This is a genomic window from Duganella sp. LjRoot269, assembly GCF_964254095.1.
GTDB classification, from domain to species: domain Bacteria; phylum Pseudomonadota; class Gammaproteobacteria; order Burkholderiales; family Burkholderiaceae_D; genus Rugamonas; species Rugamonas hordei.
The window spans coordinates 4,777,519-5,008,204 of record NZ_CAXUSL020000001.1 but is presented as its reverse complement, the minus strand read 5'-3'; the positions used below and the strand labels follow the sequence as shown (position 1 = coordinate 5,008,204).

Below are 230,686 nucleotides of genomic sequence, written 5' to 3'. Positions count from 1 at the left end.
GGTCGTGCTGCCCGGTGATGGCGGAGGCCTTCACCGATTGCGTCTGCCAGACGCCTGCTCCGCCGGTCTGCGCTACCTCGATGGTGGCGATCAGGGGCCCGCCTGGCGATCCCGCACGCACATCGATCCGCCCGCCCGTGCCGGCGCTGGCGACGCGTGCCTTGAATGACTTCGGCGGCCGTTTTCCAAAATCGACACCGGCCACTTTCACGAAGGACGCGGACGCGGCCGGATAGACATACATCCCAGTCTGGTCGTCGCGATCGGTCTTGATCCCCGTCGCCCAGTCGAACGGGCGGTCGCGGTCGCGCGGGATCCTCGAGGTCCAAGCGATCGTTTCGGCCTCGACACGGCCATATGGATCAAGCGGCTGAACCTGCTTGACCCCGGTCGTGTTCCAGAAAGGCAGGGTCGGGATCGTGCCGTCGGCGCGGAATTCGATCTCCGCCACGGTGATGGAGCGCCGTTCGCGGTGCAGCGGTGTTTCGGCAAAATTCAAGCGATAGTTGAATCCAAAGACATAGCTTTTACCCCGGAAGTCGATGATCCCTGGATGGTTGCCGGTCGATAGGCTGCTCGGGTCCATGATCTGCCCCTTGTATTGCCAGGGACCGACGGGCGTGGCGCTCATGGCATAGCCGATGCCTTCCGAGCAGCAGGTCGAGGCATAGGCCATATAGTAGCGGCCATTGCGCTTGTAGGCCCATGGGCCTTCCTGGTACTTCTCGGGCCTGGCGCTCTTGATGACGTCGCCCGAGTAGGACAGCATGTCCCTGTTCAGCTTGACGTGCCAGAGATCCGGATTGCCCCAGTAAAGATAGGCCTGGCCGTCATCGTCGATCAGAACGGTGGGATCGAAGAAGCCGGGGCCGGCAACCAGGGGGCGTCCCAAGACGTCCTTGAATGGCCCCATCGGGCTATCCGCAACGGCCACCCCGATCGCGCTCTGGTTGGAGGCGTTGTCGGTCACCGGCGCATAAAGATAGAACTTCCCATTTCGTTCGACGACCTGGGCGGCCCAGGCGCCGTTATCCTGGCGCGCCCACGGAAAGGTTGACAGGCTGGCGACCACGCCATGGTCGGTCCAGTTCACCATATCCTTCGAGGAATACAGCCTCCAGTCGCGCATGTTGAAGTCGTTCGCGTCGTCCTCGTCGTGCCCGGCGTAAAGGTACACGGTATCGCCAAGGACCATCGGTGCCGGATCGGCGGTGAAGCTAGTCTGGACGATGGGATTGTCGGCAAGCACCGGAAGGCTGGCGTAACAACATGCAGCGACGAAGAGGCCGGCCCAGTGTATCTTTACCTTAAACAATATGCGCTCCTTCGAGTTGAAACAAAGAAATTTAACATTAGGAAGGGCAGGAAATTCCGCAAGCGATTGATAAAATGTGAGTTGCCGAGTAGCACAATTTGTCACACGGACGCCGCCATGGCCGAAGTCGCTGACGAAACGTCTGATCCGTGTCCAGATGGCCGCCCGCGTGGCCAAGGATGTGCCCGAAGGCACCTACGTCAACCTCGGCATCGACTTGCCGACCTTGGTGGCCAAGCATTTGTCGCATGAACGCGAGATCTTCCTGCACAGCCTTGTCCACCCGCCATCAGGCAGTCTTAGTTGGAATACAGCACGCCGCGCCCCCCGCCGGCGGCGTAGATCCGGCCGTAGGTGTTCCAGTCACCGGCCAACCTGCTTACGCCGCCGAACTGGTGGACATCGTCGTTAAAGCGGGTCCAGGTGCTGCCCGCATCATTGGACACCCACACGCCCCACTGGCCATTGATTACGCCCGACACGTAGACCGCGGCGGAGTACGGCGCGCCAGGGGCTGCCTTGCCCAGAGTCAAGGCATTGGCACCCTGCGTGTCGGGCCACCAGTTGGTGCCGGTGTAAAGAGACGCGAAATTGTTGATCTTGGTCCAGGTGGCGCCCGAGTCGACCGAGTGGTACACGGTATAGCCGTCAGACACCCAGATGTCCCCCTCGACGTTCGGGTTGACCACCATCGCGGTCACGAAATACGCATCGGCGTGCATATTTGCCGACACCGAGCCCTGGCTCAGCGTGTAATTGTGGCCGCCATCGGTCGAGACGTAGACCCTGCCGCCCGGATTGGCATATGCCGCACCGCCCGAATCGTAGGCATAGACCTTGTTCGGATTCTTGCGATCCGCCGCGAGCCGGTATGCGCGCGGGAAGCCGGGAGTCTCCGGCAGCGCGGGGAGATTCGTCGCCGTCCAGCTGGCGCCATTGTTGGTGGTGTAGGACGGCACGGTATCGGGCGGCGCCCAGATCGCATTATTGCGTGCGGTGACAGCGATATTCGACGATTCGTGCGTATTGGCCGCGGCGCCGGGAGGCAGGGTGGCGAAGTTCGCCCACGTGGCGCCGCCGTCGCCCGACCAGTACCCGAATCCTGTGTGATTCCAGTGCGTGACGCCGGTGAGGGCAATATATTGCGGATCCGACCAGCTCATGTCGGCGGAATTGCCATTGCTCCAGCCGGTGTTGGGGCCTTTGGTCGGCGTCGTCGCGAGGTCTGTCTGGACCCAGGGGCCGATGTCGCCCGCGCTGCTGATGAACTTGTACGTCGCACCGGCTGGCGGGGTGATGATCGCCAGCGTGGCAGTCTCCTCGATGTTGTTCAACTTCACGTTCCAGCTCGGTGTCGCCGACGAGGCATTCATGGTCTCCCAGATGCCGGGGCCGTCAAGGTGCATGATGTGGTCGCGGTTGTTCGGATCGATCTCGATGTCATCATTCCAGCCCCAGTACCCGGCGCTGTTCGCCGCATGGGGCATTTGGGACTCGATTTCGCGCCAGGTGCTGCCAGCGTCGTCGGACAACTGGGTGATCTTCTGGCCGACGAAATCGCCCCAGGTAGCGGTCACAGCCAGCGCGATGCGGGTGGTCGGGCCGCTGCCGTAGACCGACACGCCGCCGTAGCCGCCCGTGGTGGTGGTACTAAGCAGGGTCCAGACGCCGCCATTGATACCGGTATACTTGTAGAGGTAGCCGGGGCCGTCGCCGCCCGGGCCCGCGTTCTTGTTGAACACCACGTAGTAATTGCCGTCGGCTGCGCGCGCGTAGTGCGGGATGTAATACCCAGCGACAGCGTCCGGCACCGCGACCGGCGTCCATGACCAACCGCCGTTGCTGGACCTGTAGAAGGTCGAGGTCAGGCCCGCCGCAGTGGCGTAGTCGGGCGCGATCGCGGCCCACATGTTCCATGTCGTCTGGCCGCCGCCCACGTTCCCATTGTCGAAGATGATCTGCTCGACGCCGACCATGCCGTTGGTCGTCGTGTAGGAAGACAGGCCCGTGACCTGCGCCCAGGTGTGGCCGGAGTCCGCGCTCTTCCACAGGCCGGCCATGCGCGAACCGTAGAACATCGTCGACGGATTGGTCGGATCGAGTCTGAGGCGCTCGCCGATCGCCCGGCCGGCATCGGCGCCGGCGATAAACGGCAGGGTGACCCACGTCCAGCTGTCGCCGCGGTCGCTGGAAGTGTACAGCCGAGCGTTCTTCTTATTATCGCCCGCGACCATGTAGACCAGCTGGTCGTTGGTTGGATCGAGGGCGATGCTTTCGATCGAGTGGAAGGCTCCTTCTGGCCCCCCCCCGAAACCCAGGCCGTCGGTGATCGGCACCCATTGCGACGTGGCCTGGTTCCAGCGGTAGGCGCCGCCGACGTCCGTCCTGGCGTACAAGACGTTCGGCGACGTTGGATGATAGATCAGGCCGTCGACATAGCCGCCGCCGCCCCACTTGACGCTGGTCCAACTGGATTGCTGCGGCACCAGCCCGTTGGATTTGCTCATGGTAGCCATGGTGACCGTGCCAGGTTTGCTGTCAGACCCGCCGCCGCAAGCTGCCATGAGCGCCGCAGTGCCAATGATAAGTAAGGCAATTCTGTTACTGAATACTCTCATGCTGGTTGCCTCCAGAAAAAAGATGTATAAATAGTCTTATCGTGACCACGTGCTTTGCGGTCGTTGTCGGCGGAATCCTTTGAACCCGCAGCGTTGGCATCTGCGTGCGCTGGGCCATTGTGGGCGCACGGCCGCGCTATTCGCAATTGCCAATTTCTCCAAAACGCCGAATCATTTTCAGCGAGGTCAAGCTGTGCCCGTTTCCATTGTTGCAGCTGGTTGGCGCTACCCCGTGATCCCACTTCCGGGGGGCTTTGTTACAAATCCGGCTCTGCGGCGGCCAAGCTGGGGCGCGGGTAAACTGATGGCGTGATTACCCTGCATAGCCAAAGTGCAGAACTTGCGCTGGTGATGCGCCGTTGTCCTTCACAAGATAGGCATACCATTTGCCTTCCGGGGTATCGATGAGACCGCCCTGGGCGATACCGCGATCATCAAGCGCGTCGCGACCCTTGTAGGGACTGTCGGTTGCCGTCGCAATCGGCTGAGACGGGTCGGTGTTCTGGGAGAATTGCCAGAAATCGAACTTGAACAGTTCTTCGCCGGCCGCGCCGCGGAACACGAAGAAGAGATCCTGGACGCCGGAAGCGCCGGAGATCCGGGTAGACTGCGGCTTCCATTGGCCGGCGGTTCCCGAAACCTGGAGCGTGCCGATCAATGGGCCGTCGAGTTTGCCCAAACGAATCTCGATCTTCGCCCCGGTCGCCTGCTTCAGCTTGGCCGTGCTCGAGAGGCTGGCCATGAAGGCGCGCGCGCCGATCGCGCCGAAATCGACATTGCGCACCTCGATGTAGGCCCCGTCGTGGATGTCGCGCACATTCTGGCCGCCGGCGCTGCAGGGCTCGATTTTGACGCCGGAAGACCAGGCGACGGTCTCCGCTTCCACGCGCTTGTAGGGATCGAGGGTAGCGACCGGCGCCGGCCCTTCCTTGGTCGGCTGCACCGTCGGGATCGAGCCATCCGGATTGAACTTCAGCTCATCGACGGACACTGAACGTTTGAAGCCGTCGCCACCCGGAAGGTTGGCGTTGTGGTAGAAGAGGTAGGTCTTGCCCTTGAAATCGACCACGCCCGGGTGGTTGGTGAAGGCGCTTTGCGGGGCCATGACGACGCCGCCGTAGGTCCACGGGCCTTCGGCTGTGGGGCCGGTGGAGTAGGCGAGATGCTCAGGGATGGGGCCGGCGGCAAAAAACAGGTAATGGAGATTCTTGCGCTTATAGAGCCAGGGACCCTCTTCGTACGATGTGCCGCGCAGCGCGGGCTTCGGCGGCGTCACGCCTTGTTGGTCCGGAGGGATGCGCTCGCCCAAGGCCTTGACGGTCATCGGATGGCGAATGATGCCATTCTCCCCGACGCTGGTGTCGTAGGAAATCATGTCCTTGTTCAGCTTGACCGACCACAGATTGGGGTTGCCCCAGGCGAGATAGGCCTGGCCCTGGTCGTCGATGTAGACGGTTGGATCGATGCTGTCGTACAGGCCGGGGATCAGCGGTTTTTTGAGCGGATCGTTGTATGGTCCCAGCGGATTATCGGCCACCAGCACGCCTATGCCGCGGCCCTGCACCGGCGCATAGAGATACCATTTTCCATCTCGCTCGATTGCCTGGGGAGCCCAGGCGCCGTTGTCAAAGCCGTCCCAGCCGGAGACTTCCTTGGCGGCCCAGGGGAAATCCCGGAGCGAGGCGATCGCGCCATGCTGGGTCCAGTTCACCATGTCCGTCGTCGTGGCAAGCACCCAGTTCTTCATGTTGAAGTTGCCTTTTTCACCGACATCTTGGTCGTGGCTGGAAAACAGGTAGAGCGTGCCGCTATGGGCCATAGGGGCCGGATCGGCGGTATACATCGTTTGAATAACCGGGTTGAGCGCGAATGACGTCCCGGGCAAAGCCAGCACGGACAACAGAACGACAGCGGAGCGGGTTGTTTTTTTCATGCGTTTATTCCTCCAACGAGACTACCATCACGGCCTTGGCAGGCACCTTGATCGACAGCTTGCCGCCTGCGGCGCGCGCGCTGAACGCCGCCGGCTTGATGGTTTGCGGGTTCTGGAAGGTGTTGTGCGCATCTATCGTGTCGGAGGTCAGTACCTTGCCGGCCGCACCTTTTACCTTCGTGCCGGCGACGTTGACGGCGACTTCGACCGCCTTCGACGGATCGGTGTTGACCAGCGCCAGGTACACCTTGCCGTCCTTGGCGCGTGCCGCCGAAGCGCTCACGCCGGGAATGGTCACCTCGCCCAGGGTGTAGCTGGTGTTGTCCTTGATTGCCAGCGGCAACGACTTGGCGTCCTGGAACGGCACATACATCTGGAACGCGTAGTAGGTCGGGGTCAGGACCATCTTCTCCTTGTCGGTCAGGATCATCGCCTGCAGCACGTTGACCACCTGGGCGATGGTGGTCAGGGGGACCCGCTCCGCATGCGCATGGAAGATGTTGAAATTGAGCCCCGCCACCAGCGCGTCGCGCAGGGAGTTCTGCTGGTACAGAGCGCTTCTGGCGCCTCTCTCGTCGTACCAGGTGCCCCACTCGTCGACCATCAGCCCGATCTTCTTGTCGGGATCGTTCTTGTCCAGCACGGCCACGTGATCGTTGACCAGCTGATCCATTTTTAAGGTATTGGCCAGGGTCGAGATCCACTCGTCCTCCTTGAAGCCGAGGGCTTCGCCCTTGACCTCCCAACTGCCGCCCGGGATGGTGTACTGGTGGACGCTGATGCCCACCGTGTGACCCTTCAGTTCCTTGCTCAGGACGTCGGTCCACGAGGTGTCGAAGCCGCTGCCGCCGCTGGCGATCATTTTCGGCCTGGACTGGTCGGGCGCCCGCAGGAAGTTCTCGTGCATCCTGTACAGGTTCGCGTAGTACTCGGGCTTGACGTTGCCGCCGCAGCCCCACAACTCATTGCCGATGCCGAAGTAGGCGACTTTGAACGGCTTTGCGTGCCCATTCTGAGCGCGCAGCCTGGCCAGGGGAGAGCCGCCGTCCGCAGTCATGTACTCGACCCAGTCGGACATCTCCTGCACGCTGCCGGTACCGACGTTGCCGTTGACGTAGGCCTCGGCGCCCAGCATGTCGATCAGATCGAAGAATTCGTGGGTGCCGACGGCGTTGATCTCGTCCACGTTGTCCCCGTTGCGGTTGCTCGGACGCTGGTCCTGCGGGCCTATGCCATCGCGCCAATGGTATGTGTCGGCGAAGCAGCCGCCCGGCCAGCGCACCAGCGGCACATGCAATTGCTTGAGCGCGCCGACGACGTCATTGCGCCAGCCCCTGGTGTTGGAGATGTTCGACTTCGGGCCGACATACATACCTCCGTAGACGCCGGTGCCGAGATGTTCGGCAAACTGGCCGTACACGTTCTTATTGATGACTGGGCCGGGCTTACCGGCGTCGATGCTGACGCTGACCTCGCTGGCGGAAAAAGCAGGTGCCGCGATCATGCCGAGAACGGCGAGGCTGTGTTTGATGACGTTCATACGGGGAAGGGACTCCAGACTTTGTTGTTTTCAAGGAAGAATTTGGCTGCGCGCCGAAGTCATTCCTGATCCTTGCCGCCCGGCAGCGGCAACAGGAGCCGCCCGCCGACAGCGCCTCCCTCCAGAATCACTCGTTTGAACCGCCTCATCCCAACCATTCAGTCTGAGCCGGCTCGTTCCGAGCACTGAGCCTGATCCCATCCGGAGGCTTATCATTTGTTCTTATATTTAATCCTGAACCAGTCGAAATCCACATAACCGCCAGTATTTTTGGTGGCGTAGTTGAACAAGCCAAAACGATATCCCATAAAATGCGGGATGGCGTAGGTCATTTTCAATGTATCGCCAATCGGACTCCATGCTTTTCCATCCAGGCTGTATGCAAAGGTGGCTACGTCTCTTGTATCGGTGAAATCACAATCGATCTTCAAATATACGTGGTTTTGTGATAAAGGAACTTGCTGTACTTCGACAGGTTGATCCGAGCCGGCATTGACCATGACTATCCATTTTTTGCCGTTCTCGACCTTGACGCCAACTTGTCCAAAGTTTTTTTGAAAGGCGCTTAAGCCCGCGAAATCGCCTTCCTTCATTTTGGAAACATCCAACAAGGTGGAGCCTGTGCTCGCCGGGCCTATGGTGCGTTGCGTCAGTGTATTTCTTGCCTGCACAAAGGAGGTGTCGATCCTGCCTGTTTTTAGCCGGAGATATCCCTTTCTTTCGTGTACTGACCAAAGCTTGTTATCCGGATTATGATTCCATTGCCAAACCAGCGGCAACGCTGCCTGTCCGTTCTTGCGATCGAATTCATCAGAGGCAACCAAGTTTGGAATCAGACCTGTACTGGCCGGCAGGTCCAGCTTGTCCGGAGCCATCCCATTTTCTCCCAGGATGGGCCAGCCGTCTTCCCACTTGACCGGTACCAGATAAGGAATGCGGCCAACAGAACCATAGTCGCGGAAAAGATAGGCGAACCAGCGCCCGTCTGGGGTGTCGATCAGTCCGCCTTGGGCAATTCCTCTATCCTGCAGTGCAACTCTTCCTTCCCACGGGCCGTTGATACTATCGGCCCGATGTATCACCACGGTCCGCCCCTTGCCCGTTGGCGCGCAAATATTGAATAAATAATATTTTCCTTTTACCTTGAATAATTGAGATCCTTCAGCGCCAAGGCTCATTATCTCGCCTGCCGGCGCGCTGGCGTTTTCGATGAAGATCTTCTCCGGAACGCCTGGCCTGACGCCGGTCAGATCATCGTTCAATTCCACAATCTTGAGCGTATGTGCGTTATGAATCAAATAGGTCTTGCCATCATCATCAAAAAACAGGGAAGAGTCATGATAGGCCGGTTTGAAAGAAGCTTTTTCCCAGTTGCCTTTTTCTATATCTTTGGTTTTAAAAATATAGGTTTCGCCCGTGGTTTGAGAAAAAGTGCTTACGTAGTATATGCCTTGATGGAAGCGCAGACTGCTGGCCCAGGTACCCTTGCTGTATGTATTTTTGCCATCTGTTAAATTCAACTCCGGTGTGTCAGCCAGCATATCATAGGCATAATTGATAATTTTCCAATTGACGAGATCCGCGGATTTCATAATGGGCAGACCTGGGTTCATGTGCATGGTCGTACTGCTCATATAATAATTTTCACCGACCCTGATCATGGCCATGTCCGGCACATCGGCAAAAATTAATGGATTTTGAGCTTGCGACAAAGCAGCGTCGGAAACTGGCAAGAGCAGACAGGCGAAAATGAGCTTAAATATTTTTTTCATGGCGGTTATTTGCAAATTTCACCGGTCACGGGAGGTGCCGGCAGCAGGACCATGGCCAGGGGGCGGGCCGAACGAAGTCCCCTGGTCTTGATCGCCGGAGATTTTGTCAGAGTACGCATTTGCATCTCGCAATGTGAAGCACGACCGGTTCGAGCCGGCCGCGCCATGGTTTCCAACGGACGAGCTGCATTCTGCGCGTTCCTCGTGTGCGCCGCAATTTTCAAAATCACCAATGCTGGGAGTCATTTTTCTTTCGGCCGGCGAAGCAAGCCGGCTTGAGCTTACTGAGGCTTGGCAGCGAACAGTCCGAATTCAGCGAGATCCGTAGAGGTGGTGTCGCCGTTATTGCCCGTGATATTAAGCCAGCCGCGCAGACCGAGGTAGCAATAAAAGCGAGGCTGCGCGCATTGGTATCCTGGGGCCATATCGACGGCCCCGATACCGCGCTATGGGCTCTATATCGGTCACGGCGGCTGTTGAGCGCTCGTGTCTCCGCCTTCCTCAGTTATTTGAGAGAGGCTTTTCCTATGGGAACCCCAGACGAACTGGCCACATACGTAGCAGGGTAGTGACTCTTCTCCCGCTCCATTATTGTAGAAGGGCAGCTGATGTTGAACTGAATCCCGAAAGTTGGACAGCGGGCAAAACCCTGTTCAAAAAGAAAGATCCTGGGGCCTTCTGCCAGTCGAATATAATCAGGTTCCTCCATATTTGTGTTTCGCCCATTTACTTAACACTTTTCCTGCCACACCCTTCAAGCCTGACATCTTCCAAGGGGCATAAGCCTCCTCCGGCCCCTTGCCAAGTCGCGAAGGATGCACCTGCTCGTCAATGCCATAGAACTGGCGAAAGCTCATCATTAGCGGGTGCCACTTGTCAGGATCGATCTTGTCGGAATCAGGGCCGGCGAGAATGCGAGAGTCAGCGTGGACTTGTACGATCCTTAGTTCGATCATGCAGGCTGGAACAGTCATGCGTGGATCATTTTTGGCAAACGGCTGGATATTTTCGACCACCGCTTCCAAGTGAACCGGGCATTCATTGGCACGGGGCGGCGCGACACGCTGCGAAGCTTTGGGCGTCAATCCGGCAGCACCGAATTTATCGGCGACATGGCGGTAACCCAACAGTTTCTTGTGGAGTGGAATCGATACGCTGCCAGTCAACATTGCCAGCCGGTCGACTGCGCCGACGTTCTCGACCGCAGCAAGATTAAGAACGCATTCGCCGCTGCGCTTTAAATTTTCGACGGTCTTCGAGCTGGCATCGAGGCCCAGCATACAACTCCAGCCTAGCCACCACGCCGATGACATCGGCGCCAGGTTGGGCGAATTATCCTGATTCAAAGTGCTGATCAATACGACCGGCGTGCCCCAATAATGAATAGCTGGTTCAATGACTTTGTGCATAGGCATTTTTCTGACTCCGGAGATTTCAATGCCATCCAGAGTGCGGTTATTTCAACTTCCCGACCATCCGTTACTTGCTTTTGCATTCGAAATCGAATTTATCGCTGAGTCTTAATGGCGATCAAAACTGTTTAAAGTGCCGGACTGGTGTGGCAAAAATTGTGGTATAGCCCTAAGTCATTGATTTATATAGGTCGAATACGGCCTGCAAAGCCGTCTAGGTCGGTTCGACTCCGATCCTCGCCTCCAGACAATTTGAACTCCACGCGGGAGTAGCTCAGTTGGTAGAGCGCAACCTTGCCAAGGTTGAGGTCGAGAGTTCGAGACTCTTCTCCCGCTCCAATATGTAGAAGGGCAGCCGATGAGGCTGCCCTTTTTGCGTTTGCGGCGGCGGTGGATGGCGAGCGGAGGCTTCTTGGACCGTTTGCGCCCGAGGTTGTGGGGAAACGTCCGTGCAACCGCATGCGTTGGCCATGGACGCCAAAGTGACGACATACTGGTTGATGCGGCTAGTCTTGCTGCCTTTTCGTATGCTTGGTGGTGGCGGGACGTCCCTTGCCGCAGATGACGCAAGGGCGAGCGGTTCGTTTCGCTATTCCAGATAGGGTGCGAGCACGTTTTCGATCCATTTCATGAATGCGCGGACTCGGCGCGACAAGTTGCGCCGATGCGCTACGACCAGGGAGACGTCGAGCGGCTTGTGCTGAAAATCTGGTAGAAGCTCTATCAATGATCCACTCTCGAAGTACCGGCCGATCGCCAACAGTGGTGCCTGAATCAGGCCAAGGCCGGCGATGCCGGCTGCTTCGTAGGACTGCACGCTGTTGACGTGCAGCGTACCCCGCAACTGAAGCCTTGCGTAGCCGTCGCCGTGCGGGTACTCCCACCCATAAGGTTTAGCGCCGAGCGTCCTCGCGAAATGGATTGCCCGATGCTCCTGGAGCTGCAGATCTTCTAGTGATCGAGGAACGCCGTGGCGCGCCAGGTAGGCAGGACTGGCGGCGTTGACCATGCGTAACTTGCCCAGCGGGCGGGCAATCAGTGTCTCGTCCCCGATAGGACCAAGTCGCAATACACAGTCAAACCCCTCTTGAACCAGATCAACTTGGCGATCCGTGCTCGATACCTCCAGCTCCAACTCGGGATAGGCCTCCATGAAGGTCGGCAAGGCCGGCACGATAGTAGTGCGCGCCAGTTCACTCGGCAGATCAACGCGTAAGCGCCCGCGAAGCGCAACTCGATCGCTTGCGAACATTGAGTGCAGATCATCGACTTCAGCAAGCAGATCGCGTGCACGTGCATGAAATACCCGTCCGTCTTCTGTCAACTGCACGCTACGCGTCGTCCGGTGCAGAAGCCTGACACCGATATCTTCCTCCAGCTTTCGGACCGCCGTTGAGGCTCGTCCCTTTTGAATGCCCAGACTATCGGCTGCGTGGGTGAAGCTCCCCATTTCCGCTACCGTTATGAAAATGAGGATGGGTTCGAGATTTTGCATTTCGTGCCTCGGTAGGGCATTGATCAGTATAAAGAGAACAGTGAGTTCATTTCATGGGCGTTTATCACGCCTGAGGGACACAGTATGCTCCGAATATTGAGATTCCCCATCGGAGAAATGACAAATGGCTGAAACTATGAACCTACATCGGGCGCCTGAAACCTTGACTTTGCATCGCGCCCGTTGGGCCGGCCGGATAATGAGCGCGGTTGTCGTTATCGCTCTGTTGGCAGACGCCACTATCCAGCTTTTCGCGCCGGCGCAGATCGCGAGTATGTTGCAGGAAACCGGGTTCGCGATGAACTCAACCCACGTCGTGGGTCCGATCATACTTGCTTGCGCCATCCTTTACGCCATCCCGGCCACCGCCGTCCTCGGCTCAATCCTATTGACTGGCTTTTTGGGCGGTGCTATCTGCGCCCACGTCCGCATTGGCGAGTTGGGGTCACCGCCGGAAATCATTTCCCTACTTCTGGGCGCGATGGCATGGGGTGGCCTCTACGCGCGCGATCCCCGTATCCGGGCCATTCTGCCGCTCCGAGGTTGAATCAACAGGGACGATGTTTTGTCCTTCAGAAGAAAACGCATTTTTTTTAGCAACCGGGGCAGTGCTCTGCCTCTTCAATATCAGGAGAAGCGCATGTTTTTAGTAATGGGAATCACGGGAAAAGTAGGCGGCGCAACAGCGGAACATCTGTTGGCGCAAGGAAAAGAAGTACGCGCACTGGTCCGCGATCGCGAGAAAGCATCAGGCTGGGCGAGCCGGGGCGTGGAACTGGTTGAGGGTAATTGGAATGATTCGGCAGCCACCGAGCAGGCGCTCAAAGGCGTCGAAGGCGCGTTTGTCATGTTGCCGGCGGTCTGGGCTCCCTCGCCCGATTACAACGAGGCCAAGGGCGTGATTGCGAGCTATGTCGAGGCGCTCACTAAGGCCGCGCCGCCAAGGGTGGTAGCGCTTTCGTCGATGGGTGCGAACAGGATCAGTGGACTTGGGATGATCACGGCCTTGGCGCTTCTGGAGCAAGGTTTTCGCGACCTGACTTCACCAATCGCATTTGTACGCGCCGGTGGATTCTATGAGAATTTCCTCTACGGTTTGCAGGTCGCCCAAGGCGGAACGCTACCGGTCTACTACAATCCGACAAACCGAAAATCGACCATGGTTGCGACGAACGATATCGGCGCGGAGGTCGCCAACCTTTTGACCGGGCCGGTGTGGTCAGGGCAGCGCGTCGTCGAGCTCGGTTCGATGGTCAGCGCAGATGAAGTGGCGGAGCAATTGGGGGAAGTCCTGAATCTTGATGTGAAAGCCTTTGCAGTCCCGCGTGTGGGATGGGCGGAAGCTTTCGAGCAATTTGGCATTCCGAAGGGGCGCACCGGACCTGCTGAAGAAATGTTCGAGGCCGTCAATGCAGGATGGATGGAACTCGGCGTCGAGGGTACGGAGCACTTAGCGGGCACAACGTCCGCACGTGACGTCTTCGCGGCGGCCCAGAAAGCCAAGACGGCTTGAACCACGATGTGGAAGGCGGGACGCCGTCAGACCGAGGCAATGGCTTTTCCCTTTCGGAGCGGGGACGACCTTGTGTTGATAACTCAGTCTTTTCAGTACCTCGAAGCCGACGCGCTCATCGCCCAAGTAGGCTGGTCATCTGAGGGCGGAGGCGGTATTCCGGCTCCGCCCTTGAGGAGACTTAAACGAGCTCGGCCAGTGAGGCGGCGTCAAATCCCTTCAGGCTTTCGTAATTGTTACCCTGGATCTTCGCAGTCCAGTTGGGATCACTGATCAAGGCTCGACCCACAGCGATCAGATCAAACTCATCGCGAGCCATGCGTTCGATCAGCCGGTCCAGGCTCATGATGCCGGAGCCCTTGCCGGAAAACGCGTTCAGAACATCGCCGTCGAGCCCCACCGATCCCACGCTGATGGTGGTCGCGCCGGTCAGTTTCTTGGCCCAGCCGGCGCAATTGAGACCGTTCTCGCCGTCGATCTCGGGAAACTCCGGTTCCCAGAAACGGCGCTGCGAGCAATGCAGCACGTCCACGCCGGCCTCGACCAGCGGAAGCAGCCAGTCCGTCATGGCCGCCGGCGTCTCGGCCAGCCGCACGCTGAGGTCTTGCTGCTTCCACTGGCTGACGCGCAGGATGATCGGGAAGTCGGGGCCCACCGCCTTGCGCACCGCCGCCACGATCTCCCTGGCGAAACGCGAGCGCTGCCGGAGGGTCGCGCCGCCGTACTGGTCGGTGCGCAGGTTGGTGCCGGACCAGAAGAATTGATCGATCAGGTAACCGTGCGCGCCGTGGATTTCCACGGTGTCGAATCCCAGCCGCTTAGCGTCGGTGGCCGCCTTGGCGAAGGCGGCGATCGTGTCGGCGATGGCGCTGTCGCTCATGGCGACGCCGCGCGCTGCGCCGGGCGCGTCGAGCCCGGACGGACTTTCGACCGGCGCCTCGGGCTCCCATTCGCTGTACCGGGCGGCACCGGTGTGCCACAGTTGCGGCCCCATGCGCCCGCCGGCGCCGTGCACGGCATCGATCACGCCCTTCCAGCCGGCCAGCGCCGCCTCGCCGTGGAAGAAGGGGATGTTGGGATCGTTGCGGGAGGCGGGCCGGTCGACGACGGTGCCTTCCGACAGGATCAGGCCCACCTGGCCGGCCGCGCGGCGCTGGTAGTAGGCGGCGTTGGCGGGCGTCGGCACGCCGCCTGGCGAAAACGTGCGCGTCATCGGGGCCATGACGATTCTGTTTTTCAGCGTAAGCGATTTGATGGTGAGCGGACGAAACAGCACATTGGTGTCGATAGAGGACATGAAATGATCTCGATGGTGGATGGAAATCGCATGGTATATGAATTATACTTAGTGTCAATTAGGCACTTTGAAGTGCCTAGGTATAGCCAAGGAAACCACCATGAAAAACCGTATCGATTGCTTCTCCGCCGATTGCCCGAGCCGTACCCTGTTTGATCAGATTTCCGACAAGTGGTCGATGCTGGTGCTGATCTCGCTTGAAGACGGTCCGGTCCGCTTCAACGCCATCAAGCGTCGCCTGGAAGGCGTGACCCAAAAGGCGCTTACCCAGTGCCTGCGCAGGCTGGAGCGAAACGGGCTGCTGTCGCGTCATGTGATACCAGTGTCACCTATTGCGGTGCAGTACGAGATTACGCCGCTCGGTCGCACTTTGCTGCAACCGTTTAAGGTTATGCACGACTGGACGTTGACAAAGTTATCCGAGGTTGAGGAAGCGCGGCGAGTCTTCGATCAACGCAACGTGGACTAGGGCTGACCAACACTTGGGGCGGGCTGGAGCGGCGGTACCTGGTACGGCGCCGGACCTGTGCGTGGCTTGACGCAGCGCTTCGGTCGGCGGCGTTCATCGCGCCGGCGCCGGTTTCGTGCCCGATTTGCGGGCATTCGTCGCATGGGCGAAAACACGCGTACCCGAACCGCTAGAATGGCGGGGCAAGTTCAACACGAGGAATTTAATGAGTTCTCCCGCATTTCTGCCATTCAACGCTCCTCCCGTGCCGGAAGTCGAGCACGACCGCCGCTTGGTGCGCCGCTACCTGCTGCAGTCGGCGCTGCGCTTCAACGCCGGTTCGCTGCTGTTCCTGTCGCTGGCGATCGCGCTGCTGCCGCTCTGGCTGAACTTGGGCACGGCTGCGCCGGGCGAATTCGAGCCCCGCAAGCTGAATCCTTACATGGTCGGCGGCGTCGTGCTGGCGTTGATGGCCTGGCTCGCGCTGACGTCGAGCGGGATCGCCCGCAGCTTTCTTGCCCGGCTGGGCGAGGAGGGCAAGGCGCTGTGTGCCGAGGGGATGGCTTCCTCGGTGACGCGCCGCATCGATGCGCCGTTCAATCCCTATACCACTTTTGACCTGTGCACCGAATCCTTGTCGGGACTGGCGCTCGGCACGGCGCTCGGCTACGCCGGCCCGCCGGCGTTCTTCCACGACCCTTTCAAGGGCCGGATCGTGCTGGGCCGCTGGCGCCCGTTGGCGCTGGGGCGCCATGTCGAGGTGAGGGTATCGTCCGAGTTGGGTCCCAGCTGCCACATCGAGCTGCGCTGCCGCCCGGGCCTGGCCTGGTTCGCGATCCAGCGGGGCGAGTCACTGAGGGCGGCCGAGATGGTGTGCGCCCAACTGAGCCAACACCTTACGCGCCACGCAAACGCGCTGGATGCGGCCCGGCGTGAACGCGAGCTGGAACGCACCTCGCTGCAGGCGCGCCTCTCGGCCTTGCAGGCCCAGGTCGAGCCGCACTTCCTGTTCAATACGCTGGCCAATCTGAAGTACCTGATCCGCACCAACCAGCAGGCCGCGCAGGACATGCTGGACCACCTGGTTGGCTACCTGCAGAACGCGCTGCCGGATATGCGCTCGGTGTCCTCGACCCTGGGGCGAGAAATGGATCTTGTTAGCGACTACCTGGCGGTGATGCGCATCCGCATGGGCACGCGCCTGCGCTTCGCGGTCGACGTGGGCGAGGAATTGCGCAGCCTGCCGTTCCCGCCGGCGATGCTGATCTCGCTTGTGGAAAACGCCGTCAAACACGGGTTGGAGCGGGCCAGCCGGCAGGGCCTGATCACCATCAGCGCAAGGTATGAGAGCAAGGGGAAGGGCGAGCTGCTGAGCGTGTCCGTGGTCGACGACGGCGTCGGCTTGACCGAACAGGCCGGGCAGGGCACGGGGCTGGCGAATATCGTGGAACGCCTGCTGCTGCTGTACGGACGCGAGGCCAGCCTTTGCGTGGAGCCCGGCGACGGACAAGGCGTGCGCGCCGTGCTGACGGTGCCTGTGGCGGGAAACCACGCCTGATGCCGAGCGCCCTGATCGTCGAAGACGAGCCCCTGCTGCGAGCGGAACTGACGGACCAGCTGCGCGTTCTGTGGCCCGAGCTGCAGATCGCCGGCCAAGCCGAAAACGGCATCGACGCGGTGGCCTGCATCGATGCACTGAAACCGGACATCGTGTTCTTGGACATCCAGATGCCCGGCCTGAACGGCATGGAGGTGGCGCGCCATATACCCGAGTCCTGCCAGGTGGTGTTCGTCACGGCGTACGCGGACTATGCCCTGGCCGCTTTCGATGCCGGCGCAGCCGACTACCTGGTCAAGCCTTTGACGACCGCACGCCTGTTGCAGACGATCCGCCGCCTGAAGTCGCGCGCGGTCGCAAGCCCGCCGCCGGCCGTGTGGGAAAAGCTGTTCGAGCAGGAGAGCGCGCCGGTGTACCTCAAGTGGATCAAGGCTTCGAGCGGCAATACGGTGCGGCTGGTGATGGTGAGCGAAGTGCTGTACTTCCAGTCGGACGGAAAGTACACACGGGTGGTGACGGAGAAAGGCGATGCGCTGATTCGGCTGCCTCTGAAGTCCCTGATCGAGCAGCTGGACCCGCAGCTGTTCGCGCAAATCCACCGCAGCGCCATCGTCAACCTTCAGGCTGTCGACCGGATCGAACGCGGTGACGACGGGGGGCGCGGCGGCGCCGGCCTGGAGGTGATCCTGAAAGGCCGAACCGAGCGATTGACCGTTAGTGAAGCGTTTACCAGGCAGTTCCGCCAGATGTAGCTGGCCTGCGTTTGCGCCTTGTGATTTATTTTTTTTATGGAGCCAAGACCTACTATGCGATACCTCGTTCCCGCAGCAGTCATGACCCTTTGCATCATCGCCCTCCCCACCGCAGGCGCACAAGAACAGGGGCCTGCCGCAGCCGCGCAACAGGCCCGGCCGTTGAGCGCAGCAGACAAGGCCGCTGCCGTCGACCTACTAGCCCAACGCCTGTCCGACAAATACATTTACGCTGACGAAGGCAACAAGATGGCCGCCGCCGTCCGCGATCATTTGCTCAAGGGCGACTACGAGAAAGCTGCGACGGATGCGGAATTCGCAGACTTGCTGACGACCCATATCCAAGCTTCCCACCCGGACAAACACCTGAGCATCCGCTACGTCCCAAATGCGCAACCTGATCGGCCCCGCCCCTCTCTCAATCAAGCCGTGCCTGCCGAGGTTCGACAGCGTATGACCGAAGTGGGGCAATACTTGAATTTCTCCTTTGAAAAGGTAGAGCGCCTGCCCGGCAATATTATGTACGTCAAGTTCAACGGATTCTTTGAAGCGGACATCGGGAAGGCGGCCGCTACAGCCGCGATGAATTTGACAGCCAATGGCAACGCGATGATCATTGACCTGCGCGAAAACCGTGGCGGTGACCCGCGCATGGTGGCGCATGTGGCAAGTTACCTGCTTGGCGATAAGAAGGTCCATCTGTCGGATATATATTTTCGGGCTGATAATGAAACCCATTCTTTCTGGAGCGATCCCACCGTTTCAGGAGCGCGCTTTGGCGCAGACAAGCCTGTCTATGTATTAACCAGCGGCGAAACTTTCTCCGCAGCCGAAGATTTTACGTACAACCTCCAAGCTATCAAGCGCATCACTGTAGTTGGTGAAACAACCGGAGGCGGTGCGCATCCGATCCAACCGTTCCGTATCGATCCGAACCTGGTCGCCGTGATACCGGTAGGACGCTCGATCAACTTGATCACAAAAAGCGATTGGGAAGGTACTGGAGTTAAACCTGATGTTGTCGCCGCCGCGGATAAGGCTCTGACTAAAGCAAATGCACTGGCACTGCGTCAGGTGCTGCCAAAAATCAACAACCCGAAGGAGCGGGCTATGCTTGAAAAAAAGCTCGCCGAGTTGGAGACGGCTTTGTAAATTTCCACTGACCAGTTAGACAAGGAAATCCGGCTCGGAAATCAGCATCCGCCTCTGGTCAAAGGCGCGGATGCTTGCTCCGCTATTGGAAGGCCGTTTGGTGTGAGTTGTTGCGTTCAATTTTTTTTGCGTGTATAGTTAGCCATATGGATAACTATCGAGTTGCGCTGGACGCGATCTTCCACGCTTTGTCGGACCCGACGCGCCGGGCCGTGGTGCACCGGCTGGGCGCGGGCCCGGCGACTGTCAGTGAATTGTCGGAGCCCTTCGACATGGCGCTGCCGTCGTTCATGAAGCACATGCGGGTACTGGAAGAGACCGGGCTGGTAAGCAGCAGCAAGAGCGGGCGGGTGCGGACCTGCACGCTCGAGCGGGACAAGTTCGCCGCAGCCGAGCGCTGGTTCGAGGAGCAGCGCGCGCTCTGGAGCAACCGATACGAAAACCTGGACAAACTTTTGGAACAACTGCAAGGAGACGACAATGGCAGCTAAGCTTCAATTCGATTTTGTGGTCAACAAGGAAAAGAGCACCCTCACCGTGGCGCGGGAATTCGCTGGCCCACGCCAGTTGGTCTGGGATTGCCATACGCAGAGCGCTTTGCTCGACCGTTGGTTTGCGCCCAAGCCTCTGAGCACCAAGACCAAACATATGGAATTCAAGGAGGGCGGCTACTGGCACTACGCCATGGTCACGCCCGATGGTCAGGCTTACTGGAGTCGCGTGGACTACCTGGCCATCCGCCCGATCGACAGCTATGCGACCCTTGATGGCTTTACGGATGAAACCGGTGTCGTCAATGCCGACATGCCGCGTTCGCGTTGGGACGTGACCTTTTCGGACCTGAGAGAACATACGCTGGTCACCACGGTCGTGCATTACAACTCGCCGGAAGACGTGCAAAAAGTCATCGATATGGGCATGAAAGAGGGCATGGCGTCCACGCTCGAGCGCCTGGATGAGCTGTTGCTGACGCTGGATGCGTGAATAATGAACGGGCTGATGATCGGATCAGCCCGTCCATCCAGGTGAATGGCGCCTCACCGCGATAGGCCTGGCCTGCGACCCGTCACGAATGTCCGGAAACGAACAGCGTAGACGTTCATTTCCGCACACTTTGCCTGCGCCCACGCCATAACCAGCCGTGGCACGGGATTTGCAGTTCCCTTCTTGACTAACCACCAAGGAGGCACCATGCAGGATCTGACTCTGGGCGCGCGCGGCACCGAAACCAGCGTCGCCGTCGATATCAACGCGCGGGGCCAGATGGCCGGCATCATTGAAGATGAGGACGGCCACCAGCGCGCCATCCTGTATGACAAGCGCCCGGTCGAGCTGGGTACGCTGGGCGGCAGCGAAGGCGTCACCAAGGGCCTCAACGCCAACGGCGACGTGGTCGGCACGGCGCAGAACAGCGCCGGCTACTGGCGCGCTTTCGTAGTCCATCATGGCGAACGCATGCAGGACGTCGGCACGCTCGGTGGCAACAGCAGCTACGGCGCGGCCATCAACAACACCGGCCAGGTGGCCGGCTTTTCAGACACCAGCGACGGCTATTACCGCGCCTTCGTCAGCGGCGAGGACGGCCAGTTGCGCGACCTCGGCACGCTGGGTGGCAAGATCAGCTATGCGGCCGGCATCAATAATCAAGGCGCCGTGGTCGGTACGGCGGCGCGGGGGGATGGCTACCGCCACGCTTTCCTGACCGCCCCCGGCGGCGCCATGCAGGATCTTGGGACGCTCGGTGGACGGATCAGCAGCGCCACCGCCGTCAACGATGACGGCGTGGTAGTCGGCGCGTCGGAAACGCCCGATCGCCGCTGGCACGCGTTCATGTGGAACAAGGGCAAGATGGTCGACCTCGGCGCGCTCATTGGCTACGGCGACAGTTTCGCCACCGCCGTCAACCAAGCCGGCCATGTAGTCGGCAGCATCCGCGTCGGCGACGAGCGCCGGTCCTTCGTCTACCGCGACGGCAAGATGACCGTGCATCGCGGCGGCTACGGCCTGTATCTGGTCAACGCCATCAACAACCAGGAGCTGGTGATCGGCGCCCGCAGCGTCGGCAACAAGTTCAATGCCGCCACCATGATTTCCAGCCAGCCGGCGGTGGTCACCCACGGCGGCCAGGATTTGTTGGGCATGATGGCCGTCGTGCTGCTGGCGGCAAGCGGCGTGGTGATGTACCGCCGCCGTTATCGCGGCATCACCCTGCAGACCTATATCGGATAGCAGGGCAGCCAATGTGGCTGCCCCTGTTGCATTGGAGAGGTGCGAAATTTAATTCCCCCACTTGCCAATTTTCGTAATTGTGACGTCGTCCGGCCCTACGTATGCTACCCCATGATCCAACCAGCGTACCGGCCGCGAAGAGCTCGTTTGTCATGCCGGCAAATCGAAAATAATCACACTTACTTGGAGGAGTTCATCTTGAACAGAAAGCACCATGTCCATGTCGTCATGCCGGTCCTGCTGACCACGCTTTTGGCGGCCTGTGGAGGGAGCAGCACGGACAGCGCATCGAGCAGCAGCCCCAGCAAGTTCGCCGGCAGCCGCCAGTTGTCGGCCACCGACGCCACCACCTGGAACAGCGTGAAGTTTGGCGGCGGCGGCTACGTCTCCGGCCTCATCTTCCATCCGACTTCGCCGCACGTGCTGTACGCACGCACCGACATCGGCGGCGCCTATCGCTGGAACCAGAAGACCTCGTCCTGGACGCCGATCACCGACGGTTTGGGTTTCGGGGCGGCCGAGAGCAGATTCCATGGCGTGGAAAGCATCGCCGTCGACCCGACCAACGACCAGCTGGTCTACATGGCGACCGGCATGTACACGTTTGGCAACGGTCGCCTGTACATGTCCAGCGACCGCGGCGACCATTGGACGCACGTTGACCTGCCGTTCCCGATTGGCGGCAACAATGCCGGCCGCGCCATGGGGGAACGCCTGATGGTCGACCCGAACCTGCCATCGACGCTGTTGTATGGATCGCGCACGGCCGGTCTGTGGAAGAGCACGGACTCGGGCCGGACCTGGGCGCAGGTCACCTCGCTGTCGGGCGCAACGATGACCCAGGACCAGGTCAATGCCGTTGGCGGCAGCGCCATGGGCGTCGAACTGGTCGTGTACGACACCGATATCCGCGGGCCGCACAAGGGGAACAAACCTGCCAAGGATCCCGGCGCGGCAACCCAGACGATCTACGCCGCGATCGCGCCCGACTACGCCAGCGCGGCGGGCCTGAGCGCGAGCCTGTACAAGTCCGGCAATGGCGGCGCAAGCTGGACCGCGGTGTCGACGCCGGTGTCCGGCTACCACATCCCGCATATGGCGCGCGCCGATGACGGCATGTTCTATGTCGTGTTCACGCAGGGCGCAGGCCCGGGTGCGGGCGGCCCTGCGCGGCTCTACAAGTTCGACGGCAGCAACTGGACCCTGCTCAAGAGCGAGGATCCGCTCAACGGCATCAACTTCGGCATGGGCGGCGTGTCCGTCTCCGGCAGCGGCGCGACCACCCGCATTGCGCTGGGCGTGAGCAACTCCTGGGGCAACTGGAACGGCCAGCAGATCGTGCAGCTGTCCGACGACGGCGGCAAGACCTGGCGCGAAATCGAAGCGATGACGCCAGGCGAGACCGCCTCGGGCTGGGTCGACGACGTCGAGATCGATCCGTCCAACCCGGACCACGTCATGCATGTCCACGGCGGCGGCATCATCGAAACCTGGAACGCCTCCGCCGCCAAGCCGACCTGGAAGGGAACCATCACCGGCATCGAGGAGACCGCCGCTATCGCCGTGGCCACGCCGCCGGCCGGCGCGCCCTATCTCTTCATCAACAGCTCGGGCGACGTCGGCACCTGGGTCGATACGGACCTCACGACCACGCCCACCCTGAATCCAGGCCTGGGCTGGAGCAACGGCAACTCCGCCGACATGGCATGGTCCGATCCGCTGTACATCGCCGGTATCGGCGTCGTCAACGCGAGCAACAGCGCAGCCGGCTACTGGTCGGGCGACGGCGGCAAGACCTGGGCGATGTTCGCCAGCCTGCCGCAAGGCGCCGCGCAAAACACCAGCGGCGAATCGAACCTGGTGGTCACCGCGCGCAACAAGGCGGTGTGGGCCCCGGCCAATTCAGTGCCTTCCTACACCACCGACAACGGCGCCACCTGGACCCCGACCAATCTGCCCGCGCTCTCCGGTGTCGGCATCAACCGCGGCTACCGCCTCGCCGCCGACCGCCAGAACCCGAACAAGGTCTACGCCTACAACTCGGGCGGCGCATGGTGGAACCAGTGGTCGGACACGGCCCACTTCTGGTACTCGACGGATGGCGGCCACACCTTTACCGAGAGTGCCGCGCTCAAGGGCATGAGCCCGATGGTGACCGGCTTCGGCAATGTGTCGCTGGCGGTGAACCCGAACGCGGAAGGCGACGTCTGGCTGGCTGACGGCAACGCCATGTATCACTCGACGGACTCGGGTGGCACATGGACCAAGCTCGGCAACTTCACCTCGCTGTGGGGCAGTGGCGCCACGGGGTTCGTGCCGGACGTGCAGGGTGCCACCTTGGTCGCGCTGGGCAAGGCGGCTCCCGGAGCCTCTTACTCGGCCGCGATCTACGTGGTGGGCGCGGTCAACGGCCAGTGCGGCGTGTACCGCTCCGATGACGGCGGCGGCAACTGGACGCGCTTCAACGATGATGCCCATCAGTACGGTGGTATCGGTGTGATGGCGGCGGACCAGGCTACTTACGGCAGGATCTACTTCTCCGGTACCGGCCGTGGCCTGCTCTACACGAATTAATTTCGTGTGATGTCATCGTCGTGCACGGCAACTGGGCCGTGCACGACGATGAAGCTGGCTTACTCAGGCCGGGTGGACGACAGCAAGGCGGCGTCGCCCCAGGTGACCGGCTGCTGCGCATTGCCCGGCGTGGCACTGCGCGCCACCAGTTCTATGCTCTTGACGCCGGAGACATCGGCGTCCAGCGCCTGCGCCGGCTGTCCCCAGCGCAAGGCCTTGCTCTTTGCCAGCAGCTTGCCGTCGCCGTAGATCATGAAGGTGACGGCGTGCTTGCGGTCCTGGGCGGTATCGTCCACGCCCACTCGTGTGGTGATGTGGCGATAGCCGTGATTGCGCACCTCCAGCCGGGAATTGGCCAGGATGCCGATGCCGGCGGCGTAGCGCGTGCCGGCGATCTGCAGGATCTGGCCGTAAGGCGTGCTGTCGGCGCGGGCGCCGCCCCAGCCGGCATACATGGGCCGCTCGCCGGGGCCCTTGGTGCCGGACCAGGCGGCCGAGGAACGGAAGAGGGTGGGGTCGGGCTGCGGTTGGGTGACGCCATCGACCGCCGGATTGACGCTGCCAGGCTGTTCCGAGAGATACAGGCCGTGGGCCAGTTCCCGCGCACCCTGGACGCGGAAGATGCGCGTCTCCCGCGGCGCCACGCGCAGCTTGGTCTCGTTGGTGAACGTGGTGTCGGTCTTGCTCCACAGATCGGTCAGCGTGATCGGCGCGTCCTTGCGCAGCTTCAGGTGCTCGGCCGTCAGATCGACGTCGATGGCGGCGACGCCGCGGTTGAAGATGGCCAGCGCCTTCTGGCCCGAGGCCAGCTGCTTGACCAGGATCTGCAGGTCGTTGGCGTCATAGGCCACCGTGGCCTGGTTGCCGGCGGCGTCCTGGTTGAGCGCGATGATGTCGGCATTGCCCAGGATGTCTATTAGGGCCTGCGGCGTGGTCCGGAGGTCGGCGCCGATCAGCAGCGGCGCGTTGAGCATGGCCCACAGCGAGAAATGCGAGCGCGCTTCCACCAGGTGATCGGCATCGAAGTCGCCTTTGCCGATGAACAGCATGTCGGGATCGTTCCAGCTGCCGGGGTGCGCATAGAGCTCGCGCTTGGCGGCGCTGTCGAAATTGCTGAGCATGCGCGCCCAGGACGGCGTGATGTCGTCGCTGGTGCGCGAGACATTGCCGTAGTTCTTGCCCCAGGAACGCACATCGCCGGCGCCCCAGATGCACAGCGACAGCAGGAAGTCGCCGTTGGGCCGGTAGCGCCGCAGCGCCGCGTTGATCTGGGTGAATTCGGCCTGCACGGCCGGAATGTCGGAGCGGGTCACCGTCTCCAGGTCCAGCACCGGCGGCAGCGCGCGATACTGGCCGGAGCGCACCTTGGCGTCGTTGGCGCCGAACGCGCGCACGCCGCAGCCGTCGACCTTGATGTAGTCGAAGCCCCAGTCGGCGAAGTAGAGCTTGATATCCTGGTCGATACGGCCGTACAGGCCGACTTCGCGTTCCAGCACGCTGCCCTTGGGCAGGTCGGGCGAGTCGGGGGAAAAGGCCTGGGAACAGGTGTTGCGGCCCAGGTCGGAGTAGATGCCGGCCTTGAAGCCCATCGCGTGCAGCTGGTCGGTGAAGGGGCGGAAGCTGCTGCCGCCGGCCGTCACGGAAGAGGGGAAGCGGTCCGGGCGGATCAGCAGCCGGCCGTCCGGGATGCGGCGGTGCGCCACCCAGCCGTCGTCCAGATTGATGTAGCGATAGCCCTTGGCGGCCAGACCGCTGTCGAGGATGCGCTGGGCCGAGCCGAGGATCTTCGCCTCGTCGATATTGGTGGCGAACGCGTTCCAGCTGTTCCAGCCCATCGGTGGGGTGGCTGCCTGGCCGGCCGTGTAGGCGCTCCAGCCGGCGACGGGCGCCAGCGGGTCTGCGGCCGCGTAGCCGGTGGCCATGGCCAGGCATAACGGTAACAGTGTTCGCCAGCCCGGGGTTGCTTGCTCTTGCATCAAAAACTCCTTTTCTATTGTGATGAACGGCGCCGCGGCGCCATGTGTCAGCGCAGCTCGAGCTGGAAGCTGCCGACCGGCAGGTCGTCGGCGCTGAACAGATTGATGAACGGCGCGTCGGCCCAGGCATAGCGTACGCGCGTGATGCCGGACTTGGCGTCCTTGACCGCGCCGGGCAGCACCACCGTCGCGCCCGCCGCCCGCGCGGCGGTGTAACGGCAAGCCGCGACCGTGCACACTTCAAAGCCCAGGGCGCGATCACCTGAGTACGTCACCAGGCCGGCACCCGCATCGCGGAAGGCGATCACGATATCGTTGCCGCTGCGCTTGGCCGATACCGGGTAAGGGCTGCCGGGCGCGGCCGGTTCGCCATACGCCACGGCGCGCGCGGCGCGCGCCAGCCGTTCGCCGACGATGGTCTTCTGGGGCGGGTGGATGTCGAAGCGGTCGCCCAGGTCCAGCGTGACGGCCAGGGCGGCATGGGCGTCGTGGGCCACGGCCTCGGCCTGCGCCGCGCGCAGCTCGGCCCAGCCGGACTTGCCGGGCGCGCGGGGCGCGTCGCCGAAGGAAGTCAGCTGGTTGACCAGGAAAGGCAGTTCGGGCTGGCCGAAGCGCCCGCGCCAGTCGCGCATCAGCAGGGGCAGCAAGCTGCGGTATTCTGTTGCCGCGTCGGCGTTGGCCTCGCCCTGGTACCACGCCACCAGCTTGAAGCGATAGCCGACCAGCGGCGCGATCATGCCGTTGTACAGCGTGGTGAGGCTGTTCGGCCAGTCCCAGGGCGCGGATGGCACGGAAAGGCCGCGCAGCGCACTGCCGCGCTGCACCTTCCACGCGGCCGGCAGCGCGATCTGCTGGCCGTCGGCGGTGGCGATGCTGCGCTGGTCGGGCGGGCCCGACAGGCCGCCGCCCTGGCCGCCGCTCAGCACGCGCAGGGCGATCACGTTGCGGCCCGGCCGGAACAGGCCCGCCGGCACGGCGTATTCGCGCCAGATCCAGGGGATGCTGGCGCCGCCTACGCGCACGCCGTTGACCCAGGTGGTGTCGCTGGTATCGACCGGCCCCAGGCGCAGCGCATTGGCCGCGCTGGCCTGGGCTTCCGTCAGGGTGATGCTGGTGCGGTACCAGGCCACGCCGTCGAAGTCCTTGAAGCCGGCCAGGCCGCTGTTCTTCCACGATCCGGTCGGCGTGACGGACGGCCAGGCGCTGTCGTCGAAGTCCGGCGCGGCCCATGCGCGCTGCGCGGCCGCGGCCGGATCGTGCGCGCGCCACCAGGCCTCGCTGCGGGCGTCCTCGGCCTGCATGGCCGCAGCCGGATCGGCGCCGTATTGGGTGACGGCGGCAACGCCGGCCTGGTAGTCGCCGAAGGTGCGCAAGGATTCGGCCCCGATCCAGCTTTGAATCGTGGTGCCGCCCCAGCTGGCGTGAATGAAGCCGACCGGAATCCGGTAGCTGGCCTGCAGCGAGCGCGCCATGTAGTAGCACACGGCGGAGGCGTCGCCGACCGACTCCGGGGTCAGCGGGGTCCACGCCACCGGGCCCTTGAGCTCGTCCTGTGGCGTCATGGCGCTGTGCTTCTGCACGTTCAGGTAGCGCAGCTGCGGGTTGCCGGCGCCGTAGGTGGCGCCCTGGGCGTTGGTCGAGGCGCGCTGGGCGAATTCCATGTTGGACTGGCCCGAACACAGGTAGACGTCGCCGACCAGGATGTCGGCGCGGCGCAGGGTCTGGCCGTCCGCGTGCGCGCTCAACTGGTAGGGGCCGCCCGCCGGCTGCGGCGGCAGCGTGAGGCGCCACTTGCCTTGCGCGTCGGCGTTGCCGTGCGCGCTGCGCTGTCCCAGGGTCACGGTCACGCTGTGCCCGGCGGTGGCCGTGCCCCAGATGGTGATGGGCTGGTCGCGCTGCAGGACCGCGTGGTCGGAGAACAGGCGGGCCAGTGCAAGTTGGTCCGCCTGTGCGGGCAGGCTCAGGCTGCCGAAGGCGAGCGCCAGCAGGGGCGCGGCAAAGCGTGTGGTCTCCGTCATGGTGCTTTTTCGTTGAGGTTGTCGATGGGGTTTGGGCCGGATTGTGCGACCTGGGCTGGGTTCAGACAATTACGAAAACGCTCAAATGGCCGAACATAATTGAAGAAGAAGCGCGGCGGAGACGCTTGTTGCAGGGATCGCTCGATAGAATAAAGGTCCGTTTATTCGAGGAGGAACATGATGAAGAAATTGCTGCCCGCTGCCCTGGTCCTGGCCTGCCTTGGCGCGACCGCGCTGCCGGTCCATGCGGAGGTGACCCGGAGCGCGCGCGGCCTGGTGGTGGCGACGGCGCAGGGCACCGTGCGCGTCGAGCCGTGGAGCGAGCGCGTCGTGCATGTACTGGTCGGTCCGGCGACGGACTGGGACGGCAACTACAATCCCGCCGTGATCGCCCAGCCGGGCACGGTGGACTGGTCGGCCAGCGAAATGCCGGACTACTACCAGCTCAGCACCGCGCTGCTGCAGGTGCGCGTGGCCAAGGCCGGCGGGGCCGTCAGCTTCCTCGATGCGCAGGGCAAGCTGCTGCTGTCCGAGTCCGGCCGCGACATCGCCAGCAACGGTGTCATGCAAGGGTTCGATTACGCCGGGCCGGTGTTCGGACTGGGGCAGCACCAAAACGGCAAGCTCGACTACAGCGGCAGCACGGTGCGCTTGCAGCAGGCCAATCGCGATGTGGCGGTGCCGATGCTGGCGACGCCGGCGGGCTTCGGCATCCTGTGGAACAATGCCGCCGTCACCGAGGTGGAGGCGGGCCTGCCCAACGGCCATTATCCCTTGGCCTTCCGCTCGGAGGCCGGGCCGGGCGTCGACTACCATTTCATCCTGGGACCGGAACTGGACCAGGTGGTGGCGGGCTACCGCGAGCTGACCGGGCGCGCGCCCATGATGGCGCGCTGGACCTGGGGGCTGTGGCAATCCAAGGAGCACTATGCCAGCCAGGATGAGCTGCTGGGCATCGCTGCGCGCTACCGCGCGCTGCAGGTGCCGCTGGACGCGGTGGTGCAGGACTGGCAGTACTGGACCCCGGGCGCCTGGGGCGAGCACCAGATGGACCCGGCGCGCTATCCGGATCCCAAGGGCATGCTGGACCAGCTGCACGCCGAGCATGTGCACGCCATCATTTCCGTGTGGGCGCGGTTTGACGGCGGCACCCGCAACGCCGCCGCGCTGGAGGCGGCCGGCGCCCTGTATCCCCAGCTGTACAACAACGTCTATCCCGCCGGTAAAGGCCGCTGGTACGACGCCTATTCGGCCAGCGGCCGCCAGCTGTACTGGCAGCAGATCAGCCGCACGCTGGGCCAGTCCGGCTGGGACGGCTGGTGGCTGGACGCCAGCGAAGCCGAGCTGGGCGGCTGATGGGGGCAGATGCGCGAGGTCGCCACGGCCGCCGGTCCCGGCACGGCGGTGTACAACGCCTATCCGCTGCTGCACACGACGGCCGTGTTCGAGGGCAGCGCCAAGGATGCGCCGGCCAAGCGGCCGTTCATCCTGACCCGCTCGGCCTACAGCGGCCAGCAGCGCAATGCCGCCATCACCTGGTCCGGCGACACCATGGGGACCTGGGAGGTGCTGCGCGCGCAGCTGCCCGCCGCGCTGAACTTCACGCTGAGCGGCATCCCCTACTGGTCGGCCGACATTGGCGGCTTCTTCGGCGGCGATCCGGCCGATCCCGCTTATGCCGAGCTCTATACGCGCTGGTACCAGTTCGGTGCGTTCAATCCCATGTTCCGCGTGCATGGCACCGGCGAGTCCAAGGAGATCTGGCGCTTCCCGGCGGCCACGCAGAAGATCCTGCGCGACGTGACAGCGCTGCGCTACCGCCTGCTGCCCTACATCTATTCGGCATCGTGGGACGTCACCAGCCGCCACGGCACCATGATGCGCGCGCTGGCCATGGATTTCCGCACCGATGCGCAGGCGGTCGCCACGGCCGACCAGTACATGTTTGGCAAGGCGCTGATGGTGGCGCCCGTCACGTCGCCCAACACGGCGGTGCGCACGGTGTATTTGCCGGCCAACAGCGAATGGTTCGACTTCTGGACCGGCCAGCGCTACGCGGGCGGCAAGGTGGTTGCCGCCAAGGCCGATATCGCCACCATTCCGCTGTTCGCCCGGGCCGGCAGCATATTGCCGCTGGGGCCGCAGCGGCAATATGCCGACCAGGCCAGCGCCGAGCCGGTCGAACTGCGCGTCTATCCGGGCCGCGACGGCAGTTTCGAATGGTATGACGACAGCGGCGACGGCCCGGGCTATGCCCAGGGCGAGCATGCGCTGCGCCGCTTCAGCTGGGACCAGGCGCGCCGCCGGCTCACCATCGCGCCGTGGCAGGGCAGTTTCCCCGGCCTGCGGCGGGAGCAGGCCTTCCTGGTGCGCTGCGCGGCGGCGCCGGGCAGGGCGGGGGTGCGCGTGGTGGCCGCTGGCGCCCCGGTCGAGGTGTCCCTGCCGGACTGCCGCTGATGGCCAAGCTCGGCGGCGCGCAGGGCGCTTGCGCAGCGCCGCGCTGAGCATTTCGAACAGGGTGCGCCGCCAGACCGGCCACGGCGACAAAGGCCTTCAAATCGTGTACGCCGTGATTGATGCGCATGGTGCATTAATCGGCTTAAAAAATGCAATTATCAAATTCCGCCATCTGGCGGATGATTCTTCCATTCGGTCAACAGACTCGTCATCAGCCTCGGCAAGAAGGCTAACAATATCAAGGAGACAAAAAATGCGCCATTCCTGCGCTCTCACCGCATTGCTCGTCACGAGCAGCACCTGCCTGGCCCAGACTGGCATCGACCTGTACGGCATCATCGACGTGGGCGTGCGCAGTACCAGCGGCCTGGGCGCCAGCAACGCGCCCACCCCGTCCGGCCAAGCCAGCGCAGTCAGCAGCGGCACCGATGAAACCAGCCGCTTTGGCATCCGCGGCCGCGAGGCGCTGGGTGGCGACTGGGCCGCGCTGCTACGCCTGGAAGGGGGTATCAACGCCGACACCGGCGCCTCGGCCAAGAGCGACCGCCTGTTCGACCGCGACGCCTGGGTCGGCCTGGAGACGCCGTATGGCACCATCGCCGCCGGGCGCCAGCCCACATTGCTGTCCGACGCCCTGACCCCGATCGACCCGATCGGCAAGCGCGACGCCAGTTTCAATCCCAATATCAATGTTGCCGGTCTGAGCAATACCGCCTTCGGCACCCATGCCTTCGGGCGCCAGTACGGCCCCAGCGGCTACAGCGACAATTTCTACCGCCTCGACAACACGCTCAAGTACACCTTCAAGTCCGGTCCCTGGCAGGCGCGCGCGTCGTGGTCGGCCGGCGAGGTGGCGGGCGATACCCGGGCTGCCTCCGCGCGCGGCGCCGCGCTGGCCTACCAGGACGGGGCCTGGGCGCTGTCCGGCGCCGCCATGCAGTTCCGCAGCAAGGAAGACCTGCCGCTGGACGCCTGGCTGCTGGGTGCAGCCTACCGCCTGGACGCCTGGCAGTTCAAGGCCACCATCGCCCGCAACCAGGCCGACACCGGCCCGAAGCAGACGGTGCACCAGCGTGTGGATTCGGTCGGCGTGAGCCGCACATTGGGGGCCGGCCTGTTGCTCACCACGGCCTGGTACAAGGTAAGGCGCGAAGCCAGCGGCTTTGTCAATGACGGCTTCGACCGCGCCTTTGTCTACCTGGAAAAGGCGCTGGGACCGCGCACCACCACCTATGCCGAAGCCGATTACACCAGCTGGCGCGGCAATGCCGCCGGCCTGAGCGGGACTCGTCCCAATGACAGCCACGGCGCCGGGCTGACGTTCGGCCTCATGCAAAAATTCTAAAGCACACCAGCAGACGCCATCGATGCGGTCATCATGGTGGGCGCTGCCCTTGGCAAGCTGATGGCCGAAGGCCGCCTGGCGCCGGGCCGCAAGGCGGCGCCGGCCAATTCGCCGATTGCCTGCGGCCAGTTGCGCCAAAGCCTCGCCGGCCTTCCGCTTTGCCGGATCCAGCGCCGATAAAATTTGCAATTTCACCTTGAGAAGATTAGTGTATTTAAGCAAGGGCACGTGCGAACACGGCCATTGTGGGATGGCGCCGCCGCGTAGAAAAAAAATCATTATCGTGGTGTCAAGGAGTTGACATGAAGTGGTTCTTGAACCTGAAGATGGCATATAAATTGTTGCTGTCTTTCTTTGCCGCATTGAGCCTGACGCTGGCCATCGGCATTTTCGGCATTTACCAGAACGCCCGCCTGAACGGCGCTTCGACCACTGTCCTGCACGTTACCTTGCCCAGCGTGCGGTACGCGCTGCTCATGAAGGCAACCTTGAACCGGATGCGCGTGTCCGAGTTGCAGCATATTCTTTCCACCGAAGCGTCCGACTACGACTACTACGAGAAGAGCATTGCCAGCCGCACCAGGGAATTTACCGAGTACGAGAGCAAGTACCGGCCCCTGGCGCATTCGTCCGACGAGCTGCGGCTGATGGCGGAAGTGGCGTCGGCATTTGACGCGTATCGGAGCGCGGGCCGCCAGGTGCTGGCCTTGTCGCGCGCCGGCAAGCAGGAGGAGGCGCGCAAGGCGATTCGGGGCGACTCGGTCAAGCTGTTCCGCCAGGTGAATGACGTGGTCGATAAGCTGGTGGAGCTTAGCCAGGTGGAAAGCGATGCGGCACTGGTCACCAACAACGATTTGTATACCTCTTCCCGGACCTGGATCATTGCCATTCTGGCGCTGGCGGTGCTGGTCAACGCGACGCTGGCCCTATGGATTGCCGGCTTGATCAGCCGGCCTTTGCGCGCCGCCGTCGGGGTGGCCGAAAGCGCCGCCCAGGGGGACCTGACCGCCAGCATCGAGGCGGAAACGCGCGATGAAATCGGCCAGCTGCTGCGCGCCATGCAGACCATGAGCGCCAACCTGCACCGGCTGGTGGGACAGGTGCGCGAAGGGACGGACACGCTGGGCATCGCATCGCGGGAAATCGCCGCCGGCAATCTCGACCTGTCGACCCGCACCGAAGAGCAGGCCGCCTCGCTGGAGGAAACCGCGTCGGCCATGGAAGAATTGACCTCGACCGTGAAGCAGAACGCCGACCACGCCAGGCAGGCCAACCAATTCGCCCGCTCCGCGACCGAGGTGGCGGGCCGCGGCGGCCAGGTGGTGGGCGAGGTGATTTCCACCATGGACGCCATCAATGCTTCGTCGCACAAGATTGTCGATATTATCGGCGTGATCGACGGCATCGCCTTCCAGACCAATATCCTGGCCCTGAACGCCGCCGTGGAAGCGGCGCGGGCGGGCGAACAGGGACGCGGCTTTGCGGTGGTGGCGAGCGAAGTGCGCAACCTGGCGCAGCGCAGTGCCGCCGCGGCCAAGGAGATCAAGGACCTGATCCACGACTCGGTCGAGAAGGTGGGCGCTGGCAGCAAGCTGGTGGATCTGGCCGGGCACACCATGCAGGAAGTCGAGCAGAGCGTGCGCAAGGTGAGCGATATCGTGAATGACATCAGCGCCGCCACCCAGGAGCAGAGCGTGGGCATCGAGGAAGTCAATACCGCCATTATCAAGATGGACGCGGTCACCCAGCAAAACGCAGCGCTGGTGGAGCAGTCCGCTGCCGCAGCACAGTCGATGCAGGATCTGGCCGCGCAGCTGTCCACCTCGGTGAGCGTGTTCCGGCTGGCGCGTGGCGGCGAACGTCGCGCCGCCAGGATGCTGCCGGGCCGCGCCGGCCAGGGCATATGATGGCATGAGATCGTCCTCCGGGAGTGCCTGATGTCCAATGTCTTGCCACGGCTGGGATGCGGTATCGGGGGCATGCTGGCCGGGTGCTGCCTTGCGCTCGCCAGCAGCGCCATGGCCAGCGGGATCACGGTGCTGCGCGTGGCGGCCCAGGAAGGCACGGAACCGAAGTTCGTGCCCGGCCCGCAGGGTAGCGTGATCGGAATGTGCATCGATATCATGCGCGCCATCGAGCGCATCGCCCCCGGCTTGCGGTTTGAAGGGCATCAGCAGTGGATGCCGCTGGTGCGGGTGCTCTACGAAGTGTCCATCGGCCAGCAAGACGCCGCCTGCGGCCTGCAGCGTACGGTGGAACGGCTGCCCCTGTATCATTTTCTCGACCAGGAACTGTTCATCGTCAACTATGTGCTGGTGGCGCGCGCCGACGAAACGGCAATCATCAATAGCTGGGACGATGTCCGCAAGTTGGGTCCGCAAGCCGTGCTGCTCACTAACCGCGGCTTCGCGGCGACGAGCTTTCTGGAGCAGCTGGGCGGCTTGCAGATTGATGGCAGCGCCGCCAGTACCGCGGTCAACCTGCAAAAGTTGATCGCCGGCCGGGGCCGCTTTTTCGTGCACCGCACCCCCGGCCTGCAGGCCATCCTGGTGCACAGCGGCGTGGCCGGCAAGGTGCGCATTATGCCGACGGTGATGTCGCGGGCGCCCTTGTACATGGCCCTGTCGCGCCAGCTCGACCCTGGCGTCGCGGAACGGGTCCGCAGCGCCCTGGACCAGATGGCCCGCAGCGGGGAGCTGGATCAGTTGCTGCGGAAGTGGGACCAGTAAGGTCTGGTGCCGCATCGGCTTGCAGTGGTACGTGTAATTGTCAGCCTCGTTGGTGAGTTTCATACTTGCGGCGGCTGAACACAACGGGCAACATTTCAATCGTGGCGATCGATGTGCGCACCATGTTGGCGATGCGCGGCGCCGGTCCGATCGCAAGAGCCGCCGCCGGCCTGCATGGAGCTGGCCGTGGCCTACCGCGGCGTGGGGCACGACCTGCCGAGACATAATCACTAACCCGCCCGCCCGGAAGGGCCGCCGCCTAGCGCGGAAAGGATAACAATGAGACGACGAGAACTGCTGAAACATCTGGCCGCTGCCATTCCGGCGCTGGCCGTATCCCCCCACCTTTTTGCGGCGGATGGCGCGGCCGAATCGATGGCCGAAGGACCGTTTGCACCTGACTGGAAGTCGCTGTCCGCCTACCGTACGCCGGACTGGTTCCGCAACGCCAAGTTCGGCATCTGGGCCCATTGGGGGCCGCAGTGCGAGCCGGAGTTCGGCGACTGGTACGCGCGCGGGATGTACGAGGAGGGTAGCGAAGCCTATCGCCATCACCTGGAGAAGTACGGCCACCCGTCCGAATTCGGCTTCAAGGACGTCATCCAGCACTGGAAGGCCGAGCAGTGGGATCCGGACAGTCTGGTGGCGCTGTACAAGAAGGCCGGGGCCCGCTACTTCGTTGCGCTGGCCAATCACCATGACAACTTCGACCTGTACGACAGCAAGCACCAGCCGGAATGGAACGCAACGCGCATCGGTCCCAAGCGCGACCTGATTGGCGGCTGGAGCAGGGCCGCCCGCAAGCAGGGCCTGCGCTTCGGCGTCAGCGTGCACGCGGCACACGCCTGGACCTGGTACGAAGTGGCGCAGGGCGCCGACAAGAATGGCCCCAAGGCGGGCGTTCCCTACGACGGCAACCTGACGGCGGCCGATGGCAAGGGCAAGTGGTGGGACGGATACGATCCGCAGGCGCTGTATGCGCAACGGCACCCACGCAGCAAGTCCGACGCCGAAGGCGGCAACTACTATGAGCAATGGCACTGGCGCGGCGGTGCTTCTTTGCCCGGCAAAGCGTATGCCGACAAGCTGTTCGACCGCACCGTCAACCTGATCGACGCCTACGATCCGGACCTGCTCTACTTCGACGATACCGTGCTGCCGCTGTACCCGGTCAGCGACGTCGGCATGCGGCTGGCGGCCCATATGTACAACCGCAGCGTCATGCGCAAGGGCCAGGTGGAGGCGGTCGTCAACGGCAAGATCCTCGATCCGGTGCAGCGCCAGAGCATGGTGATGGACATTGAACGTGGCCAGAGCAACCGGATCGAGCCGCTGCCGTGGCAGACCGATACCTGCATCGGCAGCTGGCATTACGACCGCCGCATCTACGACAACAAGGGCTACAAGAGCGCGCAGACCGTGGTGCAGACCCTGATCGACGTGGTCAGCAAGAACGGCAATCTGCTGCTGAGTGTCCCGGTACGCGGCAACGGCACCATCGATGAACAGGAGCGCGCGATCGTGGAAGAAATCGGACGCTGGATCGCGGTCAACGGCGAAGGCATCTATGACACCCGTCCCTGGCATGTGCTGGGCGAAGGGCCGGTCATGGAAGCGGTGGCGCCGACCGAGGGCGCGGGCTTCAACGAGGGCAAGAACCGGCCTTTCAGCGCGCAGGACGTGCGCTTTACCACCAAGGATGGCATGGTGTACGCCTTCGTCATGGGCTGGCCGGAGAACGGCAAAGTGAGCATCAAGTCCATGGCCGGCGGCGGCGCCTACCTGAAGCGGCGGGTGGCGCGGGTGGAGCTGGCGGGACGCCGCAAGCCGCTGGCGTTCAGGCAGGATGCCGATGGCCTGCACGTGACGCTGCCGTCCGAAAAGCCGGTGCTGCCCTACGCCTTCGCCCTGAAAGTGGTCTGAAGCGCTTGACCGGCAGGCTCCCGGCCCGCCGGGAGCCTTCACATCCTTTCGGTTAAACGAAAAGGCATGGTAATCAATTTGTCGAACGCAAAAAAGAAGCCATAAATTATGTGCCGCACCTTGCGCAATTTCATCAAGGCCTTGCCGGTATTGGCGCTTCCCCTGGCGGCAGGGGCGCAATCGAACACGGTGCTGGGGCCTCCTGATCACCGCATCCGGGTGGCGATGTATGTGGTGTATGACTCGCCGCTGGTGATGGTGGCGGACAATCCGGAAGCGTACAAGAACCCGGACGGCAGGCCGGAGAGCCCGCTGGACTTCCTCGCAGGCGGGGTGCGCTGTCGCGCCGAGATACTGCAGGACGGCAAGGATCGCGGCCACCTGGCCGCGAGCACGGCGCAGCCGGGCCAGAACAGCCGCATCAAGCTGGCGCTGGCGGGCGGTGGTGGCGCGCTGGTGGTGTTGACGCCGTTGGCGGGCGCGCAGGCGCACAGGACTGCGCCATGAGAACCGGCCGTCATATGCTCGCCCGCGCGGCGGCGCTGGCGGCCGTACTGGCCGTTGCTGTGGCGGCGCGGGCTCAAAACGCCGGCCGGGAAGCCAACCCTGAGCAGCCTCGCTCCGGCCCGCCCCCCGGCGTCTACCAGCCTGCGCAACTGGCGGCCGATGACGTGCGCGCTTTCCCAGTTCCGCCGGGCGGATTTGCGGACGCGCGGGCCGGGGTAGCACAGGGCAGGGTGGAGGAGTTCAGCTACGATTCGCCGGTGACGGGCACGCGGCGCAAGGCCAATGTCTATCTGCCTGCGGGCTATAGCACGGAGCGCCGCTATCCCGTGCTCTACCTGCTGCACGGCTTCGGCGGCACCCTGGACGACTGGCGCTACTATGTGCGTTCGAACGCCGTCCTCGACAACTTGCTCGCGGATGGCAAGGTGGTGCGGATGATCGTCGTGATGCCCAACGGGCGCGCGCGGGCGGACGACAAGCCGCCGCCGCCGGAACGCAGCTTCACGCCCGAGCATATTGCGGCCTTTGCCGCCTTCGAACGCGAGCTGATGGAAACGCTGATACCCGCCATCGACCGGCAGTACCCGACGCTGGCCGACCGCCAGCACCGGGCGATTGCTGGCCTGTCGATGGGCGGTGGCCAGGCATTGAACTTCGGCCTGGGTCACCAGGAAAGCTTCAGCTGGGTGGGCGGCTTCTCGTCGGCGCCGAATACCGCCGCAGCCGCCGTGCTGTTGCCCGATGCGGCGCGCGCGCGGACCCAATTGCGCTTGCTGTATCTGTCGTGCGGCAGCCAGGACGGCCTGTTCCACATTTCGCAAGACTTCCACCGCTACCTCAAGTCCAGCGCCATCCCGCATGTGTGGAATGTCGACCCGTACAGTCACGACCGCGACAGCTGGGCTGAGAACCTGTATGACTTTGCCCAGCTGCTGTTCCGCTGACTAACGGTCATCGCCGGAATCGCCGATGTAGCAGCGCAGCGCTTTTGCGCCCCGATGCGATGCGCGGCGCGCCCTTCAAGCACGCCTGCCATTTCGAGGCCAGCCCATATGCCGACTATCTGCGCCGGATGGCCATGCGGCGCGCCGCGCGGCGCCCCCTTTGTTGTTGGAGTACGACGAAGAGGGTTTCGATGGCACCAGCTGGCCTCAGTGCGCCGATCCTGTGCCGCAGGAATTGTCGCGCGAGCATGCGCCGGCGCGCCGAGCATACGATTTTTTGTTTTTACGTTGGTGAATTTGAGAATTGCTATTAGTTGATGCCGCAAGCAAAATTTGTACATCGCATTGTGATATCCAGCGATACAAAATGGGTCGCACGGCCTGAGAACAATGACGGAGATAAAATTGAAAGAATTTAAGAAAACGGCGATTGCCGCAGGCGTCGCCCAAGTGATGCTACTGGCCAGCGGCGCGGTATTTGCGCAAAGCGGCACCACACCCGCCGACAAGGACAAGGATGCCAATACCACCACGGTGATCGTGTCCGGCCAGCGCGCCGCGCTGGAGTCGGCATCGCAAATCAAGAAGAATTCGGATGAGATCGTCGATTCGATCGTGGCCGCCGACATCGGCAAGCTGCCGGACCGATCGGTGACCGAAGTGCTGCAGCGTATTCCGGGGGTGTCAATCGACCGCACCCAGATGCGCGCCGACCCGCTGCAAAGCGTGGGCGACGGCCACCAGCGCTTCGCCGCCGAGGGCACCGGCGTGTCGGTGCGCGGCATGAACTATGTGCGCTCGGAACTGAACGGGCGCGACTCGTTCTCAGCCAACGGCGGCCGCGCGCTGAGCTTTGAAGACGTGCCGCCCGAGCTGATGGCCGGGGTGGACGTCTACAAGAATCCGTCCGCCGAGCAAATCGAGGGCGCGATCGGCGGACTGGTCAACCTGCGCACCGCGTTGCCGTTCGACTATCCGGGCTTCAAGGCGGCAATGTCGCTGGAAGAATCGCGCGCCACCCGTAGCAACAAAAACAAGCCGGGCCTGTCCGGTCTGGTCTCGAACCGCTGGAAAACCCCGCTGGGCCAGTTTGGCGCGCTGCTCGACCTGGCGCATTCGGAAATTTCCACCGCCAGCGACAGCATGGGCATCAGCCCTTACATTCCACGCCTCGACCTGGTGCCCGGCCAGACTCGCTGGATCAGCCCGGGCGCGAGCTGGAGCTCGAACATTTTCAACCGTACCCGTGACGGCCTGTATGGCGCACTGCAATGGAAGAAAGACGATTGGTCTTCCTCGATGACCTACTTCAAATCGAAGTACAAGATGTACACTGAGGAGAGCGGCTTCTTCATGAGCACCACGCCGTCCACGCTGACCCTCGATCCGGGCGCGACCTTCGATTCCAAAGGGGCGCTGCTGACGGGCGTACTGCACAACCCGGTCGATGGCGGTTTCGGCCTGAGCAACGGCATCGGTTTCGGTACCGACGCGCGCCAGTCGAGCCGCCGGGCCGACACCGCCGACCTGGCCTGGAACGTCGACTGGCGCGCCAACGACCAGTTGTCGTTCCGCGCCGACCTGCAGCACACGCGCGCCACCAGCCAGGCTTATGACAACACGGTCGGCCTGGGCGGCTTCATGCCCAAGGAAACGGTGGATCTGCGCACCTCGGTGCCGACCTACACCTTCGACGCCAGCGACCGCGCCTGGTTGGCCGATCCCCATAACTACTACTGGAGCTTCGCCCAGGAGCACCGCGACGCGGCGGTGGCCACCCAGAATGTGGCTCGCCTCGACGGCAAGTTCGTGTTCGATTCGCCGGTGCTGCACGACCTGCGCTTCGGCGTGCGCCTGACCGACCGCGATTCGGACACCCAGCGTACCCACGGCGGCAATGGTGGCAACGAGTGGCAGAACATCACCCAGGCCTGGTCGGTCGGCAACAGCTGGCAGCCCTACAACCACTTCGCGGTGGTGACCGATCCGCGCCTGAGCCAGACCAACTATGTCGCGCACAGCTTCGGCAACTTCTTCAATGGCACGCTGCCGGCGGCGCCGACCATCATCGTACCGACCCAGGCGGTGGTGACCAGCTCCTTCAACTCGGTGCCGTCGTCGTACCAGGAAATCCACAACTACGCCAACTATTACTGCGCCAACCCGCCCGCCAACGGCGATTGCACCGGCTGGAAGCCGTCGGTATTTGGCGGTCCAACCGATACCAACCTGCAGAAAGAGCGCACCAAGGCCGCCTACGCGCAGTTGCGCTTCGGCTTCGACGACTTGCGCTATCCGGTCGACGGCAATGTCGGCATGCGTGTGGTGAAAACCAATGAAAAGGCGACCGGCATGTTCGTCTTCAGCCCGCCGACCGGCACCCAGGTGCAGGGCGTGCCCACGATTGCGGGCGTGAACGAGATGCGCACGATCGAGCACGACTACAGCAACGTCTTGCCGAGCCTGAACCTGCGCATGAAGGCCAACGAGGAGCTGCAGTTCCGCTTCGCCGCCTCGAAAGGCATGTCGCGGCCGGACTTCTACCAGATGCAGCAGTACACCTCGCTGAACCTGCAGGCGAACACGCACACCGACCCGGTGACCAAGCAGAGCGTGCTCGATTCGATCGACTACAAAGGCGACAATGCCGGCAACCCGCTGCTCAAGCCGGTCTTGTCGAACAACGTGGACTTGACGGCGGAGTGGTACTCCGGCAAAGGCAGTTCGCTGACGCTGTCGTTGTTTAACAAGCACATCAAGGACATCATCATCCAGCGCACCGTGATCAACAGGCTGACCGACTCCAGTGGCGCGACGCATGACTTCCTGACCAACGGGCCGGCCAACGGCGCCGATGGCCGCGCCTACGGCGCCGAGGTGGGCTTCCAGCATTACTTCGACAATGTGCCTGACTGGCTGAAGGGCATCGGGGTGCAGGGCAACTACACCTATATCCGCAGCAAGCAGGATATGCACGCCCCGGCCGGGCTGTGGTGCACGCCGAAAGGTACGCTGGACTCGGCCACCCTGATCGCCCTGGCCGGTTGCGACACCGACGGCCACGTGCTGGGCTCGTTGCCGATGCAGGGCATGTCGAAGAACGCCGCGAACTTTGCCCTGCTGTACGACAAAGGGCCGTGGTCGGCGCGTCTGGCCTATGCATGGCGGTCGGACTACCTGCAGGGCATCAATCTGTTCGGCAGCAACGGCAGCGATGGCGTCGACCTGAACCCGGACAGCCCGAACCGGGGCCAGCCAAGCTCGGCGAACTACGCGCTGCCGCTGTGGGGCGGAGCATACGGCCAGGTCGACTTTGGCCTGCAGTACAAGGTCAACGACAGGATCGGTGTGTCCTTTGACGTCGGCAACCTGACCAACGCCATGTACAAGCAGTACGTGCAGCAGCAGATCGGCCTGAAGGAGCACTTTGCCAACTTCACCGGCCGCAGCTACTACCTGAAGGCGCATTACGCGTTCTAAGTTGATGTCGCATCAGCCTCTTGCGGCCCGGCACGGCCGCGGGAGGCTTTTTCTTTGTTCGCCAAGGAACAACTGGAGCGACGACCCGACCTATGACGTGACTTATTGAGCAAGGAGTAGCTGAGATGAACGAGCAAGCGATTGGTAAAATTGTCATCGTCGGCGGCGGCACCGCCGGCTGGATGAGCGCTGCGGGACTGGCGCGTGTGCTGGGAGCATCGTGCCAGATCACGCTGGTGGAGTCGCCGGAAATCGGCACGGTGGGCGTGGGCGAAGCGACATTGCCGACGCTGCCGTATTTCAACCGCTCGCTCGGCATCGACGAGACGGACTTCATCCGCAAGACGCAGGCGACCTTCAAGCTTGGCATCGAGTTCAAGGACTGGGGCCAGGTTGGCAAGCGCTTCTTCCACGGCTTCAGCGACTACGGTCCGCCGGTCCAGGGCCGTTCGCCCTATCTGCACTGGATGCGGCTGGCGCGCGAATTCAAGGACATGCCGCCGTTCGAGGAATGGTCGATCACGGCGATGATGGCGCGCCGGCAGCGCTTTGCGCCGCCGTTCGAGCTGGTGCCGGGCGCCGGGCCGGCCTATTCCTACGGCTACCATTTCGACGCCGGGCTGTACGCGGCCTATCTGCGCGAGTACGCCACGCAGCGCGGCGTGCAGCGCGTGGAAGGCATGATCACCGAGGTGGAACAGCATCCCGAAACGGGCTTCATCACCGCCGTCAAGCTGCGCGACGGCCAGCGCATCGAGGGCGAGCTGTTCATCGATTGCTCGGGCTTCCGCGGCCTGCTGATCGAGGGCGTGTACCAGGCCGGCTACGACGACTGGAGCGCCATGCTGCCCTGTAACAGCGCGCAGGCGGTGCCGTGCGCCAAGGGCGAGCAGATCACGCCGTACACCATCTCGACCGCGCGCCCGGCAGGGTGGACCTGGCGCATCCCGCTGCAGCACCGCACCGGCAACGGCTACGTGTACTGCGACGGCTTCACTTCCGATGCGCAAGCGGGGCGGCTGCTGCTCGACAATCTGGACGGCGAAGCGCTGGGCGAGCCGCGCCAGCTGCGCTTTACCGCCGGGCGCCGCCGCAAGTCCTGGATCAAGAACTGCGTTGCGGTCGGGCTGTCGGGCGGTTTCCTGGAGCCGCTCGAGTCGACCAGCATCAACATCATCGAAAACGCGGTGGGCTGGCTGGTGCAGTTCTTCCCGGACCGCAGCTTCCGTCCCGAGCTGGCGAACGAATTCAACCGCCTGGTGTCGGAGCGCTACGCGTACGTGCGCGACTTCATCATCCTGCACTACAAGATCACCGACCGCAGCGACTCCGAGTTCTGGCGCTATTGCGCCAACATGCCGATTCCGGACACGCTGCGGCATCAGATCGAACTGTTCCGCGAAACCGGCCATGTCATGATTTACGACCAGCAGGGTTTCCGTGAACAGTCCCATCTGGCGATCCTGACCGGGCTCGGCGTGCAGCCCAAGGCGCACGATCCGCTGGCGGAGCTGCAGGATCTGCGCCAGGTGCAGGCCCACTTCTGGAATCTGCGCAATGCGATCGCGCGCGCGGTGGACGGCATGCCGGACCACGCGCAGTTCGTGCACAAGCACGTGGCGGCCGCTCCGGTCCGGCAGACCGCCGCATAGGCCGTGCTGATGCGGCGTCGTGGCAGATTTCATTTCCGTATTTGCCCATTTTAGTAATTGTGAGGCCCGCCCGGCGTACGTATGCTGCGGGCACTATCCATCCATTGTGTGAGGTGTAAATGCGTGTCCGTCATCAATCGCCTGAGCTGAGCGCTCGGATTCGCCGGCTGGCCGGTCTGTCGGCCATGGTGCTGCTGGCAAGCTGCGGTGGCGGCGGTGGCGGCGGTGGTGGCGGCGGACCGGCGCCGGCGCCGGCCCCATCCCCGACACCCACGCCGGCACCTGCGCCCACGCCAACCCCGACGCCGACGCCAACGCCAACGCCAACGCCGACGCCGGCGCCAACGGCGGCCGCCAGCTGGAAAAGCGTGAAGTGGGGCGGTGGCGGCTATGTCTCCGGCCTGATCTTCCATCCGACCTCCGCGAATGTGCTGTACGCACGGACCGATATCGGCGGCGCCTACCGCTGGGACCAGGCCGCCTCGGCCTGGACGCCGGTCACCGACGGCTTGGGTTTCGGCGCGGCCGAGAGCCGCTTCCACGGCATCGAAAGCATCGCCCTCGATCCGAACAACGACCAGCTGGTCTACATGATGACCGGCATGTACACGTTCGAGGGCAACGGCCGCCTCTATATCTCCAGCGACCGCGGCGACCACTGGACCCACGTCGACGTGCCGTTCGCGATGGGCGGCAACAACCCCGGCCGGGCCATGGGCGAACGCCTGATGGTCGATCCGAACAAGCCGTCCATCCTGTTCTACGGCTCGCGCACTGCCGGCTTGTGGAAGAGCGGGGATGCGGGCCAGAGCTGGAGCCAGGTCAGTTCGCTGTCCCCGCTCAAACTGAGCCCGGATCAGATCAGCGCCGCGGGCGGCGGGATGGGGATCGACCTGGTGCTGTACGACACCGGGACCAGGGGCAGCGGCAGCGCTACCCAGACCATCTACGCCGCCATCGCGCCGGACTATGCCGGCGCGGCGGGACTGAGCTCCAGCCTGTACAAGTCCGGCAACGGCGGCGCCAGCTGGACGCCAGTGCCGACGCCGGTGTCCGGCTACCACATCCCGCACATGGTGCGCGCCGCGGACGGCATGTTCTACGTCGTGTTCACCAAGGATGCCGGGCCGGGCGCCGGCGGTCCCGGCCGCTTCTACAAGTTCGACGGCAGCAACTGGACCCTGCTGAAGAGCGAGGATCCGCTCAACGGTACCAACTTCGGCCTCGGCGGCGTGTCGGTCTACGGCAGCGGCGCGACCACCCGTATCGCGCTGGGCGTGAGCAATTCCTGGGGCAGCTGGAGCGGCCAGCAGATCGTGCAGCTGTCCGACGACGGCGGCCAGACCTGGCGCGAAATCGAAGCCACCATGCCGGGCGAAACCGCCTCCGGCTGGGTTGACGATGTCGAGATCGATCCGTTCAACCGCGACCACATCCTGCACGTGCACGGCGGCGGCATCGTCGAGACCAGGAACGCCTCGGCGGCCACGCCAAGCTGGAGCGGCGCGGTCGCCAATATCGAGGAAACCGCGACCCTGGCCCTGGCGGTGGGGCCGGCCGGCGCACCCTACAAGTTCATCAACAGTGCGGGCGACATCGGCACCTGGGTCGAGACCGACCTCGGCACCAAGCCCGGCATGGGGCCCACCAGCAACTGGAGCAACGGCAACGCCGCCGACATGGCATGGAACGATCCGCTGTATATCGCCGGCGCGGGCGTAGCCAACTGGTCCGGCGCGGGCGGCTTCGGCTTCTGGTCCGGCGACGGCGGCAAGACCTGGTCGAACTTCGCGACCCTGCCTGCCGGCGCGCAGGCCAATACCAGCAACGCCGGGAACCTGGCGGTTCCGTCGCGCAACAACGTGGTCTGGGCGCCGGCCAACTCGGTGCCGTCCTACACCACCAATAGCGGCGCGAGCTGGACCGCGACCAACCTGCCGGCGCTTGCCGTGGTGGGGCAGGGCTGGGACCGCGGCTATCGCCTGGCCGCCGACCGCAAGAATCCGAACAAGGTCTATGCCTACGATTCGGGCGGCGCGGCCTGGGCCACGGCGGGCAAGGTCTACGTCTCGACCGATGGCGGCCATACCTTTGCGCTGAGCCAGGGCTCGGTGGCGGCGGGCCTGGCGCCCAACGCCTGGGGCAGCACTTCGATGGCGGTCAACCCCAACGCCGAAGGCGACCTCTGGTTGGCCGACGGCAACACCGTGTACCACTCGCTGGACGCGGGCGCGAACTGGACCAAGCTCAACGGTTTTGCCAGCGCCAACGGCGCGCAGGGCGCCAGCATCGTGTCCCTTGGCAAGGCGGCCTCCGGCGCTGCGTACTCGGCCGCGGTCTACGTGGTGGGGGCCATGAACGGCGTGTGGGGCATCTACCGCTCCGATGACGGCGGCGCCAACTGGACCCGCTTCAACGACGATGCGCATCAGTACGGCGGCATCGGCGTGCTGGCGGCGGACCAGAACATCTACGGCAGGATCTACTTCTCCGGCACCGGCCGCGGTCTGATCTACACCAATTAATTTCGCCTGCTGCCAAGTCGGCGCCGCGCGCGGCAACCGGCTTGCGCATGGCGCGCGGTTGCCGGCAACGGAGGCCCCGCGCCTCCGTTTTTTTCAAGGTGTCCGAAACCCGGTGTCAGGTCTGACATTCCATGCCCTGAGTGTGGCTGGTGAGGGAAAGAAACTGTTATGATGCGGCATCGCAGCCGGCAAAATAGCCGGCGCGGGAAGACAGTTCGGGACCGTATCGTATGCATGAATTCTACAAGAAGGCGCTGCTCGCGTTCATTTTTCTGGTCATTGCCGACGCGCTAGTGGCGTGTATGCTGGTGTATCAAAGTTATCTGTCGCTGTCCTTGCTGCCGGCAAAGAACGAAGACGCGCGCTGGCACTACGACACCTATACCGACGTCGCCACCGGCGGATCCTCGACGGTGCGCATGCATGACGGCTCGCGCGAGCGCATGCGGTTTGACTTCCGGTTGACCAACCAGGACCATTTTCCCTTTGCGTCCGTCCAACTCATGTTTGATGACGGCAAGGGGAAGCTGGCGCATGCGGATTGGTCAAAGTATGGAACGGTGACCTTCCTGGCCAAATGTGCGCCGGCCAACTCGATGTTCCTCGGGATTTCCACCCTGGACGAGAAATTCTCCAAGCCAGGCGATTTCCTGACCTACCGCTCGCCCGGCACCTATTTTTCCTGCACCGAACAGGGTGTGTCGGTATCGCTGGACCTGAACCGTTTCACCCAGCCCGACTGGTGGTTCGCGGCGATGAAACTCGAATTGTCGCAGCAGACCTACAAGCTGGACCATGTGGCAAAAATGCTGTTCGGGACCAGTGGCAACAGCCCCCGCAACAGGGACTCCTACCTGGAAATCAGCGAGCTGACTTTGCATGGACGCGATTACCGTTATCTGGTGGCGCTGGCGATTGTCATCGTGTCCAGCCTGACCATCTTTGCCATCTGGTTTTTCCTGGCTCATACGCGCGCGCTGACGGCAAGCATGGATTCGAAAATGAAAAAGGACCTGCCCTTGATGGCGTATCGCCAGTTGACGCTGGAGCCTTATAAAGACAAAGAAAAAGCGTCCATATTGCGGTTTATTGCGACCAATTACACGGACCCCGGATTGGATCTGGAACGCGTCATGAATGAAACTGGCGTCAACCGCAATAAAGTAAACGAAGTCCTGAAATCCGAACTGGACATGACATTCACCAGTTACCTGAATAAACTCCGGCTGACCGAGTCCGCCCGGTTATTGGCCGAGGCAAGCAGCGCAGCGGTGGCGGAAATCGCCTATTCCGTAGGTTACGCTAACGTGTCGTATTTCAATAAGCTGTTCAAGGAAGAATACGGCTGCACGCCGAAAGCTTTCCGCTCCATTGCAAAGCAGCAAGCACCCGCATCGCCCCCGCTGGCTTCCCCCGTCGATGCTTCGGCCTGAGCATTCGCATTCTTTGCAGAACCAATCGATGAAGGGCAGCCGATGTGGCTGCCCTTTTTTCATTCCATATCCAAACCGCCTGATGGCTTGGCCGTTGCGCTCTGCGCGTCCATGGCGACGTTTGCCGGAAGCATGTCGCCGACACGCGTCGCCGCGCCCATGACAAGTTGACCCAGGAACACCTCGTTGTAGAGGCAGAAGCGCTCGTGGCTGAACACGAGCGTCATGCTGCCCGCGACGGTCCCGTCGCGGTACAGGATCGGGGCTGCCACGCCATCGACGCCGTAGTCCAGTTCGCCGTGCGACACCCAATACCCATGGTCTTTGATTGTCTGCATGTGTACTTTGAAACTTTCCCAGTCGGGCCCGATGGCGCCGACATCCGCTTCGTGCTGATGCATTTTCCAAATTCGCTTCAGGCGCGCCTGCTTCAGGTGGGCCAGGATGACTTTGGAACTCGCGCTGCGGAAGGTGGGCACGGCCTTTCCGCGGCTGTAGGTCAGGGCCAGCTCCCTGTCGTCGCCCTCCTGATGAATGTTGATGATCTGGCTGTCGTAGATGGTTGCAAGCAGGCCGATGCCGCCGGTACTGGCGACCAGTTCGGCCAGGACGTCGCGACCGATATTCAGCAGCGGGTCGGTCTCCCGGATCTGATAGTCCAGCTGGATGATGCGGGGCCCGAGCCCATACGCCCCCATGTTGCTAACGAGTAATCCTACCTCCATTAATTCCTTGATATAGCGATAGCACGTCGTGCGCGTGAGTTTCAGCTCGTCCGCGATGGTGTCGGCGGTCAGTGCGGTGTGTTCCTTCGAGAACAACCCAAGTATGGAGAGCATCCGGGTGAGACTTGACATATAGGAAGGTGGCGAGGCGTTGGTGGGAGGGTAATGTTGGCTATTGTACTGCGCCGGAGTCCCTTCGGCTGGGGGCTGTTTATTTATAGTTTCAAATTGTGGGATTGCGACAAGTGTTGTTTTGCGGTCCACGCCTCTGACACCGCCCAACGCGCCGACTTCACGATGTGCTGATTTGGGATAACGCTCGGAACGTCCAAGGCCTAGACTCACTTCAATAGCACTAGCCTGTAATCAAGGAGTCTCGCATGGCCTACCAGGATTCTCGTTTTTGGCATCCGATGATGCATCCCGCCGCAATGAAGGAGCGTGAACCGCTGCGCATCGTTCGTGGCGAAGGCTGCCATGTATTCGACGATGCGAACCGAGAATTCGTCGACGCGGTCGCAGGGTTGTGGAATGTGAACGTCGGGCACAACCGCCCGGAGGTCAAAGCGGCGATCACCGCGCAACTGGACGAACTCGAGTACTTCCAGCTCTTCGATGGCGTGTCGCATCCCCGCGCGGAGGAACTCTCGGCGGAACTGGTCCGCATGCTGGCGAAGGAGGGCATGCAACGCGTCTTCTACGGCTCCAACGGTTCCGACGCGACGGAAACGGCGCTCAAGCTGGCGCGCCAGTACTGGAAGATCGCGGGGCAGGCCGAACGCACCAAGTTCATCGCGCTGAAGCAGGGCTATCACGGCAGTCACTTTGCCAGTGCCGCGCTCAACGGGAACGCGGTCTTCCGGCGCAGCTACGAGCCCAATATGCCCGGCTGCTTTCATGTGGAAAATCCCTCGGTGTATCGCAATCCGTTCACCACCGACCCGGAAGAGCTGGGACGCATCTGCGCCATGCTGCTTGAGCGCGAAATCGAGTTCCAAGGTCCTGCCACGGTGGCCGCCTTCATTGCGGAGCCGGTCCAGGGCGCCGGCGGCGTGATCGTCCCGCCGGCGAACTACTGGCCAATGGTGCGCGCCGTTTGCGACAAATATGGGGTCTTGCTCATCGCTGATGAAGTCGTCACCGGTTTCGGCCGTACGGGCAATCTGTTCGGCTCGCGCGGTTGGGGCGTGAAACCCGACATCATGTGCTTCGCCAAGGGGATCACGTCAGGGTATATCCCACTGAGCGCGACGGCGCTCAATGCGCGCGTGGCGCAGGCCTTCGACCACAGCGCCGACGCCTCCGGCGCCATCATGCACGGCTACACGTATTCCGGCCATCCCGTCGGCTGCGCCGCCGCGCTCGCGAGCCTGAAAATCGTGATCGAGGAAGAATTGCCGGGCAACGCGGCAAAACAAGGAGGCTACCTGCTGACGGCGCTGCAATCCTTCGTCGGCCGATTCGAGGCTATCGGAGAGGTGCGCGGCAAGGGGTTGATGCTGGCCATCGATCTGGTCAATGACAGGCAGACCCGCGAGCCGGTCAGCCCGACCTCCGGATACGCCTATGCCGTCGCGGAAGCCGTGCGCAAGCACGGCGTCATCGTCCGCCCCGTCGGCAGCCAAATCATTCTATCGCCGCCACTGGTGATCCAGCGCGAGGACGTGAACCGCATCGTCGAGGCGCTGGAGGCCGGTTTTAAAACAGTGCCATTTAACCGCACATAATTCATTCGGAGTTCTCATGACGTTAAACCTCAAGCATTTCATCGACGGCCAGTCCGTCGATGCCTCCGACCGGGCGACGATGAATCTCGTCAGCCCCGTCACCGAACAGGCTTTTGCAACGGCCGCAAGCGGCACCAGGGAGGACGTGGACCGCGCCGTCGCGGCTGCGCGTGCGCAACTCGACGGCGGGGCGTGGAGCCAGTTGCCCGCCGCCGCGCGCGGCAAGCTGATGAATCGCCTGGCCGACCTGGTCGAACGCGATGGCAAATTATTGGGCGACATGGATGCCCAATGCATCGGCCGCTCGCCGATGGAGCCGCAGATGATGGACGTGCCCAATGCCGTCGGCACGCTGCGCGCGGCGGCCGGCTGGGCCGACAAGCTCGAGGGACGCACGATCCCCACCGGCGGCTATATGGGCGTGAAGACGCTCTCCTATACCCGGCTTGAGCCGGTCGGCGTGGTCGGCGCCATCGTTCCCTGGAACGCGCCGTTGATGATCACCAGCTGGAAGCTCGCCTCGCTGCTGGCCGCCGGATGCACCGTGGTGATCAAGCCGTCGGAGGAGACCCCGCTGTCGGCCCTGCACCTGGCCGCCTTGTGCAAGGAGGCCGGCTTCCCGGACGGCGTGGTGAACGTGGTGACGGGATCGGGCGCGGTGGTCGGCAGGGCGCTGTGCGAGCACCCCGACGTCGACAAGATCACCTTCACCGGCAGTCCCGACGTCGGGCGGGAGATCCAGCGCGTGGCCGGTTCGATGTTCAAGCGCGTCACCCTGGAGCTCGGCGGCAAGAGCGCGCAGATCGTGTTTGATGACGCGTCGATCGACGATGCCGTGCGTGGCTGCGCGTTGGGCCTGTTTGTCAACCAGGGCCAGGTGTGCGCGGCGGGAACGCGCATCCTGGTTCAGCGCGGCGTCGCCAAGCGCTTTACCGAAGCCCTGGTACAGGCCGCGTCCCAGGTGCGGGTGGGCGATCCCGCGCAGCCGGGTGTGACGATGGGGCCGGTGGCCAAGAAAGGGCAGTTCGAACGCGTCAACCGCTACATCCAGCAGGGCATAGACGAGGGCGCGACGGTATTGGCGGGCGGCGTATCCGTGCACGAACGCGGATGGTTTGTCCGCCCGACCATCTTCGGCAATGCCGGCAATCAGATGAGCATCGCCCGCGAGGAGATTTTCGGACCGGTCGGCACCGTGATCGAGTTCGATACCGAAGAGGAAGCGATCGCCATCGCCAACGATTCGAGCTACGGCCTCGCGGCGACCGTCTGGACCACGAATCTGGCGCGCGCCCACAAGGTGGCGCACGCGGTCAAGGTGGGGGCGGTCGGGGTGAACTGCTGGAGTCCCCTCGATCCGAACCTGCCGTGGGGCGGCGTGAAGACCAGCGGCATCGGACGCGAGTGCGGCCTGACGGGCGTGCTGTCGTACACGGAAGAGAAAGTGATCACGGTGCTGCTGCCTTGATCCGCATACGTCTTATGGAGGTGGTTTGATGATCTTGAAAAATACTCGTGAGCGCTTCGGCACTGTCGCCAAGACCTTCCATTGGTCGATGGCCATCGCGTTCATCGCAGCCTACGTGATTGTGTACTACGTGATCTGGTTTATCGACCCGGAAACGAGCATCAAGCCACCGCTGTTCGGCATGCAAACGGATGACACGTTGGTGATCCCGCTGCTCAACCTTCATTGGGTGCTGGGTATTGCGGTCGGGGTCTTGGTCGTTCCACGGCTGCTGTGGAGGATATGGAGCCCGGCGCCGGATCCGGTGCCCGGATCGCGGATGGAACACCAAATGGCGCGCCTCGCCCACTGGGGCCTCTACCTTCTCATGATCATGATGCCGGTGACTGGATACATGAATACCAACGACCCGACGAATTTTGGCGTCTTTGTTGTGCCGGCGTTCAAGGACACTTCCCTGTATCACTGGATAGCGGCCGAATTCGCGCTGTCCTGGAAGGACGTTGAAACGCCGATGGAAGCGGTCCATCGTTTCCTGGGGCATTGGGTCGCATGGGTAGTCGTCGCATTGCACGCATCCGCAGCGTTGTTCCATCATTTTGCGCGGCGGGACGACACCTTGACCCGCATGCTGCCGGGCGCAGGGACGCACCCGAAACTGGATTAGCGGCAGCCCCCTTTGTATGTCGCAAGCTAATGAATTTAAGGAGATTTCAGATGATTTACCGACCTACCTCGCATGCTGGTTTCAAGATGAGTTTGATGGCCGCGTGTGCTTCCATCGCTCTGATGGCGGCGCGCCCATCGACCGCAGCCGACGCCTCCATGCTGGATAAGACACTCACCCCTTCCGGCGCTGAAAAAGCGGGGAACAAGGACGGCACGATACCCGCCTGGCAGGGCGCGGAGCCGGCCTTGCCCGGCTGGAGCTGGGGCAAGCCGCGGCAAGAGTACTGGAAGAACAAGGGCGAAAAGGCGTTGTTCTCCATCGACGCCAGCAACGCGGATAAATATGCGGACAAGTTGTCGGCGGGGCAGCTGGCTATGCTCAAGCAGATCAAGGGCTACCGCATGGATGTCTATCCGACCCATCGCGTATGCGGCGTGCCGGATTTTGTCGCCGCGAACACGAAGAAGAACGTCGGCACCGCGAAACTCGGCCCGGATGGATGGAGCCTGAAGGAAGCCTATGTGCCGGGATATCCATTCCCGATTCCTTCCAGCGGCGTCGAGGCGATGTGGAACTCGAAAATGCGCTACCGCGGCGTCGGCATCAATTACAAGAATCTCACCACGGCGGCCTCGCCGCGGCGCGGATCCGACGAGTGGATCAAGGCCGGTTCGGACCAGACCGTGTTCCTGCCTTCCGGAGTCAAGGGATCGACCCTGCTCTCGACCCTGCCGCCGGTGGAGTTTTATGTCTACTTCGCCTATAACACGCCGACCGCGCTGGCCGGGCAGTCGCTGGCCATTACCCAGTACCTGAATCAAGCGGAGAACGAGACGTTCTACTACTTCCCGGGGCAGCGCCGGGTTCGACGCATGCCGTCGTATTCACATGACGCGCCGCAGATCGGGTTTGAAAACCAGTACACCCTGGACGAGCCCCAGGTGTTCAACGGCGCGCTGGACCGCTTCGACTGGAAACTGGTCGGCAAGAAGGAAGTATACGTGCCGTATAGCGCGTTCGGCGCCTACGATTTCCGCGCGAAGTTCGAGGATGTCGCACAGCGCGATTTCATCGAGCCGGGCCACCGGCGCTATGAGCTGCACCGGGTGTGGGTGGTCGAGGCGACGGTCAAGGCCGGCATGCGCCACTCGGCGCCGAAACGAACTTTCTACCTGGATGAGGACAGCTGGGCGGCGCTGCTTGCCGATGACTATGACGGCCAAGGGAAGCTGTCCAAGGCCCGCGAGGGTTTCCAGATCCCCGTCTACGAGACCGGCAGCTGCGACGTGATGGCTTTTGTGCAGCACAACCTCACGGAAGGCCGCTACGTCTTCGATATCTCTTCAGTCGGCGCAGGACAGGACGTGCAGTGGGTGACCGAGCCGAATGGTCCCCGCTACAAGGCGGGATTCTATACATCGGAAAACCTCCGCGCCATCAGCGAGCGCTAACGGACATTTCCTCGGTGCGTACCAAACTGTCCTTTTAGGGAAAAAATCATGAAAAAAATAAATCCGCCGCTGTTCTGCACGATCGCCGCCCTGGCCATGTACGCCGATGCGGCGAACGCCACCACCTTCGGCACGGAAGCGATCACCGGCAGCATCGATTCGACGGTGTCCATCGGGACCGGGGTGAGGGCCGGCAACCCCTCGTGCGGCCTGATACTCAGCGGCGCCACGGGAGCGGGAGCGCCGGCGGGCTGCCTGGCGCCCACCTCCGCGCTGGGTGACCAGGGAGACCTGAACTACGCCAAAGGGGACCGCTTCACCACCTTCCTGAAGGGCACCCATGAGGTATTGCTCAAGATGCCGGCCGAGGACGTGACCTTTATGACGCGTGTGCTCTGGACGAAGGATATTTCCTCGACCCACACCACCGGATATACCAGCGCGGCGGACCCGGGTCAGCCCGCGGTCTCCAACGGACTCTCGGACGCTGCGCGCGACGATCTGCGCTTCAAGGCGCGCCTGCTTGATTTCTGGGTCAGCAAATCCTTCGACCTGGGCGATCAGCGGGCGCGCGTTCGTGTCGGCAACCAGGTCATCAGCTGGGGTGAAAACCTGTTCCTGTCGGGCGGGATCAATAGCACCAACGCGGTCGACATCATGAAGCTGTCCCAGCCCGGCACGCAATTGAAGGAAGCGATCTTGCCCGCGCCCATGGCCAGTTTCGCCACCGGCCTGGGGCATGGCTTCAATTTCGAGGCCTACGTCCAGGCCAAATGGAATGAAAGTTATTTCCCTCCGACCGGCAGCTACTGGTCGGACGTCAATGGCCTGGGAAAGGGCGATTCCGCCTATGGACTGACCACCACCAAGGCGCGCAACGGCGGACAGTGGGGCGCCTCGCTGCGTTACCAGCCGGCGGGAACCCAGATGAATCTCGGCCTGTACGCGATGAATTATCACGACAAGGCACCGGCCTTCAGTTTCAATACCCACGACACGGGCGTGGTGGGATGGACTTTTCCTGAAGACCGCAAGCTCTTTGGCGCCAGCTTGAATTTCCCGCTGGGCGATTGGGCGATCGGTTCGGAATTGTCATACCGTCCCCGGGACGCCGTGGCCTTGAATTCCGCTGTCAGCGGATGCGCATCGCAGAACGGCAATTGCTGGGTCGATAATCATAAGGCGCAGGCCGCCCTCACGGGCTTGTATTCGGCGACACCGAGCAACGCCAAGGGCTTGCTCGACTTCCTCAAAGCCGACACCGCCACGCTGATGGTCGAGGCGGTGGGGATCTACTATCCCGGCTTGAAACAGACGTACGCCGGCGATCCGATATCGGCCGGTGGATGGGGCTGGGGGCAGGAGACCAATCCGCTCGGGACACCCAGGCCGGTGGGCACCAAGGCCTCCTACGGCTGGAATTTCGACTTCAGCTGGGTGTACGACGGGACCCTCGTTCCAGGCTGGCAGGTGGTGCCGGAGGTGTACTACTTCCAGGCCTTGAAGGGCCGTACGCCGAACAGCGCGGGCACTTTCATGGAAGGGGCGAAATCGGCCAATCTCACCGTCTCGTTCATCAAGAATCCGGCCAGCTGGCAGGCGGCGATTAACTATTCGAAGTTCTGGGGCGGCTCCACCGTCTTCGATCAGCCGTATCGCGACCGTAGCTTCGTCGGCATCACCGTGTCCAGGAACTTCTAACTACCATGCGTATTGATCACGAAATATCCGGCAAGGAGGGATGGCTGATACGCGCTGTGCGGCGGCTGGAGACCTCTGTCTTCAGCCATCGCCTGCCGATCCTGGCCGGCCTGCTCGCGCTGACCGTCCTGATGGCCTGGTTTGGCATGCAGCTCCATATGGATGCCGGCTTTGAAAAGCAATTGCCGATTGGTCATGAGTACGTCCAGACGTTCCAGCAATATCGGGCCGATGTCCTGGGCGCCAACCGGTTGACGGTGGTCGTCAAGGCGCGCAAGGGGACTATCTGGACACCCGCCGCGCTGACCAGGCTCTACGAGGTGACGCAGGCGGTTTCGTTTCTTCCGAATATAGAGCGGCTGGGTGTCCAATCGCTGTGGACGCCGAACAGTTTCGTCAACGAGATCACGGAGGAGGGCTTTCGCGCCGATCCGCTGATCGACGGCACGATCACGCCGGAACGCCTTGATCCCGCGATTATCGCCAAGATACGGCAATCGGCGATCCAGGGTGGATTTGTCGGCACGCTGGTGGCGCGCGACGGCAGCAGCGCGATGATCACGGCGGAGCTGATCGAGTTCGACGCCAACGGCCAGAAGCTGGACTATGTCGCCTACAACCGGCAAATGGAGGACAGCATCCGCCGCAAGTTCGAAGATGCGAATTATGAAATCCAGATCATCGGCTTCGCCAAGCAGATCGGCGAGATCGCCGACGGCGCTTCCTCGGTGCTGGGATTTTGCGCCATCGCGCTGCTGCTGACCGCGCTGGCGGTGTATTGGTACTGCCACTCCGTCAAGCTTACGTTGCTGCCTATCGCTTGTTCGCTGACTTCGCTGGTATGGCAATTCGGCACCTTGAAGTTGCTGGGATTCGGACTGGACCCGCTCGCGGTGCTGGTGCCGTTCCTGGTATTCGCCATCGGTGTGTCGCACGGCGTACAGCAGATTAATTTCATTGTCCGCAGGATATCGCAAGGCCGCACGGTGTTGGACGCATGCCGGGACAGTTTCACCGGCTTGCTGATTCCAGGCACGCTCGCGCTGGCGACCGCGCTGGTCTCGTTTGTCACGCTGTTGCTGATACCTATTCCGATGGTGCGCGAACTGGCGATCGCGGCGTCGTTCGGCGTCGCCTACAAGATCGTCACGAACCTGCTGATGTTGCCGCTGGCCGCTTCGTACATTCGTTTCAACGCGATGTTTGCTGCCGGAACGATACGCCGGCGCGATGACCGCGCCAAGTGGCTGAGGTTCCTCGCACGCATCGCCATACCTCGGAATGCCCTGGTGACCTTGATGGTGGCGGCCGTGGTGCTTGGATGCGCGGTGTGGCAAAGCCGCGACCGCGTGGTCGGCACCCTGCAGGCCGGCGCGCCCGAATTGCGCGCGGACGCCCGCTACAACCGCGACGCCTGGTCCGTCGCGTCGAATTACGACACGGGACTGGATTGGCTGACCGTGGTCTTTGAAGCGCCGGTGCATACGTGCGACAACGTGGCGCTGGGGGTGTTCCAGGATCAGTTCTCCTGGGCGATGCAGCCGGTCGCGGGCGTTCTGTCCGTGGAGTCGTACTCCGGCAAGCTGCGCCAATACAACGAAGGCTACAACGAGGGCAACCCCAAGATGAACGTGGTGCCCATCGACGCCGCGAACTACGCGGCCTTGTCCACCGAGGTCGCCAGGGTGCGCGGCGCGATGCGCAAGGATTGCAGCATGACGGCGGTGCACCTGTACCTCACCGACCACAAGGCGGCAACCATCAACCGGGTGATCGCACAGGTAAAGGCCTTCCGCGACACGCATCCGACGAACATCGCGACCATCCGCCTCGCGGCCGGGAACGCCGGCGTGCTGGCCGCCGTGAACGACGAGCTGGAGCGTAGCGAATTGCCGATGATGCTATACGTCTATGCCGCGATCATTATTCTGGTGTTCGTGGTGTATCGCGACCTGCGGGCGGTGGTGTCCTGCTGCGTACCGCTGACCATCGGGACCTTTATCGGCTATTGGTTCATGAAGGAACTGCAAATCGGCCTGACCGTGGCCACGCTGCCGGTCATGGTGCTGGCGGTGGGCATCGGTGTCGATTACGCGTTCTATATCTACAACCGCCTGCAGTTGCATCTGGCCGGCGGTCAGACGATCACCAAGGCGCTCGAAAACTCGTTGCTGGAAGTCGGTGTCGCGACGATCTTCACCGCGGTCACGCTTGCCATCGGGGTGGCGACCTGGTCCTTCTCGGCGCTGAAGTTCCAGGCGGACATGGGCAAGCTGCTTGCGTTCATGTTCATGGTCAATATGCTGACGACCATGACGGTATTGCCCGCGCTGGCCGTCTGGCTCGATCGTCTGTTCCCGCGCCGGTCGCCGCCGCGCGTTCCTGGTCTCTTGACTCATTAAGGGTATGACGATGTTTTTTACAAAGAACCGAATCGCCGGCGCCGCGATTGCCGCCTGGCTTGCGCTTGGGGTAGCCGATGCCGGCTTCGCCGCCGACGCCGCCTTGCGTCCGGAGCCGGCCGTGCGCGCCGCGCACGCCGCCACCGCGACGACGCTCGATGCCGCGTGGGCCGGAACGCGTGTTGTCGCGGTCGGCGATCATGGCGTGGTCGAGCTATCCGACGACCAGGGATTGAGTTTTCGCCAGGCGCGCTCGGTCCCGGTGAGCACGATGCTCAATTCCGTGAGTTTTGCCGATGCCCGGTCGGGCTGGGCGGTTGGCCACTGGGGCGTGATTCTTCACACCCGGGACGGAGGCGAAAGCTGGGAACTTCAGCGCCTGGCGGCCGACGAGGATCGCCCGCTGTTCGCGGTCCATTTCTTCAATGCCCGCGAAGGCGTGGCGGTCGGCTTGTGGTCGCTCGTGCTGGTGACGGAGGATGGCGGCAAGACGTGGCAGAAGCAGACATTGACCCCTCCGCCCGGCTCGGCCAAGGCGGACTTGAATCTGTTTGGCTTGTTTGCCGGCCCTGCTGGTATTCTCTATGCAGCGGCTGAACACGGCATGGTGCTGCGGTCCGCCGACCGGGGCCGAACCTGGACCTATCTCGGCACGGGATATCGGGGTTCGTTTTGGAGCGGAATCGGCCTGGCCGATGGCACGCTGGTCGTCGCGGGACTGCGGGGCAGCATGTACCGCAGTACGGATCAGGGAGCGCACTGGTCGCCGGTGACAACGGGCCTGAAGAGTTCGATCACGCGCCTGGTGGAGGCCAAGGGCAAGCTGCTTGCCGTCGGATTGGATGGCCGGCACATCGTCAGCGACAATGGCGGGCTGAGTTTTTCCAATACAAGCACGGCAGGCGGAGCGTCGTTGACTGCGGCCCTGATTGCCGCCGATGGCCGGCAGATATTGTTCTCGACGACAGGGCCAGTGCCGCCCGCGGCACCCCAGAGAAATTGAAGGAGACTAAGTAATGAATATGTTGGAAGAAACCCGCCTGATGGAGGTGGAAGGGCTGCCGGTGCAATCCACGGAGCTGCGGCGAGGCACCTTGGGTGTGGGTTTGATCGTCCTGCTGGTTATCTCGGCGGCGAGTCCGCTCAGCGTCGTGGCCGGGGGATTCCCGATCGGAATCATGCTGGGCAATGGCGCGGGGACGCCGGCCCTGGTCATCCTGGCCTTGCTTCTGTTATTGGCGTTCGCCGCAGGCTATACGGCGATGGCGGGGCAGGTGACCAATGCCGGCGGTTTCTATGCCCTCATTGCCCGGGGACTTGGCGGCCATGTCGGCGGCGCCGCGGCGGTGATCGCCATTGTCGGTTACAACACCCTGCAATTCGCCTTGTACGGGATGTTCGGCGCGGTGACCTCGGACTCGTTGCTGGCCGTATTTGGCGTACACGTGCCGTGGTGGGCATGCGCGTTCGCCGCGATGGGCACCATCGCGGTATTCGGCTATCGCCGAATCGACTTGTCGGCCAAGGTGTTGGCGCTGTTCGTCATTGCCGAATACGCGACCGTCTTCTTTCTCGACGTCTCCATCTTGAGGGCCGGCGGCGACAGCGGCATAACGTTAGCGTCGTTTACACCGTCGGTCGTCAAAAGCGGCAATCCTTCCATCGGGCTGCTGTTCTGCTTTGCCGCCTTTATCGGGTTTGAGGCGACCACCATCTACGGCGAAGAGGCGAAAAATCCGCGCAAGAATATACCGCTGGCCACCTACATCTCGGTATTGCTGATCGGGTGTTTCTATGCGGTGTCGCTATGGTGCATGGTGGTGGGCGCGGGGCCGGACAAGGTCGTGGCCATCATCCAGGCATTGGCCGACCCGACGATGTTCCTCTATACGCTGTCGGACCGTTACGCCGGCCCCGTCTTGACCACCATTCTGCGCGGGCTGTTCATCATGAGCGTGTACGCCGGGCTGCTGGCATTCCACAATGCGACCGCCCGCTATTTCTACGCCATGGGCCGCGAAGGCCTGTTTCCATGTGTGCTGGGCCATACCCACCGCGAACACCAGAGTCCTCACAAAGCCTCGGTGCTGCAAAGCGTGCTGTGCGCCTGCGTGGTGCTGCTGTTTGCGGTGAATGGCGCCGATCCTGTCCTGACCTTGTTTGCGTGGCTGTCCAATCTGGCGACGCTGTGCATCATGCTGCTGATGTCGCTGACCAGCGCCGCCGTCGTTATTTTCTTTTTGCGAAACAATGACGGCAGATTGGGGAAAATGCGTACGCTGATACTGCCTGTCGTCTCCGGCATCGGGCTGATGGCCATCCTGTTGCTGGCCGTGATGAATTTTCACGTGTTGACGGGCGCCAGCCGGTTCACGTCGTATGCGCTGATTTGCGTGATCCCGCTGGCCTTCGTCGGTGGCCTGGTGGCCGCGCGCCTCTTGTGCAATGCCGATGCGGTGCGCTTTGCCGGCCTCGGCCAAGACCGTAACTGAGAAAATGAAAATGACACTTCGGGCGCGCATGAGTGCGGTAATTGGCTTTCTTTGCCTGTTGGCCATCGCCATAGGCCTGGTGGGACTGTACGGCATGAACAAATCCAACGAGGGATTGAAGGCCGTCTACGAAGACCGCACCAAGGCCCTGGAGCGGGTGTCACGCATCGATATTCTCCTGGTGCAGAACCGGCTCGCCATCGCCGAGGCGCTGTTGAATCCCATCGCAACCGAGATCGACGCCGACGCTGAGCTGATCAAAAAAAATTCCGCGGAAATCGCCCGGATCTGGAACGCGCACATGGCCGCCCCCCATACACCGCAGGAAGCGCAGCTGGCGCGCAAGTTCGACTTGAATTACGCGAGGATGGTCAAGGAAGGGGTGGCGCCGACCACCGCCGCGCTGCGGGAAGGTAACATCGATCTTGGCGGCCAGATGAAGGAGAATCTCCGGCTGCTGATACCCGCGGTGACCGACGGCATAGATACGCTGCGCAAGCTGCAGGTCGAGGCGGTCAGGACAGAGTATGAGCAGTCCAGTGCGCGCTACGTTTCGCTGCGCAGCGCGATCATCGTTGCGATCGCGTCGGGGGTGATGATCGCCGCCGTGGTCGGATTTTTCCTGATACGCAGGACCTATCGCCAGCTCGGCGGCGAACCGGAATACGCATTGCAGATCGTGCGCGGTATCGCGGCCGGCGACCTGACCGTGGATGTCGCCACCGGGAAGGGCGATGAACAGAGCCTGTTGTTTGCCATGCAGGCGATGCAGCGCAATTTGCTGCGGACGATAGAAGAAATCAGGCAATCAACGGCAGCCATCGCCACCGCGTCGACGCAGATCGCGGTCGGCAACCTCGACCTGGCCTCCCGCACCGAACAACAAGCGGGTTCGCTGGAAAAGACCGCGGCCGCGATGGATGAATTGACCAGCACCGTGAAGCGGAGCGCCGACAACGCGCGGCAAGCCAATCAACTGGCCGGGTCGGCCTCGGATCTCGCGCTCAAAGGCGGAGCCGCTGTCGCGCAAGTGGTCCACACGATGGATGCGATCAATGCGGCGGCCAGGAAGATCGTCGACATCATCGGCGCCATCGACGCCATCGCGTTCCAGACCAACATCCTGGCGTTGAATGCGGCCGTCGTGGCGGCGCGCGCGGGGGAGCAGGGACGCGGCTTCGCCGTGGTCGCCGCCGAGGTGCGCGGCCTGGCGCAACGGGCGGCGGCGGCGGCCAAGGAAATAGCGGTGCTCATCAATGATTCGGTCGGCAAGGTAGACGTGGGCCGCAAGCAGGTGGCCGAAGCCGGTTCGACCATGAACGAGATCGTCGACAGCGTCAAAATCCTGGCGGACATGATGAGCGGTATTTCTGAAGCGAGCCACCAGCAGAGCACAGGCATCGACCAGATCAATCTGTCCATCATCCAGATGGATGCGGTCACGCAGCAGAATGCCGCCCTGGTCGAGCAGGCGGCCGCTGCAGCCGAATCGCTGCAGGATCAGGCGGGCAATCTGGTGCAGGCGGTCGACGTGTTCAAGACCGACCGCGTGCGTGCCGTCGCACCCGTTGCATTGGCCCCGGCAGCCCTGCGGCGCGCGCGGCCTCGCGACCGGACCGTGGAGATCGCGTGAATGCCAGCGACACGCTGTTATTCAAGCTCTACGGCTGCCAGGACGAGCCGGCGCAGTGGACCGCCGTCCTGGACCAGCTGTGCCTGGCGACCGGCGCTCATTCCGCCGTGCTCCAGTCCGTCAAACTGGGCGGCGCCCGGCCGTCCATCGGCTGGATGGCCGCCGATTCCCTCACGCTGAGCCGCGAGACGGCGCCGGCCGGTGTGGCCGGCCCCGACAATCCTCGGTTCGACGCGCGGCGCATGGCGCGCGCCCTGGGGCGTATCAGCCGCGACGAGGACTTGTTCGACCGTGACGATCCGGCCCAGCACCTCTTGCACGAACAACTGGCGCAGCATCGCCTGGGGCGCTTCATCGGCAGCCTGCAACAGATCGATGCCGACACCTACCTGGGCCTGGCCTTGCATCGGGCCGTCGACGACCAGGACGATTTCTCCGCCCTCCAGGCCGGCCGCCTTGGCATGTTGGCGCCGCATTTTGGCCAGGCCATAGGCTTGCAGTCGCGCCGGCAGGACGGCGCCGATCTTGACCAGCGGTTGCGCCGGCACCTGGACCGCTTGCGCTGCGGCTTGATTGTGTGCGCCGGCGATGGCCGGGTGCAGTGGATGAACCGCAGCGCCCAAGCCACGCTGGCGGGGAGCCGCGGCGTGTCCCTGCGCGCCGGGTGCCTGAGGGCGGCCGGCGCGGCCGCCGACGCGCGCCTGCGCCGGGACCTCAGCGAGCTTGCCGATGGCGGCACCGGCGGCATCCGCTACCTGAGCTTGGGCCAGGGAGCGGATTGCCTGCATCTTGCGCTGCAAGGGCTGTGTCTGGAGCCGCGCGCACCCGGCGGCGCCACGTCGGTGCTGCTGGCCGTGACGGGCGCCGGCGCCGGTGCGCCGATTTCAGCGGCCGCCATCGTCACCCTGTTCGGGCTGACGCCAGCCGAGGCGTGCCTGGTGGCCGGCCTGGTGGCCGGCTACTCCCTGGAACAATACGCGGTCCGGCGCGGCGTCTCGCTCGGTACCGTGCGCGGACAGCTCAAGCAGGTACTGGGCAAGACCGGCGCCACGCGCCAGGCGGAACTGGTGCGCCTGGTGTTGTCGTCCGTGGCCGCCCAACTGCTCGACAGCGCCACCCTGTTCTGAGCGGCGCTGTCGTGCCGCGCTAGAACGCGAGGGCGGCCCGCAATGCGATCTGGGTGCCCTGAGAACGGTTTCTGGCGCCAAACTCTTTGTACGCATGAAGCCAGACGGTCGGCAAGCCGGATCCAGGCGCGAAGAAGTTGAGCGTCGGCCCCAGCGCCGTGACGCGGGCGCGGTTGGCGAGGACGCCGCTGGCATCGTCGTCGCTGAGCTGCTGGTAGCGATATCCGCCCAGCCCGATGGTGTAGGCGCCGACATGCTGGCCGAGCGCGAACTCATGCTGCCACTCATTGCCCGAGCGGTAGTTGGTGGCGTGGTTCCTGGTGTTGATATTGATCTGGGCGGTCGACGAGACCTCGAAGCCTGTTGCGCCGATGTAGCTGACGGCGTAGGTGGGCGAATAGGTCCAGTGATTGGAGCCGGTGTTGACCAGGCGGTTCTTCTCGTAGGAGCCGGTCGGCGCCTGCACCTGCAGGGTGGCGGTCTGGAACAGCCCGCCCGAGGCCCATTGCAGGATCACCGGCATGACGCAGATGTCGCCGAGCGTGGTCTTCTTGCCCGACAGGTTGAGCGGTCCTGCCGGCGTCGGAATGCCGAGGCCGAGGTCCATGTTCATCACCGGCAGCACCGCGATGTAACCGTATTTGGCGCCCAGGATGGTGGTGTTGGTCGTCTTGATCACGGCTACGCTGAGGGTGTTGACGGTCAGGTCGATGGCGGTGGGCGAGCGGTTGCCCGCGTCATCGCGCAATTGCGAGGCGTGGTAGGACGTGGCGCGCAGGCCCACCGTCGCCCCGTCCGACGGCGGCGGCAACATGGCGGCGCTGAAGTCGGACACGCCGAAAGGGGTGATGGGCGCGCCGCCCTCGACCGCGCCAGCGGACCAGGCCAGGCCCAGCAGGGTCGCGCAAAGGATGGCGTGCTTGTGTTGTGTTGGGAAATATTTGTGCTGGATCATATGAGTACCTGTTGTATGGGGGAGGGTGCACTTAGTCATGCGAAGGGAAAACCTGGCGGCCGTGGAAGAAGGTCTGCCTGACCTCCACGTTGTGAACCTGCTCGATGGGAACCTTGAACAGATTCCTGTCGAGCACGATGAAGTCGGCTGACTTGCCCGCTTCTATCGATCCGGTCTGGCGGCCCAGCCCCATCGCCTCGGCGCTGTTGATGCTGAAGATGCGCAGCGCCGTGGCCAGGTCGACCGCCTGCTCGGGCCACATCGCGCCCGGGATCCCGTCCGTCGGGTTCTTGCGCGTGACCAGGCCTTCGATGCCCACCCAGGGATTGGGCGTGGCCTGGCCGACCGGCCAGTCCGAGCCGCCGGCCACCAGCGCGCCGGAGCGCGACAGGCTCTTGACCGGATACATATGATCGGCGCGCTCCTTGCCGATGGCCATGGCGCTGGCCATGCCCAGGCCGGAGGGGAACCAGATCATCGGCGAAATTTCGGCGGTCACGTTCAACCGGGCGAAGCGCGCGATGTCGCTCTCGGCGATGGAGTTGACATGGGCGACCTGGTGACGCTGCCCCGGCATGCCGTTGTGCTTGCGGACCGCCTCGATGGCGTCGAGCGCGAGGCGCACAGAGCCGTCGCCGGTGGCGTGCATCTTTACCGCAATGCCGCGCTTGTCCAGTTGCGTCAGCAGCTGCACCAGTTGCGCAAGCGTGTAGTTGCTCTTGCCGTGGAAATGCGCACCGTGTTCGGCGTCGGGCAGGTAGGGTTGCAGGAAGTCGGAGGTGCGGGCCGGCGGCACGCCGTCCAGGAACAGCTTGACGAAGTCCGGCCGCAGGTTGGTGCCGCGATAGTTCTCGCGCACCGCCACCAGCGCCAGGCCGGTGCGCTCGGCGGGATCGGCGGCGGGCATGGACGACAGCGTGGACACCATGTGCACGCTCAGGCCTTCATGGCGGTCGATCTGGCTCCAGATGCCGAGCATGCCCTCCGTGGTGTACGCGTCCTGCACGCCGGTGATGCCGACGCCGTTCAAGGTGGCCAGCGCGGCGCGGGCGGCCGCCAGCTGGCGATCCCTGGTGCGCGGCGGGATTTGCCGTTCCAGCGCCAGGAAGGCGGGGAATTCCTTGAGCAGGCCGGTAGGCAGGCCGCTGGCCGCGTCCTTGTCGATGACGCCGCCGGCGGGATCGGCGCTGCCGGCGGAGATGCCGGCCCGTTTCAGCGCTTCGCTGTTGGCCCAGCGGTTGTGGAAGGTGTCGTCGCGCAAGATCACCGGATGGCCGGCGCTGGCCCGGTCCAGCGCCGCCAGCGCGGCCGGCGACGAGATTTCCGCCTGCAGGCTGGCGCTCCAGGCTGCCCCGACGACCCAGTCGCCCGGTTCGGCCTTGGCGGCGCAGTCGGCCACGCGCGCGAACACCTGCGCGAGCGTGGCGGACGGCGGGAAGTTGCAGGAAAATAGATCTTCGTAACCGCCGTCGAGCGGATGGATGTGGGCGTCGTTAATGCCCGGCATGACCATCGCGCCCCGCACGTCGACGATGCGGGTTTGCGGACCGGCCAGGCGTGCGATTTCGGCGTTGCTGCCGCTGGCGACAAAGCGGCCGTCGCGCACCGCGAAGGACTCGGCCCATGGCGTTTTTTCTTGCATGGTGTAGATGGCGCCGTTGCGTACGATGAGATCGGCTGGCGTGGCGGCCCATGTCAGCCACGGCAATGCCGCCAGGACGATTCCGGCTGCCAGCCGTTGCGCCGCGTACTTTCTTTCATGCATATCTGGACTCCCCTGTTTATATTGTTTATATCGTTTGTATTTCCTGTGCCCAAAATCAGTCTAGGGAGGGGGAGGACCCGCGTCACCTCCCATATAGGGGGTGAGCGTTGGACGAACGGCTGGCCTCATCTGATCAGATGATTTACTTGGGTCATGGGCATCGATACAGTCGATAACGTTGGAACCGAAAAACCACTTCGCAACCATCCAACTTCGCGCAAGCCAACCCAAGAGATTTTTATAAAGTCATGACAAAAACCAGTGCAGAACGCTTTGTGACCGTTGCGGTCGTGGACACCAACGGCTTACTCCGTGGACAAAAAGTGGCCACCGGCGAGCTCCCCGGCATCCTGGCCAACGGTATGGGCATGTCGCCGGCACAGTTGGCGCTGGATCCAACCGACGTCTTCCTGACCATGCCCGGCGTCACCGATGGCACGGGCGACTTCCACGACAGTTTTCTGCGGGTGGATGCGAGCAGCCGCCGCGACATTCCGTGGGAGGCCGACACCGACCAGGGCTTGTTCCTGTCGGAATTCACCGGCGACGCCGAGGCCTATTGCCCGCGCAGCGTGCTGCGGCGCGTGCTGGCGCGCGCAGCGGCGATGAATTGTTTCCCCAAGCTGGGCTTCGAACTCGAATTCACCCTGTTCAATGAAACCGCGGAGACATTGAAGGAAAAGGGTTACGACAATCTGCGCACCGCCACCGCGCACGCCAGCCACGACCTGGTGATCTACCAGACGGCGCAGTCGGACTTCTACAACGGCGTCGCCGATTTCTGCGAGCCGCTCAATATCCAGCTGGCCAAGATGCATGAGGAAATCGGCGGCGGGTTCATGGAGGCATGCATCGCGGCCAACACGGCGATGGCCGCCGCGGATCAGGCCGTGCTGCTGAAGAACTTCCTGCGCGCGTTCGCCATGCGCCGCGGCCAGACGATCAGCTTCATGCCCCGTTGGTCGGAGCAAGCCGACAGCCAGTCCACCCACATCCATATCTCCTTGCTGGACAAGGAGGGCAAAGCCCACTTCTGGGACGAGGGCGCCGACCACCGGATGTCAAAACGCTTCCGCCATTTCATCGCCGGCCTGCAGACCTATTTGCCGGAATTCATGCTGATCTTCGCCCCGACGGTCAACAGCTGGCGGCGTTTTGCCGAAGGCACGTTCGCGCCGCCGGCGTTTACCTGGGGCGTCGAAAACCGCACGACCTGCCTGCGGATGGTCGGCCAGAGTCCGAATTCGATCCGGGTCGAAAACCGCCTGCCATGTGGCGACTCCAACCCCTACCTGACCGCGGCGGCGACGATCGCGGCGGGCTTGGCCGGCATGGAGGCCGAGCTCGAGCCGACGGCGCCAACCACGGGCAACGGCTACCTGCCGGATGCGCGCCACGGCCCGCCGCTGCACAAGAACATGCAGGCGGCCATCACCGCGCTGCGCGATTCAAGCTGTGTCAAGGAGTGGCTGGGTGCCCGCTTCGTGGAAACCTACAGCGCCACGCGCGAAGCCCAGCTGAAGCAATTCGCCGGCAAGTCGCTGATCGACGAGCGCCGCCGTTTCTTTGAATTGGGGTAGGCCATGACCTTGATCGGCATCATCGAATGCGGCCAGACGCAAAGCGGCTGGCTCGACGAGCACGGCGAAATGGCGGATCCGTTTCCTCCCTTCCTGCGTCGCGCGGATCCGGCGCTCACCTTTCGGGTCTACAAGGCGCACCAGGGGCTGCTGCCCGCGCAGGCGGACGAATGCGATGCGTGGTTGATCACGGGCAGCCCCAGCAGCGTTGCCGAGCGCCCCGCATGGCAGAACCAGCTGGCGCGCTTCCTGGTACAGGCGGTCCGGCACCGCCCCGTCGTGGGTATCTGTTTCGGCCACCAGCTGCTGCATGACGCCCTTGGCGGCGTCGTCGAGAAAGCGGCCAATGGCTGGGGGATAGGCGTCCAGACGTATGCGCTGACGGATACGCCGGCGTGGGCGCCACGTGCGGCAGATGGGTTCAGACTCATCGCGCTGCATCAGGATCAGGTGACCGCTCCGGCGCCGGGAAGCCGTGTGCTGGCCGGTAACGCATTTTGTCCGATCGGCATCAGCACCATAGGCGACAACGTCTTGACGATACAGGCGCATCCCGAGATGACGACCAAGCTGGCGCGTGACATCTACGAAACCCAGCGCGCCCAGCAAGGCGATGCACTGACCGACCAGGCGGTGCGCAGTCTCCAGGGCGAGATCGACGGTCCTTTGGCTGCAAGCTGGATTATCGCCTTCCTTAAACACCGCTCACTACGAGGTGCCGCCGTGCCCACAACAGTTTCTACCCGCCCGCTCACGCGGATCGACCTTTCCGATGCAGGTATCTGGCACCAAGCCGTTCCCACCGAAGAATTCTCGCGCTTGCGCCGGGAGGCGCCGGTCGCCTGGAACGAGCGGACCGACGGACACAAGGGCTTCTGGGCCGTGACGCGCTATGACGACATCGTCGCCGTGTCCGGCAATGTCGAGGTGTTTTCATCGCGCAATGGCGTAATCAGTCTCGACGATTTTGACGCCGAGCAGAACGATGCCCGCCGAACGCTATTGGAAATGGATCCTCCGCAACACCCGCAGATGCGGATGATCGCCGCGCCCGGCTTCATGCCCAAGGCGGTCGCCGCCCTGGAAGCCTCCGTGCGCGCGACGGCGGAGCAGCTTGTCAATGAAGTCGTGAACTCGCCCGAGGTCGATGTGGTGGGCGAATTGGCCAAACAATTACCCATATTCACCCTGTGCCGGCTGTTGGGCGTGCCGGAGGAGCGCCGCGACGACATGATACGCTGGAGCGACTTGCTGATCGGCTCCGACGATCCTGACTTCGTCGATCCCGCCGCCGCCGCGTACCCTCCTGAAAAACGGCGCCTGCTGCCGTTCGGCCATCCCGCTTCGCTGGCCGCGTTTGAACTCGGGCGCGAACTGGCGGAGGCGCGGCGCGTGCATGCGGCGCCGGACATCGTGACGCGGCTGGCCAACGGCACGTACGACGGACGACAGTTGACGGATGATGAGTTCTGCAACTACTTCCTGATGCTGCTGGTGGCGGGGAACGAAACCACGCGCCACTCGATCTCTCACGGCATCAAGGCCCTGGCGGACTTTCCGGACCAGTGGGCACATTTCAGAAACGGCGGAATCGACTCGCGCGTGGCGGCCGACGAGATCTTCCGCTGGGCCAGCTCGGTCCACTTCGTGCGCCGGGTCGCCGTGCGCGATATCGAACTGTCCGGCGCCCACATCGCCGCCGGCGACAAGGTGGCGATGTACTTCGCGTCCGGCAATCGCGACGACGCGCATTTCGACCAGCCCCATCGCTTCCGCATCGACCGTACGCCCAACCAGCACATGGCCTTTGGAAAAGGCGGCCCCCACTTCTGCCTGGGGACGCATGTGGCCAAGTTACAGGTGCGCATTTTGCTCGAGGAAATGGCAAAGCGCGTCGCCGCTATCGAGCTCGCCGGCCCGGTCGACCGCCTGCGCAGCAATCACATCCACGGCATCAAACGCCTGCCGGCCAGATTCCTCCCCGCCCGGTGACCGCCATGGACAAACAACACTGCATCATCCTGGGCGGCGGGCATGCCGGCGCCCAGTTGGCCACGAGCTTGCGGCAGCAAGGGTGGCGAGGCGCGATCACCATGGTGTCGCAGGAGAGCGTCCCGCCCTATCAGCGGCCGCCGCTGTCGAAGGGATACCTGGCGGGCGAACTGGGCTTCGACCAACTGCTGATCAAAAGCGCGCAGGCATATGAAACGGCCGACATTCAATTGAAGCTGGGAGTGCGCGCCGAACGCATCGAGCGCCAATCACGGCAAGTCCATCTGGCCAACGGGGAGGTGCTGCGCTACACCGACCTGGCGCTGACGCTGGGCGCGCAGGTGCGCCGGCTTCGCGTCCCCGGCAGTGACCTGGATGGCGTGTTTCATCTGCATACCGTCGCCGACCTCGAACGCATCAAGGCCCACATCGCGTCCGGCGCGAAGCGGAACGCCGTCATCATCGGCGGCGGCTACATAGGCCTGGAAACGGCGGCGGTATTGAGCAAGCTGGGCATGCAGGTGACGGTCCTCGAAGCGATGCCGCGCTTGCTGCAGCGCGTCACCACCGCAGACGTCGCCGGTTTCTACGAACGCCTACACGCCGAAGAGGGCGTCACGATTCTATGCAACCGAACCGTCAATGCGCTGCTCGGCCAGCGCGACGTGGAAGCGGTGGTGTGCGAAGGCGGGGAGACCTTGCGCGCCGACCTGGTCATCGTCGGCATCGGCGTGACCCCGCATACCGACCTGGCCGCGGCCGCCGGATTGACGACCAACCACGGCATCGTGGTCGATGAGTTCGCCCAAACCAGCGACCCGCGCATTGTGGCCGCCGGCGACTGCACCGAGTTTTTCAGCGTGAAATATAGACGCATGATTCATCTGCAATCGGTGCCCAACGCGATGGGGCAGGCCGCATGCGCCGCCGCCACGTTGTGTGGAAAACCGGTGGCGTACCAGGCGCAGCCTTGGTTCTGGTCGGACCAGTACGATGTGAAGCTGCAGATGGCCGGACTATCGCAGGGGCATGATCAAGTAGTGGTGCGCGGCGATCACAGGACCGGCCGGAGTTTCTCGGTCTACTATTTTGCGGCCGGCAAACTCATCGCGCTCGATTGCGTGAATCAACCCAAGGAATTCATGCAGGGCAAAAAAATGATCGCATCAGAACAAGTTTTCAATCCCAGTCACCTTCTCAACCTGGAGTCTCCCAAGCCATGATTAAAGTAAATTTCGTTGACCATCTCGACCAGGTGCGCGTGGTGGAGGCGGCGGTTGGAAGCACGCTGATGCAAGCGGCCGTCGACAATGGCATTGCCGGGGTGGTCGCGGAATGCGGCGGCTTTTGTTCGTGCGCGACCTGTATGTGCTATGTCGATGAGCAATGGGCGGCAGCCCTGAATCGCGCCAGCGACATGGAGCATGCCATGCTGGAATCGGCTGCGGGCGACAAGCCCAACTGTCGATTGTCCTGCCAGATTACGTTGACCAACGACATGGATGGCATGACCGTCCGCTTGCCGGAAAGCCAGTATTAGGGACGAGCCGGCCGACGGCGGTGCATACTGTGCCCGGTTGAACCAGGATAGGGACGCGGCTTCATGGATATTTCGCATGTTTCGGACGAGTTCAAACGGGAGTTGCTTGCTCTCGTAAACGGGCTGCTGCCGGCCGACGGCACCCGATTCTATATCTACGTCCCGTGGGCGCAGCTCAAGCAGGACACCGCGTCGGACGGCCAGCTCGATCAAATGGTCGGCGACTATGCGAGAAAATTCTGGGCGCTCGATCCCATGCATCCGTCCCGGTTCGAGGAAACCGGGACCGTCGTCATTTCCAACTCGACGATCATGGAAGACGCCGCGTGGCGCGAAACCGAGATTTTCAAGGGGTTTTACCAGCCGAACGGCTATTTCCATAATTGCGATATCTTTCTCAGGCAAAAAGACCGCATAGTCGCGGTACTGACGCTGGTGAGAAAGCGTGCGGATCAGCCATTCACGGCCGGTGAAATCGCGCTCCTGCGCCAGGTGCAGCCGTTTGTCGAATATGCCCTGGGCGCGATCTACGTGCCCAGCCGCGTGCACAATCGCGCCAGTCTGTCGGCCGAGTATCGCCTGACCCCCAGGGAGATCGATGTGGTCGAGATCGCCGCCACCGGGGTCAGCAACAAGGTCCTTTGCAAGCACCTTGCCATTTCCCTGCCCACGCTGCGCACCCATATCCAGAACATCTACACCAAGATGGGCGTGCGCTCGAATGCGGAGCTGATCGCAAAATTGGGACGCGTCGACCTCGCGATCACGCCCACATTGCCGATTCGGGCTAACGCGCCAGACGGGATCTGAATCACTATTGGCATGTGCAAAACAAACTTTGATCATGCTTGCCGATCAGGGTTCGCTGCGCACCGAGCAATTCGCCGAATATATTCCCAGACGAGGTACGTTTATGACTGAAATTGAACTGGAAGCTCTGAATTTCCCAGATGCTCCGAAAATGATATCCGCCGAATTCCCCGGCCCCAAGGCGGCAGCGGCGCTCGCATTGTCCGCCCGCACGGAATCGATGGCACGTGGCGGCGGTCGCATGCCGGTGGTCATGGACCGCGCCTTCGGCGTGACGATCAAGGACCCGGACGGCAATACCTTCATCGACCTGTCGGCCGGCGTGGGCGTGAGCAGCGTTGGCCGTTGCCACCCGAAGGTGGTGGCGGCCATGCGCGCGCAGTCGGAAGTGCTGATGCACGCGATGGAGGTGAACAGCTCCAAGCGCACCGAACTGGCCGCCAAGATCTCCGAAATCATGCCCGATGGCCTGCGTGGCGACTGCATCACCTTCTTCACGCAAAGCGGCAGCGATGCGCTGGAAGCGGCCGTCAAGTTCGCCAAGCGCGTCACCGGCCGGCACCAGATCATCGCCTTCCACGGCGCCTACCACGGCGTGTGGAACGCCTCGAACGCGCTGACCACCGGCACCGCCTACCGCAAGGGCTACGGTCCGTTCATGGGCGGCGTGATCCATGCTCCCTATCCCTACGCCTACCGCTTCCCGTTCGACACCACCCACAAGAGCGCCGAGACGATCGCCGGCGAGTATATCGACTATCTGCTGAACACTCCGTACACGGCGGCCGATGACGTGGCCGCCGTGATCGTCGAGCCGGTGCAGGGCGAAGGCGGTTACGTGCCGCCGTCGCCGGAATTCCTGCGCCTGCTGCGCAAGGCCTGCGACCGCAGCGGCGCGCTGCTGATCGTGGACGAAGTGCAATCGGGCGCCGGCCGTACCGGCAAGATGTGGGCGGTGGAACATTCGGGCGTGAAGCCTGACATGCTGACCTTCGGCAAGGGCATGGGCGGCGACGTCCCGATGGCCGGCCTGGCGATGCGCTCGGATCTGGCGGCCAAGATCCCCGACGGCTCGGTGCCCAACACGTTCGCGGCCAACTCGGTGGCGGCGGCGGTGGCCCTGACCAACATCAGCCTGCTGCAAGATCCCGAGCTGGATCTGCTCAACCGCGCGCATACGCTGGGCCTGGAAGTACAACAGCATATCCGCGCCTTCAACAGCCCGTACGTGGGCGAAGTGCGCGGCCGCGGCCTGATGATCGGTATCGAGCTGGTGGAAGACAAGGTCACCAAGGAGCCGCTGAGCGGCGAGAAACTGGGTAAGTTGATGGGCTACGTCCTGAGCCACGGCGTGCTGATGGTGCCGTGCGGCCGTTACACCAATGTGATGCGTGTCATGCCGTCGCTTACGATACCGCGCTCCCTGCTGTTCAAGGCGCTGGACGTCTTCGGCGAAGGCCTGGCAGCGCTCTGAGTGCCTGCCGTTCGACCATGCCCGCTGCTGCGCCGCATGGTTGAGCGGCGGTTTGCAGCCTTACAAAGAGGACTGGATGGCGGCGCGCGCGCGCGGCGTTTGCGACGGCAGCTCGCCAAACAAACCCTTGTAGCAGGTCGCGAAGTGGCTCAGGTGGAAGAAGCCCCAGTTCGCGGCGGCCTGTCCGATGCCTAGCTCGATCGCGCTGGTTGATACCAGCAGCCTGCGCACCGCGTTCAGTCTGATGGAGCGCAGGTAGTCGAGCGGCGAGGTCTGGGTCACCGCGTTGAAGCTGTTCTGGATCGTCCGCGGGCTGGTATGCAGCCGTTCGCAGAGATCGAGAATAGTGACCGGCATGTCGCCGCTCGACATCGCAATGTGGTGGCACTTGTCAACGATAAAGCTTTGCGTGGAACTGCTCAGGCGTTGGTTCTTGTCGCACTCCGGGTCATTGATCAGGTCCAGCAGGGCGCTGATGATCGAGTGCTCAAGCATCTTTTCCGCCGCGGGTGTCCCGATCAGGTGCGGATTGGCCGCCGCGTGCGAGAACAGTGCGAGCAGCTTGGTTCGGACCTCGTTGAGCCTATCCTCGGGGACCTCGATCACGGGCTGCTTCAGCAGCGCATCCAGGCTGCTGGGCGACATCGACGCGGACAATAAGTTCTCGAATACCTCATATTCAAGCGTGATGGCCAGCATGTCCGTGTCCATCGGCATGTGGAACATGAATTCTTCACCACTTTGGAGCACGAAGACACTGTTGTCGGACGCCTTGCGCCCCTGCATGCGGGCGGTTCCGGGCATGGCGGTGGGGACGGCGAAACACAATTTTCCGCGCGGCGCCTGGCCGTGCTGGACCACACGCTGATTCATGTATTCGCGAAAAACATGGAGGTGGCCGGTAGAAATCTGCACCAGTGAACTCTGCAGGCACCCCGGTGTTATCTGGTTGTAGGTCTGATTCCACTCGTTTACGGAAGCGGCGTGGAGATGCACGTCCCGAAAGCGATCCATTGTTGCGTTCATAGCGTCCTCACCGGTCTGTTCACAAAGTGGGTGTCCTGCAGCGGGCAATCGACGTTGCGGCCGTCCGCCTATCCAAGCGAATTTCATGCCTGCAATCAACGGGATGCTTAGTCCATCGTACGCCCATTCGACTTGATGTAGAGCAAATATCGTCCATTGCATGAATGATTTTAAAGTACCACATTGCGGGACTCGATGTCACATGCTTTTCCAGCGAAAGCCACGCCTGGGGGCGGGATTATTGAAATGAAATGGCGTTTTAAGCGCAAATACAACAATTTCATCCCAGTTGGCGCACGTTCCTTGCGCTGGCTCATGGAATTTCAAAACAAAAATGGTCGGAAATATCGATTGACAGTCCCGTATTGTGGGATTACTCTTTAAAACATGAACACTCCAACACCCAATCCAGCGCCGACCGGCGCATCAGTCGTACTTCGTGCCTGCAGCATGGCGGGCGTCGATGTATGTTTCGCCAACCCGGGAACAACGGAAATGCCGTTCGTTGCCGCATTCGACGATGAAGGCGTCGGCGTCCGGGCCGTGCTCGGACTGTTTGAGGGCGTGTGCACCGGCGCCGCCGACGGCTACGGCCGCATGGCGGGCAAGCCGGCGGCCACGCTGCTGCACCTCGGCCCGGGCCTGGCCAACGGCCTGGCCAATCTGCACAACGCCCGTCGGGCGCGCACGCCGATCGTCAATATCATCGGCGATCATGCGAGTTGGCATCTGCAGTACGATGCGCCGCTGACTTCGGATATCGAATCGCTGGCGCGGCCCGTGTCAGGCTGGTACCGCAGCGTGGCGTCGGCCGCCGACCTGCGGCAAGATACGGCCGACGCCATCGGCGCGGCGCACGCCAGTCCTGGCCTGGTGTCGACGCTGGTTGTGCCGGTCGATTTCCAGCAAACCGCGGCGCCCGCGCAGACGACGCGCGCCCCGGTTTCCCGTCCCGGGTCCACGTTCTCTGCCGATCTGGTGGCGCAGGCCCATCGCGCGCTCCGTGGCGGCGGCAAGGCAGTGCTCCTGCTCGGCGGCGCGGACGCGTTGAGCGCCCGGGGCCAGATCGCCGCCGGCCGCATCGCGGCGGCGACCGGCGCCCGTCTCTTCAGCGAGACCTTCCCGGCCCGCAGCGAGCGGGGCGGCGGTCTGCCCGATATCGACCGCCTGCCGTATTTCCCGGAAGTGGCCATTGCCGCGCTCGATGGCGCCACCGTCATCCTGGCCGGCGCGATCGCGCCAGTGGCGTACTTCGGCTACGAAGGACTGCCCAGCGAGCTCGCTCCCCGGGACGCTCTCATCACGCTGGCGGCGCCCGGCGAGGCGGGGCATCTGGCGCTCGAGGCGCTGGCCGACTTGCTCGACGCGCCGCGCACCATTGCCGGTGTCGCTTCCAGCCGCTACGCGCTTGAAGATGGTCCGCTGACGCCGGCGGCCGTCGGCCGCACGCTGTCGAATGCGCTGCCCGACAACGCCATCGTTTCAATCGAGGGCGGGACCTGCGGCTATCCCTTTGTCACCGCCTCGGCCGCCGCCAAACGACACACCTTGCTCACCAATACCGGCGGCGCCATCGGCCAGGGCTTGCCGGTCGCGCTGGGCGCGGCGATCGCCTGCCCGGATCGCCGCGTGTATGCCCTGCAGTCGGACGGCAGCGCGCAATACACGATCCAGTCCTTGTGGACCATGGCGCGCGAGCGTTTGCCGGTGGTCATGCTGATCACGTCGAACAAGCGCTATGGCATTTTGCAGACCGAACTCGACCGCATGGACCTGGCGGAAATCGGCCCCCAGACGCAACGCCTGACCGTGCTGGACGATCCGGCGTTCGACTGGCTGGCGCTGGCCAAGGGTTACGGCGTCGCCGCCCAACGCGTTGCAACCGTCGCTCAACTGCGCGACGCGCTGGCCATTGCAGCGGACATCACCGACGGCAGCCCCTATCTCATCGAGATGTGCCTGCCCTAATTATTTAGTCACGATTGAAAGCACAACTATGAACCTCGAACTGAACGGAAAAGTCGCCTTTATCACGGGCGGCAGCATGGGTATCGGCAAGGCGGTCGCGCTGGAACTGGCGCGCGAAGGCGTCGATGTGGCGATCGCCGCGCGCCGCATGCCGCAATTGGAAGAGGCCGCGGCGGAAATCCGGGCCGCGCTCGGCGACCAGGGCGGCCGCGTCCTGCCGGTGGTGGTCGATACCACGGACATGGCGTCGATCGAGGCCGCGATGGCCAAGACCGTCGCAGCCTTTGGCAGCCTCGACATTCTGGTCAACGGCGCGGCCCACCCGGGCGGCCTGGTGCGCTCGGAACTCTCCGAGGCCGATCCTGAAGGGCTGCTGCAGGACATCAACATCAAGGTGGTCGGCTATTTCCGCTGCTGCAAGGCGGCCGCCCCTTACATGCAGCGCAAACAATGGGGCCGCATCGTCAACATCGGCGGCCTCACCGGACGCGGCAGCAAACAGCTTTCCGGTATGCGCAACATCGCCATCGTCCACATGACCAAGACCTTGTCGGATCAGCTTGGCCCGGACGGCATCACGGTCAACATCATTCATCCAGGCGTGGTTGAAACGCCCCACATCCACGAGCTGTATGAAAAAGAGGCGGCCAAACAAGGGCTGACCGCGGCGCAAGTGGAAGCCAACTACGCCAAGGCCACGCCGATCCGCCGCGTGCTGCAAGTCGAAGAGATGGGCTCGATTGTCGCCTTCCTGGCTTCACCGCGCGCAGCCTGCATCACGGGCGAGTCGATCGGTGCCGACGGCGGACTCACCCGCGGCATTTTCTTATAAGGAAGGTATTCAATATGTCGACCATACTTGTCGCCACAGCTGGCCAGGGTATCTTGCGCAGCAACGATGCCGGCGCCACCTGGCATCGTCTGGGCCTGACCGAACCCATTGAATTTGACGGCGTCGTGCGCGCCCTCGCGGTTGATCCCAGCCGTCCCGAGCGGATCTACGCCGGCGCCGATTGCGGTTTTTGCATCAGCGACGACGGCGGCGCGCACTGGCGCCGCGTGGACAGTCCGATCAATGGCATGACCGTCTGGTCGATCGCCGTCGATCCCAATGATCCTGCCGTGGTCTATGCCGGCACGGGCGCGCCTTCGCGTTCGGCCATCTTCAAGTCGGTCGATGCCGGCGAAACCTGGCTGCGCCTGCCGCCCGAGATTCCCGAGTTTTGCTCCGGTGTGAATCGCCCGCGCATGCTGACCATCTGCGTCGACCCGGACGACAGCCGGCAGGTCTGGTTTGGTGTCGAAGAGGGCGGGGCGTGGCGCAGCGCCGATGGCGGCCAGAGCTGGACGCGCGTCGATAGCCCTGGCGGCACGATACGCAATTCGGACATTCACGCGATCACCATCCTGCCCAGGACATTGACTGACAAGAAGACCACCCTGGTCCTGACCGTCAACGCGATCTATCGCAGCACCGACGACGGCCAGACCTGGTCCGGCAAGCTCTCAAGCCAGCAGTTCGACGGTCTGTACTACACGCGCACCGTGATGGCGCCGGCCGGGGCGGACAACTCCCTGGTGCTCGCCATGGGCGACGGCACGCCGGGACATGTGAGCCGTTTGTACCGTTCCGACGATGGCGCGCAAACATGGGTGCAATCCGAACTGGCGGAGACGCCCAATTCGACATTCTGGGCACTCGGGACGCATGCCGCCGATCCCACGTTGCTGTTTGCCGGCACCAAGTACGGCAGGCTGTTCCGATCGAACGACGGTGGCGTGAGCTGGCAGAAGGAATGGCGTGAGTTCAGCGAAATTACCGCCGTCACCTGGACGCCGTTCACGGCGCCGCTGGTCGCGCATGCCCAATCCACTCATTGACGGAGATACAGACATGAACATATCTCACATTGCACAACCGCCGCCGCTGCCGGTTCCGCGCATCAAGCGCACCCATCTTGCCTTGTTCGTGCGCGACCCGGACGCCTCGTCACGCTGGTACGCCGAAGTGCTGGGGATGAAGGAAGCCGCCCGCAGCCCGAACTGGGTCTTCATGTCGTTCGGACAGAAGCACCACGACATCGCCCTCCTGAAGGCGAGCAACGACGCCGAGATGGGCACGATCGGCCTGCAGCACTACGGGCTGGAGATCGACGGCGATCTGACCGAGCTGCGCCGCCTGTACGGGATGCTGCTGTTGCGCAAGGTGCCGATTGTCAAGATCACCGATCACAAGATCGGCATCGGCGTCTACTTTACGGACCCGGACGGAAACCGGCTGGAGTTCTTCTGCGAGACCGCCGTGGATGACGAGGAAGGGCGGCGCCTGTTGAAGGACTATAACGCCGCCAGCGATCCGATCGCATTCGAACCGCTGTATGACTGATATTCAACGCTTATTAATGAAGGCAATGCCATGACCAGAACTTCGAATTTCCACAGTTTTCACATCCGCAAATGGTACACCCAGATCGACGACACGCTCGCCAACGAATCCGGCCAACTGGCCGATGGCGAGCCTCTGCGCAAGATCGTCATCGCGGCGGCCATTGCCAACCCGTACGCCGGCCAATACGTGCAGGATCTGTCCGGGTGGATCGAGGCCTCGCCCGAGTTGGGCAAGGAGTTCGGCCGGCGCATCAAGGAAATCGTTGGCGATACACCGGTCGAGAGTTACGGCAAAGCGATCCTGGTGGGCATCGATGGGGAATACGAGCACGGCAACGCGCTGCTGACCAACCCGGCCGCCAATCCGATTCGCGAGGCAATTGGCGGCGGCAAGGCATGGGTGCCATCGAGCGGCAAGCGTGGCGTGCCGGGAACCACCCTGGATATTCCGCTGGCCTACAAGGATGCGCTGTACGTGCGCTCGCACTACGACACGGTGACCGTGCAATTTGCCGACGCGCCGAATCGCGATGAAGTCATCGTCGCCTGGGCGTTCGCCACCCGCGGCCGCCTGCATGCGCGGCTGGGCGGCATCCAGAAGAGCGAAGCCAAAGGCGAAGACGGCCTGGTCTAGAGGGAAAACAATGGACACCATCATGACTACAACCGAAGGATGGGTGCACCATGACAATCTGCGCCTGCGCTACGTGGAATGGGGCCGGCCTGACGCCCCTGTCATCATCATGCTGCACGGCTTGCGCAGCTACGCCCACACGTGGGAGCCGGTGGCGCTGCCGCTGGCCGATCGATGGCGCGTTATCGCGCTGGACCAGCGCGGAAGAGGGGAGAGCGACTGGGATCCCGGGCACAATTATTTCGCGCAAGCCTATGTGGGGGATATCGAGGCGCTGGTACGCCAACTGGGTCTGGGACGCTTCGTGCTGATTGGCCATTCGATGGGCGGCGCGAATGCATTCATCTACGCGGCGCGCCATCCCGATAACGTGATGGGCATGGTGATCGAGGACATGGGGCCGGGCGCATCCCTGGGATCGGACGGCGCCGCCCGGATCAAACGGGAGTTGCTGGCGACGCCCTCGAGCTTTGCCAGCTGGGACGCCGCCACAGCCTTCTGGCGCCGTCAGCGGCCGAATATATCCGAACAGGCTTTGCTCTCGCGCGTCAGGTTCTCGCTTCATGAGTCGGCCGACGGCGCCATCGTCTGGAAGCACGATGCGCAAGGCATCGCATCGGCGCGGCTGAACGCGACGGCGGAGCAGCTCGTTGACCTGTGGCCGCACGTGGAAGCGGTGCGCGCGCCGACGCTGGTGCTGCGCGGGGAAAATTCCGATTTCCTGTCCGCGCAAACCGCCCGGGCGATGACGGATCGCAATCCTCTGATCAGCTGCGTCGATATTCCGGGGGCGAGTCACTATGTGCACGATGACAATCTGCCGGCATTCATGTCGGCCCTGCATCCCTTCCTTGATGGACTGAGAACATGAACCATCCTGAACCATCGCGCCACGCGGTTGTCATCGTCGGCGCGGGGCCGAATGGCGTGACCCTGGCGAATCTGCTGGGCGTCTACGGCATCGATACCGTGCTCATCGAACGCAGCAAGGAAATTCTTCCCTACCCGCGCGCGGTCGGCATGGATGACGAAGCGTTGCGTATTTTCCAGGCGGCCGGACTGGCCGACGCGATCGTCGCGGACGTCATTCAGAATGTGCCGATGCGCATGTTCGATGCCAAGGGCACCTGTTTTGCCGATATCCGGCCATCAACCCGTGAGTTCGGCTGGTGGCGCCGCAACATCTTCATGCAGCAAATGGCGGAACGTACGCTGCGACACGGCCTGGAGCGCTACCCCCAGGTGCAGCTGCGGCTGGGCGAAGAGGTGGTTGAAGTGGACCAGGACTCTGGCGGGGTAAGGTTGAAGATCCGCCGCGAGGACGGCGTCGAGTACACGATGCAGGCCGACTATTGCGTCGCGGCGGACGGCGGACGCAGCACCATGCGGGAGAAGCTTGGTGTCGCCCTGGTCGGCAAAACCTTGCCGCGGAAATGGGTGGTCATGGACGTCAGGAACGCGCCGGTCGATGCGCCGTACACGGCGCTCAATTGCGATCCAAGACGTCCGAACGTGTGTATTTACCTGCCCTACAATTTCCGACGCTGGGAGTTCATGCTCTTTCCCGACGAGAATCCCGACGTGATGATTCAGCCGGACACGCTGCGGCGTTTGATCGCACCGTACGTGCGCGATCCGGACGCCGTCGAGATCGTCAATGCGCGCACTTACCTCCACCATTCGCGCGTCGCGGAGCGGCTCGTGATCGGCCGCGTCGCGCTGATCGGCGATGCCGCGCATTTGAGCCAGCCCTGGATCGGGCAGGGCATGAACGCCGGCTTGCGCGACGCCGGCAACCTGGCCTGGAAGCTGGCCGGCATCGTGCGCGGCACGCTGCATCCGGAGGTGCTGCAGACCTACGACAGCGAGCGCCACGACCACGCAAAAGCCATGGTCGATCTGGCCGACACCTTCGGCGCCCTGCTGATGCCGACCAACCGCCTCAAGGCGTGGGTCCGCGATTTGTTCTTCAGCTCGATGCATTTCTTTCCCGGCATAAGGAACTATGTGCTGCAGATGCGCTTCAAGCCCATGCCCATCTATCGGAAAGGCGTGGTGGTGCCTTCGGACGGGTACCCGATGGTCGGACGCATGTTCATACAACCCGACGTGGAAGATGCCGCCGGCCGCCGGCGCAAGCTCGATGACGCGCTTGGCCCCTGGTTTGCCATCGTCGGCTGGCAGGTCGATCCTCAAGCAGCGCTGAGCCCGGCCGACCGGGAGTTCTGGCACACGCTAGGTGCCAGGTTCATCCACGTGACGCGTTCGCGCAGCGGGCAATCGCGCGAAAGCCGGGTGGACTCCAGCCACGGCAGCGCATGTGTCGAGGACGTCGACAACTATCTCGCCAACTGGTTCGAGGCGAACCCGGGTGCGATTGTCGTGTTGCGTCCGGACCGGTATATCGCGGCGCACACGAGTCAGGACGGCATGGCGTCCGTTACGCAGGAATTCCGTCGCTTCGCGGCCCCAATCAAGGAGACATCATGTACATCGAACAACGCGTCTATTCCCTCGTCCCTGGCGGCGTAGCCGAATATCTGAGGCTGTACGAAGAGTGCGGCCGCGCGATCCAGGAAGGCCACCTCGGACCGGCGATCGGCTGTTTCACCCGCGAGTTCGGCGATCTCAATCAACTGGTCTATCTGTGGCCGTTCGATACGCTGGACGAGCGCTCGCGCCGCCGGGCCGGCCTGCTGGCCGACGCCGGCTTCAAGGAGTTCCGCGGGAAAGTGCGCCACCTTTTGCTCAAGCAGGAAAACCAGCTGCTCAGGCATGCGCTCACGCCGACGCAGCGCAACACCGCCGGGGGAACGGCATGAGCGAACGTTACGACAAGTTGAGCCTTTACATCGACGGCGCCTTCATCTGCGACGACGGCCGGCGCACGCAGCCCGTGTTCGACCCGGCCAGCGGCGAAGTCCTCGGCACCTTGCCGCACGCCACGCAGGCCGATCTCGACTGCGCGCTCGCGTCCGCGGAGCGCGCGTTCGCCGCCTGGCGCCTGGAGTCGCCGTTGCGGCGTTCCGAGATCTTGCGGCGCGTCGCCGCGCTGACCCGCGAAAGGGCCGATCAGATCGGACGCCAGATCACGCTCGACCAGGGGAAACCGCTGGCGCAAGCGATCGGCGAGGTGGCCGCCAGCGCCGAGGTGGCGGAATGGCACGCGGAAGAGGGCCGCCGCATCTACGGACGGGTGGTGCCTGCACGCACACCGAACGTCCGGCAGATGGTGCTGCGCGAGCCGATCGGCGTGTGCGCCGCGTTTTCGCCATGGAATTTCCCCTTCAATCAGGCGATGAAAAAGGTGGCCGCCGCCCTGGCGAGCGGCTGCACCATCATTCTGAAGGGGCCGGAAGAGTCGCCCAGCGCGGTCATGGCGCTGGCGCAATTGTTCCACGATGCGGGGCTGCCGGCCGGTTGCCTGAACATCGTCTGGGGCGTACCGCATGAAGTGTCGCGCTATCTGATCGAGTCGCCCATCGTTCGCAAGATTTCATTCACCGGCTCGGTGCCGGTAGGTAAGCAGTTGGCCGCGCTGGCCGGCCTGAACATGAAGCGCATGACCATGGAGCTCGGCGGCCATGCGCCGGTGATCGTCTGCCAGGACGCCGACGTGGACCGGGCGGCCGATCTGCTGGCGCCGTACAAGTTTCGCAACGCGGGACAAGTCTGCGTCTCGCCCACACGCTTCTTCGTTCACCGCTCGGTCTACGAGCGCTTCGTTGCGCGCTTTCTTGAGCGCACCGGCGAGATCCGGGTCGGTCCCGGCATCGACCCTGCCACCACCATGGGCCCGCTTGCCCACGAACGGCGCGTGACGGAGATGCAGGCCTTCGTCGACGATGCGCGCGCGCGCGGCGCGGAAATCGCCTGCGGGGGAGGGCGTATCGGCGAACGCGGCAACTACTTCGCACCCACGGTGGTGCTCGAACCGGATGCCGGCAGCCGCCTGATGACCGACGAGCCGTTCGGGCCGATCGCGGGCATCGTGCGTTTTGACGAGCTGGAGCAGGCGATCGCGCAAGCCAACAGCCTGCCGTTCGGCCTGTCTTCCTACGCTTTCACGGAGTCTTCGCGCAGTGCCCACCTGCTTGCCACCGGCTTGCAAGCGGGCATGGTCAACATCAATCATTTCGGCGCGGGGCCGTCGGAACTGCCGTTCGGCGGCATCAAGGACAGCGGCTACGGCAGCGAAGGCGGCAGCGAGTCGTTTGACGGTTATCTGGTGACAAAACTTGTGACGCAGATGAACTGACACCTATGAATTTCTATTTGGAGTGAGGCGATGATGCGCTTGAACGACCCTTCGCTGTTTCGGCAGCAAGCTTTTGTAAACGGCCTATGGTGCGATGCGGACAATGGTGAAACCATTGCGGTCGCCAATCCGGCCAATCGGGAAATCCTTGGGACGGTGCCGAACATGGGGGCGGCCGAAACCGGGCGCGCCATTGCGGCCGCCGAAGGCGCCTGGTCCGCCTGGCGCGCCAAACCGGCGAAGGAACGCAGCGCCATTTTGCGCAAGTGGAATGATCTGATGCTGGAAAACGCGGACGACCTGGCCATGATCATGACGCTCGAGCAAGGCAAGCCCCTGACCGAATCCAAGGGAGAAATCGCTTACGCCGCCTCGTTTCTCGAATGGTTTGCCGAGGAGGCCAAGCGCGTCAATGGCGACACCCTGCAATCGCCGTGGCCTGATCGCCGCATCGTGGTGATCAAACAACCGATCGGCGTATGCGCGGCGATCACGCCGTGGAATTTTCCGGCGGCGATGATTACCCGCAAGGCCGGCCCGGCCTTGGCGGCGGGCTGTCCGATGGTGTTAAAGCCTGCGACGGCCACGCCGTACTCGGCGCTGGCGCTGGCCGTGCTGGCCGAGCGCGCGGGCGTTCCGGCGGGCATATTCAGCGTGTTGACCGGATCGTCGCGCGCGATCGGTGGCGAGATGACGGCCAATCCCACCGTGCGAAAATTGACGTTCACCGGCTCCACCGAAGTGGGGCGCGAGCTGATGAAACAGTGTGCTCCGACCATCAAGAAGCTCTCGCTGGAATTGGGCGGCAACGCGCCGTTCATCGTGTTCGACGACGCCGACCTGGACGCCGCTGTCGAGGGCGCGATGATTTCCAAGTACCGTAACGCGGGCCAGACCTGCGTATGCGCAAACCGGTTGTACGTGCAAGACGGCGTGTATGAGGCGTTCGCGGAGAAATTGGTGGCCGCCGTCAAAAAAATCAAAGTCGGCAACGGTGTCGCCCAAGGCACCACCCAGGGACCGCTGATCGACGATGCCGCCGTGCAGAAAGTGGAGCAGCATATCGCCGATGCCGTCGCCAAAGGCGGCCGGGTGCTGGCCGGCGGTCATCGCCATCCGCTCGGCCATGGTTTTTTCGAGCCGACGGTGATCGCCGATGTCAGCGCGGAGATGCTGGTCGCGCGCGAAGAGACCTTCGGGCCGCTGGCGCCCTTGTTCCGTTTCAAGACCGACGATGAAGTGCTGGCGCTGGCCAACGATACCGAGTTTGGTCTGGCGAGCTATTTCTATTCGCGCGATATCGGCCGTATCTGGCGGGTCGCGGAAGGCCTCGAGAGCGGAATGGTCGGCATTAACACCGGCCTGATTTCCAATGAGATCGCGCCATTCGGCGGCGTCAAGCAGTCCGGCCTGGGCAGGGAAGGCTCAAAATATGGCATGGATGATTACCTGGTCACAAAATACTTGTGCATGGGAGGACTTTGACTGTGGGCGCCGATGGATTGCTTCAACGGCGGAATCGCGTGTTCGGCGCCGCAGCCCCATTGTTCTACGAACACCCGCTGCAATTGGTCCGCGGCGAGGGCGTCTGGCTCTATGACAACGACGGCAGGCGCTACCTGGACGTCTATAACAACGTTCCGACGGTGGGGCATTGCCATCCGCATGTGGTCGATGCGATTGCGCGGCAGGCCGCCGCGCTGAATGTCCACTCGCGCTACCTGCACGAGGGCAGTGTCGCCTATGCGGAGCGGCTGCTGTCGAAGTTCGATGCCTCGTTGTCGATGGTGATGTTCACCTGCACAGGCAGCGAGGCCAACGAAGTCGCGTTGAGGATCGCGCGCAGCCACACGGGCCGCAACGGCATCATTTGCTCGAACCTGACCTACCATGGCAACACTGCGGCGCTGGATGAAATGGCGACGCTGTTTCACGGAGGGGAGTCGACCAGTCCGTATGTGCGCGCCGTGCGTTTCCCCGATGCCTACCGGCCGCACTACGAGTTGGATGGCGAGGCGCTGGCGGATGCCTATGCAGCGGAAGTCAGCGCTGCGATCGACGCGTTCGAGATGAATGGAATCGGTTTCGCCGGCATGCTCGTTTGCCCTATCTTTGCCAACGAGGGCTTGCCCTGCGTGCCTGAAACTTACCTGGAGAAGGTCGCAAAAATCGTGCGCGAGGCCGGCGGCCTGCTCATTTTCGACGAAGTGCAGTCCGGCTTCGGCCGCACCGGTAGCATGTGGGGACACGAGGCGGTGGGCATCGTTCCCGACCTGGTCACCCTGGGCAAACCGATGGGTAACGGCCATCCGCTTGCCGGCGTGGTCGGACGGGCCGACCTGATCAATGGATTTCGCGAACGGGTCATGTATTTCAATACCTTCGGGGGAAATCAGGTCGCTTGCGCGGCAGGCATGGCCGTCCTGGATGTCATCGAAGGCGAAGGCCTGGTCGACAACGCCGCCGACGTCGGTGCTTATGTCATGCGCGGCTTGCGCGAACTCCAGGAAAAACACCTCCTCATCGGCGACGTTCGGGGCCGGGGCTTGTTCTTCGGCGTCGAACTGGTGACATCGCGCGACACGAAGATTCCGGCGACCTGGCAGTCGCGCCGGCTGGTCAATCTGATGAAGGAGCGCGGGGTATTGATCAGCAGGATAGGCCCCCACGACAACGTGTTGAAGCTGCGGCCGCCGCTGTGTTTCTCGCGCGAGAACGCCGACCTGATGCTGCGGACGCTCGATGCCTGCCTTGGCATGGTCGGGGGAGAGCGGGGATGAGAACCTGGAACGATATGCAGGTGGACGAACATCTCTGCGCTCTCCATGAATTGGCGCTGGAGGCGCTGCCGTTCTGGGGCCTCGGTGACGCGGCGCTGACGTTGATCAAGTACCGCGAGAATGCGGTGTACCAGGTTCGCGACGACAGCGGCCGCCGGTATGCCCTGCGCATACACCGCGCCGGTTACCATAGCGATGCCGGCCTGCAATCGGAGTTGGCTTGGATGACGTCGCTGCAGCAAGCCGGCATCGACGTCCCGCGCCTGATTCCCACCTCAGGCAAGGCCTCGTTCATCAAGCTCGCCCATCCAACCCTGCCGCAGGATTTTCAGATCGATTTATTCGAATGGGTAAAAGGCACGCGGCTGGGATCATCCGAGCAGGGTCTTGACGCCGACGCGGACACGATCAAGACCACCTATTTCACTGTTGGAGAGCTTGCGGCCCGCCTGCACAACCACGCCTCGGCGTGGGTGCGCCCCAAAGGATTCGAGCGGCACTCCTGGGATGCCGAAGGCTTGCTCGGCGACGCCCCTTTCTGGGGATGCTTCTGGCAATTGCAGTTGCTGAGCCCGGCGCAGCGCGACCTGATGGTGCGCGCCCGCGCCAAATCCGCCCATGAGTTGCGCAAGTTTGAAAAATCGCCCGCCAGCGCAGGGACCTATGGCCTGATCCATGCCGACCTGGTTCCAGAGAACTTGCTTGCCGATGGCGAACATGTCCGCTTGATCGACTTCGATGACTGTGGCTTTGGCTGGCATTTGTTCGAACTGGCGTCAGCGCTGTATTTTATCCAGGACGATCGTCATTTCGATATCGCACGCACCGCGCTGATCGCCGGCTACCGGCAACACCGCGCGCTGACGGATGCAACGCTGGCCTATTTGCCGCTGTTCATGCTGTTGCGTAGTTTTACCTATCTTGGATGGATGCACACGCGATCGGAATCGCAGACCGCGCCTCAACTTGCATCCCACCTGATCGGATTGGCCTGTCGCCTGGCACAACAATTCGTGGGGGAGAGCGAGGGCTGAGATCTCGAAGCGGAGAAGAGGAGGTGAGGGTTTGCGTCGACGCGGCCGCTTCGAGTAGAATCTGTTGCGCCCAAAGGACAATATGAAAAAACTGCTCACCTCTTGCGTCATCGTCGAGCGCGCCTGATGCTTGACGTTCTTGCCATCGTCGGGCCGATCTATCTGGCGATCCTGGCCGGCTATCTGGCTACCCGCGCGGGTCTGTTTGCCCGCGCGGACATGCAGGTGTTCGGCAAGTTCGTTCTTAACCTGGCGCTGCCGGCGCTGATCTTCAATGCGCTGGCGCAGCGCCGCATCGGCGAGATTCTCCATCCCGCCTACCTGCTGTCCTACCTTTTCGGCTCGCTGCTGATGCTGCTGCTGGCCTATGCGGCCGGCCATCGGCTCGCCGGCTTGAGCCGCATGCGCAGCACCTTCCTGGCGATGGGCGTGTCCTGCTCCAACAGCAGCTTTATCGGCTTTCCGATCCTGCTGCTGATGGTGGCGCCGGTGGCCGGCGTGGCGCTGGGCCTGAATGTGATAGTCGAAAATCTCGTCATGCTGCCGCTGGTGCTGGCGCTGGCGGAAAACGCGCGCGCCGGCGGCGGCCGGCCGTGGCACCAGGCGCTGCGGCAGTCGGCGCGGCGTTTGATCCGCAATCCCCTGGTGCTGGCGGTCTGCGGCGGCCTGTTGATCAGCCTGGCCGAAGTCCAGCTGCCGCAGCCGGTGGTGCGCGGCGTGAATCTGTTCGCGCAGGCCAGCGGCGGCGTGTCGCTGTTTGCCATCGGCGGCACGCTGTTTGGTTTGCCCCTGGGCAGCGGCTGGCAGCGCGTGATTCCGCTGGTGGCGGCAAAACTGATCGGCCATCCGCTGGCGGTGCTGCTGATCGCGTCGCTGCTGCCGCTGCTGGGCGTGGCCCCGATGGCGCCGGACCTGCGCGCCGCCGCGCTGCTGATGGCGGCCATGCCCATGATGAGCATCTACCCCATCGTGGCCCAGGCTTACGGCGAGGCCGACCGCAGCACCACCGCTTTGCTGATTTGTATGGTGACCTCGTTCTTCACGCTCAGCGCCTGGATGTGGATAGTGCGCGTTGCGGAATAGTCAATTGCGTTGGCCGCTATCTCGGCAGGGCGCGCTGCCGGTATTCACCCGGGTTAACTCCGGTCCACTTCTTGAATGCGCGGTGAAAGCCGCTAGCCTCGGCGAAGCCCAGTTCCGATGCGATCTCGGCCACGCTCCTGGTCGAATGGCAGAGGAAGTCGATGGCCATGTCGCGCCTCAGCTGGTCCTTGATCAGCTGGAATGTCTGTCCTTCGTCATCCAGGCGCCGCCTCAGCGTCGACGGGGCCATGTGCAGGGCGACGGCGAGCGCGTCGAATTCCGGCCATTCGGTACGCGAGGCGGTGCGCAGGCGCCGCCGGATCTGCGCCGCCATGCCCCCGCTGTTCTTGTACTTGAGTACGATGTTGGCCGGCGCGCCGCGCAAAAACGTCTTCGCGCTGCGCCTGTCCTGGATCATGGGCAGGGCCAGGTAATCCTTGTCGAAGGAAAGCGCCGTGACGTTCTGATCGAAAAGCAGGTTTTCCGAATACATCTGCCGGTATTCCGCGCTGCGCGACGGTTCCGGATAACTGAACGAGGCTGCCAGCACGGGGATACGGCGGCCTACCAGCCAGCAGGCTAGCCCGTGCTGCATCATCAGCAGCGTCTCGAAGCCAAATATGCGCGGCGCGTGTGCGGAGCCCGTCTGCCGGATGGCCAGCCGCGCCACGCGCGCGTCGACTTCCAGCGCGCACTCAAAATCGTCCAGCATCAGATTGAAGCAGCGGACCATGCGCCGCAGGGCGCTGTGCAGGGTGTCGCAGCTGATCAGCGTGTAGGTCAGCATGGCAAAGCTGCCTACTTTCATGCGCCGCGCATCCTGCCCGAATAGCTCGTCGTCGAGCGCGGCCGCCACGCCCAGCCACAATGCGCTGAAACCTTGCGGCGTCACTCTTCCGTGTGGCGAGTCCAGCAGTGCCGGCGATATCCCCGCGCCGACCAGCAATGGCGTCGTGTCCATGCCGAGTGCGCGCAAACGCTCCAGTGCCGACTGCACGAAGTAAATCGATACGCTACCTTTTTCCATGAGCGCAAGCTTACCATTCCCAAGGACGGGGGAGGATGGCAATTCCCGTCAATTATTCTGGCGCGCGCGGCCATAGCGGCGGCGCCGGGGCCGGATGCCCATGTGGCTTGCGATGTGGCTTGATTTCTCACGATTATTGAAGGATACGGGCATCGCCTGCCCGGTCCGGCGCGATTATTCTGTGCTGATCCAATCAACCGATCTGAAGGAATAACATGAGCTCAGTTCCCCGCGCATCCACCGCCAGCCGCCCGGATATTTCGACGGTCAAGCTTCTTATCAACGGTCGATTCGTCGATTCCGAATCGGACCAGTGGCAGGATGTGATCAATCCGGCGACCCAGCAGGTCCTCGCGCGGGTGCCCCACGCCACGTCCGCGGAAATCGATGCCGCGGTGGCATCCGCCAAGGCGGCCTTCGTCTCGTGGCGCAAGACCCCGATCGGGGCGCGGGCCCGCATCTTCCTCAAGTATCAGCAGCTGATCCGCGAGAACATGAAGGAACTGGCCGCCTTGCTCACCGCCGAACAGGGCAAGACCCTGGCCGACGCCGAAGGCGATATTTTCCGCGGCCTGGAAGTGGTCGAACACGCCGCCAATATCGGCAGCCTGCAAATGGGCGAGATCGCCAACAACGTGGCGTCGGGCGTCGACACCTATACGTTGATGCAGCCGATAGGCGTCTGCGCGGGCATCACGCCGTTCAATTTCCCGGCGATGATACCGCTGTGGATGTTCCCCATGGCTATCGCATGCGGCAATACCTTCGTGCTCAAGCCGTCCGAGCAGGACCCGATGGTGACCATGCGGCTGGCCGCGCTCGCGCTCGAAGCCGGCGTGCCGCCCGGCGTGCTCAATGTCATCCACGGCGGCGAGCATGCCGTCAATGCGATCTGCGACCACCCGGACATCAAGGCCGTGTCCTTCGTCGGGTCCACCAAGGTGGGCACCCATGTGTATCACCGGGCCACGCAGGCCGGCAAGCGGGTCCAGTGCATGATGGGGGCGAAGAACCATGCCATCGTGTTGCCCGACGCGCACAAGTCGCAGACGCTGAACAATCTGCTCGGCGCGGCCTTCGGCGCGGCCGGCCAGCGCTGCATGGCGCTTCCGGTGACGGTGCTGGTGGGCGAGGCGAACAGCTGGATTCCCGAGCTGGTCGAGAAGGCGCGGGCCCTGGCGATCAATGGCGGCGCCGAGGCCGGTACCGATGTCGGCCCGCTGATCTCGTGCGCGGCCAAGGAGCGGGTTGAAAGCCTGATCGCCAGCGGCATCGAGGGCGGCGCCAAACTGGAGCTCGACGGCCGCCGGCCGGTGGTGCCCGGCTACGAGGGCGGCAATTTTGTGGGGCCGACCATTTTTTCCGGCGTCAAGCCGGGCATGCGCATCTACGACCAGGAAATTTTCGGCCCGGTCCTGTGCCTGGTCAGCGCGGCCAGCCTGGACGAAGCCATCGCCTTCGTCAACGCCAATCCGAACGGCAACGGCACCGCGATCTTCACCCAGTCGGGTGCGGCGGCGCGCAAGTTCCAGGAAGAGGTGGCGGCGGGCCAGATCGGCATCAACGTGCCGATTCCCGTTCCCGTCCCCTTGTTCTCGTTCACGGGCTCGGGCGCGTCCAAGCTGGGCGACCTCGGTCCGTATGGCAAGCAGGTCATCCTGTTCTATACCCAGACCAAGACCATCACGGCGCGCTGGTTCGACGACGACAGCGTCGCCGGCGCGGTCAACACCACGATCTCGCTGAAATAAGCATAGCGGACCCATCATGGACTTTGAACTTTCTGAAGACCAGCTCGCCTTTCAGCACAGCGCGCGCGCGTTTGCCGCCGGCGAGATGGCGCCGCACGCGGCCGATTGGGACAGCGAGTGCTTTTTCCCCGTCGAGATGATCCGCAGCGCCGGCCGCCTCGGTTTCTGCGGCATGTACACGCCGGAAGACGGCGGCGGCATGGGCATGTCGCGGCTCGACGCGGCGATCGTGTTCGAAGAACTGGCGGCCGCCTGTCCGTCGACCACGGCCTACATCACGATCCACAATATGGTCGGCTGGATGCTCGCCAACTGGGCCACGCCCGCCGTCAGGGACCGCTGGTCGCACCTGCTGGCGCGCGGGGAGAAGCTGGGTTCCTACTGCCTGACCGAGGCGGGTGCCGGCTCGGACGCGGGGGCGCTGACCACCAGCGCCGTGCTGGACGGCGACCACTATTGCCTCACCGGCAGCAAGGCGTTCATTTCCGGCGCCGGCGCCACCGACCTGCTGATCGTCATGGCGCGCACCGGCGAGGCCGGCCCGCGCGGCATCAGCGCCTTTGCCGTGCCGGCCGATACGCCGGGCATCGGTTTCGGGCGCAAGGAGGTCAAGATGGGCTGGAACAGCCAGCCGACGCGGGTGGTCAGCTTCGACCAGGTGCGGATCCCGCGCGACCACTTGCTGGGCAAGGAGGGCGAGGGCTTTCGCATCGCCATGCGCGGGCTCGATGGCGGGCGTATCAACATCGCCACCTGCTCGGTCGGCGCCGCGCAGGCGGCGCTGGACGCGGCGCGCCGGTACATGGGAGAGCGGCGCCAGTTCGGGTCCGCCCTGTCCGGCTTTCAGCACCTGCAGTTCGAGCTGGCCGACATGCAGACCGAACTGGTGGGCGCGCGCCAGATGATCCGCCTGGCGGCATCGAAACTCGACGCCGCCGCGCCGAACGCCTCCGTCTACTGCGCCATGGCCAAACGGCTGGCGACCGATGTCGGCTTCAAGGTGTGCAACCAGGCCTTGCAGATCCACGGCGGCAACGGCTACATCCGCGAGTACCCGCTCGAGCGCTACCTGCGCGACACGCGGGTGCACCAGATACTGGAAGGCACCAACGAAATCATGCGCGTGATCGTGGCGCGCCATTTGCTCGAGCAATCGGGCGCAGAGGAGATCCGATGACACACTATACCAATCTTGAGCTGGACATCGTCGGCCATTGCGCCGTCGTCACGCTGGCCAATCCGCCGGCCAACACCTGGACCGGCGACAGCCTCGCGGCGTTGACCGCGCTGGTGACCGACCTGAACGCCAATTCCGACATTTACAGCCTGGTCCTGGTCGGGCAGGGCGACAAATTCTTTTCCGCCGGCGCGGACCTGAAGCTGTTCAGCGACGGCGACAAGGCCGTGGCGCGCGACATGGCGCGCCGCTTTGGCGAGGCCTTCGAAGCCTTGTCGCGCTTCCGTGGGGTATCGATCGCCGCCATCAATGGCTACGCGATGGGTGGCGGGCTGGAATGCGCGCTGGCCTGCGACCTGCGGATCGCCGAGTCGCAGGCCCAGATGGCGCTGCCCGAGGCCGCGGTGGGCTTGCTGCCTTGCGCCGGCGGCACCCAGAACCTGGCCTGGCTGGTGGGAGAGGGATGGGCCAAGCGCATGATACTGTGCGGCGAGCGCGTCGACGCGGAAACCGCGTTGCGCATCGGCCTGGTCGAACAGGTGGTGGCCAAGGGCCAGGCCAGGGACGCGGCGCTGGAACTGGCGCGCAAGATTGAGAAGCAGAGTCCGTCGAGTGTCGCTTCCTGCAAGCGGCTGATACAAGGCGCGCGCCACCAGGCCCCCGCGCACGTGCTGCCGCTGGAACGCGAGCTGTTCGTCGACCTGTTCGATACCGAGGACCAGAAGGAGGGCGTCAACGCCTTCCTCGGCAAGCGCGCCGCCGTATGGAAGAACCGCTGATGGACGCGCCGGTACTGTGCGAGACCCTGCCGACGGCCAACGGCAGCCTGATCGGCGTGCTGACCTTGAACGCCGAGCCGACGCTCAACGCGCTGACGCTGGAAATGATCGACATGCTGTCGGCCAGCTTGCGCCTGTGGGCCGACGACCCGCGCGTGGTCATGGTGATGCTGCAGGGCGCAGGCGAGAAGGCTTTCTGCGCCGGCGGGGACCTGCAGAACCTGTACCGCTCGATGCTCGAGCACCACGCGGGCGGGGGGCGGGAAGAGCTGCTCGCCAACACCTACGCGGCCGATTTCTTTGCCCGCGAGTACAGGCTCGACTACCTTATCCACACCTATCCGAAGCCGGTATTGTGCTGGGGCCATGGCATCGTCATGGGCGGCGGCATGGGTTTGATGGCGGGCGCCAGCCACCGCGTGGTCACGGAGCGCACGCGCATGGCGATGCCGGAGGTGGGCATAGGCTTGTTTCCCGACGTGGGCGGGTCCTGGTTCCTGAGCCGCATGCCGGGACGGCTCGGCGTCTTCCTGGCCCTGACGGGTGCCTCCATCAACGCTTCCGACGCCAAATTTGTCAAGCTGGCCGACCGGGTGCTGGCGCACGCGGACAAGGAGACGGTGGTTGAGGCCCTGCTGGCGCAACCCTGGACCAGCCGCCGCCAGGATAACGATGCGCTGCTCGGCGCCGTGCTGCGCGCCGCCGAAGCGCCCCATGCGCCAGGGCCATTGCGGGAACGGCTCGATGTGATCGATCGCCTGTGCGCGCGTGAGCAATTGCAGGATGTGCTGGACGCGCTGGCGGACGTGGACAGTCAGGATGCCTGGCTGAACAAGGCGGCAGCGGCGGCAGGCCGGGCCGCGCCAACGTCGCTGGCGCTGGCATGGCAGTTGCTGCGCAAGGCGCCGCGGCTTGCGCTCGCCGAGGTCTTCCGCATGGAATATGGGGTGGCGCTGCAGTGCGCGGCCGGACACGACTTTGCCGAAGGCATCCGGGCGCTGCTGATTGACAAGGACCAGTCGCCGCAATGGCAGCGCGCGCCGGGCGAGGGCGATTTGCTGGCCAGTCCCTGGACGCCGCCACAACATCCGCTGTCGGACCTGGGCGTCGCCCGGGCCGATCAAGTTCAATAAATTTAATAAAATTCAGGAGAAAACATGAGCCACATTGCGTTTATTGGCCTGGGAAACATGGGTGGGCCGATGGCCCTGAACCTGCTCAAGGCCGGCCACGTGCTGAGCGTGTTCGATTTGTCGTCCTCCGCCTTGACGGTGTTGGCCGAAGCCGGCGCCGGCGTCGCGTCGTCGGCCAGGGACGCGGTGGCCGATGCGGCCATCGTGGTGTCGATGTTGCCTGCCAGCCGGCATGTGGAACAGCTCTACCTTGGCGAGGATGGCATCATCCAGGGCATGCGGCCGGGCGCGCTGATCTTGGAATGCAGCACCATCGCCGCAGCTTCCGCCAGGAAGGTTGCGCTGGCGGCTGCCGCGGCCGATATCGGCATGCTGGACGCGCCGGTATCGGGCGGCACCGGCGGCGCGATCGCGGGCACGCTGACCTTCATGGTGGGCGGTCCGTCCCAGGTACTGGACAGCGCCATGCCGGTGCTGCTGGCGATGGGCAAGAACGTCTTCCACGCGGGCGAGCACGGCGCGGGACAGCTGGCGAAGATCTGCAACAACATGCTGCTCGGCATACTGATGGCCGGCACATCGGAAGCGCTGGCGTTGGGCATGGCCAATGGCCTTGATCCAAAGGTGTTGTCCGACATTATGAGCAAGAGTTCAGGGCGCAACTGGACGCTGGAGTTGTACAACCCGGTGCCGGGGGTGATGGACAATGTGCCGGCCTCGCGCGGCTATCGCGGCGGCTTCGGCGTGGACTTGATGCTCAAGGATCTGGGACTGGCGGCCGAGGCGGCGGCCGGCAGCGCCAGCCCGATCCCGCTCGGCGACGTGGCGCGCGCGCTGTACGCCGAACACAGCCAGTCTGGCTCCGGCCAGCTCGACTTCTCCAGCATTATCGAACGCTTCCGCGCCGTGGGCGCCGGGGAGCCGCGATGAAAGTCATGGTGGCCGTAAAGCGCGTGATCGACTTCAACGTCAAGATCCGCGTGAAGTCCGACGGTAGCGGCGTCGAGCTCGCCAGCGTCAAGATGTCGATGAATCCGTTCGACGAAATCGCGCTGGAAGAGGCGGTACGCTTGAAGGAAGCCGGCAAGGCCAGCGAGGTGGTCGCCGTCTCGTGCGGCGCGGCGCCGTGCCAGGAAACGCTGCGCGGCGCGTTGGCGATCGGCGCCGACCGCGCCATCCTGGTCGAGACGGAGGCGGCGCTCGAACCGCTCGCCGTGGCCAAGCTGCTCAAGGCGCTGGCCGACAAGGAGCGGCCGCAACTCATCATTCTTGGCAAGCAGGCGATCGATGACGATTGCAACCAGACCGGCCAGATGCTGGCCGCGCTGCTGGGCTGGCCGCAGGCGACGTTCGCCTCGACAGTGGTGCCGGAAGACGGCAAGGTCATCGTCATCCGCGAGGTGGACGGCGGCCTGGAAACGCTGGCGCTGACGCTGCCGGCCATCGTCACCACCGATTTGCGCCTGAACGAGCCGCGCTACGTGACCTTGCCGAACATTATGAAGGCGAAGAAAAAGCCGCTGGACGTGACAACGCCGGAAGAGCTGGGCGTCGACGTGAGCCCGCGCCTGACTACGCTGAAAGTCATCGAGCCGGCCAAACGCAAGGCCGGCGTCAAGGTGCCGGACGTCGCCACCCTGGTGGCGAAACTGCGCGCCGAAGCCAAAGTCATCTAAAGGAAAAATCATGGTCGCCACGGTCGCACTTGTCATAGCCGAACACGACAACGCCAGCCTGAAAGGCTGCACCCTCCACACCGTCACCGCCGCCATCGCGTGCGGCGGGGAGGTGCACGTACTGGTCGCCGGCTCGAACGCCGGCGCCGCAGCCGAAGCAGCCGCGCAAATCGCCGGCGTATCCAAAGTCATCGTGGCGGACGCCGCTCACTTTGCCGACGGCCTGGCCGAGAACATCGCCGAGCAGGTGCTGGCGCTGGCCGCCGGCTACAGCCACATCCTGGCTCCGGCCACCGCCTACGGCAAGAATATCCTGCCGCGCGTGGCCGCCAGGCTGGACGTGGCGCAGATTTCCGAAATCACCAAGGTCGACTCGCCGGATACCTTCGAGCGTCCCATCTACGCCGGCAACGCGATCGCCTATGTGCAATCGTCGGACAAGATCAAGGTCATCACCGTGCGTTCGACCGGCTTCGACGCCGCCGCCGCCACCGGCGGTTCGGCCGCGACCGAAACCGTCGGCGCCGTCGCCGATTCGGGCAAGTCCGCCTTCGTCGGCCGTGAGCTGGCCACGTCGGACCGTCCCGAGCTGACGGCCGCCAAGGTCATCGTTTCCGGCGGCCGCGGCATGGGCTCGGGCGAAGCGTTCAAGATCCTGGAACCGCTGGCGGACAAGCTGAACGCCGCCATGGGCGCCTCGCGCGCCGCCGTCGACGCCGGCTACGTGCCGAACGACTGGCAGGTGGGCCAGACCGGCAAGATCGTCGCGCCATCGCTGTACATCGCCGTCGGTATTTCCGGCGCGATCCAGCACCTGGCCGGCATGAAGGATTCGAAAGTCATCGTGGCCATCAACAAGGATCCGGAAGCGCCCATCTTCTCGGTGGCCGACTACAGCATCGTCGGCGATCTGTTCGACATCGTGCCTCAGCTGGTCGCCGAACTGGGCTGAGCAGCGGAAGACCCCTGGCGCCAACGCCGGCATAGCCCGGGCAGCGGCGCGTTTCACCTCCCAAAGTGTTGACAATGATTTCAATCTCTACTAAGCTTCAATTAATCAACCGGCTGGTCGGTCGAATTATTGCGGCGGACACGGATGCATACAGGAGACGATGATGCAGCAGAATGAAGTGGCAAGGACGGCCGTCGAGCGGCCGCTGAACGGCAAGGTGGCGGTGGTGACGGGCGCGGGGCAGGGCATCGGGCTGGGCATCGCGGAAGCGCTGTTCGCTCAAGGCGCCAGCGTCATGCTGGCCGATATCGATGGCGAGCTGGTGCGCGCGGCGGCGGCCGGGCTGGCCGCGTCGAAGTCAGACTCGGACTCGGACGACCGGCGCCAGGCCCTGGCGATGGTTACGGACGTGGCCAGCCAGGCGGCGGTGGCGTCCCTGTTCGACCACGTGATGAGCCAGCTGGGACGGGTCGATATCGTCGTCAACAATGCCGGCATGATCAGCAAGACGCCAACCATCGACCTGACCGAAGCGCAGTTCCAGCGCGTGCTGGACGTGAACCTCAAGGGCGTCCTGTTCGGTTGCCAGGAAGCCGCGCGGCGCATGGGCGGGCACGGCGGCAGCATCATCAACATCGCCTCGGTGGCGGCCCATGCCAGCGCGCCCGAGACGGCGGCATATTCCGTCAGCAAGTCCGCCGTGCTCGCGCTGACGCGGGTGATGGCTGTCGAGTGGGGCGCGCGCAATATCCGCGTCAACTCCGTCAGTCCCACCGGTGTCGACACGGCCATGGGAGCCGCCCTGCGCGCACGCGATCCGGAAGGCTTTTCCCGCCGCGCGCGGCGCGTGCCGCTGCAGCGCGCGGCGCAGGTGGCCGACATCGCCAACGCCGTGCTGTTCTTCGCCAGCGACGCCGCCGGCTTCGTCACCGGCCAGGACTTGCTGGTCGACGGCGGACTGATGCTGCAAAACCCCGGCTTCGTGGTGTGACCGCGCACGCAGTGCTCAACCAGGAGAAAGCATGCAAGACGAACTGATACTGTGCAGCCAGGCGGGACGGGTAGGCGTCATACAGCTGAACCGCCCGGCCCAGCTCAACGCGCTCAACGACGCGCTGATGGACGCACTCGGAGCGGCGCTGCTGCGCATGGACGCCGACGCCGGCATAGGCTGCATCCTGATCAAGGGCAACCCCAAGGCCTTTGCCGCCGGGGCGGACGTGCACGCGATGCAGGACAAGTGTTATGCCGAGGTGGTGTCGACCAATTTCATCAGCCGCAACTGGGAAACCATCCTGGCGGTGCGCAAGCCGGTCGTCGCCGCCGTGGCCGGCTTCGCGCTGGGCGCCGGTTGCGAGCTGGCGATGATGTGCGACATCATCATCGCCGCCGACAGCGCCTGTTTCGGCCAGCCGGAAATCAAGCTCGGCATTATTCCGGGCGCGGGCGGCACCCAGCGCTTGCCGCGCGCGGTGTCCAAGGCCAAGGCGATGGACATGGTCTTGTCGGCGCGCATGATGGATGCGGCCGAGGCCGAGCGCGCGGGGCTGGTGTCGCGCGTGGTGCCGGAGGCGCAGCTCGAGGAGGCGGCGCTGGCGACCGCCACGACCATCGCCGCGATGTCGCTTCCCAGCCTGTTCGCGGCCAAGGAGGCGCTCAACCGTGCTTACGAGAGCACGCTGGCCGAAGGGGTGTTGTTCGAGCGGCGCAGCTTTCACGCCATGTTCGCCACGCGCGACCAGAAAGAGGGCATGGCGGCGTTCGTGCAGAAGCGCAAGCCCGATTTCACGCACGACTAGCAAACACTTTCTATCTTTGAGGGAATCGCATGAACATCGACACAATCGGCATCGTCGGCTCCGGCCTGATGGGCAGCGGTATCGCGCAGGTGTGCGCGGCGGCGGGACTCGAGGTCGTCTTGAACGACATCGACGAGGCGGCGATACAGCGCGGCCTGTCCACCATTTCGGAAAGTCTGACGCGCATGGTAACGAAGGAAAAGATCGCCGCTGAAACGGCGGCACGGATACGCGCGCGCATCCGTGGCGGCACCGAGTTCGGCGACCTTGGCCAGGCGGACTTCCTGATCGAGGCCGCGACCGAGCGGCTGGAGACCAAGCAAAAAATCATCCAAGCCCTGGACGCCGTCGCCAAGCCCGGCAGCATCATCGCCACGAATACCTCGTCGGTGTCGATCACCAAGCTGGCGGCCTGCCTGGCCAGTCCGGAGCGGCTGGTCGGCATGCATTTTTTCAACCCCGTGCCGGTGATGGCGCTGGTGGAAGTGATACGCGGCATACAGACCAGCGACGCCACTTTCGAGGCCACCCGCGCCCTGGCAGCGCGCATCGGCAAGACCGCGATAGGCGCGCGCAACGCGCCGGGCTTCGTGGTGAACCGCATACTGGTGCCCATGATTAACGAGGCGGTCTTCGTGCTGCAGGAGGGGCTGGCCAGCGCCGAGGAAATCGATGCGGGCATGAAGCTGGGCGCCAACCATCCGCTGGGGCCGCTGGCGCTGGCCGACCTGATCGGACTCGACACGCTGCTGTCGGTGATGGAAGTGTTTTACCGCGATTTCAACGATTCAAAGTACCGGCCGGCGCCCCTGCTGCGCGAAATGGTCGACGCCGGGCGCTACGGCCGCAAGAGCGGCCGCGGCTTCTATCAATATTAGACCGGCGGCCAGCGGCGGCTTGCCCTTTCTTGAAAGCTCATCATGACCCAGTTGGCAACCCTTGAACGCCACGGCAGCATCGCCGTCCTGCGCATCGCAAACCCGCCGGTGAACGCGCTTTCCGACGCGGTGGTGGCGGAGATGCGGCAAGCCCTGGCGGCGTTCGCCGCCGACCGGTCGTTCGCGGCGCTGCTGATCCACTGCGACGGCCGCACCTTCATTTCCGGCGCCGACATCACCGTGTTCGATGCGCCCGGCTACACGGCGCAACCCTTCAACGACATGCTCAACGGTATTGAGCAATCCGAGCGGGTGGTGCTCGCCATGCTCCATGGCACGGCGCTCGGCGGCGGGCTGGAGGTCGCGCTGGCCTGCCACTACCGCATCGCCCTGGCCGGCACGCGGATCGGCACGCCCGAGGTCACCCTCGGCTTGCTGCCCGGCTCGGCGGGCACGCAGCGCCTGCCGCGCCTGGCCGGCGCCGCCATGGCGCTGGCGATGATCGCCGGCGGGCGCATGGTCGATGCGAACGCGGCGCTGGAGGCCGGCATCATCGACGCCATCGTCGAGGGCGAGGCGCTAGTCGCCGGACTGGCGTACGCGAACGCGCTGCTGGCCCGTTCGGCCGCGCCGCGCCGCGTGTGCGACCTGCGGGTCGATACGTCGGCGCTGGCGCCGGACTTTTTCGCCGTGGCCCACGCGAACGCGGCGCGCCAGCACGCCCAGCCGGTCCAGCGCGCCATCGTGCAGGCGGTCGAGGCCTCGGCCACGCTGCCGTTCGCCGACGGCGCCGCGTGCGAGGCGGCGCTGTTCCTCGACGCGGTCCATAGTCCCCAGTCGCGCGCGCTGCGGCATCTGTTCTTTGCCGGACGCCAGGTCGGAAAGATCCCGGGCCTGGCGCGCCTGCCGCCGCGTCCGGTCGAGCGCGTCGGCATCATCGGCGCCGGCACGATGGGCAGCGGGATCGCGATCAATTTCCTCGATGCGGGACTGGCGACGGTGCTGGTCGACGCGTCCGCGAGCGGTCTCGAACGCGGCGTGGGACTGGTCCGGCAACACTACGAGGCCGGCGTCAAGCGGGGCAAGCTGACGGCGCAGCAGCTGGACTCGCGCATGGCGTTGCTTAATCCCGCGCTCGACGATGAGGCGCTGGCCGACTGCGACCTGGTGATCGAAGCGGTGTTCGAGGATATGGCGCTGAAGGAGCGCGTCTGCGCGCGCCTCGGCGCGGTCTGCAAGGCCGGCGCGATCATCGCCACCAATACCTCCACCTTGGACGTGGACCGGCTGGCGGCGGCGTCGGGGCGCCCGGCGGATGTGATCGGCATGCATTTCTTTAGCCCGGCCAATATCATGCGCCTGCTCGAGGTGGTGCGCGGCGCGGCCACCGCGCCCGACGTGCTGTCCACGGTGATGGGCCTGGCCGCACGGATCGGCAAGGTCGCGGTGGTGTCCGGCGTGTGCTACGGCTTCATCGGCAACCGCATGCTGATCGACTATTTGCGCGAGACGGAATTCCTGCTGCTCGAAGGCGCGACGCCGGCGCAGATCGACGGCGTCATGGAAAGCGTGGCCTTGCTGGGCATGGCCATGGGACCCTGCCGCATGCTCGACATGGCCGGCGTCGATGTCGCCGCCAAGGTCGTCGCCGAGCTCGAGCGCGATGGCGCGCTGCCGCCGGACCCGGGCTACCGGGCGGTCGCGCGCGCGCTGGCCGGGGCCGGGCGCCTCGGGCAAAAGAGCGGCGCCGGCTTCTACGACTACGAAGGGCGCCAGGCGCTGCCGTCCGCCGCCGTGACGGCGCTGTGCGAGACGCTTGCCGCGCGGCTCGGGATCGCGCGGCGCGACCGGATCAGCGACGAGGAAGTGCTGGAACGGCTGCTGTTCCCTTTGATAAACGAGGGCTGCAAGATCCTGCGCGACGGCATCGCCTACCGGGCCGGCGATATCGACATCGTCTGGACCGCCGGCTATGGTTTTCCCGACTATCGCGGCGGCCCCATGTTCATGGCCGACCAGATCGGCCTGGCCCATATCGCGGCCCGGCTCGCGCATTACGGCGCCGAACGCGGCAATGCGTTCGGCTACTGGACGCCGGCGCCGCTGCTGCTGGAGCTGGCGGGCGAGGGACGCAAGTTGTCGGCCTGGGCATCCGGGGCCGCCTAGGCCCGCGCGCAGCTGGAGCCATTCATGCCTGAGATAACCCGCCCGACCAAGGAGCAGGTCCGCCAGTACCTGACGCAACGCCGTCTCGAGCGCTCGCTGCCACCCGCGCCGGCCGAGATCCGCGCCCGGCTGGGCTGGCGCCTGACGCCGGGCGCGGACGGCGCCGCCGCGTCCGCAGCATCCGCCGCAGCCATCGCTTTGTACCATGTTCGCCACAAGTGAAAAAAGGTTGACTACCGACCGGACGGTCGATATATTTGATATTGACCAATTGACCGGCCGATCTTGCTCACTTCGCAAGAAACTATAAAAAATCAGGAGACATGATGTACAAGAAAAAATTGAAGGTATGGACTTGGCAGCTGAGCGCGAAAAGCGTGTTGTTCGCCAACCTGGGAATCGCGGTCGCGTTCCCGATGGCAAATGCTTCCGCGCAACAAGCACAGGCGGCGGAACCGGCCGTGACGCCGGAGCCGGCCGCGCCGGTCGCGCCCGCTCCCCAGGACGCGGCCGCTCCACAGGACGCGGCCCCGGCGCAAGGGCAAACGGTCATCATCGGCGCACGCCGCAGGTCGGAGCGGATGATCGACGTGCCCGTCTCGGCGATCGCCGTCGGCGCGGCGGAAATCCGCCAATACGACTTGACCGCCGTCGCCAACATCAAGATGGTGGCGCCGCAGATTTCGTTCGACCGCGGCTTCACCGGCGGCGGCGCGTCGATCTCGATGCGCGGCGTCAGCTCGTCGAGCCTGGACGCCGGACTCGAGCAGTCGGTCCTGCTGGACTTCGACGGCATGGCCATCAGCCGCGGCCGCATCCTCAACGACGCGATGTTCGACATCGCCGAGATCGACGTGCTCAAGGGCCCGCAGACGCTGTTCTATGGCAAGAACTCGCCGGGCGGCGTGGTGTCGATCAAGTCGGCCGGGCCGACCCGCAAGCTGAGCGGCTTCGCCCGCGTCGGCTACGAGCACACGGGCGACACGCCTTCGCTCGAGGCGGCGATCGCCGGCCCCATCACCGACGACCTCGGTTTCCGGATCGGCGTGCTCGCCAGCGACAGCAAGGGCTACATCGAGAACCAGAACAAGGGCGTGCCCGACCTGATACGCAACGCCGCCAGCGGCAGCACCTTCGTGCCGCCGGCGCAGTCGCGCCTGGGCGCGGAAGGCAAGCGCGCAGCGCGCCTGACGCTGGCCTATGCCAACCAGGACGGCTTCGAAGCCACCTTCAAACTGCTGTACAGCCAGTACCGCGGCCAGAGCTTGCAGAGCTTCAGCGAGGTGATGGGCTGCCCCGCCGGCGTGACGCGGCCGACCACGGTCGGCGGCATCGTCGACCCGACCGGCGACTGCAAGCTCGACAATAAGTCGTCCCAGGGCTGGCTGTCCCCGACCATCATCAACGCCTGGCCGCAGGTCAAGGCCAACGATGGCGGCAAGCCGTACACCAAGGACGACACGGTGATGCCGACCTTGACCATGGACTACACGGTCGACGACATCAAGCTGACCTCGGTGACCGGCTACTACGACTACGACTATATCAGCCAGGGCAACGCCGATGGCATCGCCTATTCCTACTACTGGACCTACAGCAACGAAAAGAACCGCAGCCTGTACCAGGAACTGCGCGCGGTGTCGACCTTCAACAGCATATTCAACTTCGCCGCCGGCGGCCACTACGAGAACAACAAGCGCAAGCTGTTCGTCGGCGGCGCCAACGGCCCGCTGCCGATGGATCCGGCCACCGGCCGCTACCATACCTACGACAACGAGCAGGACAACGCCAGCCATGCGTACTCGGTCTTCGCGCAAGTGACGGCGCGCTTTAACAGCGCCTGGGAACTGGCCGCCGGCGGACGCTACACGAAGGAATCGAAAACCATCAATTCCGTCAACTATTACCTGAATCCGGCGGCGGTCGGATTCCTGCCGCAGGGTAAGGTCGTTGCCGGCGGCAAGAGCGAATCGAACTTCTCGCCGGAAGCGACGCTGAGCTGGCATGCGAGCAAGGACGTCATGCTTTACGGGGCGTACAAGACCGGCTTCCTCGCGGGCGGTTTTTCCAATCCCGGGACGTTGTCGGCGGTCACCACGCGCGATACGCTGTCGTACAGCGCCGAGAAAGTCAAAGGCTACGAGCTGGGCGCCAAGGCGGCCGTGCTGAACCATGCGCTGACCGGCTCGATCACCGGCTACCACTACGAGTACACCGGCCTTCCGCTGACCTCGCTGATCGCCATCGACGCCACGCACCAGACGTTCGTGACGCAAAATGCGGCCACGACGGTCGCCCAGGGCGTCGAGCTTGAAGCGGCCTTCAAGGCGACCCAGGAGCTGACGCTGCGCGGTTCGGCCAACTACAACGACGCCCACTTCGTCGACTTCGCCAAGGCGCAGTGCTACACGGGGCAAACCGCCGCTCTCGGTTGCGTGGCCGACCCGGTCACCAAGGCGGCGACCCAGAACCTGTCGGGCAAGGCGGTCTACCGCTCGCCGGACTGGCTGCTCACGGCCGGCGCCGCGTACGAAACGCGCGTCATGTCCGGCATGAAGCTCAACCTCAACGCCGACCTGCGCTATTCGGCGTCCTACTACGCGGGCTTGAACCTGAATCCGACGTCGTTCCAGGCCGCCTACACAACCGTCAACGCCGGCGCGCGCCTGACGACGGCGGACGGCAAATGGTCGATCGCCTTAATTGGACGCAACCTGAACAACCGGATCTACGCGACGCTCGCCGTGGATAAGCCGGGTGGAAGAGGTGAGGCGTTCGCCGTGGCCGGCGAACCACGCATGGTGGTGCTGCAGGTCGAAGGCAAGTTCTAGGCCTTGCGGTGACCAGCGGGTCCGACCCGGGCAAGCCGGGCCGGACCCGCCGTCACGTCATCGCGGCACGGAAGGCGTTTGCGCATCAGGCTTCCTGCTGAGATCCAGCAGCCTGGCGAAGACGGGATTGCGGCGCTCAAGAATCGCTTCGGTACGCTCGCGGATCGCGTCGTCGAAGTTGGCGCTGGTCAGCGCGTAGAGTTGCTTGTTCCATACGGCGTCGAATACCTGTTCGGCCACCTGGTCCGGGGTGAGGGCGCCGGCGTACATGGCCGGCGCCATCGCGTGCAGCTCCGGGGTTTCCGCGGCCGCTCCGCCGCGCGGCTGCAATTGCTCAGGGCGATTGCGTTCCGAATGGTAGATCCGGGTGTTCACCAATCCCGGACACAGCAAGGTCACGCCGATGGGCGCGTCGCGTTCGCGCAAGGCCGCGTACAGCGCTTCGGTGGCCAGCACGGCGCCATGCTTGGCCGCGGCATAGGGCACCGACGCCGAGCCGCTGATGAGCCCGGCGACGGAGGCGGTGGTGACGACGTGGCCCTCCGTACCCTGGGCCAGCATGCGCGGCACGAAACTGCGTATGCCGTGCACCACGCCCATCAGATTGACATCGATCGACCATTGCCAATCCTCGGGCGGATATTCCCACACCGGGCGCAGGCGGCCTGCCGGCACGATGCCGGCATTGTTGAACAGCATATCCACGGCGCCGAACGCCTGGTAGGCCAGGGCGGCGAGCGCCTCCACCTGCAGCGCATCGGCGACGTCCGTGCGTGTCGCCAGCGCTGTATGACCCGCCTCGGCCAGCGCCGCCGCTGTTGCGTTCGCGGCGGCTTCGTCGACGTCGCTGACGACGATCCTCATTCCCGCCCGGGCGAAACGCCAGGCCAGCGCGGCGCCGATGCCGCTCCCCGCGCCGGTGATCACGGCGACCTTGTTCTCGAAATTGCGCATCTGTTCTCCTGGTGGGCCGCGCTGTTTGCAGGCGGTTTTTCGATGATACCTACCGACCGGTCGGGTGTCAATTTGCGCACCGCCGTGTGCCGGCCGGTGCTCCTACCGCTTAGACGGTCGGTGCAATTTAGGTTATGCTGTCGACGATTGATCTTCAGACAAGGATGGACATGAAACCGGCAACACTACCAGAGGCGGGCGTTGCGCTCGAGCGCGGCCCAACGCTTGCCGCTGAACAGAAAATTCGCCAGATCGTCAACGAGGCGGCGAAATTGTTCGACAAGGTCGGCTACCATACGGCGAATATGGACATGGTGGCCAAGGCCTGCGACTTGCGCAAGCCGACCCTTTACCACTACATCAAGAGCAAGGAGGAAATCCTCCTGCGCATCCACCAGACCCTCATTGACGATCTCGGCGCCAAGCACCAGGCGCGCACCGAGCTGGGACTGGGGCGAGAAGAGCTCTTGCTGGGCATGATCACGGACATCCTGCACGCCATCGCGGATCACCGTGGCTACGTGCGCGCCTTCCTCGAGCATTACCGGGAACTCGAACCGACCGTACGGCAGCAGATCAGCGAAAAGCGGCAGGATTATTTCCGTTGCATTACGGATCTGATCGCGCAGGGCGTGGCCGAAGGGGTGTATCACACGGACGACGTGACCTTGTCGGGCCTGTTCCTGGTCGGCCAGGTGAACTGGGCTTACCAATGGTACGTGGCCGGAGTCAGCCCCGCGCCGGAACAAATCGCGCGCAAGCTGCTCGACACCTTCCTCTACGGTTTGACCGGTACGCCGCCGGCGGCGCAGACCGCCGTGAAAGCCGGCCCGCGCAAGACCCCGAGCGCCGCCAAAGCCACGGCGAAGACGGCTGCGCCATCGCCTGCCCGCAAGACCGCGTCGAAGAAATAGCGCGCGGTGTCGCCGGCGCCTTGCCGGCGGCGCTGCGGTATCCCACCATGGATTCCAACCGTCTGGTCGGTTGACAATCTCCGGCCCCACTGTTATGGTTTAGATCCCCGCGCGTCGGCCCGCTTGCGTCGGATGGCGCGATCTTTCCCGGAAAAACCATGGCCTATGAAAAGCTTTTTTCACCCTATCAACTCGGTACGCAAGTTCTGAAAAACCGGATCGTGGTGCTGCCTTACGGGACCAGCATGGTCCACGACGGCGCCGTCACGGACGAGGACATCGCGCACTTCGATACCATTGCGGCGTCGGGCGCCGGGCTCATCATTACTGGCGCCACCGTGGTGCACCCCGGCTCGGCGATGCGCTTGCGCAAGCTGGTGGAGGTCTATGACGAGCGCGTGCTCGACGGACTGAGGCGGCGCGCCGACGTGATCCACCGCCATGGCGCGAAGCTGTATGGGCAGCTGGTCCACCTGGGGCGCGAATGGATAGGCATGGAGTCCGATCTGGCGCCGTCCGCGCCATCGCCCATCCGCTCGCCGCGCGACCCATTTCCACCCCGCGAGCTGGAGGAGGGCGACATCGCGGCCATCGTCGAGGCGTTCGGCCGCTCGGCCGCCAATCTCAAGCGCTGCGGCTACGATGGCGCCGAAATTCACGGCGCCCACGGCTACCTGGTCGCGCAATTCCTCTCGCCCGCATGCAATCAGCGCGGCGATGCGTACGGCGGCTCGCCGGAGAAGCGCTTGCGCTTCCTGTTCGAGGTGATCGACGCCATCCGTGCACATTGCGGCGCCGGCTTCGGCCTCAGCCTGCGCCTGAGCGCCGACGAGGAACTGGTCGACGGCCTCGAAGTGGACGACACGGTGGCCATCGCCGTGGCCGTCGCCGCGTATGGCGGCGTGGACGTGCTGAACATCACCATGGGCACGCGCGGCGGCTATGTCAAGGATATGACGGGACCGGACGCGCCGGCCGCCAGCGCCGCCGCGCGCATCCGGCGCGCCTGCGGCTTGAGCGTCATCGTCGGCCAGCGCATCAACACACCGGAGCTGGCCGAGCGTCTGTTGCACGAGGGGGCGGCCGATCTGGTCGGCATGGCGCGGGCATTTCTGGCCGACCCGGAGTGGATCGACAAGGCCGCCGCCGGCGAATCCGGGCGCATCCGGCCTTGCCTGAATGTGAACCAGGACTGTCGCGCTTTTTCGCCGCACCTGCATTGCTCGGTCAACCCGCGCACCGGGCGCGAATTGTGGCCCGAGTTCCGTGACTGGTTGCCGGCGGCGCCGGTGAAGCGGATCGCCGTCATCGGCGCCGGCCCGGGCGGACTCGAGGCGGCGTTGACGGCGGCCCGCCGCGGCCACCGGGTGACGCTGTTCGAGGCGACCGACGGGGTCGGCGGACAGTTCCTGTACGCCGCCGCCGTGCCGCACCGCCAGGGCCTGCTGCGCCTGATCGACCATCAAGTCGGCGAGCTGCGCCGCCTTGGCGTGCCGATCCGGCTGGGCCGGCGCATCGATGGCGTCGAGGATCTGGGCCAGCCGTTCGACGCGGCGATCGTCGCCACCGGGGCGGTCGCGCGGGCGCTGGAGGTGGACGCGGGCGGCGCCGCGGTGCTCAGCTGGTTCGACGTCCTCAAGAATGGTGCGCCGGCGCCGGCGGGCTCGCACCGCGCGGTGTTCGTCGATGACGGCACCGGTTTTTGGTGGAACTATGGCGTGGCCGAAGCGATGGTCGACGCCGGCTGGCGCGTGACCATCGTGACTCCATCGGCGGCGGTCGCCCATCTGATCCCGGTCGAAAGCGTCGCCGCCCTGCTGGGGCGGCTCGCGATGGGCAAGACCGAGTTCCGTGTACTGTCGGGCATCGAGTCGATCGAGCCGGGCGCCGTGCACGTCATGCCGATGGTTTCCGGCCAGAGCGAACGGCTGGACTGCGACCTGTTGGTGATGCAGACCGGGCGCGTGCCGGTGTCCGGCCCGGCCAAGGCCTTGCTCGACGCCGGCATGCGCGAGGTGCACAGCATCGGTGATTGCATCACGCCGCGCCGCATGGCGCAGGCGGTGTTCGAGGCGCAGCGCATCGCGCGCGTCATCTAGGCCCGGCGGCACGCCGGCGCCGGGCTGTCCGGCCGCAACCGCAACATCATCACAGGAGAATCATATGGAATGGGAACAACAGTCGGCACAACCCATGCAGGGCAGGGTGGCGCTGGTGAGCGGCGGCGGTTCCGGCATCGGCCGGGCCTGCGCGGTGATGCTGGCGCAGGCCGGCGCGCGCGTGGTCGTGTCGGACCTGCTCGAGCAGGGAGGGCGCGAGACGGTCGAGGCCATCCACGCCAGCGGCGGCGAGGCGGTATTCGTGCGTGCCGACGTCAGCGACGCGGCGCAAGTGGAGGCGCTGGTGCAGCGCGTGCTGACGCAGTATGGACAGCTCGATTGCGCGGTCAACAGCGCCGGCATTTTCGGCAGGATAGCGCCGCTGGTCGAGCAGGGCGGCGATGACTTCGAGCGCGTCATCGGCATCAATCTGAAGGGCGTGTTCCTGTGCATGAAGTACCAGATCGCCGCCATGCTGCCGCGCGGTGTAGGGGCGATCGTCAACATCGCCTCGGTGCAGGGACTGGTCTCCGGCCCCGGCGCGGCATTGTACAGCGCCAGCAAGCACGGCGTGATCGGGCTGTCCAAAGGGGCGGCGCTGGACAACGCGCGCACCGGCATCCGGGTCAACGTGGTGTGTCCGGGCACGATCGAGACGCCCATGGCGCGCAACTACTACGCCGAGCGCGGCTTGCCCTTGCCTAACGATGACGCGCGGATCCCGATGGGACGGGTGGGGCGCGCCGAGGAAGTCGCGGCCGTCGCGCTGTTCCTGTGTTCGGACGCGTCGTCCTACATGACGGGCGTGTCGCTGCCCGTTGACGGCGCCATCACGGCGCAATAGACGCAATACGGCGCGGGCGGCACGCCGTGCCGCCTGTCGTCATGCGCCGCTGAACGCAGCCTTGCGCTTGCCGAAAAAGGCGTTCACGCCCTCGGCGAAATCGTCGCTGCCGGCGCAGGCGCAAAACGCGGCCTGTTCCAGGTCGAGCTGGCGCGCGAGGTCGTTGCCGAAGGCGCCCCGCAGCAGCCGCTTGGTTTGTCCGTAGGCGAAGGTCGGGCCGGCCGCCAGGCGTTGCGCCAGCGCGGCCGTGGCCTCGTCCAGGCCGGCGCGCGCGACCACGCGGTTGACCAGGCCCAGGCGCAAAGCCTCGCCCGCGTCCACGCTGTCGCACAGCAGCATCAATTCCATCGCCTTGCGCAGGCCGATGGTGCGCGGCAACGACCAGCTGGCCGAGCCGTCCGGGCTGGCGCCGATGCGCGCATAGGCCAGGTTGAACTGGGCGTCGTCGGCGGTGATGCACAGGTCGCAGGCGAGCGCGATGCTGACGCCCGCTCCCGCCACCGCGCCGTGCACGCTGGCCAGCACCGGTTGCGGCAGCGCCGCCAGCAGGGTCAGCGCCGCGTGCAGCGGCGTGATGATGTCGGCCGCCAGTTGCGCCGCGTTGGGCAGGTCGGCATGGAAGCGCGCGATGTCGCCGCCCGCCATGAAGGCCTTGCCCTCGCCCCGCAGCACGATCACGCGCACCGAGGCGTCGTTCTCGATCTCGCGGCACGCCGCCAGCAAGGCCTCGGCCGTGGCGCGGTCGATGGCGTTCAGGGCGGCGGGGCGGTTGAAGCGTATCGTCGCCACCGCGCCCGCGCGCTCGAGCAGGACCGGCGCGGCGGCGGGGGAGGAGGTATCGGGGAGGTTCGTCATCGCGATGGTCCCGCTCACAGGCGCTCGAAGATGGCCGCGATGCCTTGGCCGCCGCCGATGCACATGGTGACCAGCGCATAGCGCCCGCCGGTGCGCCGCAGTTCGCTGATCGCCTTGACCGCGATGATGGCGCCGGTCGCGCCCACCGGATGGCCGAGGGCGATGCCCGAGCCGTTCGGATTGACGCGCGCCGGATCGAAGCCCAGCTCCATCGCGACGGCGCAGGCTTGCGCGGCGAACGCCTCGTTGGCCTCGATCACGTCGATGTCGCCGATGGTGAGTCCCACCTTCTTGAGCAGCAGGCGGGTCGCCGGCACCGGTCCGATGCCCATGTATTGCGGATCGACGCCGGCGTGCGCGTAGCCGACCAGGCGCGCCAGCGGGCGCAGGCCCAGCGCTTGCGCATGCCGCGCTTCGACCAGCGTCAACGCGGCCGCGCCGTCGTTGATGCCCGAGGCGTTGCCGGCGGTGACCGTGCCATCCTTCTTGAACGCGGGCTTCATCGCGGCCAGGCCTTCCAGCGTGACGCCGGCGCGCACGTGTTCATCGGTGTCGAACATCAGCGTGCCCTTGCGCGTGGAAACGTCGACCGGCACGATCTGCTCCTTGAAGTAGCCGGCGGCGATGGCGTGCGCGGCGCGGCGCTGGCTCTCCAGGGCCAGCTCGTCCTGCATCGCGCGCGTGATGCCATAGCGTTCGGCCACGTTTTCGGCCGTCACGCCCATATGATTCTTCTGCCATGGATCGAGCAGGATCGTCGCCATGAAGTCCTGCACGGCGGTGTCGCCCATGCGCGCGCCCCAGCGCGCCGCCGGCATCAGGTAGGCGCCGCGGCTCATCGATTCGGCCCCGCCGCCGATCGCGACGTCGGTGTCGCCGAGCAGGATCGCCTGTGCCGCCGAGACGATGGCCTGCAGTCCCGAGCCGCACAGGCGGCTCACGTTGAACGCCGGCGTCGCGTGAGGCATGCCGGCGTCGATCGTCGCGATCCGGCTCAGATAGGCGTCGCGCGGCTCGGTGGGTATCACATTGCCCATCACCACGTGTCCCACCTCGGCCGGCGCCACGCCGGACCGCTCGAGCGACGCGCGCACGGCGGTGGTGGCCAGGCCGGCCAAGGTTACGTCCTTGAGACTGCCGCCGAAGCTGCCGATCGCTGTGCGGGCCATGCCCGTCACGACTACATCCCGTTGTGTCATTGCTTGATTCCTTAAATAGATGGAGACTGCGCGAGCAGTCCGCCGAGAAAAATACCGCAGAGCGAACGGGCCATCTGTTCCGGCGGCGTCTTGTCCGCCATCTTGGGATACCACTTGTAGGCCCAGTTGCACATGCCGACGAAGGCGAGGGTCGCCAGCTCGACGTCGACGTCGCGGAACTTGCCGGCGGCGATGCCGTTGCCGATGATGTCGGTGATGCGCGTGAAATACTCGTTGCGCCGCTTGCGCATCTCGGTGCGCTGCGCGCCCGCCAGTTCCGTGTAGTGGTCCATGAAGGCACGGACATAGCCGGGATGCCGGGCGATTTCGCGCAGCGTTTGTGCGCACGCCTTTTCCAGCAGCTCGGCGGGCTTGGTAGCGGCGCTCTCCATATCGACCTGGAGGCTGTGGATCAGCGCATCGATATGCATCTGGTGCATCTCATACAGAATATCGTTCTTGCTGGCGAAGTAGTGGTACAGCGTCGGCTTGCCCAGGCCCACTTCATCGGCCAGCATTTGCATCGACGTGCCATGGAATCCGACGCGGTCGAACAGCGTGGCGCAATGGGCGATGATTTCGAGGCGCTTCTCATCGTGCGCCGCCGTGGTTTTGCGTATCCGCGTCATTTCTGAGCGCCTAGACCAAGCTGCTCAATGGCGGCCTTGGCGATGTGTTTCTTGTCGATCTTGCCGGTGGCCGTGTAGAGCATGTCTTCGCGCACCAGCAGATATTCGGGCCATTTTTTCTTGGACAGCCCGATCTGCAAAAGGTGTTCCTTGATATCGTCCAGCGTCGGCTGCGCGCTGCCCTCGCGGATGCAGCACACGGCGCAAGCCTGTTCGCCCAGGCGCTTTTCCGGAACCGCGACCACGATGGCGATGGCGATGGCGGGGTGGCGCAGCAGGGCCGCCTCGACCTCCGAGGCATCGATGTTGTAGCCGCCACGAATGATCTGGTCCTTGATCCGTCCGACGACCTTCAGGTAGCCATCCTCGCCGACGATGACCTCGTCGCCGGTGAGGAAGAAACCCTCGCTGGTGAGCCGGTGTTCCTGTTCGCCCAGGCCGATGCAATAGCCGAGGAACGACGACGGTCCGAGCACGCCCGCTTGCCCCCGCTGGCCGCGCGGCAACAATTCATTGTCGGCGCCGAAGGCTTCGTCGCGGGTGCCGGGAAAGGACTTGCCGTCGGAATGCATCTTGCGTTCGATGTCGTCGTCGAGGCCGACCGAGGCGTGCCCCATGCACTCGGACATGCCGAACATGCGCAGGGCGGTCATGCCGAGCATGCTTTTCGCATCCTGTATCAATTCAGGCGTCATCGCGCTGCCGCCCACGCCGAGCGCCTTGAGCGGGCTGCTGTTGTGCCAGCCCTTCAGGCGCGCCACCTCGATCAGCGTGGCCAGGTGGGTCGGCACGCAGATGCCCCAGCGGCAGCGGTAGACGTCGATGGCCTTGAGCGTCTTCACCGGATCCCATGGGGCGATCATGATCAGGGGATGGCCCATGGACAAGGCGAAATGCGCGGTGAAGGTGAAGCCGGGCGCGCTGCCCAGCGGCACGATGCCGAGGATGGCATCCCCCGGTTCCAGGCGCGCGACCTGGCTGCAGGCGCGCACCGTGTAGTTCAGCGCGGCCGGGCCATGCATGACTCCCTTGGGCACGCCGGTGGTGCCGGAGGTAAAGCCGATCAGCGCCGTTTGCGCGTCGCGCTCGTCCGCGGGACCGAGCAGCGAGCGTTCGCGCAGCTGTAATTTCAGCTGCGGCAAGCCGTCGATCTCCACGCCCGCGTCGTCGCCGATGCTGGCGATGTGATTGAGGCGCTCGTCCAGCACAGCGCGCTCGGCGCCGCCCAGGTCCGGCGTGTACGGACAGGCAATCGCGCCGACCGCCGAAATCGCCAGCGCGGCGGCCAGGATGGGCGCCGATTTTTTCCCTTGCAGCATGATGCGATCATGCGGCCGCACGCCGCCGCGCGTCAGCGCCTCGCTCACCAGCAAGGCCATTTTTCGCATGTCCTCACGCGTCCACAGCTGGCCGTCGGGGCCGACGACCGCCAGCGCATGCGGCGCGGCGGCGGCGAGTTCGGAGAATTGCTCCCACAAGGAGGCGTCGCTCCAGGCCAGGTCGCCGGCGGTGTAGTGTTTGGTATTAAGCAATTGTCTGGCCTCCATCAACAACATACGTTTGTCCGGTAATGAAGCTGCCGGCCGCCGACGCGAGCAAGGCCACCGTGCCGACAATTTCCCCCGGTTGCGCGAAGCGCCGCAGCAGGATGTTTTCGATGAGCTTGTTCTGGATGTCGTGGTCCAGGGTTTCGGTCATGCCGGTCTCGATAGAGCCGGGCGCGACCGCGTTGACGCGGATGCCGTGGTGCGCCCACTGCGCGGCCAGGTCGCGGGTGAGGTGGACCATGGCCGCCTTGGTGGTGGTGTAGGGGACGACCTGGCCGGCATCCGGCGTGTAGGACATGAAGGCGCCGGCCGAGGCGACATTGATCATGGCGCCGCCGCCGTGGCCGATCATGTGCCGCGCCGCATGACGGCACGCGAGAAAGGTGCCGGTCAGGTTGACGTCGACGACCTTGCGCCAGCCCGACAGCGGGATCTCTTCGGGCAAGCCCCACCACGAGGCGCCGGCATTGTTCACAAGGATGTCGAGGCCGCCTAGCTGGTCCACGGTCGCCTTGACCGCGGCCTCGACCTCGACTTCGTTCGAGACATCGCAGCGCAAGCCGATGGCCCTGGTGTCAAAGCGTTGCGCGATGTCGGCCGCCACGCCGGCGCACTCCTTTTCATGGCGCGAGGCCAGCGCGACGGCGCACCCGAGATCGGCCAGGCCCGCCGCGATGGCCTCGGCCAGCGCGCCGCGCCCGCCGGTGATCAGCGCCACCTTGCCGTCGAGCCTGAACTGCTGGGCGATGAAGCCCGGTATGAGGTTTTCTTTCACTATGTGCTTTCGCGTAATGAACTCTTCAAACGACCCGGCCCGCGGCCATCAGGTCGACGTCGTCGGTGATCAGGGCGATGCGCTTGCCCTTCATCTTGCCGACATGCGCGACCGCGGCCGCCCACTCGGGCGATTTCAGCGCGGCGTCCAGCGTCTCGCGCGAGGCAAACGTCAGCACGGCGTTGCCATCCCAGGCCGGCTGGTCCGGATGGTCGTAGTCGAACACGACCTCGCCATGGCGGTAGGCCAGCAGGCCGGGCAGGCGACGCCCGAAATCGGCATGCTCGCCCCGCCACCACGTCGTGAACTGCTCGGGCGTCCAATCGGGCGGACGCGACGATAACACCACCAGGCTGACTGACATTTGCTACTCCTTTCGATAAATTAACGGCCGGTCCATACCGGAGTGCGCTTGTCGAGGAAGGCGCGCACGCCTTCCTTGGCATCTTCCGAATGGTGCACGACGTTGCAGGTCATCGTTTCCAGGGTGATCAGGGTGTTGGTGTCGGCGTCCAGGCCGCGATTGACCGCCATCTTCGTCATCCACATGCAGAACGGGCTCTTGTCGATCAGCGGGGCGCAGAAGTCCTGGATCAGCTGGTCGAATTGGGCGGCGGGCGCGGATTCGTTGACGAGTCCCCATTCTGCGCATTTGTCACCGGACAGCAATTTGCCCGTCAACATCAACTCCTTGGAGCGGCGCATGCCGATCATGCGCGGCAGGCGGTAGATCGGGCCGGCGCCGCCGAACAGTGCGCGACGGATGTGGAAGTCGCCGATCTTGGCTTCGGAAGCGGCCAGCGCGAAATCGCAGGAGATCATCAGCTCGAAGCCGCCGGCGACCGCATAGCCTTCCACCGCGGCGATGGTTGGTTTGCGCATGTTGAAGATCTTGTCGTAGGTGCGGGCCGAGTCGATGGCCAACTGCAGCGAGGTGCGGGTTTCCTGCAGCACGGGACCGACCAGCTGATCCAGGTCGGCGCCCGAGCAGAAGGTATTGCCGCGACCGCGGAAGACGACGGCCAGCGCCTTGTCATCCTCGGCCGCGCGATCGACGGCCACTTCCAGTTCCCGCAGCAGCTGGGGGCTGACGCAATTGCGCTTGTGCGGGCGGTTCAGCCAAATCGTCGCGATACCGTTGTCCGCAACCTCGTATTGAATGACGTCTTTCTCCAGCATGTGAAATCTCCTAGTTGAATGGCGGGAATCCCGCTCATCGCATTTAACGGCCGACCGGTCGGTCGGCTCATGGGCAAATATACCATGCGCAGTTTTTTTGTCAATCATAAACGCGCAAAACCTTGGGCCCAATGCATGGGGCCACCGTGATGGGCGGGGAAGCCGAGTCCATGAACGCCCGCCACGTCGATGTCGCCGGCGCGCAGGGCCAGCCGGTCCGCCATGCAGCGCGCGCCTTCGTTGGCCATGGCGTGCAGCAGGCGCGCCAGGATCGCCTCGCCACGCATGACGGCGCGCGCGCCGGGCGGGGGCTGGCCCCCGGCGGGGCACAGCGCGCCGATGCTGTCCTGGCCGAACCCGAACGCGTGCAGGCTGTCCACGATCGCCGCGCGGGCGACGCCTTCGGCCATCAGGCCTGCCGCTGCCGCGCGGGTGGCCTCGCGCAGGCGTCGCGCGAGCGATCGCGCGCCTTGGCCGGTCAACACCATCGCCGCGCCCAGCTGGCGCGCGAGCCGCGCGGCGATCGCGTGCACGATGGGATCGGTGCGGTCGCCGTGGCAGATCTCAAGCAGGCCGTCCGCAGTTCCGGGCAGGCAGGCTTGCAGGCCGATCACCCTGTCCGGCCGGCCGGTCAGCCCGGCCAGCGCATCGAGTGCGGGCGTGGCGCCCATGACGGCGAGGATCGTGTCGGGTCCGGCGCTATGGTCGAGCCGGCGCAGCAGCGCCGCTGTCGCGTCCCCGTCGTCGCCGGCCGCCGCGATGATGAGGTCGCAGCGCGCCAGCGCCCCGGGGCCGTCGGCGTCGACGGCGACCGTGACCCCGGCATGCGCCAGGCGCCGGGCCAGCGCGGCGATGGCCGTGCCCGCGCCCACCAGCCCCACGGTTCGCAGGGGCGGGGCGGGCCGGGCAGGCTGCGCGCCCGGCCACCTGGCGGCGGCGCGTTCGGCGAAGAACAGGTGGATCATGGCCTGGCTCTGCGGGCCGTGCTCGCACTCCTGGAAAGCCTTGCGTTCGAGCGCGTAGCCGTCGGCGAAGGACAAGCGGCAGGCCGCTTCGATGCAGTCGACGATCTTCCATGGCGCCAGCAAGCCGCGCCACTGTTCGCGGTGGCGTGCGCGGTAGCTGGAAAAGAGTTGCGGGTCGATGCCGCGTATCTTGTCCGACGCCTCGACGAGGCGGCGGCGAGCCATTCTGCCGCTGACGATGTCGTCGGCGAACGCGAGCGCATCGGCCAGCAGTTCGCCCCCGGCGATGCGGTCGACGACGCCGCAGGCATGCGCCCGCAGCGCATCGAGCGGGGCGCCGCCGGTGCACACGTTCAGCGCGATTTCCGGCCCGGCCAGGCGGGGCCACCACTGGGTGCCGCCGCCGCCGGGCATCAGGCCCAGCTTGACTTCCGGCTGTCCCAGCATGGCGCCTGGCGCGGCGATGCGCCACTGGCAGCTCAGGGCCAGTTCCATGCCGCCGCCCAGGGCGTTGCCGTGGATGGCGGCCACCACCGGCTTGGCGTCCGCCGCGATGAGATCCATGATGGCGTACAGCGACGGCGGCGCGTAGGGCTTGCCGAAGTCGTTGATATCGGCGCCGGCCACGAAGGTGGCGCCGCCGCCGATGATGATGATGGCGTCGACCGCGTTGTCATGCAGCGCGCGCTCGATGGCGGCCATCAAGCCCCGCCGCACGTCCAGGCTGAGGGTGTTGACGGGCGGGTGGTTGACGGTGAGCACGGCGATGCGGCCGTGCGGCTGATAGCTGACGGGATCCATGGCGGCCCCGCTCAATCGGGATCGTCGAGCTGCACCACCAGGCGCCCCGTGTGGCGGCCTGAAAAGAGGCAGTCGAAGCTGGCGGGGACCTGCTCAAAGCCATGCCGCACGTCGATGTCGTAGCGCAGCGCGCCGGACTTGATCCAGCCATCGATGCGCGCGAGCATGGCTCCGGTGCGGCTGTGGTTGTGGAGGATGTTGCTGACCAAGAAGCCTTCGATGCGGGCGCTGTTGACGACCAGGTTCCACAGCGCGTCCGAGCCCGGCGCCGCCGCGCCCTGGCCATAGCGCGACATCATGCCGCACAGCGCGACGCGCGCGTGTTTGCGCAAATGCCCGAGGGCGGCGTCGAGCAGGGTGCCGCCGATGTTTTCAAACACCACGTCGATGCCGTCCGGGAAGGCGGCGCCGATGGCGGCCGCCAGCTGCTCCGGCCGCCGGTAGTCGAGGCACAGGTCGTAGCCGTAGTCGCGCACGGCGCGCGCGCATTTGTCCGGACCGCCGGCGATCCCGACCACCCTGGCCGCGCCGCCGAGGCGCGCGAACTGGCCGGCAAGCGAACCGACAGCGCCGGCGGCGCCGCTGACCAGGACGTTGTCGCCGGGACGCAGGGCGGCGATGTCGAACATGCCGTGGCAGGCGGTCAGGCCGATCGTGCCCATCGCATGCGCATAGACGGGCAGGGCATAGCCGTAGTGGGCGGGCAGCGGGAAAAACCGGCTGGCCGGCCCCGTCACATAGTCGCTCCAGGCGCCGAAACCCCATACCAGCGCGCCCTCGGCCAGCAGCGGCGACCTGGACCGCACGACTTCGCCGACGGCCATGCCCCGGATCTGGCCGCCGATGGCGACCGGCAAGCCGTAACCCGGGTCTTCATCGAGAAAATTGCGGATCGTCGGGTCCATGCACAGCAGCTTGACCCGCACCAGCACCTCGCCTTCGCCGGGTTGCGGAACCGGCGCGCGCGCGGACACCAGGTCGGCCGCGATCATCGGGCCGGCGGGGCGGCGGGCAAGCAGCCACTGGCGGTTGGATGGCGCCGCCATCTATTGCGCTTCCAGCAGCATGCCGGCGCTCATCCAGGCGGCGATGCCGGCCGACGGCACGGCGCACAAGATCGCTTCGGCCATCTCCGCGTCGCTCGCGCCGACCGCGCGGGCCGCCCGGATATGCGTCGCCGCCATCGGGCTGTAGTCCGAGGCCAGCACCGCGATGAGCATCAGCTCGGCGGATTTCCGGTCCAGCTGGTTGCAGTCGATGGTGCCCTTGCGCATCAGGTAGTAGCCGTCCGCGCCGCGCGGCACCAGGCGCAGCAGGATGGCCAGCGCCGGCGGCACGGTGCCGAAGTAGGCCTTGAAATTGGCCTCGGCCTCGCCCGCGCCGGCCCGCTCCAGCGCGGCGCCTTGCGGGGTTGTCGCGGCGTCGGGATACACGTGGCGGATGACGCCATCGAAGGCCTGCGCCGCGCCTTCGCCGCGCAGGCTGCTCAGCAAGATCAGGCCGCTGGCCGCTTCGTTGCGCGTCAAACCCAGCGCCGCTGCGCCGCCCAACTCGCTGCGGGCCAGGTCGGTATAGCCGCGGTTGACGGCGGCGACCGCCGCGCAGAGCCGCTTGAGCTTGGCCGGCATCGCGCCGTCGGTGTCGATCACCTCGCGGAACATGGCATAGCCGGAGCGGGTGAAAGGGGCCAGCTGTTTCAGCAGCTCTATTTGCAGCAAAGCGTTGGTGTCGGTCACGAGGTAACTCCCAGGGAAAAGGTGGAAAAGACGGGGCGGACGCACAGCCAGCATAGCCCATGCACGTCTGAATGTTATCAACCGTCCGGTCGGTTGTCAATTATCGACAGGGGCGCATCGTGTTGTTGACATCCGACTGGTCGGTCGATAGAATTCATTGCAAATTCCTTCAAGCCATGGGCATATCAATGACGAGCAGCAAATTGGAAACACCGGGCGCCGCGTCGGCCAGCGCACCGAAAACCTATATCGGGGAACTGGGCGACGTCCGGCTGGCGGCCGAGATCGACAGGAACCGCTTGCATGACTATTTGCGGCAACACCTGGCGGGCTACGCCGGGCCGCTGACGGTCCGGCAGTTCCAGGGCGGGCAATCGAACCTGACCTACCTGCTCGAGACGCCGCACGCCAGGTATGTCTTGCGGCGGCAGCCGGCGGGCGTGCTGTTGAAATCGGCGCATGCGGTGGACCGCGAGTTCCGCGTCATGACGGCGCTGTCCGGCCTGGGCGATTTTCCGGTGCCGCAGCCGCTGCTGCTGTGCACCGACCGGGACGTCCTGGGCAGCATGTTCTATGTCATGAGCCATGTCGAGGGACGCATCTTCTGGGACTGCCGGATGCCGGACTTGAACCCGGCGGAGCGGGCGGCGATCTTCGATTCGGCCAACGCGACCTTGGCGCGGCTGCACACGGTAGATTTCGCGGCGATCGGCCTGGCCGACTACGGCAAACCCGGCAACTATTTCGCGCGCCAGATTTCGCGCTGGTCGCGCCAGTTCGATGAGTCGCGCACCCAGGACGTGCCGGAGATGGACCAGCTGATGGCCTGGCTGCCCACCGCGCTGCCGGCGGACGACGGCCTGTCGTCCATCGTCCACGGCGACTACTCGTTCCACAATCTGCTGATCCACCCCACGGAGCCGCGCGTGGTCGGCGTGCTCGACTGGGAGTTGTCCACGCTCGGCCATCCGCTCGGCGACCTGATGTACCACATGATGGAGTGGTACCGCCCGCCCGGCGTCGATGCGCGCGGCACGCTCAGCGGCGCCGACCTGAAGGCGCTGGGCATTCCCAGCCAGGAAGAATACATCGCGCGCTACTGCGAACGCACCGGCTTCGCGTTGCAGGCGACGCTGCCGTTCTACCGCGCGTTCAATCTGTTCCGCACCGCCGCCATCCTGCAGGGCATCGCGCACCGCCTGCGGGACGGCAACGCCGCGTCGGCCAACGCGGCCGAAATCGCCGCCAATATCGGTCCCCTCGCCAAGGCGGCATGGAAGATCGCCAACGGCGATTGACGCCGACACCAAACTAACAGAGGCTCAGATGACTGATCCAGTAAGCACCGCCAGGGCGCGGGCGGAAGAGTTGAAGCGCGCTGTGCTGGCGTTCTACGAGCGCGACATGCCGGCCGCGTTGAAGAGCAAGTCGGCGCGCCACCAGGTGCTCGACAAGGATGACTACGTGCAGTGGATGCGCCTGCTGAACGACAACGGCTGGGCCATCGGGCACTGGCCGAAGGAGCACGGCGGCCAGGCCTGGTCGCTGCTGGAACGCTTTGCCTTCGAAGACCAGCTGGCGCGCCTGGCGTGTCCTTGGGTGATACCGTTCGGCGTCAAGTATGTCGGTCCCGTCATCTACAGCTTCGGCACCGAGCAGCAGAAGGCGCGCTTCCTGCCGGGCATCAGGAACACGGGCGAATTCTGGGCGCAGGGTTATTCCGAACCGGGCGCCGGTTCCGACCTGGCCAGCTTGCGCACCGAAGCCATCCGCGACGGCGACGCCTTCGTGGTGACCGGGCAGAAGGTCTGGACCACGTACGCGCAATGGGCCGACTGGATGTTCTGCCTGGTGAAGACGGCCGGCGCGGCTCAGGCGCAGAAGGCCATCTCGTTTCTGCTGATCGATATGCGCAGTCCCGGCGTGAGCGTCAAGGCGATTCCGACGATGGACGGCTATCACCATGTGAACGAAGTCTGGCTGGACAAGGTGCGCGTACCGGTGGAAAACCTGGTCGGCGAGGAGGGCGCGGGCTGGACCTACGCCAAGTTCCTGCTCAAGAACGAGCGCACCGCCGGCGCCATCATCGGCACGGCCTGGCATGCGCTGCGCCGCCTGAAGTCGCTCGCCGCGGAGACCGGAGGTGCGCAGGCCCGGCGCGCCGGCGAGCTGGAACTGCGCTTCATGGCGCTGGAGCAGGCCGCCTACCAGGCGGTCGAGGCGATGATGCGCGGCACCGACCATGGCGCCGAAGCGTCCTTCATCAAATTGCGCGGCACCGAGCTGTATCAGGATATCGCCGAGGCCTTGATCGATGTCCTCGGCCCGGCCGGCATCGCCTACGACAAGGCCGCGCTGCACGCGGCCGGCGCGCCGCCGCTGGGGCCGGACGACGCCGGCGGCATCGTCAAGGACCACCTCTACAACCGCGCCGCCACCATTTTCGGCGGCGCCTCCGAGATCCAGCGCAATATCGTCGCGAAAGGCGTGCTTGGCTTATGAATATTGATTTTGAAACCGCCAATATGCTGGACGACAGCGTCCGGCGCTATGCGGAAGACAAGTACAACTTTCTCGACCGGCACCGGGTCCTGACCCAGCCTGCCGGATACAGCGAGGCGGCCTGGCGCGACTACGCCGCGTTTGGCTGGCTTGCGCTGCGCTTGCCGGAAGACGCGGGCGGCCTGGACGCCGACGTGTTTGCGGTGGCGGCCCTGATGGAAACGGTCGGCGCGCGCCTGCTGATGGAGCCGGTGCTGGCCAGCGCCATCGTCGGCACCGAACTGTTGCGGCGGCTGGGCAGCGACGCGCAGCGCGCCGAACTGCTGCCGCGCCTGGCCGACGGCAGCCTGAAGCTGGCCTACGCGCAAGGCGCGCCGCTCCGTGTCAGCGATGGCCGGGTCAGCGGCGCGGCGGAGGCTATCCTGCATGGCGATATCGCCGACCTGATCCTGGTGAGCGCCGTCGACGATGCGGCGGGCGCCGCGCCGCAAGTGTACCTGGTCGATCCGGCCGCCACGGGTGTGTCGAGGACGGCGTTCCGCCTGGTCGATGACCGGGGCGCCGCGAATATGCGTTTCGACCAGGCGCGCGCGCTGCGCCTCGCCGGCGGCGGCGAGGATGCCGCCGAGGTGATCGCCGACGCGCTCGACCTGGCCACCGTCGCCCAATGCGCGGAAGCGCTCGGCATCGTGCGCAAGCTGGTCGACACCACGGTCGACTACCTGAAGGTCCGCAGCCAGTTCGGCAAGCCCATCGGCACCAACCAGGCCTTGCAGCACCGCGCCGTCGACATGTTTTTCCTGTCCCAGGAAATCGCGGCGCTGACCGTCGATGCGAAACACGCGATGGCGCTGCCGGCCGCCGGGCGCGCCGGCAGAATCAGCGGCGCCAAGGCCTATATCGTCCAGGCGGCGCGCAAGGTCGCCAACGAGGCGGTCCAGATGCACGGCGGCCTGGGCCTGACCGAAGAGCTGGACGTCAGCCACTACTTCCGGCGGCTGATGGTCGGCGCCGCCCTGTTCGGCGACCGCGAGCAGCAGTTCGCGCGTTTCCTTTCCGTATCTTGAACACTTCTTCGGGTTCCCCCATCATGTCTGATTCATCCAGCGTACTTCCTGCCGACCTGTTTGACCTGAGCGGAAAAATCGCCCTGGTCACGGGCGCCTTCAGCGGCCTCGGCCGTGGCTTCGCGCAGGTGCTCGGTAAGGCGGGCGCGACGGTGATCGTGGCTGGCCGCCGGCTGGACCAGGGGCAGCGACTGGTACAGACGATGGAACAAGCTGGCATCCGCGCCCACGCCATCCTGATGGACGTGGCCGATCCGGCCAGCGTCGACGCGGCCATGGACGAGCTGGCCGAACAGGTGGGCGTGCCGGACATCCTGGTCAACAACGCGGGCATCACCCAGACCAAGCCTTTTCTGGAACTTAGCGAGCAGGACTGGACGCAGATCATCGACGTAAACCTGAACGGCGCGTGGCGGGTGGCGCAGCGCAGCGCGCGCCTGATGCAGCAGGCCGGCAAGGCGGGCAGCATCATCAATGTGGCCTCGATACTGGGGCTGCGCGTGGCGCAGCAATTGCCGGCGTACGCCACCTCCAAGGCGGCGCTGCTGCAGCTGACGCGCGCGATGGCGCTTGAGCTGGCGCGCCACGGAATCCGCGTCAACGCGCTTGCGCCCGGCTATGTGGAAACACCGCTGAACGAGGAGTTCTTCGCCGGCGAGGCGGGCCGCGCGCTCGTCAAGCGCATCCCGCAGCGCCGCCTGGGGCTGGGGCGCGAGCTTAGCGGCCCCTTGTTGCTGCTGGCCAGCGAAGCATCCTCGTACATGACCGGGGCGGTGCTGGTCGTCGACGGCGGCCACAGCATCAACGGGCTGTGAGGCCTCATCAGGGTTGCCTGTCGATATGCTCAAGCATGGCGTCGGCCGCCGCATCGTAGCGGCGCGGGGGAGTGGGCATGCGCAAGGCGATGGCGCTCCGCTCCGGCTGGAACGTGTGGCACACCGGACCTTGCCCCAGCTCGGCCGCGACCGCAAACCGCTCGATATCGACGCGCCGGCCGAACGACACAAAAGCCACCCTGCGCAGGACCAGCGCATCTTCCGCGTCGGCGGCATCGAGGCCGTCGGTCCATTCGCGAAAGCCGTGCAGGATGCTGCGGCCGGCCATCGTCTCGGGCGCCGTGATCGCGTAGCCGAGCAGGTCCCAGCTGAGAACTTCGCGACCGTCGCGCCGCAGGGTGGCGCGCAGCGCGCCGCGCGCGGCGACGTCCACCACATCCGATAAGGCTTGCACCGTGCCGTGATAGCGGCGCTGTATGCGTCCCGACCAGGCGTGCGCCACCGCCAGGCTGGCCAGGTCGAGCAGGTGGGTGCAATTACGCCGCATGTCGACCAGGGCTCCGGCTGCGGCGCAGCGGCCGGTCAGGGGTTGCCCGATGAGGGCGCGCAGCGGCACGCCGGCGCCGGCGCAGGTGCTCCACGGGTGGCGCGGCGTGGCCACGCGCAGGTCGCGGATGCGGCCGCCGTCATGGGTGAGCGTCACGCCGAAGTGGTGGAATTCGTCCTCCAGCCAGCCCACCACGGTGTGCTCGTCCCATGCGCGCAGGTCGATCTGGCGGCGGAATATGCCGTCGAGCGGGATGTCGGCCAGTTGCTTCTCCCAGGGCATGCCTAGCTCCGGCGCTCAAGGATGGTCACGCCGCTCACGCCGGGCGCGCCGTACACGTGGGTGTAGCCCAGCCGGGGCGTGCCCGCAACCTGGCGCTGGCCGGCCTCCTGGCGCAGCTGGCTGCAGATCTCGATCACCTGGCGCAAGCCGGAGGCGCCTATCGGTTCGCCGTTGGCCATGCAGCCGCCGTCGGTATTGATCGGCAGGCGGCCGTGGATGTCCGTTTGGCCGGTGCGCAGCAGGAGGTCCTGCTCGCCGTGCTCGCAAAAGCCGTTTTCCGCCATGTGGATGATTTCGCTGCCGGCATCGGTGTCCTGCAGCTGGATGACGTCGATGTCGCGCGGGCCGACGCCGGCCAGTTCGAAGGCGGCCTTCGACGCGGTCACCGTGGGCGCCGGCGCCTGTTGCGCCGCCAGCGCAGGGCTGAACACCTCGAACGATCCGTGGTGGCGGGTGCGCACCACGGCCGCCCTGACGACGATGGGCTTGGCCTGGAAGCGCTTGGCGGCCTGCGCGCTGCACAGCACGAGGGCCGCGCCGCCTTCGGCCGGGCTGCAAAACATGTACTGGCGCAGCGGCAGGTTCACCGGCATGGAGGCGGCGATTTCCTCGAACGACAGGGCGCGCCGCCGCCACGCATGGGGATTGAGCGCGCCGTTGCGGAAGGCGCGCTGCGCGACGCGCGCCAGCGCCGCTTCCTCGATGCCGTGTTCGTGCAGATAGCGGCGCGTCTTGAGCGCGAAGAACTGGGTGGTGAGCATCAGCCCGGTTTCGCCATACCAGTCGGGCAGGCCCCAGTCGCGCGGATGGGGATTGAAGGCGCCGCGCGGATGCTTGTCGAAGCCGACCGCGACGGCGATCTCGGCCATGCCCGAGCGGATCGCCGCGACGGCGCTGGCCAGCGCGCTGCCGCCGGTCGCGCAGCCGTTGGCGACGTTGATGAAGGGCAGGCCGGTCAGGCCCAGGTCGTTGCACAGGGCGTCGGCGTTGCCGGCGTCATGGCTGCCGCCGTAGGCCACGCCCACCTGGTCCCAGGACACGCCGGCGTCCTGCAGCGCGGCGCGCAGCGCCAGCGCACCCTGCGCCCGGCCGCTGAGCGCGTCGTGGCGCCCGAACGGGTGCATGCCGATACCGATGATGGCGACGTCGTCATGCATGTCGGGCTCCTTGATGGTTGTCGGGCGCGCTCTGGAACGCGAAGGTATGGATGGATTCGCCTTGCGCGTTGACGCGGTAGGGCAACAGCACCAGCGCCATCGGCATGCCGATGGCGAGCCGCTCCGGGTCGGCCTCGGTCAGGCGCGCCTCGACCTTGATCCCGCAGGCCATCTGCACGTAGCCGACGCCGTAGGGCCGGAACGTCTCGGCGGTCTCGCCGCTGTTGTAGGGCGCCTTGGGCAGAAAGTCCTGGACGGTCCAGGACCAGAGCAACCCGGTGCGGCCGAGATCGCAGGCTTGCATGCGCGCGCACCGGCAGCGGGTGCAGCTGTCCGCGGCGGGAAAATAGGTTTCGCCGCAATCGGCGCATTGGCTGCCCAGCAGATGCGGCTGGCCGTCTTGAAAGCCGATCAGCGCGTCGGAGACGAGCAGGGGAGGGGTAGACATGGAATGGTCCTCTCAGGGAAGGGGGTACGGGGCGGCGGACTACAGGCGTGCTCGCCGCCGCTATTTCAGGTACTTGGGGCTGCTCTCGAGCAGCGTGAGCCGGGCGCAGTGCAGGAGGTGGGCGTGCACGCCCGGCGCCAGCGGCGGCGTGCCCGGGGGGGCATGGCGGATTTGTTGGCCCAAAGCGCGATTGAGCGCCTGCAGGCGCGCGCGCACGTCGTCGCTCGCGGCGGCCACGGTGGATGGTGCGCCGGCCAGCAGGCTGGCCAGCGCGGCCAGCTCCTGGCGTTCGCGCCCCTGGCCGCCGCGCGCCTGGCGCATGGCGATGGCCATGGCGCTGGCCACCATCAGGGCCGCGTGGCGCCGGTCGGCGGGCAGGGCGGGGATCAGCTCGTCCTTGAGTACTTGATGGGCGGCTTCCAGCAATGCGTCGCCTAGCGGTTCTTCCCTCATTGCATCTCCTTGGTCATGGTCAGGATTTCGTATTCGAGTTCCGGCACGATGTGGCCGGTCAGCGCGAGGAACAAGGACCGCTCGTTGCCGGACATATGGCGTTGCGCCTGCTGCAGGGCGATCAGCGCCCAGTTCATGTGCGCCATCACTTCCCAGTAAGGAACGGCGTCGCGTGCCAGCGGCGCGCCGGCCACCCTTTCGTAGCCGCGATAGAAGTCCTCGCGCTGGCCGATGCCGCCGGCCTCCTTGTCGGCGGCGCCGAAGCGCCAGCATTTTGCGCAGAACCAGCCGATGTCCTCGAGCGGATTGCCCCAGCCTGCGAACTCCCAATCGAGGATGCCGGTCAGGCCGTGCTCGTCGACCATGTAGTTGCCGGTCCGGTAGTCGCGATGACAAAGCACGACATCTTCGGCGGCCGGGGCATGGAGCTCCAGCCACCGCAAGCCCCATTCCAGCGCGGGCCGCGCCAGCTGCGTCTCGTCGAGGAACTGGCGCACGCGCGCGATCAGCAGCGCCGATGGCGCCGCCGTCGGGACGGGCAGAAAGGCCAACGATTCGTGGGGCGGCCTGATGGCATGGATGAGCGCCAGTTCCTCGCCGAGGCGCTCGGCCAGCGCGCCGCGGTCGCCGCCGTAGCCGAGGTCCTTGACCAGCACCCTGCCGGCTGCCGTCCCGGCCACGCGCCGCATGACGAAAAACGGGCGCCCGATCAGTTCCGGGTCCTGGCACAGCCACAGCGGCTCGGGCACGGTCACGCCGGCCCGGTATGCCGCTTGCAGCAAGGCAAATTCCTCGACCCGGCTATGGCTTTGCGTCACGCCGGATGGCGAATCGGTGCGCACGACCAGGTCCAGCGTGCCGGCCATCGGGCCGTCGGGCAGTTCCGACCGGACCAGCCAGTTCTCCTGGATGGCGCCGCCCGACAGCTGCGACATTTGTACGATGTCGGCCTGGCTGGCGCCGCCGTGCCTGGCGATGAAAGCGGCCAGCGCGGCGCGTGAGGTGTCGTTCATGGCTGTACTCATCGGTTTCGATCGATGCCGTTGACCACCCGCTTGCCGATGCTCCAGCGGTGCACTTCCGACGGGCCGTCGTAGATGCGGAAGGCGCGCATGTCCGAAAAGATGCGCGCGACCTCGGACTCGTCGGTCACGCCTTGTCCACCCAGTATCTGCACGCAGCGGTCGGCGACGCGCCACTGAGCTTCCGACGCCAGCACTTTCGTGACGCTCGATTCGTGGATGCCGAGGCGGCCCTGGTCGAGCACCCAGGCGGTATGCCAGATCGACAGGCGCGCCGCGTGCAGATCGATTTCGTTATCCGCGAGCATGAAGCTGACGCCTTCGTGGCTGCCCAGGGGCTTGCCGAAGGCGCTGCGCCGGCGTGCGTAGTCGGTGGCGATGTCGTGCGCGCGCCGCGCCGCGCCGAGCCAGCGCATGCAATGCGTCAGCCGCGCCGGCGAGAGCCGCACTTGCGCGTACTTGAAGCCTTCGCCCGGCTCGCCGAGGATGTCGCGCGCCGGGATGCGCAAGTTCTCCAGCCGCACCACGGCGTGGCCGCCGGGGAAGCAGCGGTCCATGGAGTTCATCAGGCGTTCGACGATGAAGCCGGGGCGGTCGGTGTCGGTCAGGAACATGGTGGCGCGGCCGTCCTCGAGCTTGGCCATGATGATCGCCATCGACGCGCCCTGCGCGCCGGTGGTGAACCATTTGCTGCCGTTGAGGACGAAATCGTCGCCGTCGCGCACCGCCGTCGTGAGCAGCATCGACGGATCCGAGCCGGCCCCCGGCGGCGGTTCCGTCATGCAAAAGCAGGAACGGATCTGGCCGGCGGCGAGCGGCTTGAGCCAGCGCTGCTTGTGCTCCTCGCCGGCGACCGCTTCGAGCAAGTGCATATTGCCTTCGTCGGGCGCGGCGATATTCAGCGCGATCGGGCCGAGCAGGGAGTAGCCGGCCTCCTCGAAGACGATGGCCTTGCTGCGGTGATCCAGGCCGAGACCGCCAAACGCGGCCGACACATGGGACGAGAGCAGTCCCGCCGCGCGGCCCAGCGCGACCAGTTCGTGCCGCAGCTCCTCGGTGGGGCCGTGCGCGGTCAGGCGCTCATCGCGCTCGAACGGGATGATTTTCTCGCGAATGAAGACGCGCACGCGCTCCTGCAGTTCGGCGAGTTGCGGGGAAAGCGAAAAGTCCATAAAGTGTTTCCTGAATATGCGGGTAAGTGGTTGAGCGGCTGCTTCACGCGTCCATGGCGTTGGCGCCGTTGACCCAGGCCGACAGGCCGCTGGTGATCACGGCGCACACGATCGCCTCGGCGATCTCGGCTTCGCTGGCGCCCGCCGTGCGGGCCCCTTTGATATGCACCGACACCAGGGGGCTGTAGTCGGCCGCCAGAACCGTCACCAGCAGCAGCTCCGAAAATTTCTTGCCGAGCGGCGTGCCGTTGATGGTTCCTTCGCGCATCAGGTAGTAGGCGTCGGCGCCAAGCGGCAGCACGTCGAAGAATTTTCCCAGAGAAGGGGGCATGGAGCCGAAGTAGGCGAGGAAGTTTTTTTCGGCCTCGCCGGGAGCGACCTCGATTTCCTGGAGTGCCGCCGCGTCCTGCTGCTGGCCCGGATAGGCGGCCTCGAGCTGCTCGAGGAATTTCAGCGCAGCGGCCTCGCCGCGCACGCTGCTGAGGACGATGGCCGCGGAGGCGGCTTCGTCGAAGCGCAGCCCCAGGTCCCGCGCGCGCCGCAGTTCGCGGCTGGCCATGTCGTGGTAGCCTTTGCTGGTCGCGGCGGCGGCGACGCACAGGGCCTTGACCTTCGCCGGCAGCGCGCCGTCCTCGTTGACGATGTGGCGGAAACGCCCGTAGCCACCCAGTGTCAGGGGGGCGATGCGGCGTAATAAATTGGAATCGAGCAGTGGGCTATTCGGGTTCACGGGCTGTCCTTTATGTGATCAACGTTGGATGCATTGTACGAGCGTCCTAGGACTTCATATACGCCTTGATGCTGGCGTAGTCGCGGCCCTCGTATTTCTTGCACTCCAGCTGGGCGACCGTGCGGCAGTGGACTTCGTCCGGCCCGTCGGTGAGGCGGACGATGCGCGTGTTGGCATACATCTCGGCCAGGCCGAAGTCCTGGGCCACGCCGCCGCCGCCGTGCGCCTGGATCGCCATGTCGACGATCTTCTGGGTCACGCGCGGCGCGATGACCTTGATCATGGCGATTTCATTGCGCGCGACTTTGTTGCCCACGGTATCCATCATATGGGCCGCTTTCAGGCACAGCAGGCGGACCATCTCGATGTCGATGCGCGCGTGGGCGATGCGTTCCTCCCACAGCGAATGCTCATGGATGCGCTTGCCGAAGGCCTCGCGCGACATCAGGCGGACGCACATCTTCTCGAGCGCCACCTCGGCCGTGGCGATATTGCGCATGCAGTGGTGGATGCGGCCCGGTCCGAGGCGGCCCTGGGCGATCTCGAAACCGCGGCCCTCGCCGTAGATGATGTTCTCGGCCGGCACGCGGACGTTCTCCAGGATGATCTCGAAGTGGCCGTGCGGCGCGTGGTCGAAACCGAACACCTCCAGGTGGCGGACGATCTTGATGCCGGGCGTGTCGGCCGGCACCAGTATCATCGATTGCTGGCGGTAGGTTTCGGCATCCGGATCGGTCTTGCCCATGACGATGAAGAACGCGCAGTGCGGATGGCCGGCGCCGGACGACCACCATTTGTGGCCGTTGATGACGTATTCGTCGCCGTCGCGGCGGATCTCGGTGCGGATATTCCTGGCATCCGACGAGGCCACGGCCGGTTCCGTCATGAGGAAGGCGGAGCGGGTGTCGCCGTTGGCCAGGGGCAGCATGAAGCGGCGCTTCTGGTCCGGCGTGCCGTAGCGGTGCAGGACTTCGAAATTGCCCGTGTCCGGCGCCATGCAGTTGAACACTTCGGACGCGAAGTACACGCGTCCCATCAGTTCGGCGATCGGGGCGTACTCCAGATTGGTCAGGCCGACGCTGGTGAAAAATTCGTCGTCGTGCTCCGACGGCGGCATGAACAGGTTCCACAGCCCGGCGGCGCGCGCCTTGGCCTTGAGCTCCTCAAAAATCGGCGTCGTTTCCTTCCACCGGTCGATGGTCTTCTTTTGCTCCTCGTAGATCGGGATGGCCGGATAGATATGTTCGTCCATGAAGGCGCGAACCTTTTCCATCCATTCGACTGATTTTTTTGACTGTTCGAAATCCATGGGGAAGGCTTTCTCAAGAGATGTGGATGCATTCAGAATAATCGACCGTCCGGTCGGTTGTCAAGCGGCGACTGTGTTGCGACATGCGGGCTTGACAATTTTGCGCCGCCGACGATACACTCCATGAATGCGACCGTCCGGTCGGTCGATATTGGTTCAACAAGGAGCTGGCAATGAGCGCAATGAAAGGCAGGGTGGTGCTGGTCACCGGCGGTGCGTCGGGGATCGGCTTTGCGACGGCACGACGCTTCGCCGAGGCGCAAGCGACGGTCATCATCGCCGATCTGGACAAAGCCACGGTGACCGGGGCCGCCGGCGAACTGGCGCGGGAGAAGCTCGATGTGCACGGCATGGTGCTGGACGTGACGCGCGAGGCGCACTGGGCACGGATCATGCGCCAGATCGAGCGGCGCTTTTCGCGCCTTGGCGTGGTCGTCAATAACGCCGGTGTCGGCCGGCCCGGGGCGATCGTCGATACCAGCCTGGCCGATTGGCGCTTTGTCACGTCGGTCAATCTGGACGGCGTGTTCCTGGGGGTGAAGCACGGCATCGAAGCGCTGGCACGCCATGGCGGCGGCGCGATCGTGAATGTATCCTCCATCATCGGCACGGTGGGCACGGTCAACAATGCCGCCTACGCCGCATCCAAAGGCGGTGTGCGCCAGCTTAGCAAGGTGGCCGCGCTCGAATGCGCGGCGGCGGGCAATGGCATACGGGTCAACAGTGTCTTGCCCGGCTACGTGGAAATGCAGCGCAAAGGCGCCAAGAAAATGAGCGGGGAAAAACGCCGGGCCCTGATCGATGCGACCCCGATGGCGCGCTTCGCCACGCCCGCCGAAATCGCTGACGCAATTTATTACCTCGCTTCGGCCGAGTCCAGCTATGTGACCGGTACGGACTTGATCGTCGATGGCGGGTTCACGGCGCAGTAGACGCGACCGTGTCTTGCATTCCCCATTCAACCGTTTTATCTAAAGGAATATCATGACCCAAGCAGTGATAGTATCGACCGCGCGCACCCCGATTTGCAAGAGCTGGCGCGGTGCGCTGAATATGACCCATGGCGCGGATCTGGGTGGACATGTGGTGCGGGCCGCGCTGGCGCGCGCCGGCATCGACCCGGGCGAAGTGGAGGACGTCATTATGGGCTGCGCCACGCCGGAAGGCGCCACGGGCTACGATATCGCGCGGCAAATCGCGCTGCGCGCCGGTTTTCCCGTCAGCGTGCCGGGGGTGACGGTCAACCGTTTCTGCTCGTCCGGACTGCAGGCGATCGCCGACGCCGCCTACCGCGTGCGCGCCGGCGAGGGCGAGGTGTTCGTCGCCGGCGGGGTCGAGTCGATTTCGATGGTGGCGAATGACTTTAACAAGCTGAACCTCGAAAACGAATGGCTGCTGCGCCACCAGCCGGACGTGTATTGGCCGATGTTGCAGACGGCGGAGTTCGTGGCGAAGAAGTACGGGATTTCGCGCGAAGCCCAGGATCACTATGGCGCGCAAAGCCAGCAGCGCGCGTCCCAGGCCAAGCTGGACGGCAGGTTCGCGCAGGAGATCGAAGCCATCGCGGTCAAGACCAGGCTGGTCGACAAGAACACCAAGGTCGAAACGATCACGGAGGTCGTCGCCGGCGAAGACGAGGGCATACGCGCCGGCACCACCTACGAGGCGGTGGCGCAGCTCAAGCCGGTGATCGAGGGCGGGGTCGTCACCGCCGGCAACGCCAGCCAGTTGTCGGACGGCGCGTCGGCTTGCGTGGTGATGAGCGATCGCGCGGCGGCCAGCAAGGGACTGCAGCCGATGGGCGTATTCCGGGGCTTTGCCGTCGCCGGTTGCGAGCCTGCGGAAATGGGGCTTGGTCCCTTGTTCGCGGTGCCCAAGCTGTTGAAAAGGGCGGGGCTGACGGTGGACGATATCGGGCTGTGGGAGCTCAACGAAGCCTTTGCCGTGCAGGCGATTTACTGCCGCGACCAGCTCGGCATATCGAACGACATTTTCAATGTCAACGGGGGGGCGATCGCCATGGGCCATCCGTACGGCATGTCCGGCAGCCGCCTCGTTGGCCATGCGCTCATCGAAGGCAAGCGCCGGGGCGTCAAATATGTCGTCGTCACCATGTGCGTCGGGGCGGGCATGGGGGCTGCAGGCCTGTTCGAAGTGTTGTAAGGAAAAGATTGACACCCGACCAGTCGGTCGATATGCTTGTTTTTATCGCCGGACCCGCGCCCCCGGACGGGGCGCGGCGTCAGGGCGCCGTCCATTACTGCCACAAGGGTCACCATGCTCGTCACGCACACACGCCAACAAATCCGGGAGCGCCGCTATGTGCTGTTCCTGCTGTTCCTGGTGTCGGTATTGAGTTATATCGATCGCACCATCCTGTCTATCCTGCAGGTGCCGATCAAGAGCGACCTTGGCCTGTCCGACGCCCAGCTCGGCGCGCTGACCGGCCTGTCCTTCGCCCTGTTCTATGCCACGCTGGCCCTGCCGATCGCCCGCCTGGCCGACCGCGCCAACCGCTCGCGGCTGGTGGCCGGTTCGCTGGCCATCTGGAGCGGCATGACGGCGCTCACCGGCCTGGCCAGCAGCTTTGCCGGGCTGGTGCTGTTCCGCATCGGCGTGGCGGTCGGCGAGGCAGGCAGTATTCCCGCCACCCATTCGATCATCGCCGACATCTATCCGCCCAAGACGCGCGCCACGGCGCTGGCGTTCTGGGGGCTGTCGCTGCCGGCCGGCCTGATGCTGGGATTTTCCTGCGCCGGGGCGCTTGAGCAGGCGGTCGGCTGGCGGGCCGCCTTCGCCATCATCGGCGGGGCGGGGCTGCTGCTGGCGCCGCTGGTACTGTTGACCATGCGCGAGCCGCAGCGCGGCCGTTACGATCCGCCCAAGCTGGCGGACGCGGTGGCGCCGACGGTGGCGCAAGCCTTGCGCCACCTGTGGCAGCTGCGCGCGTTCCGCTATCTCACTGCGGCCGGCGCCTTTCATGCCTTCGCCTGGTACTCGGTCAATGCCTGGAGCGCGCCGTTCTACGTCCGCGTGCACGGCATGACGCTGTCGCAGGTATCGTTTTACCTGGCCGTGCTCAATGGTGTCGGCAGCGCGGTCGGCATGTATCTGGGCGGCCGCCTGTCCGACTATTTCGGCCAGCGCGACCCGCGCGGCCGCCTGCGCGTGGTGGCGGTGGCGCTGCTGATCATGGTGCCGGCGGCGCTGGCCCAATACCTGGTGGAGTCGCTCACGCTGTCGCTGACGATGGCCGCCATCTCGCTGACGATGATGCTGGTGTATTACGGGCCGGTCATCGCGGTGGCGCAGATGCTGGTGCCGGCCAGCATGCGCGCCTTCACCTCGGCCGTGCTGATGCTGGTGCTCAATCTGTTCGGCCTGGGCCTCGGTCCTTTGGCGACCGGCATGGTCAGCGACTTTTTCGTGGCGCATTTCGGCATGGCGAGCGACTCCTTGCGCTACGCGCTCAGTATCGCCGTGCTGTTTTCGCTGGTGGCGGCCGGCTTGTTCTGGCGCGCCGCCAGCCTGCTGCCGCGCGAGATGCTGCCGGTCGAGGGAAATGACAGCGTCCGCGCGGACGCTGCCGAACTGGCCACTTTGGGGAAATCATGATGTCCATGCAACGCATTATGCTGCGCTCGAAGCTTCATCGCGTCACGGTCACCCAGGCCGACCTGCACTACGAAGGCTCCTGCGGGATCGATGTCGATTTGCTGGAAGCGGCCGATATCCGGGTCAACGAGAAAATCGAGCTCTACAACGTGAACAACGGCGAACGTTTCTCGACGTACGCGATTCCCGGTGTGCGCGGCAGCGGGGAAATTTCCCTGAATGGCGCCGCCGCCCGCCGTGCCCATTTGGGCGACTTGCTGATTATTTGTACCTACGCGCCGATGACGGAAGAGCAGGCCAGCAGTTACCTCCCCAAAATCGTTTTCGTTGACCCGAGCAACAAAATCACCGGGATGAAAAAATAATAGGAAGTGCAATGGAAGTGGGGGCATGCGGGAGTAGCTCGGTTGGACGCAAGCTTGCCAAGGTTGAGGTCGAGCGTTCGAGTCCTTTATTCGAGATTGGCATCGATGCGGCTGATACTCCCTTCAGTATTCAGCGTTATTTCCAGCCAGCCGATTTCATGCCCGAAATCACCTGTGAAATCGACCCGCACCCGGGCTCTGCTGTCACCGAGGCTTTCCATCGACAGGAAACGGGTCACCGTGTGGTAGCCGATAAAATACCGTTCTATGTAGTCACGCACGCCGGCATGGCCGTTGAAACAATGACCTGTCGACGGGTCGTCAATCACTGCGTCCATGCTAAAAAGTACCAGCGCGTGCGTGACGTCAAAGGAATTGGTTGCAGCGATCAAGGCATCGGCGGCTTTGCGCAGCTTGTTCTGGTTCATCAGATCAACTCCCGTGTTGCCAACTTTTGTAGACGAATTCCAGGCTGTAGCCGTCCGGGTCCCTCACTTGCGCTGCATAGTAGCGAGAGTCGTAGTGAGGTTGGGGGGCGGGAGCATGGATCGACGTCGCGCCGGCAGCCAGGGATTCCGCATATGCGGAGTTCACCATGTGCTCGGAATCGGCAACGAAGCCGATATGCACGGCGTCCGGCGCAGCGGCGCCATGCCTCAGCCAAAAAAACATGCAGCCGTTTGCGCCAAATCCCTTGAGGTCCGGATGGCCGGCAGGGCCGTCTTTGCCGTTGTAGTCGAGGCGATTGATGATGCCCAGTGGTGCCAGGGCGGCCGTATAGAAGGCAATGGATCGGTTGATGTCGCTAACCGAAAGGAATATGTGATCCAGCATGGTATGGTTCCTTGTTTACGTGAGCCTGCATATTAGGTGTCGGTATCGAAATCGGCCTGCCATTTCATACCTCAATCCTGCCTATTTCTGCTTTTCGTTACCAGGAAGCCGTCAGTTGAGGTCTAATACTCTGTATGGAAAACCAACTCAATGAGCTTCGGGCATTGACCGCGCATGCCCAGAACCTGCGTACGGAAACGGGCATCCCCCGCGTCGCGATGGTACAGGGGGCCATCCCTGAGCACCGGCTGGCGGCGGTCTATGACCCGATGGTCAATCTGATACTGCGTGGCAGCAAGTCGATGACGGTAGGCGGGCGGACTTTGCACTATGACCCCGCGACGTATTTCGTCATGTCCGTGGGACTGCCTGCGGCGGGATTGGTGCTGCCGTCAGATAGGGGGGAACCCTATCTGGCGGTCAGCCTGACGCTGGACGCCGGCATTATCGCAAATCTGCTCGGCGATCTGCCTGATACCGCCGATCGCCGGGAGCATCAAGAGCATGCCTTCTCTGTGGCGGCCGTGACAGCGGAATTGCTGGATGCCTGGGTGCGGATGCTGCGCTTGATGAACCATGCATCGGACATAGCCGCGCTGGCGCCGGCCTACGAGCGCGAAATCCTCTATCGCGTCTTGCAAGGGCCGATGGGCTGGATGTTGCGCGACATCGCCTCACCTGATTCGGCGCTCGCGCGCGTCAATCAAGCCATCCAGCAAATCCGGCGCAACTATGCCCTGCCGATGCGTGTGGAGGATTTGGCGGATGGCGCAGCCATGAGCATATCGGCCTTCCATCGTCACTTCAAATCCGTCACCGCACTCAGCCCGGTTCAATATCAAAAGCAAATTCGGTTGCTCAACGCCCGCACGCTGCTCATAGCCTCCGGCTACAGCGTTACCGCCGCCGCGCACGAAGTTGGTTACCAAAGTTCTACCCAATTCAGCAGGGAGTATGCGCGTGAGTTTGGCCTGCCGCCCGGAAGAGACGCCATCAGGATCGCTGGCGCAATGCGCTGATGGCGCGCAACTTGAGCGGTATGCGAACTCACCGCTAGCGGGCCTGCGCCATGCTGGCCAGCTTGACGTGGCCGAAGCCGCGTATCCGTTCCGGTACACGGGCCAGACGCAGCAGCTCGGCGTGGTTGTCCGCGCTCAGTTCGCCCGCGATGCGCTCCGTCAGCTGGAAGTAGTCCTCGCGCAGCGCGCGCTCGCGCCGCCGCTCCCCGGTATAGCCGAAGAGATCGAACGGCGTGCCGCGCAAGACCTTGAGCGGCGCCAGCAGCTGAAACGCCGTCAACATCCAGCTGCCGAAACGCATCTTGGCCGGCACCGTGGAGCCCGCGCGCTTGCGGGCCAGCAGCGGCGGCGCCAGATGGAATTCGAGCTTGTACTCACCTTCGAACTGCGCTGCGATCTGTTCCCGGAACGCCGGGTCGGCATGTAGCCGCGCGACCTCGTACTCGTCCTTGTAGGCCATGACCTTGTACAGGTTGCGGGCCACCGCCTTGGCCAGCGGCGTGTTGCGGTTGAGCGGCTGCTCGCGCAACCGCACCCTGCCGACCGCCTCCACGTAGCGGTGGGCATAGCGGGCGTCCTGGTACTTTTCCAGCAAACCGGAGCACAGCGCGATGGTCTCGTCCAGCGACGCCGGCGGCGCGAACTGGATCACCCTGGACCCCGCGCCGCCCAGCGCGGCCAGTCCCGCGCGGTCGGTGGCGGCCAGCCGGCCCACCGCGAACGCGCGCTTGTTCATGTCCACCGCGACGTTATTGAGTTCGATCGCGCGCATCAACGCCGCCAGGCCGACCGGCACCAGGCCCCGTTGCCACGCATAGCCCAGCATCAGGATGTTGGCGGCGATCGGATCGCCCAGCAGGCGCGCCGCCAGCCGGTGGGTGTTGAGCGTGTCGACGCGTTCGGCGCCGGCCGCGTGGGCGATCTTTTCCAGCAGCGCGGGCAGCTGCACGCTGGCGTCGGGATTGCGGGTGAATTCGGCGGTCGGGATCTCCTGCTCGTTGCCGACCACCCGGGTATGGCCGTGGCGCATGACGGACAGGGCGTCCGGCATCGCCGCCACCACCAGGTCGCAGGCCAGTACGGCGTCGGCCTGCTGCAGGTCGATGCGCACCTGGTGCAGCTCGGACGTCGAGCGCGCCACCCGCAGATGCGACATCACCGCGCCGCCTTTCTGGGCGAACCCCATGAAGTCCAGCGTGGACGCGCCTTTGCCTTCCAGGTGGGCCGCCATGGCGATCAGCGCGCCGATGGTGACCACGCCGGTGCCGCCGACGCCGGCCACCAGCATTTCGAACGGCCGCTCCAGCGCGCACGGCGCGGGCAGCGGCGTGGCCGCCAGCAGGCGCTCCAACTGTTCCAGGCTGGTGGTGGCGGCCGGCTTTTTCAGACTGCCGCCCACCACCGACACGAAACTGGGGCAGAAGCCTTCGACGCAGGAATAGTCCTTGTTGCAGGACGATTGCTCGATCTGGCGCTTGCGGCCCAGCGGCGTCTCCAGCGGCAGGATCGACAGGCAGTTCGACTGCACGCCGCAGTCGCCGCAGCCTTCGCACACGGCCGGATTGATGACCATGCGGCGCGGCGGATCGGGGAACACCGTCAGGTCCGGGCGGTTCTTCTTGCGGCGTCGGCGTTTCTCGGCGGCGCAGGTCTGGTCGTACACCAGCACGGTGACGCCGGCGATCTCGCGCAGCAGGCGTTGCATGGCATCGAGTTCGCGGCGGTGATGCACGGTGACGCCGGCCGCCAGATCCACGCCGGCATAGCGTTCCGGCTCGTCGGTCACCACCACCACCTTGGCCGCGCCTTCGCTGCTGACCTGCTGGACGATCTGCGGCACGGTCAATTTGCCGTCCACCGGCTGGCCGCCGGTCATGGCCACCGCATCGTTGTACAGGATCTTGTAGGTGATGTTGGTGCGCGCCGCGATGGCCTGGCGGATCGCCAGGTAGCCGGAGTGGTAATAAGTGCCGTCGCCCAGATTCTGGAACACGTGCGGCTCCCTGGTGAAGCGCGAGGCCCCTACCCACGGCGCCCCTTCGCCGCCCATCTGGGTCAGGTTGACGGTGTCGCGGTCCATCCAGGTGGCCATGAAGTGGCAGCCGATGCCCGCCAGCGCGCGGCTGCCTTCCGGCACCCTGGTGGAGGTGTTGTGCGGACAGCCGGAGCAGAAGTAGGGTGTGCGCTTGACCGCGTCGCCGGCGTTGGACAGCAGGTCGGCGGCGCAGAAGCGCGGCAGGTGCTGTTCCAGCCCCAGAGCCGGCAGCTGCGGCGCCAGCCAGCGGATCAGCGCCGGCGCGATGCGCGAAGGGCGCAGCTCGCCCAGCGCGGACAGCAGCGGCTGCCCTTGCAGGTCGGTCTTGCCCAGCACCTGCGGACGGCTGGCCGGCGGCTGGTTGTACAGCAGGGTCTTGAGCTGATCCTCGATCACCGCGCCTTTTTCCTCGACCACCAGCAACTGCCGCAGGCCGTCGGCGAACGCGGCGAGCCGGCTCCGTTCCAGCGGGTAGGTCAGGCCCGGCTTGTACAGCCGTATGCCCAGCTGTGCCAGCCGCTCCGGCCCCAGGTCCATGCGCCGCAGCGCCTCCAGCAGATCCAGGTAGGCCTTGCCGGCGCTGATGATGCCCAGCGTGGCGCCGGGCGCGGCCACCACCATCCGGTCGATCGCATGGGTGCGGGCAAAGGCTTGCACCGCTTCCAGCTTGTCGGCCATGCGCTGTTCGATGCCCAGGCCCGGCAGGTCCGGCCAACGCACATGCAGGCCGCCTGGCGGCGGAGCATAGTCCAGCGGATCGGCATAGCTGCGCGGCGCCGGAATCTGCACCACGGCGCCGCCTTCGACTGTCTCGGAGATCGCCTTGAACCCGACCCAGGCGCCGCTGAAGCGCGACAGCGCCCAGCCGTAGGGACCGAATTCCAGGTACTCCTCGATATTGGCCGGATTGAGCACCGGCATACCCCAGGCCATCATCGCCTGCTCGCTCTGGTGCGGCATGGACGACGACACGCAACCGTGGTCGTCGCCCAGCACCACCAGCACGCCGCCATGCGGCGAGCTGCCGTAGGCGTTGCCGTGCTTGAGCGCGTCGCCGGAGCGGTCGACGCCGGGACCCTTGCCGTACCACATGGCAAACACGCCGTCGACCGTGCGTGCGGGATCGTTCTCCACCTGCTGCGTGCCGAGGACCGCGCTGGCCGCCAGGTCTTCATTGATGGCGGGCAGGAACTCGATCTGGTGTTCCTGCAGCTGCCGCCTGGCGCGCCACATCTCCTGGTCGACCGCCCCCAGCGGCGAGCCGCGGTAGCCGCTGACGAAGCCCGCGCTGCGCAGGCCGCGGGCGGCGTCGGCCTGCCGCTGGCTGATCATCAAGCGCACCAGTGCTTGCGTGCCGGTGATGAAAATGCGGCCGCTCTGGCGTCGCAGCTTGTCTTCCAGGCGGTAGTCCGCATCGGCCAGCACTTCGTCTCCCGGCGGCGGCAGTTGTTCTCTCGATCCCATCTAAGCTCCTTTGCTTCCTTGTGCTGCGCTAATCAGAATGCCACGTCGACGCGCGCATACATTTGACGGCCGTTGATACCGATCGGGCAGGTCTCCCAGCAGTAGGTGAAGCCCAGCTGCGGGAACGGGAAGGCCTTGGTCTTGTCCCATGCGGTCGGATAGGTGTTGAACAGATTGGTGGCGCCGGCCGTCAGGCTGATACGCTTGGTGAAGTTGTAGCGCACCGACGCGTCCACCAGCCACTTGGCATCCCAGGTCTGGATGTAGGGCGCGGTAAAGCCCTGGCCCTGCACCGAACCGTAATAGCTGGCGCGGGTGTTCAGGTTCCACGGGCCGGTGCTGTAGTCGGCCGCCACCGCGTGATGCACGCGCGGCTGGCCATGCTCGATCAAGGTGACCTGCGCGTCGTCGAACAGCTGGGTTCCGCTCAGCAGGCTCGATTGCGAATGGCGCTTGGTGACTTCGGTCTTGTTGAAGCCCAGCTGGCCGGACAGCACCAGCTTGCCGCCGGCGACGCTGCTGGTGTGCTCGGCCACCACATCGAGGCCGGTGGTGCGGGTGTCGATGGCGTTGGTGAAGAACTGGGCCTGGCCGACCTTGAGCGGATCGAGGATGGCCTTGATCGGGCAGTCGGCGGCGGTGGCGCACGGGCCGGACTCCGGCGCGATATTGCTGGAGAAGACGATGCGGTCCTTGATATCGGTGCGATACAGGTCGGCCGTCACCGACATGTTGGCGGCCGGGCGCAGCACCAGGCCGATGCTGCCGCTGCGCGAGGTCTCCTGCTTCAGCGGCGGGATGCCGAGCGCGGTGGTGACGGCGCTGCCTTCACGCGCCGTCAGGGTCTCGGTCAGCACGCCGGCCGCGTTCAGGTTGGTCGACACCGAACTGTAGAACTTCTGCTGCACGCTCGGCGCGCGGAAGCCGGTCGATACGCTGCCGCGCAGGCCGAGCACGCGCGACGGGTCGTAGCGCAGGCTCAGTTTCCCGGTGGTGGTGTTGCCGAAGTCCGAGTACTTCTCGTGGCGCACGGCGGCGGCGGCCAGCAGCTGCTCGGTCAACTGGCTCTCGCCATCCAGATACAGCGCGATGTTATGGCGGCTGTCGTCCACCGCGGTGGATGGCGTATAGCCGGGGAAGCCCTGGGTGCCCGAGGCCGCGATGCCGCCGGCCTGGTCGACGATCTTGATGGCGGGGTTGTTGCTGCGGCCGTACTGGTAGGACACCGGGTCGCCGGCCTCGATCGCGTAGCCGTCCTTGCGGTATTCGAAACCGGTGGCCAGGAAGATCTTCTGGCCGCCCAGCACCAGTGGCCCTTTCAGGTCGGCGTTGAAGGTGGTCTGGCGGAACTTCAGGCGTCCGGTATCGGCTTCCAGCGGCGATTCGGCGTAGATGCCGCCATCGGCCTTGGGCTCATACCAGTAGCTGACGTTGAGTGTATTGCGTTCATGGAAATCGAGTTCGCTGCGGCCGTGGTTCACGCTGAGGTCGAACTTCCACTCGCCGGGCAGGTCGCGGCGGTAGCCGAAGGCGAAGGAGGCGTCCTTCACGGTGGTCATGATGTTCGGCAGGAAGCCGTTCGGATAGACCGCCGGCACGTTGCGGCCGTCGCCGCCGGGGCGGAAGAAGCCGGCCGAATCGCCGGTGCGCCTGGACACGCCGCCGAAGGCGTACAACTCGCCGTCCTTGTCCACCGGCAGCGCCGCGTTCCACCACAGGTAGCTGTCCTTGGCCAGGCTGTCGCCGATGCGCTGGGTGACGCGGGGCGGGTCGACCCGCAGCGAGTCGACGCCGGCGCGGTTGGTTTCGCCGCGGCGGCGCGCCTCCAGCGACAGGTTGAGGAAGCCGCCATCCTCGCCCAGCGTGAAGCCGCGATTGACGCTGCCCGACACCAGGTTGCCGTCATGTTCGGCGGTGGTGCCGATTTCGCTGCTGATCTGGGTTTCGCTGGTCTGCGACTTGAGCACGATGTTGATCACGCCGGCGATGGCGTCGGAACCGTATTGGGCGGCGGCGCCGTCGCGCAGCACCTCGATGTGGTGGATGGCCGACAGCGGGATGGCGTTGATGTCGGTGCCGGCCGAGCCGCGGCCGACCGTCTGCTGCACGTTGACCAGCGCCTGCTGGTGGCGGCGCTTGCCGTTGACCAGCACCAGCAGCTGGTCGGGGCCCAGGCCGCGCAGGGTGGCCGGACGGATGATGTCGGTGCCGTCGCTGATGAAGGTCGAGGAGAAGTTGAACGACGGATCGAGCGTCTGCAGCAGCTTGCCCAGCTCCAGCGGCCCGGCGCTCTGCATGTCCTTGATGTTGATCAGGTCGACCGGCGAGGCGGTATCCAGCGCCGTCTTGGCGGCCGAGCGCGAGCCCAGCACCACCACCGAGGTGGGGGTGTCCGCCTGTTGCGCCTGGACTGGATGTAACGCCATCAACAAGGCGCTGGCCATCAGGCCCAGACGCAGTTTGCCGGTGTCGGAGGAAAGGGGATTGCATGGACGACGATTCATGTGCGGTTCTCTCGATTAGAAATAGTTGTGGCGGCGGCGCTGTCGCACCACCGTTGGGACTGCGCTACTGATGCATCGCATGGCGTTCAAGGCTCGCCAGCTGATGAAAAGTTTATCGCGCGGTCCGCGCACAATGTGACGGTTCTTATCGAGAAATACCGTGTTTCATGCACGGTTTGTGCATGATTTCAACAAAAGTCCGGAACCGCTCAGGGCGCGAACTTGATGCGCTTCTTGCTTTCGACCGGCTGCATCACATGGTCGAGCGGCAGCACGTGGGTCTGCTTGACCTTGTCCAGCGTGACGTTGGAATGCACGTTGGTGATGCCGGGCAGGCGCAGCAGGTGCTTGGACACAAACTCGGAAAACGCGGCCAGGTCCGGCGCCACGATGCGCAGCAGGTAGTCCGCCTCGCCGGTCAGCGAGAAGCACTCCAGTATCTGCGGCAGCTTGCGCACCTCGCGCTCGAACTTGGCGATGGCCGCGTCGTTGTGGCGGTCCATGGTGACCTGGGTGAACACCATCACGTCCAGGCCCACCGCCACCGGGTCGAGGATGGCGGCATAGTGGTCGACCACGCGCGCTTCCTCCAGCCGCTGCACCCGGCGGCTGATCTGCGACGCCGACAGGTGCACTTTTTCACCCAGGCCGCTGTTGGTGGCGTGGCCATCGCGCTGCAGTTCGGTCAGCAGCTGGATGTCGTATCGGTCTACGGAAATGGCGGTCATGGAATCCTCACAGGATGGTTATGCACAAAACGTGCGTGAAGCCACGAGTATTGCACACAAAACCGTCACATATTGCGTAAACCACGCGATAGACTGGGCCGCACACACTGTCAAAGGAGAATCCGATGTTCCAGCATATCGAAGGCTATCCCGGCGATCCGGTCCTGACCCTGAACGAAGATTTCCACCGCGACCAGCGCAGCGCCAAGGTCAATCTTGGCATCGGCGTCTACACCGACGGCAGCGGCGTGCTGCCGGTGATGAGTGCCGTCGCCAGGGCCGAGGCGGCGCTGCTGGCACGCTCCCCGGCGCGACCCTACCTGCCGATGGAAGGCGCGCCGGCGTACCGCCGGCTGATCCAGCAATTGCTGTTCGGCGCCGGGCATGAGGCGGTGACCGGCGGGCGCATCGCCACCGTGCAGACATTGGGCGGCTCCGGTGCGCTCCGGCTGGGCGCCGATTTCCTGCAGCAGTTTTTCGGCCAGGCCAGGGTCTGGGTCAGCGACCCGAGCTGGGACAACCACCGCGCCATCTTTGCCGGCGCCGGCTGCGGCATCGGCAGCTATCGCTATTACCGGCGCGAGCAGCGCGACGTCGACTTTGCCGCCATGCTGGCCGCATGCGACACGATGCAGGAAGGCGACGTGATGCTGCTGCACGCCTGCTGCCACAATCCGACCGGCGCCGACCTCAGTCACGAGCAATGGCGGCAGCTGGCGGCCGCGCTGCGCAAGCGCAAGCTGGTGCCCTTTTTCGACGTCGCCTACCAGGGCTTCGGCGCCGGCCTGGAGGACGACAGCTACGCGCTGCGCCATTTCGCCGAGCAAGGGATGACGTTCTTCGTCGCCAGCTCCTGCTCGAAGAATTTTTCGCTGTATGGGGAACGGGTCGGGTCGCTGAGCGTGGTCTGTCCGGACGCAAGCCAGGCCGACACGGTGCTGGGCCAGTTGAAGGCCGCCGTGCGCCGCAGCTATTCCAGTCCGCCGGGACATGGCGCCGCGGTGGTGGCGGCGGTGCTGGGCAGCGCGCCGCTGCGCGCCGAATGGGCGGCCGAAATGGAAGCCATGCGGCTGCGCATCGCCGCCATGCGCGCCGGCCTGTGCACGCTGCTGGCCGCGCAAGCGCCGGGTCACGACTTTGATTACCTGCTTGGCCAGCGCGGCATGTTCGGCTATACGGGATTGTCGCTGTCGCAGGTGGCGGCGTTGCGCGATGCCCATGGCGTCTATCTGGTGGGGAGCGGCCGCCTGTGCATGGCGGCGCTGACGCCGGCCAACCTGGAATACGTGGCCGCCGCCCTGGCCGAGGTGCTGCGGCGCGGCGGCGCGGGAGGCCGGCCATGCTGAACCGCTACCTGTTGGGCGACGCGCGCCTGCACCGCCGGGTCCAGGCGGCAACCAGGGTGCTGGCCTACCTGATCCGGCGCGCGCCGCGCCCGGCCAGCCTGGAGCAGCTGGTGCGCGATACCGGGCTGGCCGAGCGCACGACCGCCGCGACCTGCGAGGCGCTGCGCTGCGCGGGCTTGATCGGCAATGAATTCCAGGCCGAGATCGCGCAGCACATGCCGGCGGGGCAGCGGGGCGGCTGGACGCTGCGTTGCGACCCCGCGATGGTGACGCTGGAGACGGTATTCATCGCGCTGGCCGGACCGCTGGTCCAGCTGCGGGATCCGCGCGCGACGGCCGAGGCGGACCTGTTTTGCCGTTCGGCCGACCTGTTCATCAGCCAGGCCACGCTGAACATCAACGTCGCATTGCTGGCGCACCTGCGGCAATTCACGCTCAGCCAGATCGGCCTGACGTCGGCCGCCCGCTGGCAGCCGCTGCCCATGCCGCGCAAACGCCGCCTGAACCCGATCGCGGCACCGGCCGCGGACGCGTTCACGGCGTTCCAGTGACCGCGGCGTCGCTGCGCCAGGCCTTCGCGCCGGAGGCCTGCAGCACCGAATTCCTGCGCGCATAGCCGAAATAGACCACCAGCCCGGCGGACAGCCAGACCAGGAAGGCGATCCAGGTCAGCGCGCTCAGATACGTCATCAGCGTCACGCAAAACAGCACGGCCAATGCCGGAATCACCGGCACGCCGGGACAGCGGAACGCGCGGTGCAGGTCCGGGCGCTTCTTGCGCAGGATGACCACCGCCACCGAGACCAGGCAGAACGCGGCCAGGGTGCCGATGTTGATCAACTCGGCCAGCACGTGCAGCGGCACCACGGCGGCGATCAGGCCGAACACGATGCCCACCAGCCAGGTGGCGAAGAACGGCGTGTGGAAGCGCGGATGCACCTTCGACAGGCGCTTCGGCAGCAGGCCGTCGCGCGACATGGCGAAGATGACACGGGTCTGGCCGTAGGCCATCACCAGGATCACGGTGGTCATGCCCAGGATCGCGCCCAGGTCGACGAAGCCGGCCACCCAGTTTTCGCCCGCGTATTTGAGCGCCAGCGAGACCGGATGGTCGACGCCGAGGAAGCGCTGGTAAGGCACGATGCCGGTCATGATGGCCGACACCACGACATACAGCAGCGTGCACACGGCCAGCGAGCCGATGATGCCGATCGGCAGATCGCGCTCGGGGCGTTTGACCTCCTCGGCGGCCGAGGTCACGGCGTCGAAGCCGATGAAGGCGAAGAACACCAGCGCGGAGGCGCTCAGCATGCCGTTGTAGCCAAACGGCATGAACGGACGCCAGTTGGCCGGCTGCACGTGGCGCGCGCCGACGGCGATAAACAGCAGCACCACGCCGACCTTGATCGCCACCATGACGTTGTTCAGGCGGGCCGACTCGCGCACGCCCCAGCTCAGCATCGCTGTCAGCACCAGCATGATGCACAGCGCCGGCAGGTTGATCCACGTGGTGACGCCGGGCAGCGCGCCGGGGGCGGCCGTCAGGGCGGCCGGAAGATGGACGCCGAAGCCGGCGATCAGCGACTGGAAGTAGCCGGACCAGCCGACCGAGACCGCCGACGTGGCCAGGCCGTATTCGAGCAGCAGGTCCCAGCCTATCATCCAGGCGGCCAGTTCGCCCAGCGTGGCGTAGGTGTAGGTGTAGATCGAGCCCGCGACCGGCACGGCGGAGGCGAATTCCGCGTAGCACAGCGCGGCGAAGCAGCAGGCGATGGCGGCCACCACGAACGACAGCGCCAACGCCGGTCCGGCGGTGACGGCGCCGGTGCCGGTCAGCACGAAAATGCCGGTGCCGACAATGGCGCCTATGCCCATCAGCAGCAGGTCGAACGGCCCCAGCACTTTGGCCAGGCCGCCCGGTTTGCGGCTGGCCGCGATCATGTCATCGAGATTCTTGGTTCTGAAAATACTCACGCTGCTTCTCCAGGTTAGATGCGGTGGGCGAACGGAGAAGATTATCGGCGTAGCCTTTCAGAATTATGTTTGGAAATATGGGCTAGGTGCCGAAGCAATAGTTTCGGTGCGATGGTGTGCCGTTTTCATCAATGACGTTGGCCATTTGGCTGCCAGTACCGCGCTCACATCGTCAACCCTTGGCGGGGCCGTTGGTCCAGCCGCCTCCCAGTGCCTTGTACAGGCCTATCCGGTTTTGCAATTCGGCCAAACTGGTACGGATGGTCTGTTGCTGTGCGCTGAACAGTGAACGCTGCGCGTCCAGGTATTCCAGGTAACTGGCTTCCCCGCCTTCGTAGCGCAGCCTGGCCAGGTCGTAGCGGACTTGCTCGGCATTTTCCTGCGCCTTGACCGCGCGCAGTTCGTCGCCAAGGGTGGCGCGTCCGGCCAGCGCGTCCGCCACTTCGCGGAAGGCGACCTGGATGGTCTTGTCATACTGGGCGATGGCGATGTCCTTGTCGGTCCTGGCCACGTTCAGCCTGGCCAGGTTGCGGCCGCCGTCGAAGATGGGCAGCGTGATCTGCGGCAGGAAGCTCCATGAACGGCTGCCGGCGTCGAACAGGCCGGACAGTTCGCTGCTGGAGGAACCGAAGGCGCCGGTCAGCGTGATGCGCGGGAAGAAGGCGGCGCGCGCCACGCCTATGTTGGCGTTGGATGCGCGCAGCAATGCTTCCTGGCCGCGGATGTCGGGGCGCGCCGTCAGCAGTTCGGACGGCAGCCCGGCTGGCAGCTCGGCCATGACGTTGCTGTCCCAGCTGGCGCCATGGGCCGGCAGCAGCGCCGGCGGCAAGCTGCGGCCGGCCAGCACCGTCAGCGCGTTCTCGTCCAGCGCCCGCTGCCGCGTGGCCTGGGCCAGCGCGACCTTGGCCGCCTGCAGCAGCGATTCCGACTGGCGCAGGTCGTATTCGGAGCTGGCGCCTTGCTCGCGCAACTGAATCTGGCGCTGGTGCGATTCGGTGCGGCTGGACAGCGTTTGCCGGTTCAGGGCCAGCAAGCGCTCGTCGGCCAGCACCGCCTCGTAGACGGAGGCGACTTCCGCCACCAGACTGATCTGTGCAGCGCGCTGGGCCTGCTCGGTGGCGGCATAGCGCTCCAGCGCCGCCTGGCTCATATTGCGGACGCTGCCGAACAGATCCAGTTCGAATGCGGTCACGCCCAGGCCGGCCGTGTAAACGCTGGCGGTGCCACCCTTGCCGCCGGGCGCCACCTGGTCGGGGACGCGCTGGCGGGCGCCGGACAGGCCGGCATTGACGGCCGGCAGCCGGTCGGCCGACTGGATCTGGTACAGCGCGCGGGCCCGTTCGATGTTCAGCGTCGCCACGCGCAGGTCGCGGTTGTGGTCCAGCGCGATGGCGATCACCTGCTTGAGCTGCGGGTCCTGGAAGAAGTCCTGCCAGGGAATGTCGTGGGCCGCCTGGCCGCCGGCATCGGCCGCCGCCGGCGTTGGCCAGCTGCCGGCGACCGGCAGCGCGGGGCGTTCGTAGACCGGCGCCAGCGAGCAGGCCGACAGGATCAGGCCGGCCAGGATGACGGGTACGGTTTTCAGTGGATGGACGGTTTTCATGCTATTTCCCTTTCAACGAGGTGAAGGACCTCGGTGTGCACCTCAGGCGCTTGTTGATGTTTGCTGACTTTGAACCACAGCGAATACAGGGCCGGCAGGAACAGCAGGGTCAGCACGGTGCCGACGCCGACGCCGCCGATCAGCACATAGGCCAGGGGGCCCCAGAAGCTCGAATGGGTCAGCGGGATGAAGGCCAGCATAGCCGCCACCGCGGTCAGTATCACGGGACGCGCACGGCGTACCGTCGACTCCACCACGGCCTCGTACTTGCTGGCGCCGTGGGCGATGTCGTGCTGGATCTGGTCGACCAGGATCAGCGTGTTGCGCATCAGGATGCCGGCCAGGCCGATCAGGCCGAGAATCGCGTTGAAGCCGAACGGTTTGTCGAATAGCAGCAGCGTCGGCACGGCGCCCACCAGACCCAGCGGAGCGGTGGCGAACACCATCCACATGGTGGCGAAGGAGCGCACCTGCAGCATGATCACCAGCAGCATCAGGATGATCATCAGCGGGAACAGCTTGGCCAGCGCGGCATCGGCCTTGGCGCTTTCTTCCACCGAGCCGCCGGTGTCGATGTGGTAGCCGGCCGGCAGGCTGGCTTTCAGGCTGGCCAGCTGCGGCAGGATGGCGTTGGTGACGTCGGGCGGCTGGCTACCGTCACGCACGTCGGCCTGGACAGCGATGAACGGCTCGCGGTTGTAGCGCTTCAGGACGGCGTCCTCCATGCGCGTTTCGATGCGGGCCACCTGCGACAGCGGAATGGCGGCGCCGCCGGCGGTGGTCAGCGTCAGGTTGGCGATGTCCTTCAAGCCCTTGCCTTCATTGCGCGGGCTGCGGATCAGCACTTCCACCGAACGCAGGCCTTCGCGGATCTGGGTCGAAGGAAGGCCGTTCAGCAGGGCCTGCAACTGCGTCGCGGCATCGCGCGGATTCAGGCCGACCTGGCGCAGGCGCTCCTGATCCAGCACCAGGTGCTCGGTCGGGGTGAGATTGCCCCAGTCCAGGTGCGCGCCGCGCGTGTCCGGGTTTTTCTCCATGATGGCACGGACTTGTTCAGCGATGGTGCGCACCTGGCCGAGGTCCGGACCGGCGACGCGGAACAGCACTGGATAGGTCACGGGCGGCCCGAACACGAACTGGGCCGCCCGCACGCGGGCTTGCGGGAAGCGGCCGTCCGCGATCATCTTTTGCACTTTCACCTTGAGCGCATTGCGGTCATGCGCATTTTCAGTCAGCACGATCATTTGTGCGTAGGCCGGGTTGGGCAGCTCGGGATTGATCCCCAGGAAGAAGCGCGGCGTACCCTGGCCGACATAGCTCGACACGATCTTGACCTCCGGTTCCTTCTTCAATGCCTCTTCGATGTCATGCACGACCGCGTCGGTTGCGCCGAAGGCGCTGCCGGGCGGCAGATTGACTTCGATGGTCAGTTCCGGACGTTCGGAATCCGGGAAGAACTGCTTCTGCACCGCGCCCATGCCCACGCCAGCCAGCAGGAACAACGCCGCCGTCACGCCGGCGGTCAGCCATTTGTGGTCCACGCACCAGCGCACCAGGGAGCGCATGCGCTGGTAGTTCGGGGTGTTGTAGATGGCGTCGTGGCCACCGCCCTTGGCTGGAATATCGGGCAACAGCTTGACGCCCATGTAGGGGATGAAGTACACGGCGACCACCCACGAGGTCAACAGCGAAAACGCCACCACCCAGAAGATGTTGCCCGCATACTCGCCGGCGGTCGAACGGGCAAAGCCCACCGGCAGGAAACCGATGATGGTCAACAGGGTGCCGGACAGCATCGGCGCCGCGGTCGAGCTCCAGGCGTGCGTGGCGGCGGCGATGCGGTCCAGGCCTTCTTCCATTTTCACCACCATCATCTCGATGGCGATGATGGCGTCGTCCACCAGCAGGCCCAGCGAGAGGATCAATGCGCCCAGCGTGATGCGGTCGAAGTCGCGGCCGGTCATCATCATGATGACGAACACCGCGCCCAGGGTCAGCGGCACGGCGGCGGCCACCACGATGCCGACGCGGAAGCCCAGCGTCACCAGGCTCACCACGATCACCACCGCCAGCGCGACCACGAACTTGATCATGAATTCGTCGATGGCATCGGTGATGGCGCGGGACTGGTCCGCCACCAGCTTGAACTCGATGCCGGTCGGCAGCGAGGCGGCGATGGACTTCTGTTCCGCGACCAGCGCCTTGCCCAGCTCCAGGCCGTTGTAGCGCTTCTTCATCACCACCGCCAGGTCGAGCGAGGCCTCGCCCTGGTTGCGGATGACGAAGCTGGCCGGATCTTCGTAGCCGCGCTTGACGTCGGCGATATCGCCCAGCTTCAGCGTGCGCTCGCCCGCGGCAATCGGAATGTCCCTGATGGCGTCGACGCTGTTGATGGCGCCGTCCAGGCGCAGCTGGACGCGCGGCCCCTTGGTGTCGACGAAGCCGGCGGAGGCCACGTCGTTTTGCTTGCCCAGCGCATCGATGACTGCCTGCGCCTTGATGCCCAGCGTGGCCAGGCGCTGATGCGAGATTTCAACGTAGATTTTTTGCTGCTGCTCGCCCAGGATGTTGACCTTCTGAACGCCGGGCACGCGCAGCAGGCGCTGGCGGATTTCTTCCGACTGCTGTACCAGCTGGCGGTGCGGCAGCTGCTTGCCGGTCAGGGAGAACAGCGCGAAGTACACGTCGGAATATTCATCGTTGACGATGGGGCCGACGACGCCGCGCGGCAGGTTGAGGGCTTCATCGCCCAGCTTCTTGCGCACCTGGTAGAAGCTGTCCTCGACCGCCTTGGCCTCGGTATCGTCTTTCAGGTACAGCTTCATGATGACGATGCCGGGGCGCGAGGTGGATTCCACGCGGTCATAGCTGTCGAGTTCCTGCAGGCGTTTCTCCAGGCGGTCGGCCACCTGGCGCTGCATTTCCTCGGCCGTGGCGCCGGGCCAGGCGGCGGTGATCGTCATCACCTTCACCACATAGGTCGGATCTTCCGCGCGGCCCAGGCGCAGGAAGGCGAAAGCGCCGGCCGCCACGATGGCGATGATCAGGAACAGGGTGATGGCGCGTTCGCGGACGCCAAAGGCGGAGAGATTGAAGCCGCTCATGATCCGCTCCCGCTTTGGGCCGGCAGCGGGGAGACCTTCTGGCCGGCTTTGAGCAGATGGCCGCCGAAGGCGACTGCGCGTTCGCCCGGCGCCAGGCCTTGCGACAACAGCGCCTGTTCTTCACCCAGGCGCGCGACCTTGACAGCACGCAGGCTGACGGTCGAGCTCTTGCTGTCGATCACCCACACTCCCGTGCCCTTGCCTTGATCCACCAGGGCGCTGACCGGCACGCTGATTTGCGGCGTTGCGCCGCCGTCCATTTGCACCGTCACGGTGGCGCCCAGCGGCGCGCGGCCGGCCTCGCCGCCCAGCGTATAGCGGGCCAGGTAGGTGCGGGTCTGCGGATCGGCCACCGAAGCCAGTTCGCGCAGCGTGGCGGGGGAGGGCTGGTCCGGTTCGCTGTACAGCACGGCGGTGGCGGGGCGCCTGGCCAGGGGCAGCGCATTTTCCGGCAGGTAGACCAGTGCCTCGCGCGCGCCTTCGCGCGCCAGCTTGACGACGGTCTGGCCGGCGCCTATCACCTGGCCGACATCGGCCGGCACTTCCATGACCACGCCGTCCATGTCGGCCAGCAGTACCGCGTAGTCGCGCTGGTGGTCGGTCTGGCGGGCGCGGGCGGCTTCTGCGTTGGCTTGGGCGATCGCGGTGCCGGCGGCGGCCTTGGCCTGTTCATACGCCTGGGTGGAGACGGCGCCGGAGGCCAGCAGCTTGCGCAGGCGGGCTTCCTCGGCGACGGCTTGCGCCTGGCGCGCTTGCGCGGCTTCGACGGCGGCGTGCGCGGCGGCTGCGGCCAGCTCGTAGTCGACCGGGTCGATGCGCATCAGCGGCTGGCCTTTGCGCACCGCCTGGCCAGGATCGACCAGGCGTTCGACTATCTTGCCGGCCACGCGGAACCCGAGGTTGCTTTCGGTACGCGCATGGACCACGCCGGTGAAGGTGGCGCTGCCCCCGCTCGCGGATGCGGCCGTGAACCAGGCGACCTTGGCTGGGGAGTCGGGTTGGGATGCCGGATGGCTGCAGGCCGCCAGGCCCAACAGTAACGTTGCGCCGACGATGCCGCGGATGGCGATGGGGGTGTTCATGGTTTGAAGGCTCCGATGTTGGTTTTGACGAATTGCTCGACGGTTTGCGGTGCCTGGCCGGTGATCTCGCCGATGACGCCGTCGACGCCGGCAAAGATGCCGTTCTGGTAGTCGACCGCAATCGCCAGGAAGTGCTGGATCAGGAATTCGGGCAGGTGGTATTTCTTCAGGTGGCGCTCGTATTCTTCGAGGGTGCCCGGGCTGTACACGATGCGGCGGTCGAGAATGCGGCTCAGTTCTTCCGCCAGTTCTTTTTGGCTGTATTCAACGGGGCCATGCAGCGGATAGGTTTTGCCGATATGCGCGGCGGGATTGGTCAGGATGGTCGCGATCAGGCGCGCCTGGTCTTCGGCAGCGACAGGCGCGTGACGGCCGCCGCCCAGCGGCATGGCGATCCTGCCTTCTTCGACCAGCAGGTCGCGCACCCACGGGAAGGTCAGCCATTCCGAGAACAGGGCGGGGCGCAGGTGAACCGCGGGCACGCCCGACCAGTCCAGCACGCGCTCGGCGATCCAGTGGTCGCGCGCCGCGTGGCTTTCGGAATCGTCGCGGGCGGAGATCTGCGACATGCTGACCACGACGTCCAGGCCTGCGCGTTGGGCGGCGTCGGCGAAATAAGCGGTCGCCTGGATGAAGCCGGGGCGCACCGGGTAGCACAGGTAGGCCGCGTTGACGCCGTCTACGGCGCGCAGCACGTCGTCGTGTTCCAGCAGGTCTCCAACCACGATTTCGGCGCCCATTTTCCGTAACGCTTCGCTGCGCTCGTCTTCGCTGTGCACCATGGCGCGCACGGCGCGGCCTTTGCTCAGCAGGTATCGGATGGTGTGCACACCGGTCTTGCCGGTCGCGGCGGTGATGAGGTATTTACGTCGTTCCATGACGCTCTCCAGATTGAGTGAGGCTGTGTTGAATTGATTTGGATTATAGACGACATCTAAATTGAGTCAAGAAAAATATCCTGCTTGCTTTTTATGGCGTGTCAGCCTATTTTTAAGATTGTTGGTATAATCTTAGTGAGAGTAATGTGTCACAGGAGAAACGGAATGCGTAAATCGAAAGTGGAAGCGGCGGAGTCGAGGAAGCGGATCGTGGCGACTGCCAAGGGCATTTTTCTGCGCGAGGGCATCGCTGCCACGGCGATCTCCGACCTCATGGTTGCGGCGGGCCTGACCCAGGGTGGGTTCTACCGGCATTTCGAGTCGAAAGAGCATTTGGTGGCGGAAGCAAATGCCCTGGCTTTTGCGGATACTTTGGCAAGTTTCGAAGCGGCTGTCGCGGGCAAATCGCCACGTGATGCCGTCGATGCGATCGTTCACCGGTATCTGCAGCAGCTTCAAGGTACGGAACTCGACGATCTCTGCCCGCTCTCCAACCTGTCAAGCGAGCTTCGCCATGCGGACGACCAATTGAAGGCCGTGGTATTCGAAGGATACTCACACTTCGTGAAGTTCATTGCCGCGTATTTGATGCGGCTGGACTACCAGGATTATGTCGGGCTGGCCGAGAGCATAGTGTCCGTCCTTGTCGGCGCGGTGTCTCTTGCCGGGGTGATGTCCGGGCAGGCTGCGTCGGAGGCGATCCTGGTCAACGCCCGGGATACGGTGAAGCTGCTGCTGCAGAATGCCGCGACCAGTTCGACCCTCGCCAGGGGTGCTTAGCAAGCAGCGGCGTCTGCGTTTCTAGTGCACAATGACGCCGTCTCCGCTTATTCGACTGATTCATGACCTCTCCGCACCTCGACTCCGCACCCGCCGCCCACAGCGACCCCAGCGTTTATCGCACCCTGCTTGAATCCACCCGGGCGATCCCCTGGCGGATCGACTGGGCCACCATGAGTTTCAGCTATATCGGTCCGCAGATCGAGGAGCTGCTGGGCTGGAAACAGTCCAGCTGGCTGTCCGTGAACGACTGGGTGGAGCGCATCCACGAGGAAGACCGCCAGAAGACGGTCGATTTCTGCGTGGCGCAATCGCAAAAGGGCGTGGACCACGAAGCCGACTACCGCGCACTCACGCGCGATGGCGACTATGTCTGGATCCGCGACGTGGTGCACGTGGTGCGGCGCGAGGACGGCAGCGTCGATTCGCTGGTGGGATTCATGTTCGACATCACCGAGCGCAAGCAGTCCGAAGACAAGATCCTGCAACTCCAGCGCGAACTGGAAGTCCTGTCCTACCGCGACAGCCTGACCGGCGTGGCCAACCGCCGCATGTTCGATACCCTTTATCCGGTCGAATGGGCCAAGGCGCGCGCCACCGGCGAACCGCTGTCGCTGGTGGTGATCGACATCGATTACTTCAAGCAGTACAACGACCACTACGGCCATGTGCAGGGCGACGAGTGCCTGCGCCGCGTGGCCCGGGCGTTGGACACGTGCGCGTCCCGTTCGCGCGACCTGTGCGCGCGCTTCGGCGGCGAGGAATTCATACTGCTGCTGCCCGCCACGGACGAGGGCGCCGCCCGCAACGTGGCCGACCGCTGCCGCAAGCTGCTGGCGCACAAGGAAATCCCGCACGCCCGTTCCGGCGTCGGCCGCGCGGTCACCGTCAGCATGGGCGTCGGCACCATCGTGCCCGGTGCCCAGGACGACCCGAACGTGTTCCTGGACCGGGTCGATCGCCGCCTCTACCAGGCCAAGTCCGCAGGGCGCGACCGCGTCTGCGACACCGAGGCTTGATCACCCGCTCCTTTAGCATTCCACACGAAAGAACAAGATGAAACAACTGCTTACCTCCTGCGCCATCGGCCTCATCCTCGCATTGGCCGTGGCCGGCTGCGAGCGCGCCAAGGCGCCGCAAGCGGCCTCGGCCGCGGCCGACACTGTGCCCATGCAAAAGATCGATACCCAGGCCGGCAGCGGCAAGGAAGCGGTGGCCGGTGCGACCGCCGTCGTCAACTACACCGGCTGGCTGTACGAGCCGACGGCGCCGGCGCAGCACGGCGCGCAGTTCGATTCCTCGGTCGGGCGCGCTCCGTTCAGTTTCCAGCTTGGCGCCGGACAAGTCATCCCGGGCTGGGACGAAGGCGTGAAGGGCATGAAGGTCGGCGGCAAGCGCACGCTGATCGTGCCGGCCAGCATGGGCTACGGCGCCGGCGGCGCCGGCCCGATACCGCCGAACGCCAACCTGATCTTCGAGGTCGAGCTGCTGGACGTACGCTGAGAGGTTCGGGGCGCGTATTGGGAACGTGTAAGGAGCAGCCGATGGCTGCTCTTTTGCATTGTCCCTTCTTTTTTTTCGACCAAAACTTGCGTATGCCAGGTTAACTGTGCATACTGTGTATATGAAGACTGGATTTGTATTCTCCCAAACGGACAACCGCCCCATGTATCAGCAGATCATGGAGCAAATCAAGCAGCGCATAGCCGTCGGGGACTGGCCGCCCAACTCGCCACTGCCCTCCGTTCGGGAACTGGCGGTCGAGATCAAGGTCAGCATCATCACGATCAAGCGCGCCTATCTGGAATTGGGACGGGAAGGGGTGATAGTCACACAGCAGGGCAAGGGCAGCTGGGTAAATGACAGGCTTGATCTGCAGGCGCTGCAAAGGGAAGAATTGATCCAGCACCTGGAGCAGGCCGGCAAGCTGGCCAAATCCCTGGCCCTGCCGGAAGAGAAGATGTTGCAAATGTTAAAACAATATATGGAATAAGGAGGAGAGGCGATGGATTTGCCATTGGCGATACAGTGCGACGGGATCAGCAAGCGCTATCCGCATTTTCAGCTGCGGGATGTCGATCTGACGTTGGAGCAGGGCGCCGTCATGGGCCTGGTCGGTCCGAACGGGGCCGGGAAGTCGACCATCCTGCGCATGGTCATGGGACTGGTGGGAGCGGATACCGGTTCGATCAAGGTATTGGGACACGCCATGCCCGAACAGCAGATCACCGCGAAGCGCAATATCGGTTTTGTCGCCGAGGATATGCGGCTGTACGAGAGCGAAACGATCGCCTTTCACATGGATTTCATCAAATCGATCTTCGACACCTGGGATGACGGCTACGCCAGCACCTTGCTGCGCCGCTTCGACCTGAATAAAAAACAGAAGGTCAAGGGCTTGTCGCATGGTCAGCGGGTCAAGGCCACGCTGCTGCTGGCCCTCGCGCGCCGACCCAGTTTGCTGGTGTTCGACGAGCCGACGACGGGCCTGGATCCCGCGGTCAGGAAGGAAGTGCTGGATGAAATGATGAACGCGCTGGAAGACGAAACGCGCTCCATTCTCTTTTCATCGCACAACACCATGGACGTTGAACAGATCTCCGATTACATCACCTTTATCTACGGCGGGCGCATTGTCGAATCCCGCAATAAGGAAGACTTCATGGACGGGTGGCGCAGACTGCGTCTGACGAACACGCGGAACCAGGCGTTGCCGAATCTGCCCAATATCAGGCAGGCGCAGCGGAGCGGTCTGCTGCATGCCGTGACGGTCAATGACTACGACGAGTCCATTCCCGCGCAATTCACTCATGCCGGCCTGGACGTCAACGCCGTCGAGCGCTTGAGTCTGGAAGAAATATTTCTCGCCCACGTCCAATGCGCCAAGGCGAACCCCGAGATGGAGCTGGCGAAATGAGTACCTCGATCGTCCCTCTGCTGGTCAAAAAAGATTTCCGGCTGATGCGCCCTTTCATACTGTCGTTCAGCTTGGTGAGCCTGGTCTCCATCGGCATCGTGTTCCTGCTCCATGGGCGCATACCGGACTGGGTGTTGATGAACATAGGTTTCCTGCTGCTGATCGGACCGGCCGCCACCTGCGGGATCGTTCTCCTGATTAAGACGAATGTGTTCGAGAAGGAAAAGTCCACGCAGGCCTTCATCATGAGTCTGCCGGTTACTGTGAAGGAGTTCACCCGGGCCAAGCTGCTGTTCAACCTGCCGGTGTTCGGAGTCTTCTGGCTGGTGATCAGTGCGGTAGCTTTTTACCTCGCCTTTGGGCTGGGCCTGTTTCCGCAAGGCGCCGTTCCATTTATTACCATGGTATTTCTGGGCGTATTTGTCGCTTACACGTGCATCCTCAGTACCAGCCTGCTCTTCCAGTCGCTGGGGGTAACCGTTCTTTCCATTCTGATCTTCGAGCTGGGGACGTCCGCCTATCTGTGGACAATTGCCTTCCTCGATCCGATCTCGCGCCATGTGTATGGTCAGGCCATGGTGTGGAATTCAACCGCAATCGCGATCGTGGCGATACAAGTCACCGTCGCCGTGTCTATGGTCTTGACGACCTTGCATGTTCAAAACACCAAGCGGGATTTCATCTGACCCGAAAGCGTCACTCGGCAACTTCAGGCGTTCTTGCTTTCTGGCGGGCCTGTTCGATATGGCGGACCACCTGATCCGTATCATGGGGCGGCTTGAGGAATAGGCGCAGGCCGTCGAAGGCCGGCCCGACCAGCTCCACCTTCGCATCCCGGTCGAAGAAGTAGGTCAGTCCCGCCGCACCCGCCAGTATGGCGTTGCTGGCTTCGCCCAGCAAAGGCAGCGGCGCGGAAGGGTCCGCCTGCGCCGACAAGGTCTCGTCGGCTTCGGCGATCTGGCGCAGGGCGCCGCTGTCGGCCAGGAAGGCGAGGAAGCGGTTGCGGGCACGGGGATTGCGTCCCACCGCAGGCTGGACCAGCACGTCGAGAGGCGCTTCTTCGTAGTTCGGAATGTCCGGAGAGTAGCTTGGAAAGGCGAAGAATCCAATATCGGCGGCGACCGCGGCGGGAAACCGGGCAGCGAAAAAACTGCCGGCCAACACCATGCCCGCGCGACCACGGTACAGGTAAGGCAGCACGCGATCGGTTTCCTGATCCAGCGTTGCTTCAAGAAAGTAACCTTTGCGCAGCAGGTCGCCCCAGACATCGAACACCTGGCGCACCCGCGCGTCGGTGAAGGGGACTTCACTACGCAACAGTTTGCGGTGGAAGTCGATGCCGTTGATGCGCAAGTCGAGATAGTCGAACCAGCCGGCAGCCGGCCAGCCATCCTTGGCCGCCAGCGCCAGCGGCGCCACGCCGGCCGCCTTCAGGCGCTCGCAGGTCTGCAGGAACTCGCTCCAGGTCTTCGGCGGCCGCAGGCCGAGGCGATTGAACAAGGATTTGCTATAAACCAGCCCCCAAACATAGTGATACATCGGAAAACCGTAGACCTCGCCGTCGACGCGGGTGCCTTCGATGGTGGCCGGGGCGAACTTCTTTTTCTTCAGCAGCGCGATCAGGTCGGCGTCGAGCGGGGACAACAGCTTGTTCCTGGCGGCGTCCCGCAAGCGTTCGCCCGCGTACCAGAATGCCAGGTCGGCGTGTCCGGTCCGCAAGCGGGGGAGGAAATCGCGCTTGTATTGTTCCTGCGGATAGCCATGGTGTTCGACCTGGACGTCGGGGTTGGCTGCGGAAAACTGATTGATGACGCTGATCCACGCGGTGCGCTGGCGGGTGTTGGAGACGATATAGTCGATCGCCAGCTGCTCGGCGGCGGCGCAAACGGACGGCAGTCCCAGCGCCGCACAGATCAGCCCGCACATCAGCCAGCATGGGGGCAATGGGCCGGGCCGGCAGGGGAAGGTCACGAGGGCTGTAAGCATCCGCAAAGTTTGTTCGCGATATCGCGGTATGTCAACTTCCGCGAGATCCCCGGGTTTTCAAAGCTGGCTGTCCCGCCCGTCCGCGAAATGATCGAAGATCAGGCCGCGCAGCCACTTGTTGGCCGGATCCTTGTTGAATTTGGCGTGCCAGAACACGTTGATGTTAATTTCGGGCAGCGCCAGCGGATGCGCCACGTAGCGCAGGCCGAACGGTTCCACGCACGCCATCGCATAACGTTCCGGCACGGTCGCGATCATCGTGCTGTTGGACAGGATGTGGCCGACGGCGACGAAGTGCGGCACAGTCAGGCCGATGTTGCGCTTGATGCCGTGCCGCTCGATGGCCTGATCGGCGATGGCGTGGCCGGTGCCGGTGGAGACCACCGTGACGTGGTCCGCGTGGCGGAAGTCCTCCACCGTCAGCTTCTTCTTGTCGAGCGGGTGCCCCTTGCGGAACATACACACATAGCGCTGGCGGAACAGCCGGCGCTGGAAATAGCCCGATTTCAGCTGCGGCAGCAGGCCGATCGCCAGGTCCACATGGCCCGCTTCCATCTCGTCCTGCAGGTTCACCGCCGTATTGCGCACCGTGCTGACGGTCACGCCCGGCGCGTGCTTGCGCAGCACCTCCATCAAGCGCGGTAAAAAATAGACCTCGCCGATATCGGTCATGCCCAGCGTGAACCGGCGGGTGCTGCTGGCCGGATCGAAGTGCGAGACCTCGTTCAGCGAATCGTGAATGGTCGACAGCGCATAACCGATGGGCTCGGCCAGCTGCAGCGCGTAGGGCGTGGGCTCCATGCCGCGCGCGGTGCGCACGAACATCTCGTCCCCCAGCAGCAGGCGCATGCGTTTGAGCGCGTTGCTGACGCCGGGCTGGGTCATGCCCAGCGCCTCCGCCACCTTCGACACCCGCCGTTCGGCGAGCAGCTGGTTAAACACGAGCAGCAGATTGAGATCGACGTCTTTTAGTTCCATGGCTTGAGTAATATTGCTGGCAGTGATTTGATGCATTCGCGAGATGCTATTTATTTATATTACTCCGCTTTCTATACTTTGCCCATCAATCAATAAAACAGATGGGGACAGGAGTCATGGAACTAGTCGTGCAACCGCTGGGGCGAACCCTGCACGTGGATGCCGGCAGCAATTTGCTGACGGCGCTGCGCGAGCACCAGATCCCCATCTCCTACAGCTGCACCGCGGGCCGTTGCGGCACCTGCCGCTGCAAGGTGCTGCAGGGCGACGTGCTGGAAGCGGGCCGCGAAGCCAAGATCACCCACCCGGACGACGAGGGCTATGTGCTGGCCTGCATGAGCAGCGTGACCACCAATTGCGTGGTCGAAGTGCCGGAACCCGACGAAGTGGTGACCCACCCGGCGCGCATCATCAAGGCCACCGTGCTGGCCATCGAACCGATGACGCACGACATCCGCCGCCTGCGCCTGAAGCCCGCCAAGCCGCTGAATTTCTCGCCCGGCCAGTACGCCACGCTGCAATTCGGCCCCGGCCTGGCGCGCCCGTATTCGATGGCCAACGTCCCCGGCGGCGACGAGCTGGAGTTTCACGTGCGCCTGGTGCCGGACGGCCGCGTGACCGGCCATATCGAAACCGCGCTGGTGGTGGGCGACGCGGTGCGCGTCAGCGGTCCACTGGGCACCGCCTACCTGCGCCGCAAGCACGAAGGCCCGATGCTGTGCGTGGCCGGCGGCACTGGCCTGGCGCCGGTGCTGTCCATCGTGCGCGCCGCGCTGGCTGAAGGCATGAGCCAACCCATCCACCTGTACTTCGGCGTGCGCACCGAGCGCGATATCTACGGCCTGTCGTGGCTGGAGCAACTGCGCGAGCGCAACGCCAACCTGCACCTGCACATCGTCGTCAGCACCGGCGAGCACGATCCTCGGTGGCGCAGCGGCTTGGTGACCGACGCCTTCAACCACGACTGGGACAGCCTGGCCGGCTGGCGCGCCTACCTGTGCGGCGCGCCGCCCATGGTGGAGGCGGCGGCCATGCTGGCCAGGAAAAAAGGCGTGTTGGCCAAGCATGTTTATGCCGACGCCTTCTACGCCAGCGGCATCTGACTACTACCAACCGGAGACGAGACATGACCGACACCGCCCGCCAGGATTTCTACCGGCGCATCGACCAGCACTGCATGACCCCCTTGTGGGAAGTGCTCGGCGCGCTGGTGCCCAAGCAACCCACCTCGCCGCTGCAGGCCGCGTTGTGGCGCTACGCCGACGTGCGCCAGCACGTGATGGAAGCGGGCAGCCTGATCACCGCCGCCCAGGCTGAGCGCCGCGTGCTGATCCTGGAAAACCCGGCCTTGCGTGGCAATTCGTCGATCACGCAATCGCTGTACGCCGGCCTGCAGCTGATCATGCCGGGCGAGGTGGCGCCGGCCCACCGCCACAGCCAGTCGGCGCTGCGGCTGGTGCTGGACGGCGAAGGTGCCTACACCGCCGTCGACGGCGAGCGCACCACCATGCGGCGCGGCGATTTCATCATCACCCCGTCGTGGACCTGGCACGACCACGGCAACCTGGGCGACGAGCCGGTGGTGTGGCTGGACGGCCTGGACATCCCGACCGTGCGCTTCTTCGACACCGGCTTCGCCGAGCATGGCGCGCAGGCGGTGCAGGAAGCGACGCGGCCGGAAGGCGATGCGCTGGCCCGCTACGGCAACAACATGCTGCCGGTCGATTTCGCGCAGACGGCGGCGCAGCCGACCAAGGTGTTCGTCTATCCGTTCGCGAAAACGCGCGAGTCGCTGCTGGGCATAGCGCGCGGCGCCATCGACGCCCACTTCGGCCACAAGCTGCGCTACGTGAACCCGGCCACCGGCGCCTCGCCGATGCCGACCATCGGTGCGTTTACCCAGCGCCTGCCGGCCGGCTTTGAAACGCTGCCGTACCGCTGCACCGACAGCACCATCTACGTCTGCCTGGAAGGCGAGGGCAGCGCCGACATCGGCGGCGTGCGGTTCGACTTCGCGCCCAACGACGTCTTCGTGGTGCCGTCCTGGCAAACGCTGCGCCTGCGCGCCGGCGGCGACACCATCCTGTTCAGCTTCTCGGACCGTCCCATCCAGCAAGCGCTGGGCCTGTGGCGCGAAGAGAAGATGGCGCGCTGATACCAACCACCTCACAAAACCTGGAGACCATGATGAAATACGCAGTCCCACCCGCACCCGTCTACAGCCTGGCCATCGCCGGCAGCGAGGAACGCTTCCCGGTCAACCGCATCTTCTGCGTCGGCCGCAACTACGCGGCCCATGCGCGCGAAATGGGCCGCGATCCGGACCGCGAAAAGCCGTTCTTCTTCATGAAGCCGGCCAACGCCGCCGTGCCGGCCGGCGCCGCCGAAGTGGCGATTCCGTATCCGCCCAAGACCAGCAACTTCCACCACGAGATCGAACTGGTGGCCGTCGTCGGCAAGGGCGGAGCCAATATCCCGGTCGGCCAGGCGCTGGAGCATGTGTATGGCTACGCCGTCGGCCTGGACATGACCCGCCGCGATATCCAGCTCGATGCGCGCGACAAGGGCCGCCCATGGGAGTTCGGCAAGTCCTTCGCCCGGTCGGCGCCGATCGGCGCCATCTCCACGGTGGCGCAGGTCGGCCACCTGGAGCAGGGCCGCATCTCGGTCACCGTCAATGGCCAGCCGCGCCAGGGTTCCGACATCTCCATGCTGATCTGGTCGGTGGCCGAATCGATCGCCTACCTGTCCGAGTACGAGACGCTCGAGCCGGGCGACGTCATCATGACCGGCACGCCGGAAGGCGTGAACAGCGTGGTGGCGGGCGACGTGATGTTCGGCGAAGTGGCCGGCCTGGCGCCCATCACGGTGCGCGTCGAGGAAGCCTGATCATGGCCGCCGTGTTCCCCATCAAGCCCGTATGGGACCAGCCGGGATCGAGCCGCATCCCGTTCTGGGCCTACACCGACGAGTCGCTCTACAAACGCGAACTGGAACGCCTGTTCTACCAGGGCCACTGGTGCTACGTCGGCCTGGAGGCGGAGATACCCAACCCTGGCGATTACAAGCGCTCGGTGATCGGCGAGCGTTCCGTGATCCTGACCCGCGCCGCCGACGGCAGCGTGAACGTGGTGGAGAACGTATGCGCACACCGCGGCATGCAGTTCTGTCGCGAGCGCCACGGCAACAAGAAGGAATTCGTCTGCCCTTACCACCAGTGGAGCTACACCCTCAAGGGCGACCTGCAGGGCGTGCCGTTCCGGCGCGGCGTCAAGCAGGACGGCAAGGTCAACGGCGGCATGCCGAAGGAGTTCGATACCGCCGACCATGGCCTGAACCAACTCAAGGTGGCGGTGCGCGGCGGCGTGGTGTTCGCCTCGTTCGACCACGAAGTGGAATCGCTGGAAGACTTCCTCGGCCCCGACATGTGCGCTTACTTCGACCGCCTGTTCAACGGCCGCAAGCTGACCATCCTGGGCTATAACCGCCAGCGCATTCCCGGCAACTGGAAGCTGATGCAGGAGAACATCAAGGACCCTTACCATCCGGGCCTGCTGCACACCTGGTTCGTCACCTACGGCCTGTGGCGCGCCGATAACAAGTCCGAGCTGAAGATGGACGCGCACTACCGCCACGCCGCCATGATCTCGACCCGCAGCCAGCAGGCCGCGACCAGCGAGGTGACGGCCGGCGTCACCAGCTTCAAGGCCGGCATGGAAGTGAACGACAAGCGCCTGCTCGACATCGTGCCGGAGGCATGGTGGAAGGGACCGACCGCCGTGATGATGACCGTGTTCCCCAGCGTGATCTTCCAGCAGCAGGTGAACAGCGTCTCCACCCGCCACATCCAGCCCAACGGCAAAGGCTCGTTCGATTTCGTCTGGACCCATTTCGGCTTCGAGGACGACACGCCGGAGATGACCGAGCGCCGCCTGATCCAGGCCAACCTGTTCGGCCCCGCCGGTTTCGTGTCGGCCGACGACGGCGAGGTGATCGAGCTGTCGCAGAACGGCTTCGAGCAAAAGCCCAATCACCGCACGGTGGCGGAACTGGGCGGCTACGGCGCCGGGAACACCGACCACATGGTCACCGAGACCCTGATACGCGGCATGTACGACTACTGGCGAAAGGTGATGGAAGTATGAGCGCGATAGACATCGACACCTTCCTGGCGCTGAACCGCCTGTACGCCGAGTATGCGGCGGCGGTCGACAACGGCGACTGGGGCAAATGGATAGACCTGTTCGTCGACGACTGCGACTACCGCGTGCAGCCGCGCGAGAACCACGAGCGCGGCTTCCCGCTGGCCACACTGGCGTTGCTGAGCAAGGGCATGCTGCGCGACCGCGCCTACGGCATAAAGGAGACGCTGTTCCACGATCCCTACTACCAGCGCCACGTCACCGGCACGCCGCTGGTGGAACAGGTGGAGGACGGCGTGATCGTGGCGCAGGCCAACTACGCCGTGTTCCGCACCAAGCTGTCGCAGGAGAGCACGGTGTTCAACGTGGGCCGCTACCTGGACCGCATCCGCGTCACGCCGCAGGGGCTGCGCTTCGAGCAGCGCCACTGCATCTACGACACCGAGATGATCGCCAATTCGCTGATCTATCCAATCTGAGGAGACCACCATGGCAAACAACTGGATCGACGCGGCCGCCGAGGCGGACGTGCCGGAGGACGACGTCACGTCGGTGGCGGCTGGCGGCACCGAGCTGGCGCTGTACAGCGTGGAAGGGCAGGTCTACGCGACCGCCAACCTCTGCACCCACGGCAATGCGCGGCTGTGCGACGGCTTCCTCGACGGCCACGAGATCGAATGCCCTCTGCACCAGGGGAAGTTCGATATCCGCGACGGGCGCGCCAGCTGCGAGCCCGCCACCGAGGCGGTGCGCACCTATCCCGTCAAGATAGAAAACGGCCGGGTCTACGTAGATCTGGGCTGATCAAATAAAAAACAGGAGACAGAAATGAACAAAAAATACATCGCCGCAGGTATCGCCATGTTGCTGACGAGCGCCGCACAAGCCCAGATCAAGATCGGCTTCTCGGCGCCGCTGTCAGGCCCGGTGGCCGTGGTCGGCCAGGACCAGTACGACGGCTTCATGCTGGCGCTGGAACAGGGCGGCGGCAAGCTTGGCGGCCTGGCCGTCACGGTGCTGAAGGAAGACGACCAGCTCAAGCCGGAAGTGGGCAACCAGATCGTGCGCAAGTTCATCGACAAGGAACACGTCAACGCCATCGTCGGCCTGGGCTTCTCCAACGTCATGATGGGCAGCCACAAGCTGATCGCCGATGCCGGAACGGTGGCCATCGCCACCAATGCGGGACCGTCGCCGGTGGCCGGCGCCTCCTGCGCTGCGAATGTATTTTCCATCGCCTGGCAGAACGACGGCTCGGCCGAGAGCATGGGCAAGTTCATGCAGGAGAAGGGCTACAAGCGGGTCTACCTGATGGCGCCCAACTACCAGGCCGGCAAGGATATGCTGCTGGGCTTCAAGCGCTACTTCAAGGGTGAGATCGTCGACGAGGTCTACACCCAGGTCGGCCAGACGGATTATTCGGCCGAGATCGCGCAGCTGCAGTCGGCCAAGCCGGAGGCGGTGTTCGCCTTCTACCCGGGCGGCATGGGCGTCAACTACATCCGCCAGCTGAGCCAGGCCGGCATGCTGGCCAAGCTGCCCAACTATTCGGTCTTCACGGTGGACGGCACCACCATGCCGGCGCTGCGCGAGGCCGCCGTCGGCACCACCTTCGGCGCCATGTGGGACGCGGCGCTGGACACGCCGGAAAACCGCGCCTTCGTCAACGCCTTCAACGCCAGGTACAAGCGCCTGCCGAGCGAATACGCCGCCACCGGCTACGACGCGGCCCGCCTGCTGGACACGGCGCTGCGCAAGGCCGGCGCCCAGGCCGGCGACAAGCGCGCGCTGGCCGTCGCGGTGAAGGCGGCCGGCTCCGAATTCAAGTCGGTGCGCGGCCCGTTCCGCTTCAACAAGAACAACATGCCGGTGCAAAACTACTACGCCTTCCAGGTCGCCAGCGAAACGGGCAAGCCTGTGGTCAAGCTGCTGGGTACCCCGCTGACGGCCCATGCCGACAGCTACCAGTCCAAATGCAGCCTGCCTTGAGGTAGAACGGCATGACCATCCAACTGCTACTGACGCAGCTGCTGAACGGGCTGCAGTACGGCGTGCTGCTGTTCCTGCTGGCCGCCGGCCTGACGCTGGTGTTCGGCATCATGAGCTTCGTGAACCTGGCACACGGCTCGCTCTACATGCTGGGCGCCTATTTCGCGGCCACCGCTTACCAGCATACCGGTTCCTTCGGACTGGCGCTGCTGGCCGCCATCGCCGGCTGCGTGGCGCTGGGCTTCGCGCTGGAACGCGCCGCGATCTCGCGGCTGTATGGACGCGATCACCTGGACCATGTGCTGGCCACCTTCGGCCTGGTGCTGTTCTTTAACGAAGCCGCGCGCATGATCTGGGGCCCGCAGCCTTACTTCCTGCCGCTGCCGGGATTTTTGGAAAGCACCGTCGACCTGCTCGGCATCAGCTACCCCAGCTACCGCTTCGCGATCATCGTGGTCGGGCTGGCGGTGGCGGTCGGCGCCCATCTGCTGATGCACAAGACGCGGCTGGGCATGCTGATCCGCGCCGGTTCGGTCAATCCCTCCATGGTGTCGGCGCTGGGCGTTGACATCAGGCTGCTCAACGCGGTGCTGTTCTCGCTGGGCGCGGCGCTGGCGGGGCTGGCCGGCGTGATGGCCAGTCCCATCATGTCGATCCAGACCGGCATGGGCGAGCCGGTGCTGATCACCGCGCTGGTGGTGATCGTCATCGGCGGCATCGGATCGGTCAGCGGCGCGTTTTATGCGGCGCTGATCGTCGGCACCGCCGACACGCTGGGCCGCGCCTTCCTGCCCACGCTGCTGCGCGAACTGGCCAGCCGCGACGTCGCCAACGCCGCCGGACCGGCGCTGGCATCGATGCTGGTGTATCTGCTGATGGCCCTGGTGCTGGCATTGCGCCCGCAGGGCCTGTTCCCCACCGAGAGGACCCGATGAATCCACTTATTTCAATGCGTTCCGTGCGCCAGCCGGCCACGCTGGTGCCCGTGCTGCTGCTGGGCGCCCTGGCGCTGGTGCCCTGGGCCGCCGGCATCGCCGACCAGCCGTTCTACGTGGTCTTCTTTGCCCGCATCCTGATCTACGCCGTCGCCGCCAGTGCGCTGAACCTGGCGCTGGGCTTCGGTGGCCTGGTCAGTCTCGGCCACGCGCTGTTCCTCGGCATCGGCGCCTACAGCGTGGCGATCCCCGCGTATCACGGCATCGACAATGGCTGGCTGCACCTGGCGGTGTGCGTGGTGTCCTGCGGCCTGGTCGGGCTGCTGACGGGCGCCATCAGCCTGCGCACCACCGGCATCGGCTTCATCATGATCACGCTGGCGTTTGCGCAGATGGGGTATTTCGTCTTTGTCAGCCTGAAGCAGTACGGCGGCGACGACGGCACGCCGATCGGCGCCACCAGCCGTTTCTTCGGCCAGGACCTGGGCCAGCCGCTGGTCGCCTACACCGTGGCCTTCGTTGTACTGTGCCTGGTGATCTGGTGGTCGGCGCGGCTGCGGGTGGCTCCGTTCGGCATGGTGCTGCGCGGCGCGCGCCGGAATCCGCGTCGCATCAACGCGATCGGCCTGCGCGGCAAGCGCTATCAGCTGGCGGCCTATGTGATGTCGGCGGTGCTGTGCGGCGTGGCCGGCATGCTGCTGGCTAACCTGACCGCGTTCGCATCGCCCGCCACGCTGAGCTGGATGGTTTCCGGCGACCTGATCGTGATGATCGTGCTGGGCGGCCTGGGTAGCGTGTTCGGTCCCTTGCTGGGCGCGGTGGTGTTCATGGGTGCCGAGGAGCTGCTGAAGATGGCCACCGAATCCTGGGCCGCGATCTTCGGCCTGGCGATCTTCCTGGTCGCGCTGCTGCGCACCGCCGGCCTGGTGGGCCTGCTGGAGAAGCTGGCGCCGCGCAAGACGGCAGCGGTGCTCGCGCCGGCCCCGGTGCCTGTCCACGCCGTGGAGGAGCACGCATGAGCATCCTGAGAACCGAAGCGCTGGTCAAGCGCTACGGCGGCATTCTGGTCACCGATTCGGTGTCGATCGATATCCGCCCCGGCGAACTGCACGCCATCATCGGTCCCAATGGCGCCGGCAAGACCACGCTGATCAACCAGCTGTCCGGCGAGCTGGCCTCCGACGAGGGCAAGGTCTGGTACGACGGCGAGGATGTGACCGGCCTGCCGATTCACATGCGGGCGCGGCGCGGCCTGCTGCGCTCCTACCAGATCACCTCCATTTTCGAGGACTTCACTGTGCGCGAGAACGCCGTGCTGGCGGCAGTGGGCGCGCGCGAACACGGCTGGCGCTTCTGGCAGCCGATGATGTCGCGCTCCGCGCAAGTGGAAGTTGCGGATGCGGCGCTGCGCGACTGCGGCCTGGCGCCGCTGGCGCAAGCGCCGGCCGCCGATCTCGGATACGGCGAGCGCCGCCAGCTGGAACTGGCGATGGCGCTGGCGGCCCAGCCCAAGTTCCTGCTGCTCGACGAGCCCATGGCCGGGATGAGCGTGCAGGAATCGGCGGCGGTGGTGGCCATGCTGGCCCGCCTCAAGGGCCGCTATTCGATCCTGCTGATCGAGCACGACATGGACGCGGTGTTCGCGCTGGCCGACCGCATCACGGCCCTGGTCTACGGCAAGGTGCTGTTCAGCGGCACGCCGGACGAGATCCGCAACCACCCGGAGGTACGCGCCGTGTACCTCGGTGAAGAGGAGGGCGAGGCATGACGAATTTACTGGAAGTGCGCGACGTGCACGCATCGTACGGCCACGCGCAGGCGCTGTTCGGCGTCAGCTTCGACGTGCGGGCCGGCGAGGTGGTGACGCTGCTGGGCCGCAACGGCATGGGGCGTTCCACCACCATCAAATGCCTGTTCGGCATGCTGCCGTTGAAGTCCGGCGCCATCTCGTTCGGCGACAAGCCGCTGACCAGCCTGGCGTCGCACCACATCGCGCGGCTGGGACTGGGGCTGGTGCCGGAAGGGCGGCAGGTGTTCGCCAACCTGTCGGTGGAAGAGAACCTGGTAGCCACCGCGCGCATGCCGCGCCACAGGCACCTCAGCCTGCAGCCGTGGGACCTGGAACGGGTCTACCGCTTCTTCCCGCGCCTGAAGGAGCGGCGCGGCAACCACGGCTGGCAGCTGTCCGGCGGCGAGCAGCAGATGCTGGCCATCGGCCGCGCGCTGATGACCAACCCGCAACTGCTGGTGCTGGACGAGGCCACCGAAGGCCTGGCACCCATCATCCGCGCTGAGATATGGGCCGCGCTGGCGGCGCTGAAGACGGAGGGCTTGTCGCAGATCGTCATCGACAAGAACGTCGGCGCCTTGCTCAAGTTCGCCGACCGCCATTTCGTGCTGGAGAAGGGCAAGGTGGTCTGGCAGGGCAGTTCGGACGCGCTGCGCGCCGAGCCGCACATCGTTCAACAATACATGGGAGTGTCCTGATGCAGGAAAGCGCAACGCAGCTGGTGCTGCACAACTATTTTCGCAGTTCCTCCGCCTACCGCGTCCGCATCGCGCTGGGCCTGAAAGGGCTGCCGTACGAGTACCTGTCGGTGCACCTGAACCGCAACGGCGGCGAGCAGTTCCAACACGTCTTCAGCGCCCGCAATCCGCAGCAGCTGGTGCCGGTGCTGAGCGACGGCGTGTTGGACATCGGTCAGTCGCTGGCCATCATCGAATACCTGGATGAAGCCTGGCCGGCGACACCGCTGCTGCCGGCCACGCCGGGCGAGCGCGCCCGCGTGCGGCAATTGGCTCTTTCCATGGCCTGCGACATCCACCCGCTCAACAACCTGCGCGTGCTGAAGTACCTCACCGGAGCCATGGGCCTGGACGAGACGGCGAAGAACGCCTGGATCAGCCACTGGCACGGCATCGGCCTGGCCGCGCTGGAAGCGGATCTGGTCCGCGACGAGCAGCGCGGCCGCTACTGCGTCGGCGACACGCCGACCATGGCCGACTGCTGCCTGGTGCCGCAGCTGTTCGCGGCGCGCCGCTTCGGCATGGACCTGACGCCATTCCCGACCTTGCTGGCCATCGACGCGGCCTGCCAGGAACTGCCGGCGTTCCAGCTGGCGCAACCGGCGCGCCAGCCCGACAGCGAATAAACCGTTTCACCCCGCAGCATCTCACATAAAAAACCTGGAGACATAGTAATGAAGAAGACAGCACTCGGTGGCGCCATCGCAATGATCGGCTGCCTGGCCTGCCACGCCGCCACGGCGCAGAGCAACGTGACGATCTACGGTATCGTGGACAGCGGCGTGGTCTACACCAACAACGCCAACGCGGCCGGCAACTCCGCCGTCAAGGTGCCCAGCCTGACCAGCAGCTTCCCCTCGCGCCTCGGCTTCCGTGGCACGGAAGACCTGGGCGATGGCTTGCAGGCCGTGTTTGTACTGGAAAGCGGCATCGGCATGGACACCGGCACCATGGGGCAGGGCAACCGCCTGTTCGGTCGCCAGGCCAACGTCGGCCTGAAGGGCAGCTACGGCACTCTGACCTTGGGCCGGCAGAACAACATGACCTTCCTGGCGACGCTCAAGTCGGACGTGCTGGGACCCAACCTGTTCAGCATCTCCAGCATCGACCCCTACATCCCGAACGCGCGCAGCGACAATGCCATCGGTTACCTCGGCACGTTCTCGGACTTCACCGTGGGGGCCACCTACAGCTTCGGCCGCGATGCCTCCAGCGCCGGCGGGCCGGCCGCCACCAACTGCCCCGGCGAAGTGGCGGGCAACGCCAAGGCCTGCCGTCAAGTGACGGCCCTGGCGGGCTATAACACCGCGCGGTTCGGCATCACCACCAGCTACGACATCATGTACGGCAACACCGGCGCGGCTGCGGGGCTGACCACCAGCGACAGCAGCGACCGGCGCACCACCCTGAACGGCTACGCGATGGCCGGCGAGGTACGCATCGGCGCCGGCATCATGGCGCGCAAGAAGAAGGCGGCCACGCGCGCCAACGACCTCGAATCCAACCTGATTTACGTGGGAGCCAGCTATCCGCTGCTGCCTTTGCTGACGCTGGACGGGCAGGTGGCGCGCCACGACGTCAAGGACAGCGGCAACGACTCCACGCTGGTGGCGCTGCGACTGACCTATTTCCTGTCCAAGCGCACCGCGGTCTACAGCTCGATCGGCCGCATGAAGAACGCCGGCCAGGCCGCCATCGCGCTCGACGCGGGCGGCACCGTGGGGACGGGGCTGAACCAGTCGGGCGTCTCGGCCGGCATCCGCCATTCGTTCTGAGGAGGGGTGATCATGCGTACGTATTTATTCAAATTCATTCTTGCAGTGCTGGTGATGTCGGCAGGTTTCAGCGCCACGGCGGCCGATCAGCAGGCGTCGAAAGAGGAGGCGGTAGCTCTCGTCAAGAAGGCCGTCGGCTATGTACGAAAAAACGGCAAGGACAAGGCGCTGGCCGAATTCAGCCGGCCGCAGAGCCAGTTCGTTGACCGCGAACTGTACGTCGCCGCATTGGACCTGAACGGCGTGGTACTGGCCCACGGCGCCAATCCCAAGTTGATCGGCAAGACCCTGCTCGACATCAAGGACGTCAACGGCAAGGCCTTCGTGCGCGAGCAGATCGAACTGGCCAAGACCCAAGGCAGCGGCTGGGTTGAATTCGAGTGGGTCAATCCGGTCAGTCAGAAGATGGAGCACCGCTACACCTATCTGGAACGGATCGACGACTATTTCGTCTTGAGCGGCGTGTACAAAAAATAGATCGCCGATCTGTATTTCATGATTTGCCGAGTCCAGCCCTAGCGGCAACAGCTGCTGGACTTCCGGCGCGCCTCCGGATAGGCCAGCACGCGGCGTATCGCATCGACCGGCACGTGATACGTCTGCATATAGGCCCATGCCACAGCGGAACCTTGCGAGTTCGCCAGCCAGATGCCGTGCTCCACCGCGGAACTGATGGTTTTGTTGGTGCGCTGATCGCCGTTCATGCTCAATTCCCATGCTTAAAAGGGAAACGTTAATACAAAACAAAAAAATTCTGCGCGGCATTGCGTGGGCAGGCCGGCTTTCTCACGTCCTTGCATTCGCTCGAACTGGTTGATACAAAGAAATACAAATTGTATTTAGAATATTTTAGTTTCTTAAAAAGTATTCTGATAGAATAGTCTCATTGCAATAAATTTTGACGAATTTCAACAAAATCCGTTCTCAAACACCCAGTTCGACAGGAGTGCCATCGTCGAGCTGTCGTCGGCCCCAAAATCGCCGGCAGTTTCCCCGCCACTTACTGTCAATACTGGAGATTGCGTCATGCGCATCAAATCTATTCTGTTGTCCCTGTCCGCCGTCGCCGCCCTGAGCGCTGGCGTCGCCCACGCGTCCGCCAACCTGGTCACCAACGGCAATTTCGAGTCGACCACCAACGGCAGCAACAAGCAGCTTTCCTCCACCGTCACCAACGACGCCAACCGCACCACGCTGACCGGCTGGACCAGCAGCAATGGCAACGACGGCGGCTACAACTTTGTGCTGGACAGCAGCATCGCCAACACCTACAACTCGGCCATCTGGCTGAAGAGCCAAGGCAACGGCTACAGCGCCTCGGCCGACGGCGTCAACGTGTTCGCCTCCGACGCCTTGTATTACCCGGGCACGCTGTCGCAGACCATCAACGGCTTGTCGGTCGGCAGCGCCTACACGCTGAAGTTCGACTACGCGCTGGCGCAGCAGGTAGGTTTCGATGGCGCCAACAACAGCAACTCCTGGCTGGTCGGCTTCGGCGGCGCCAGCCAGAACACCAGCGCGCTGAGCATTGCCGACGGCGGCTTCAGCGGCTGGAAAACCGCGACCATGAGCTTCACCGCGACCAGCGTCAGCCAGGCGCTGTCGTTCCTGGCCCAAGGCGGTGCGCCGGGCGCGCCACCGTTCCTGCTGCTGGACGGCGTGTCGCTGACGGCGGCCGTGCCTGAGCCATCGACCTGGGGCATGGTGCTCGGCGGCCTGGGCCTGGTGGCATGGCTGGCGCGCCGCCGCGCACGGTCGGCCTGAAGTCCCTTTCCCATTCTTGAACTAGCGGTTTGCAAGTTGGCACGGATTCTGCATGTCCATGCCATGCCAGAGGTCACGCCCGCCGTCCGCCTCCCGGCGCTTAGCTGCGGTGCAGGAATTCCATGCAGTGGTGCGCGCGATCGCCAAAGCGATCGTTAATAGGGCGTTTTGAACGTATTGTCCCGGTTCGGCTGGCAGGCGAGCACGCCTTTAACTACTGTCAGGAATCGCTATGGAGCACTCCGTTGTAACGCCTCGTCCCATCCGGCATGCGCCGGGCCAGCAGAACGACCCGGCAGGATGGGCCTGCGGCGTGGGCGCGCACGGCCTTGACCTCGCGTTCACGGCAGGTGCCGATCCCGTCGACGAGCTGGCGGGCCTGGGCCGCTGGTCGATGGTGCGCCAGACCTCGCAGATGCGCCTGTCGGCGGTTGCCTTGCAGTTGCTCGGCGTTGGGGCCGGCGACGCGGGCGAGCGCTGGGCGGCCAAGGTGGTGGCCGAGGATACGGCCTTGCTGGCTGAAACGCTGTCGGCCATCAGCCGGCACGGCAGCGCTGAAACCTGCGAGTTCCGCGTTATCGAGGACGAACAGGGGATACGCTGGCTGCGCCTGCAGGCGCTGGCGGCGGCGGAGCGGCCGGTCGCCACCGGCATGCTGACCGACATCACCGGCGCCAAGCGCGCCGCCATGCGCGAGCGCTTCAACTTCGCGCTGACCCGTTACCTGATCGGCACCGACACCTTCGACGAGGCGGTCTACAAGATCATCCACCTGGTGTGCGAGGAACTGGGCTGGGACTGGGGCGCGTTCTGGGCGCTGGAACACAGCGGCGCGGACGAGGTGCTGCGCTGCCGGCATGTCTGGCACACGGCCGACCGCGACTATGCGCAATTTCGCGCCGCGGCGACGGCGCTGGCGGTCAGGCCGGGCGAGGGCCTGGTCGGCGAGACCTGGCTGGAGGGCCGGGCGCAATGGGTCGACGCCAGCGCCACGCACGCCGACATGGCGCGGGTGCAGGCGGCGCAGCGCTGCGGCCTGCAATCGGGCTTCTTCTTCCCGGTGACCTATGTCGCCGCCGACGGCGCCCTGCATTGCGCCGGCGTGCTGGAATTTTTCAGCGTCGCGCCGCGTCAGCGCGAGGCGCAGCTGCCGGGCCTGGCCGAATCGATCAGCGCGCTGATCGCCCAGACCGCCCAGCGCATGATCCAGCAGGAGCGGGTGCGGGTGCTGGCCCAGACCGATGAAATGACGGGCCTGATCAATCGCGCCCACTTTCATGAACTGCTGGACGCCGCCTGCGAGCAGGGCAGTCCGTTCGGCCTGTTGTACATCGACCTCGACCAATTCAAGCCCATCAACGACGGCTTCGGGCACGCCGCCGGCAATGTGGTGCTGTGCCAGTTCGCCGACCGGCTGCGTGGCCTGGCGCCCGCCGGTGCGGTGGTGGCGCGGCTGGGCGGCGACGAGTTCGCACTGATGGCGCCGGCCGGCCTCGGCGAGTCCGCGCTCGACGAGCTGGCCGGGGCCGTGCTGGCGGCGGCGCGCACGCGCTTCAATTACATGGGCCACGAACTGTCGGTATCGGCCAGCATCGGCGTCGGCCTGTTCCCGCAGCACGCCCGCGACACGGCGCGCCTGCTGCACGCGGCCGACGTGGCGATGTACGTCAGCAAGCGCAACGGCCGCAACCTGGTCAGTTACTTCGGCAGCGAAAACGATATGCAGCAAGGCGCCGTGGCGGCCCAGCTGCTGATGCTGTCGGCGCTGCAGGATGCGCTGCAGCGGGATGAATTCTTCCTCGAATACCAGCCGATATGCGACACGCAGGACATGCGGGTGGTGGCGCTGGAGGCGCTGATCCGCTGGCGGAAAGCCGACGGCAGCGTGGTGCCGCCGGACCAGTTCATCCCCGTGGCCGAACAAAGCCGGCTGATCGTGCTGATCGGGCGCTGGGTCATCGAGCAGGTGTGCCGCGACCTGCCGCTGCTGCAGGCGTCGGGCATGCCGCAGATCCGGGTGCACGTCAACATGGCCGCGCCGGAATTTCTCGACAGCGAACTGCCGCGCGAGCTGATGGCGATCACCGCCGCCGCCGGCATCGCGCCGGACCGGATCTGCCTGGAGCTGACCGAGGGCGTCATCATGCAGCGCATCGAAAAAGCGCTGCCTATCATGACCGAACTGGTGCGCCTCGGCTTCGAGATCGGCCTGGACGATTTCGGCATGGGCTATTCGTCGCTGTCGCTGCTGAAGGCCTTGCCGATCAGTTCGCTCAAGATCGACCGCCTGTTCCTGCGCGGCGTGCCGCACGAGTCCAACGATTGCGCCATCGTGCGTTCCATCATCGACCTGGGCCGCAACATGAAGCTGCGCGTGGTTGCCGAGGGCGTGGAAACCGATGCCCACCTCGGCTTCCTGCGGCAATTTGGCTGCGCGCTGGTGCAGGGCTACCTGCCGGGACGGCCGGTGCGGCTGGCGCCGTTTCTCGCTTCGATGCCTGAAGCCGCGATCGGCGGCCGGCACGCCGCGCGCTAATTGACCGCGTGGTAGCCGGCGTCGACGTAGATGGTCTGGCCGGTCATGCCGCTGGCCCCGTCGCCGGCCAGGAAGGCGGCCAGCCGGCCGATCTCGTCCAGCGTCACCAGCCGCCGCAACGGCGAGCGTTCGCGCGCGCGCTGCATCAGCGCGTCGAACTGTTCCAGCCCCGTGGCCGCGCGCGTGGGCACCGGGCCCGGCGACACGGCGCTGACGCGGATGCCTTGCGGCCCCAGTTCCAGCGCCAGATAGCGCACCAGCGACTCCAGCGCCGCCTTGACCGGGCCCATGACGCCGTAGTGCGGCACCGCTTCGTCGGCGCCCAGGTAGCTCATCGTCAGCAGGCTGCCGCCGCGCTGGCGCAGGTGCGGTTCGCAATGGCGGGCCAGTTCGGCGAACGAGTGGCAGGAGATCTGCATCGCGCGCAGGAAGCCGGCGCTGCTGCTGTCGGTGACGCGGCCGTGCAGGTCGTCGGCCGGCGCCCAGGCCACCGAGTGGATCGCGAAATCCAGGCCGCCCAGCTGGGACGCGGCCTGCCGCACCAGCGCGGCGAGGTCGCCGGGCCGTTCGACGTCGCAGGTCAGCAGCGGCGCGCCGATGGCGGCCGCCACCGGTCCGGCGTAGGGAACGGCGGCGTCGCCGGCGCAGCTCAACACCAGCCGCGCGCCCAGTGCGGCGGCCGCCGCGGCGCAGCCGCTGGCGATGCTGTGCTGGTTCGCGACACCGATGATCAGGCCGCGTTTTCCTTCCAGCGAGAACGGCGAGGGCAGGGACATGGTCAGGCTCCGGACAATCGGTGGTGGCCGGCCGGCGCCAGGGGGGCGTCGTCGCCGAGCATGCGCGCCAGCGCGACCGCGGTCACCGGCTCGCTGAAATAGTAGCCCTGCGCCTGGTCGCAGCGCTGGCCGCGCAGGAAGTCGCGTTGCTGCGGCGTTTCCACGCCCTCGGCCACCACCGTCAAGCCCATGCTGTGGGCCAGCGCGATGACGGCGCCGGCGATGGCGGCGTCGTCCGCGTCGTCCGGAATGTCGCGCACGAAGGAGCGGTCGATCTTCAGCGCGTGGATGGGGAAGCGCTTCAGGTAGGACAGGCTGGAATAACCGGTGCCGAAATCGTCGATGGCCAGCTGCACCCCCATGTCGCTGAGGCGCTGCAAGGTCTGGGCCGCGCTGTCGGGGCGCTCCATCAGCACCGTTTCGGTGATCTCGAGCTCCAGGCAGCGGGCGTGGCAGCCGGTGTCGGCCAGCACCCGCGCCACCATCGCGTCGAGGCCGGGCTGGCGGAACTGGCGCGCCGACAGGTTGACGGCGATGCGCACGTCGCGCAGGCCGGCGCGGCGCCAGGCCACGTGCTGGGCGCAGGCGGTGCGCAGCACCCATTCACCGATCGGCACGATCAGCCCGGTTTCCTCGGCGATCGGGATGAAGGCGTCGGGCATGACCAGCTGCTCGCCGGCCGGATGCCAGCGCAGCAGCGCCTCGACGCCGACCACGATGCCGCTGCCGAGGTCGATCTGCGGCTGGTACATCAGTTGCAGCTCGCCCCGCTCGACCGCGTGGCGCAGGCCGCTCTCGAGCGTGAGCCGGTCCAGCGTGCGCGCGTTCATCTCGTGCGAATAGAACTGGTAGTTGCCGCGGCCGAGGGCCTTGGCCTGGTACATGGCGGCGTCGGCGTTCTTGAGCAGGGTCTTGCCGTCGGCGCCGTCCTTCGGATACATGCTGATGCCGATGCTGCTGGCCGGCGACAGCTCGTGGCCCAGGATCAGCATCGGCGCGAACAGCGCCTCGAGGATCTTCTGCGCCAGCGCGCCGGCGGCGCGCTCGTGCGGCAGGTCGGCCAGCAGCACGACGAACTCGTCGCCGCCCAGCCGCGCCACCGTGTCGGCTTCGCGCACGGCCTGCTGCAGCCGGCGGCCGACCTCGACCACGACGCGGTCGCCGGCGTCGTGGCCCAGGCTGTCGTTGATGGTCTTGAAGCGGTCCAGGTCGAGGAACAGCAGCGCCGCCTGGCGGCCGCTGCGGCGCGCCTGGGCGATCGCCTGGCCGATGCGGTCGAGCAGCAGCGTGCGGTTGGCCAGGCCGGTCAGCGCGTCGTGGCTGGCCAGGTGCAGCAGCTCCTCCTCGAACTGCTTGCGCTGCGAGATGTCCTCGATCACCGCCACCAGGCTGGCCTGGTCGCCGGCCGGCCGCATCGCCGCCACCGTGGCCTTGACCCACACCGCGCGGCCATCCTTGCACAGGTAGCGTTTTTCGCGGCTCGAGCTTTGCAGCGCGCCGGCGGCCAGGCTGCGCAGCAGCGGCGCGTCGATCTGCCAGTCCTCGGGCGAGACGATGTCCGACAGGCGCAGCCGCAGCAGCTCGTCCTCGCTGTAGCCGACGATGTCGAGCAGCTTGCGGTTGACCCGCAGCCAGCTGCCGTCGGCCGACACCTCGGCCAGTCCCACGGCGGCCTGGCCGAACGCGGCGCGGTAGCGTTCTTCGCTGTCGCGCAGCTCGGCGCGCGCCTGCATCGGCGCGGTGATGTCCTCGGCGATCAGCAGCAGCAGGTCCTGCTTGTCGAGCAAGGTGCGCGACAGGCAGCAGCGCAGGTGGCGCGGGCCGTCGGGCAGCGTCACCGTCAGCTCGCGCTGGTAGGCCGGCTGGTCCAGCCCCTCGGCGATGCAGGCGCGCAGCGCCGCATCGCCGACCAGTTCGTCGTAGCGCAGGCCGGCGCCGCCGCGCTGCCCGCCCAGCATGCCGAGCATGGCCTGGTTGACGGTGCGCACCGCGCCGCCGCCGTCGACCACCATCACGCCGGACGGCATGCTGCTGATGATCTGCTCCGAGTAGTTCTTCAGTCCCAGCAGTTTGCGGCGGCCGGCCTGGATATAGGTGTCGAGCGCCAGGCTCATGTCGAAGTTGACCACCTTGAACAGCGCGCCATAGGTGGGCAGGAAGGTGTCGGGGCTGTCGCGCAGCAGCTCGCGCAGCACCGGCGCCAGGTCGGTCAGGTATTTGCGGTAGCCGCCCAGGTACCACACCGGGGCCAGGCCGATGCGCTGGTGCACCAGCCCCACGCGCAGGCGGTTGCGCACGTAGTCGTCGCCGTAGTCGCCGGCGGTCAGCGAGCGGAAGTAGCCGGCCTGGACCCGGCGCAGCCGCGCCAGCGCCGCGCCGTCGCCCAGCAGCGGCCGCAGCACCGGCATGCTCAGCAGATGCGTGTAAAACGCTTCGATGACGGGCTCCAGGCGCGGCTGCAGCAGCGGATGGATGCGGCGCAGCAGCGCCAGGTCGTCGGCGCCCAGTTCCAGATACCGCAGGCGCAGCGCGATCTCGCCGGGGGACGGCATCATGTCGCCGGCGCTGCGGTCCAGGTCATCGGTGGTTTCGGTCATGCACGCCTTTCGGGTCGTTGTTCAAGAGGTCAATGGGCGATCAGCACCGGCAGCGTCATGTCGCGCAGCACGGTGCGGGTGGCGCCGCCCAGCAGCGTCTCGCGCGCGCGACGATGGCCGTAGCCGCCCATGACCAGCAGGTCGCAGCGCAGTTCGGCGGCCACGCACAGCAGCGCGTCGCCGATATCGGCGGTCGTGAATTCGCGCATCACCTCGGCGCGCACGCCATGCCGCGCCAGGAACAGCGCCATGTCGGCGCCCGGTTCGGCGCCATGCCGGTCCGCTCGCGCTTCGGCGTTGAGCACCAGCAGTGTCGCCTTTTGCGCCAGTTTCAACAGCGGCAGCGCGTCGCCGATGGTGCGCGCGGCCTGGCGGCTGCCGTCCCAGGCCAGCAGCGGATGGCGCAGGGGACCTTCGGCATCGCCGTCGTCCGCCGGCCTGCACGGCGCCAGCAGCAGGGGCCGGGCGCAGTTGAGCAGCAGCTCCTGCGGCAGGTCGCGGATGGCGCCGGGCGTGGCCGCCTGCGGGTCGGTCTGGCCCAGCACCAGCAGGTCGTGGTAGGGCGCCTGCAGCAGCAGGGCATCCTCCGGGGCGTCATCGGCCAGCCGCGAGGTGGCCGCGTGCAGACCGGCGCGGCGCGCGATGGCGTCGAACGCGGCCAGGCTGGTCTGCGCCTGGTCGCGCCAGCGCTGCAGCTGTTCGGGCACCAGCGGCCCTTGCCGCAGCGGGTCGCTCAAGGGCGTGAAGCGGGACAGGCCGGTGCAGGCCAGCGCCGTCAGGTGCGCGCCGCAGGCAAGCGCCAGGCGTACCGCCAGCGCCATGCGGGCGGCGGCGGCCGGGGTCTGGTCGGCGTGCACCAGGATCGAACGGTAGGACATGGCGGCACTCCTTGGTGGCGGGCGGCGCGTCAGTGCGACATCAGCACCGGCAGCGTCATCGATTGCAGCAAGCGGCGCGTGACGCCGCCCAGCACCATCTCGCGCCAGCGCTGGTGGCCGTAGGCCCCCGCGACCAGCAGGTCGGCGCCGACGTCGGCCGCCAGCGACAGCAGCGCGTTGCCGACGTCCATGCCGGGCGCCGTGGTCTGTTGCAGCACCTCGACCTTGACGCCGTGGCGCGCCAGGAACAGCGCGATGTCGGCGCCCGGCTGTTCGCCGTGCACGCCGTACTGGCGCTCGGCATTGAACAGCGCCAGCGTGGTGCGCGCGCTCTTGCGCAACAGCGGCAGCGCGTCGGTGACGGCGCGGGTGGCCGCGCGGCTGCCGTCCCAGGCCACCAGCGCGTGGCGGTCCAGGTGCGGGAAGGCGCCGGCGTACGGCACCATCAGCACCGGCCGGCCGCCGTACAGCGCCACGTACTCGGGCAGCTTGCGCAGCATGGCCAGGCCTTCGGTGGCGGGATCGGTCTGGCTGAGCACCACCAGGTCGGCGTAGCGCGCCTGCAGCACCAGGCCGACCTCGGGTTCGTCGTCGCTGTAGCGGCGCTCGTAGCTGACGCCGGCGGCGCGCGCCTGCGCCTCGAAGCGCTCGAGCGCCTGTTCGCCGCGGCGCGTGATCTCGTCCAGTTCCTCCTGCGGCAGCGGCCCGGCAAACGTCGCGCCGCTGTTGCGGTAATACTCCATGGTCAGGCCGGTCAGCGCCGCGCCGATCAGGTGCGCGTCCTGGCTGGCGGCCAGCTGGGCGGCCAGTGCGATGCGCGTTGCGGCGTGGGATGACTGGTCGACATGGACCAGGATGGTTTTGTATGACATGGCAGACTCCTTCAAATGGCGGCAGGGCCACGGGATGCGGGAATCTTCAGGCTATCAAAGCCTATCTTCAAATTTTATGATCTGGATCAAACTTCGCCGGATCGGCCGCCATTCCACCATTATTTGATCTGGCGCATTTTTTTTCGCGGTCCCGCTGCCTACGCTTGAGGTAGAGCCCGGACAGGCCAAATGGGAGAAAAAATGCTTACCCGCTGCAATAGCCTGAGCGTGTATTTCGCGCTGCTGCTGCTACCCGGCCTGCTGATCGGCGGCGTGGTGCTGCTGTTGCTGAACCAGCGCGGGGAAACCCAGCTCGAAGGCAGCAGCCTGCTGGCGGCCAGGGGGCTGTCGCGTGAACTGGACCAGTCGATGGCGCGCATGCGCTCGACCGCGGCGGTGCTGGCGGCCGCGCTGCCGGCCAGCGGTGAGCCCGACGGCGCCGGCCGGCGCCGGCTGCTGGCCGCGCTGCCCGCCGGGGCGGCGGCGACGCTGCTTGACGCCGGCGGCGCGCCGCAGTTCACCACGGCGGCGGCCGATGCCGGGCTGTCGCCGGCCGCGCTGGCGTCGTTGCTGCGCCAGCTGGGCCCCGGCGCCGCGCCGGCCAGCGCCTGCGTGCCGGCGGCCGTGCCGCAGGTGGCGGTCGCGGTGGCGCTGACGACGACCGGCGGCGGTCCGGCCGGCGTGCTGGTGTACCAGGAGGCGGCGGCGCCGCTGTTTGCCGCCGCCGTGCGCGACCAGCTGGCCGACGGCTGGATCGGCGCCTGGATCGCGCCCGGCGGCGTGCTGGTGGGACGCTCGACGGCCGCCGCGCGCTATGTCGGCCACCCCGCCATCGCCGACCTGCTCACCGCCATGCAGACCAGCGCCGAAGGCATGTTCGTCAGCGCGACGCTGGAGGGAACGCCGTCGTTCGTCGGCTACAGCCGTTCGGCCGTCAGCGGCTGCACGGTGGCCGTGTTCATTCCACGCGATCTGCTGCGCCAGAAAGTGGGCGAGCGCCTGCGCCTGATCGGCGGCCAGATCGCCGCCGCCATGTTGCTGGCCTGCCTGCTGGCGTGGGCGCTGCTGCATCGCGCGCTGGCGTCGCTGCGCAGCCTGCGCCGGGCCACCGCGCTGGCGGCGGCGGGCGCGCCGGGCGCCCGCGCCACGCTGGAGGGACCGGCTGAGATCCGGCTGCTGGCGCGCCAGTTCAACCGGCTGCAGCAGGCGCGCGAACGGGCCGACGCCAGGGTGGCGCTGGCGGCCAGCGTGTTCGGCGCCATCGCCGACGGCATCCTCATCGTCGGCCCCGACCACGCCATCATCGAGGTCAACCGGGCGTTCGAGACCATGAGCGGCTATACGCGGGAGCAGCTGATCGGCCAGAATCCGCGGCTGCTCAAGTCCGGCAAGCACGATGCCGCGTTCTACCAGGGCATCTGGCGCAGCCTGGACGCGCGCGGCCACTGGCACGGCCAGATCTGGGACCGGCGCCGCGACGGCAGCCTGTTCGCCGCGCAGTTGTCGCTCAGCGCGGTGACCGGCGCGGACGGCACGCTGCTCCACTACATCGCCTTCTTCAGCGACATCACCGAGCAGCGGCTGCGCCAGGACCAGGTCGAGCAGCTGGCCTACCTGGATCCGCTGACCCATTTGCCGAACCGGCGCCTGCTGCGCGACCGCCTGACCCAGGGGCTGGCCGTCGCCGCGCGCAGCGGTCATCTGCTGGCGGTCTGCTCGATCGACCTCGACGGTTTCAAGGCCGTCAACGACAGTTGCGGCCATGAGGCCGGCGACGCCGTGCTGGTCGCGGTAGCGGCCCGGCTGCTGCAGGCGGTGCGCGCCAACGACACGGTGGCGCGGCTGGGGGGCGACGAGTTCGTGCTGGTGCTGGCCGAGCTGGGCGCCGAGCACGAGGCGGTGGCCGTGGTCGAGCGCGCGCTGGACTCGGTGCGCGCGCCGATCCGGCTGGCCAGCGGCCGTCATGTGGGGGTGTCGGCCAGCATCGGACTGGCCTTCTTCCCGCGCGACGGCGCCACCCCCGAGCAATTGCTGGGGCTTAGCGACGACGCCATGTATGCGGCCAAGCACGCCGGCCGCGACTGCTACCGCGAGGCCGGCGTCGGCTAGGCCGCCGGCGTGCGCCGTGCGCGCGTCAAGGACCGCCGTCCACCAGCGCGGCCGCGTCGGCCGCGGCGACGCGGCCTTCGTCGGTGGGCACCACCCACACCTCGACCGCGCTGCCGGCCGCATGGATGGGCAAGGCGGCGCGGCCGTCGGCCGCCAGGTTGCGGGCCGGATCGAGCACCACGCCCAGGTGGCGCAAACGGGCGCAGGCGTCCCGGCGCAGGGCGGCGTCGTGCTCGCCGATGCCGCCGGTGAAGGCCAGCAGGTCGAGGCCTTCCAGCGACGCCGTCAGCGCGCCGCAGGCCTGCACCAGCCGGTGTTCGAACAGCGCGATGGCCTGGCGCGCGGCCGCCGTGCCGCTGGCGCGCAGCGTGCGCATGTCGGCCGACAGGCCGGACACGCCCAGCAGACCGGACTCGCGGTACAGCAGGTTCTCGATGCGTTGCGGCGTCCAGCCCTGGCGCAGCAGGTACAGCAGCACGCCGGGATCGACGGCGCCGCTGCGGGTGCCCATCATCAGGCCGTCCAGCGCGGAAAAGCCCATGCTGGTGGCGATGCTGCGGCCGGCGCGCATCGCGCACACGCTGGCGCCGTTGCCCAGGTGCGCCATCAGCACGCGTCCGCCGGCGCGCCGCGTCAGCGTCGCCAGGCGGGCGGCCAGGTAGCGGTAGGACAGGCCGTGAAAGCCGTAGCGGCGGATGCCCTCGGCGCGCAGCGCCTGCGGCAGCGCGAACAGCTGTTCCTCGGCCGGCAGGCTGGCGTGGAAGCCGGTGTCGAAGCAGCCGATCTGCGGCACGTCGGGATAGGCGCGGCGGCAGGCCCGCACCGCCGCCAGGTTGTGCGGCTGGTGCAGCGGCGCCAGCGGCGCCAGCGTGTCGAGGTAGGCCAGCGCGTCGTCGTCGAGGCGGATCGAGGCGGCATGGCGCTCGCCGCCGTGCACGATGCGGTGCGCCACCGCCGCCAGCCGCACCGGCCCGGCGTGCTCGTCGAGCAGCGTGCGCAGCCGCCGCAGCGCCCGTTCGAACGGGTCGCCGTCGCCGGACGCCAGCGGCGCCGGCTGCGCGTCCGAGGCCGGCGCGTGCAGGCTGACCTGCGGCTGGCCGCCGGGCTCCAGGCCTTCCGCCACGCCGCTCAGGATGGCCGCCTGGGTGTGCCCGCCACGGCAAGGGTAGAGCGCGAACTTGAGCGAAGAGGAGCCGGCGTTGACCGCCAGCACCACGCGGCGGTAGTCGCTCATGGCCGCTGCTGCCGGTAACTGTGCGCCAGCAGCAGCGCCAGCGCGGCCGAGGCGGTGCGGGCGGCGGCGCCGTCGGCGCGGCTGGTGAGGGCGATCGGCACGCGCGCCCCCAGCACCACGCCGCAGACGGCGGCGCCGGCCAGGTATTCGAGCTGCTTGGCCAGCAGGTTGCCGGCCTCCAGGTCGGGCGCGATCAGGATGTCGGCGTGGCCGGCCACCGTCGAGACGATGCCCTTGGCGCGCGCGGCCGCCGGCGAGATGGCGTTGTCGAAGGCCAGCGGGCCGTCGAGCAGCGCGCCGTGGATCTGGCCGCGCTCGGCCATCTTGCACAGGGCGGCCGCGTCCAATGTCGACGGCATCTTCGGCGTCACCGTCTCGACCGCCGACAGGATGGCGACCCGCGGCTCGGCGATGCCCAGCACGTGCGCCAGGTCGACGGCGTTCTGCACGATGTCGACCTTGTCGAGCAGCGTAGGCTGGATGTTCAGCGCGCCGTCGGAAATGAGCAGCACCTTGTCGTACAGCGGCACTTCGGTATGGAACACATGGGTCAGCCGGCGCGCGGTGCGCAGCGCCGGCTCGGCCAGCACGGCGGCGATCAGCTCGTCGGTATGCAGGCTGCCCTTCATCATCATGTCGACCTCGCCGGCGGCGGCCATCGCGGCCCCGCGCGCGGCCGCCGCGTGGCTGTGCGGAACGTCGACCAGCGTGACGCCTTCCAGCGAACGGCCGGCGGCCTCGGCCACTGAGCGCAGCCGCTCCTGCGGCCCGATCAGCAGCGGCACGATCAGGCCGTGCTGCGCCGCGTCCAGCGCGCCGCACAGCGATGGGCCGTCGCACGGGTGGACCACGGCGCAGCGCAGCGGCGCCAGCGGGGCGGCCCTGGCCAGCAGGCCGGCGTAGTGGGTGTGCGCCTGCGACAGGTTCAGCTGGGGCAGCTGGGCGCGCGGCCGGCGCACCTTCTCGCCGGGGGCGATGACGGTGGCCACGCCGGTCAGCACCACCGCGCCGGTCTGGTTCTTGATTTCGCAATCGAGCAGCACATGCTTGTTGACGTCATCCTTGGCCGTCACCGTGGCGGTGATGCGCAGCTCGTCGCCGATGCGCACCGGCTTCAGGAACTGCAGCGTCTGCGCCAGGTAAATCGTGCCGGGGCCGGGCAGGGCCGTGCCCAGCAGGCGCGAGATCAGCGCCGCACCCCACATGCCGTGCGCGATGACGCCATGGAACAGCGTGTGATCGGCATATTCCGGATCGACGTGGGCGGGGTTGACGTCGCCCGAGACCGCGGCGAAGGCGAGGATGTCTTCCTTGGTCAGGCGGCGGCTCAGGCGGGCGTTCTGGCCGACGCTTAACTCGTCGTAGGTGATGTTTTGTATGGTGTCGTCGGATTCATTCATGGGATGCCCGCAAAGGTGCGCTGCCGGAACGGAAGGCTTGCGAGGCAGTGTAGTGAGCGGGATAGCCGAAGTATTTGATCTGGATCAAATACAGCCGGAACCCCGGCCAACCATAATCGTTGCATCGACCACCAAGGATCGCGATTGCGGAGGACATCATGGAAACGACAGGCTGGAGCGCCGACATGGCGCTGGGGATCCCGCTGTTCGACGAGGCGCACCAGGCCCTGGCCGAGCAGGTCAAGCAGCTGCTGGACGGGCCGGACGAGCAATTCGAGGCCGGCATGGCGCGGCTGACCGACGCGCTGGAGGAGGACTTCCGGCTGGAAGAATCGCTGATGGAGGCGATCGATTATCCGGCGATCTGCTCGCACCGCGAGCAGCACGCCCGGGTGCTGGCCACGCTGCACGGGCTGGAGCCGGGCGACATCGCCGCCGGACGCAAGGCCGCCGGCCTGATCCTGCCGTGGTTCGAACTGCACCTGGCCACCGCCGATACCGCGCTGGCCATCGCGCTGCAGGCGATGGGGCAGGCCGCGCCGGCGGGCGCCGCGTCGTAGCGATCACACACCGAGGAGCAAATATGTCATACAAGACGATATTGGTGCACGCCGGAGCGTCGGCGCGCGCCGGCCACATAGCCGCTTGCGCCAGCCGCATCGCCATCGCCGAGCAAGCCCATCTGGTCGGCCTGGCCAGCACGGGCATCAACCCGCTGATGTATGAGTGCAACGCGGCGGCGGCGGGCATCCCGCTGCTGCCGCAGGACTTGAGCGGGCTGATCGAGCCGGCCCGGCAGGCGCTGGACCAGTTCACCGCCACCGCCAGCGGGCTGGGCGTGGCGTCGTCTGAAGTGCGCCTGAGCGACGACAGCATGATCGACAGCCTGGTGCTGCAGTCGCGCTATTGCGACCTGGTCGTCGTCGGCCAGGCCGGCCACGGCCACCCTGCGGACGACAGTTTGCCGCAGGAGCTGATCCTGCATTGCCCGCGGCCGGTGCTGGTGATCCCCCGCGAGGGCCGCTTCGAGCGCCTCGGCGAGCGGCCGCTGCTGGCCTGGGACGGCGGCATGGCGGCCAGCCGCGCCATCGCCGCCGCGCTGCCGCTGCTGCGGAAGGCGGCGCTGGTGACGCTGGCGGTGTTCAATCCGCAACAGGTGTACGGCGCGCACGGCCAGCAGCCCGGGGCCGACCTGGGCGCTTATCTGGCGCGTCACGGCGTCAAGCTCGACGTGGTGGTGCGCCAGGCCGACGACGTCGGCGAGGGCCTGCTGTCGCTGGCGGCCGAGGTCGATGCCGACCTGCTGGTGATGGGCTGCTACGGACACACGCGCTTCCGCGAACTGCTGCTGGGCGGCGCCACGCGCAGCATACTGAACCGCATGACGCTGCCGGTGCTGATGACGCGCTGACTGTCGGCGGCAAACCACTTCACGACTCGGAGCCCACACTGTGCTATTGTGGGCACAAGTTACAGGTTTTATCTCCATACTTCGCGACGTCCCATCATTCAGCCCGCATGCGCACTGCGGGTTGCCTCGGCCTCCACCGCCTAGCTGTTGCTCATAACGCACTTCTTTCACGACCTCCGCCCCGCGCCGCCATGCGCAACGGATGCTCGTGCCAATTCCATTATGTGACACCGGGGAGAAATATCTTGATCGTCGACCGCTCGCTGTACGATGGGCAACTGCTATTGAAGGCGGGGGCGCTGCAGGACGCCATTTTCAACAGCGCCAATTTCTCCAGCATCGCCACCGACGCCCAGGGCGTGATCCAGATTTTCAATGTCGGCGCCGAGCGCATGCTGGGCTACAAGGCCGCCGACGTGATGGACAAGATCACCCCGGCCGACATTTCCGATCCGCGCGAGCTGATCGCGCGCGCCGCCGCGCTCAGCCTGGAACTGGGCACGCGGATCACGCCGGGCTTCGAGGCGCTGGTGTTCAAGGCCTCGCGCGGCATCGAGGATATCTACGAACTGACCTATATCCGCCAGGATGGCAGCCGCTTCCCGGCCATGGTGTCGGTGACGGCGCTGCGCGACGACCAGGAAACCATCATCGGCTATCTGCTGATCGGCACCGACAACACCGCGCGCAAGCGCGCCGAGGAGGCGTTGCAGAAGGCCGGCGCGCTGCAAAACGCGATCTTCAACAGCGCCAACTTCTCCAGCATCGCCACCGACGCGCAGGGCGTGATCCAGATTTTCAACGTCGGCGCCGAGCGCATGCTGGGCTACAAGGCCGCCGACGTGATGAACAAGATCACCCCGGCCGATATTTCCGATCCGCTGGAGGTGATCGCGCGCGCGCATACGCTGAGCATCGAGCTGGGCACGCCGATCACGCCGGGCTTCGAGGCGCTGGTGTTCAAGGCCTCGCGCGGCATCGAGGATATCTACGAGCTGACCTATATCCGCCAGGACGGCAGCCGCTTCCCGGCCATGGTGTCGGTGACGGCGCTGCGCGACGACCAGGGCGACATTATCGGCTACCTGCTGATCGGCACCGACAACACCGTGCGCAAGCAGGTCGAAGCCGAGCAGGCGCTGCTCGACCAGCGGCTGCGCGACCAGCAGTTCTACACCCGCTCGCTGATCGAGTCGAACATCGACGCGCTGATGGCGACCGACCCGCGCGGCATCATCACCGACGTCAACCAGCAGATGGAGTCGCTGACCGGCTGCACCCGCGATGAACTGATCGGCGCGCCGTTCAAGAACTACTTCACCGATCCGGCACTGGCCCAGGCGGGCATCTCGCGCGTGCTGCGCGAGGGCAAGCTGACCAATTACGAGCTGACGGCGCTGTCGCGCGAAGGCTTGGAAACGGTGGTGTCGTTCAACGCCTCCACTTTCCACGACCGCGACCGCAAGCTGCAGGGCGTGTTCGCGGCGGCGCGCGACGTCACCGACCGCAAGCATTTCGAGCACAAGCTGCAGGAAAACAATGTCGAACTGGCAAGCGCGAAGGCGGCGGCGGAAAAAGCCAACCTGGCCAAGTCCGAGTTCCTATCGAGCATGAGCCATGAATTGCGCACGCCGCTCAACGCCGTGCTCGGCTTTGCGCAGCTGATGGCCTCCGATACGCCGCCGCCATCGATCGAGCAGAAAATCTCGATCGACCAGATATTGCAGGCCGGCTGGTATTTGCTGCGCCTGATTAATGAAATCCTCGACCTGGCGATGATCGAATCGGGCAAGGTCGGCCTGTCCAAGGAGGCGATGTCGCTGACCGAGGTGCTGCTCGACTGCAAGGCCATGATGGCGCCCCAGGCCGAGCAGCGCGGCATCGAGCTGCGCTTCCCGAGCTTCGAGAGCCTGTTCTTCGTGCACGCGGACCGGACCCGGGTCAAGCAGGTGATCGTCAACCTGCTGTCGAACGCCATCAAATACAACCGCGCCGGCGGCACCGTGACGGTGGGCTGCGAGCACGACGCCGACGGCCACATCCGCGTCAGCGTGACGGACACCGGCGCCGGCCTGCAGCCGGACAAGCTGGCGCACCTGTTCCAGCCGTTTAACCGGCTTGGCCAGGAAGCCGGCGCCGAGGAGGGCACCGGCATAGGCTTGGTGGTGACCAAGAAGCTGATCGAGCTGATGGGCGGCACCATCGGCGTCGACAGCACCGTCGGCGTGGGCAGCGAATTCTGGTTCGAACTGCTGGCGTCGGAGCTGCCCGGACTGGAAGCGGAAATCCCGGGCGTCGCGCCGGCCCACGGCGACGGCCTGGCCACCGAGGGGGAAAGCGACCGCCCCCGCACGCTGCTGTACGTGGAGGACAACCCGGCCAACCTGGCGCTGGTGGAGCAGTTGATCGCGCGGCGCGACGATCTGCTGCTGCTGACCGCGGTGACGGGACATCTCGGCATCTTGCTGGCCAAGCAAAACCGGCCGGACGTGATCCTGATGGATATCAACCTGCCGGGCCTGAGCGGCTACGGCGCGCTGCAAATGCTGCGCGACGATCCTGCCACCTCGCACATCCCGGTGATCGCCTTGTCGGCCAACGCCATGCCGCGCGACATAGAAAAAGGCATCGACGCCGGCTTCTTCAATTACCTGACCAAGCCCATCATGGTGCGCGAGTTCATGGATGCGCTGGACGTGGCGCTGCAACACGCCTCCCGGTTGAGCGTTGTCCAGCCAGAATGAAGTCGACGAAGGCGCGCATCGGCGCCGGCAGGTGGCGCTGCATGCAATGTAGTGCGGCCGATAGCGTTGTAATTTTTTAACGTTGTCTCGTTGTTAACTCAGCTTTAACTGTCGCTGCGGTGTAATGGCGCCTTTGCACCGACCCCGGAGCCACCGCATGCATCCCGTTCCTGACAGCCCCAGCCGGCAACTGCTCAACAAGGTGCCGCGCGTAAGCCTGGTTTTCTGGCTGATCCAGATCCTGTCGACCACGGTGGGCGAGACCGGCGCCGACTACCTGGCCGTGCCCGCGGGGCTGGGCACGGCGCCTGCCGCCGCGCTGATGATTGCGCTGCTGGCGGCGGCATTGCTGTATCAATTGCGCCAGCCGCGCTACGTGCCGTGGGCGTACTGGCTGACCGTGGTCCTGCTCAGCGTGGTCGGCACGCAGATCACCGATGCGCTCACCGATGGCCTCGGCGTCAGCCTGTACGCCAGCACGGCGGGCTTCAGCATCATGCTCGGCGTCGTGTTCAACCTGTGGCATGGCAGCGAGCACACGCTGGCGATCCAGACCATCGTCACGCGGCGCCGGGAATTGTTTTACTGGGCCGCGATCCTGTTGACCTTTGCGCTCGGCACGGCCGCCGGCAATCTGGCGACCCAGACGCTGGGCCTGGACTTCCGCCTGGGCGTGGTGACCTTCGGCGCGCTGATCCTGGTCATTTTTGGGGCGGGCAAGCAGGGCATCCATCCATTGCTGACGTTCTGGCTGGCGTATATCCTCACCCGTCCGCTCGGGGCATCGCTGGGCGACTTGCTGTCGCAGTCGCCCGATTACGGCGGCGTGGGCTGGGGCACGGTGAACACCAGCATGGCGTTCCTGGCGATCATCGCAACGCTGGTGGCCACTTCAGGAAATCGATCCGCCGCATCGCACAAGGTAAGATGACGGTATTTTCGATGGCATGGGAGTGGCGTGGTGCGTTTGCTGCTGGTGGAAGACGATCCGATGATCGGTGAGAGCATCGAGGACGGCCTGCGCGGCGAAAGCTACGCCGTGGACTGGGTGCGCGACGGCCGCGATGCGGAGCTGGCGCTGGCCGGCATGGCCTACGACCTGATGCTGCTCGACCTGGGCTTGCCGGGCAAGCGGGGCATGGACGTGCTGCGCGCCGCCCGTGCGCGCGGCGCCGACTTGCCGGTGCTGATCATCACCGCGCGCGACGGCACGCCGGCCCGCGTCGAGGGACTGGACGCCGGCGCCGACGACTACCTGGTCAAGCCCTTCGACCTGGACGAGCTGCTGGCGCGCGTCCGCGCGCTGCTGCGCCGGCGCGTCAGCCGCACCCGTTCCGTCGTCGAGCACGGCGCGCTGACGCTGAACCTGGCCAGCCATGAGGCGACCTTCGAAGGCCAGCAAGTCAAGCTGTCGGCGCGCGAGTTTTCCGTGCTGCGCGCCTTGCTGGACAATCCCGGCAGCGTGGTCTCCAAGGCCCAGCTGGAGGACAAGCTGTACGGCTGGAACGCCGAGGTGGAAAGCAACACCGTCGATGTCTACGTCCATCACCTGCGCAAGAAGTTCGGCGCGGACTTCATCAAGAACGTCCGCGGCGTCGGCTACAAGATCCCGGCGACGCCGTGACGACCATCCGCCGCCAGTTGCTGATAGGCCTGCTGGGCGCCACGCTGCTGTGCGTGGCGGGCGCCGGCGCGTCGCTGTACCGCTCGCTGCTGCAGGAAACCAACGAGCTGGCCGACCTGCAGCTGCGCCAGCTGGCTACCGCCCTGCCGCACGAGTTCGCGCCGGATACCGGACTGCCGGTGCCGGAAGATCCTGAAGAAGAGTTTGTGCTGCAAGGCTGGGACCGGGACGGCAGGCTGCTGCACGTATCGCCGGGCATGCGGCAGCTGCCGCGCTATGCGATCCAGGGCTTTTCGGCTGCCACGGTGGATGGCCAGCGCTGGCGCCTGTACGGCGACAGCCGGCACGACCGCTACGTGCAGGTGGCGCAGCCGATGGCGGCGCGCGACCGGCTGGCGGCGCACATGGCCTTGCGCGCCGGCGCGCCGCTGCTGGCGTTTGCGCTGGTCCTCGCGCTGCTGATCGTGGCGGTGGTGGGGCGGGCGCTGAAGCCCATGCACCGGCTGGCGCACGCGGTGGCGGTGCGTTCCCCGGCCACGCTGACGCCGCTGACGGTGGACGACATGCCGCCCGAGCTGCGTCCGGTGGTGCTGGCGCTGAATGGCTTGATGCACAAGTTCGACCAGGCGCTGACGGCGCAGCGCACCTTTGTCGCCGATGCGGCGCACGAGCTGCGTTCGCCGCTGACGGCGCTCAAGCTGCAGCTGCAACTGGCGGAGCGTGCCGACAGCGACGAGGCGCGCGACGCGGCGCTGGCCAGGCTGCACGAGCGGCTGGACCGCGGCACCCATCTGGTGCGCCAGCTGCTGAGCCTTGCCCGCCACGAGACGGCGCTGGCGGCGACCCAATTGCTGCCGGTCGACCTGGGACGATTGCTGGAAGCGGCGGTGGCCGATCATTCCGCGCTGGCCGACAGCCGCGGCATCGACCTGGGCGTGGAGACGCCGGCGCAGGTGCTGATCGAGGCCGATGCCGACGGCCTGCGGGTGCTGCTGAATAACCTGGTCGACAACGCGCTGCGCTATACCCAGCAGGGCGGCCGGGTGGACCTGCAGGCGGCGCATGAAGACGGCTTGCCGCTGCTGCGGGTGCGCGACAACGGTCCCGGCGTGCCGGAGCAATATCGCGCGCGGCTGTTCGACCGCTTCTTCCGCCCGGACGGCCAGGACGCCTGGGGCTGCGGCCTTGGCCTGTCCATCGTGCGCAACATCGCCGACCACCACAAGGCCGAGATCCTGCTGGCCGACAGTTCGGCCGGACGCGGCCTCAGCGTGACGGTGCTGTTCCCGCGACAGGCTTTAATTCAGCGTTAACAATCGCTCTGCTAAGCTGGCCGCCACCGCGTTTTTGATTGCTGAAAATCGAGGGAAGCCTGTTGTATCAAGGTGTATATTGTTTAAACGATTCATCAGCTTGTCATATTCACTTTTTAGACTTGCCGGTTTTTACCCCACCAAAACTGGAAAGTCACATGAAGAACAACAAGCAGCAGCTGGTCCTCTCCGCGATGTCCGCGCACGTGTTGATGGCGCTGGCCTTGATGTCCGGCGGCGCCGGCGCGCAAAACTCCACCGATATCGTGCCCGAATCGAATACCGCGCTGGACGCGGAGGCGATCAAAAGCCGCGTGGTGGTTACCGGTTCGAATATCGCCAACCGCGCGCCGGTGCAGGCCTCGCTGCAGGCCACGCAACCGCAGTCGGTCATCACCGCGACCTTCATCGAGCAGGCGGTGACGCCGCTGGCCGACTTCAACGCGGTCGCGCGCATCGCGCCGAGCATCGGTTCCGGGATTTCCGCCAACGGTCCCGGCCTGGGCGAATCCAAGGTAACGCTGCGCGGCTTCCAGGACGGCGAATACAACATCACCTACGACGGCATTCCGTTCGGCGACACCAACAACCCCACCCACCACTCGACGTCCTACTTCCCGGCCCGCATCATCGGCGGCATGGTGATCGAGCGCGGCCCGGGCAACGCCAGCAACCTGGGGCAGGCCACCTTCGGCGGCTCGATCAACCTGTACTCCAAGGAGCTGGCGCAGGACTTCCGCTTCAGCCCTTACGCCACCTACGGTTCCTGGAACACCAGGATACTGGGCGCGGAAGTCGACAGCGGCGCGCTGGCCGGCTTCCACGATGCGCGCATGATGTTCAACGCGTCGCGCCTGACCAGCGACGGCTACCAGACCTACAGCGGCGTCACGGAGGACAATTACCAGTTCAAGTTCCAGGTGCCGCTGGCGCCGGAAACCACGCTGACGCTGTTCTCGACCTATAACAAGATCCACAGCTACGTGCCGGACAAGGCCGGCGTGACGCTCAGCCAGGTGGCGCAGTTCGGCAAGAACTATTCGCTGAATAACGATCCGGCCAGCCAGAACTACTACGCCTACAACTACAACGACAAGCGTACCGACTTTGAATACATCCGCCTGCAGTCCAAGCTGGGCGGCGGCTGGGCGCTGGACAACACGCTCTACACCTACGCCTACGACAACAACACCTTCTCCGGCCAGGACGCCAGCGGCGCCACGGCCAACGGCACCAAGGCCGCCGCCGCTGGCAACAAGGACGTCCCCGGCTACAACAAGCTCAATTCCTACCGCGTCAACGGCGACATCGTCAAGCTCACCAACCGCCTGCAGGCCGGCCTGCTGCGCGCCGGCCTGTGGCTGGAAACCTCCAACACCAACCGCCATATCTATGACCTGGACTGGACGCTGAACGCGCCCAACCCCAAGGAGGCGAGCGCGCCGAAGAACGTTTCGTACGAACAGAAGTCGTCGTGGACGCAGTACCAGCCGTTCGTCGAGTTTGAATGGGCGGTGGCGCCCGCGTGGACCGTCACGCCCGGCGTCAAGTACGTCAACTTCAAGCGCTCGCTGGACGCCGCCGTCAACCAGGGCACGCGCATCGCGACCAACGCCGACCAGACCTACAACACCACGCTGCCTTTCCTGACCGCGAACTACGCCATCAACGGCAACTGGTCCGCGTACGCCCAGACCGCGCGCGGCTTCCTGGTGCCGGACCTGTCGATGTTCTATGTGAATAACCCGGACCTGAGCACGCCCAAGCCGCAGACCTCGACCAACTACCAGCTGGGCACCGTGCACCAGTCGCAGAACCTGACGCTGGACGCCGACATCTACTACATCGACTTCAACAACAAGATCGCCTCCACCGGCACCGGCAATGACCTGGTCTATTACAACCAGGGCGGCGTGGTGTACAAGGGAATCGAAGCGTCGGCCACCTGGTACCTGGGCCACGGCTACTCGCTGCACGCCAACGGCTCGCTCAACAAGGCCGAGGCCAAGGACACCGGCCTGCAGATTTCCAAGGTGCCGAAGTCGACTTCCGCCCTCGGCCTGCTGTACAAGGATCACGGCCTGTATGGCTCGCTGATCGCCAAGAACGTCGGCAGCCAGTACGCCAAGGACGGCGAGCCGGCCGCCTACCAGCTCGGCGCCTACACGGTGGCCGACTTCACGCTGGGCTACCGCTGGCGCCTGAACGGCCTGGTCAAGGCGGTCAAGGCGCAGGTCGGCGTCAACAACCTGTTCGACAAGCAGGATGCGACCTCGATCTCGCCGAACAGCAAGGGCGCGGCGTTCGACCAGTACACCTTTGTGCCGGAGCGCAGCTGGACGCTGTCGCTGAGCGCCGATTTCTAAGGCGCCGGTATGAGACCCCGTATCTCCCGGTACCTCCCTCTGTACCGCCTGCCGGCAGGCGCCGCGCTGCTGTTGGCGCTGGGCCTGGCGCAGGCGGCCAGGCCTGCCGATCCGGTCGTGATGTCGTTCGCCACGGTGGGCGACTCGCGCGCCGATCCCGACAGCGCGGCAACCCGCCAGGACCAGGCCTACCTGCAGAACACCCGGGCCCTGGCGCGCATCCTGCGCGAGATCCAGGCCGCCAGGCCCAAGGCGCTGTTCTTCAACGGCGACATGATCATGGGTTACACCGACGACAAGCCGACCTTGTACCGCCAGTACGCCTACTGGCGCGGCATGGTGGCCGGGCTGATGGAGGCCGGCACCTACGTGGTGCCGGTCAGCGGCAACCACGAGATGCAGCACAAGGGCAAGGATGGCGGCGGCAAGACCGTCAAGATCGCCCGTCCCGAAAACGAGCAGCTGTGGCGCGAGAACATGGGCGACCTGATACTCGATACCGCGCGCTGGAAGGAAGTCACCGGCATCGAGGCCACGGCCTTCGATCCGGCCAACGCGCCCGCCGTCGGCGGCCCGGACCAGATCCAGAGCAGCCAGTCGCAGCTCAGCTACTCGTTCGACGCCGGCGGCAGCCACTTCGCCGTCATCAACACCGACCCGGTCGGCAACGACGGCCACGGCCCGGCCAACTGGCTGGCGGAGGACTTCCGCCAGGCCAGGGCGCGCGGCGCCAGGCGCTTCTTCGCCTTCGGCCACAAGCCGGCCTACACCTACTTCTTCAAGGACGGCGTGAAGGCGGACGGCATGGATATCTATCCCGACAACGCCAAGGCGTTCTGGGATGTGATGGAGCAGTTCGGCGCGACGTATTTCTGCGGCCACCAGCACATCTTCAACGCGCAGCAGCCGGCCAGGGCCGGCGGCGGCAGCGCATGGCAGGTGATGGTCGGCTCGGGCGGTTCGCCGTTCAGCGCCAAGCCGGGCGACGGCGCTCCCCGGGACCGGATGTACGCCTGGGCCGTGGCGCGCATCCACGCCAGCGGCAAGGTGCATGTCGACGTCTACGGCTTCGACGAGCACTACGGCAAGACCGCCCGCCTGAAGTCGCTGGATTTGTGAACCGTCAGCGGCCGCCGGCGAAAACGCCGACCAGCGCGTCGCTGCCGCGCTTCAGCGCCTGCGCGACGCCGTCGATCTCGCATGCGGGGCGGCCCAGCACCCAGCTCTCCAGCAGCGCCAGCTGAGCGTCGGCGATCTGCCGGGCCGCCACCTCCATCGGGATCAACGGCTCGCTGCAGGGCATGCGCGCCAGCCGCGTCGCGATCAGGCCGGACAGCGTCTGGCTCAGCATGGGCCTGACCGGCCAGCCCAACAGCACCCGGCCCACGCCGTGGTTTTCCCGAAAGTGCCGCAACAGCGCGGGCAGCCGTCCGCTGGCCGGGCCGGGTTCGACCAGGTCGGCCAGGATGGAAAACGGCTGCCTGATGCTCGCCAGCAGAAGGTCGTGCTTGGTCCGGTAGTGCTCATAGAAAGTCGAACGGCCGACGTTCGCGCGTTGCGTGACATGGCCGATTTTCAGCGTCTCGTAACCTTGTTCCAGCAACAAGCTCAGAAAGGCGGCGCGCAGCGCGGAGCGGGTTTTTTGCTGGCGGCGGTCGAGGTCTTGCGCGTTCATATGGTCTCTCTGCCGGACAAAGGCATGGTTTTGTCCGCTAGCGGATGGAAGGGGGCGGGTGACGGCCAAATGCGGCGGCGCAGCTGATATTAATGTGGCTCCGCGATAAAAGTAAAGGAATCACATGAACTTGCAGAAAAATCCACCGCTCTCCCTGCCGCGCCGCCGCGCCGCGCTGGCCATCGCCGCGACCACGGGGCTGGCGCTGGTGGCGCTGTCCCACCATCCGGTCGCCATCCAGCAGAATTCGGTCCAGGAAACCCTGGCCCAGATCGTTGCCCTACAGGGCATGGATGGCCTCGTCCACGGCATGCTCATCGCGATGCTGGCCATCTTGTCCGCGGGCTTCGCCGTGTTCGGCGCGCTGCTGGGCAGCCGCCGGCCGCCGGTGGTGTTCGCCCTCTGCGCGTACGGGCTGGGCTGCTGTATCGTGGTGGCGGCGATGCTGCTCGACGGTTTCGCCATCCCGCAACTGGCGCGGCAATTTGTCACGGCGCCGCAGGCCGATGCCGACAGCGCGCGGGTGCTTATCCGCGCCGTGGGCGTGGTGATCCAGGTGCTGACCAAGGCCGGTTTGCTGGCCATGTGCGCGGCGCTGCCGGCCTGGTCGTATGCCTTGTGTTCCGGCGTGAAGGTCTCGCGCTGGGCATTCGGCTGCGCCGCCGTGGGCGTCGTCGCCGGCTTGCTACCTGCGGTGTTCATCCTGTTTGCCGATGTGCGGCTGGCGCCGGCCAGCCTCATGGCCATCTTCGCCTTTCATGCCGTCTGGAACCTTGCGGTAGCCGCCGTGCTCTACGATGGCCAGGGCGCGCAACCGTCTGCGGCCTCTGCTGAATGTGGAGTAGAGTAGGGCAGCGCATCTTCAGCGAGCTTGTATGACATCCACGTCCGCAGCCGGGCCCGGCAAGAAAAAAACGACCGCCGCGATCGTCGTCATCGGCGCGTCCGCCGGCGGACGGCAGGCGCTGGTCAAGCTGCTGGCCCAGCTCGACCAGGACTTCCCCGCGCCGATACTGATCGTGCAGCACATGGCGGCGACGGCGTCGGCCGAGGTCATGGTGCGGGTGCTCGGCGCGGCCACCGCATTGCGCTGCCAGGCCGCGGTGGACGGGGCGGCGCCGCTGCCCGGCCATGTGTATGTGGCGCTGCCCGACCAGCACATGATGCTGGTCGAAAACCGTATCCGCATCACCAAGGGCGCGCGCGAAAACCGCGCCAGGCCGGCCATCGATCCGCTGTTCCGATCTGCCGCGGTGGCTTATGGAAACCGGGTGATCGCGGTCGTGCTGAGCGGCTATCTGGACGACGGCACGGCCGGCATGGAGGCGGTGCACCGCTGCGGCGGGCTGTGCGTGGTGCAGGATCCGCTCGATGCCGAATACCCGGACATGCCGCAGAACGTCGTCAACAACGCCTGGGTCGACCGCTGCGTCCCGATCGCGCAGATGGGGGCGGTGCTGCTGGAACTGGCCGGACGCAAGCGGCGCAAGCCCAGGCCGGCGCCGCGCGACGTGGCCATCGAATCCAGGATCGCCGAGCGCGTGCTGAGCGACCTGCCGTCGGTGGAGGCGCTGGGCACGCTGGTGCCGTTCAATTGCCCGGGCTGCGGCGGCGTGCTGTGGCAGGTCGCCAAGTCCGGCGAGCTGCGCTATCGCTGCCACACCGGCCACGCCTACACCGCCCAGACGCTGCTGGCCGAGCAGACGGCCAGGATGGAAGAGACGCTGTGGGTGGCGTTGCGCATGTTCGAGGAAAACCGCAACCTGCTGGTCAAGATGGAAAAGGAGGGCGTGCCCGGCTCGTCGTTCCCCGAGCGGCTGGCCCAGTCCGGCATCCATATCGCCCGCATCCGCGCGATGCTGCATCAGCCGACCGGGCAGCAGGCCGAGCCGGCCGCCAGGCCGCGCACCAGGAAAAAATAAGCAGATCCCTTCCCCGGCGATGAAAAAAAAGGGCGGCCAGTTGGCCGCCCTTCCGCTGACGAGAACGCCAGGCGTCTGCGTTAGATGGTGTCCAGCGCCGCGTTGAAGCTGGTGCTTGGACGCATGACCGCCGCGGTTTTCGCCGGATCAGGGTAGTAGTAGCCGCCGATGTCCATCGGCTTGCCCTGTACATCCTTCAGCTCGCCGATGATCTTGCCTTCGTTCTCGGCCAGCGCCTTGGCCAGCGGCGCGAAGTGCGCCTTCAGCTCGGCGTCGTCGTTTTGCGCGGCCAGCGCCTGCGCCCAGTACAGCGACAGGTAGAAGTGGCTGCCACGGTTGTCCAGCTCGCCCGTGCGCGGCGATGGCGACTGGTTGTTGTCCAGCAGCTTGCCGGTGGCTTCGTCCAGCGTCTTGGCCAGGATCTTGGCCTTGGCGTTGCCGGTCTTGATGCCCATGTCTTCCAGCGACACGGCCAAGGCCAGGAACTCGCCCAGCGAATCCCAGCGCAGGTGGTTTTCTTCCACCAGCTGCTTGACGTGCTTAGGTGCCGAACCGCCGGCGCCGGTCTCGTACATGCCGCCGCCGGCCATCAGCGGCACGATCGACAGCATCTTGGCGCTGGTGCCCAGCTCCAGGATCGGGAACAGGTCGGTCAGGTAGTCGCGCAGGATGTTGCCGGTCACCGAGATGGTGTCCAGGCCGCGGAAGGCGCGTTCCAGCGTGTAGCGCATGGCGCGGGTCTGCGACATGATCTGGATGTCCAGGCCCTTGGTGTCGTGGTCCTTCAGGTAGACCTGCACCTTCTTGATCACTTCGTTCTCGTGCGGACGATAGCTGTCCAGCCAGAACACGGCAGGCATGCCGGAATTGCGGGCGCGGGTGACGGCCAGCTTGACCCAGTCGCGGATAGGCGCGTCCTTGACCTGGCACATGCGCCAGATATCGCCTTCTTCAACCGTCTGCGTCAGCAGCACTTCGCCGGTGGCCAGGTCGGTGATGTTGGCGATGCCGCCTTCGGACACTTCGAAGGTCTTGTCGTGCGAGCCGTATTCCTCGGCTTGCTGGGCCATCAGGCCGACGTTGGGCACGGTGCCCATGGTCTTCGGATCGAAGTTGCCATGCCATTTGCAGAAGCCGATCATCTCCTGGTAAATGCGGGCAAAGGTCGATTCAGGCATGACCGCCTTGACGTCCTTCGGACGGCCGTCGGCGCCCCACATCTTGCCGCCGATGCGGATCATGGCCGGCATCGACGCGTCGACGATGATGTCGTTCGGCGAGTGGAAGTTGGTGATGCCTTTGGCCGAGTCGACCATGGCCAGTTCCGGACGGTTGGCGTGGCAGGCGTGCAGGTCCTTCAGGATCTCTTCCTTCTGCGACGCCGGCAGCTTTTCGATCTTCTCGTACAGGTTGGCCATGCCGTTGTTGACGTTGACGCCCAGTTCATCGAACAGCGCGGCGTGCTTGGCGAACGCTTCCTTGTAGAAGATGCGCACGCAGTGGCCGAACACGATAGGGTGGGACACCTTCATCATGGTCGCCTTGACGTGCAGCGAGAACATCACGCCGGTCTTGAACGCGTCGTCGATTTCCTTCTCGTAGAACTCCAGCAGCGCTTTCTTGCTCATGAACATGCTGTCGATGATCTCGCCGGCCTGCAGCGAGACCTTCGGCTTCAGTACGATGGTCTTGCCGGACGTGGTCAGCAGTTCCATCTTGACGTCGCGGGCCTGGGTCAAGGTCAGCGATTTTTCGCCGTGGTAGAAGTCGCCATGGTGCATGTGCGAGACGTGGGTGCGCGAAGCCTGGCTCCATTCGCCCATCGAGTGCGGGTTCTTGCGGGCGAACTCTTTGACCGCCTTCGGCGCGCGGCGGTCGGAGTTACCTTCGCGCAGCACCGGATTGACCGAGCTGCCGATGCACTTGCCGTAGCGGGCCTTGAGCGCCTTGTCGGCGTCGGTCTTGGCATCTTCCGGATAGTCCGGCAGCTTGTAGCCGCGGCTTTGCAGCTCGCGCACGCAGGCCACCAGCTGGGAAACGGAAGCGCTGATGTTCGGCAGCTTGATGATGTTGGTGTCCGCCAGCTGGGTCAGTGCGCCCAGTTCGGCCAGGGTGTTCGGTACTTTTTGTTCGTCGGTCAGGAATTCCGGGAACTCGGCCAGCACGCGGGCCGCCACGGAAATATCGCTGGCAACCACGTCGACGCCTGCCGGCGCGGTGAACTTTTTGATAATTGGTAGCAGGGAATAAGTCGCCAGCAGGGGCGCCTCATCAGTCAGTGTGTAGATGATTTTTGATTTCTGTGTTGCCATGCTGATTCCCTCTTATGCGGTCGTTGCCTGTTGGTTAACTGGTGTGTGTCGGCGTTGCCGCCTTCTTTGCCCAAGTGCATATTTTAGACTGTTCCGCCTAATTGTGGTGGAATCCGCTACACCTAGGGCCGTTTGCACCGCTTTGGCGCACGGCGCAGGCGCTGTCACACGCTTGTAATTTCTCGGTGGCAATATAATTGCATCGATGTCAAAGAGTTTTACAGGGGAAAGTGTATGCAGACCGCAGAAGTGGTGTTTTCGCGTCGTGACGGCGTGTTGCACATGACGCTCAGCGTCGGCGGCAACGTGCTTGCCGAGAGTTCAAGCCAGGAATCCATCGCGCGCGAACTGCAAATCCGCGGCTTGCGCCTGCTGACCATAGACGGCCTGTTCACGACCGAACTGCCGACCCGGGAAAAGACCCTGGCCCAGGCCATGGACGTGGAGTTCCCGGAAAAGATGGCGGCGCTCAAGCTGATCGCCGCCTGCGCGGCATGGGGCGAGGTGGTGGCGTTCCCGTTCCCCGAACGCCGGTCGCGGCCGCGCACGCCGGTCCCGGAGCAATAGCGGCGGCGCTCAGAAGCGCTTGCTCAGCTTGAGCAGCACGGTACGCTCGAAGACGCTGCGGTTGACGTCGCCATATTCCACATGGCTGGGATGCAGCAGGTCCTGGCCGATCAGCGCGACGTCGATGTCGGCTCGCGGACGCCACAGCAACTGCATGTTCAGCTCGGTATAGGCGGGCACCGACGGTTTCGGCAGGCTGCTGTTGTGGCGCAGGTGCAGGTCCAGCGTCAGGCGCTCGCTCAGGTCGAGCGACGAGCCCAGCAACCAATGGCGGGCCGGATCGGTGGTGGCCAGGCCATCGTTGCCGCTGGCATCCTTGCTGCCGGGCAGCAGGCTGGTGTGCACACGCTGCAGCACCAGGCCGGCGTTGGCGCGCCAGGTGGGCAGCGGTTGCCAGACGCCCCAGGCTTCCACGCCGCTGACGGTGCACTGGCCCATGTTGCTGAAGCGCGCCGCCGCGCCGCTGCCGGCCGGCTGCGGCTCCATCGTGCGCAGGCGCGTGTAGTCGGTGTGGTAGGCGGTCACCGAGTACGACCATTCGGGGCGCGGCTGCGCCCGGTAGCCCAGCTCGGCCGTCCTGGCCACTTCCGACTGGAAAGCGGGGCCGCCGCCGAGGATGAAGAAGGGCTTGCCGGCGACGATCAGCGGCGTGCTCGGTATGTACAGGTCGCGGTCGTAGCGCGACGGCGCGCGCACGCTGCGCGTCAGGCCGCTCCACAGCAGGCTGTCCGGCGCCGGATTCCAGGCCAGCCGCAGGCTGGGCAGGTAGTCGCCGCCGCTGTAGCTGTCATGCTCGTACTTGACGCCGCCGGTCAGCTTGAGCCCGGGCGCCAGCGTGACTTCATCCTGGGCGAACACATTGCCCCAGTGCAGATTGAGGTTGCCCGGCAGGAAGCCGTACTTGAAGTTGACCACCGTGTCCCACGCATAGCGGTAGCCGCCGCCCCACACCAGCATGTGGCTGGCGCCGATGCGGGTGCCGTGCTGCAGCTCCAGGTCCACCGTGTCGAGGTGGTCCTCGTAGGCGTTCGGCTGATTGCGTTCGGTATGGTCGAGGGTCAGCGTCAGGCGCAGGTTGGCGTCGCCGTCGAGCTTGCGGGTGACGCTGCCCTGCAGGTTGGCGCCGGCGATCCGTATGTTCGGCGTGCCGAGCTGGCCCAGTTGGCCGTGGTAGACGTCGCCCGAGGCGGTCGCGCCGTTGTCGCCGCGCTGCCAGTCGGCGCGGAAGCCGGCCTGCTCGCGATGCCAGCCGGTGACGGTGTTGACGCCCTTGGCGTTGTAGGTGTCGTCGGCCTGCATGCTCTTGCCGTAGACGCGGTAGTGGCCGTCCTCGCCCAGTGCGCCGCCGTAGCGCAGCGCGCCGTCGCGCTGGTGCTCGCCGGCGGCGGCGCTGGCCAGACCGCCGGTGGTGTCGCGCGCGCTGCGGGTGATGATGTTGATGACGCCGTTGACGGCGTTGGCGCCCCAGATGGTGGCGCCCGGTCCGCTGATGACCTCGATGCGCTCGATGTCTTCCATCACCACGTCCTGGGCGTCCCAGAACACGCCGGAGAACAGCGGGCTGTAGATGCTGCGGCCGTCGATCAGCACCAGCAGCTTGTTCTCGAGCACATTGTTGAAGCCGCGCGCCGTGATCGCGTAGTTGCGGGCGTCGGTTTGGGCCACTTGCAGGTTGGGGGCCAGGCGCAGCGCTTCGGGTATCGAGCGCACGCCGCTGCGGCGGATGTCGGCGGCGCTGATCACGTACACCGAGGCCGGGGTGTCGCTGAGCCGCTCGGCCTGGCGCGATACCGACGTGATGATCACGTTGCCCAGTTGTTCCAGCGACAGGTTGGCCAGGTCGGCCACCGTCGGCATGGCCTCTCCCGGGGCGGCACTGGCGGGGGCCACGGCCACCGCGGTCATCGCCAATACCAGTCCGATGCAGTTGTCGCGCATACTTTTCCTTGGTAGCAACCCTGAAAAAATTATACTGTCAGGCATCATCGGGGTCACATGGTTGTGTAGCATAAACAACGATACTGAAAAGTATTTCGACGTTCATCGCGCTTTGTCCAGGACGAACGATTGAGGCCGCGCTTTTCCGGGCCGTGATGGCTTCTCACGTAGAATCTATCGCAGAGAACACCGCTTTATCCGGGATAAAGGATCGTCATGCAGCAAAACAGCTTGTCCGTTGTGGATGTCGAAGCCGAGCGTTTTCGCCACTTCATCGTCAGCGTCACCGATTACGCCATCTACACGCTGTCGCCGGAAGGTGTCGTCGTCACCTGGAACGCCGGCGCGCAGCGCTTCAAGGGCTACCATCCCGAGGAAATCATCGGCCGCCACTTTTCCGTGTTTTACACCGACGAGGAGCAGGCACGGGGCCGTCCCGCGCGGGCGCTCGAACTGGCGCGCACGTCGGGCAAGTTCGAGGATGAAGGCTGGCGCGTGCGCAAGGACGGCACGCGGTTCTGGGCCAGCGTGGTGCTCGATCCGATCCGGGACGACGCGGGCGAACTGCTCGGCTTCACCAAGATCACGCGCGACATCACCGAGCGGCGCAACGCCGCCGAGGAGCTGGAGCGCGCGCGCGAGGTGCTGTTTCAATCCCAGAAACTGGAGGCGGTCGGCAAGCTCACCGGCGGCATCGCGCACGATTTCAACAATCTGCTCAATGTCGTCATGAACGGCCTCGATCTGCTGCGGGTCGCGCCCGATCCGGCGATCCGTGCCAAGACGCTGGACACGATGGAGCGGGCGGCGCAGCGCGGCGCCTCGCTGATACAGCAGCTGCTGACGTTCGCGCGGCAGCAGCCGCTGCTGCAGGAGACGCATGACATCGGCCGCATCATCCGCTCGTTCGAGGCGGTGCTGCGGCGGGCGGTGCCGAGCGGCATGCGGCTGCAACTGCGGTTGCAGCCGGAAGTACTGCCGGCCATGATCGATGTCACCCAGTTCGAAGCGGCGTTGCTGAACCTGGTGGTCAACGCGCGCGACGCCATGCCCGACGGCGGCGTGGTGCAGGTCGACGCGGCGGCCGTGCAGCTGGAGGCCGGCGAGGTCGAGCAGCTGCCGGCGGGAGCCTACGTGCGGGTCGTGGTCAGGGATACCGGCGAAGGCATGTCGCCCGAAACGCAGCTGCGCGCGGTCGAGCCGTTCTTCACCACCAAGGAGGTGGGCAAGGGCACCGGGCTGGGGCTGAGCCAGGTATATGGACTGGCGCAGCAAAGCCAGGGCGGCCTGAAGATCGATTCACGCGTGGGCGAAGGCACGGCCATCGAGCTGTACTTCCCGGCCGTCGAACTGCCGGTGGACAGGCTCGCTGCCAGCCACGAGTTTGCGGCGGAAAAGGTGCTGCTGGTGGACGATCAGCCGGATGTGCTGGAGACGGCGATCGGCCTGTTCAGCCATCTGGGCTACGACGTGTTGTCGGCCAACGATGGCCTCCAGGCGCTGGAGACGCTGCGCCGCCATGCCGACATCGCCATCCTGTTCAGCGACGTGGTGATGCCCGGCATGAGCGGCGTCGACCTGGCGCACATCGTGCGCCAGGAATTCCCCGCCATCCGGGTGATCCTGGCGTCGGGCTATAACCAGTCCGCGCTGGAGGGCGGCAAAGCGTCCGCCGATAACTTCGACCTGATCGCCAAGCCTTACCGGCTTAGCGACCTCATCAAGACACTCGGCGCGGCGCAGCCCGGCTAAAGGGCTTTTTTCGATGGACTGGTGCCGAACCATGGGTATATGGTTTATATTTCGGCATGCATCCATATTTCCTCATGGCTATTACACCGGTGGCGCTCATCGGCTTCACCGCGCTGGGCGCGCGCCGCATGCACTTGCGGGCGGACGCCGACCTCGGCCTGCAGCCGCCCGCGGCCCGGCCCGCGCTGTTGTGGCTGCTCGGTTTTGCCGCGCTGAGCGTGCTGATGGAATATGCCGGCCCGCTGCTGGGCGTGCCCGACGAAACGGGCGCCTGGCGCGGCAAGTACGACGGCGCCGCGCTGCTGGCGCGCATCGCCTTCATCGCGGCGATCTATCCCGTCGCCGAGGAATTGTTTTTCCGCGGGCTGGTGTTTGGCCGGGTCCGGCGCGCCAGGGGACCGTCTGCGGCGATCGCGGTGTCGGCGCTGGTGTTCGCTCTGCTCCATTTCCAGTACGACTGGCGCGGCATGCTGCTGATCGGCATCGACGCGCTGTTCTACGGCGTCTGCCGCTGGCGCACCGGCTCGCTCTATCCGACGATGCTGATGCACATCGCCGGCAACAGCTTCGCCGTCTGGCAGCGCCTGCAGTAGGACCTGTACAGAAACATGTCTGGCCTTGGTGATTTTCACAATTGCCGGCCCGGCGGCAAGACAGCACAATGCATGCTCGACAAAATGCGGCCGCGGCGCGGTCGCGTCATTCCAAGAGAGACATCATGAGACTGCTTCATTCCACGCCTCGCCAGGCGTTGACGCTGGCCCTGGCTTCAGCCCTGCCTGCCATCGCCGCCCCGCTTGCCACGCTCGACCGCAACGGCGCCTATGTATCCATCGAAGCCTACGGCCCCAACGTCATCCACGTGACCATCGCGGCCGACAAGGCCGAGGTATTGAAAGGGCCGGGCTTCGGCATCCTCCCCAAGAATAGCGACAACGGCGCCTTCCGCCACAGCGCGGCCGCCGGCGGCGACACCTTCACCTCGGCCGGCATGACGCTGCGCGTCAATCCGGCGCCGCCGCCGCGCGTGCCCAGCCAGGGCGAAAAGTATTTCGCGTCGTCGCTGGCGCCGGTCGGCCTGCAGGTCAGCAATGCCAAGGGCGAGCAAGTGCTCAGCATGACTGGCTGGGAAATGTCGCCGCACACCGTCAACACCGAGAAAACCTATCAGGTGGGCGCATCGTTCGCCGCGCCGCACGACGAGCACTACTACGGCATGGGCCAGAACCAGGAATCGCTGGGACCGCTGGACCTGCGCGGCCGCGTGCTCGATTGCCAGCACTGGTACGACGCGCCGGCGGGGGAGGCCGTCTGCGTGCCGTTCATGGTCTCGTCCAAGGGCTACGGCATCGTCTGGGACAATCCGTCCGCCACCCGCTTCGTCGCCGGCGTCAACGGCCGCACCGGCTTCCAGTCCAACGTGGGCGAACGCGTCAGCTTCTTCGTGATCACCGGCGCCACGCCGGAGGAACTGTATGCCGGCTACGCGCGGCTGACCGGCAAGACGCCGATCCCGCCCAAGGCCGCGTTCGGCCTGATCCAGTCGAAGGCGCGCTACGACAGCCAGCAGGAAGTGCTGCGCGTGGCCAATACCTATCGCCAGAAAAAATATCCGCTCGACGTCATGGTGGTGGACTGGTTCTACTGGACCCGCATGGGCCAGATGGACATCGACCCGGCGCAGTTCCCCGATCCGGTGGCGATGAACAAGCAGCTGCACGACATGGGCATGCAATCGATCATCTCGATCTGGCCGCGCTATGAAACCTCCGGCCGCTACTTCAACGAACTCGACAGCAAGGGTTATCTGCTGAAGGACACGCAGGGCAAGAGCGTCGACGGCCTGCCGTTCCGCTCCGACCGCACCGGCGGCCTGATCGACGCCACCAATCCTGCCGCCCGCCAGTGGTTCTGGGAAAAGGCGCGCGACAACATCCTGTCCAAGGGCTTCGATTACCCATGGCTGGACGAGACCGAGCCGGACCTGGTGCCGGACGGCGCCTTCTACGCGATCGGCTCCGGCGACCGCTACCACAACCTGTTCCCGCTGATGCACGTCGAAGGCATGGCCGACAACATGCGCGCGTGGAAGCCGAACAAGCGGGTGCTGATCCTGTCGCGCGCCGCCTACCTCGGCTCGCAGCGCACCGGCGCGCTGTTCTGGTCGTCGGACGTCGATCCGAGCTGGGAAGCGCTGGCGCGCCAGATCCCTACCGGCCTCAACATGACCGCCTCCGGCATCGCCTACTGGGGCAACGACATCGGCGGCTGGCACGGCCTGCCGTCGACGACCGACGCCACCAAGGCGCCGTTGCTTGATCCGTCCGACGCGCGCGACGTGGTCGGCCAGTTCCACGACTATCCGGAGCTGCTGACCCGCTGGTTCCAGTACGGCACCTTCCTGCCGACCTTGCGCCTGCACGGCGAGCGCAAGCAAACCGACATCTGGTCGGTCGGCAAGCAGGCCGAGGCCGTCATGGCGCGCTACGACACCTTGCGCTACCAGCTGATCCCGTACATCTACAGCCAGGCCAAGGCCACCTACGACACCGGCGCGCCGTTCATGCGTCCGCTGTGGATGGACTTCCCGAACGACGCCAACGTCGCCAACATCGGCACCCAGTACATGTTCGGACCCGCCTTCCTGGTGGCGCCGGTGACGGAGCAGGGCCAGACCGAGAAGGACGTCTACCTGCCGGCCGGCAGCGACTGGTACAACTACTGGACCAACGAAAAGGTCAGCGGCGGACGCTGGATCAAGGTGGCCGCGCCGATCGAGCAGATTCCGGTGTTCGTCAAGGCCGGCTCCATCGTGCCGGTCGGCGCCGACATCCAGTCGACCGCCAGCAAGCAGGCGATCGCGCAGATCAAGGTCTATCCGGGCAAGGATGGCCAGTTCCGCCTGTACGACGACGACGGCGTCAGCTACGACTACGAACACGGCAAGTCCAGCGTGACGCTGCTGAAGTGGGACGACGCCGCAGGCAAGCTGAGCGCCAGCGGCGGCGACGCCGCGCTGGTCAAGGCGGCGCCGGGACTGGTAAAACTTGCCGCGCCGGCGAAGTAGGGGATTCAGACCTCGAGCATGCCGCGCTTGATGGCGATGGTGACCGCATGCGTGCGGTCACGCGCGCCCAGCTTGGCCAGCACCGCGCTGACGTGGGCCTTGACGGTTTCTTCCTTGATCGCCAGCCGCGCGGCGGCCTCCTTGTTGGAGTGGCCCAGCGCCACCAGGCGCAGCACGGCCAGCTCGCGCGCCGACAGCGTTTCCGAGCCGAACCAGGCGTCGAGCTCGCGCGCGACCTCGTCCGGGATGTATTTCTGGCCGGCGTGCACGGCGCGGATCGCCTCCACCAGGCTGACGCGCAGCGCGCCCTTGAGCAAGTAGCCCATCGCGCCGGCCTCCAGCGCGCGGGCGATATGGGCGTCGCCGCTAAAGGTGGTCAGCATGATGACGCGCGCCGCGCCGTCTGCCGCGCGGATCGCGGCCAGCGCGTCGAAGCCGTTCAGCAGCGGCATTTGCAGATCCATCAAGGTCACGTCCGGACGGTGGCGCGCGTACAGCTCCAGCGCCTCGCGGCCGTCGGCGGCCTGGGCCACCACTTCGATGCCGGCGCTCGCGCCCAGCAAGCCGGCTATGCCTTCGCGCAGCAGGGCATGGTCGTCGGCGATCAGGACGCGGATGGGGTGGGATTCGGTGGGCACGGGACGTACTATAGCAAGCCGGCTATATATTTAGATAGTGGTTTTCATCGCGGGCAGGGCCTACCATGGATGCAGCAGTCCTCACCCTTAACCAAGAATGGAAGCCATCATGATGAACCCGAAATTAGAAGTATTGACGCCCACCAATTGCCAGCTGATCTTCATCGACCAGCAGCCGCAAATGGCGTTCGGCGTGCAATCGATGGACCGCCAGGCGTTGAAAAACAATACCGTGGCGCTGGCCAAGGCCGCCAAGGTGTTCAATATCCCGACCACCATCACCACCGTCGAAACGGAAGCGTTCTCCGGCCACACCTATCCGGAATTGCTGGACGTATTCCCTGGCAAGCCCATCCTGGAACGCTCGTCGATGAACTCGTGGGACGACCAGAAAGTGCGCGACGCGCTGGCCGCCAACGGCAAGAAGAAAGTCATCGTCTCCGGCCTGTGGACGGAAGTCTGCAACAACAGCTTCGCACTGTGCGCGATGCTCGAAGGCGGCTATGAAATCTACATGGTGGCCGACGCTTCCGGCGGCACCTCGAAGGAAGCCCACGACTACGCGATGCAGCGCATGATCCAGGCCGGCGTGGTGCCGGTGACCTGGCAGCAGGTAATGCTGGAATGGCAGCGCGACTGGGCCCACCGCGACAGCTACGATGCCGTGATGGCCATCGTGCGCGAGCACTCCGGCGCCTACGGCATGGGTGTCGATTATGCGTACACGATGGTGCACAAGGCGCCGCAGCGCATCACCGGCAGCCACGAGACGCTGGCGCCCGTGCCCGCCAAGTAAGCTCGCTAGAACACGCCAAGCAAACCGCGCCTGGCCGCCACCGTGGCGGCCTCGGTGCGGCTTGCCACGTTGAGCTTGGCCAAAATATTATTGACGTGGAATTTCACCGTACCCACCTCGATGTCGGCGCTGCGGGCGATCATCTTGTTGCTCTTGCCGGTGGCCATGTGGGCCAGGATCTCCAGCTCGCGCCTGGACAGGCGGCTGGTTTCGCGCCGTTGCGCCAGCTTGGCGGCCACGTCCGGCGGCAGGAAGGTGCGGCCGCCCGCCACGGTGCGTATGCAGGCCGACAACTGCGCGAAGCCGCTGTCCTTGAGCAGGTAGGCGCGGGCGCCGGCGCGCAGGCCGCGATGCACATCCTCGTCGCCCTGGTAGGTGGTGAGGATGATGATGTTGGCGTCGGCGTCGATCTGGCGCATCCGCTCTATGGCCTCGACGCCGTTCATTTCCGGCATGCCCAGGTCCATGACGACCACTTGCGGCCGCTGCTGTTCGAACAGCGCCACGGCCTGCACGCCGTTGGCGGCGCGGCCGACCAGCCGGCATTCCGGCATGGTGTTGATGAGCGTCTCAAGGCCGGCAAGTATCAGCGGATGATCGTCGGCGATCAGGATGGAGATGGTGTCCATGGTGGAGTTCCTTGTGGTGGGGCGGCAGGCTGACATGGAAGGCGGTGCCGTGCGGCTGGCGCGAAGCGCTCCAGATACGGCCGCCGTGCGCGCCGACGATGGCGCGGCAGATGCCCAGGCCGATGCCGATGCCGCCGGGCTTGGTGGAAAACAGCGGCTCGAACAGCCGCCCGGCGATATGGGCGGGGATGCCGGCGCCGTTGTCCTCGACGCTGATGCGCAGCGTGCCCGAGTCGTCGGCCAGCGCGGTGCGCACCAGCAGCAGGCGCGCGCGCTCGACGCCGCTCATGGCGTGGATCGCGTTGAGGATCAGGTTCATCATCACCTGCTGCAGCTGCACGCGGTCGGCATGCAGCTGCAAGGCGTGGCCATGGCCGAGGCCGAACTGCGTGCGGACCTCGACGCGGTGCTTGTGCAGCTCGCCGCGCAGCAGCCGCAGCACTTCAAGCACGGCCTCGTCCAGCGCGAACAGCGAGGGGGATGCGGGAGCGTTGGCGGCCATGCCGCGTATGCTGCGCAGCACGCCGCCGGCGGCGGCGCCGGCGTGCATCACCATCTTGAAGGCGTCGCAGGCGCTTTCCGTCCGCTGTTGTTCCAGGTGGTGCAGGCCGGCTTCGGCGTTCAGCATCATGGCGGCCAGCGGCTGGCTGACCTCGTGCGCCAGCGAGGCGGCAAATTCGCCCATCGCGGTGATGCGCGCCAGCCGCGCCAGTTCCTGCTCGGCCATCCGCAGCCTGTGTTCCAGTTGCGCGTTGCGCCGCGCCAGGACATCGATGAGCGGTAATTCGGAGGACATGTCGCTTCTTGGTGTAGAGAGGATGCAGCTATTATGCTGCGCCGCGACACCCGCGCGCTTATACGAAAGGGGCCGGACGGCTCTGGCTTAGCGGCCGGTTCCGGCACCCCCGAAAGAGTTACGCCTTCAGGAAAGCCAGCAGGTCGGCGTTCAGCTTGTCCTTGTGGGTGGTCGGCAGGCCGTGCGGCGCGCCTTCATACACCAGCAGCGTGGCGTTCTTGACCAGCTTGGCCGAGGCCCTGGCCGACGCGTCGATCGGCACGATCTGGTCGTCGTCGCCATGCACGATCAGGGTCGGCACGTCGATCTTTTTCAGGTCTTCGGTGAAGTCGGTTTCCGAGAACTGCTTGATGCAGTCGTAGGCGTTCTTGATGCCGCACTGCATGCCCTGGGCCCAGAACGTGTCGCGCACGCCTTGCGATTCCTTGGCGCCCGGGCGGTTGTAGCCGTAAAACGGCGTGGTCAGGTCCTTGAAGAATTGCGAGCGGTCGGCCAGCACGGCGGAGCGGATGCCGTCAAACACCGACATCGGCAGCCCGTTCGGGTTGGATGCGGACTTGACCATCTGCGGCGGCACGGCGCCGACCAGCACCGCCTTGGCCACGCGCGAGGTGCCGTGGCGGCCGATGTAGCGCGCCACCTCGCCGCCGCCGGTCGAATGGCCGACCAGCGTGGCGCCTTGCAGGTCCAGCGCTTCGATCAGCGTGGCCAGGTCGTCGGCGTAGGTGTCCATGTCGTTGCCGTTCCATGGCTGGCTCGACAGGCCGTGGCCGCGGCGGTCGTGGGCGATGACGCGGTAGCCCTGGCTGGCCAGGAACATCATCTGGTCTTCCCAGGCGTCGCCCTGCAGCGGCCAGCCGTGGCTGAACACGACCGGGGCGCCGCTGCCCCAGTCCTTGAAGTGGATGCGGGTGCCGTCGCTGGTGATGACGCTGTCGATCGACAGTTGCGGTTTGCTTTGGTTGAGGCTGGTATCCGGCATGGCGGTGCTCCTTGCGTTGGTTGGGAGAGACCAGTGTAGGCAGCGGCGCAATCGTGCGCTCCTGCCAAAAGATCAGGGCGGGCTAAAGGGAGAGGGCGCGCTGTCGTAGTTTAGCGGCAGCCACTGATAGCCGGCGCCCGCGTGAGCAATGTGGCCGAGTCCGGGGAAGGCGATGTGCGCCGCGCCGACCAGCATGTGCATGCCGGCCGCCATCTCCAGCAATTGCCAGCGGGTGGCGCTTGCGTCGGCTTCGCTGCTGTCGTATTTGACGGTGGCCTGCGGATGCGGCAGCTGGATCGCCGACACGTGGACGATGTCGCCCCAGACCAGCAACTGTTGTCCGCGGCTGCTCACCAGGTACATTGCGTGGCCCGGCGTGTGGCCCGGACCGGCCAGCGCTTCGATGCCCGGCTCCAGCGGACCGTAGGCCTTGAACGGCTGGAAGCGCCGGCTGGCCTGGTAGGGCGCCGCCGCCGCGACCGCGCTGTCGAAAAAGCTGGCCAGGAAGGCCGGCGCGGACGCCTTGCCGGCCGGCGCCAGCCAGTAGTCGGCCTCGGCCTGCGACAGCCGCACCACGGCGTTGGCAAACACCGGCGCGCCTTGTGCCGCGATGCCGCCCGCGTGGTCCTTGTGCAGATGGGTGATCAGCACTTCGTCGACCTGCTCGGGCCGGTAGCCCGCCGCGCGCAGGTGGTCCACCAGCTTGCCGCAGCAATCGCCATACAGCTGACCGGCGCCGGCATCGATCAGGATCAGCTTGCTGCCGGTGTTGACCAGGAAGGCATTGATCGAGCCTTGCACTGGCTGGCGCAGTTCGGCCTGGTCCAGGTCCGAGGCGATTTGCGCCGGCGCGATATGGGTCATCACGCTGTCGATGGGGAAGGCGTGCGTGCCGTCGGACAGCGCGGTGATTTCAAAGTCGCCCAGCATCATGCGGTAAAAGCCGGGCGCCTGCGTGCGCACCTGCGGCGCGGCGGCGTGCGCCAGTGTCGATGCGGCCAGCAGCAGGATGGCCGGCAGGCGGGACAGAAGTAAGGTCATGGCAGTGCTCCGGTAGCGATGTGCCGATGCTATCGCAGTGGCGGCCCCGCAACACCTGTCTTTAGTCCAGTCGGCCCCATGCTGCGCCGCCATAGCCCGCCGCCAGCCGGATATGGATCTGGTGGCCGGCCTTCTTATGCTGCATCGCAGTATCAATACTTCTTTACAAATTTTCCCATTGGTCTAAAGTCACTAAAAATGATAACGCTATCTTTGCGTTGTGACCATCGCGTAGAAGTCGGGCGCGATTTATTTAAAACAATAATGTTAGCGCTAACTTAACGTTGGCCATGCCTTGGAGAGCTGGATGGAAAGTACCCGCTGGGTAGTGATGGGTGTCAGTGGCTGCGGCAAGAGCACCGTAGGGCAGGCGCTGGCCGGCGCACTTGGCGTACCCTATATCGAGGGCGACCAGTTCCACCCGCCGGCCAACGTGGCCAAGATGTCCGCCGGCGTCGCCCTGGACGATGCCGACCGCCACGATTGGCTGCAGGCCCTGGCCGGGCAGATCCACAGCGCGCGGCTGCTGAACACCGGCCTGGTGCTGGGCTGCTCGGCGCTGAAGCGCAAATACCGCGACCAGCTGCGCGCGGCCGACCCGGCGCTGCGCTTCGCCCACCTGAGCGGCGCGCGCGAACTGATCGCCGACCGCATGCAGGCGCGTGTCGGTCATTACATGCCGCTGTCGCTGCTGGACAGCCAGTTGCATGTCCTGGAACCGCTGCAGCAGGACGAGGCCGGCATCACGCTGGACATCGCCGATGCGCCGGAAACGCTGGTGCGTCATATCCTCGCCGGCAAGATCGGTAATTGAAAGTGCCCGAATACCGTCTGGCTTGACGGGGCCGGGCAGCGTTGCAAGCAGTGCGTAGCGGAGCCGTCAGAAATTCCGCACGTTGACCCTTACCTCATAAAAATATAGCAGGAGACTACAATGCGTACACGTAACACAATCATGAGCCTGGCCGTGGCCAGCGCTTGCTGCTGGATCGCCATGCCGGCCCACGCGCAGCAAGCCGCAACAGCAGCCCCTGCCGCCCCGGGCGACCAGACCCCGCCCAACGCGGATGCCAATGCCGCCCCAGATGCCAACGCCGCGCCGGTGCAGACCGTGGTGACCGTATCCGGCTCCCGGATCGCCTCGCGCGGCTTCACCCAGCCGACGCCGACCACCGTGCTGAACGCCGACGACCTGGCCAAGAACGCCCAGCCCAACATCTTCAACACCATCGCCGAGCTGCCGGCGCTGCAGGGCAGCACCGGCCGCACCACCAGCACCAACAGCACCTCCAGCGGCATCCAGGGCCTGAGCTCGCTGAGCCTGCGCGGCCTGGGCCCGATCCGCACGCTGACCCTGCTGGACGGCCAGCGTGTGGTGGGCGCCAACGTCACCGGCGTGACCGACGTCAGCCAGTTCCCGCAACTGCTGGTCAAGCGCGTCGACGTGGTCACCGGCGGCGCCTCGGCGTCCTACGGTTCGGACGCGATCGGCGGCGTGGTCAACTTCGTCACCGACAAGAAATTCGAAGGCTTCAAGGCCAACGTCGAAGGCGGCCAGACCACCTACCACGACGACCGCAACGGCACCGTGCAGGCGGCCTGGGGCAAGGCCTTCATGGACGACCGCCTGCACGTCGCAGTCAGCGGCGAGTTCGGCCGCGAGAAAGGCATCGATTCGCCGGGCTTCGGCGAAGTCGGCCCCAACGGCCGCACCTGGTACAAGAACACCGCCTACCAGATCCGTCCGCTGGCCCAGACCAACGACGGCAAGCCGCAATACACCGTCATCGATCATGCTCAGCAATACCAGTACGCCAAGTACGGCCTGATCACCAACGGCCCGCTGCAGGGCACGGCCTTCGGCCCCGGCGGCGTGCCGTACCAGTTCAACTACGGTGGCGGCGGCAAGCCGACCGGCACCGGCGCGGTGACCGGCTGCGTCAACCCGTTCTGCGTCGGCGGCGACCTGAGCGGCAGCGTGGGCGCCGGCACCAACCTGGCGATGGACCTGAAGCGCCAGGTGGCGTACACCCGCGTCGGCTTCGACATCAATCCCGACCACGAGATCTACCTGACCACCAACTTCGGCAAGGTCGAATCGGTGTTCTCGCCGAACCCTGGCGCGGCCAAGAACGCCAACCTGACGATACAGTGCGACAACCCGTTCCTGCCGGCGTCCATCGTGGCCGCCTGCGCCGCCAACAAGATCACCAGCTTCCAGTACGGCACGGCCAACGCCGAATTCCCGCGCAACATCAACGTCCACCCGACCCGCCAGATGGAACGCGTGGTGGTGGGCGCCGAGGGCCGCTTCCAGCTGGCCGGCAAGGAATGGTCGTATGACGCCTACGCCGAATATGGCCAGAACAAGACCGACATCATCGTCCACGACATCTCGCTCAATGCGCGCTACAACGCCGCCATCGACGCGGTGCGCGGCCCGAACGGCACCATCGTCTGCCGCAACCCGGTGGCGGCGGCTTCCGGCTGCGTGCCGCTGAACATCATCGGCGACGTGCCGGCCGATCCGGCGGCAATGGCCTACATCGAACCGGCCAACGGTCCGCAGCAGCACACCAAGCAAACGCAGCAGGTCGCCAGCTTCAATCTGCACGGCGAACCGTTTGAATCGTGGGCCGGCCCGATCGCCGTGGCGACCGGCGCCGAGTACCGCCGCGAACACTACAGCGTGACCGGCGACCCATACGGCAACGGCGTCTCCGCCGACAGCCCGAACACGGCGGCCTATCCGGCCGACCCGCTGCTGAACACGGCGGTCGGCAACAACTGGTACGCCGGCAACTACCACAATGCCTCGGGCACCTACGACGTCAAGGAAGCCTACGTCGAGCTGAACGTTCCGATGCTGAAGTCCGCCACCTTCGGCGAGGCCAACCTGAACGTGGCCGACCGCCGCACCAAGTACAGCACCTCCGGCAGCGTGGAAAGCTGGAAGATCGGCGGCAGCTGGAAGACCCCGGTCGACGGCCTGAGCTTCCGCGCCGTGACCTCGAAAGACGTGCGCGCACCGAACTTGAGCGAACTGTATGCGGCCGCCGTGGTGGTCAACAACGTGGTCAGCTACCAGGGCAACACCATCACGGTCCAGCAGCGCACGGTCGGCAACACCAATCTGCGCCCCGAGATCGCCCGCAACACCGTGTTCGGCGCGGTGCTGAACCAGCCGAAGTGGCTGCCCGGCTTCAGCGCCTCGGTCGATTACTTCGACATCAAGGTCAACGGCGTGATCTCGACCTTGTCGGCGCAGCAGGAAGTCGACCTGTGCGTGGCCGGCAACAAGGAAATCTGCTCGGCGATGGTACTCAACAGTGCCAGCACCACCAACAACTACGTGACGGTGCAGGCGTTCAACCTGGCGTCGCTGCGCAACAAGGGCTACGACATCGAGGCGGCCTACCGCATGAACCTGAAGGACTTCGGCCTGCCTGGCCGCCTGACCTTCCGCGCGCTGGCCACCCGCACCATCAGCTTCCTGACCGATCCCGGCGTGGTGGGCACGATCCCGTCCGAAGGCGCCGGCAACAACCTGGGCGGCACGCCTAAGTGGAAGGGCCTGGCCTCGCAAGCGTGGGACACCGACAAGTACGGGCTGATGCTGACCGAACGCTGGATCAGCAAAGGCGTCTACAGCAACGAGTTCATCGAGTGCCAGACCAACTGCCCGGTCTCGACCACGATCCACCCGACCATCTTCAACAACCAGATGAAGGGCGCCTTCTACGTCGACCTCGGCGGCACCTACAAGGTCAATGCGAAGACCACCGCCTACTTCAAGATCGACAACATCGGCAACGTCGATCCGGCCGCGGCGCCACAGGCCAACCTGAGCTTCGCCATCAACCCGACGCTGTACGACGTGCTCGGCCGCGTGTACCGCGCCGGCGTGCGTTACAGCTTCTAAGCCGTCCGGGTGATGACTACTATGATTAGTCCGTTGGCGTCGTTCTTCGGAATGACGCCCGCCGCGTGGAGCATGCTGGCCGTGGCCTTGTCGGTCGGACTGCTGACCTTGATGATCGCCTGGGGTAAGGTACAGCCGCTGCTGGCGTTCGTGGTGGCGGCGCTGGTCGCGGCGCTGCTGCTGGGCATGCCGCTGGACGCCATTCACAAGTCCATCGACAAGGGCATAGGCGACCTGCTCGGTTCGCTGATCGTGATCGTCTGCCTGGGCGCCGTGTTCGGCAAGCTGATCGCCGACAGCGGCGCGGCCCAGCGCATCGCCAGCTATCTGATCGGCGTGTTCGGCTCGGCCCGCATGCCGGTGGCGCTGACCTTGACCGGCTTCGTGGCCGGCATACCGCTGTACTACAACGTCGGCTTCGTGCTGCTGGTGCCGCTGGTGTTCTCGCTGGTGTACCAGAGCGGACGGCCGGCGGTGGCGCTGGCCATTCCGCTGCTGGCCGGGCTGTCGATCGCCCACGGCTTCCTGCCGCCGCACCCGTCGCCGACGGCGCTGGTGGCGCAGTTCCATGCCGACATGGGACGCACGCTGTTCTACGGCCTGATCGTCGCCGTGCCGACCCTGATCATCGCCGGGCCGGTGTTCGCGATGAGCCTGAAACGCATCCATAGCGAGCCGGCGCCGCTGTTCCGCACCGGCCTGCGCGACGAGGCCGAACTGCCTGGCGTGTTCAACAGCTTCGCCACCGCGCTGCTGCCGGTGTGGCTGCTGGCCGCCGCCACCGCGCTGACGCTGGTGCCGGTGGACAGCCCGCTGCTGAAGTCGCTGATCGCCTTCCTGGCCAATCCGATGATCGTCATGCTGATCGCGCTGGCCGCCGCCGTGGTCACGCTGGGGCTGGCGCGCGGCCAGAGTTTGCCCAAGCTGATGGCCGGCGCCCAGGATGCGCTGCGCGACATCGCGCCCATCCTGCTGGTGATCGCCGGCGCCGGCGCGCTGAAGCAGGTGCTGGTCGATTCCGGCGTCAGCACCGAACTGGGCAAGCAGCTCGGCAGCCTGCCGGTGCCGCCGCTGGTGCTGGGCTGGCTGGTGGCGACGCTGATCCGCGTGTGTCTGGGCTCGGCCACCGTGGCCGGCCTGACGGCGGCCGGCATCGTCGCGCCGGTGGTGCAGTCGTCCGGCATCGATCCGAGTTTGATGGTGCTGGCGATCGGCGCCGGCAGCTTGATGTGCAGCCACGTGAACGATTCCGGCTTCTGGATGTTCAAGGAATACTTCGGCCTGTCGCTGAAGGACACCTTCCGCTCGTGGACTTTGATGGAGACGCTGGTCGGCGTCTTCGGACTGATTTTCGTGTTGCTCCTCTCCGCCTTGATTGGATAACAAATGATGAAACTCCCAATGACCCGCGCGCTCGTTGCCGCGGTCGCCGTTCTGTGCGCGCCGCTTGCTGTGCAAGCCGCGTCGATCTCCGCCTACCAGACCATGCCGGACGACCCGCGCGCCGTGAAAGTAAAGGCCAAGGGCGACGGCGTGGCCGACGACACCGACGCCATCCAGCAGGCCGTCACCAGCGCCGCCAACAAAGGCGAGGGCGGCGTGGTGTTCCTGCCATCGGGCCGGTACCGCATTTCTCGCTCAATTTTGGTACCGCTATCAGTGCGCCTGTACGGCGTCGGCCCGACGCGGCCGGTGTTCGTGCTCGGCGCGCGCACGCCGGGTTTCCAGAAGGGCGTCGGCAACATGATCGTGTTCACCGGCGGCGACCAGTACACGGTGGGCAAGGTGCCGGTACCGGTGGCCAGCGCCGTGCCGTTCAGCGACAAGGTGCGCGACGCCAACTCGTCGACGTTTTATTCGGCGCTGAGCAACGTCGATTTCGAGATCGGCGACGGCAATCCGGCTGCTGCGGCGGTGCGCCTGCGCACGGCGCAGCACTCCTACCTGAGCCATATCGACTTCCATATCGGCTCCGGCCTGGCCGGCATCTACCAGGTCGGCAACGAGAGCTTCGACCTGAAATTCTACGGCGGCCGTTACGGCATCCTGTCCGAGAAGACGTCGCCGGCATGGCAGTACACGCTGATGGACTCGACCTTCGAAGGCCAGCGCGACGCCGCCATCCGCGAGCATGAGGCGGGGCTCACGCTGATCAACACCAGCATCCGCAACACGCCGGTCGGCATCGAGATCGACCGCGGCTACGGCGACTGGTTGTGGGGCAAGGACGTGCGCTTCGAGAATGTGTCGAAGGCGGCGGTGGTCATCAGCAACGAGGGCAACGTCTACACGCAGGTCGGCTTCGACCACGCCGTGGCCCGCAACACGCCGGTGTTCGCGCGCTTCCGCGACAGCGGCAAGACCATCGCCGGCACGGGTTCTACCTACGCGGTCAGGGAATTCAGCTACGGCCTGGCGCTGCCCGGCCTGGGCAGCACCGGGCAGTTCGCCACCAGCATCAAGATGGAACCGTTGAAAGCCTTGCCGGCCGCGCCGCGCCAGGTCATGCGCACGCTGCCGCCAAGTACCGAATGGGCCAACGTGCGCAGCTTCGGCGCCGTCGGCGACGGCGTGGCCGACGACACGGCGGCGATCCAGAAGGCCATCGACAGCAAGCGCGTGGTGTATCTGCCGCTGGGCTTCTACGTCGTTAACGACACCATCCGCATGAAGCCGGACACGGTGCTCATCGGCCTGCATCCGGGCCTGACGCAGCTGGTGCTGCCGAACGGCTCGCCGCTGTACGCCGGCGTCGATGGCCCGAAAGCGCTGCTGGAAAGCGCCAAGGGCGGCGACGCCATCGTCACCGGCTTCGGCCTGGCCACCGGCGAAGTCAACCCGCGCGCGACGGCGCTGCTGTGGAAGGCTGGCGCCGATTCGCTGGTCGACGACATCCGCATCCAGGGCGGCCACGGCACGCGCCTGTATGACGGCACGCGCCGCGACCCTTACCAGAAGCGGGCCGACTTCGATCCGACCGCACACTGGGACCGCCAGTACCCGAGCATCTGGGTGACCGACGGCGGTGGCGGCACCTTCGTCGCCTGCTGGACGCCGAGCACCTTCGCGCAGGCGGGCTTCTACGTGTCGAACACCAAGACGCCGGGCAAGGTGTACGAACTGTCGGCCGAACACCACATCCGCGCCGAGATCGTGCTGGACGGCGTGGAGAACTGGGAATTCCTGGCGCCGCAAACCGAGGAGGAAGTGCGCGACGGGATGGACTCGGTGTCGCTGGAGATCCGCAATTCGAAGAATCTGCTGTTCGCCAACTACCATGCCTACCGCGTCACGCGTTCGATCAAGCCTGCGCCGTCGGCGGTCAAGCTGAGTAATTCCAGCGGCATCCGCTTCCGCAACGTGCACGTCAACGGCGAGAGCGGCTACGCCACCTGCGACGACAACGGCTGCGACACCTATCTGCGCGTTACCAAGTACCCGTATGAGAACGCCATGCAGGACGTCACGCACAAGCTGGAAGTGCGCGAACGCGAGTTCGCTTCGCTGGATATCGGCGCCTCCGGTCCCGCCGCCGCCGCCGCGCCAGCCCTGGCTGGAGCAGGCGTCGGCGCCGGCGTCAAGGTCGACAAGCTCGAAGGCGATTTCTATTCGATCGCCGGTGCGGCGGTCGACGCCAAGGGCAAGCTCTATTTCGTGGACCGCCGCTTCCAGCGCATCTACAGCTGGTCCAAGGCCGACGGCATGATGGTGGTGCGCGACGCGCCGCTGGATGCGATCAACCTGGCCTTCGACAAGAGCGGCGCGCTGATGGTGCTGTCCTCGCACGGTCCCGAAGGCACGGTCTACTCGTTCCACCCGGACCAGCCGGCCGGCCCGCTGACGCTGATCAAGCCGACGCCGGTCACCGCCCACGCTGGCGCACGCACCGTGGTACCGGTCAACTTCTGGCAGAACGGCGAGTTCCGCGACCAGTTGAACCCTGACACCTACGAGTTCACCACGCTGGCCGAGATGTTCGCCCGCGACGTGGCGTTGCCGAAGAAGCGCGAGTACGTGTCGCCGGACGGCAGCCTGGTGATGCCGGCCTACCGCGTGTTCCAGCAAGGCCCGGCCAATCACCTCGGCTACCGCTTCTCCGACACGCTCGACACGCATGGCCTGGTGGCGGCCGGCGCCAACGGCCGCGTGGTGTTCACCAACGGCTCCGAGAACCGCACCTTCAGCGGTGTGATCGGGCAGGGCGGCGGCATCGGCGACTTGAAACAGGTCGCCAACCGGGGCGGCGAAAGCGTGGCCGTGGACAAGGCCGGCAACGTCTACGTGGCCAACGGCCAGGTATTCGTCTACGCGCCGGACGGCAAGGAGATCGGCCGCATCGATGTGCCGGAACGTCCGCTGCAATTGATCTTCGGCGGTGACGGCGATGGTACGCTGTTCATGCTGACTCACCATACCCTTTACGCCGCGGGAGGCTTCAATGGGCATTAACAAATTCGGCTTGGCGCTCTTGCTGTTGTGCGCGCAGGCGGGCGCGCAGCAGACCGTTCAACTGTGGCCCAACGGCGCGCCGGGGTCGGAGAAGCGCCACAACGAGCCGGAGACGGTGCAGAACACCTACGTCAGCAATATCCACGATCCGTCGCTGACCGTGGTCAAGGCCGATCCGCGCCACGCCAACGGCGCCGCCGTGATCGTGGTGCCGGGCGGCGGCCATCGCATGCTGGTGTGGAACAACGAGGGGCTGGTGGCGGCCAAGTCGCTGAACCGTTCCGGCGTCACCGCCTTCGTGCTGAAGTACCGGCTGGCGCGCGACCAGGGGTCGAGCTACAGCATCGAGAACGATGCGGCGGCCGACCTGCGGCGCGCGGTGCGCTGGGTGAGGGCGCATGCGGCGGAGTACAAGATCGATCCGAACCGGCTCGGCATCATGGGCTTCTCGGCCGGCGGCGAGCTGGTGTCGCTGGTGGCCGACAATCCGGCGCCGGCAGGCACGGCGGACGCCATCGACAAACTGAGCGCCCGGCCGGACTTCCAGGTGCTGGTCTATCCCGGCCCGCTGGGCGTGCCGGCCAAGGCCGTGCAGAACGCGCCGCCGGCCTTCATCGTCGCGGGATCGGTGGACAAGTGCTGCGCGCCGCCGGCCATAGCCCTGTATCAGCAGCTGGTGGCGGCGGGCGTGTCGGCCGAGCTGCACATGTATGCGGAGACCGACCACGCCTTCAACATGGGCCAGCGTTCGGAGCGGCTGTCCGACGTGCACTGGCCGGACCGCCTGGCCGACTGGCTGGCCGACAGCGGCTGGCTGATACCGCACGGCGGCCAGGCGCCGCAGGGCGTGCCGTCGCCGGCGCAATAAGTTACTGTTCGAAGCGCTTGCGGATTTCGCCGACGTTGCGGCCCACCTCGCGCACCACCTCGATCAGCTTGGACGGCGGCACGTCGAACTCCCTTGCCCAGAAGCGGACTTCCGGCGCATGCTGCGGATTGATGGTGCGGAGGCTGCGGTAATCTGAGGTCTTGGTCTGGGCTTGCATGATGGTATTTAAAAAAGAGTGCTTTAGTGCCATCATGCTGCCAGCTTGCGCCATTGCGCACCGTGCACTGGCGCACATGGGAACAGCTTTCTTTCCCAGAGTGCTACAACGCACGGTAAAGGCTGCTATACAATCGCAGAATGGTGTCTTACCATATCCACTGGCCCGGAGGCTGCGATGTCCACCACCCATACTTTCCGCCCTGATTACGTCGGCGCCGAAGTCGTCGAAGCCGGCATCGAAGTTGCCGACCGTAAAGGTGCCGACAGCGCCGCAGCCTACCTCAGCCATCGTGGCGTGCCCGAGGAAGTGATCCAGCGCGTGGTGGCCGAGCCGGAACACCGGCGCAATCCCGGGCGCCTGCGCAGCCGCGACGAACGGCTGGTCGAGGAAGCGTCCCGCTTCAAATTCAAGGTGTAAATTCGAATAGTTGCGCCGGCGTATCCCACAATACGCGCCGGCGCTCCTGCTCGTCCGGTAGCCACTGTGCCAGCAATTGTAGTTGCCCGGCGTAGCTGGCGGTCTTCTCGAACAGCGTGTGGGGCCAGTCGCTGCCCCACATCATCCGCTCCAGGCCCAGGTGCTCGCGCAGCAGCGGCATGGCCTGCAGCGCCACCGCCTCGCCGCAGCCGTTGGCGCCATTGCGATATGCCCCCGAGAGCTTGACCCACAGCCGCCTGGATGCGCCCTGCGCCAGCAGGTAGCGGAAACCCGGATCGTCGATGCCGAGAACCGGATCGGGGCGGCCGAAATGGTCGACGACGACATTGAGTCCGGCGTCGAGCAAGGGCGCCAGCAGCGGCGGCAGTTCGCGGGCGGTCTGATGCACCTCGACCTGCATGCCGCGCTGCCGCAGGCGCTGCAGCAGGCTGCGCCACGCGGGCGCGGCAAAGTCCGGCGCGGCCAAACCCACCTGATTCAAGCGTATGCCCATCACGCCGGCCTGATGCAGCGCGTCGAGCTCCTCGTCGGCGATGGAGGGCTTGACGACGGCGATGCCGCGCAGGCGCCGCGGATAGCGCCGCAATACGTCGACCAGATAGCTGTTGTCGGTGCCGAGAAAGCTGGGCTGGACGATGACGCCGTGGGTGACGGCGTTGGCGTCCTGCAGCGCGAGGAACTGTTCCGGCGGTGCGTCGTAGCCGGAGGGCGCGCGGCGCTTGTCGGGCATCGGCAGGTTGTGCAGGAAGACATGCGCGTGGCAGTCGATGGCGTACATGGTGGTCGGTCTCTTGAAAATGGAGCAGGCGCTGAGTGTAGCCAGCAAGGCGGCTGATTGAAACTGGCGGCGGTTCATGCTGGCCTCCTCAGGCTGGAATGGCGTCGAGCTTGCGGCCGCGGGTTTCCGGCAGCATCAGCACCGTCAGCACCACCAGGCCGTAGGCGATGGCGGCGTCGATGCCGATCGCCTCGCCCAGCGGCATGGACTTGCTCATGTAGCCGACCAGCACCGGGAAACCGGCCGAGGCGATACGCCCGAAGTTATAGCAGAATCCCACGCCCGCGCCGCGGATATGGGCGGGATACAGTTCGTTGAACAGCGCCCCCAGGCTGGCCGGTATGCCGGCCGCGAAGAAGCCCAGCGGGAAGCCGAGCACCAGCATCTCCATGTTCGTCAACGGTATCATCAAGTAGATCAGCACCGTCACCGTCGAGCAGAGGGCGAACAGGGCGACGTTGCGGCGCCGGCCGATGCGGTCCAGCAGCTGGGCGCTGGTGATGCAGCCGAACCAGAAGGCGATGATGATGACGGCGAGATAGCCGCCGGTGCTCAGCACGGACAGCTGGCGTTCGGTCTTCAGATAAGTGGGCAGCCAGGTCATCAGCGCGTAGTAGCCGCCGTGCGCGCCCATGCCCAGCAGGCTGCCCAGCAACGTCGTTTTCAGCAGGGCGGGGGAGAAGATGCCCACCAGCGGCACGCTGTCGGCGCTTGCCGGCGGGGCGGCGCGGCGTTCCGGTTCGGGTATCGAGCGGCGCACATAGACCACCAGCAGCGCCGGCAGCAGGCCGATGACGAACATCACGCGCCAGGCCATGTCCGGCGCCAGCCACGAGAACAGCACCGTATAAAGAATGACCGCGCCGCCCCAGCCGACCGCCCACGCGCTCTGCACGGTGCCCATGGCCTTGCCGCGATGTTCGTTGCGCATGGTCTCGGCCATCAGCACCGCGCCTGCCGCCCATTCGCCGCCGAAGCCGAAGCCTTGCAGCGCCTTGAGCACCAGCAGTTGCGGGAAGGTCTGCGCGAACGAGCAGAGAAAGGTGAATACGGAGAACCACAGGATGGTCAGTTGCAGCGTGCGCACGCGGCCGATGCGGTCGGACACCGCGCCGCAGAACCAGCCACCCAACGCCGACGACACCAGCGTGACGCCGCTGATCAAGCCGGCCTGGGTTTTGTCGAGCCCGAACGCCGCGATCAGGGCGGGAATGGCGAGTGTAAACATCTGCACGTCCAGGGCATCCAGCCCCCAGCCGCTGAAACATGCCCAGAACGTCTTGCGTTCGAGTTTGGACACCTGGCGATACCAGCTAAACATGTGCGTCTCCTTGTTTTATTCATTTAAACATATATATGTTTAAATGAATCTTAGGCCCCGGATTAAAACCTGTCAACAAGAATCGGTATGCTAAAGTATGGATATTCATATCTATAGTCATACAGAGCAATCCATGAATGCCATCAAACTGGAATACGACGACCGCCTGCCCCTGTACCAGCGCCTGCGCGACGATATGGTGGCGAGGATCACGCGCCGCGAATGGCAGGTCGGCGTGGCGATACCCACCGAGACCGAGCTGACCAGGATGTACGGCGTGGCGATCGGCACTGTGCGCAAGGCGGTGGAAACGCTGGTGGCCGACGGCCTGCTGGAGCGTAATCAGGGGCGGGGGACCTTCGTGCGCAGGCCGACGTTCGACGCCTCGCTGTTCCGCTTCTTCCGTCATCAGATCAACGGCGATCCGCGGCAGGTACCGCAGGGACGCGTGCTGAAACGAGGCCTGGCGCCGCCCCCGGCCGCCGTTGCCGCCGCGCTGGGACTGCCGAAGACGGCGCAGGCGATACGCCTGGATCGCTTGCGGCTGGTGGATGGCAAGACTGTGCTGATCGAGGAGATCTGGCTGCCGCGCGCTCCTTTCGCGCCGCTGCTGAAAATCGAGCCGGAGCAGTTCGGCGATCTGCTGTACCCGATGTACGAGGAGCGCTGCGGCGTGGTGATCGCGTCGGCCCAGGAAACGCTGACCGTCGATGCGGCCGATGCCCGCGACGCGGCGGCGCTGTCGCTCAAGGCCGGCCAGCCGGTGGTGGTGATCGAGCGGCTGGCGTTCGGCTACGACCGCCAGCCGCTGGAGTGGCGCCGCTCGCGCGGCCCGGCCGAAGGCTTCCGCTACCAGATCGAGATCCGCTGACGCCGGCGCGTCATTCTCGTAGGACTGGGACCACATAGTGTTATGTTACTAACCTACATATGCCGCATACGGCGTCCTAGGGTACAGCGCACATAGCGGGCATATAGTGTGTTCATCAGGTCGGTAACGATCTGCAACCTATAGAGGCTCGCCATGTACCAAGCAACCCGTACTTCCGTATCCAGTAACGCCGTACCCAATATGCAGGCGGAGATCTGCGTCAACCCGGCCGTCAGCCTGATCGGCGCCCAGCAGAACGAGCTGCTGCGTGCCCTGTCGCGCGAGGAGTTGATCAGCCTGTTCGAGCACCTGGAACTGGTGCCGTTGGCCGCCGGCAAGCACCTGTTCGACTTCGGTGAAAAGATGGATTACGCGTACTTCCCCACCAACGCCATCGTCTCGCTGCAGTTTGTGACGGAAGACGGCGGCGCCAGCGAGATCGCCGTGGTCGGCCGCGAAGGCGTGGTCGGCGTATCGATGTATGAAACCGAACGCGCCAACTGCTCGGCGGTGGTGCAAAGTGCCGGCTACGGCTACCGCATCAAGGGGGCGGTGCTGCGCACGGCATTCTTCGGCGGCGGCGCGCTGGCCCAGCAACTGATGCGCCATACCAGCGCGCTGTTTGCGCAGCTGGCGCAAACCGTCGCCGGCGTGCGTCACGGCAGCATCGAACAGCGCCTGTGCCGCTGGCTGCTGGAACGCCTGGACCGCTCGCAGTCGAACGAATTGAAGGTAACCCAGGAAATGATCGCCAACATGCTCGGCGTGCGCCGCGAAAGCATCACCTGCTGCGCCGGCAAGCTGCAGGAAGAAGGCCTGATCGAATATCGCCGCGGCACCGTCGTCGTGCTCGACCGCGGCGCCATGGAGCAACGCGCCGGTGGCTGCTATGTCGCCGCCTAATGCAGATACCTGGGTGCCTGCTGGAGCTCATCCAGCTTGCGTTGCACCAGCTTGTACCAGGCGACCGCCCACCGGTTCGCCATCATCGATTCCTCGACCGTAGCGGCGGACATGCTGCGCCTGACGGCCGCCATTTGCCGATGCAGGGCATAGGCTGCGGCGGGCGGTTTGCGGCGGAGGCGTGAGATATCCATGACCTCATTCTGACTTCCATGCCCCTTGCCGGCTGTACGCTAGCCCACGTTTATCGCATACCTGCTCATCTGTACTGAAAACTATCTGCGCCACAGCGGCACCGCCGTGGCGTCCAGCTTGCGCGGCAGCAGACCTTCGCCAAAGAAGGCGTCGGCGATGCGCTGTTGTTCTCCCAGCGCTTCCTTCAACACCGGACGCACATCGTAGCTGCGGCGGCTGTTGGCCAGTTCCACGGTTTTCGCATCCAGCCCCCAGGCCGGCGCCAGCAGCTCGGCCGCTTCCTTGGGCGATTGCTTTACCCACGTTCCGGTCTTGCGCAAGGCGTCGAAGACGACGGCCAGCACGTCGGGATGCGCCAAGGCGTAGCTGGTCGAGGCCAGGTAGTAGCGCTGGTAGTCTGCGATGTTGCGGCCATCGGCCAGGATGCGCACCGGCGACTGGCGCTGCACGCCGGCCAGATACGGGTCCCATGTCACCCAGGCGGCGACGCTGCCGCGTTCGAAGGCGGCGCGGCCGTCGGCCGGCGTCAGGTAGGCCGGCTCGATGTCCTTGAAACGCAATCCCGCTTTTTCCAGCGCCGCGATCAGCAGGTAGTGGCTGCCCGCCGCCTTGGTCAGCGCGATCTTCTTGCCTTTGAGGTCGGCCACGCTGTTGAACGGCGCATCGGCGCGCACCACGATCGCCTGCGCCGACGGCGATGGCGACTCCTGCGCGAAATAGGTCAGCTGCGCGCCGGCCGCCTGGGCGAACACCGGCACCGTGTCCGCCACGTCGGCGCTCAGGTCGACGCCTCCGACATTGAGCGCTTCCAGCAGCGGCAGGCCGCTGGAGAATTCGTGCCAACTCACCTTGACGCCCAGCGGCGCCAGGTCCTGTTCCAGCTGGCCGCGCACTTTCAGCACGGTCAGCAGCGTCGACGATTTCTGGTAGCCGATGCGCAGCGTGCCCGCGGGCTTTTGCGCCCGCGCGGGCAGGGCGGCCAGCGGCAGCAGGGCAAGCAAAGAGAGAATGGTGCGGCGTTGCGTGGTCATGAAAGGCTTTCCTGGTTTGGGTATCGTATGATTGTAGGATTGCCCCGCGCGCAGGCGAACGAATGGTTTCGTATTTGAATATGCGGATTAATTAGTGTGGCCGCTTCGCCGGCCGGTTTAACATCGAACCCATGACCAAGAATTCAGATTTCCCTCTCCGCACGACGCGGCAAGTACGCGAGCAACTGCTTGCCGGACGCGAAATCGCGCTGCTTGATGTGCGCGAGGAAGACCCGCACGCCCAGGCCCATCCGCTGTTCGCCGCCAATTTTCCTGTGGGCCGCATCGAGCTGGACGCGTACACCAAACTGCCGCGCCGTGACGTGCCTGTCGTGCTGCTGGATGGCGGCGAAGGGCTGGCCGCGGTGGCGGCGGACCGCTTGCGCCGGCTGGGCTATACCGATGTGTCGTTGCTGGCCGGCGGCGTGGCCGGCTGGCATAACGATGGCGGCGAATTGTTCCGCGACGTGAATGTGCCCAGCAAGGCATTCGGCGAGCTGGTGGAGGCCGAACGGCACACGCCGTCGTTGGCCGCGCAGGAAGTGCAGGCCTTGATCGACGGTGGCGAGAATATCGTCATTCTCGACGCCCGCCGCTATGACGAGTACCGGACCATGAGCATCCCCGGCAGCATTAGCGTGCCGGGCGCCGAACTGGCCTTGCGCGTGCGCGAGCTGGCGCCCGATCCGGCCACCCGCATCATCGTCAACTGCGCCGGCCGCACCCGCAGCATCATCGGCACGCAGTCGCTGATCAATGCGGGCGTGCCGAATCCGGTGGCGGCGCTGCGCAACGGCACGATAGGCTGGACGCTGGCGCGGCAACGGCTTGAGCACGGCCAGTCGCGCAGTTATCCGGCCGTGTCCGAGGCCGCGCGCGCGGCGGCGGCCCGGTCGGCCAGGGCGCTGGCCGACCGCACCGGCGTGCTGCGTCTCGCGCCCGGGCAGCTGGCGGCGCTGTTTGCCGATGCCTCCAGGACCAATTACTACTTTGATATCCGCAGTCCCGAGGAGTTTCGCCACGGCCGCCTGGCGCATTTCCGCTCGGCCCCCGGCGGCCAGTTGGTGCAGGAAACCGAGCAGTTCGCGCCGGTGCGCGGCGCGCGCATCGTGCTGGCCGACAGCGACGGTGTGCGCGCCAACCTGACCGCGCACTGGCTGCGCCAGATGAACCATGAGGTGTATGTGGTCGATGGCTTGCGGGCAGGCGACTTCAATCTGACAACGGCGTGGACCGCCGAGCTGCCGCCGCAGCCGGTGGTGGAACAGGTCGACGCCGTAACATTGTCGAAATGGCTGGACGAGGCGCCGGACGATACTGTCGTGCTGGACTTTCAGTCCGGCGCCGGTTATCAGAAGCGCCACATTCCCGGCGCCTGGTTCGCGCTGCGATCCGACCTGGATGCGGCGCTGCACAAGTTGCCTGCCGGCGCGCGGCGCTACGTGCTTGCCAGCGGCAGCGGCAGGTTGGCGTGCCATGCGGCGGCCGACCTGCGCGCATTGACGGACCTGCCGGTGCTGGTGCTGGCCGGCGGAACCGATGCCTGGGCCGGCGCCGGCCTGCCACTGGCGTCCGGCACGACGAGGCTGGCCTCGCCGCTGATCGACCGCTACCGCCGTCCCTACGAAGGCACCGACAACCGCGCCGAAGCGATGCAGGCCTACCTCGACTGGGAGTTCGGGCTGGTCGCGCAACTGGCGCGCGACGGCACGCACGGCTTCCGCGTGTATGCGGCTTAAGTCTGAGGCCTGAGTCGGATGCTTTATGCATGCGTTGCATTTTGGGTGCAATGCAGCGTAAATCTGTTCATAGTTATCTAGCGGTAACACTGTTCCGTTATACTGCGTTCAGGCTGCACAGATGGCCAGCTCCTCCATCACTTTCATGAGAAAAGTCACCATGACTATTACAAAGCGCTTGATTTTGACACTGTCGTTGGCGTTGCTAGCGCTGATATTCGTTGGCATTACCGGACTGACCCAGTTGTCGCGCGCGCAGCAGCGCCTGGATATGGTCCAGACCCGCTTGATCCCCAGCATCGCCGGCTTGAACCTGGCCAAGGGCTCGCTGGCCGACAGCCGCCTGGCCGGCTATCGCCTGTCGGTGTTCTCCAACCTGGCCGACAAGACCGCGCTGGACAAGGCATACAACGATGCCCACGCCAAGTTCGACGAGATTCTCAATAATTATGAAAAAAATAACATCTTCGACGAGACTGACCGCAAGATGCTGGACGCGGACCGCGCCAACATGGCCGCCTACCGCCAGGCGCTGATTTCATTCGTGGCCGGCGCCCATGCCGGCGACATGGACGCCGTGCGCGCCACGCTGCAGGCCGGCACGCCGCTGGCGGTGTCCGCCGCCGCCGTCAAGAAGGGCTTCGACGACCATATCGAATACAACAACAAGCTGATCGCCAATGTGCGCGACGAGAGTATCGCGGCCTACAACTTCGCCTTCCGCCTGATGGTGAGCGTGATCGTCCTGGGCCTGCTGGTCACCGGCGCGCTGGCCTGGCAGCTGTATGTCATCATCAAGGGCAGCCTGGCATCGATCCGCGACACGCTGGAAGACGTGAGCCAGTCGCTCGACCTGACCCGCCAGATCAAGATCGAACGCATGGACGAAGTCGGCCACACGGCGGTCGCCTTCAACAAGCTGCTGGAGCAGATCGCCGGCGTCATCGACACCGTGCGTGCCTCGACCACCGCCGTCGGCTCGGCTTCGCAGCAGATCGCGGCCGGTACCGGCGACCTGTCGCAGCGCACCTCGTCGCAGGCCGCGGCGCTGGAGCAGACCGCCGCCAGCATGGAACAACTGACTTCGACCGTCGGCCAGAACGCCGACAACGCCCGCCAGGCCAACCAGCTGGCGCGTTCGGCGTCGGACGTGGCGGCGCAGGGCGGCACCGTGGTGGACCAGGTGGTGATCACCATGGGTTCGATCAATGAATCGTCGCGCAAGATCGTCGACATTATCTCGGTCATCGACGGCATCGCCTTCCAGACCAACATCCTGGCGCTCAACGCCGCCGTGGAAGCGGCGCGTGCCGGCGAACAGGGTCGCGGCTTCGCCGTGGTGGCGACCGAGGTGCGCAACCTGGCACAACGCTCGGCTGCGGCGGCCAAGGAAATCAAGGCGCTGATCGACGACTCGGTGGAGAAGGTCGGTTCCGGTACCAAGCTGGTGGAGCAGGCCGGTACCACGATGCAGGAAGTGGTCGCCAGCATCAAGCAGGTGACCGACATCGTCGGCGAGATCAGCGCCGCCACGCAGGAACAGAACGACGGCATCGCCCAGGTGCACTCGGCGGTGACGCAGATGGACGAAACCACGCAGCAGAACTCGGCGCTGGTGGAAGAAACCGCCGCCGCCGCGCAAGCCCTGCGCGACCAGGCCGATACGCTGGAACGCGCGGTCAGCGCGTTCAAGATCAATGCCTCGCATGCCGCCTACGTTGCGCCCGCGCCTGCACGTCCGGTGCGCACCGCCACCGTTGCCACTCTGCCCAAGCCGCGCGCCAAGCCGGCCGCCAAGCCGGCTCCCGCAGCGACGCAGAAACTCAAGTCCAGCGCCGCCGCCACCTCCAGCGGCGAGTGGGAAGAGTTCTGATCCGGGGATAGGATACGAACCGCGCGCGGCAGGATTTTCCAGCCCGCGCTACAATCCAGAACCAACGCGCCACCCCTGCCGTGGCGCGTTTCTTTTGGAGGGTGGTGATGGAGCACAATCGTCTCGGAAAATCCGGTCTGCGCGTGCCGGAACTTAGTTTTGGCACCGGCACTTTTGGAGGCGGCAACGACTTCTTCAAAGCCTGGGGCAGCACGGACGCCGGCGGCGCCTCCCGCCTGATCGACGTCTGCCTTGAACACGGCGTGTCGATGTTCGATACCGCCGACGTCTATTCGGACGGTCTGGCGGAGAAGATCCTGGGCCAGGCCATCAAGGGCAAGCGCAACCGCTTGCTGATCTCCACCAAAGTCACTTTCCCCACCGGACA

Annotated in this window: 193 protein-coding genes, 1 tRNA gene and 3 pseudogenes (2 of these 197 running past the window's edge); 131 read left to right on the top strand and 66 right to left on the bottom strand. The window is 65.2% G+C overall.

All coding sequences use genetic code 11. The annotated features are described in order from the left end of the window. Positions 1-1,315, bottom strand: the 5' portion of a protein-coding gene (locus ACSQ3S_RS22325) for a glycoside hydrolase family 43 protein (RefSeq protein ID WP_436143819.1). 71 nt of this gene lie to the left of the window's left edge; the window shows 1,315 of its 1,386 coding nt (coding positions 1-1,315); its start codon is at positions 1,313-1,315; the stop codon falls past the left edge of the window. A 157-nt stretch (positions 1,316-1,472) separates the two neighbouring features. Between ACSQ3S_RS22325 and ACSQ3S_RS22320 the strand changes: the two are divergent. Beyond that, positions 1,473-1,589: pseudogene (locus tag ACSQ3S_RS22320) on the top strand (3-oxoadipate CoA-transferase); the annotation flags it as partial. A 25-nt stretch (positions 1,590-1,614) separates the two neighbouring features. Here the strand turns inward: ACSQ3S_RS22320 and ACSQ3S_RS22315 are convergent. The 4 genes from ACSQ3S_RS22315 to ACSQ3S_RS22300 form a co-directional block, all read right to left on the bottom strand. Further along, positions 1,615-3,822: a dockerin gene (locus ACSQ3S_RS22315; RefSeq protein ID WP_436143818.1), complete on the bottom strand. Its 2,208-nt coding sequence runs from the start codon at positions 3,820-3,822 to the stop codon at positions 1,615-1,617. 424 nt (positions 3,823-4,246) lie between these two features. Further along, positions 4,247-5,866, bottom strand: coding sequence for a family 43 glycosylhydrolase (locus ACSQ3S_RS22310; protein WP_436143817.1), 1,620 nt, complete (start codon positions 5,864-5,866; stop codon positions 4,247-4,249). Between the two features lie 4 nt (positions 5,867-5,870). Next, positions 5,871-7,406: an alpha-N-arabinofuranosidase gene (locus ACSQ3S_RS22305; RefSeq protein ID WP_436143816.1), complete on the bottom strand. Its 1,536-nt coding sequence runs from the start codon at positions 7,404-7,406 to the stop codon at positions 5,871-5,873. Between the two features lie 212 nt (positions 7,407-7,618). Continuing rightward, a complete protein-coding gene (locus tag ACSQ3S_RS22300) occupies positions 7,619-9,178 on the bottom strand; it encodes a glycoside hydrolase family 43 protein (RefSeq protein ID WP_436143815.1) in 1,560 nt (519 codons plus the stop codon). 407 nt (positions 9,179-9,585) lie between these two features. Here ACSQ3S_RS22300 and ACSQ3S_RS22295 point away from each other — a divergent pair. Continuing rightward, positions 9,586-9,747, top strand: a pseudogene (locus tag ACSQ3S_RS22295) (LysR family transcriptional regulator); the annotation flags it as partial. A 126-nt stretch (positions 9,748-9,873) separates the two neighbouring features. Here the strand turns inward: ACSQ3S_RS22295 and ACSQ3S_RS22290 are convergent. Next, complete coding sequence (locus ACSQ3S_RS22290; protein ID WP_436143814.1) at positions 9,874-10,587, bottom strand: flavin reductase family protein; 714 nt, start codon at positions 10,585-10,587, stop codon at positions 9,874-9,876. A gap of 266 nt (positions 10,588-10,853) precedes the next feature. Between ACSQ3S_RS22290 and ACSQ3S_RS22285 the strand changes: the two genes are divergently transcribed. Next, positions 10,854-10,929, top strand: a tRNA-Gly gene (locus ACSQ3S_RS22285). A 250-nt stretch (positions 10,930-11,179) separates the two neighbouring features. On the opposite strand, the gene ACSQ3S_RS22280 is transcribed toward ACSQ3S_RS22285, so the two are convergent. Further along, on the bottom strand, positions 11,180-12,085 hold the full coding sequence (locus tag ACSQ3S_RS22280; protein WP_353403076.1) for a LysR family transcriptional regulator: 906 nt from the start codon (positions 12,083-12,085) through the stop codon (positions 11,180-11,182). A 124-nt stretch (positions 12,086-12,209) separates the two neighbouring features. Between ACSQ3S_RS22280 and ACSQ3S_RS22275 the strand changes: the two genes are divergently transcribed. Together ACSQ3S_RS22275 and ACSQ3S_RS22270 are read left to right on the top strand one after the other, a co-directional pair. Then, positions 12,210-12,632 (top strand): DoxX family protein, encoded by a 423-nt coding sequence (locus tag ACSQ3S_RS22275; protein ID WP_436143813.1) that lies wholly within the window; start codon positions 12,210-12,212, stop codon positions 12,630-12,632. A gap of 93 nt (positions 12,633-12,725) precedes the next feature. Beyond that, a complete protein-coding gene (locus tag ACSQ3S_RS22270) occupies positions 12,726-13,598 on the top strand; it encodes an NmrA family NAD(P)-binding protein (protein WP_436143812.1) in 873 nt (290 codons plus the stop codon). A 181-nt stretch (positions 13,599-13,779) separates the two neighbouring features. On the opposite strand, the gene ACSQ3S_RS22265 is transcribed toward ACSQ3S_RS22270, so the two are convergent. Then, positions 13,780-14,895, bottom strand: a complete 1,116-nt coding sequence (locus ACSQ3S_RS22265; RefSeq protein WP_436143811.1) for an NADH:flavin oxidoreductase — start codon at positions 14,893-14,895, stop codon at positions 13,780-13,782. 100 nt (positions 14,896-14,995) lie between these two features. On the opposite strand from ACSQ3S_RS22265, the gene ACSQ3S_RS22260 reads away from it, so the two are divergent. The 8 genes from ACSQ3S_RS22260 (at position 14,996) to ACSQ3S_RS22225 (ending at position 23,608) form a co-directional block, all read left to right on the top strand. After that, complete coding sequence (locus ACSQ3S_RS22260) at positions 14,996-15,364, top strand: winged helix-turn-helix transcriptional regulator (RefSeq protein ID WP_176651589.1); 369 nt, start codon at positions 14,996-14,998, stop codon at positions 15,362-15,364. Positions 15,365-15,569: 205 nt separating this feature from the next. Then, positions 15,570-16,901 carry a sensor histidine kinase gene (locus ACSQ3S_RS22255; RefSeq protein ID WP_176651588.1) on the top strand — a complete coding sequence of 444 codons (1,332 nt, stop codon included), beginning with the start codon at positions 15,570-15,572 and terminating at the stop codon, positions 16,899-16,901. Next, positions 16,901-17,653: a LytR/AlgR family response regulator transcription factor gene (locus ACSQ3S_RS22250; RefSeq protein ID WP_176651587.1), complete on the top strand. Its 753-nt coding sequence runs from the start codon at positions 16,901-16,903 to the stop codon at positions 17,651-17,653. The genes ACSQ3S_RS22255 and ACSQ3S_RS22250 overlap by 1 nt, the downstream gene beginning before the upstream one ends. A gap of 81 nt (positions 17,654-17,734) precedes the next feature. Then, positions 17,735-18,805, top strand: a complete 1,071-nt coding sequence (locus ACSQ3S_RS22245) for a S41 family peptidase (RefSeq protein WP_436143810.1) — start codon at positions 17,735-17,737, stop codon at positions 18,803-18,805. A gap of 146 nt (positions 18,806-18,951) precedes the next feature. Continuing rightward, complete coding sequence (locus ACSQ3S_RS22240) at positions 18,952-19,296, top strand: ArsR/SmtB family transcription factor (protein ID WP_436143809.1); 345 nt, start codon at positions 18,952-18,954, stop codon at positions 19,294-19,296. Next, positions 19,286-19,789, top strand: a complete 504-nt coding sequence (locus ACSQ3S_RS22235) for an SRPBCC family protein (RefSeq protein ID WP_436143808.1) — start codon at positions 19,286-19,288, stop codon at positions 19,787-19,789. The genes ACSQ3S_RS22240 and ACSQ3S_RS22235 overlap by 11 nt, the downstream gene beginning before the upstream one ends. A 207-nt stretch (positions 19,790-19,996) precedes the next feature. Further along, positions 19,997-21,034 (top strand): HAF repeat-containing protein, encoded by a 1,038-nt coding sequence (locus ACSQ3S_RS22230; protein ID WP_436143807.1) that lies wholly within the window; start codon positions 19,997-19,999, stop codon positions 21,032-21,034. A gap of 198 nt (positions 21,035-21,232) precedes the next feature. Continuing rightward, positions 21,233-23,608, top strand: a complete 2,376-nt coding sequence (locus ACSQ3S_RS22225) for a dockerin (RefSeq protein ID WP_436143806.1) — start codon at positions 21,233-21,235, stop codon at positions 23,606-23,608. Positions 23,609-23,667: 59 nt separating this feature from the next. On the opposite strand, the gene ACSQ3S_RS22220 is transcribed toward ACSQ3S_RS22225, so the two are convergent. Both ACSQ3S_RS22220 and ACSQ3S_RS22215 read right to left on the bottom strand, forming a co-directional pair. After that, on the bottom strand, positions 23,668-25,584 hold the full coding sequence (locus ACSQ3S_RS22220) for an NPCBM/NEW2 domain-containing protein (protein ID WP_436143805.1): 1,917 nt from the start codon (positions 25,582-25,584) through the stop codon (positions 23,668-23,670). Between the two features lie 47 nt (positions 25,585-25,631). Beyond that, positions 25,632-27,602 (bottom strand): sialate O-acetylesterase, encoded by a 1,971-nt coding sequence (locus ACSQ3S_RS22215; protein WP_436143804.1) that lies wholly within the window; start codon positions 27,600-27,602, stop codon positions 25,632-25,634. Positions 27,603-27,779: 177 nt separating this feature from the next. Here ACSQ3S_RS22215 and ACSQ3S_RS22210 point away from each other — a divergent pair. The 13 genes and pseudogenes from ACSQ3S_RS22210 to ACSQ3S_RS22150 all read left to right on the top strand — a co-directional run. Beyond that, positions 27,780-29,435: pseudogene (locus ACSQ3S_RS22210) on the top strand (TIM-barrel domain-containing protein); the annotation flags it as partial. A 42-nt stretch (positions 29,436-29,477) separates the two neighbouring features. Then, positions 29,478-30,059, top strand: coding sequence for a DUF5110 domain-containing protein (locus ACSQ3S_RS22205; RefSeq protein WP_436145066.1), 582 nt, complete (start codon positions 29,478-29,480; stop codon positions 30,057-30,059). A gap of 253 nt (positions 30,060-30,312) precedes the next feature. Beyond that, the gene (locus ACSQ3S_RS22200; RefSeq protein WP_436143803.1) at positions 30,313-31,404 is read left to right on the top strand and encodes a porin; all 1,092 of its coding nucleotides are present in this window, start codon (positions 30,313-30,315) and stop codon (positions 31,402-31,404) included. Positions 31,405-31,437: 33 nt separating this feature from the next. Further along, positions 31,438-31,584 carry a hypothetical protein gene (locus ACSQ3S_RS22195; RefSeq protein ID WP_436143802.1) on the top strand — a complete coding sequence of 49 codons (147 nt, stop codon included), beginning with the start codon at positions 31,438-31,440 and terminating at the stop codon, positions 31,582-31,584. Between the two features lie 122 nt (positions 31,585-31,706). Beyond that, positions 31,707-33,311: a methyl-accepting chemotaxis protein gene (locus ACSQ3S_RS22190; protein ID WP_436143801.1), complete on the top strand. Its 1,605-nt coding sequence runs from the start codon at positions 31,707-31,709 to the stop codon at positions 33,309-33,311. 30 nt (positions 33,312-33,341) lie between these two features. Next, a complete protein-coding gene (locus ACSQ3S_RS22185) occupies positions 33,342-34,133 on the top strand; it encodes a substrate-binding periplasmic protein (protein ID WP_436143800.1) in 792 nt (263 codons plus the stop codon). A 279-nt stretch (positions 34,134-34,412) separates the two neighbouring features. Further along, on the top strand, positions 34,413-36,056 hold the full coding sequence (locus ACSQ3S_RS22180; protein ID WP_436143799.1) for an alpha-L-fucosidase: 1,644 nt from the start codon (positions 34,413-34,415) through the stop codon (positions 36,054-36,056). Between the two features lie 108 nt (positions 36,057-36,164). Next, positions 36,165-36,563 (top strand): hypothetical protein, encoded by a 399-nt coding sequence (locus ACSQ3S_RS22175; RefSeq protein ID WP_436143798.1) that lies wholly within the window; start codon positions 36,165-36,167, stop codon positions 36,561-36,563. Continuing rightward, on the top strand, positions 36,560-37,507 hold the full coding sequence (locus ACSQ3S_RS22170; protein WP_353403096.1) for an alpha/beta hydrolase: 948 nt from the start codon (positions 36,560-36,562) through the stop codon (positions 37,505-37,507). Before ACSQ3S_RS22175 ends, ACSQ3S_RS22170 begins: the two co-directional genes overlap by 4 nt. Before the next feature lie 405 nt (positions 37,508-37,912). Beyond that, a complete protein-coding gene (locus tag ACSQ3S_RS22165) occupies positions 37,913-40,987 on the top strand; it encodes a TonB-dependent receptor (RefSeq protein ID WP_353403097.1) in 3,075 nt (1,024 codons plus the stop codon). Between the two features lie 125 nt (positions 40,988-41,112). Then, on the top strand, positions 41,113-42,639 hold the full coding sequence (locus ACSQ3S_RS22160) for a tryptophan halogenase family protein (RefSeq protein ID WP_436143797.1): 1,527 nt from the start codon (positions 41,113-41,115) through the stop codon (positions 42,637-42,639). Between the two features lie 119 nt (positions 42,640-42,758). Continuing rightward, the gene (locus ACSQ3S_RS22155; protein WP_436143796.1) at positions 42,759-45,164 is read left to right on the top strand and encodes a dockerin; all 2,406 of its coding nucleotides are present in this window, start codon (positions 42,759-42,761) and stop codon (positions 45,162-45,164) included. Positions 45,165-45,394: 230 nt separating this feature from the next. Continuing rightward, entirely contained in the window at positions 45,395-46,597 is a 1,203-nt protein-coding gene (locus tag ACSQ3S_RS22150; RefSeq protein WP_436143795.1) for a helix-turn-helix domain-containing protein, read from the top strand. Positions 46,598-46,656: 59 nt separating this feature from the next. Here the strand turns inward: ACSQ3S_RS22150 and ACSQ3S_RS22145 are convergent, their stop codons facing one another. Then, a complete protein-coding gene (locus tag ACSQ3S_RS22145) occupies positions 46,657-47,454 on the bottom strand; it encodes an IclR family transcriptional regulator (RefSeq protein ID WP_353403101.1) in 798 nt (265 codons plus the stop codon). 248 nt (positions 47,455-47,702) lie between these two features. On the opposite strand from ACSQ3S_RS22145, the gene ACSQ3S_RS22140 reads away from it, so the two are divergent. From ACSQ3S_RS22140 to ACSQ3S_RS22095, 10 genes are all read left to right on the top strand, one after another. Then, on the top strand, positions 47,703-49,049 hold the full coding sequence (locus ACSQ3S_RS22140; protein ID WP_436143794.1) for an aspartate aminotransferase family protein: 1,347 nt from the start codon (positions 47,703-47,705) through the stop codon (positions 49,047-49,049). Between the two features lie 16 nt (positions 49,050-49,065). Beyond that, positions 49,066-50,517 carry an aldehyde dehydrogenase family protein gene (locus tag ACSQ3S_RS22135; protein ID WP_353403103.1) on the top strand — a complete coding sequence of 484 codons (1,452 nt, stop codon included), beginning with the start codon at positions 49,066-49,068 and terminating at the stop codon, positions 50,515-50,517. A gap of 28 nt (positions 50,518-50,545) precedes the next feature. Then, positions 50,546-51,184 (top strand): cytochrome b, encoded by a 639-nt coding sequence (locus ACSQ3S_RS22130; RefSeq protein WP_436145065.1) that lies wholly within the window; start codon positions 50,546-50,548, stop codon positions 51,182-51,184. Between the two features lie 86 nt (positions 51,185-51,270). After that, a complete protein-coding gene (locus ACSQ3S_RS22125) occupies positions 51,271-52,638 on the top strand; it encodes a DUF1329 domain-containing protein (protein ID WP_413449566.1) in 1,368 nt (455 codons plus the stop codon). A gap of 48 nt (positions 52,639-52,686) precedes the next feature. Beyond that, complete coding sequence (locus ACSQ3S_RS22120; protein WP_436143793.1) at positions 52,687-54,339, top strand: DUF1302 domain-containing protein; 1,653 nt, start codon at positions 52,687-52,689, stop codon at positions 54,337-54,339. A gap of 5 nt (positions 54,340-54,344) precedes the next feature. Continuing rightward, on the top strand, positions 54,345-56,741 hold the full coding sequence (locus ACSQ3S_RS22115; protein WP_436143792.1) for an efflux RND transporter permease subunit: 2,397 nt from the start codon (positions 54,345-54,347) through the stop codon (positions 56,739-56,741). A gap of 10 nt (positions 56,742-56,751) precedes the next feature. Beyond that, positions 56,752-57,744, top strand: a complete 993-nt coding sequence (locus ACSQ3S_RS22110) for a WD40/YVTN/BNR-like repeat-containing protein (protein ID WP_436143791.1) — start codon at positions 56,752-56,754, stop codon at positions 57,742-57,744. Positions 57,745-57,757: 13 nt separating this feature from the next. Then, entirely contained in the window at positions 57,758-59,233 is a 1,476-nt protein-coding gene (locus ACSQ3S_RS22105) for an APC family permease (RefSeq protein WP_436143790.1), read from the top strand. Between the two features lie 4 nt (positions 59,234-59,237). Continuing rightward, on the top strand, positions 59,238-60,866 hold the full coding sequence (locus ACSQ3S_RS22100; protein ID WP_436143789.1) for a methyl-accepting chemotaxis protein: 1,629 nt from the start codon (positions 59,238-59,240) through the stop codon (positions 60,864-60,866). Further along, complete coding sequence (locus ACSQ3S_RS22095; protein ID WP_436143788.1) at positions 60,863-61,993, top strand: helix-turn-helix transcriptional regulator; 1,131 nt, start codon at positions 60,863-60,865, stop codon at positions 61,991-61,993. Before ACSQ3S_RS22100 ends, ACSQ3S_RS22095 begins: the two co-directional genes overlap by 4 nt. Before the next feature lie 19 nt (positions 61,994-62,012). Here ACSQ3S_RS22095 and ACSQ3S_RS22090 read toward each other — a convergent pair whose 3' ends face one another. Both ACSQ3S_RS22090 and ACSQ3S_RS22085 read right to left on the bottom strand, forming a co-directional pair. After that, positions 62,013-62,948: a SphA family protein gene (locus tag ACSQ3S_RS22090; RefSeq protein WP_436143787.1), complete on the bottom strand. Its 936-nt coding sequence runs from the start codon at positions 62,946-62,948 to the stop codon at positions 62,013-62,015. A gap of 31 nt (positions 62,949-62,979) precedes the next feature. Then, on the bottom strand, positions 62,980-64,713 hold the full coding sequence (locus ACSQ3S_RS22085) for an amidohydrolase (protein ID WP_436143786.1): 1,734 nt from the start codon (positions 64,711-64,713) through the stop codon (positions 62,980-62,982). 275 nt (positions 64,714-64,988) lie between these two features. Between ACSQ3S_RS22085 and ACSQ3S_RS22080 the strand changes: the two genes are divergently transcribed. From ACSQ3S_RS22080 to ACSQ3S_RS22055, 6 genes are all read left to right on the top strand, one after another. Next, a complete protein-coding gene (locus ACSQ3S_RS22080) occupies positions 64,989-66,293 on the top strand; it encodes a hypothetical protein (protein ID WP_436143785.1) in 1,305 nt (434 codons plus the stop codon). 3 nt (positions 66,294-66,296) lie between these two features. Continuing rightward, positions 66,297-68,285, top strand: a complete 1,989-nt coding sequence (locus ACSQ3S_RS22075; protein ID WP_436143784.1) for a cytochrome P450 — start codon at positions 66,297-66,299, stop codon at positions 68,283-68,285. A 5-nt stretch (positions 68,286-68,290) separates the two neighbouring features. After that, positions 68,291-69,508 carry an NAD(P)/FAD-dependent oxidoreductase gene (locus ACSQ3S_RS22070; protein WP_436143783.1) on the top strand — a complete coding sequence of 406 codons (1,218 nt, stop codon included), beginning with the start codon at positions 68,291-68,293 and terminating at the stop codon, positions 69,506-69,508. Further along, on the top strand, positions 69,505-69,825 hold the full coding sequence (locus tag ACSQ3S_RS22065; protein ID WP_436143782.1) for a 2Fe-2S iron-sulfur cluster-binding protein: 321 nt from the start codon (positions 69,505-69,507) through the stop codon (positions 69,823-69,825). Before ACSQ3S_RS22070 ends, ACSQ3S_RS22065 begins: the two co-directional genes overlap by 4 nt. A 63-nt stretch (positions 69,826-69,888) precedes the next feature. Beyond that, positions 69,889-70,635 carry a LuxR C-terminal-related transcriptional regulator gene (locus ACSQ3S_RS22060; protein WP_436143781.1) on the top strand — a complete coding sequence of 249 codons (747 nt, stop codon included), beginning with the start codon at positions 69,889-69,891 and terminating at the stop codon, positions 70,633-70,635. 151 nt (positions 70,636-70,786) lie between these two features. Beyond that, on the top strand, positions 70,787-72,109 hold the full coding sequence (locus ACSQ3S_RS22055; protein ID WP_413449293.1) for an aspartate aminotransferase family protein: 1,323 nt from the start codon (positions 70,787-70,789) through the stop codon (positions 72,107-72,109). A gap of 60 nt (positions 72,110-72,169) precedes the next feature. Here the strand turns inward: ACSQ3S_RS22055 and ACSQ3S_RS22050 are convergent, their stop codons facing one another. Then, complete coding sequence (locus ACSQ3S_RS22050) at positions 72,170-73,135, bottom strand: helix-turn-helix domain-containing protein (protein WP_353403116.1); 966 nt, start codon at positions 73,133-73,135, stop codon at positions 72,170-72,172. Positions 73,136-73,522: 387 nt separating this feature from the next. Here ACSQ3S_RS22050 and ACSQ3S_RS22045 point away from each other — a divergent pair, with 387 nt between their 5' ends. The 13 genes from ACSQ3S_RS22045 (at position 73,523) to ACSQ3S_RS21985 (ending at position 87,280) form a co-directional block, all read left to right on the top strand. Continuing rightward, positions 73,523-75,103, top strand: a complete 1,581-nt coding sequence (locus tag ACSQ3S_RS22045) for an acetolactate synthase large subunit (protein WP_436143780.1) — start codon at positions 73,523-73,525, stop codon at positions 75,101-75,103. A gap of 28 nt (positions 75,104-75,131) precedes the next feature. Continuing rightward, the gene (locus ACSQ3S_RS22040; RefSeq protein WP_353403118.1) at positions 75,132-75,935 is read left to right on the top strand and encodes an SDR family NAD(P)-dependent oxidoreductase; all 804 of its coding nucleotides are present in this window, start codon (positions 75,132-75,134) and stop codon (positions 75,933-75,935) included. A gap of 14 nt (positions 75,936-75,949) precedes the next feature. Further along, positions 75,950-76,984, top strand: a complete 1,035-nt coding sequence (locus ACSQ3S_RS22035; RefSeq protein WP_353403119.1) for a WD40/YVTN/BNR-like repeat-containing protein — start codon at positions 75,950-75,952, stop codon at positions 76,982-76,984. A 13-nt stretch (positions 76,985-76,997) separates the two neighbouring features. Then, entirely contained in the window at positions 76,998-77,489 is a 492-nt protein-coding gene (locus ACSQ3S_RS22030) for a VOC family protein (protein ID WP_353403120.1), read from the top strand. A gap of 30 nt (positions 77,490-77,519) precedes the next feature. Continuing rightward, the gene (locus ACSQ3S_RS22025) at positions 77,520-78,125 is read left to right on the top strand and encodes an amino acid synthesis family protein (RefSeq protein ID WP_353403121.1); all 606 of its coding nucleotides are present in this window, start codon (positions 77,520-77,522) and stop codon (positions 78,123-78,125) included. Positions 78,126-78,147: 22 nt separating this feature from the next. Next, on the top strand, positions 78,148-78,996 hold the full coding sequence (locus ACSQ3S_RS22020) for an alpha/beta fold hydrolase (RefSeq protein ID WP_436143779.1): 849 nt from the start codon (positions 78,148-78,150) through the stop codon (positions 78,994-78,996). Then, positions 78,993-80,657: a bifunctional 3-(3-hydroxy-phenyl)propionate/3-hydroxycinnamic acid hydroxylase gene (locus ACSQ3S_RS22015; protein ID WP_436143778.1), complete on the top strand. Its 1,665-nt coding sequence runs from the start codon at positions 78,993-78,995 to the stop codon at positions 80,655-80,657. Before ACSQ3S_RS22020 ends, ACSQ3S_RS22015 begins: the two co-directional genes overlap by 4 nt. After that, positions 80,612-80,947, top strand: coding sequence for an NIPSNAP family protein (locus ACSQ3S_RS22010; protein ID WP_436143777.1), 336 nt, complete (start codon positions 80,612-80,614; stop codon positions 80,945-80,947). The genes ACSQ3S_RS22015 and ACSQ3S_RS22010 overlap by 46 nt, the downstream gene beginning before the upstream one ends. Then, the gene (locus ACSQ3S_RS22005; RefSeq protein ID WP_436143776.1) at positions 80,944-82,383 is read left to right on the top strand and encodes an NAD-dependent succinate-semialdehyde dehydrogenase; all 1,440 of its coding nucleotides are present in this window, start codon (positions 80,944-80,946) and stop codon (positions 82,381-82,383) included. Before ACSQ3S_RS22010 ends, ACSQ3S_RS22005 begins: the two co-directional genes overlap by 4 nt. 30 nt (positions 82,384-82,413) lie before the next feature. Next, complete coding sequence (gene gabD, locus ACSQ3S_RS22000) at positions 82,414-83,868, top strand: NADP-dependent succinate-semialdehyde dehydrogenase (RefSeq protein ID WP_436143775.1); 1,455 nt, start codon at positions 82,414-82,416, stop codon at positions 83,866-83,868. After that, a complete protein-coding gene (locus ACSQ3S_RS21995; RefSeq protein ID WP_436145064.1) occupies positions 83,844-85,163 on the top strand; it encodes an aspartate aminotransferase family protein in 1,320 nt (439 codons plus the stop codon). The genes gabD and ACSQ3S_RS21995 overlap by 25 nt, the downstream gene beginning before the upstream one ends. Then, positions 85,160-86,197 (top strand): phosphotransferase enzyme family protein, encoded by a 1,038-nt coding sequence (locus ACSQ3S_RS21990; RefSeq protein WP_436143774.1) that lies wholly within the window; start codon positions 85,160-85,162, stop codon positions 86,195-86,197. The genes ACSQ3S_RS21995 and ACSQ3S_RS21990 overlap by 4 nt, the downstream gene beginning before the upstream one ends. A gap of 126 nt (positions 86,198-86,323) precedes the next feature. Continuing rightward, positions 86,324-87,280: an AEC family transporter gene (locus ACSQ3S_RS21985; protein WP_436143773.1), complete on the top strand. Its 957-nt coding sequence runs from the start codon at positions 86,324-86,326 to the stop codon at positions 87,278-87,280. Positions 87,281-87,296: 16 nt separating this feature from the next. Here ACSQ3S_RS21985 and ACSQ3S_RS21980 read toward each other — a convergent pair whose 3' ends face one another. Next, positions 87,297-88,307, bottom strand: a complete 1,011-nt coding sequence (locus ACSQ3S_RS21980; protein ID WP_436143772.1) for an AraC family transcriptional regulator — start codon at positions 88,305-88,307, stop codon at positions 87,297-87,299. A gap of 215 nt (positions 88,308-88,522) precedes the next feature. Between ACSQ3S_RS21980 and ACSQ3S_RS21975 the strand changes: the two genes are divergently transcribed. The 13 genes from ACSQ3S_RS21975 (at position 88,523) to ACSQ3S_RS21915 (ending at position 103,449) form a co-directional block, all read left to right on the top strand. Further along, positions 88,523-90,058, top strand: coding sequence for a CoA-acylating methylmalonate-semialdehyde dehydrogenase (locus ACSQ3S_RS21975; RefSeq protein ID WP_436143771.1), 1,536 nt, complete (start codon positions 88,523-88,525; stop codon positions 90,056-90,058). 16 nt (positions 90,059-90,074) lie between these two features. After that, positions 90,075-91,235: an acyl-CoA dehydrogenase family protein gene (locus ACSQ3S_RS21970; protein WP_176651574.1), complete on the top strand. Its 1,161-nt coding sequence runs from the start codon at positions 90,075-90,077 to the stop codon at positions 91,233-91,235. After that, positions 91,232-92,014 carry an enoyl-CoA hydratase gene (locus ACSQ3S_RS21965; protein WP_353403132.1) on the top strand — a complete coding sequence of 261 codons (783 nt, stop codon included), beginning with the start codon at positions 91,232-91,234 and terminating at the stop codon, positions 92,012-92,014. The genes ACSQ3S_RS21970 and ACSQ3S_RS21965 overlap by 4 nt, the downstream gene beginning before the upstream one ends. After that, positions 92,014-93,147: an enoyl-CoA hydratase/isomerase family protein gene (locus ACSQ3S_RS21960; protein WP_436145063.1), complete on the top strand. Its 1,134-nt coding sequence runs from the start codon at positions 92,014-92,016 to the stop codon at positions 93,145-93,147. Before ACSQ3S_RS21965 ends, ACSQ3S_RS21960 begins: the two co-directional genes overlap by 1 nt. A 24-nt stretch (positions 93,148-93,171) precedes the next feature. After that, positions 93,172-94,077 (top strand): 3-hydroxyisobutyrate dehydrogenase, encoded by a 906-nt coding sequence (mmsB, locus tag ACSQ3S_RS21955; RefSeq protein WP_436143770.1) that lies wholly within the window; start codon positions 93,172-93,174, stop codon positions 94,075-94,077. Further along, complete coding sequence (locus ACSQ3S_RS21950) at positions 94,074-94,823, top strand: electron transfer flavoprotein subunit beta/FixA family protein (RefSeq protein ID WP_436143769.1); 750 nt, start codon at positions 94,074-94,076, stop codon at positions 94,821-94,823. Before mmsB ends, ACSQ3S_RS21950 begins: the two co-directional genes overlap by 4 nt. Positions 94,824-94,833: 10 nt before the next feature. Next, positions 94,834-95,775, top strand: coding sequence for an electron transfer flavoprotein subunit alpha/FixB family protein (locus ACSQ3S_RS21945; RefSeq protein ID WP_436143768.1), 942 nt, complete (start codon positions 94,834-94,836; stop codon positions 95,773-95,775). Between the two features lie 160 nt (positions 95,776-95,935). Next, the gene (locus tag ACSQ3S_RS21940; protein WP_436143767.1) at positions 95,936-96,766 is read left to right on the top strand and encodes an SDR family NAD(P)-dependent oxidoreductase; all 831 of its coding nucleotides are present in this window, start codon (positions 95,936-95,938) and stop codon (positions 96,764-96,766) included. 31 nt (positions 96,767-96,797) lie between these two features. Further along, the gene (locus ACSQ3S_RS21935) at positions 96,798-97,574 is read left to right on the top strand and encodes an enoyl-CoA hydratase (protein ID WP_436143766.1); all 777 of its coding nucleotides are present in this window, start codon (positions 96,798-96,800) and stop codon (positions 97,572-97,574) included. Positions 97,575-97,603: 29 nt separating this feature from the next. Next, a complete protein-coding gene (locus ACSQ3S_RS21930) occupies positions 97,604-98,452 on the top strand; it encodes a 3-hydroxybutyryl-CoA dehydrogenase (RefSeq protein WP_436143765.1) in 849 nt (282 codons plus the stop codon). A 42-nt stretch (positions 98,453-98,494) separates the two neighbouring features. Further along, positions 98,495-100,618 carry a 3-hydroxyacyl-CoA dehydrogenase NAD-binding domain-containing protein gene (locus ACSQ3S_RS21925; protein ID WP_436143764.1) on the top strand — a complete coding sequence of 708 codons (2,124 nt, stop codon included), beginning with the start codon at positions 98,495-98,497 and terminating at the stop codon, positions 100,616-100,618. Between the two features lie 24 nt (positions 100,619-100,642). Continuing rightward, on the top strand, positions 100,643-100,840 hold the full coding sequence (locus ACSQ3S_RS21920; RefSeq protein WP_436143763.1) for a hypothetical protein: 198 nt from the start codon (positions 100,643-100,645) through the stop codon (positions 100,838-100,840). 101 nt (positions 100,841-100,941) lie between these two features. Then, the gene (locus tag ACSQ3S_RS21915; RefSeq protein ID WP_413449314.1) at positions 100,942-103,449 is read left to right on the top strand and encodes a TonB-dependent receptor; all 2,508 of its coding nucleotides are present in this window, start codon (positions 100,942-100,944) and stop codon (positions 103,447-103,449) included. 57 nt (positions 103,450-103,506) lie between these two features. Here the strand turns inward: ACSQ3S_RS21915 and ACSQ3S_RS21910 are convergent, their stop codons facing one another. Continuing rightward, on the bottom strand, positions 103,507-104,403 hold the full coding sequence (locus ACSQ3S_RS21910) for an SDR family NAD(P)-dependent oxidoreductase (protein ID WP_436143762.1): 897 nt from the start codon (positions 104,401-104,403) through the stop codon (positions 103,507-103,509). A gap of 134 nt (positions 104,404-104,537) precedes the next feature. Here ACSQ3S_RS21910 and ACSQ3S_RS21905 point away from each other — a divergent pair, with 134 nt between their 5' ends. The 3 genes from ACSQ3S_RS21905 (at position 104,538) to ACSQ3S_RS21895 (ending at position 108,260) form a co-directional block, all read left to right on the top strand. Beyond that, positions 104,538-105,317, top strand: a complete 780-nt coding sequence (locus ACSQ3S_RS21905; protein WP_353403144.1) for a TetR/AcrR family transcriptional regulator — start codon at positions 104,538-104,540, stop codon at positions 105,315-105,317. Positions 105,318-105,475: 158 nt separating this feature from the next. Next, positions 105,476-107,416, top strand: a complete 1,941-nt coding sequence (locus ACSQ3S_RS21900) for an FAD-dependent oxidoreductase (protein WP_436143761.1) — start codon at positions 105,476-105,478, stop codon at positions 107,414-107,416. A 64-nt stretch (positions 107,417-107,480) separates the two neighbouring features. Further along, positions 107,481-108,260, top strand: a complete 780-nt coding sequence (locus ACSQ3S_RS21895; RefSeq protein WP_436143760.1) for a glucose 1-dehydrogenase — start codon at positions 107,481-107,483, stop codon at positions 108,258-108,260. A 39-nt stretch (positions 108,261-108,299) separates the two neighbouring features. Here the strand turns inward: ACSQ3S_RS21895 and ACSQ3S_RS21890 are convergent, their stop codons facing one another. From ACSQ3S_RS21890 to ACSQ3S_RS21845, 10 genes are all read right to left on the bottom strand, one after another. Beyond that, entirely contained in the window at positions 108,300-109,115 is an 816-nt protein-coding gene (locus tag ACSQ3S_RS21890; RefSeq protein WP_436143759.1) for an enoyl-CoA hydratase/isomerase family protein, read from the bottom strand. 14 nt (positions 109,116-109,129) lie between these two features. Then, the gene (locus ACSQ3S_RS21885) at positions 109,130-110,314 is read right to left on the bottom strand and encodes an acetyl-CoA C-acyltransferase family protein (RefSeq protein ID WP_413448784.1); all 1,185 of its coding nucleotides are present in this window, start codon (positions 110,312-110,314) and stop codon (positions 109,130-109,132) included. 11 nt (positions 110,315-110,325) lie between these two features. Continuing rightward, entirely contained in the window at positions 110,326-110,943 is a 618-nt protein-coding gene (locus tag ACSQ3S_RS21880; RefSeq protein ID WP_353403149.1) for a TetR/AcrR family transcriptional regulator, read from the bottom strand. Next, entirely contained in the window at positions 110,940-112,475 is a 1,536-nt protein-coding gene (locus ACSQ3S_RS21875) for a class I adenylate-forming enzyme family protein (protein ID WP_436143758.1), read from the bottom strand. The genes ACSQ3S_RS21880 and ACSQ3S_RS21875 overlap by 4 nt, the downstream gene beginning before the upstream one ends. After that, on the bottom strand, positions 112,468-113,265 hold the full coding sequence (locus ACSQ3S_RS21870; protein WP_353403151.1) for an SDR family NAD(P)-dependent oxidoreductase: 798 nt from the start codon (positions 113,263-113,265) through the stop codon (positions 112,468-112,470). Before ACSQ3S_RS21870 ends, ACSQ3S_RS21875 begins: the two co-directional genes overlap by 8 nt. A gap of 25 nt (positions 113,266-113,290) precedes the next feature. Continuing rightward, complete coding sequence (locus ACSQ3S_RS21865; protein WP_353403152.1) at positions 113,291-113,614, bottom strand: EthD domain-containing protein; 324 nt, start codon at positions 113,612-113,614, stop codon at positions 113,291-113,293. 35 nt (positions 113,615-113,649) lie between these two features. Then, the gene (locus ACSQ3S_RS21860; protein WP_353403153.1) at positions 113,650-114,444 is read right to left on the bottom strand and encodes an enoyl-CoA hydratase/isomerase family protein; all 795 of its coding nucleotides are present in this window, start codon (positions 114,442-114,444) and stop codon (positions 113,650-113,652) included. A gap of 104 nt (positions 114,445-114,548) precedes the next feature. Next, positions 114,549-116,210 (bottom strand): enoyl-CoA hydratase-related protein, encoded by a 1,662-nt coding sequence (locus ACSQ3S_RS21855; RefSeq protein ID WP_436143757.1) that lies wholly within the window; start codon positions 116,208-116,210, stop codon positions 114,549-114,551. An 11-nt stretch (positions 116,211-116,221) separates the two neighbouring features. Next, positions 116,222-117,256 (bottom strand): NADP-dependent oxidoreductase, encoded by a 1,035-nt coding sequence (locus ACSQ3S_RS21850; RefSeq protein WP_436143756.1) that lies wholly within the window; start codon positions 117,254-117,256, stop codon positions 116,222-116,224. Beyond that, entirely contained in the window at positions 117,257-117,946 is a 690-nt protein-coding gene (locus ACSQ3S_RS21845) for a carboxymuconolactone decarboxylase family protein (RefSeq protein WP_436143755.1), read from the bottom strand. A gap of 188 nt (positions 117,947-118,134) precedes the next feature. On the opposite strand from ACSQ3S_RS21845, the gene ACSQ3S_RS21840 reads away from it, so the two are divergent. The 4 genes from ACSQ3S_RS21840 to ACSQ3S_RS21825 are packed head-to-tail and all read left to right on the top strand — an operon-like array spanning position 118,135 to position 122,330. Continuing rightward, the gene (locus tag ACSQ3S_RS21840) at positions 118,135-119,244 is read left to right on the top strand and encodes a phosphotransferase family protein (RefSeq protein ID WP_353403157.1); all 1,110 of its coding nucleotides are present in this window, start codon (positions 118,135-118,137) and stop codon (positions 119,242-119,244) included. 28 nt (positions 119,245-119,272) lie between these two features. Beyond that, positions 119,273-120,448, top strand: coding sequence for an acyl-CoA dehydrogenase family protein (locus ACSQ3S_RS21835; protein ID WP_436143754.1), 1,176 nt, complete (start codon positions 119,273-119,275; stop codon positions 120,446-120,448). Beyond that, complete coding sequence (locus ACSQ3S_RS21830) at positions 120,445-121,515, top strand: acyl-CoA dehydrogenase family protein (RefSeq protein ID WP_436143753.1); 1,071 nt, start codon at positions 120,445-120,447, stop codon at positions 121,513-121,515. The genes ACSQ3S_RS21835 and ACSQ3S_RS21830 overlap by 4 nt, the downstream gene beginning before the upstream one ends. Before the next feature lie 23 nt (positions 121,516-121,538). Next, positions 121,539-122,330 carry an SDR family NAD(P)-dependent oxidoreductase gene (locus ACSQ3S_RS21825; RefSeq protein ID WP_436143752.1) on the top strand — a complete coding sequence of 264 codons (792 nt, stop codon included), beginning with the start codon at positions 121,539-121,541 and terminating at the stop codon, positions 122,328-122,330. A gap of 7 nt (positions 122,331-122,337) precedes the next feature. Here the strand turns inward: ACSQ3S_RS21825 and ACSQ3S_RS21820 are convergent, their stop codons facing one another. From ACSQ3S_RS21820 to ACSQ3S_RS21785, 8 genes are read right to left on the bottom strand one after another with little or no spacing between them, the layout of a single operon-like run. After that, on the bottom strand, positions 122,338-123,120 hold the full coding sequence (locus ACSQ3S_RS21820) for a DUF2889 domain-containing protein (protein WP_436143751.1): 783 nt from the start codon (positions 123,118-123,120) through the stop codon (positions 122,338-122,340). Positions 123,121-123,122: 2 nt separating this feature from the next. Beyond that, positions 123,123-124,277: a thiolase family protein gene (locus ACSQ3S_RS21815; protein ID WP_353403162.1), complete on the bottom strand. Its 1,155-nt coding sequence runs from the start codon at positions 124,275-124,277 to the stop codon at positions 123,123-123,125. After that, positions 124,270-124,725: a Zn-ribbon domain-containing OB-fold protein gene (locus ACSQ3S_RS21810; RefSeq protein WP_436143750.1), complete on the bottom strand. Its 456-nt coding sequence runs from the start codon at positions 124,723-124,725 to the stop codon at positions 124,270-124,272. Before ACSQ3S_RS21810 ends, ACSQ3S_RS21815 begins: the two co-directional genes overlap by 8 nt. 60 nt (positions 124,726-124,785) lie before the next feature. Further along, the gene (locus ACSQ3S_RS21805) at positions 124,786-125,178 is read right to left on the bottom strand and encodes a DUF6285 domain-containing protein (protein ID WP_353403164.1); all 393 of its coding nucleotides are present in this window, start codon (positions 125,176-125,178) and stop codon (positions 124,786-124,788) included. Next, positions 125,175-126,191 carry a phosphotransferase family protein gene (locus ACSQ3S_RS21800; protein WP_353403165.1) on the bottom strand — a complete coding sequence of 339 codons (1,017 nt, stop codon included), beginning with the start codon at positions 126,189-126,191 and terminating at the stop codon, positions 125,175-125,177. The genes ACSQ3S_RS21805 and ACSQ3S_RS21800 overlap by 4 nt, the downstream gene beginning before the upstream one ends. Before the next feature lie 8 nt (positions 126,192-126,199). After that, positions 126,200-127,372 (bottom strand): acyl-CoA dehydrogenase family protein, encoded by a 1,173-nt coding sequence (locus ACSQ3S_RS21795; protein ID WP_413448797.1) that lies wholly within the window; start codon positions 127,370-127,372, stop codon positions 126,200-126,202. Positions 127,373-127,415: 43 nt separating this feature from the next. Next, positions 127,416-128,102, bottom strand: coding sequence for a carboxymuconolactone decarboxylase family protein (locus tag ACSQ3S_RS21790; protein ID WP_353403167.1), 687 nt, complete (start codon positions 128,100-128,102; stop codon positions 127,416-127,418). A gap of 46 nt (positions 128,103-128,148) precedes the next feature. Beyond that, positions 128,149-129,411 (bottom strand): acyl-CoA dehydrogenase family protein, encoded by a 1,263-nt coding sequence (locus ACSQ3S_RS21785; RefSeq protein WP_436143749.1) that lies wholly within the window; start codon positions 129,409-129,411, stop codon positions 128,149-128,151. Between the two features lie 173 nt (positions 129,412-129,584). Between ACSQ3S_RS21785 and ACSQ3S_RS21780 the strand changes: the two genes are divergently transcribed. The 4 genes from ACSQ3S_RS21780 (at position 129,585) to panD (ending at position 133,391) form a co-directional block, all read left to right on the top strand. Then, positions 129,585-130,343 carry an SDR family NAD(P)-dependent oxidoreductase gene (locus tag ACSQ3S_RS21780; protein ID WP_353403169.1) on the top strand — a complete coding sequence of 253 codons (759 nt, stop codon included), beginning with the start codon at positions 129,585-129,587 and terminating at the stop codon, positions 130,341-130,343. Between the two features lie 52 nt (positions 130,344-130,395). Further along, positions 130,396-131,574 (top strand): acetyl-CoA C-acyltransferase, encoded by a 1,179-nt coding sequence (locus ACSQ3S_RS21775; protein ID WP_436143748.1) that lies wholly within the window; start codon positions 130,396-130,398, stop codon positions 131,572-131,574. Positions 131,575-131,688: 114 nt separating this feature from the next. Then, entirely contained in the window at positions 131,689-133,026 is a 1,338-nt protein-coding gene (locus ACSQ3S_RS21770; protein WP_436143747.1) for a spinster family MFS transporter, read from the top strand. 5 nt (positions 133,027-133,031) lie between these two features. Beyond that, positions 133,032-133,391, top strand: coding sequence for an aspartate 1-decarboxylase (panD, locus tag ACSQ3S_RS21765; RefSeq protein ID WP_436145062.1), 360 nt, complete (start codon positions 133,032-133,034; stop codon positions 133,389-133,391). Between the two features lie 86 nt (positions 133,392-133,477). Here the strand turns inward: panD and ACSQ3S_RS21760 are convergent, their stop codons facing one another. Together ACSQ3S_RS21760 and ACSQ3S_RS21755 are read right to left on the bottom strand one after the other, a co-directional pair. Next, positions 133,478-133,819, bottom strand: a complete 342-nt coding sequence (locus ACSQ3S_RS21760) for a nuclear transport factor 2 family protein (RefSeq protein ID WP_436143746.1) — start codon at positions 133,817-133,819, stop codon at positions 133,478-133,480. Between the two features lie 4 nt (positions 133,820-133,823). Then, positions 133,824-134,225, bottom strand: a complete 402-nt coding sequence (locus ACSQ3S_RS21755) for a VOC family protein (protein WP_436143745.1) — start codon at positions 134,223-134,225, stop codon at positions 133,824-133,826. A gap of 134 nt (positions 134,226-134,359) precedes the next feature. Between ACSQ3S_RS21755 and ACSQ3S_RS21750 the strand changes: the two genes are divergently transcribed. After that, positions 134,360-135,244 carry an AraC family transcriptional regulator gene (locus tag ACSQ3S_RS21750; RefSeq protein ID WP_436143744.1) on the top strand — a complete coding sequence of 295 codons (885 nt, stop codon included), beginning with the start codon at positions 134,360-134,362 and terminating at the stop codon, positions 135,242-135,244. Between the two features lie 34 nt (positions 135,245-135,278). Here ACSQ3S_RS21750 and ACSQ3S_RS21745 read toward each other — a convergent pair whose 3' ends face one another. From ACSQ3S_RS21745 to ACSQ3S_RS21735, 3 genes are all read right to left on the bottom strand, one after another. Continuing rightward, positions 135,279-138,743 carry an indolepyruvate ferredoxin oxidoreductase family protein gene (locus ACSQ3S_RS21745; RefSeq protein WP_436143743.1) on the bottom strand — a complete coding sequence of 1,155 codons (3,465 nt, stop codon included), beginning with the start codon at positions 138,741-138,743 and terminating at the stop codon, positions 135,279-135,281. A gap of 32 nt (positions 138,744-138,775) precedes the next feature. Further along, positions 138,776-141,247 (bottom strand): TonB-dependent receptor plug domain-containing protein, encoded by a 2,472-nt coding sequence (locus ACSQ3S_RS21740; RefSeq protein WP_436143742.1) that lies wholly within the window; start codon positions 141,245-141,247, stop codon positions 138,776-138,778. A gap of 209 nt (positions 141,248-141,456) precedes the next feature. Further along, a complete protein-coding gene (locus tag ACSQ3S_RS21735) occupies positions 141,457-141,975 on the bottom strand; it encodes an Lrp/AsnC family transcriptional regulator (protein ID WP_353403175.1) in 519 nt (172 codons plus the stop codon). Positions 141,976-142,100: 125 nt separating this feature from the next. Here ACSQ3S_RS21735 and ACSQ3S_RS21730 point away from each other — a divergent pair, with 125 nt between their 5' ends. Both ACSQ3S_RS21730 and ACSQ3S_RS21725 read left to right on the top strand, forming a co-directional pair. After that, positions 142,101-143,321 (top strand): aromatic amino acid transaminase, encoded by a 1,221-nt coding sequence (locus ACSQ3S_RS21730; protein ID WP_436143741.1) that lies wholly within the window; start codon positions 142,101-142,103, stop codon positions 143,319-143,321. Continuing rightward, positions 143,315-143,872 (top strand): Rrf2 family transcriptional regulator, encoded by a 558-nt coding sequence (locus ACSQ3S_RS21725; protein ID WP_436143740.1) that lies wholly within the window; start codon positions 143,315-143,317, stop codon positions 143,870-143,872. Before ACSQ3S_RS21730 ends, ACSQ3S_RS21725 begins: the two co-directional genes overlap by 7 nt. Here ACSQ3S_RS21725 and ACSQ3S_RS21720 read toward each other — a convergent pair. The 5 genes from ACSQ3S_RS21720 to ACSQ3S_RS21700 form a co-directional block, all read right to left on the bottom strand. Then, positions 143,856-145,295 (bottom strand): amino acid permease, encoded by a 1,440-nt coding sequence (locus ACSQ3S_RS21720; protein ID WP_436143739.1) that lies wholly within the window; start codon positions 145,293-145,295, stop codon positions 143,856-143,858. The genes ACSQ3S_RS21725 and ACSQ3S_RS21720 overlap by 17 nt on opposite strands. Before the next feature lie 172 nt (positions 145,296-145,467). Further along, positions 145,468-146,898: an efflux transporter outer membrane subunit gene (locus ACSQ3S_RS21715; RefSeq protein WP_436143738.1), complete on the bottom strand. Its 1,431-nt coding sequence runs from the start codon at positions 146,896-146,898 to the stop codon at positions 145,468-145,470. Further along, entirely contained in the window at positions 146,895-150,002 is a 3,108-nt protein-coding gene (locus tag ACSQ3S_RS21710; protein WP_353403180.1) for an efflux RND transporter permease subunit, read from the bottom strand. The genes ACSQ3S_RS21715 and ACSQ3S_RS21710 overlap by 4 nt, the downstream gene beginning before the upstream one ends. Further along, a complete protein-coding gene (locus ACSQ3S_RS21705) occupies positions 149,999-151,084 on the bottom strand; it encodes an efflux RND transporter periplasmic adaptor subunit (protein ID WP_436143737.1) in 1,086 nt (361 codons plus the stop codon). Before ACSQ3S_RS21705 ends, ACSQ3S_RS21710 begins: the two co-directional genes overlap by 4 nt. Next, positions 151,081-151,962 (bottom strand): NAD(P)H-binding protein, encoded by an 882-nt coding sequence (locus tag ACSQ3S_RS21700; protein ID WP_436143736.1) that lies wholly within the window; start codon positions 151,960-151,962, stop codon positions 151,081-151,083. Before ACSQ3S_RS21700 ends, ACSQ3S_RS21705 begins: the two co-directional genes overlap by 4 nt. Before the next feature lie 165 nt (positions 151,963-152,127). Here ACSQ3S_RS21700 and ACSQ3S_RS21695 point away from each other — a divergent pair, with 165 nt between their 5' ends. From ACSQ3S_RS21695 to ACSQ3S_RS21670, 6 genes are all read left to right on the top strand, one after another. Next, positions 152,128-152,742 carry a TetR/AcrR family transcriptional regulator gene (locus ACSQ3S_RS21695; protein WP_436143735.1) on the top strand — a complete coding sequence of 205 codons (615 nt, stop codon included), beginning with the start codon at positions 152,128-152,130 and terminating at the stop codon, positions 152,740-152,742. A gap of 62 nt (positions 152,743-152,804) precedes the next feature. Beyond that, complete coding sequence (locus ACSQ3S_RS21690) at positions 152,805-153,761, top strand: diguanylate cyclase domain-containing protein (RefSeq protein ID WP_436143734.1); 957 nt, start codon at positions 152,805-152,807, stop codon at positions 153,759-153,761. Between the two features lie 37 nt (positions 153,762-153,798). Further along, positions 153,799-154,245: an FKBP-type peptidyl-prolyl cis-trans isomerase gene (locus ACSQ3S_RS21685; RefSeq protein WP_436143733.1), complete on the top strand. Its 447-nt coding sequence runs from the start codon at positions 153,799-153,801 to the stop codon at positions 154,243-154,245. A gap of 163 nt (positions 154,246-154,408) precedes the next feature. Beyond that, positions 154,409-154,735: a GntR family transcriptional regulator gene (locus ACSQ3S_RS21680; RefSeq protein WP_436143732.1), complete on the top strand. Its 327-nt coding sequence runs from the start codon at positions 154,409-154,411 to the stop codon at positions 154,733-154,735. A gap of 12 nt (positions 154,736-154,747) precedes the next feature. Beyond that, entirely contained in the window at positions 154,748-155,659 is a 912-nt protein-coding gene (locus ACSQ3S_RS21675; RefSeq protein ID WP_436143731.1) for an ABC transporter ATP-binding protein, read from the top strand. Further along, the gene (locus ACSQ3S_RS21670; protein WP_436143730.1) at positions 155,656-156,345 is read left to right on the top strand and encodes a hypothetical protein; all 690 of its coding nucleotides are present in this window, start codon (positions 155,656-155,658) and stop codon (positions 156,343-156,345) included. The genes ACSQ3S_RS21675 and ACSQ3S_RS21670 overlap by 4 nt, the downstream gene beginning before the upstream one ends. Positions 156,346-156,355: 10 nt before the next feature. Here ACSQ3S_RS21670 and ACSQ3S_RS21665 read toward each other — a convergent pair whose 3' ends face one another. Together ACSQ3S_RS21665 and ACSQ3S_RS21660 are read right to left on the bottom strand one after the other, a co-directional pair. After that, positions 156,356-157,645: an ABC transporter substrate-binding protein gene (locus ACSQ3S_RS21665; protein WP_436143729.1), complete on the bottom strand. Its 1,290-nt coding sequence runs from the start codon at positions 157,643-157,645 to the stop codon at positions 156,356-156,358. A 57-nt stretch (positions 157,646-157,702) separates the two neighbouring features. Beyond that, on the bottom strand, positions 157,703-158,623 hold the full coding sequence (locus ACSQ3S_RS21660; RefSeq protein WP_436145061.1) for a LysR family transcriptional regulator: 921 nt from the start codon (positions 158,621-158,623) through the stop codon (positions 157,703-157,705). Between the two features lie 116 nt (positions 158,624-158,739). Here ACSQ3S_RS21660 and ACSQ3S_RS21655 point away from each other — a divergent pair, with 116 nt between their 5' ends. The 14 genes from ACSQ3S_RS21655 to ACSQ3S_RS21590 are packed head-to-tail and all read left to right on the top strand — an operon-like array spanning position 158,740 to position 170,467. Continuing rightward, a complete protein-coding gene (locus ACSQ3S_RS21655) occupies positions 158,740-159,726 on the top strand; it encodes a 2Fe-2S iron-sulfur cluster-binding protein (protein WP_436143728.1) in 987 nt (328 codons plus the stop codon). 23 nt (positions 159,727-159,749) lie between these two features. Beyond that, on the top strand, positions 159,750-160,778 hold the full coding sequence (gtdA, locus tag ACSQ3S_RS21650) for a gentisate 1,2-dioxygenase (RefSeq protein ID WP_436143727.1): 1,029 nt from the start codon (positions 159,750-159,752) through the stop codon (positions 160,776-160,778). A gap of 32 nt (positions 160,779-160,810) precedes the next feature. Then, positions 160,811-161,512: a fumarylacetoacetate hydrolase family protein gene (locus ACSQ3S_RS21645; RefSeq protein WP_436143726.1), complete on the top strand. Its 702-nt coding sequence runs from the start codon at positions 160,811-160,813 to the stop codon at positions 161,510-161,512. 2 nt (positions 161,513-161,514) lie between these two features. Beyond that, a complete protein-coding gene (locus tag ACSQ3S_RS21640) occupies positions 161,515-162,768 on the top strand; it encodes an aromatic ring-hydroxylating dioxygenase subunit alpha (protein WP_436143725.1) in 1,254 nt (417 codons plus the stop codon). Further along, positions 162,765-163,244, top strand: a complete 480-nt coding sequence (locus ACSQ3S_RS21635; RefSeq protein WP_436143724.1) for an aromatic-ring-hydroxylating dioxygenase subunit beta — start codon at positions 162,765-162,767, stop codon at positions 163,242-163,244. Before ACSQ3S_RS21640 ends, ACSQ3S_RS21635 begins: the two co-directional genes overlap by 4 nt. Before the next feature lie 10 nt (positions 163,245-163,254). Beyond that, positions 163,255-163,569, top strand: a complete 315-nt coding sequence (locus ACSQ3S_RS21630) for a non-heme iron oxygenase ferredoxin subunit (RefSeq protein ID WP_436143723.1) — start codon at positions 163,255-163,257, stop codon at positions 163,567-163,569. 24 nt (positions 163,570-163,593) lie between these two features. Beyond that, positions 163,594-164,754, top strand: coding sequence for an ABC transporter substrate-binding protein (locus tag ACSQ3S_RS21625; RefSeq protein ID WP_436143722.1), 1,161 nt, complete (start codon positions 163,594-163,596; stop codon positions 164,752-164,754). An 11-nt stretch (positions 164,755-164,765) separates the two neighbouring features. After that, positions 164,766-165,689 carry a branched-chain amino acid ABC transporter permease gene (locus ACSQ3S_RS21620; RefSeq protein WP_436143721.1) on the top strand — a complete coding sequence of 308 codons (924 nt, stop codon included), beginning with the start codon at positions 164,766-164,768 and terminating at the stop codon, positions 165,687-165,689. Beyond that, positions 165,686-166,708 (top strand): branched-chain amino acid ABC transporter permease, encoded by a 1,023-nt coding sequence (locus ACSQ3S_RS21615; protein WP_436143720.1) that lies wholly within the window; start codon positions 165,686-165,688, stop codon positions 166,706-166,708. The genes ACSQ3S_RS21620 and ACSQ3S_RS21615 overlap by 4 nt, the downstream gene beginning before the upstream one ends. Then, entirely contained in the window at positions 166,705-167,457 is a 753-nt protein-coding gene (locus tag ACSQ3S_RS21610; protein ID WP_436143719.1) for an ABC transporter ATP-binding protein, read from the top strand. The genes ACSQ3S_RS21615 and ACSQ3S_RS21610 overlap by 4 nt, the downstream gene beginning before the upstream one ends. Next, a complete protein-coding gene (locus tag ACSQ3S_RS21605) occupies positions 167,454-168,176 on the top strand; it encodes an ABC transporter ATP-binding protein (RefSeq protein WP_436143718.1) in 723 nt (240 codons plus the stop codon). The genes ACSQ3S_RS21610 and ACSQ3S_RS21605 overlap by 4 nt, the downstream gene beginning before the upstream one ends. Further along, positions 168,176-168,841, top strand: coding sequence for a maleylacetoacetate isomerase (gene maiA, locus ACSQ3S_RS21600; RefSeq protein WP_436143717.1), 666 nt, complete (start codon positions 168,176-168,178; stop codon positions 168,839-168,841). Before ACSQ3S_RS21605 ends, maiA begins: the two co-directional genes overlap by 1 nt. Before the next feature lie 48 nt (positions 168,842-168,889). After that, positions 168,890-169,990 carry a porin gene (locus ACSQ3S_RS21595; RefSeq protein WP_436143716.1) on the top strand — a complete coding sequence of 367 codons (1,101 nt, stop codon included), beginning with the start codon at positions 168,890-168,892 and terminating at the stop codon, positions 169,988-169,990. Positions 169,991-170,002: 12 nt separating this feature from the next. Next, positions 170,003-170,467, top strand: a complete 465-nt coding sequence (locus ACSQ3S_RS21590) for a cache domain-containing protein (protein WP_436143715.1) — start codon at positions 170,003-170,005, stop codon at positions 170,465-170,467. A 38-nt stretch (positions 170,468-170,505) separates the two neighbouring features. On the opposite strand, the gene ACSQ3S_RS21585 is transcribed toward ACSQ3S_RS21590, so the two are convergent. Then, positions 170,506-170,694, bottom strand: coding sequence for a hypothetical protein (locus tag ACSQ3S_RS21585; protein ID WP_436143714.1), 189 nt, complete (start codon positions 170,692-170,694; stop codon positions 170,506-170,508). Between the two features lie 322 nt (positions 170,695-171,016). Between ACSQ3S_RS21585 and ACSQ3S_RS21580 the strand changes: the two genes are divergently transcribed. Further along, the gene (locus tag ACSQ3S_RS21580; protein WP_436143713.1) at positions 171,017-171,754 is read left to right on the top strand and encodes a PEP-CTERM sorting domain-containing protein; all 738 of its coding nucleotides are present in this window, start codon (positions 171,017-171,019) and stop codon (positions 171,752-171,754) included. A 232-nt stretch (positions 171,755-171,986) separates the two neighbouring features. Further along, positions 171,987-174,290, top strand: coding sequence for a putative bifunctional diguanylate cyclase/phosphodiesterase (locus ACSQ3S_RS21575; protein WP_436143712.1), 2,304 nt, complete (start codon positions 171,987-171,989; stop codon positions 174,288-174,290). Here the strand turns inward: ACSQ3S_RS21575 and fabI are convergent. From fabI to ACSQ3S_RS21555, 4 genes are read right to left on the bottom strand one after another with little or no spacing between them, the layout of a single operon-like run. After that, positions 174,287-175,066, bottom strand: coding sequence for an enoyl-ACP reductase FabI (gene fabI, locus ACSQ3S_RS21570; RefSeq protein ID WP_436143711.1), 780 nt, complete (start codon positions 175,064-175,066; stop codon positions 174,287-174,289). The two genes, ACSQ3S_RS21575 and fabI, sit on opposite strands and share 4 nt — an antisense overlap. Before the next feature lie 2 nt (positions 175,067-175,068). Beyond that, positions 175,069-177,663, bottom strand: coding sequence for an EAL domain-containing protein (locus ACSQ3S_RS21565; protein ID WP_436143710.1), 2,595 nt, complete (start codon positions 177,661-177,663; stop codon positions 175,069-175,071). Positions 177,664-177,692: 29 nt separating this feature from the next. After that, complete coding sequence (locus ACSQ3S_RS21560; protein ID WP_436143709.1) at positions 177,693-178,541, bottom strand: universal stress protein; 849 nt, start codon at positions 178,539-178,541, stop codon at positions 177,693-177,695. Positions 178,542-178,570: 29 nt separating this feature from the next. Next, positions 178,571-179,413, bottom strand: a complete 843-nt coding sequence (locus tag ACSQ3S_RS21555; protein WP_176651543.1) for a universal stress protein — start codon at positions 179,411-179,413, stop codon at positions 178,571-178,573. Between the two features lie 201 nt (positions 179,414-179,614). Here ACSQ3S_RS21555 and ACSQ3S_RS21550 point away from each other — a divergent pair, with 201 nt between their 5' ends. After that, positions 179,615-181,522 carry a diguanylate cyclase domain-containing protein gene (locus ACSQ3S_RS21550; protein ID WP_436143708.1) on the top strand — a complete coding sequence of 636 codons (1,908 nt, stop codon included), beginning with the start codon at positions 179,615-179,617 and terminating at the stop codon, positions 181,520-181,522. A 25-nt stretch (positions 181,523-181,547) separates the two neighbouring features. Here ACSQ3S_RS21550 and ACSQ3S_RS21545 read toward each other — a convergent pair whose 3' ends face one another. Then, positions 181,548-182,756, bottom strand: a complete 1,209-nt coding sequence (locus ACSQ3S_RS21545) for an acetate/propionate family kinase (RefSeq protein WP_436143707.1) — start codon at positions 182,754-182,756, stop codon at positions 181,548-181,550. Next, positions 182,753-184,156, bottom strand: a complete 1,404-nt coding sequence (locus ACSQ3S_RS21540; protein WP_436143706.1) for a bifunctional enoyl-CoA hydratase/phosphate acetyltransferase — start codon at positions 184,154-184,156, stop codon at positions 182,753-182,755. Before ACSQ3S_RS21540 ends, ACSQ3S_RS21545 begins: the two co-directional genes overlap by 4 nt. Before the next feature lie 158 nt (positions 184,157-184,314). Between ACSQ3S_RS21540 and ACSQ3S_RS21535 the strand changes: the two genes are divergently transcribed. The 8 genes from ACSQ3S_RS21535 to ACSQ3S_RS21500 all read left to right on the top strand — a co-directional run bounded on the left by ACSQ3S_RS21535 (position 184,315) and on the right by ACSQ3S_RS21500 (position 194,733). Continuing rightward, positions 184,315-184,716: a bacteriohemerythrin gene (locus ACSQ3S_RS21535; RefSeq protein ID WP_176651539.1), complete on the top strand. Its 402-nt coding sequence runs from the start codon at positions 184,315-184,317 to the stop codon at positions 184,714-184,716. Between the two features lie 23 nt (positions 184,717-184,739). Continuing rightward, positions 184,740-185,567 carry a universal stress protein gene (locus ACSQ3S_RS21530; RefSeq protein ID WP_436143705.1) on the top strand — a complete coding sequence of 276 codons (828 nt, stop codon included), beginning with the start codon at positions 184,740-184,742 and terminating at the stop codon, positions 185,565-185,567. A gap of 245 nt (positions 185,568-185,812) precedes the next feature. Then, positions 185,813-188,311, top strand: a complete 2,499-nt coding sequence (locus tag ACSQ3S_RS21525; RefSeq protein ID WP_436143704.1) for a PAS domain S-box protein — start codon at positions 185,813-185,815, stop codon at positions 188,309-188,311. A gap of 157 nt (positions 188,312-188,468) precedes the next feature. Next, positions 188,469-189,242 carry a COG4705 family protein gene (locus ACSQ3S_RS21520; protein WP_436143703.1) on the top strand — a complete coding sequence of 258 codons (774 nt, stop codon included), beginning with the start codon at positions 188,469-188,471 and terminating at the stop codon, positions 189,240-189,242. Between the two features lie 30 nt (positions 189,243-189,272). Beyond that, entirely contained in the window at positions 189,273-189,935 is a 663-nt protein-coding gene (locus ACSQ3S_RS21515) for a response regulator (protein ID WP_176652111.1), read from the top strand. Further along, positions 189,932-191,248: an ATP-binding protein gene (locus ACSQ3S_RS21510; RefSeq protein ID WP_436143702.1), complete on the top strand. Its 1,317-nt coding sequence runs from the start codon at positions 189,932-189,934 to the stop codon at positions 191,246-191,248. Before ACSQ3S_RS21515 ends, ACSQ3S_RS21510 begins: the two co-directional genes overlap by 4 nt. A gap of 158 nt (positions 191,249-191,406) precedes the next feature. Next, positions 191,407-193,614 (top strand): TonB-dependent receptor, encoded by a 2,208-nt coding sequence (locus tag ACSQ3S_RS21505; RefSeq protein ID WP_436143701.1) that lies wholly within the window; start codon positions 191,407-191,409, stop codon positions 193,612-193,614. Between the two features lie 9 nt (positions 193,615-193,623). Beyond that, complete coding sequence (locus ACSQ3S_RS21500; RefSeq protein ID WP_436143700.1) at positions 193,624-194,733, top strand: metallophosphoesterase family protein; 1,110 nt, start codon at positions 193,624-193,626, stop codon at positions 194,731-194,733. Positions 194,734-194,737: 4 nt separating this feature from the next. Here the strand turns inward: ACSQ3S_RS21500 and ACSQ3S_RS21495 are convergent, their stop codons facing one another. After that, complete coding sequence (locus ACSQ3S_RS21495) at positions 194,738-195,289, bottom strand: TetR/AcrR family transcriptional regulator (RefSeq protein ID WP_353404665.1); 552 nt, start codon at positions 195,287-195,289, stop codon at positions 194,738-194,740. Between the two features lie 130 nt (positions 195,290-195,419). On the opposite strand from ACSQ3S_RS21495, the gene ACSQ3S_RS21490 reads away from it, so the two are divergent. Further along, positions 195,420-196,139, top strand: coding sequence for a hypothetical protein (locus ACSQ3S_RS21490; protein ID WP_436143699.1), 720 nt, complete (start codon positions 195,420-195,422; stop codon positions 196,137-196,139). A gap of 25 nt (positions 196,140-196,164) precedes the next feature. Continuing rightward, positions 196,165-197,211, top strand: coding sequence for a chemotaxis protein CheB (locus ACSQ3S_RS21485; RefSeq protein ID WP_436143698.1), 1,047 nt, complete (start codon positions 196,165-196,167; stop codon positions 197,209-197,211). An 80-nt stretch (positions 197,212-197,291) separates the two neighbouring features. Here the strand turns inward: ACSQ3S_RS21485 and ACSQ3S_RS21480 are convergent, their stop codons facing one another. Beyond that, positions 197,292-199,523: an NADP-dependent isocitrate dehydrogenase gene (locus tag ACSQ3S_RS21480; RefSeq protein WP_436143697.1), complete on the bottom strand. Its 2,232-nt coding sequence runs from the start codon at positions 199,521-199,523 to the stop codon at positions 197,292-197,294. A gap of 234 nt (positions 199,524-199,757) precedes the next feature. Between ACSQ3S_RS21480 and ACSQ3S_RS21475 the strand changes: the two genes are divergently transcribed. Then, positions 199,758-200,090, top strand: a complete 333-nt coding sequence (locus ACSQ3S_RS21475) for a hypothetical protein (RefSeq protein ID WP_436143696.1) — start codon at positions 199,758-199,760, stop codon at positions 200,088-200,090. 9 nt (positions 200,091-200,099) lie between these two features. Here ACSQ3S_RS21475 and ACSQ3S_RS21470 read toward each other — a convergent pair whose 3' ends face one another. Further along, positions 200,100-202,028 (bottom strand): TonB-dependent receptor plug domain-containing protein, encoded by a 1,929-nt coding sequence (locus tag ACSQ3S_RS21470; RefSeq protein ID WP_436143695.1) that lies wholly within the window; start codon positions 202,026-202,028, stop codon positions 200,100-200,102. A gap of 216 nt (positions 202,029-202,244) precedes the next feature. Between ACSQ3S_RS21470 and ACSQ3S_RS21465 the strand changes: the two genes are divergently transcribed. The 3 genes from ACSQ3S_RS21465 to ACSQ3S_RS21455 all read left to right on the top strand — a co-directional run bounded on the left by ACSQ3S_RS21465 (position 202,245) and on the right by ACSQ3S_RS21455 (position 206,847). Then, positions 202,245-203,780 (top strand): PAS domain-containing sensor histidine kinase, encoded by a 1,536-nt coding sequence (locus ACSQ3S_RS21465; protein ID WP_353404660.1) that lies wholly within the window; start codon positions 202,245-202,247, stop codon positions 203,778-203,780. A gap of 74 nt (positions 203,781-203,854) precedes the next feature. Continuing rightward, positions 203,855-204,373, top strand: coding sequence for a CPBP family intramembrane glutamic endopeptidase (locus ACSQ3S_RS21460; protein ID WP_353404659.1), 519 nt, complete (start codon positions 203,855-203,857; stop codon positions 204,371-204,373). 125 nt (positions 204,374-204,498) lie between these two features. Next, the gene (locus tag ACSQ3S_RS21455; protein WP_436143694.1) at positions 204,499-206,847 is read left to right on the top strand and encodes a TIM-barrel domain-containing protein; all 2,349 of its coding nucleotides are present in this window, start codon (positions 204,499-204,501) and stop codon (positions 206,845-206,847) included. Positions 206,848-206,852: 5 nt separating this feature from the next. On the opposite strand, the gene ACSQ3S_RS21450 is transcribed toward ACSQ3S_RS21455, so the two are convergent. Beyond that, complete coding sequence (locus ACSQ3S_RS21450) at positions 206,853-207,485, bottom strand: response regulator (protein WP_436143693.1); 633 nt, start codon at positions 207,483-207,485, stop codon at positions 206,853-206,855. A gap of 109 nt (positions 207,486-207,594) precedes the next feature. Between ACSQ3S_RS21450 and ACSQ3S_RS21445 the strand changes: the two genes are divergently transcribed. Next, positions 207,595-208,281, top strand: a complete 687-nt coding sequence (locus ACSQ3S_RS21445) for a hydrolase (RefSeq protein WP_176651523.1) — start codon at positions 207,595-207,597, stop codon at positions 208,279-208,281. Positions 208,282-208,286: 5 nt separating this feature from the next. On the opposite strand, the gene ACSQ3S_RS21440 is transcribed toward ACSQ3S_RS21445, so the two are convergent. The 4 genes from ACSQ3S_RS21440 to ACSQ3S_RS21425 all read right to left on the bottom strand — a co-directional run bounded on the left by ACSQ3S_RS21440 (position 208,287) and on the right by ACSQ3S_RS21425 (position 211,729). Then, complete coding sequence (locus ACSQ3S_RS21440) at positions 208,287-208,910, bottom strand: response regulator (RefSeq protein WP_176651522.1); 624 nt, start codon at positions 208,908-208,910, stop codon at positions 208,287-208,289. Beyond that, positions 208,852-209,706: a sensor histidine kinase gene (locus tag ACSQ3S_RS21435; RefSeq protein WP_436143692.1), complete on the bottom strand. Its 855-nt coding sequence runs from the start codon at positions 209,704-209,706 to the stop codon at positions 208,852-208,854. Before ACSQ3S_RS21435 ends, ACSQ3S_RS21440 begins: the two co-directional genes overlap by 59 nt. 118 nt (positions 209,707-209,824) lie before the next feature. Then, entirely contained in the window at positions 209,825-210,688 is an 864-nt protein-coding gene (locus tag ACSQ3S_RS21430) for an alpha/beta fold hydrolase (protein WP_218087772.1), read from the bottom strand. A 72-nt stretch (positions 210,689-210,760) separates the two neighbouring features. Continuing rightward, positions 210,761-211,729 (bottom strand): MBL fold metallo-hydrolase, encoded by a 969-nt coding sequence (locus ACSQ3S_RS21425; RefSeq protein ID WP_436143691.1) that lies wholly within the window; start codon positions 211,727-211,729, stop codon positions 210,761-210,763. A gap of 307 nt (positions 211,730-212,036) precedes the next feature. Here ACSQ3S_RS21425 and ACSQ3S_RS21420 point away from each other — a divergent pair, with 307 nt between their 5' ends. The 5 genes from ACSQ3S_RS21420 to ACSQ3S_RS21400 all read left to right on the top strand — a co-directional run bounded on the left by ACSQ3S_RS21420 (position 212,037) and on the right by ACSQ3S_RS21400 (position 220,968). After that, positions 212,037-212,543, top strand: coding sequence for a gluconokinase (locus ACSQ3S_RS21420; RefSeq protein WP_436143690.1), 507 nt, complete (start codon positions 212,037-212,039; stop codon positions 212,541-212,543). A gap of 120 nt (positions 212,544-212,663) precedes the next feature. After that, positions 212,664-215,651: a TonB-dependent receptor domain-containing protein gene (locus tag ACSQ3S_RS21415; RefSeq protein ID WP_436143689.1), complete on the top strand. Its 2,988-nt coding sequence runs from the start codon at positions 212,664-212,666 to the stop codon at positions 215,649-215,651. Between the two features lie 12 nt (positions 215,652-215,663). Next, the gene (locus ACSQ3S_RS21410) at positions 215,664-217,034 is read left to right on the top strand and encodes a gluconate:H+ symporter (protein WP_436143688.1); all 1,371 of its coding nucleotides are present in this window, start codon (positions 215,664-215,666) and stop codon (positions 217,032-217,034) included. Positions 217,035-217,037: 3 nt separating this feature from the next. Beyond that, positions 217,038-220,100, top strand: a complete 3,063-nt coding sequence (locus ACSQ3S_RS21405) for a glycosyl hydrolase family 28-related protein (RefSeq protein WP_436143687.1) — start codon at positions 217,038-217,040, stop codon at positions 220,098-220,100. Then, positions 220,090-220,968: an alpha/beta hydrolase gene (locus ACSQ3S_RS21400; protein ID WP_436143686.1), complete on the top strand. Its 879-nt coding sequence runs from the start codon at positions 220,090-220,092 to the stop codon at positions 220,966-220,968. The genes ACSQ3S_RS21405 and ACSQ3S_RS21400 overlap by 11 nt, the downstream gene beginning before the upstream one ends. Position 220,969: 1 nt before the next feature. Here the strand turns inward: ACSQ3S_RS21400 and ACSQ3S_RS21395 are convergent, their stop codons facing one another. Further along, positions 220,970-221,146, bottom strand: coding sequence for a DUF3606 domain-containing protein (locus ACSQ3S_RS21395; protein ID WP_436143685.1), 177 nt, complete (start codon positions 221,144-221,146; stop codon positions 220,970-220,972). 177 nt (positions 221,147-221,323) lie between these two features. Here ACSQ3S_RS21395 and ACSQ3S_RS21390 point away from each other — a divergent pair, with 177 nt between their 5' ends. After that, complete coding sequence (locus tag ACSQ3S_RS21390) at positions 221,324-221,566, top strand: hypothetical protein (protein ID WP_176651517.1); 243 nt, start codon at positions 221,324-221,326, stop codon at positions 221,564-221,566. On the opposite strand, the gene ACSQ3S_RS21385 is transcribed toward ACSQ3S_RS21390, so the two are convergent. Both ACSQ3S_RS21385 and ACSQ3S_RS21380 read right to left on the bottom strand, forming a co-directional pair. Then, positions 221,556-222,443, bottom strand: a complete 888-nt coding sequence (locus ACSQ3S_RS21385) for an amidohydrolase family protein (protein ID WP_436143684.1) — start codon at positions 222,441-222,443, stop codon at positions 221,556-221,558. The two genes, ACSQ3S_RS21390 and ACSQ3S_RS21385, sit on opposite strands and share 11 nt — an antisense overlap. A 10-nt stretch (positions 222,444-222,453) precedes the next feature. After that, a complete protein-coding gene (locus tag ACSQ3S_RS21380; protein WP_436143683.1) occupies positions 222,454-223,686 on the bottom strand; it encodes an MFS transporter in 1,233 nt (410 codons plus the stop codon). A gap of 133 nt (positions 223,687-223,819) precedes the next feature. Here ACSQ3S_RS21380 and ACSQ3S_RS21375 point away from each other — a divergent pair, with 133 nt between their 5' ends. Together ACSQ3S_RS21375 and ACSQ3S_RS21370 are read left to right on the top strand one after the other, a co-directional pair. After that, positions 223,820-224,557 (top strand): GntR family transcriptional regulator, encoded by a 738-nt coding sequence (locus ACSQ3S_RS21375; protein WP_353404646.1) that lies wholly within the window; start codon positions 223,820-223,822, stop codon positions 224,555-224,557. Positions 224,558-224,758: 201 nt separating this feature from the next. Beyond that, positions 224,759-225,460 carry a Crp/Fnr family transcriptional regulator gene (locus ACSQ3S_RS21370; protein ID WP_436145060.1) on the top strand — a complete coding sequence of 234 codons (702 nt, stop codon included), beginning with the start codon at positions 224,759-224,761 and terminating at the stop codon, positions 225,458-225,460. Here ACSQ3S_RS21370 and ACSQ3S_RS21365 read toward each other — a convergent pair. Then, entirely contained in the window at positions 225,457-225,654 is a 198-nt protein-coding gene (locus tag ACSQ3S_RS21365) for a hypothetical protein (protein WP_436143682.1), read from the bottom strand. The two genes, ACSQ3S_RS21370 and ACSQ3S_RS21365, sit on opposite strands and share 4 nt — an antisense overlap. Before the next feature lie 81 nt (positions 225,655-225,735). Beyond that, positions 225,736-226,686: an aliphatic sulfonate ABC transporter substrate-binding protein gene (locus ACSQ3S_RS21360; RefSeq protein ID WP_436143681.1), complete on the bottom strand. Its 951-nt coding sequence runs from the start codon at positions 226,684-226,686 to the stop codon at positions 225,736-225,738. A gap of 131 nt (positions 226,687-226,817) precedes the next feature. Here ACSQ3S_RS21360 and ACSQ3S_RS21355 point away from each other — a divergent pair, with 131 nt between their 5' ends. From ACSQ3S_RS21355 to ACSQ3S_RS21345, 3 genes are all read left to right on the top strand, one after another. Beyond that, the gene (locus tag ACSQ3S_RS21355; RefSeq protein ID WP_436143680.1) at positions 226,818-228,425 is read left to right on the top strand and encodes a rhodanese-like domain-containing protein; all 1,608 of its coding nucleotides are present in this window, start codon (positions 226,818-226,820) and stop codon (positions 228,423-228,425) included. Between the two features lie 160 nt (positions 228,426-228,585). After that, positions 228,586-230,298: a methyl-accepting chemotaxis protein gene (locus tag ACSQ3S_RS21350; protein WP_436143679.1), complete on the top strand. Its 1,713-nt coding sequence runs from the start codon at positions 228,586-228,588 to the stop codon at positions 230,296-230,298. A 107-nt stretch (positions 230,299-230,405) separates the two neighbouring features. Then, positions 230,406-230,686 carry the beginning of an aldo/keto reductase gene (locus ACSQ3S_RS21345; RefSeq protein ID WP_413448621.1) on the top strand. 742 nt of this gene lie beyond the right edge of the window, so 281 of the gene's 1,023 nt are visible here — the first part of the coding sequence; the start codon lies at positions 230,406-230,408; its stop codon lies beyond the right edge, outside the window.

Bases quoted from the DNA above. Each gene is read 5' to 3' on its own strand.
- ACSQ3S_RS21800 (WP_353403165.1), bottom strand. From the start codon at position 126,191: ATGAACGACACCTCACGCGCCGCGCTGGCCGCTTTCATCGCCAGGCAC.
- ACSQ3S_RS22030 (WP_353403120.1), top strand. From the start codon at position 76,998: ATGAACATATCTCACATTGCACAACCGCCGCCGCTGCCGGTTCCGCGC.
- ACSQ3S_RS21990 (WP_436143774.1), top strand. From the start codon at position 85,160: ATGAGAACCTGGAACGATATGCAGGTGGACGAACATCTCTGCGCTCTC.
- fabI (WP_436143711.1), bottom strand. From the start codon at position 175,066: ATGTCCCTGCCCTCGCCGTTCTCGCTGGAAGGAAAACGCGGCCTGATC.
- ACSQ3S_RS21985 (WP_436143773.1), top strand. From the start codon at position 86,324: ATGCTTGACGTTCTTGCCATCGTCGGGCCGATCTATCTGGCGATCCTG.
- ACSQ3S_RS22175 (WP_436143798.1), top strand. From the start codon at position 36,165: ATGTGCCGCACCTTGCGCAATTTCATCAAGGCCTTGCCGGTATTGGCG.
- ACSQ3S_RS21485 (WP_436143698.1), top strand. From the start codon at position 196,165: ATGACATCCACGTCCGCAGCCGGGCCCGGCAAGAAAAAAACGACCGCC.
- ACSQ3S_RS21885 (WP_413448784.1), bottom strand. From the start codon at position 110,314: ATGACACAACGGGATGTAGTCGTGACGGGCATGGCCCGCACAGCGATC.
- ACSQ3S_RS21730 (WP_436143741.1), top strand. From the start codon at position 142,101: ATGTTCCAGCATATCGAAGGCTATCCCGGCGATCCGGTCCTGACCCTG.
- ACSQ3S_RS21595 (WP_436143716.1), top strand. From the start codon at position 168,890: ATGAAGAAGACAGCACTCGGTGGCGCCATCGCAATGATCGGCTGCCTG.
- ACSQ3S_RS21565 (WP_436143710.1), bottom strand. From the start codon at position 177,663: ATGACCGAAACCACCGATGACCTGGACCGCAGCGCCGGCGACATGATG.
- ACSQ3S_RS22075 (WP_436143784.1), top strand. From the start codon at position 66,297: ATGACCTTGATCGGCATCATCGAATGCGGCCAGACGCAAAGCGGCTGG.
- ACSQ3S_RS22130 (WP_436145065.1), top strand. From the start codon at position 50,546: ATGATCTTGAAAAATACTCGTGAGCGCTTCGGCACTGTCGCCAAGACC.
- ACSQ3S_RS22010 (WP_436143777.1), top strand. From the start codon at position 80,612: ATGTACATCGAACAACGCGTCTATTCCCTCGTCCCTGGCGGCGTAGCC.
- ACSQ3S_RS21355 (WP_436143680.1), top strand. From the start codon at position 226,818: ATGACCAAGAATTCAGATTTCCCTCTCCGCACGACGCGGCAAGTACGC.
- ACSQ3S_RS21635 (WP_436143724.1), top strand. From the start codon at position 162,765: ATGAGCGCGATAGACATCGACACCTTCCTGGCGCTGAACCGCCTGTAC.
- ACSQ3S_RS22235 (WP_436143808.1), top strand. From the start codon at position 19,286: ATGGCAGCTAAGCTTCAATTCGATTTTGTGGTCAACAAGGAAAAGAGC.
- ACSQ3S_RS22110 (WP_436143791.1), top strand. From the start codon at position 56,752: ATGTTTTTTACAAAGAACCGAATCGCCGGCGCCGCGATTGCCGCCTGG.
- ACSQ3S_RS21920 (WP_436143763.1), top strand. From the start codon at position 100,643: ATGCCTGAGATAACCCGCCCGACCAAGGAGCAGGTCCGCCAGTACCTG.
- ACSQ3S_RS21350 (WP_436143679.1), top strand. From the start codon at position 228,586: ATGACTATTACAAAGCGCTTGATTTTGACACTGTCGTTGGCGTTGCTA.
- ACSQ3S_RS22220 (WP_436143805.1), bottom strand. From the start codon at position 25,584: ATGCAAGAGCAAGCAACCCCGGGCTGGCGAACACTGTTACCGTTATGC.
- ACSQ3S_RS21445 (WP_176651523.1), top strand. From the start codon at position 207,595: ATGATGAACCCGAAATTAGAAGTATTGACGCCCACCAATTGCCAGCTG.
- ACSQ3S_RS21960 (WP_436145063.1), top strand. From the start codon at position 92,014: ATGGACGCGCCGGTACTGTGCGAGACCCTGCCGACGGCCAACGGCAGC.
- ACSQ3S_RS21440 (WP_176651522.1), bottom strand. From the start codon at position 208,910: ATGGACACCATCTCCATCCTGATCGCCGACGATCATCCGCTGATACTT.
- ACSQ3S_RS21530 (WP_436143705.1), top strand. From the start codon at position 184,740: ATGTCATACAAGACGATATTGGTGCACGCCGGAGCGTCGGCGCGCGCC.
- ACSQ3S_RS21735 (WP_353403175.1), bottom strand. From the start codon at position 141,975: ATGACCGCCATTTCCGTAGACCGATACGACATCCAGCTGCTGACCGAA.
- ACSQ3S_RS21460 (WP_353404659.1), top strand. From the start codon at position 203,855: ATGGCTATTACACCGGTGGCGCTCATCGGCTTCACCGCGCTGGGCGCG.
- ACSQ3S_RS21715 (WP_436143738.1), bottom strand. From the start codon at position 146,898: ATGAAAACCGTCCATCCACTGAAAACCGTACCCGTCATCCTGGCCGGC.
- ACSQ3S_RS21805 (WP_353403164.1), bottom strand. From the start codon at position 125,178: ATGAGGGAAGAACCGCTAGGCGACGCATTGCTGGAAGCCGCCCATCAA.
- ACSQ3S_RS21470 (WP_436143695.1), bottom strand. From the start codon at position 202,028: ATGCGCGACAACTGCATCGGACTGGTATTGGCGATGACCGCGGTGGCC.
- ACSQ3S_RS21965 (WP_353403132.1), top strand. From the start codon at position 91,232: ATGACACACTATACCAATCTTGAGCTGGACATCGTCGGCCATTGCGCC.
- ACSQ3S_RS22185 (WP_436143800.1), top strand. From the start codon at position 33,342: ATGTCCAATGTCTTGCCACGGCTGGGATGCGGTATCGGGGGCATGCTG.
- ACSQ3S_RS22145 (WP_353403101.1), bottom strand. From the start codon at position 47,454: ATGTCAAGTCTCACCCGGATGCTCTCCATACTTGGGTTGTTCTCGAAG.
- maiA (WP_436143717.1), top strand. From the start codon at position 168,176: ATGCAGGAAAGCGCAACGCAGCTGGTGCTGCACAACTATTTTCGCAGT.
- ACSQ3S_RS21745 (WP_436143743.1), bottom strand. From the start codon at position 138,743: ATGGGATCGAGAGAACAACTGCCGCCGCCGGGAGACGAAGTGCTGGCC.
- ACSQ3S_RS21700 (WP_436143736.1), bottom strand. From the start codon at position 151,962: ATGGAACGACGTAAATACCTCATCACCGCCGCGACCGGCAAGACCGGT.
- ACSQ3S_RS22085 (WP_436143786.1), bottom strand. From the start codon at position 64,713: ATGCATGAAAGAAAGTACGCGGCGCAACGGCTGGCAGCCGGAATCGTC.
- ACSQ3S_RS21670 (WP_436143730.1), top strand. From the start codon at position 155,656: ATGAGTACCTCGATCGTCCCTCTGCTGGTCAAAAAAGATTTCCGGCTG.
- ACSQ3S_RS21615 (WP_436143720.1), top strand. From the start codon at position 165,686: ATGAATCCACTTATTTCAATGCGTTCCGTGCGCCAGCCGGCCACGCTG.
- ACSQ3S_RS22205 (WP_436145066.1), top strand. From the start codon at position 29,478: ATGATGCGCGCGCTGGCCATGGATTTCCGCACCGATGCGCAGGCGGTC.
- ACSQ3S_RS21695 (WP_436143735.1), top strand. From the start codon at position 152,128: ATGCGTAAATCGAAAGTGGAAGCGGCGGAGTCGAGGAAGCGGATCGTG.
- ACSQ3S_RS22015 (WP_436143778.1), top strand. From the start codon at position 78,993: ATGAACCATCCTGAACCATCGCGCCACGCGGTTGTCATCGTCGGCGCG.
- ACSQ3S_RS22100 (WP_436143789.1), top strand. From the start codon at position 59,238: ATGAAAATGACACTTCGGGCGCGCATGAGTGCGGTAATTGGCTTTCTT.
- ACSQ3S_RS21910 (WP_436143762.1), bottom strand. From the start codon at position 104,403: ATGCGCAATTTCGAGAACAAGGTCGCCGTGATCACCGGCGCGGGGAGC.
- ACSQ3S_RS21550 (WP_436143708.1), top strand. From the start codon at position 179,615: ATGCTTACCCGCTGCAATAGCCTGAGCGTGTATTTCGCGCTGCTGCTG.
- ACSQ3S_RS21385 (WP_436143684.1), bottom strand. From the start codon at position 222,443: ATGAACCGCCGCCAGTTTCAATCAGCCGCCTTGCTGGCTACACTCAGC.
- ACSQ3S_RS21380 (WP_436143683.1), bottom strand. From the start codon at position 223,686: ATGTTTAGCTGGTATCGCCAGGTGTCCAAACTCGAACGCAAGACGTTC.
- ACSQ3S_RS21675 (WP_436143731.1), top strand. From the start codon at position 154,748: ATGGATTTGCCATTGGCGATACAGTGCGACGGGATCAGCAAGCGCTAT.
- ACSQ3S_RS22020 (WP_436143779.1), top strand. From the start codon at position 78,148: ATGACTACAACCGAAGGATGGGTGCACCATGACAATCTGCGCCTGCGC.
- ACSQ3S_RS22300 (WP_436143815.1), bottom strand. From the start codon at position 9,178: ATGAAAAAAATATTTAAGCTCATTTTCGCCTGTCTGCTCTTGCCAGTT.
- ACSQ3S_RS21680 (WP_436143732.1), top strand. From the start codon at position 154,409: ATGTATCAGCAGATCATGGAGCAAATCAAGCAGCGCATAGCCGTCGGG.
- ACSQ3S_RS21940 (WP_436143767.1), top strand. From the start codon at position 95,936: ATGATGCAGCAGAATGAAGTGGCAAGGACGGCCGTCGAGCGGCCGCTG.
- ACSQ3S_RS22025 (WP_353403121.1), top strand. From the start codon at position 77,520: ATGACCAGAACTTCGAATTTCCACAGTTTTCACATCCGCAAATGGTAC.
- ACSQ3S_RS21425 (WP_436143691.1), bottom strand. From the start codon at position 211,729: ATGACCTTACTTCTGTCCCGCCTGCCGGCCATCCTGCTGCTGGCCGCA.
- ACSQ3S_RS22245 (WP_436143810.1), top strand. From the start codon at position 17,735: ATGACCCTTTGCATCATCGCCCTCCCCACCGCAGGCGCACAAGAACAG.
- ACSQ3S_RS22180 (WP_436143799.1), top strand. From the start codon at position 34,413: ATGAGACGACGAGAACTGCTGAAACATCTGGCCGCTGCCATTCCGGCG.
- ACSQ3S_RS21505 (WP_436143701.1), top strand. From the start codon at position 191,407: ATGAAGAACAACAAGCAGCAGCTGGTCCTCTCCGCGATGTCCGCGCAC.
- ACSQ3S_RS21580 (WP_436143713.1), top strand. From the start codon at position 171,017: ATGCGCATCAAATCTATTCTGTTGTCCCTGTCCGCCGTCGCCGCCCTG.
- ACSQ3S_RS21480 (WP_436143697.1), bottom strand. From the start codon at position 199,523: ATGGCAACACAGAAATCAAAAATCATCTACACACTGACTGATGAGGCG.
- panD (WP_436145062.1), top strand. From the start codon at position 133,032: ATGCAACGCATTATGCTGCGCTCGAAGCTTCATCGCGTCACGGTCACC.
- ACSQ3S_RS21620 (WP_436143721.1), top strand. From the start codon at position 164,766: ATGACCATCCAACTGCTACTGACGCAGCTGCTGAACGGGCTGCAGTAC.
- ACSQ3S_RS21400 (WP_436143686.1), top strand. From the start codon at position 220,090: ATGGGCATTAACAAATTCGGCTTGGCGCTCTTGCTGTTGTGCGCGCAG.
- ACSQ3S_RS21430 (WP_218087772.1), bottom strand. From the start codon at position 210,688: ATGCCGGATACCAGCCTCAACCAAAGCAAACCGCAACTGTCGATCGAC.
- ACSQ3S_RS21375 (WP_353404646.1), top strand. From the start codon at position 223,820: ATGAATGCCATCAAACTGGAATACGACGACCGCCTGCCCCTGTACCAG.
- ACSQ3S_RS21520 (WP_436143703.1), top strand. From the start codon at position 188,469: ATGCATCCCGTTCCTGACAGCCCCAGCCGGCAACTGCTCAACAAGGTG.
- ACSQ3S_RS22240 (WP_436143809.1), top strand. From the start codon at position 18,952: ATGGATAACTATCGAGTTGCGCTGGACGCGATCTTCCACGCTTTGTCG.
- mmsB (WP_436143770.1), top strand. From the start codon at position 93,172: ATGAGCCACATTGCGTTTATTGGCCTGGGAAACATGGGTGGGCCGATG.
- ACSQ3S_RS22150 (WP_436143795.1), top strand. From the start codon at position 45,395: ATGCATGAATTCTACAAGAAGGCGCTGCTCGCGTTCATTTTTCTGGTC.
- ACSQ3S_RS22315 (WP_436143818.1), bottom strand. From the start codon at position 3,822: ATGAGCAAATCCAACGGGCTGGTGCCGCAGCAATCCAGTTGGACCAGC.
- ACSQ3S_RS21535 (WP_176651539.1), top strand. From the start codon at position 184,315: ATGGAAACGACAGGCTGGAGCGCCGACATGGCGCTGGGGATCCCGCTG.
- ACSQ3S_RS21645 (WP_436143726.1), top strand. From the start codon at position 160,811: ATGAAATACGCAGTCCCACCCGCACCCGTCTACAGCCTGGCCATCGCC.
- ACSQ3S_RS22135 (WP_353403103.1), top strand. From the start codon at position 49,066: ATGACGTTAAACCTCAAGCATTTCATCGACGGCCAGTCCGTCGATGCC.
- gtdA (WP_436143727.1), top strand. From the start codon at position 159,750: ATGACCGACACCGCCCGCCAGGATTTCTACCGGCGCATCGACCAGCAC.
- ACSQ3S_RS22160 (WP_436143797.1), top strand. From the start codon at position 41,113: ATGAACGAGCAAGCGATTGGTAAAATTGTCATCGTCGGCGGCGGCACC.
- ACSQ3S_RS21410 (WP_436143688.1), top strand. From the start codon at position 215,664: ATGACTACTATGATTAGTCCGTTGGCGTCGTTCTTCGGAATGACGCCC.
- ACSQ3S_RS21640 (WP_436143725.1), top strand. From the start codon at position 161,515: ATGGCCGCCGTGTTCCCCATCAAGCCCGTATGGGACCAGCCGGGATCG.
- ACSQ3S_RS21500 (WP_436143700.1), top strand. From the start codon at position 193,624: ATGAGACCCCGTATCTCCCGGTACCTCCCTCTGTACCGCCTGCCGGCA.
- ACSQ3S_RS21395 (WP_436143685.1), bottom strand. From the start codon at position 221,146: ATGCAAGCCCAGACCAAGACCTCAGATTACCGCAGCCTCCGCACCATC.
- ACSQ3S_RS22090 (WP_436143787.1), bottom strand. From the start codon at position 62,948: ATGATCCAGCACAAATATTTCCCAACACAACACAAGCACGCCATCCTT.
- ACSQ3S_RS21945 (WP_436143768.1), top strand. From the start codon at position 94,834: ATGGTCGCCACGGTCGCACTTGTCATAGCCGAACACGACAACGCCAGC.
- ACSQ3S_RS21420 (WP_436143690.1), top strand. From the start codon at position 212,037: ATGGAAAGTACCCGCTGGGTAGTGATGGGTGTCAGTGGCTGCGGCAAG.
- ACSQ3S_RS22070 (WP_436143783.1), top strand. From the start codon at position 68,291: ATGGACAAACAACACTGCATCATCCTGGGCGGCGGGCATGCCGGCGCC.
- ACSQ3S_RS21630 (WP_436143723.1), top strand. From the start codon at position 163,255: ATGGCAAACAACTGGATCGACGCGGCCGCCGAGGCGGACGTGCCGGAG.
- ACSQ3S_RS21825 (WP_436143752.1), top strand. From the start codon at position 121,539: ATGTCTGATTCATCCAGCGTACTTCCTGCCGACCTGTTTGACCTGAGC.
- ACSQ3S_RS21925 (WP_436143764.1), top strand. From the start codon at position 98,495: ATGACCCAGTTGGCAACCCTTGAACGCCACGGCAGCATCGCCGTCCTG.
- ACSQ3S_RS22060 (WP_436143781.1), top strand. From the start codon at position 69,889: ATGGATATTTCGCATGTTTCGGACGAGTTCAAACGGGAGTTGCTTGCT.
- ACSQ3S_RS21690 (WP_436143734.1), top strand. From the start codon at position 152,805: ATGACCTCTCCGCACCTCGACTCCGCACCCGCCGCCCACAGCGACCCC.
- ACSQ3S_RS22055 (WP_413449293.1), top strand. From the start codon at position 70,787: ATGATATCCGCCGAATTCCCCGGCCCCAAGGCGGCAGCGGCGCTCGCA.
- ACSQ3S_RS21605 (WP_436143718.1), top strand. From the start codon at position 167,454: ATGACGAATTTACTGGAAGTGCGCGACGTGCACGCATCGTACGGCCAC.
- ACSQ3S_RS22035 (WP_353403119.1), top strand. From the start codon at position 75,950: ATGTCGACCATACTTGTCGCCACAGCTGGCCAGGGTATCTTGCGCAGC.
- ACSQ3S_RS22280 (WP_353403076.1), bottom strand. From the start codon at position 12,085: ATGCAAAATCTCGAACCCATCCTCATTTTCATAACGGTAGCGGAAATG.
- ACSQ3S_RS21855 (WP_436143757.1), bottom strand. From the start codon at position 116,210: ATGGATCCCGTCAGCTATCAGCCGCACGGCCGCATCGCCGTGCTCACC.
- ACSQ3S_RS22045 (WP_436143780.1), top strand. From the start codon at position 73,523: ATGAACACTCCAACACCCAATCCAGCGCCGACCGGCGCATCAGTCGTA.
- ACSQ3S_RS22115 (WP_436143792.1), top strand. From the start codon at position 54,345: ATGCGTATTGATCACGAAATATCCGGCAAGGAGGGATGGCTGATACGC.
- ACSQ3S_RS22065 (WP_436143782.1), top strand. From the start codon at position 69,505: ATGATTAAAGTAAATTTCGTTGACCATCTCGACCAGGTGCGCGTGGTG.
- ACSQ3S_RS21895 (WP_436143760.1), top strand. From the start codon at position 107,481: ATGGAATGGGAACAACAGTCGGCACAACCCATGCAGGGCAGGGTGGCG.
- ACSQ3S_RS21770 (WP_436143747.1), top strand. From the start codon at position 131,689: ATGCTCGTCACGCACACACGCCAACAAATCCGGGAGCGCCGCTATGTG.
- ACSQ3S_RS21710 (WP_353403180.1), bottom strand. From the start codon at position 150,002: ATGAGCGGCTTCAATCTCTCCGCCTTTGGCGTCCGCGAACGCGCCATC.
- ACSQ3S_RS21660 (WP_436145061.1), bottom strand. From the start codon at position 158,623: ATGGAACTAAAAGACGTCGATCTCAATCTGCTGCTCGTGTTTAACCAG.
- ACSQ3S_RS22255 (WP_176651588.1), top strand. From the start codon at position 15,570: ATGAGTTCTCCCGCATTTCTGCCATTCAACGCTCCTCCCGTGCCGGAA.
- ACSQ3S_RS21820 (WP_436143751.1), bottom strand. From the start codon at position 123,120: ATGCCCTGGGAGAAGCAACTGGCCGACATCCCGCTCGACGGCATATTC.
- ACSQ3S_RS22140 (WP_436143794.1), top strand. From the start codon at position 47,703: ATGGCCTACCAGGATTCTCGTTTTTGGCATCCGATGATGCATCCCGCC.
- ACSQ3S_RS21900 (WP_436143761.1), top strand. From the start codon at position 105,476: ATGGCCTATGAAAAGCTTTTTTCACCCTATCAACTCGGTACGCAAGTT.
- ACSQ3S_RS21360 (WP_436143681.1), bottom strand. From the start codon at position 226,686: ATGACCACGCAACGCCGCACCATTCTCTCTTTGCTTGCCCTGCTGCCG.
- ACSQ3S_RS22265 (WP_436143811.1), bottom strand. From the start codon at position 14,895: ATGTCCTCTATCGACACCAATGTGCTGTTTCGTCCGCTCACCATCAAA.
- ACSQ3S_RS22215 (WP_436143804.1), bottom strand. From the start codon at position 27,602: ATGACGGAGACCACACGCTTTGCCGCGCCCCTGCTGGCGCTCGCCTTC.
- ACSQ3S_RS21760 (WP_436143746.1), bottom strand. From the start codon at position 133,819: ATGAACCAGAACAAGCTGCGCAAAGCCGCCGATGCCTTGATCGCTGCA.
- ACSQ3S_RS22105 (WP_436143790.1), top strand. From the start codon at position 57,758: ATGAATATGTTGGAAGAAACCCGCCTGATGGAGGTGGAAGGGCTGCCG.
- ACSQ3S_RS22190 (WP_436143801.1), top strand. From the start codon at position 31,707: ATGAAGTGGTTCTTGAACCTGAAGATGGCATATAAATTGTTGCTGTCT.
- ACSQ3S_RS22170 (WP_353403096.1), top strand. From the start codon at position 36,560: ATGAGAACCGGCCGTCATATGCTCGCCCGCGCGGCGGCGCTGGCGGCC.
- ACSQ3S_RS22310 (WP_436143817.1), bottom strand. From the start codon at position 5,866: ATGAAAAAAACAACCCGCTCCGCTGTCGTTCTGTTGTCCGTGCTGGCT.
- ACSQ3S_RS21665 (WP_436143729.1), bottom strand. From the start codon at position 157,645: ATGCTTACAGCCCTCGTGACCTTCCCCTGCCGGCCCGGCCCATTGCCC.
- ACSQ3S_RS21465 (WP_353404660.1), top strand. From the start codon at position 202,245: ATGCAGCAAAACAGCTTGTCCGTTGTGGATGTCGAAGCCGAGCGTTTT.
- ACSQ3S_RS21915 (WP_413449314.1), top strand. From the start codon at position 100,942: ATGATGTACAAGAAAAAATTGAAGGTATGGACTTGGCAGCTGAGCGCG.
- ACSQ3S_RS21555 (WP_176651543.1), bottom strand. From the start codon at position 179,413: ATGTCATACAAAACCATCCTGGTCCATGTCGACCAGTCATCCCACGCC.
- ACSQ3S_RS22120 (WP_436143793.1), top strand. From the start codon at position 52,687: ATGAAAAAAATAAATCCGCCGCTGTTCTGCACGATCGCCGCCCTGGCC.
- ACSQ3S_RS22305 (WP_436143816.1), bottom strand. From the start codon at position 7,406: ATGAACGTCATCAAACACAGCCTCGCCGTTCTCGGCATGATCGCGGCA.
- ACSQ3S_RS21850 (WP_436143756.1), bottom strand. From the start codon at position 117,256: ATGGCGGCGCCATCCAACCGCCAGTGGCTGCTTGCCCGCCGCCCCGCC.
- ACSQ3S_RS21610 (WP_436143719.1), top strand. From the start codon at position 166,705: ATGAGCATCCTGAGAACCGAAGCGCTGGTCAAGCGCTACGGCGGCATT.
- ACSQ3S_RS21780 (WP_353403169.1), top strand. From the start codon at position 129,585: ATGAGCGCAATGAAAGGCAGGGTGGTGCTGGTCACCGGCGGTGCGTCG.
- ACSQ3S_RS21795 (WP_413448797.1), bottom strand. From the start codon at position 127,372: ATGGACTTTTCGCTTTCCCCGCAACTCGCCGAACTGCAGGAGCGCGTG.
- ACSQ3S_RS21880 (WP_353403149.1), bottom strand. From the start codon at position 110,943: ATGACGCGGATACGCAAAACCACGGCGGCGCACGATGAGAAGCGCCTC.
- ACSQ3S_RS22270 (WP_436143812.1), top strand. From the start codon at position 12,726: ATGTTTTTAGTAATGGGAATCACGGGAAAAGTAGGCGGCGCAACAGCG.
- ACSQ3S_RS21860 (WP_353403153.1), bottom strand. From the start codon at position 114,444: ATGCTGGAGAAAGACGTCATTCAATACGAGGTTGCGGACAACGGTATC.
- ACSQ3S_RS21455 (WP_436143694.1), top strand. From the start codon at position 204,499: ATGAGACTGCTTCATTCCACGCCTCGCCAGGCGTTGACGCTGGCCCTG.
- ACSQ3S_RS21495 (WP_353404665.1), bottom strand. From the start codon at position 195,289: ATGAACGCGCAAGACCTCGACCGCCGCCAGCAAAAAACCCGCTCCGCG.
- ACSQ3S_RS21905 (WP_353403144.1), top strand. From the start codon at position 104,538: ATGCTGTCGACGATTGATCTTCAGACAAGGATGGACATGAAACCGGCA.
- ACSQ3S_RS21435 (WP_436143692.1), bottom strand. From the start codon at position 209,706: ATGTCCTCCGAATTACCGCTCATCGATGTCCTGGCGCGGCGCAACGCG.
- ACSQ3S_RS21725 (WP_436143740.1), top strand. From the start codon at position 143,315: ATGCTGAACCGCTACCTGTTGGGCGACGCGCGCCTGCACCGCCGGGTC.
- ACSQ3S_RS22155 (WP_436143796.1), top strand. From the start codon at position 42,759: ATGCGTGTCCGTCATCAATCGCCTGAGCTGAGCGCTCGGATTCGCCGG.
- ACSQ3S_RS21475 (WP_436143696.1), top strand. From the start codon at position 199,758: ATGCAGACCGCAGAAGTGGTGTTTTCGCGTCGTGACGGCGTGTTGCAC.
- ACSQ3S_RS21890 (WP_436143759.1), bottom strand. From the start codon at position 109,115: ATGACGAACCTCCCCGATACCTCCTCCCCCGCCGCCGCGCCGGTCCTG.
- ACSQ3S_RS21810 (WP_436143750.1), bottom strand. From the start codon at position 124,725: ATGTCTACCCCTCCCCTGCTCGTCTCCGACGCGCTGATCGGCTTTCAA.
- ACSQ3S_RS21655 (WP_436143728.1), top strand. From the start codon at position 158,740: ATGGAACTAGTCGTGCAACCGCTGGGGCGAACCCTGCACGTGGATGCC.
- ACSQ3S_RS21840 (WP_353403157.1), top strand. From the start codon at position 118,135: ATGACGAGCAGCAAATTGGAAACACCGGGCGCCGCGTCGGCCAGCGCA.
- ACSQ3S_RS21540 (WP_436143706.1), bottom strand. From the start codon at position 184,156: ATGAATGAATCCGACGACACCATACAAAACATCACCTACGACGAGTTA.
- ACSQ3S_RS21705 (WP_436143737.1), bottom strand. From the start codon at position 151,084: ATGAACACCCCCATCGCCATCCGCGGCATCGTCGGCGCAACGTTACTG.
- ACSQ3S_RS21775 (WP_436143748.1), top strand. From the start codon at position 130,396: ATGACCCAAGCAGTGATAGTATCGACCGCGCGCACCCCGATTTGCAAG.
- ACSQ3S_RS21685 (WP_436143733.1), top strand. From the start codon at position 153,799: ATGAAACAACTGCTTACCTCCTGCGCCATCGGCCTCATCCTCGCATTG.
- ACSQ3S_RS21390 (WP_176651517.1), top strand. From the start codon at position 221,324: ATGTCCACCACCCATACTTTCCGCCCTGATTACGTCGGCGCCGAAGTC.
- ACSQ3S_RS22200 (WP_436143803.1), top strand. From the start codon at position 30,313: ATGCGCCATTCCTGCGCTCTCACCGCATTGCTCGTCACGAGCAGCACC.
- ACSQ3S_RS21935 (WP_436143766.1), top strand. From the start codon at position 96,798: ATGCAAGACGAACTGATACTGTGCAGCCAGGCGGGACGGGTAGGCGTC.
- ACSQ3S_RS21590 (WP_436143715.1), top strand. From the start codon at position 170,003: ATGCGTACGTATTTATTCAAATTCATTCTTGCAGTGCTGGTGATGTCG.
- ACSQ3S_RS21545 (WP_436143707.1), bottom strand. From the start codon at position 182,756: ATGAGCGACTACCGCCGCGTGGTGCTGGCGGTCAACGCCGGCTCCTCT.
- ACSQ3S_RS22260 (WP_176651589.1), top strand. From the start codon at position 14,996: ATGAAAAACCGTATCGATTGCTTCTCCGCCGATTGCCCGAGCCGTACC.
- ACSQ3S_RS21930 (WP_436143765.1), top strand. From the start codon at position 97,604: ATGAACATCGACACAATCGGCATCGTCGGCTCCGGCCTGATGGGCAGC.
- ACSQ3S_RS22195 (WP_436143802.1), top strand. From the start codon at position 31,438: ATGGTGGGCGCTGCCCTTGGCAAGCTGATGGCCGAAGGCCGCCTGGCG.
- ACSQ3S_RS21750 (WP_436143744.1), top strand. From the start codon at position 134,360: ATGGAAAACCAACTCAATGAGCTTCGGGCATTGACCGCGCATGCCCAG.
- ACSQ3S_RS21785 (WP_436143749.1), bottom strand. From the start codon at position 129,411: ATGGATTTCGAACAGTCAAAAAAATCAGTCGAATGGATGGAAAAGGTT.
- ACSQ3S_RS21740 (WP_436143742.1), bottom strand. From the start codon at position 141,247: ATGAATCGTCGTCCATGCAATCCCCTTTCCTCCGACACCGGCAAACTG.
- ACSQ3S_RS22275 (WP_436143813.1), top strand. From the start codon at position 12,210: ATGGCTGAAACTATGAACCTACATCGGGCGCCTGAAACCTTGACTTTG.
- ACSQ3S_RS22040 (WP_353403118.1), top strand. From the start codon at position 75,132: ATGAACCTCGAACTGAACGGAAAAGTCGCCTTTATCACGGGCGGCAGC.
- ACSQ3S_RS21625 (WP_436143722.1), top strand. From the start codon at position 163,594: ATGAACAAAAAATACATCGCCGCAGGTATCGCCATGTTGCTGACGAGC.
- ACSQ3S_RS21575 (WP_436143712.1), top strand. From the start codon at position 171,987: ATGGAGCACTCCGTTGTAACGCCTCGTCCCATCCGGCATGCGCCGGGC.
- ACSQ3S_RS21815 (WP_353403162.1), bottom strand. From the start codon at position 124,277: ATGCATGACGACGTCGCCATCATCGGTATCGGCATGCACCCGTTCGGG.
- ACSQ3S_RS21405 (WP_436143687.1), top strand. From the start codon at position 217,038: ATGATGAAACTCCCAATGACCCGCGCGCTCGTTGCCGCGGTCGCCGTT.
- ACSQ3S_RS22290 (WP_436143814.1), bottom strand. From the start codon at position 10,587: ATGCACAAAGTCATTGAACCAGCTATTCATTATTGGGGCACGCCGGTC.
- ACSQ3S_RS22125 (WP_413449566.1), top strand. From the start codon at position 51,271: ATGAGTTTGATGGCCGCGTGTGCTTCCATCGCTCTGATGGCGGCGCGC.
- ACSQ3S_RS21370 (WP_436145060.1), top strand. From the start codon at position 224,759: ATGCAGGCGGAGATCTGCGTCAACCCGGCCGTCAGCCTGATCGGCGCC.
- ACSQ3S_RS21970 (WP_176651574.1), top strand. From the start codon at position 90,075: ATGGACTTTGAACTTTCTGAAGACCAGCTCGCCTTTCAGCACAGCGCG.
- ACSQ3S_RS21835 (WP_436143754.1), top strand. From the start codon at position 119,273: ATGACTGATCCAGTAAGCACCGCCAGGGCGCGGGCGGAAGAGTTGAAG.
- ACSQ3S_RS21585 (WP_436143714.1), bottom strand. From the start codon at position 170,694: ATGAACGGCGATCAGCGCACCAACAAAACCATCAGTTCCGCGGTGGAG.
- ACSQ3S_RS21975 (WP_436143771.1), top strand. From the start codon at position 88,523: ATGAGCTCAGTTCCCCGCGCATCCACCGCCAGCCGCCCGGATATTTCG.
- ACSQ3S_RS21365 (WP_436143682.1), bottom strand. From the start codon at position 225,654: ATGGATATCTCACGCCTCCGCCGCAAACCGCCCGCCGCAGCCTATGCC.
- ACSQ3S_RS22250 (WP_176651587.1), top strand. From the start codon at position 16,901: ATGCCGAGCGCCCTGATCGTCGAAGACGAGCCCCTGCTGCGAGCGGAA.
- ACSQ3S_RS22230 (WP_436143807.1), top strand. From the start codon at position 19,997: ATGCAGGATCTGACTCTGGGCGCGCGCGGCACCGAAACCAGCGTCGCC.
- ACSQ3S_RS21755 (WP_436143745.1), bottom strand. From the start codon at position 134,225: ATGCTGGATCACATATTCCTTTCGGTTAGCGACATCAACCGATCCATT.
- ACSQ3S_RS22050 (WP_353403116.1), bottom strand. From the start codon at position 73,135: ATGAACGCAACAATGGATCGCTTTCGGGACGTGCATCTCCACGCCGCT.
- ACSQ3S_RS22005 (WP_436143776.1), top strand. From the start codon at position 80,944: ATGAGCGAACGTTACGACAAGTTGAGCCTTTACATCGACGGCGCCTTC.
- gabD (WP_436143775.1), top strand. From the start codon at position 82,414: ATGATGCGCTTGAACGACCCTTCGCTGTTTCGGCAGCAAGCTTTTGTA.
- ACSQ3S_RS21415 (WP_436143689.1), top strand. From the start codon at position 212,664: ATGCGTACACGTAACACAATCATGAGCCTGGCCGTGGCCAGCGCTTGC.
- ACSQ3S_RS21830 (WP_436143753.1), top strand. From the start codon at position 120,445: ATGAATATTGATTTTGAAACCGCCAATATGCTGGACGACAGCGTCCGG.
- ACSQ3S_RS21560 (WP_436143709.1), bottom strand. From the start codon at position 178,541: ATGTCCTACCGTTCGATCCTGGTGCACGCCGACCAGACCCCGGCCGCC.
- ACSQ3S_RS21950 (WP_436143769.1), top strand. From the start codon at position 94,074: ATGAAAGTCATGGTGGCCGTAAAGCGCGTGATCGACTTCAACGTCAAG.
- ACSQ3S_RS21980 (WP_436143772.1), bottom strand. From the start codon at position 88,307: ATGGAAAAAGGTAGCGTATCGATTTACTTCGTGCAGTCGGCACTGGAG.